Here is a 230,686-nt window from a genome sequence, read left to right as displayed (position 1 = left end):
GCCGGGTGACCGGGGTGGCCAAGGCGGTGCACATCGGCCGTACCACCCATGTGTGGGATATCCGCCTCACGGATGACCAGGGCAAGCTCAACTGCATTTCGCGGCTGACCGTGGCCGTGGTGCCGCTGGGTGAGAACCCGCCAGGACGGTGATGGCAATTTCACCATGGACGGATTGACACAAATGCCATCGCTTCACTAGGATGGCATTCAAGCGCCGATTTAAGACAGCTACTTGCGGGGCGCAGAACCACCTTTCCAGGGGGTTCGAAATACCGCTAAAACGCTGGTTCGGTGTCGCCTCCCACCGCAGCCCAGCGGGACTTGCGAGGCTTGGAACACACCATCATGAGTTGCCCCCGTCCTATCGTTTGCCTGACGCCACTGCCCGCCAGTGCCGCGCCGCGCAGCCCCCGTATCCTGCTGGTTGGCCAGCATCAGCCAACCCTGTTGCGCTACCTGGATGGCTGGCCGCGTCGCGCCGGCAAGGCCAGCGCGTTCCTGATCCAATTCATTGACCCTGCGGAATCGCTGGCTCACCTGGCCAATGATCGCTTTGACCTGGCCGTGGTGCAGTCGCCCGCAGCGGAGCATGCCGCCAGTGTGATTGGCCACCTGACCCGCGTGGCGCGTCAGGGGCTGGTGACGCTGCGCTGATCAGGGATACTCGATCTCCACCACGTACACTCGCTGCTCGCCCGTAGGGGTGTGTACGGGGACTTCCGCGTCCAGCGCCTTGCCCAGCAGGGCGCGGGCCAGGGGCGAGTCGATGCTGATCAGGTTCAGCTTCAGGTCCAGCTCGTCGGGGCCGACGATGCGGTAGCGCGACGTGTTGCCGTCTTCGTCCTCGATGGTTACCCAGGCACCGAAGTACACCTTGTTGGGGTCGCTGGGATGCTCGCTGACCACCTTGAGGTTCTCCAGGCGTTTGGTCAGGAAGCGCACGCGGCTATCGATTTCGCGCAGCATTTTCTTGCCGTAGGTGTACTCAGCGTTTTCCGAGCGATCGCCTTGCGCGGCCGCCTCGCTGACCGACTGGGTCACCTGCGGCCGGCGCACGTGCCACAGCTCATGCAGTTCAGCGCGCATGCGCGCTTCGCCTTCCGGGGTGATAAGGGCAGTGCCATGGCTGCGGGGTGGGCGATAACGACTCATGAAAGGCTCCGTGCTTGACCAGCGCGCAGTCTATCAGTGCGATGGCTTGCAGGGTTATCGCGGTGCCTGTGACGCGTAGATCGGGGCGACTGCATCGCGACTAAAGTCGGCTCCTACACCGTCCGTGGTAGGAGCCGGCCTTGGCCGCGATGCAGGCACCGCGATTTCTCAGGCCTCGCGCAGCACCGCCAGCGGGCTTGCATTGAGTGCCCGGCGGGTGCCGAACACGCCTGCGCCGCCAATCAGCAGGGCCCCCACCAACGGCAGCACCAGCAACCAGGGATGAGGATGCCACTGCAGCCCGAACGCCAGCCGGTACAACGCCAGGCTGATCAGTTCCGTGCCCAAGGCCGCCAATACCCCGCTGGCCGCCCCCAGCAACCCGAACTCGATGCGCCGTGCCTTCACCAGCAACCGCCGCTCGGCCCCCAGTGCACGCAGCAAGGCGCCCTGGCGGATGCGTTCGTCCAGGGTGGCCTGCAGCCCGGAGAACAGTACGGTCATGCCCGCCGCCAGCACGAACAGCAACACATACTCCACGGCCAGGGTGACCTGGGCAAGGATGCTGCGCAGTTGCTCCAGCAAGGCTTCCACTTGCAACAACGTCACCGCCGGGAAGGCGCGCGCCAGTTCCACCACCTGCTGGTCATGCCCGGGTGCCAGGTAGAAACTGGTCAGGTAGGTAGTGGGCAGGTCCGTAAGGGTGCCCGGCTGGAAGATCATGTAGAAGTTGGGCTGGAAGCTGTCCCAGCTGACCTGTCGCAGGCTGGTGACTTTTGCCTGGCGCTCGCTGCCGCCGATGTTGAAGGTCAGGGTGTCGCCCAGCTTCAAGGCCAGGCTCTCGGCCAGCTTGGCCTCCACCGAAACACCGGGCAGGCCGGCGTCGGGCGTGGCGCTCCACCATTGCCCCACAGTCAGGGTGTTGCCGGCGGGCAGGGTGGCCGACCAGGTCAGGCTGAGGTCGCGCTCGGTGGCCTGTTCGCCGCGCGAGTCACGGGTGACCAACTCGCGTACCGGAGCGCCGTTGACTGCAGTCAGGCGGCCGGGGATCACCGGGTACAGCGGCGCTGATTGGGCCGAGTAGCTGCTCAGGCGCTGGGCGAAGTTGTCCTTGTCGCTGGGCAGGATGTTGAGGGCGAAGAAGTTGGGTGCGTTCTTGGGCAACTGGTTTTGCCAGGTGTCCAGCAGCTCGCCACGCAGTAGGGCTATCAGCGCCATCGACAGCAGGATCAGGCCGAACGCCAGCGATTGCCCGGCAGCGGCCAGCGGGTGGCGCAGCAATTGGCCCAAGCCCAGGCGCCAGGGCAGCGAAGCGCCAGCCAGCAGGCGACGCAGGCTGTTGAGGCCCAGCAGCAACACGCCGCCCAGCACCAGCGCGGCCAGCAACCCGCCAGCCAGTAGGGCAAAGGTCAGCAGCAGGTCCAGGCTCAGGCGCCACATGATCAGCCCCAGTGCCAGGATCGCCAGGCCATACACCAGCCAGGTGCTGGGCGGGATCGGCAGCAGGTCGCGGCGCAATACGCGCAGGGGCGGCACACGGCCCAGTGCCGCCAGCGGCGGCAGGGCGAAGCCGGCCAGGGCCACCAGCCCGGTACCGACGCCCGCCAGCGCCGGCAAGGCGCCGCCGCCCGGTACCTGGCTGGGCAGCAGGCCTTCGAGCAGCTTGAACAGGCCCAGTTGCGCCAGCCACCCCAGCAGGGCGCCGCTGACGCACGCCAGCAGGCCCAGCACGGTCAGCTGGATGCAGAACGACAGCAGCACTTCGCGCCGTGACAGGCCCAGGCAGCGCAACAGTGCGCTGGCGTCGAAGCGGCGATTGGCGAAGCGGCTGGCGGACAGGGCCACGGCCACGCCCGACAGCAGCACGGCGACCAGGCTGGCCATGTTCAGGTAACGCTCGGCCTTGCCCAGCGCCCCCCCGATCTGGCGGTTGCCGTCACGGGCATCCTGCAGCTTCTGATTGGGCGCAAGTCCCGCCTGCACCGTTTGCGCGTAGGCAGCCAGCGCGGTCGGCTTGCCGCTCCACAGCTCGCGGAAAGTCACCCGGCTGCCGGGCTGAATCACCCCGGTGGCGGCCAGGTCCGCCTCGTTGATCATCACCCGCGGGGTGAGGCTGTAGAAGTTGCCGGCGCGGTCGGGTTCGTAAGTCAGCACCCGGGTCAGGCGCAGGGTCTTGTTGCCCACGTCGATGCTGTCGCCGATCTTCAGGTTCAGGGACGCCAGCAGGCGCGACTCCACCCAGGCTTCACCCGCCTCGGGACGGCCACCGGCCGTTTCCTCTCCGTAGGGCTGGGCTGAACTTTTGAGTTGGCCGCGCAAGGGGTAGGTGTCATCCACCGCCTTGATGCTCGACAACTGAATGCCATTGTCAGTGGCTACCACGCTGGCGAATTCCACCACCCGGGCATGGTCCAGGCCTTGTTCGCGGCCCAGGCGCACTTGCTCGGTGCGGGCGGGCGTGGTGCCTTGCAGTACCAGGTCCGCGCCGAGGAACTCAGTGGCGCGCAGCATCATCGCCGCGTTCAGGCGCGCGCCGAAGTAGCCGATGGCGGTGCTGGCGGCCACCGCCACCAGCAGGGCGAAAAACAGCACGCGCAATTCACCGGCGCGGGCGTCGCGCAGCAGTTGGCGCACGGCGAGGGTGCACAGGCGCGTCAGTGGCAAACCGGCCATCAGGGCTCCAGAGGGCCGACCAGGCGGCCCGCGTCGAGTCGGATAAGGCGCCGGCAGCGGTGTGCCAGGCGCTCATCGTGGGTGACCAGCACCAGGGTGGTGCCACGTTCCTTGTTCAGCTCGAACAGCAGGTCGCTGATGCGCTCGCCGGTGTGGCTGTCGAGGTTGCCGGTAGGTTCGTCGGCGAACAGCACGTCGGGTTCGGCGGCGAAGGCGCGGGCAATGGCCACGCGCTGCTGCTCGCCGCCCGACAGTTGCCGTGGCGAGTGGGTCAGGCGTTTACCCAGGCCTACGCGTTCCAGCAGGCTGCGCGCCGTGTCACGGGCATCGGCGCGGCCGTCCAGCTCCAGCGGCAGCATCACGTTTTCCAGGGCGTTGAGGCTGTCCAGCAACTGGAACGACTGGAACACAAAGCCCACGTGCTCGGCGCGTACCCGGGCGCGCTGGTCTTCGTCCAGCTGGCTGAGGTCGCGGCCGGCCAGGGTGACGGCGCCGACGCTGGGCAGGTCCAGGCCGGCCAGCAGGCCCAGCAGCGTGGACTTGCCCGAGCCCGAGGCGCCAACGATGGCCAGGCTGTCGCCCTTGTGCAGGTCCAGCGATAATTCATGCAGGATGGTCAGTTCACCTTCCGCGCTGGGAACCACTTTGCTAAGGTTCTGAGCTTTGAGGATGCTGTGGCCCATGGAGAATCCGATGCGAGTGTGGTGGTTGAGTGCTGGCCTGGCGCTGATGATGCTGGCGCAGAACGCAGCGGCGGGTACCGTGCTGGTCGTGGGCGATAGTATCAGCGCCGGTTTGGGCCTGGATACCAGCAAGGGGTGGGTGTCTTTGTTGCGACAACGGCTTGAGCACGAGGGTTTCAAGGATTCGGTGGTCAATGCCTCGATCTCTGGCGACACCACGGCAAACGGCCAGGCGCGGCTGCCGGCGCTGCTTGCAGCCAACAAGCCGAGCGTGGTGATTGTCGAGTTGGGCGGCAACGATGGCCTGCAGGGCCACCCGCCCGCGCAATTGCAACAAAACCTTGCAGGGATGATCGATGCGGCCCAGGCGGCCGGTGCCAAGGTGCTGTTGCTGGGCATGAAACTGCCGCCCAACTACGGTGCGCGCTATACCAATGCCTTCGCCCAGGTGTATGGCAACGTCGCGACGCAGAAGAAGGTGGCGCTGGTGCCGTTTTTCCTCGAAGGGGTAGGGGGTGTGCCCGAGTTGATGCAGGCCGATGGCATCCACCCGGCGGTAAATGCCCAGGGCAAGTTGCTGGAAAATGTCTGGCCGCAGCTAAAACCGCTGCTTTGACGCTTTTCTACTGACCGCCTTTCGGCTAATGTGGCGCCCCCCGCTCTGGAGCCCCCAATGCCACGTCCTGCCTGGTCCCTGTTCGCCTACCAACTTATCGAGCCCGATGAGCAGCTCGATCTGTTCGCGTGCCAGGAAATTCGTGTGCACCTGATCGCCCGCCAATTGGAGCTGGGCGGTTCGGCCGATCGCACCTTGTGCGGCACGCTGCTGCCGGCGCAACCGCGCTGGTCGAGCCTGGCGCCGTCGATTTTTCGCGACAAGCGCCTGTGCCCCTTGTGCAAGGCCATCCTGCACGCGCAGAAAAAAGGCACCCGCCCCGTGTGGCCCGAGCTGGCCAATTAACACCTGCCCCCGCTGACTTTTCGTTCATCAGACCGCGGCCCGCGCACCTCCCCGAACGGCGGGATGCCAGTGTACAATCGACCGATTGTCCCTCTCGATTTGCAAAGGATCCTCGGATGTTGCCTCGCTTCAGCGTCGTCACCCGTTGCCTGGCCCTGACCGCCGCGATCGCCGCTGGTCCCGCTTCGGCACTGGAATACCCCCTCCCGCCACCTGGTGAAGACATCGTCGGCCAGGTCCAGGTGATCAAGGCCAAGTACGAAGACACCTTTGCCGACCTGGGTGAGGCCAACGACCTGGGCTACCTGGAAATGATCGCCGCCAACCCCGGCGTTGACGCCTGGCTGCCGGGCGCAGGTACCGAGATCGTGCTGCCAACGCGCTTCATCCTGCCGCCCGGCCCGCGTGAAGGCATCGTCATCAACCTGCCCGAATACCGCATGTACTACTTCCCCAAGGGGCAGAACGTCGTCTACACCTATCCGATCGGCATTGGCCGCGAGGGCTGGGGTTCGCCGATCTCGCAAACCAAGATCACCGGCAAGATCCCCAACCCTACCTGGACCCCGCCGGCCTCGATCAAGGCCGAGCACGCCGCTGACGGCGACCCGTTGCCCAACGTGGTGCCAGCCGGCCCCGACAACCCGCTGGGCCCGTTCAAGTTCACCCTGGGTATTCCGGGTTACCTGATTCACGGCTCCAACAAGAAATTCGGCATTGGCATGCGCACCAGCCATGGTTGCTTCCGCATGTACAACTTCAACGTGCTGGAGCTTTCCAAGATGGTGCCGGTGGGTACGCCGGTGCGCATCATCAATGAGCCGTACAAGTTTGGTGTCAGTGGCGGCAAGATCTACATCGAGGCGCACACCCCGCTGGATGCCAAGGGTGATCCTTCGGCGGTGGACAAGCGTACTTCGGTGATCAATGCCATGCTCAACCGTCCGGATTTGACCGGCACGCACATGCAGATGAACTGGGATACGGTGCGTGATGTGGTCGCGACCGAAGACGGCTTGCCGGTGGAAATTGCTGCGCCGGGGGTGGCGGGGTCTTCCAGCGATGCGGTGATCTCCAATCTGCCGGTGACGCCTGCGCCGCAGGTGCCGGTGGAGAAGATGGATTGATTGCCGAAGGGTGATTGAAAAAAGGGGGGAGCCGCTGATTGGGTTTCCCCTTTTTTTGCCTGCGGAACAGGGAGGGGCTAAGTCCTCACTTACACCGCGGACCGCTTTTGCTTCCGTGAGGCCTTTGATCTTGATTGTATGCCCCGTTAGAGCCCAGGGCCGACCGGAGACGTCGATCAAGCGGCCTTCAGCGTAGCTGAAGGAGACGGAACCGGAGGCGCTTCTATTCCGGGCCGTCGTCCGCTTGATCGACGTCGGAGGGAGGGGACCCGGAGCGCAGCGTAGGGACCGGGCTCGGGGCAAGCCTTTTTTGGTTACTTTTTGAGGCGTTTGTCAAAAAGTGACCCGCCGTAAGGGCGGAAAGGTGATTCAGCATCACCCTAGATAATGGATATGCTTACCGTCCTCGAAGCGCGCTTTTTCGTTCGGGGGCATATCCATTGCTGCGGGTGCGACCACCGACCGTTTCGCCCTTACGGCGAGTCACTTTTTGGCAGTCGCCCCAAAAAGTAACCAAAAAGGGCTCGCCCCAGCTCGGCCCCTACGCTGCGCTTCGGGTCCCCTCCCTCCGGCGTCGCCCACGCGGCTAAACGGCACCCGCTATAGAAGCGGGCGGGCTGCCGTTTCCTTCGGCTGCGCCGAAGGGCCCTGCGGGCAGCCGCGTGGGCAACGCCTCCAGTCGGGCCTGAGCTTAACGGGGCCAAGATCAAGATCAAGATCAAGATCAAAAGCAAGATCAAAAGCCAAAGCAACGGCAACGGCAACGGCAAGATCAAATTCGGGGTGCGGGGCGCGGGCATAAAAAAAGCCAGCCCACCAAAGGTGGGCTGGCTTTGCAATAATCCCGAAGGACTATTACTTGCGGCTTGCCTTGTCCAGCATGCGCAGAGCGCGCTCGTTGGCTTCGTCAGCAGTCTGTTGAGCTTTCTGGGCAGCAGCCAGAGCTTCGTCAGCTTTGCGATAAGCTTCGTCAGCACGAGCTTGAGCGCGAGCCGAAGCATCTTCGGTAGCGGTCAGGCGAGCTTCGGTTTCTTTGGAGGCGCTGCTGCAACCTGTGGCCAGAACGGCGGCCAGAGCCAGAGCAGAGAATTTCAGAACGTTGTTCATCGTGATCCCCTTCAAGGACTTTCTATTTAAAGCCATCTCTCGTGAGTGAGAAAATAGCCGGCATACATAGTACCCATTACTTGTAGTAAGTAAAATGACCTAACGCAAGAAGCAAAAAAAATTCTTCTTACTCCCAGACAATGCCATTACTTTGGCCCCACCGCCGGCGTCTGGAAGGGGGACTCAGGGGTAGATTCTGTGATCTGTGTCATGTCGCATCAGGTGATTAATAAAGCAGTGCAATAGCATCCCTGCCAGTTCTGCAAACCCTGCTAAAGTGTTTTTTACTGAACTAGTAGTGACTTGAAGTGTCGGCGCTCGTCAAAGCTTTAACATTCGGCAATGTCACCTTCAGATGTTCGGTCAGGCTATTTCAGCACGGGGCGCAAAGGGGATCTTGAGTGTCGGTGGCAACGGCGCCTACTATTGGTGCACGTGCTCATTTGAAAAGAGAACGACAAGGCTCGTCTCTGTGTCGAAACAGGCACGGGGTGGCGTAGAGGTTCCTTCGCCGGAAAAACATCGGTAAGGTAAGGGTCATATTCCAAGACCCGCGAGGAGTTGTGATGAGCGAGGCGTTGTCCATCCACCATGACCAGGCAGGTCATCAGTTCGAGACCAATGTGGACGGTCATCGTGCTTACCTGACCTACATGGACCTGGGTAAACAGACCCTGGATATCTACCGTACTTTCGTGCCCAATGCGTTGCGCGGCCGCGGTATTGCCGCGGCGCTTACCGAGCAGGCACTGGCCTATGCCGAGCGCATGGGCTACACCGTGATCCCGTCGTGCTCGTACGTTGAGCGCTACATGGAGCGCCATCAGCGCCACGCTGCCAAGACCTGACACGGGTCGGTGGTCAGCCAGATACTAAAACGCCGGGGCATGCCCCGGCGTTTTCATGTGTGCAGCCCTTAGCCGCGAGCGCGCTTGGGCAGCACGTCCTTGAGCTTGGCGTGCATGCCGCGCAGGGTTTTCTCGGTGCTTTCCCAGTCGATGCAGGCATCGGTGATGGACACGCCGTATTGCAGCTCGGCCAAGTCTTTGGGAATGGCCTGGGCACCCCAGTTCAGGTGGCTTTCCACCATCAGGCCGATGATCGAGTTGTTGCCCTCGACGATCTGGTTGGCCACGTTCTCCATCACCAGCGGTTGCAGGGCCGGGTCCTTGTTGGAGTTGGCGTGGCTGCAGTCGACCATGATATTGGGGCGAATGCCGGCCTTGTTCAGCGCCTGTTCGCACACGGCCACGCTGACCGAGTCATAGTTGGGCTTGCCGTTGCCGCCGCGCAATACCACATGACCGTAGGCGTTGCCCTTGGTGGTGACGATCGACACGCCACCTTCCTGGTTGATGCCCAGGAAGCGGTGCGGGCTGGACACCGACTGCAGGGCGTTGATGGCCACGGTCAGGCCGCCGTCGGTGCCGTTCTTGAAGCCCACGGCCGAGGACAGGCCCGAGGCCATCTCGCGGTGGGTTTGCGATTCGGTGGTGCGCGCGCCGATGGCCGACCAGCTGATCAGGTCCTGCAGGTACTGCGGCGAGATCGGGTCCAGGGCTTCGGTGGCGGTGGGCAGGCCCATTTCGGCCAGGTCCAGCAGCAACTGGCGGCCAATGTGCAGGCCGTCCTGGATTTTGAACGAGTCGTCCAGGTACGGGTCGTTGATCAGGCCTTTCCAGCCCACGGTGGTGCGTGGCTTTTCAAAGTACACGCGCATCACCAGGTACAGCGTGTCGCTGACCTCGGCGGCCAGGGCCTTGAGACGCTGGGCGTATTCGTGGGCAGCCTTGATGTCGTGGATCGAGCAGGGGCCGATGACCACGAACAGGCGGTGATCCTTGCCGTCCAGGATGTCGCGCACCACTTGGCGGCCCTGGGTCACGGTCTTGAGGGCGGCCGGGCTCAGCGGGATGTCACGCTTGAGCTGGTCAGGGGTGATCAGGGTGTCGTTGGAGGCGACATTGAGGTCGTCGATCGGTAAATCAGCCATCGTGTTACTCGTCAGGTCACGGGTGCCGGCCGCCAGCGATCCCCGCGCGGCGGAGCACAGCTTATTTTAGGCGCAGCGGGGAGCCGAACCTTAGCGCGAACCTGGGGGGTGCGACAATGGGGCGCTGTAGAAATGCGTTGAAGCGCTTACAAGGGCGCGTCGCTCAGGCTGGCCTGGGAAAACTCGGCGGCGTGGCGCTCCACCCACTGGCGGGCCAGCGCATCAATGCTTTCCACGCTGTCGGAAAACGGCGATTGTATTTCGCAGTATTGCTGAATCTGGCACACCTGCTCGCCCATGCGCGCGCCAAACAGCGTCTGTTCGTCGGTGAAGGCCACGCCCACCAGGTAGCCTTGTGGGGTTTTGCGGCACCAGGCCACGTAGCCTTGGTAGCGCACGCCGTTGCCCAGGGTGGGCATGCTCAGGTCCACGGCGGTGCCGCGGCGATAGGCGCGGTGATGCTGGCACGCCACGCCGCCCAGGCTGACGACATGCAACCGGCGGGTGGACAGGGCGGGGCGGTGACACAGGTTCAACTCAACGGCAACATCGAAAGGATGAGGAAGAAAACGACCCATGAACACTGGCTCCGAGTGTCGATTGATTGACGAACGCCCCCAAGGGGAGATGCCGCAACTGGAACTGACTGATTTGACTATAGATCATCAACTACTGGATGCGCCGGGCACCTCGTTGCTGATTTTTACCGGTGCCGGCTGTGCCAGTTGCCGGGTGGCCCGTCGCGAGCTGCCGGGCATGGGGCTGGCCCTGGACCGCCTGTGCTGGATCGATGCCGGCGACAATGGCGGGGCGGTGCAACGGTACGAGGTCTTTCACCTGCCGGCAATGTTTGTTGTGCATGAGGGGCAATTTCATGGGGCGATCAGCGCACGCCTGCTGGGCGGTGAAATCGATCATGAGGTGCGCAAGGCTTTGGCGCGTGCCCCCGACGAATTGCCCTGAGCAGTTGATCTGAAGACCAACGCTAAGGTTATGAGCGGGCCGTCGGACTGCAAGGGGCGCTGCTAAGCTTGAGCAAGCTCTGCCGTTTTGGCAGTCGAGGAGATCACATGATCCGTTCGATGCTGTATGCCACTGATCTGGGCCTGTATGCCCCCTATGTGATGCAACATGCGCTGGCGCTGGCGCGCACCTTCAAGGCCGACCTGTACGTGATCCATGCTGTGGAGCCGATGGGGCTGTTTGCCGAATCGGTGTTGCAGAGCTACCTGGACGAACCGACGCTCAATGAGCTGCACAGCGAAGGCTTGAGCACCATGATGGCGGGCATCGAGCACAAGGTGCTGGACGGCTTCCGTGAAGAGTTGGGCGAGGGGCAGCAGGATCTGGCGCTGATTACCGCCGTGCGCGTACGCCAGGGCGACCCCGCGCAGGTCATCCTCGACCAGGCTCAGCGCCTGGCGGTCGACCTGCTGATTGTCGGTAGCCACAGCCACGGCGCCGGGGCCGACATACCCCTGGGGCGTACGGCAGCGCGGGTGTTGCAGCTCTCGCCGGTACCGGTTTACATGGTGCCGTTGTCCCAGCAGCTGGGTCGGCGCAAGGCCTGAAGCGAGCCCTGCGTGTAAATTCTGATAAAAAGTTCTAGATTTATTACCCAGACCATTAATATAGTTATAACTCGTCGCTGTTGGCGTCTACCTGCTTTGAGGGATACATATGAAGCTTCAACAACTGCGCTACATCTGGGAAGTAGCGCACCACGACCTCAACGTCTCCGCGACAGCGCAAAGCCTTTACACCTCGCAACCCGGCATCAGCAAGCAGATCCGCCTGCTGGAAGACGAGCTGGGCGTCGAGGTTTTTGCCCGCAGTGGCAAGCACCTGACCCGCGTGACCCCGGCCGGTGAGCGCATCATCACCACCGCCGGCGAGATCCTGCGCAAGGTGGAAAGCATCAAGCAGATCGCCCAGGAATTCTCCAACGAGAAGAAAGGCACCCTGTCGATCGCCACCACCCACACCCAGGCACGCTATGCGCTGCCGCCGGTGATCAGCAACTTCATCAAGCAATACCCGGACGTGGCGCTGCACATGCACCAGGGCTCGCCGATGCAGATCGCCGAGATGGCCGCCGACGGCACCGTCGACTTCGCCATCGCCACAGAGGCGCTGGAGCTGTTCGGCGACCTGATCATGATGCCGTGCTACCGCTGGAACCGCTGCGTGGTAGTGCCACAGGGCCACCCGCTGACCAAGGTGCCGAAGCTGACCCTGGAAGTGCTGGCCGAATACCCGATCGTGACCTACGTGTTCGGTTTCACCGGCCGTTCCAAGCTGGACGAAGCCTTCAGCCACCGCGGTCTGACCCCGAAAGTAGTGTTCACCGCCGCCGACGCCGACGTCATCAAGACCTACGTGCGCCTGGGCCTGGGCGTGGGCATCGTGGCCAAGATGGCCGTGGACGCCAAGCTGGACAGCGACCTGGTGATGCTGGACGCTGACCACCTGTTCGAGGCGAGCATCACCAAGATCGGTTTCCGCCGTGGCACCTTCCTGCGTGGCTTCATGTGCGACTTCATCGAGAAGTTCGCCCCGCACCTGACCCGCGACGTGATGGCCAAGGCCATCCAGTGCCATAACAAGCAGGAGCTGGAAGAGCTGTTCGACGGCGTCGAGCTGCCGGTGCACTGATCCCCCGCCCACCGCTGTAGCCGCTGCCGCCAGGCTGCGCTGGTCCTGAGCCCCGCTGGAGATATTCAGGGTTCACACGGGCCAGCGCAGCCTGGCGGCAGCGGCTACAAGCGACCCGCCATAAAAAAACCGGCCAATCTGGCCGGTTTTTTTGCTTCAGGCTTTCTGGATCAGATTGCCTGCATGCAGCCCGCATTCCTTCTGCGTGGCTTCTTCCCACCACCAGCGGCCTTCGCGCTCGTGCTGGTTGGGCAGCACTGGGCGGGTGCACGGCTCGCAGCCGATGCTGATGAAGCCGCGCTCGTGCAGGCTGTTGTACGGCAGCTCTAGCATGCGGATGTAGCCCCACACTTCCTCACTGCTCATCTGCGACAACGGGTTGAACTTGTACAGCGCACGCTCGGGGGTGGAGAACGCGCCGTCGATCTCCATCACCGCCACCTGGCTGCGGGTGCCGGGGCTCTGGTCGCGGCGCTGGCCGGTGGCCCAGGCCTTGACGGTGGACAGCTTGCGGCGCAGCGGCTCGATCTTGCGCACGCCGCAGCACTCGCCGTGGCCGTCCTTGTAGAAACTGAACAGGCCCTTTTCCTTCACGAACGGCTCAAGCTTGGTGTGGTCGGGCGACACCAGCTCGATGGTGATGTTGTAGTGTTCGCGCACCTGATCGATGAAACGGTAGGTCTCGGGGTGCAGGCGGCCGGTGTCCAGGCTGAACACCTTGACGTTCTTGTTCAGCTTCCAGGCCATGTCCACCAGGACCACGTCCTCGGCGCCGCTGAAGGAAATCCACAGCTCGTCACCGAAGTGCTCGAAGGCAAGCTTGAGGATGTCTTGTGGGGACTTGTTGGCGTAAGTCGCGGCGAGTTCGGCGACGTCGAGGTTCAGGCTCATCAGGCGGCTTCCTAGTTCATTCGGCGCTTGGGCGCTCATTTGTTGCCGATGGTAACAAAAAAATGGCCAACTTGGCCTGTCTGGCACCTGTAGCCGCTGCCGCCAGGCTGCGCTGGCCCGTGTGCCCACTGCAGATATTCAGTGCATACGAGGACCAGCGCAGCCTTCGGCAGCGGCTACAGGGCGGCCAGGGTATCCATCAACACCTGAACCTTGAACACCGACTCGGCGTACTCCGATTCCCACTCGGAATCCGCCACAATCGCGCCGCCACCCCAGCAGCTCACCTGCCCATCCTTCACCAGCAAACTGCGAATGGCGATGGAGCTGTCCATGTGCCCGCGAACATCCACATACAACAGCGAACCGCAGTAGATGGCACGACGGGCCGGCTCCAGCTCATCGATGATCTGCATCGAGCGGATCTTCGGCGCACCGGTGATCGAGCCGCCGGGGAAGCTGCCGCCGATCAGGTCCAGGCAGTCTTTGCCCTCAGCCAGCTCACCCACCACCGCGCTGACCATGTGGTGCACGTTGGGGTAGCTCTCCAGGGCAAACAGCTCCGGCACGCGCACCGAGCCGATCTTGCAGGTGCGGCCCAGATCGTTGCGCAGCAGGTCGACGATCATCAGGTTTTCCGCGCGGTCCTTGAGGCTGCCCAGCAGTTCCTGGCCGGCTGCGGCGTCACGCACAGGGTCGGCATCACGCTGGCGAGTACCCTTGATTGGCCGGGTTTCCACGTGGCCATCGCTGACCTGCACGAAACGTTCGGGCGACAGGCTGAGGATCGCGCCACCACCCTCCAGCGTCAGGTAACCGGAGAAGGGTGTGGGGCAGGCCTTGCGCAAGGCCTGGTAGGCGGACCATGGATCGCCCTGGCACGGCGCGCGGAAGCGTTGGGTCTGGTTGACCTGGTAGCAGTCGCCGGCGGCAATGTAGGCCTGGATACGATCGAAGGCCTGGCGATACTGTGCGGGGCCCAGGTCCGGGCGCATCGGCGCGTCGAGGTGGAAGGGTGCGCCAGGGGCGTCTGTAGGCTGCTGGAACAGTTGCAGCAAACGTTGGCGTTGCGCAGCGTCCAGGGTTGGGTGGAACATCAGTTGGCTGGTCTGCAGCTGGTGGTCGCTGATCAGCGCCCAGTCATACAGGCCCAGTTGCGCGTCGGGCAGTTGCAGGTCATCCACGGCAACGCTGGGCAAATGTTCCAGGCGCCTGCCGAAGTCATAGCTCAGGTAGCCGATCAGGCCGCCGGCGAAGGGCAGCTCAAGCCCGTCCGGCAGCTGCGCGGCGCCCAGCCTGGCCAGCGCCTCACGCAACCGCTGCAGATAAGCCTCACCGCCTTCGTCGACCTTGGCGCGCAACGTTTCGCGCGGCCAGGCGCTGAGCACATCGAAGCGCCCGCGCTCGGCGGTTGGCCGGGCGCTGTCGAGCAGCACTGCCCCGGGGGCGTGGCGGATCGCGGCGAACCAGGGGGCGGGGTCGGGGGTGTAGGGCAGGGGGTGTACGGTACAGGTCGACATGCGCGCGGTGAAACACCATCAAAAAGCGAGGAGAGCGATTGTAGACCTGTCCTTACCTTGTGTGTAGCGGCGGCCGGCCTCATCGCGAGCAAGCTTTGCTCCCACAGGGTGAACGCAATTTCAGCTTTTAATCTGTGGGAGCAAAGCTTGCTCGCGATGAGGGCGACGCGGTATTTCAGGCAGGCACGTGGCCAAACAGCTGCTGGGTAAAGCGCACCCGCTCTTCAACGGTCTCCACCCGGCCTTCGCTGGCCAGCTCCGCCAGCCGCGCCTCCACCGCCTCGGTGCGATGGCTCAACCCGCAGTCGTTGGCAATCTGAATATTCAAGCCTGGCCGCGCATTGAGCTCCAGAATCAGCGGCCCCTTGTCCTGGTCCAGTACCATGTCCACCCCGATGTACCCCAGCCCGCACAGCTCATGGCAGCCGGCCGCCAGCTTCATGAAGCCATCCCAGTTGGGCAGTTGCACCCCATCCACGGCGTTGGCCGTGTCGGGGTGCTTGCTGATGATGTTGTTCAGCCAGGTACCGCGCAGGGTCACGCCGGTGGCCAGGTCCACGCCTACGCCGATGGCGCCCTGGTGCAGGTTGGCCTTGCCGTTGGACTGGCGCGTGGGCAGGCGCAGCATGGCCATCACCGGGTAGCCCATCAGCACGATGATGCGGATGTCGGGCACGCCTTCGTAGCTGATGCTGCGGAAGATCTGGTCGGGGGTGACGCGGTATTCGATCAGCGCTCGGTCGCGGTGGCCGCCCAGGGAATACAGCCCGGTAAGGATGCTGGACACTTGGTGTTCGATTTCATCGTGGCTGATGATGCGCCCCGACACTGTGCGGTAGCGGTCTTCGAAGCGGTCGGCGATCACCAGGATGCCGTCACCGCCCGCGCCCTGGGCGGGCTTGATAACGAAGTCGCTGCGCCCGCCGATGATACTGCCCAGCTGGCTGATTTCCTTTTCGGTGGAAATCACCCCGTACATTTCCGGCACGTGGATGCCGGCGGCGATGGCCCGTTCCTTGGTGATGATCTTGTCATCGACGATGGGGTACAGGCTGCGCTTGTTGTACTTGAGCACGTAGTCGGCGTTGCGCCGGTTGATGCCCATGATGCCCCGCGCGTGCAGGGCTTTCCAGGTCTTGATCAGGCCGAACATTCAGGAATCCGCCTTGACGAAGGCCTTGAAGCGCAGCAGTTCGGTCAGGCGATAGCCGCGGTAGCGCCCCATGGCCAGCATGAACCCGACCATGATCAGCAGGATGGCCGGGAAGGTGAACACGAAGTACACCAGTTGCGGCACGGTCATCAGCAGGTGCGCCAGGGAGGCCGCGAACAGGGTGCCCACCGCCACTTTCATGGCATGGCTGGCGCCGCGTTCTTCCCAGGTGATCGACAGGCGTTCGATGGTCATGGTCAGGATCACCATGGGGAAAAGCGCCACCGACAGACCGCGCTCCAGCCCCAGCTTGTGGCTGAACAGGCTGATGGCCGCGATCAGCACCACCACGAACGTCAGCACCACCGACAGACGCGGCAGCATCTGCAACTTCAGGTGTTCCAAGTAGGAGCGCAGCGTCAGGCCCAGGGCCGTGATCACCGTGAACAACGCGATGCCGAAGCCCAGCTGGGTCTCGCGGAACGCCAGGGCGATCAGTACCGGGGTGAAGGTGCCCAGGGTCTGCAGGCCGATCAGGTTGCGCAGGATCAGGATCACCAGCACGCCGATGGGGATCATCACCATGATCATGAATGTCTGCTGGGTCTGCAGCGGCAGGCTGTACAGCGAGTATTCGAGGAAATCGGCGTCGGTGTTGGCGTCGGTCAGCTTGGCCAGGCGGATGGCGTTCATCTCGCTGTTGTTCAGGGTGAAGGTCACCAGGGCCTTCTTGCCCCCTTCGACGCTGATCAGGTTTTCATCGCCGGTCCACCACAGCAGGCGGTCGCTGGGCAGGCCCTGTTCGCCGGTGTCGGGGTTGAAGTACAGCCACTGGCTGCCGTTGAAGCTGCGCAGCCACAGTTCCGGGGCTTGCGGTTGGTCGGCCACCAGGCGGATGGTGTGCACCTTTTCCATCGGCACGTGGGCGATGGACAGCAGCAGGTCGACGATGCTGGCCTTGTGCGCCGTGGACGGGTCGCCCGCCAGCAGCAGCTTGACGTTGTCGTCGCTCAGGTTGTTGACGCGCTTGATGGTTTCGCTGACGAAGGTCTCGACATCGGCCGAGTGCTGGCGGATCGGCGCCAACAGGGCTTCGGCGGCGATCTTTTCGGGGCCGTCGATGGCCATGCTGTCGCGGAACGTGGGGCCCTTGATCTTGGGCTTTTCGCTGCTGTAGCGCTTGGTCAGTACCAGGCGGTAGTACAGGGTCTGGTTGCCGGTGGCGCGGCGCGCCGACCAGGTGACCTTGCGGTTGCCGTCCACGCGGTTGACGTTAACCCCGTAGTTATTGGAGATGAAACTCTCGTTGAGGCTCACGTAGTCGCGCGTCAGCGGCGGTACGAACATCTGGATCTTGACCGGGTCCTTGGGGCTGGCGACAAATTCGACCTTGGCGTCGATGTTCCACAGGTCGTCCGTCTCGTCCTCGGTCACCGGGATGCCGAGCACGAAGATCTGATAGGCCGTGACCGCCAGGCCCAGGGTAACCAGGACAGCGATGAGAACCTTCAGATGGAGGGTAAGCGAGCGCATTGGAATTACTCTGCGGTATGAGCGTCATTGCTGCAGGCAGGTTTGCCAGCCGCATATTTTAGACTGGGGTCGACCAGCGCATCGAAGTGCTTGAGCGCGTCGCTGCCGATCAGCAGCGGGTATTGGAAGGCGCTGCGGTCGGTGAGGTTGACTTCGATGGCGCGCAGTTCGCTGCCCATGCACACGTCCAGGTTGATCACCGGGCGTGCGGTGTAATGTTTGCCCTGTTCGGGGTCGTAGTCGCCGGAGCGGCGCTTGATGTGGCTGACCCGGGCCAGCGGGCGCTCGATGGGGTGGCTGTGGGCCGAGTCGATGGCCAGGTAAAACCGCACCCATGATTCGCCGTCACGCTTGAAACGCTTGATGTCGCGGGCGCTGAGCGAGGCGGTCTTGGCGCCGGTGTCGAGCTTGGCCGCCACTTCCAGGTCGATATCGTCCAGGCGTGCGTATTCGTTCAGGCCGTAGACGGTCTTGGGGGCGGCGGTTGCCAGACCTGGCACGAAAAGCAGGCAGAGCAGGCTGTGCAGGGGCTTGATGGTCATGATTCCCGAAAATCGGCGCCCACGGCGCGGGCGGCGCATTCTAGCATGATGGTTTTATGACGCCAGCGCAGGGTCGGTGGGCGAAACGGGGCAGGGCAAGCCGCCAGCATTGCGCCGGCGCCGGTTTTAACTAGGGTTACCGGGGTATCGGACCTTCACGGAAGCCAAATACCATGAACCTGAACGCAGACGCCAATACCCGGCCGGATTATGAGCCGATGTTACAGGCCATCGCCGACTACGTGCTGACCTTCCAGGTGCAGCCCGGCGAGGCGTTGACCACCGCGCGCTATTGCCTGATGGACACGCTGGGCTGCGGCTTGCTGGCCCTGCGCTTTCCAGAATGCACCAAGCACCTGGGGCCGCTGGTGGAAGGCACAATCGTGCCCCACGGCTCACGGGTGCCGGGCACGTCCTTTCGCCTGGACCCGGTCAAGGCGGCCTGGGACATCGGTTGCATCGTGCGTTGGCTGGACTTCAACGACACCTGGCTGGCCGCCGAGTGGGGGCACCCGTCGGACAATGTCGGGGCGATCCTGGCGGTGGCCGACCACCTGTCTCAGCGCCTGGTGGCGGCGGGGGAGGCGCCGGTGACCCTGCGCCGGGTGCTGGAGGCGATGATCATGGCCCACGAGATTCAGGGCGTGCTGGCGCTGGAAAACTCCTTCAATCGCGTAGGTTTGGACCACGTGCTGCTGGTCAAGGTCGCCAGCACGGCGGTCAGTGCCTGGCTGCTGGGGGCCAATCGCGAGCAACTGCTGTCGGCGCTGTCCCATGCCTTCGTCGATGGCCAGGCCTTGCGCACCTATCGCCACGCGCCGAATGCCGGTTCGCGCAAATCCTGGGCCGCGGGTGATGCCAGCAGCCGCGGGGTGCGCCTGGCCGACATTGCCCTGCGCGGCGAGATGGGCATTCCCGGCGTGTTGGGTGCGCCACAGTGGGGCTTCTACGACGTGCTGTTCAGCCACACCAATAAGGATTTGGCACTCAAACCCGACGATCAGCGCCAGTTTCGCCTGGCGCGGCCGTTTGGCACCTACGTGATGGAAAACGTGCTGTTCAAGATCAGCTTCCCTGCCGAATTCCATGCCCAGACCGCCTGCGAGGCGGCAATCGCCCTGCACCCGCTGGTGCGCGGGCGCCTCAGCGAGATCGATCGCATTGTCATCACCACCCATGAATCGGCGATTCGGATCATTTCCAAGGTGGGGCCGCTGGCCAACGCCGCCGACCGCGACCATTGCCTGCAATACATGACGGCGGTGCCGCTGGCCTTCGGCAGCCTGGTGGCTGAGCACTATGAAGACGCCTTCCATGCCGCGCACCCGATCATCGATCAGTTGCGCGACAAGATGCAGATCGTCGAAAACCCGGTGTACAGCCGCGAATACCTGGAGCCGGACAAACGCTCCATCGCCAATGCCGTGCAGGTGTTCTACAGGGATGGCAGCAGCACGGAGAATGTAGAGGTGATGTTCCCGTTGGGGCACAGGCGCCGGCGGGCGGAGGGCATGCCGTTGTTGCTGGACAAGTTTCGCACGCACCTGGCCACGCGCTTTGTGCCGCAGCGGTGTTTGCAGATATTGGAGGCGTGCCGCGATCAGGAGCGTTTTGAAGCGCTGGCGGTGCAGCGGTTCATGGATTTGTTTGTGACCCCTTGATGTCGTTGAACCGCGTCGCCTGTATCGCGACCAAGGTCGGCTGCTACCACGGACCGCGTAGGAGCCGACCTTGGTCGCGATGCAGGCGGCGCGGTTCCGGTGTCGGGCGGATTATTTGAACCGCCGTTCCACGCCTTTTTCCACCAGAATCTTGGCGGAAATCTCTTCCACCGAGAAATGCGTGGAATTGATGTTGGGAATATTCTCGCGGCGGAACAGGTTTTCCACCTCGCGCACCTCGAATTCACATTGCGCAAAGCTGGAATACCGGCTGTTGGGCTTGCGTTCGTGGCGGATGGCGGTCAGGCGGTCGGGGTCGATGGTCAGGCCGAACAGCTTGTGCTGATGGGCTTTCAACGCCGCAGGCAATTGCAGCCTTTCCATGTCATCTTCGGTCAGCGGGTAGTTGGCTGCGCGAATACCGAACTGCATTGCCATGTACAGGCACGTCGGTGTCTTGCCGCAACGCGAAACACCGACCAGAATCAGGTCAGCCTTGTCGTAGTAGTGCGTGCGTGCGCCGTCGTCGTTGTCCAGGGCGAAATTCACCGCCTCGATGCGCTCCATGTAGTTGGAGTTGTGCCCGATGGAATGGGACTTGCCCACCGAATAGGACGAATGGGCAGTCAGTTCCTGCTCCAGCGGGGCCAGGAAGGTGGAAAAGATGTCGATCATGAAGCCATTGGATGTCGCCAGGATTTCACGGATGTCCTGGTTGACGATGGTATCGAAAATGATCGGACGCACGCCGTCGCGCTCGGCTGAATCGTTTATCTGCTTGACCATCGTCCGGGCTTTGTCGACGCTGTCGATGTAGGGCCTGGTGAACTTGTTGAACGTAATGTTCTCAAATTGAGCCAGAAGGCTCTGGCCCAGCGTTTCGGCAGTGATACCAGTGCCGTCGGAGATAAAGAAAGCAGATCGTTTCATTTGCGCCTTGGGCCTTAAGCTGGTGACGATTCTTGGATATGATAGGCCGGATTTGTCGGCCTTGATTGTCCGGCATTCTCACTTATTTTCCGGGTCCAGGCCATAAACACTCGGCACCCTCCCATGTGGGAGCTGTACGGGTCCTGAGCTTTTCCAACACAGTTAGTGGAGAGATCACCTTGGTAGAGTACGTAGTTTCCCTCGATAAGCTCGGCAAACACGATGTTGAGCATGTGGGGGGCAAGAACGCATCCCTTGGCGAGATGATCAGCAACCTTGCCGGTGCCGGCGTATCGGTACCCGGTGGCTTTGCCACTACGGCTCAGGCTTACCGCGATTTTCTCGAACAGAGCGGCCTCAACGCTCAGATCCATGCGGCGCTGGACGCCCTGGACGTGGATGACGTGAATGCCCTGGCCAAGACCGGCGCGCAGATCCGCCAGTGGATCATGGACGCCGAGTTCCCCGAGCAACTGAACGCCGAGATCCGCACCCACTTCGCCGAACTGTCCAAGGGCAACCCGGACATCGCCGTGGCCGTGCGCTCCTCCGCTACTGCCGAAGATTTGCCCGACGCCTCGTTCGCCGGCCAGCAGGAAACCTTCCTGAACATCCGCGGCGTGGAAAACGTCATTCGTGCGGCCAAGGAAGTGTTCGCCTCGCTGTTCAACGACCGCGCCATTTCCTACCGCGTGCACCAGGGCTTCGACCACAAGCTGGTCGCCCTGTCTGCTGGCGTGCAGCGCATGGTGCGCTCGGAAACCGGCACCGCAGGCGTGATGTTCACCCTGGACACCGAATCGGGCTTCCGTGACGTGGTGTTCATCACCGGCGCCTACGGCCTGGGCGAAACCGTGGTGCAGGGCGCGGTCAACCCTGACGAATTCTACGTGCACAAGCACACCCTGGAAGCGGGCCGTCCGGCCATCCTGCGCCGCAACCTGGGCAGCAAGGCCATCAAGATGATCTATGGCGCCGAGGCCAAGGCCGGCAAGTCGGTGCAGACCGTCGACGTCGACAAGGCCGAGCGCGCGCGCTTCTGCCTCACCGATGCCCAGGTCAGCGAGCTGGCCAAGCAGGCCATGATCATCGAGAAACACTACCAGTGCCCGATGGACATCGAGTGGGCCCAGGACGGTGACGACGGCAAGCTGTACATCGTGCAGGCCCGCCCGGAAACCGTGAAAAGCCGCTCCCAGGCCAACGTCATGGAACGTTACCTGTTGAAAGAGAAGGGCACCGTGCTGGTGGAAGGCCGTGCCATCGGCCAGCGCATCGGCGCCGGCCGCGTGCGCATCATCAAGGACGTGTCCGAGATGGACAAGGTCCAGCCAGGCGACGTGCTGGTCTCTGACATGACCGACCCGGACTGGGAACCGGTGATGAAGCGCGCCAGTGCCATCGTCACCAACCGTGGCGGCCGTACCTGCCACGCGGCGATCATCGCCCGTGAACTGGGTATTCCGGCCGTCGTGGGCTGTGGCAACGCCACCCAGCTGCTGGTCGATGGCCAGGGCGTGACCGTGTCCTGCGCCGAAGGCGACACCGGCTATATCTTTGAAGGCGAACTGGGCTTCGACATCAAGAAAAACTCCGTAGACGCCATGCCGGACCTGCCGTTCAAGATCATGATGAACGTCGGCAACCCGGATCGCGCCTTCGACTTCGCCCAACTGCCAAACGCAGGCGTCGGCCTCGCCCGTCTGGAATTCATCATCAACCGCATGATCGGCGTGCACCCCAAGGCGCTGCTCAACTATGACGGCCTGCCAGCCGACATCAAGGACAGCGTCGACAAGCGCATCGCCGGTTACAGCGCACCGGTGGACTTCTACGTCGACAAGCTGGTCGAGGGCATCAGCACCCTGGCCGCCGCGTTCTGGCCGAAAAAGGTCATCGTGCGCCTGTCGGACTTCAAGTCCAACGAATACGCCAACCTGATCGGCGGCAAGCTGTACGAGCCTGAAGAAGAAAACCCGATGCTGGGCTTCCGTGGTGCCTCGCGTTACATCAGCGAGTCGTTCCGCGAGTGCTTCGAGCTCGAGTGCCGCGCCCTCAAGCGTGTGCGCAACGACATGGGCCTGACCAACGTCGAGATCATGGTGCCGTTCGTGCGCACCCTGGGCGAGGCGAGCCAGGTGGTCGACCTGCTGGCTGAGAATGGCCTGGGCCGTGGCGTCAACGGCCTGCGCGTGATCATGATGTGCGAACTGCCGTCCAACGCACTGATGGCCGATGAATTCCTGGAATTCTTCGACGGCTTCTCCATCGGCTCCAACGACATGACCCAGCTGACCCTGGGCCTGGACCGCGACTCGGGCATCATCGCGCACCTGTTCGACGAGCGTAACCCGGCAGTCAAGAAGCTGCTGGCCAGTGCCATTGCCGCCTGCAACAAGGCGGGCAAGTACATCGGCATCTGCGGCCAGGGCCCCTCCGACCACCCGGACCTGGCCAAATGGCTGATGGAACAGGGCATCGAAAGCGTGTCCCTGAACCCTGACTCGGTGCTGGAGACCTGGTTCTTCCTGGCCGAAGGCCAGGGCGCCGCGTAATCGCTGCAAGGGGTGGCCACCTGGCCGCCCCAGCCTGTAGCCGCTGCCGTCAGGCTGCGCTGGCCCGCGTAATCGCTGAAAATTTTCAGTGAGGCAACGGCCCCGCGCAGCCTGACGGCAGCGGCTACAGCGTTTAAGCTCCCCGTTTATTTTCTGTGCAAGAACCCTTATGCAAAGCAGCAGCAATCTCTTCCCGGTCGCCTTGCTCAGCGCCGAGCGCCGTGGTGACCTGAGCGAAGATGTCTACCGCATCAAGGCTGCCAACAGCCCGGATGCCAGCGTCGAACTGGCCGTGACCCGCCTGGGCCTGGCCGATCAGGCGCAACCTGGCGGCGTGCCCGTCATCCTGCTGCATGGCAGCTTTTCCAACCGGCGCTTCTGGGTGTCGCCCCGGGGCATCGGCCTGGGCGCCTGGCTGGTGCGCGCCGGTTTCGACGTGTGGATTCCGGAAATGCGTGGCCACGGCCTGTCGCCGCGCAACCTGGACTACCGCAAGAATCGCGTGGCCGACTATGCCCGCTACGACCTGCCGGTGATCGGCGCGTTCGTGCAAGAGCAAAGTGGCCAAAAACCCCACTGGATCGGCCACTCGCTGGGCGGCATCAGCCTGGCGGCCGCGTTGGGCGGCGGTTATCTGGAACAGGACAACGTGGCCTCGGTGGCGCTGTTCGGCTGCCAGATCAGCCGCACCTACTGGCCGCTGAAAATGCCGCCGGTGGAGTGGGGCGCGCGCCTGCTGCTCAAGCGTTTTGCCCATATCTCCGGCTCCCGGCTCAAGCGTGGCCCGGAAGACGAGCCCATTGGCCTAGCCTTGGAGGCCATGCGCTGGCACGGCCTGTTCGGACGCTTCGGCGAAGGCAAGCAGGACTGGTGGGCGGGCCTGGCTGAGGTGCAGGTGCCGTTGCTGGCTGTCAGCGCCAGCGGCGACCATCAGGACCCGCCGTGGGCCTGCCGCAAGCTGTTCGACGCCTTCGGGGGCGAGCAGCGTCAGTTTGTGCAACTGGGGCGCGAGCAGGGCTTTGCCGAAAACTTCGGCCATGTCGAGATGCTGGTCAGCAAGGGCGCCCAGGCCGAGGTCTGGCCGTTGGTGGGGCGCTGGCTGAACAACCCGCACCTGCCCCTGCTGCAACACGCGCAAACAGTCCCCGTGGGCGCGTGACTTCACGGTCAGCGGCGTGGGGGCTAAGCTATGTCGATTGCGCGTGCGTTGCAGGCAATGTGCGCGGGGTGTAAACGCAGGGCGGGCCGGCTCGTTGGTTTAATAGCGGTCGCCTTTTCGATCGATCGTCTTGAGCTGACAGGAGTTACCCCATGCATTACCTCACTCCCGATTTGTGCGACGCCTACCCCGAACTCGTCAAGGTGCTGGAACCCATGTTCAGCAACTTCGGCGGGCGCGATTCCTTTGGTGGCGAGATCGTCACCATCAAGTGCTTCGAGGACAACTCGCTGGTCAAGGCTCAGGTCGAGCTGAACGGCAAGGGCAAGGTGCTCGTGGTCGACGGCGGCGGGTCCCTGCGTTGCGCGCTGCTGGGTGACATGCTGGCCGAGAAAGCAGCCAAGAGCGGCTGGGAAGGCATCGTCATCTACGGTTGCATCCGTGACGTCGATGTCATTGCCCAGGTCGACCTGGGCGTGCAGGCCCTGGCCAGCCACCCGCTGCGCACCGAGAAACGCGGCATTGGCGACCTGAACGTGGCGGTCACCTTCGCCGGCGTCACGTTCAAGCCGGGAGAATTCATCTACGCCGACAACAATGGGGTTATCGTGTCGCCCAGTGCATTGAAAATGCCAGAGTAAGTTGTTTGCAATCGGTCAATGGGGTTTGGATGTTCGAGGATGAAAACGCGCAGTGGGGGCTGGTGCATGCCCTGGTGCTCGATGGTAAAGGTGGGGCGCGCCTGCTGGCGCGCACTCAATTGGATGAGCTGGTACTGGCACCCCAGGAAAGCCTGTGGCTGCACTGGGACCGCGGCCATCCGCAAACCCAGGCCTGGTTGCGCAATGACAGCGGGTTGAACGAGTTCAGTTGCGACCTGCTGCTGGAGGAAAACACCCGGCCACGGCTGTTGCCGTTGCCGGATGACCAGCTGTTGCTGTTCCTGCGTGGTGTCAACCTCAACCCCGGCGCCGAGCCCGAAGACATGGTCTCGGTGCGCATCTTTGCCGAGGCGCAGCGGGTCATTTCCCTGCGCCTGCGGCCCCTGCGCGCAACCGATGAGCTGATGGTGCAGCTGCAGCAGGGGCGTGGTCCGCGCACCGCGTCCGAACTGATCCTGTACCTGGCCCAGTACCTGACCGAGAAGGTGCAGACCCTGGTCAGCGACCTGGGCGAAATCATCGACGATGAAGAAGACAAGATCGATGCCGACGAACGGTACACGCCGGAGCACGGCAGTATCCTGCAGATCCGTCGGCGTGCCGCGGGGCTGCGACGTTTTCTGGCGCCGCAGCGGGAAATCTTCGCCCAGCTGTCGCGCAACAAGCTGCCGTGGTTCGTCGATGACGATGCCGATTACTGGAATGAACTCAACAACAGCCTGACCCGTTACCTGGAAGAGCTGGAACTGACCCGCGAACGCGTGGGGCTGGTACTGGAGGCTGAGGACCGGCGCCTGAACGAGCGCATGAACCGCACCATGTACCGCTTTGGCATCATCACCTGCGTGTTTCTGCCCATGAGCTTCCTGACCGGCCTGCTGGGCATCAACGTGGGCGGCATTCCGTTGAGCACCAGCCCTTACGGCTTCATGGTGGCCTGCGCGCTGATGGTGATGCTGGGCTTTGGCCAGTGGTGGCTGTTCCGTCGATTGCGCTGGGTTTAGCTGCCGTTCAGGACACATGTGGTTGCATATGTACCTGAGCAGGATGTGACCCACCTTCGGCAGCTCTCGTCTTTGACTGATGAATTCGTGAGGTGCGTATGCACGATCCGTTTGAAGAATCATTGCGTGACATGCTCAAGGCCTCATCCTCCCCGGAGCGGGATGACAATGCCTGCCTGGGTCGAGTGTTAAAGACCGCCAATCGCCAGGTAGGCGCGGGCGATCTGTTCAGCCTGATGGGCCGCTGGTTGCAGGCCTTCATGATCGCTGTGGACAATGGATCTGGCCATGTGGCGCCAGTCTCGCGACGCAAACACACTGCTCGTACTGCTGATAAGGCTGATTGACTATGCAACTTGATCTCTGGACTCAGAGCCTGGTGACGGCCATGACCGCACTGTGGACCAAAGTCGCGAATTTCATCCCCAACCTGTTTGGTGCGTTGGTGGTGCTGCTGTTGGGCTTTGTCGTGGCCAAGCTGCTCGACACCCTGTTGTCCAAGCTGCTGGCCAAGCTGGGCCTGGACCGCCTGATGGCGGGTACCGGCCTGACCAAGCTGATGAGCCGCGGCGGCATCCAGGTGCCGATCTCCACGCTGGTGGGCAAGATTGTCTATTGGTTCGTGTTGCTGATTTTTCTGGTTTCGGCAGCAGAGTCCCTTGGCTTGCAGCGCGTTTCAGCTACGCTCGACATGCTGGCGCTCTATTTGCCCAAGGTTTTCGGGGCGGCGCTGGTGCTGCTGGTGGGCGTGTTGCTGGCACAGGTGGTCAACGGCCTGGTGCGCGGCGCGGCGGAAGGGGTGGGGTTGGACTACTCCGCAGGCCTGGGTCGCGTGGCGCAATGGCTGGTCATTGTCATCAGTATCTCGGTGGCCATTAGCCAGCTCGAGGTCAAGACCGACCTGCTCAACCACGTCATCGTCATCGTTTTGATTACCGTTGGTCTGGCCGTTGCATTGGCCATGGGCCTGGGAAGCCGGGAAATCGCCGGGCAAATCCTGGCGGGAATTTACGTTCGGGAGTTGTACCAGGTGGGGCAACATGTGCGAGTTGGAGAGGTTGAAGGCCAGATCGAGGAGATCGGCACGGTCAAGACGACGCTGCTGACCGACGACGGGGAATTGGTTTCCATGTCGAATCGGATCCTCTTGGAACAGCGGGTAAGTAGCCGCTGAGCCGGCAAATTCTGCTACTGTATGCCGCCGCAAAATGGCCCGGGTGTCGGGCCATGGTGGATATTGACCTGACTGTCGGCCCGACTTGTTTTGAATAAAGTTCATTCGTTGCCCCTGCGTTACGACCCCCGCACGCTCACAGATGAGGAGCTGGTGGCGCGTTCGCATGTGGAGCTTTTTCACGTCACTCGCGCCTATGAAGAGCTGATGCGACGCTATCAGCGCACCCTCTTCAACGTCTGTGCACGATATTTAGGGAACGATCGTGATGCTGATGATGTCTGTCAGGAGGTGATGTTGAAGGTGTTGTACGGTCTGAAGAACTTCGAGGGTAAATCCAAGTTCAAGACCTGGCTCTACAGCATCACCTACAACGAATGTATCACGCAGTATCGTAAAGAACGGCGCAAGCGCCGCCTGATGGATGCACTGAGTCTCGACCCGCTCGAGGAAGCATCCGAAGAAAAGGCGCCGAAGCCGGAGGAGCGCGGTGGATTGGATCGTTGGCTGATACATGTCAACCCGATCGACCGGGAAATACTTGTGCTTAGATTCGTCGCGGAGCTTGAGTTTCAAGAGATCGCGGACATCATGCACATGGGGTTGAGTGCCACGAAAATGCGATACAAACGTGCGCTCGACAAGCTACGTGAGAAATTTGCAGGAATCGCCGAAACTTAGTTCGGAGCAAATATCTCTAACGTGGGGGCCAATTCTGCTAGACTGGCCGCCGAGTTGTCCCCGTGTAACGGGGTACTGCTTAACAATCACCAGATGGGGATTTAACGGATGAAACTGAAAAACACCTTAGGCATTGCCATTGGTTCTCTTGTTGCCGCAACTTCGTTCGGCGCTCTGGCACAAGGCCAAGGCGCGGTCGAGGGTGAAGCCTTCTACCAGAAGAACTACAACGACAGCGTCAAGCACGTGGAAGACGGCCGCACCGCCGGTGGCTCCCTGGGCTACTTCCTGACTGACGACGTTGAAGTCATCCTGGGCTACGGCAAGACCAACTACACTCGTTCGAACGATGGTACTGGCAGCCAGAAAATCCACGGTGACACTGGCTCCCTGACCGCCATGTACCACTTCGGTACTGTCGGCGATGCCATTCGTCCGTACGTTTCCGGTGGCTTCGCTCACCAGAGCCTGAGCAACGTTCAGGCTGACGGCCACAGCGGTCGCGACAGCTCCACCTTCGCTACCATCGGCGCTGGCGCCAAGTGGTACATCACCGACAACCTGTACGCTCGTGCCGGTATCGATGCTGACTACAAACTGGACAACGGCAAGTGGGACTACGCTCCTACCATCGGCCTGGGTGTGAACTTCGGCGGCAACGGTGGCAAGGCTCCAGCTCCTGCACCAGCTCCAGAGCCAGCTCCAGCTCCAGTGGCTGAAGCTCCAGAGCCAGTTGCTGAAACCGTTCGCGTCCAGCTGGACGTGAAGTTCGACTTCAACAAGTCGGTCGTCAAGCCAAACAGCTATGCTGACATCAAGAACCTGGCTGACTTCATGAAGCAGTACCCACAGACCACTACTCGTGTTGAAGGCCACACCGACAACGTCGGTCCAGACGCCTACAACCAGAAGCTGTCTGAGCGTCGTGCTCTGGCTGTTAAAAACGTCCTGGTTAACCAGTACGGCATCCAAGGCAACCGCGTTGACTCCATCGGTTACGGTAAAACCCGTCCAGTGGCTGACAACAAAACTGAAGCTGGCCGCGCCGTTAACCGTCGCGTAGAAGCTGAAGTAGAAGCTCAATCCAAGTAATTGGATAGCGCTTGAAAAAACCCGGCTTCGGCCGGGTTTTTTTATGCCTGCGGTTTGCGTTGACTCTATCGCGACCAAGGTCGGCTCCTACGCAGACCGTGTAGGAGCCGACCTTGGTCGCGATAGGGTCAACACCGGATCAACTGTGCTGCAACACCCACACCACCAACACCAGATTCACCAGCAACGACGCCAACGCCAACCCGCGCCACACCCGCAGTGGCTCGCGCGCCAGCAACGGCACCGCGCGCACCTCCAGCCCATGTCGCTCCCCCTGGTCCAGCGCCAGCAGCCATTCCTCCGCTGTTTCAAATCGCTGCGCAGGGTCGGCGTGCACGCTGCGCGCCAGTATCCGTTCCAGCCAGTCCGGCAGGTCCGGCCGATAACGATTGGCGCTCACCGCCGTGCCAAATCGAGGATGCTGGAAGGCTTCAATTTCGCCGTAGGGGTAATGCCCCGTCAGTAGCTGATACAAACAGACGCCGGCCGCATACAGGTCCTGCCCCGGTGCTGGCGCCACTCCGGCGAAGCATTCCGGTGCGAGGTAGCTTGGGGTGCCTGGCAGCTCATTGGGGCGGTCGGCAGACAGCCCCGTGCTGTACGCCAGGCCGAAATCCAGCAGGCGTATTTCGCCGTCGTCACCCAACAGCAGGTTTTCCGGCTTGATGTCGCGGTGCAGGATGTTGCGTCGGTGCAACATGCCCATGGCGCGCAGCAGCCTGTGGGCGATGTCCTGCCATTGCCCCAGCGGCAGCGGGCCGTCGCGCGCCAGGATTTGCGCCAGCGTCAGGCCGGGGTAGTCGCGCATCACGTAGTACAGATGCTTGCGCCCCGGCAGGGCGTGCACCTGCGGGAAATAACGGCCTGCCACGCGCTTGAGGAACCATTCTTCCATGAGCAGGCCTTGCTGTGCGCCGTCTTCATCATGGCGCTCGGCCGGCAAAGTCTTGAGCAGCCAGGCTTGCTGCTGGGCATCCTCCACCCGGTACAGCAGGGACTGGCGGCTGTGCGCGGCCAGCCCCTTGACCGTCCAGCCTTCGAACACTTGCCCGGGCTTGAGGGCGGGCGGCAGCGGCCACTGCCGCAGTTGTTGCAAGGTGTCGCCCAGGCTGCCTGAACCACGGCGCTCCACCCGCACCAGTACAGCGCTGGCGTTGTCCTGGCTGCCCGCCAGGTGGGCAGCGTTGACCAGGGTTTGCGCGGCCTGTTCAAGCTGGTCGGGGTGCTCGCGCATCACTGCGGCGATCTGCGTGTCGCCCAGGGTGGCCCACACGCCGTCGCTGAGCAGCACGAACACCTCGCCGTCCGTCAATTCGCCTTCCTGATAGTCCACCACCAGATGCCGATCCAGACCCAAGGCGCGGGTCAGTACGTGCTGCATGCCAGGCGAGTCCCACACATGGTCCTCGCTGATCTGTCGCAGCTGCCCGGCGTGCCAGCGGTACACACGACAGTCGCCGACATGGGCCAGGGTGAAGTGCTGGCCGCGCAGCACTACGGCACTGAGGGTGGTCAGCAACGGCTGGCCGCCGCCGTTGGCCTGCAGCCAGCGATTCTGAGCGGTCAGCAGGCGGTCCAGCGATTGCGCCACGCCCCAGGTGGGCGGCGTGGCGTAGTAATCCAGGGCCAGGGCCTGCAAGGTGGCGCGGGCTGCCAGCCCGCCGTCGGCGCACTGGCTGACGCCGTCGGCCAGGGCGAACAAAAAGCCTTTGCTGGCGGCCAGCTCCGGGGCGGGGGCCACCAGGCGCAGGGCGTCCTGGTTTTCCTCGCGCGGGCCGCAGGCCGTGGCATGGGCAAAGCTCAGTTGCAGGGGCATGTTCAAACCCGCGCCGCAGTCACGGCTGCCGAGCCCCAGGTGGTGCGCCAGCGACGCTTGACGCCATGCAGGCCGAACCAGGCCACCACCGCCAGGCCGGCGAACAGCCACAGGCCCAGTTGGTAGTCACCGGTCTGCTGCTTGATCATGCCCAGCCCTGCTGCCAGCAGGAAGCCGCCGATGCCGCCGGCCATGCCGATCAGGCCGGTCATTACGCCGATTTCCAGGCGGAAACGCTGCGGCACCAGTTGGAACACCGCACCGTTGCCGGCGCCCAGCCCCAGCATGGCACCGACGAACAGCGCCAGGGCGGCGTAGGAATTGCCCAGGTGGAAACCCACCGCAGCCATGCAGATCGCCGCCACGGTGTACATCGCCAGCAAGGCGCGGATGCCGCCGAAACGGTCGGCCAGGGCGCCGCCCAGGGGGCGCATCATGCTGCCACCGAACACGCACGCGGCGGTGTAGTAGCCGGCGGTGACCGGGCTCAAGCCGTACTGATCGTTGAAATAGCCGGGCAGGGCGCTGGCCAGGCCGATGAAGCCGCCAAAGGTGACGCTGTAGAAGAACATGAACCACCAGCTGTCGCGGTCACCCAGCGCCTTGAGGTAGTCGGCCACCGCTTTGGGCTTGGGCCGTTGCGGTGCATTGCGGGCCAGCAGGGTGAAGGCGACCAGCACCAACAGCAAGGGGATCAACGCGAAGCCAAACACATTGTTCCAGCCAAAGGCGGCCGCCAGCGCCGGCGCAAACAGGGCAGCGAACACGGTACCGGAGTTGCCCGCACCGGCGATGCCCATGGCCTTGCCCTGGTGCTGGGCCGGATACCACTGCGACGCCAGCGGAAGCGATACCGCGAACGACGCGCCGGCCACCCCCAGCCCTACGCCCAGCAGCAGCGCCTGCTCGTAGCTGTGAATGCCAAAGTGCCAGGCGCAGAACAACGCCACGATCACCGTGCACTGGCCAATCAGGCCGGCGGTCTTGGGCGAAAGCCGATCCACCAGCACGCCCATTACCAGGCGCAGGATGGCCCCGGCCAAAATCGGCGTAGCCACGATCAGCCCGCGTTGCTGAGTGGTCAGGTGCAGGTCATTGGCGATCTGCACCGCCAACGGGCCCAGCAGGTACCACACCATGAAGCTCAGATCGAAATACAGGAAGGCGGCGAACAGGGTAGGGGCGTGGCCGGATTTCCAGAAACTTGTGCTCATCGAACACCTCGACAGTGGACAGCAGGGGCCAGAAACGAAAAAACGCCGCAACCCCGGCTCGCCAAGGCGAGAAGGAGTGCGACGTCTTTGTCGTTCAGTGTGGGCAACCGCCGTTGGCTACCTGGCATTCACAAAGCAAACCTTGGGCCAAGTGTGTAACCCTGTAGCCGCTGCCGCCAGGCTGCGCTGGCCGGTGTGAGCCCCAGGCATCTCCAGTGGGGTCCAGGGCCAGCGCAGCCTGGCGGCAGCGGCTACGGTGTCAGGCGGTTAACCGAGTAATTCGTTCATGGCAATGATCTGCTCCGCCACCTGAATCAGCTTCTGCTGCCGGCTCATGGCCTGGCGGCGCATCAGCGTGTAAGCCTCCTCTTCGTTGCAGTTCTTCATCTTCATCAGCATGCCCTTGGCCGTCTCGATGCGCTTGCGCTCCGCCAGTTGCTGATCGCGCGCGTGCAGTTGGGCGCGTAGGTGCTGGTCGCTTTCAAAGCGCGCCATGGCCACGTCCAGGATCGGCTGCAGGCGCTGGGCATGGATGCCTTCGACGATGTAGGCGCTGACGCCGGACTTGATGGCCTGGCGCATCACCTGCGGGTCGTGCTCGTCGGTGAACATCACGATCGGGCGCGGCTGGTCGCGGCTGACCAGCACCACCTGTTCCATTACATCGCGCCCCGGTGACTCGGTATCGATCAGGATCACGTCGGGGCGCACCGTTTCGACGCGCGCGGGCAGGTCGATGGTCAGGCCCGACTCATCGATCACATCGAAGCCGGCCTCCACCAGTGCCGCCTTGAGGCGCCCGACTTTTTTTGCAGTGTCGTTGATCAGCAGAATCCGCAGCATGGTCATGGGCCCCTGTCAGTGATCAGCCAGGGCGTGCAGCGCGAAGCTGCGCGCGTAGCCGGCGGGGTCGCTGCCGTCCCAGACCTTGCCGTCGATCAATCGACTGCTGCGCAGGTCGGCGGCATTGACCGGCACCCCCACCGACGCGGCGGCGGCCCGGTACAGCTCGGTCTGCTGGACCTTGCGCGCCACGGCCAGGTAGTCCGGGTCGTCGCGCAACAGCCCCCAGCGGCGGAACTGGGTCATGAACCACATGGCGTCGGACAGCCATGGCTGGTTGACCGTGCCGTCGGCAAAGAAGCGCAGGGCGTGGGGGTCCTGCCACTGATTGCCCAGGCCGTCCCGATAGGCGCCCAGCATCCGCGGCTCGATGGCCGACAGTGGTGCGTCCAGATAATCGGCACCACTAAGCAGTTGCGCGGTGCCGTGCAGGTTTTCCGGGCTCTGTTCGATGAAGCGGCTGGCCTGCAGCACGCTGGCGATCAGGGCGCGGGCGCTGTTGGGGTGTTGTTCGGCAAAGGCCTGGGTGCAGGCCAGGACTTTTTCCGGGTGGTCGGGCCAGATGGCCTGAGAAGTGGCCAGGGTGAAACCCAGGCCCTGGTCCACGGCACTGGCGGCCCACGGCTCGCCCACGCAGAAGCCGTCGATGCGCTCGGCCTGCAGGTGCGCGACCATTTGCGGTGGCGGCACCACCACACTGTCCACGTCGTTGAGCGGGTGAATGCCCTGCGCCGCCAGCCAGTAGTTGAGCCACATGGCGTGGGTGCCGGTGGGGAAGGTCTGGGCGAAGGTCAGGCGTGCGCTATTGTGGTGCGCATGTTGGCTCAATGCCTGTGCATGGGTCACGCCGACGGCTTGCAGGGTAGGGGACAGGTTGATGCTCTGGCCATTCTGGTTCAGGCCCATCAGCACCGCCATGTCATGGGCGGGCGTGCCGCCAATGCCCAGGTGCACGGCGTAGACCATGCCATACAGGCTGTGGGCGGCGTCCAGCTCACCGCTCAGCAACTTGTCGCGCAACCCGGCCCAGGACGCCTGGCGGTGCAGGTTCAGGGTCAGGCCGTGGGGCTGGGCAAAGCCTTGGGTGGCGGCCACCACCAGCGAGGCGCAGTCGGTCAGGGCCATGTAACCAATGTTCAGGCTGGTTTTCTCCGGCGCATCGCTGCCGGCCACCCAGGCCAGGGGGTCGTGGATCTCGGTCATCGTCGTGCTGTCCATGAAAAAGGCGCCGTCCCACCGCGTGCAGGGCACGCAGCAGTGACGACGCCATTGTCGACGGCCTGTGCCGCCGTTGGCGCAGGCTCTGATGAAAGGCAACGACGCAAGACATGTGCCACGTTCCCTCCTGCCTCTCACCTGTGGGACCGGGCGAAGCTCGGGAAGACTGCCCCGCGGATGTCAGGACTGGCCTCTTCCCGAGCTTCGCCCGGTCCCACAGGTGAGGGGGGCGCCAAGCAAGGGATTTGCCCCACAGCGAGTGCAATTCCCGTATAATCGCCGCCCTCAACGATCTTCCAACGAGTCATGCCCGCCCATGTATAACCTGGCCCGCCAGCTGTTGTTCAAACTCTCTCCGGAAACCTCCCACGACCTGTCCCTGGACCTGATCGGCGCAGGTGGCCGCCTGGGGCTCAACGGTTTGTTGACCAAGCAGCCGGCGCGTTTGCCGGTCACAGTCATGGGCCTGTCGTTTGACAACCCGGTGGGTCTGGCCGCAGGCCTGGACAAGAACGGCGCGGCCATCGACGGTTTTGCCCAGCTGGGCTTCGGTTTTGTCGAGATCGGCACGGTCACCCCGCGCCCGCAGCCTGGCAACCCCAAGCCGCGCATCTTCCGCCTGCCCGAAGCCACTGCCATCATCAACCGCATGGGCTTCAACAACCTGGGTGTCGACAACCTGCTCGAGCGCGTGCGCGCTTCCCAGTACAAGGGCGTGCTGGGCATCAACATCGGCAAGAACTTCGACACCCCGGTTGAGCGTGCCGTCGACGACTACCTGATCTGCCTGGACAAGGTCTACGCCCACGCCAGTTACATCACCGTCAACGTCAGCTCGCCCAACACCCCGGGTCTGCGCAGCCTGCAGTTCGGCGAGTCGCTCAAGCAACTGCTGGATGCCCTGGCCGTGCGCCGTGAAGTGTTGGCCGTGCAACATGGCAAGCGTGTGCCGGTGGCGATCAAGATCGCCCCGGACATGAGCGACGAGGAAACCGTGCAAGTGGCCCAAGCCCTGCTGGCCTCGGGCATGGACGCGGTGATTGCCACCAACACCACCCTGAGCCGCGAAGGCGTCGAAGGTCTGGCCCATGGTGACGAGGCGGGCGGCCTGTCCGGCGCGCCGGTGCGCGAGAAGAGCACTCATATCGTCAAGGTGCTGGCCGGTGAGTTGGCCGGGCGCATGCCGATCATTGCAGCCGGTGGTATCACCGAAGGCAAGCATGCGGCTGAGAAGATCGCCGCCGGTGCCAGCCTGGTGCAGATCTATTCGGGCTTCATCTACAAGGGCCCGGCGCTGATTCGCGAGGCGGTGGATGCCATCGCTGCCTTGCCACGCTAATCGCTTTGTAGCCGCTGCCGCCAGGCTGCGCTGGCCGCAAGCCTCGCTGTAGATCTCCAGTGTACTGAGGGGCCAGCGCAGCGTGGCGGCAGCGGCTACGAGGCGGCATAAAAAAGGGGCCCTCTAGAGGGGCCCCTGGGCTCTCGCCCGCCGCCCGTTGGGGCGCGCATGGTGAATCAGAAATAATGTAAGAGAAAAATCGTCCTCGTCAGCCGACCGCGTGAAGTTCGTTGAGTCTGTGAATGCCCGCAGTGCCAGTCATACCGTCCCAGTTGTCGCCGCGTCCTTCGCGCCAGCCGTTGATCCATGCCTGACGAACAGACGGTAGAGTAAAAGGGCAAAGCTCGCGGGATTTGCCATGGATGCCGTACTGGTATCCGCGTAAAAATGCTCGTTCCAACGGATCACGCTTAAGTCTTCTCATAGGGTGTTGCCCTCGTCTGTTGACTGTTATGTCCCGTCGGCCTCGTCTGAGGCCGGGCAGAGTCGTTCTGCCGGTTTTTGACGCTCGCTGCCGGCGTGGCGAGCAATGGTGCCGTACCGTTGCGGTGCGGCCTGTAGTGATTTCTAAACAAAGCGTTCTTTGATGTGAACGACCGTTTTGTCATAAGGACGTAACGATTATGGTGTCGCGACCATAAGTAAACGGATGCTTCAAATGCGAATGGCGGTCAAACCCGGCTATGATCAGCGTTACAGCACGCATAATGGGACGGTGCCATCAAGGATTGATGGCTAAATGCTTTTCAGTATTAAGCGACGAAGGGTAATTTTTACCCACGCTGTTTTGCAGAATTTTTTTCTGCCGGGAGGATCAAAGGCTGTTCGACAGCCGATATCTGGTCCCGGCGGTCGACACCACGGTGGTGTCACACGGGCGCTTCTGCAGAAAAGCGCCTGGTTAAACTCGGGAAGGGTGATGCGTTGCCCTTTCACTTATGGCTCAAACCCCTGGATACCCCATGTCGGATCGTTACGAACTCTTCCTCACCTGCCCCAAGGGCCTCGAAGGCCTGCTTGCTGAGGAAGCCACCGCGCTTGGCCTCGAAGACACCCGCGAACACACCTCCGCCGTGCGCGGCATGGCCGACATGGAAACGGCCTACCGCCTGTGCCTGTGGTCGCGCCTGGGCAACCGCGTGCTGCTGGTGCTCAAGCGCTTTGCCATGAAGGACGCCGAAGACCTCTACCACGGTGTGCATGACGTCGAGTGGGCAGACCATCTGCTGCCCGACGGCACCCTGGCGGTGGAGTTCAGCGGCCATGGCTCGGGCATCGACAACACCCACTTCGGCGCGCTGAAGGTCAAGGACGCCATCGTCGACAAGCTGCGCACCCCCGAGGGCGAGCGCCCCAGCGTCGACAAGCTCAACCCCGACCTGCGCGTGCACCTGCGCCTGGACCGTGGCGAGGCGATCCTGTCCCTGGACCTGTCCGGTCACAGCCTGCACCAGCGCGGCTACCGCCTGCAGCAGGGCGCTGCGCCACTGAAGGAAAACCTGGCCGCCGCCATCCTGATCCGCTCCGGCTGGCCGCGCATTGCCGCCGAAGGCGGCGCGCTGGCTGACCCGATGTGCGGTGTGGGTACTTTCCTGGTGGAAGCCGCGATGATCGCCGCCGATATCGCGCCCAACCTCAAGCGTACCCGCTGGGGCTTCAGCGCCTGGCTGGGCCACGTGCCGGCCCTGTGGCGCAAGCTGCACGACGAAGCACTGGCCCGCGCCGACGCCGGCCTGGCCAAGCCACCCCTGTGGATTCGCGGCTATGAAGCCGACCCGCGCCTGATTCAGCCGGGCCGCAACAACGTCGAGCGTGCTGGCCTCAGCGACTGGATCAAGATTTACCAGGGCGAAGTGGCGACCTTCGAGCCGCGCCCCGACCAGAACCAGAAAGGCCTGGTCATCTGCAACCCTCCCTACGGCGAGCGCCTGGGTGACGAGGCCAGCCTGCTGTACCTCTACCAGAACCTGGGCGAGCGCCTGCGCCAGGCCTGCCTGAACTGGGAAGCGGCGGTATTCACCGGCGCCCCGGACTTGGGCAAGCGCATGGGCATCCGCAGCCACAAACAGTATTCGTTCTGGAACGGCGCGTTGCCGTGCAAGCTGTTGCTGATCAAAGTGCTGCCCGACCAGTTCGTCACCGGCGAGCGCCGCACCCCCGAGCAGCGCGCACTGGAACGCGAGCAAGCCGACGAGCAGGCCACCCAGCCGGCCGCCGACCCGTACGCCCGCGTCAACAAGAACGGCAACCCGATCAAGCCGGCACCGGTGGTGGTCGAACAGGCGCGCCTGAGCGAAGGTGGGCAGATGTTCGCCAATCGCCTGCAGAAAAACCTCAAGTCGCTGGGTAAATGGGCCCGCCGCGAGAAGGTCGACTGCTACCGTGTGTATGACGCCGACATGCCCGAGTACGCCCTGGCCATCGACCTGTACCACGACTGGGTGCACGTGCAGGAATACGCCGCGCCTAAATCCATCGACCCGGAAAAGGCCCAGGCCCGTCTGTTCGACGCCCTGGCCGCCATTCCCCAGGCGCTGGGCATCGACAAAAGCCGCGTGATCATCAAGCGTCGTGAGCGTCAGAGCGGCACCAAGCAGTACGAGCGCCAGAGCACCCAGGGCCAGTTCACCGAAGTGCAGGAAGGCGGCGTCAAGCTGCTGGTCAACCTGACCGACTACCTGGACACCGGCCTGTTCCTGGACCACCGGCCAATGCGCCTGCGCATCCAGCGCGAGGCGGCCGGCAAGCGCTTCCTCAACCTGTTCTGCTACACCGCCACCGCCAGCGTGCACGCCGCCAAGGGCGGTGCGCGCAGCACCACCAGCGTCGACCTGTCCAAGACTTACCTGGACTGGGCGCGCCGCAACCTGTCGCTCAACGGCTATTCGGACAAGAACCGCCTCGAGCAGGGTGACGTGATGGCCTGGCTGCAAGCCAGTCGCGACGAATACGACCTGATCTTCATCGATCCGCCGACCTTCTCCAACTCCAAGCGCATGGAAGGTGTGTTCGATGTGCAGCGCGACCACGTCGAGCTGCTGGACCTGGCCGTGGCGCGCCTGGCCAAGGATGGGGTGCTGTACTTCTCCAACAACTTCCGCAAGTTCCAGCTCGATGAGCACTTGGGCGAGCGTTATCAGGTGGAAGAAATCAGCGCCCAGACCCTGGACCCGGACTTCGCCCGCAACAGCAAGATTCACCGCGCCTGGAAGATTCAGGCCCGATGAACGGTAGCCCGCGTCGGCGCTGACTGACGTACATTTTGGCTACATCATAAAAGGGCTCCTGAGGAGCCCTTTTTGCTACCCTCATGATCAACAATTTCGCTTGATGACTCACTAGGCAAAATACTGGCAAATAGCTATAACTGAGCCAAAGCCACAGTGATACGAAGCACGCCGGCGTTGTGAGTTCTACTTATGTCGTTGCATGCCGTTCGCCCGAAAATACTTGGCTTTATCAGTGAGGACGCTTCTGCCTGGCTGATTGCATCGCTGGCCCTGGCGGCTGGCGCACTGGTCACCAGCCTGCTGGCGGTCGGCGCGTCGGAGCTGTACCAGCGCCAGCTGCGGCAGCGTTTCGAATTGCTCGCCAACGAGCGCTTCAGTCGCATCGAAGAACGCTTCCAGGACCAGGCGCAACGGCTGGATGGCCTGCGGCGTTTTTTTAGTTACTCCGACGAGGTCAGCCGCCATGAATACGATGGCTATGCCGGCCCGTTGCTGTTGCGCACCCAGGCTTATTCCTGGCTGCCCCGGGTGACGGAGGCAGACCGCGCGGCCTTCGAGCAGAAAGCGCGGGACGCCGGCATCGTCGATTTTTCCATCCGTGATCAGACCGCCGACGGCACCCTGGTGCCTGCGGCCAGGCGCGCCGAGTATTATCCGGTGTTCTACACCCAATCCCAGACCCGCCTGCGCCTGCCGCTGGGCTTTGATGTCAATTCCCAGGCCTCGCGCCATGAAACCTTGCAGCGCGCCCTTAAAACCGGCGGCCTGGCGGTGACGCCGCCGGTCAACCTGGTGGGTGTCAGCGAGCGCTTCAGCCGTGGCGTATTGATGGTGGCGCCGGTGCCGGGCAAGCCTGATGGGCCACCCCTGGGCTTTGTCTCTGCGGTGATCAGCCTGGGGCAACTGTTGGGCGAGGGCCTGCCGGCACAGACCGACGACAATCTGCACGTGCGCATTCTCGACCTGTCGACTGCCGGCGATCACGAGGTGCTGTACGAGTCCAGCAACGCCCGGGTGCCCCAGGCCTTGATCGCCACCCACCTGTTGCGCCTGGCCGACCGGGATTATCAGCTGGATATCAGCCCCAGCCCGATGTTCGCCGAGGCCAACCACAGCTCGCCGGTCACGGTCATGGTCACCCTGGGCGCCTTGCTCAGTATGTTGCTCAGTGCCTTGCTGTACAGCCTGGTCAGCCAGCGCCAGCGCGCCCTGAAACTGGTGGAGCAGCGCACGTCGCAGTTGCGCAGCAGTGAGCAGGCCTTGCGCATCACTCACAACCAGTTGCGCGGCATCCTCAACGCCGCCACCCAGGTGGCAATCATCGCCACCGACCTGCGCGGTCTGATCACCACCTTCAACGCCGGTGCCGAACGCCTGCTCGGCTACACCACGGAGGAGGCGGTGGGGCATCTCACTCTGCAGAACCTGCATCTGAGCGAGGAACTGGTGGCACGGGCCTGCACCCTCAGCGCCTATTACGAGCGGCAGATCCCCCTGGCCCAGGCCATGCTGGTGGAAACCCCGGGCGAGGGTGGCGACCAGGCCCGGGAATGGACCCTGGTGCGCCGCGATGGCAGCACCGTGCTGGTCAACATGCTGGCGACCACGGTGCTCGACGAGCAGGGGCAGTGGGTAGGGCACCTGGCCATTTGCATCGACATCACCGAGCGTAAACGCGTGCATGAGGCCCTGGCGGCCCGTGACCAGCTATTGCGCAAGCTCAGTGCCGAGGTGCCGGGTGGTATTTACCAGTTCCGTCTGGACCCCGACGGCAGCACCAGTTTCAGCTGGGCCAGCGACGGCATCCGTGACATCTACGAAATGGAGCCCAGTGCCCTGCGCGAAGACGGCCGTATCGTCATGCAGCGCATCCACCCGGATGATGGTGAACGGGTGCTGGAGTCCATCCGCTATTCTGCAGAACACCAGACCCCCTGGCGCGAAGAATACCGCGTGCAGCTGCCGCGTCAGGGCCTGCGCTGGGTGCGCGGCGAAGCCACCCCCGAACCGCTGCCCGGTGGCGGCACCCTGTGGCATGGCTACCTGACCGACATCACCGACCTCAAGCGCGTGGAGGAAGAGCTGCGCGCCTTGTCGGTGACCGACGTGCTGACGGGCATTCACAACCGCCGCTACTTCCAGGAGCGTCTCAAAGCCGAGCTGGAACGTGCCGAGCGTGGCCACCTGAACCTGGCGGTGATCATGCTCGACATCGACCATTTCAAGCGCATCAACGACCAGTTCGGCCATGCCGTGGGCGACCACGTGCTGCAGAGCATCTGCGAAAAAATCAGCCACCGCCTGCGCCGTACCGACGTGTTCTGCCGGCTGGGCGGGGAAGAGTTCATGGTGCTGTGCCCCGGTTCCACGGGCGAGCAGGCGCATGCGCTGGCACTGGAGTTGTGGCAGGGGTTGCGCCATGCCGAGGTGGAAGGTGTGGGTGTCGTGACCGCCAGCTTCGGCGTGGCCGGCTGGCGGCGGGGTGAAGGGGCGGATGCATTGTTGTTGCGGGCGGATTCGGGGGTGTATGCCGCCAAACAAGGCGGCCGCGACCGCGTAGAGCCAGAATTGCCATGATGTAGCCGCTGCCGCCAGGCTGCGCTGGCCCTGTGCGCCACTACAGATCTGCAGTGTACAGGTGGGCCAGCGCAGCCTGCGGCAGCGGCTACAAAGGTTTAGGGATTCAGCGAAACGCCCTGGTTCCCCACCTTAGGCTGACGATACAAATCCAACAACGCCTGATCCAGCACCGACGACGCCCCCCACGGCTTCGGATCGTTCAAAATAGCCACCACCGCCCAGGTGTTGCCATTGTCATCGCGGCTGAACCCGGCAATCGCCCGCACGGTATTCAGGGTGCCGGTCTTCACATGCCCTTCACCCGCCAATGCGGTGGTCTTCAGGCGTTTGCGCATGGTGCCGTCGGTGCCGATGATTGGGAGCGAACTCATGAACTCCGCCGCGTACGGGCTCTTCCACGCCACTTGCAGCATGGTTGCCAGCTCGCGGGCGCTGACGCGTTCGCCACGGGACAGGCCCGAACCGTTCTCCATCACCAGGTGGCTGGCTGGGATACCCTTGCGCGCCATCCACGCACGGATCACGCGCTGGGCTGCCTTGGCATCGTCCGCATCGGCATCCGTGCGATAACGCGCGCCAATGCTCAGGAACAGCTGCTGCGCCATGGTGTTGTTGCTGTATTTATTGATGTCGCGAATGATTTCCGCCAGGTCTGGCGAGAAGGCCCGGGCCAGCAGCTTGGCGTCCTTGGGCACCACGGCTTCGCGGTCGCGGCCGGCGATGCTGCCACCCAGTTCGGCCCAGATCGCCCGCACGGCGCCAGCGGTGTAGGTCGGATGATCCAGCAACGACAGGTAGGTCTGCGAGCTGCAGCCTTCGCCCAGGTTGCCGCTGACCACCACGCTGATGCCGTCCTGTGCGGTGACTGGGTTGTAGCGCACGTCGCCGCCGCACTGCTTGCTGGCCAGCGCCTTGACCTGGTTGTCGATATGGATGCTGGCGATCGGCGGCTCTACCGTCACCGACACCTTGCCACCGTCGTTGCGGGCCACGAAGCGCAGGGCCTTGAGGTTGACCATCAGCGCGTCCGGACGCACCAGGAACGGCGCGTTCTCATCACCGCCATCGTCATCGAATACCGGCAGGGTGGGTTGGATAAAGTAGCTGCGGTCCAGCACCAGGTCGCCGGTGATCTGCAGCACGCCGTTGGCGCGCAGGTCACGCATCAGCAGCCACAGCTTTTCCATGTTCAGCTTGGGGTCGCCGCCGCCCTTGAGGTACAGGTTGCCGTGCAGCACGCCGTTGCTCAGGGTGCCGTCGGTGTAGAACTCGGTCTTCCACTGGTAGTTGGGGCCCAGCAGCTCCAGCGCCGCGAAGGTGGTGATGGTCTTCATGGTGGAGGCCGGGTTCACCGACACGTCGGCGTTGAACACCGTGGGCGTGCCCGGTGCGCTCAGCGGCACCATTACCAGTGATAGCGAATTGTCGGGGATCTTGCTGGTCTTGAGCGCTTGCGCCACTTTGGGTGGCAGGGTGGTGTCGACCTGGGCCGCGTGGGCGGGCAGGGCGAGGGGCAGCATCAGGCTGGCGAAAAAAAGAGGGCGAAGCGATTTGATCATGGTGAAAACGACCCTGCGTGCGAGGGGTGAAAAAAATGAGGGCGCGAAAAGATGAAAGCCCCCGGACATGAAAGTGTCGGCATTATGCCCCAAGGGTTTAGCCCTTTGGCCCCGCCTGACAGCTAATTCATGATTTTTTCGACACTTGGGCGGGTTTGCGTGCAGGAAACGGGCAGGCACGCGCCGAAACTGGTAAAGTGCCGCGCGTTAATACTCAAGAGGATTGTTTCATGGCCACTAACCGTTCCCGCCGTCTGCGCAAAAAACTCTGCGTGGATGAATTCCAGGAGCTGGGTTTCGAACTGAACCTGGACTTCAAGGAAAACCTGGACGACCAGGCAATCGACGCATTCCTCGACGCCTTCCTGGTTGAAGCCATGGACGCCAACGGCCTGGACTACGTCGGTACTGATGACGTCGGCCTGGTGTGCACCGTTCAGCGTGGCTCGGTCAACGAAGAGCAGCGCGCTGCCGTTGAAGCCTGGCTGAAGGGCCGCGACGAGCTGACCAAGATCGAAGTCAGCCCACTGCTGGACGCCTGGTACCCGGAAAAGCCGATCAACCCGGTCGCCTGATTCCGTTGTACAAAAAAGCCGCTGACTTCAGCGGCTTTTTTGTGCCCGTAGCATAGATGCAGATGGGCGCTTACTTTGCCGCAACGGCCGCGTAGCTGTTCATCAGGTTGCGGTAGTTGGGAATGCGCTGGGACAGCAGGTTGCCCAGGCCTTCAATGTCGTTGCGCCAGTCGCGGTGCAGTTCGCACGCCACCGAGAACCAGTTCATCAGTTGCGCACCGGCGGCGCTCATGCGGGCCCAGGCGGCCTGTTGCACGGTGGTGTTGAACGTGCCGGAAGCGTCGGTCACCACGAACACATCGAAACCCTCGGCCAGCGCGCTCAGGGTCGGGAAGGTCACGCACACGTCGGTGACCACACCGGCGATGATCAGTTGCTTGCGGCCGGTGGCCTTGATCGCCTTGACGAAGTCTTCGTTGTCCCAGGCGTTGATCTGGCCGGGGCGGGCGATGTAGGGCGCGTCGGGGAACATCTCCTTGAGTTCCGGTACCAGCGGGCCGTTGGGGCCTTGTTCGAAGCTGGTGGTGAGGATGGTCGGCAAGTCGAAGAACTTGCCGCAGTCGGCCAGGGCCAGCACGTTGTTCTTGAACTCGTTGGGCGAGAAATCCTGCACCAGGGAGATCAGACCAGCCTGGTGGTCGATCAACAGCAGTACGGCGTCGTTCTTGTCCAGGCGCTTGTAGGAAGTAGTCATGGTTCAGTCCTTTTGAATCGAGAGATGAGGGTGTGTGATTTCGCTTCCGGCCAGCTCGTTGTGGTGAGGGGCTGCGGTATGGGGGTTACTTTACGGAAGGTGTTTATGCGGGACAATCCAGCATAAAACGAAATCAATGTTTCTATTCTGGGGACAGTTAGGCAGTCTGGTTGAGCGGCGCCTGGTCCGCCCTGGTTTTTCGAGCGCAGGCGGCGTTGCAGCCACCTCCATCCCAACCGTTAGACACCCACAATCTCCTCCCCGTAGAATGACCCTTTGAAGCCTTTGAGGTACCCCCCGTGGAGTTTCTCTCCGAGTACGCGAGTTTTCTTGCCAAGACCGTTACCCTGGTCCTGGCGATCATCGTGGTATTGACCGCCATCGCCGCCCAGCGCGGCAAGGGCCGGCGCAAGACTGCCGGCCAGTTGCAGGTCAGCAAGCTCAACGATTTCTACAAGGGCCTGCGCGAGCGCCTGGAATCGACGCTGCTGGACAAGGACCAGCTCAAGGCCCTGCGCAAGCAGGAAGCCAAGGCCGAGAAGAAAGGCAAGAAGAAAGCCGAGGCCAAGCCGCGGGTGTTCGTGCTCGACTTCGACGGCGACATCAAGGCCTCGGCCACCGAAAGCCTGCGCCACGAGATCACCGCGCTGCTGACCCTGGCCACCGCCAAGGACGAAGTGGTGCTGCGCCTGGAAAGCGGCGGTGGCATGGTGCACAGCTATGGCCTGGCCAGCTCGCAATTGGCGCGCATTCGTCAGGCCGGCGTGCCGCTGACGGTGTGCATCGACAAGGTAGCGGCCAGCGGCGGCTACATGATGGCGTGCATCGGCGAGAAGATCATCAGCGCGCCGTTCGCCATCCTCGGCTCCATCGGCGTGGTGGCGCAGTTGCCCAACGTCAACAAGCTGCTGAAGAAGCATGACATCGACTTCGAAGTGCTGACCGCCGGCGAGTACAAGCGCACCCTCACCGTGTTCGGCGAAAACACCGAGAAGGGCCGGGAGAAGTTCCAGGAAGACCTGGACATCACCCACCAGCTGTTCAAGAACTTCGTGGCCCGCTACCGGCCGCAGCTGGCCATCGACGAAGTGGCCACCGGTGAAGTGTGGCTGGGCGTGGCCGCGCTGGAAAAACAACTGGTGGACGAGCTCAAGACCAGCGACGAGTACCTGGCCGAGCGTGCCGCCAAGGCCGAAGTGTTCCACCTGCACTACGCCGAACGTAAAAGCCTGCAAGAGCGCGTCGGCCTGGCCGCCAGCCACGGTGTCGAGCACCTGGCCGGCCGGGTGTGGGAGAAGGTCAGCCGGCGCCGCTTCTGGTAAACGCCCAAGCCTTATCTACCACCGGGGGAAGCCTGTCCGAAGGTTCACTGATCGCTCCATTGGATCACGGAGACCTTCCCCATGCAGCTACCCCCATTGGGGCGCGACGCGCCCCCGCATGCCTCGCTCATCGCCACTCGACTGCCCGCCTGGTTGACACACGCCAGCGACGTTCAGCGCGCCGATTATCAGCAACGCCTGCAGCGCAGCCTGGTCTCGGGCGCCGCCGCCACGGCTATCCAGCAGCGTCTACGGCCACCGGCGGCCTTCTGCGAACCCCTGCTTACCCAGGCCTTGGTCAAGGCCTTCAACCTGGAAGTGGACGTTGCGGCCACGCAGTTGGTGCGCCTGCGCTACGCCTACTTTCTCGACCGCCGTCGCCTGGAGCCCCTGCGCACCTCCCTGCTGTCCGCCGCCATGACCAATTTTGCCCCCGACGAAGTCATGGAACCAGGCTCGATGATTCTGCCCGAGGGCGATTTTCGCCTGGTGATCGACCCTCAGGTGGGCTACCGCCACAACCCAGAACGTGTGCTGCCCATCGCCCCGGATGATTTCACCCGGCTGTGCCGCGAACTGGACCTGGGCCAGCAGTACCAGGCCCATGTCATCGGGGTACTGCGCCCGCCAGCGGCCGAACTGGCCCAGTGGACCGCCGATCATTTGCAGGCCAACCTGCGCGATGCGCTCAGCCTGCAGATCGCCCGCGCCACCTTGACCGGCGACCTCAGCGCCGCCACCGCCGCGCAGGTGCAGGCTTTGCTGGCAGGGCAGGGCGAAGCCGCTGCCCTGGAGGTGTGCAGCCTGCGCGCGCTGGTGACCTGGAGCCATGACGGCACCCTGTTGCCGGGCCTGCTGCTGATGCGCACCCCCGGCCAGGCCGACGGGCCGTGCGTGGCTTACCTGCCGGGCGCGCCTGCACAGCCGCTCAAGCAATACCCGCGATTTGCCGACTTTGCCGCCGACCTGCGCCGCCGGTTACGTGACACCGCTTTTCGCCACTATTTCCAGCGCTTCGTGCCCCAGGCCCAGCGCCAGGCGTTCTTCGAGCGGCTGGCCAATACGCTCAGCCCGCTGCCCTTTCTGTCGAATATCCCCCAGGAGGACCCCGATGCAGACATCGGCCTGCGCGCGCAGGTCATCGGCCAGGGCCTGGTGGCGCAGTTGCATCAGGACCTGGTGGACACCGCCATCGGCGACGCCCGGACATGGGTGGTGCCCACCGGTGACGAAGATGCCGCGGCCCGTGAGCAGCGCTTGCAGGGCTACCTGTCGCTGGGCCTGGACGTGCTCAATGGCGCCGCCTTCTTCGTCCCCGCACTGGGCGCGGTGATGGCGGTGGCGGGCGCTGCGCAGCTGCTGGACGAGGTGTTTGTCGGCGTCGACGACTGGACCCACGGCCAGACCCGCGAGGCTGTGGACCATTGTTTCAGCGTCATCGCCAACCTGGCGCTGCTCGCCGGTAGCGCCGGGGCGGGCGTGGCCATTGAGCGCTCGCCCTTTGTCGAAGGCATGTTGCCGGTGGTCGATGCCCAGGGCCACGGGCGTTTGTGGAATGTACCGCTGACCGAGTTCAGCCATGGGCAGCCGATCGCCAGCGATGTGCGCCCCGACAGCCTGGGGCAATATTGGGTGGCGCAACAACCGCACGTGAAAATCGACGGATCGGTCTATCGGCTGGCATTCGACAGCCAGCAGCAGCGCTGGTATGCCCGGCACCCTGACGCCAGCCGCGCATGGCGCGTGGCCGTGTCGCACAACGGCCAGGGCGCCTGGCGCGGGGCGCACGAGAATCCCCGCGCCTGGACCGGCCCGCAAGCCCTGCGACGCCTGGGGGCGCTGACCGAGGGGCTGGACGATGTCAGCCTTGCACGCCTGCAGCAGGCCTGCGGGTTGAGTGATGAGCACGTGCAGAACCTGCACGTGCAAACCCGGCCCCTGCCTGCGCTGCTACGGCTGTGCGCAGCGGATTTCCAGGCTCAGGCCCAGGTGCAGACATTGTCTGCCGCCGAACAGGCCGCTGCCTTTGCGCAGCTGCGCCAGCCCCAGGCGGCGCTGGGCATCGAGGATGCAGCCTATCCCCTGCAACGCGATTTCCCCAGCCTGACACCTGCCATGGCCGAGGAAATCCTGGCCACGGCCACCCGCCGCGAGCGTCAGTGGCTGAGCATTCGCCGACGGGTGCCGTTGCGCTTGGCCGAGCGGGCTCGCCAGGCCCAGCGCGCATTGCGCCTGAACCGGGCCTGCACCGGCCTGGTACTGCCGGCCAGCGCCTGGCCCGACAGCGCCCGTCTGGAAGCTGGCTTGCTTGCCCTGCAGCCTGGCAATCCTGCGCCGGGTGCGTTGTTTGAACAGGCGCTGGCCGACCCCGGCCAGGCGGCCCGGCTGATCGGCCTGCGTCGCGCGCCGGGCGCATTTCGCTGGCCCACTCGCCAGGTCGACGGCCAGATCGGCTACCCCCTCAGTGGCCGTCAGCCGCGCTCCGTGTGGCGACGCTTGCGCGCCCTGTACCCGCGCCTGGAGGAAACCGAACTCGAAGCACTGCAGGCAACGCTGCTGGGAGGGACGCCCGAGCAGGCCGAGGCCGACCTGGCCCGGTTGGAGCGCCAGCACCAGCGCCTGTACGGCGCCTTGCTGGAATGGGCCGATGAACCGGCACCCACCGAGGTGATCCTGCGCCAGGCGCGCACCGAAGCCATGGAGCGCATCCTTGGCGTATGGCGCCGCTACCCCGAGCACATTGGCGATGCCTTCGAGGGCGGACAGGCGTTTAATCTCAACCTCTCGGACCTGCCCATCGGCGCGTTGCCGGTGGTGGAGGCGGACTTTGCCCATGTGCAGACCCTGTCCCTGGACGGCTGCGACCTGGCGGATGACCCGTCGCACTTCCTGGCGCGGTTCACCGGCGTGCGCACCCTGGAGTTGCAGGAAAACCGCTTCACCCGGATACCGCCCGGTGTAGCGCAGATCCCGCGGCTCGCCGAATTGTTGCTGGAGAGCAACGCCCTGGTGGCCAGCGAAACTCTGTTCCAGCCCTTGCTGGGCCTGCCGGAACTGGAAACCCTGAGCTTGCAGGGCAACCCATTGGACCTGTCGGCGGACGCCATCCGCAGCCTGGCCAGCTTGCCGTCGCTGACCGAACTCAACCTCTCCGGCACCATCCAGACGTTGTCCACCGAGCAACTGCAGGCCATCACCGCGTTGCCTTACATGACCGACCTGTGGCTGCGCAACGTCGGCCTGACGCTGAGCCCGGAGCGTACCGCCATGCTGGCCAGCATGCCTTTCCTGCGTTGGCTGGACCTGTCCCGCAACCCGCTGGGCGCGACGGTTGATGTCGGTGCGCTGCGCACCGTGCGCAGCCTGGATCTGGGCGGTTGCCAATTGACTGCCTGGCCAACAGGCCTGAGCGAGCTGATGGACGCCAACCCGTTGCACCTTACCGCCGTCGGCCTGCGGGACAACCCCATTGTCGAAGTGCCCGCCCTGCAAGGCCTGGCCATGTTCAACGCACCGCCCGGGCAGGTCGCGTCGCTGCGCATCACCCGCACCCACCTGAGCCCCGCCAGCCTTGCGCATTTGCGTGCCGCCAACGTCGTGCCGTTCGAGGGGCCGGGGCCTGACTGGCTGACCGGCAGCCCCGAAGACGTTCGCGCCCGTGCCGAGGAGTTGCGCGCCATGCCCCAGGCGCGGTACTTCATGGCTGCGGTGGACAGTGTCGAGGAAACTGCCGACTACCGCGCCGATCCGTTTGCCGGCCGTGCGCGCATCGTGGCCTTGATTCGCGCCTTGGGTGATGCGGATGCGCAGGGCCTGGAGGCGTTGCGCGAGCAGCTTTTCGATATCGGCGAAGAAGCCATGACCACCTGCGGCGACGGCGTGCAGCTGTTCCTGCGCCGCAGCGAAACCCTGGTGCTGGTGTTCGGCGCCGCTGAAGCGGCCCTGGCCCCCGAGGCGGATCTGGCGCCCCTGTTGCGCTTGGGTCGACAGCTGCACCGCGAGAGCCTGCTGGACGGATTTGTCGCCGAACTGTACGACGCGCGGGTGGCCAGGCGCAGCGTGCTGTTCCCCGATGCCATCCACCGTGAGGCCACCGCCGCCGAGCTGGCGCAGTTGATGCCCGAACGCGTGGCCGATGCCCCGGCGCTCAGTGCGCTGGACGATATCGTCGATGGCTCGTTGCTTGAGGTGCCTGACGAAGCAGAGCTGCGCCTGCGCTTGCGCATCGACCTTGCCGAGCCATTGGACCTGCCGCCGCAGCCGGCCCGGATGCGTTATGTACAGGATGTCCCGGCCAGCGTACGCGAGCGCATCACGGGGGCCGTGCAGGCCGCCGACACGTCCGCCAGTCAGCGCGATTGGCTGCTGCAACAGCCCTGGTGGCGGCAGTTCTTCCAACGTCGCTGGCCCCAGCGGTTCGAGGCCGTGCGCCAACGCTGGTACACCGGGCATCGCTACCTGCTGGCGCTGGATGACCCTCACGCCGATCTGGAACCGATGGCCGACGAGGTGCTGGCGGCGCTGCAACAGTTCCTGCCCCGGCACGCCTGGCAAATCGACGGTCAGCCGCAGCGGCTGGTGCTGACTGCCGCCGACGCCGAAGCGGCACGCCAGTGCCTGATCCAAGGTGAGCGCCAGGCCGTCTCGGCGCTGATCGACAGCCTGAGCGAGCCGTTCATGGCCACCTGAGCCGTTTTCCTACATCTGCAGGCGCCAGCGCAGTATTTACCTATGCCAGGCGCCTGCCGGTGAACGGTTTCACTGCCATCCCGCCCGCCGAGCCTCGGCGGGCCTCTGGCAGATGGAGCCTATCGCCATGCCCCTTGCTGAACACACCCCTTACCGCAGCCTGATCGAGGCGGCCATGCCCGCCTGGTTGATCAGGGCGCCGAACAACCTGCGCCAGCACTACTTCGCCAGCTCGGTGCTGAGCCTGCGCTCAAGCACCGATGCCCTGGCGGTGACCGCCCGCCTGCAAGGCCCCGCCGCCTTCTGCGCGCCCTTGTTGCAGGCCGAACTGGATCGTCTGTACCCGCACCTGAAACTGGACGTCAATCGCCATGAGCTGGTGCGCATGGTACGCACCGGTGACCTGCTGCAAACCCGCCTGCGGCCCCACCAGCAGACGCTGCTTGAGGCGGCCATGCAGAACTTCGCCCCCGGCGAGGCCATGGCCGATGGCTTCGAGCGCGGCTCGGTGATACTGCCGGTGGGGGTGTTCACCTTCGATGTCAATGATGACCTCAGCCTGCGCTACAAATACCCCGCCTCCAAGGTCGTGCCCCTGGAACCGCACGTGTTCGCCTGCCTGTGCCGTACCCTGGACCTGGGCCAGCGCTACCAGCAACACCTGGCCAGCGTGCTGGGTATCGGCCGCCACAAGGCGCCGGGCATCGACATCAGCCCGCAGAAAAGCCGCGTCGCGGTGAAACTGCACCTGCGTGACCGTCTGGAAGTGGACGCCGTGACGGCGCGCATCAAGGGCCATATCACCGCCAGCGCCCTGGACCTGGTGTTGCAGATCACCCAGCCGCGCGAGGTGGGCAACCAGCCGCTATGGGACGGCGAGCCGGTTGACCTGCAGGCCGTGCAGCTATTGCAGACTGCCTTCGGCGGCGCGGTGATGCTGCTGGGCCCGGTCCTGATCACCCGCAAACGCCCCAATGGCGTCGACCCGGGCAAATGCCTGGTTTACCTGCCGGGTGACCCCGACTTTCCCTTGCACGAGTACGACAGCAGACAGGACTTCGCCGATTCATTGCGCGAGCGGCTGCGCGATCGACGGTATCAGACCTTCTTCGCTCGCTTCGTGGAGCACGAAGACGCCCCGGCGTTCTTCGAGCGTCTGAACAATACCTTGGCGCCGACGCCGGCCTCCTGGCCACTGCAATACACCAGGCCACCGGTACCCGACCCCGACGCCGACATCGGCCTGCGGGTGCGCGCCTACGCCATCGACCTGACCCGGTTGATGCACAAGATGTACACCGTGATGATCCAGAGCAATGCGGCCATCGCCGTGGTACCCACCGCTCGCCAGGACGACCTGGCCCGCGAACAGCGCCTGGCCTGGTGGGAGACCCTGGGCCTGGGGGCGCTGAACCTGGCGGCGTTCGTGGTGCCGGGCGTGGGCGAGATGATGGCCGTAGTGGGGGCGGTGCAGCTGGTCAAGGACCTGTGCATTGGCGTGGATGACTGGAAGCATGGCCAGACCGAGGAGGCCTTGGCCCATTTCGGCAGCGTGGCGCAGAACCTGGCCATGGTGGTGGCCGGCGTGGCGGGGGGCGTGGCCCTGGCGCGCTCGCCCTTTGTCGAGAACCTGGTGCCGGTTACCGATGCGGCCGGTCGCACGCGGCTGATTCATCCGGACCTGAGTCCATACGCCAGCGACCTGAGCCTGCCCGAGCACGCCCAGCCCAACGCATTGGGGCAGCATGAGCTCGATGGCAAGTACCATGTGGTGGTCGATGACCGCCTGTACCGGCAAGCCCAGGACCCGGTGACCGGAGAGTGGACGGTTGAGCACCCGCGTCTGGCAGGGCAATACCGGCCCGTGCTGCAGCACAATGGCGCGGGTGCCTGGCAGCATGGGCTGGAGCAGCCGCAGGCGTGGGAGGGCGCGGCGTTGTTGCGGCGCTTCGGGCCACTGACCGATGGCCTGACCGACAGCGAGCTGATGCGCCTGCGCGAAAGTTGCGGGGTGTCCGAACAGCGCCTGCGCGCGTTGCACCTGGACCGCCAGGGCATGCCCGGTGTGCTGGAGCAGGCGCTGATCCGGTTCCGCAGCCAGCGCCAGGTTGACCAGTTGATCGAGCGCTTGAACGGCCAGCAGCCGCTGGGCGCAGGTGGCGACTATGCCGCGCCGCTGCTGACGCGGCTGCAGCGCTGGCCGCGCGAGGTCGGGGTGCGCATGGAGCTTGAGGACGGTCGCCTGGTGCACTATCAGGATCCGGCAGAGGGTGACGTGTACGTGACGCTCAAGCGCGTACCCGGGATTACGCCGCACCCGGCCGATACCGTGCTGCGCCAACTGACCCCCAGCCAGCGCGCCGGGCTGTTTGCCGACAACGTCGGCAGCGCCTGGGAGGCCCAGGTCACGGCGTTGTCCGAAGCCCTGGCCGAACAGGCTGCCCGGGCCCGTGATGAAATCGCTGCCGCGCTGGTGGCCCGTGATACGCCAGCGCTGAAACCGTTGGCGCAACCCCTGCAAAGGGACTTCCCCGGGCTGCCCGCCAGCATGGCCAACGAACTGGCCGCCAGTGCCACGGCCACCGAGCTCCAGCGCCTGGGCGAGGGGCGGGTGCCCACGCGTCTGGCCGAAGCGGCGCGCTGGCAATTGCGTGACCTGCGCCTGGGTCAGGCCATGGAAGGGCTGATCAATGTGCAGCGGGCCTCGCCTGATCGCGACCTGCTGGCCTTCGGCCTGCTGGAACACTTGCCGGGTTGGCCGGCGGACCTGCGAATTGAATTGGTGGCTGAGCTGGGTGGCCAGCCTGTGGCTGCCGCTGGGCCGAGCGGTGCCGCCGACATAAAAGTAGTGGTGCGGCGCGATGGCCGCTACCAGCCGTTCGACGCCCACGAACAATCCCTTGCCGCCCCGGGCAACCTGTTCACCGCCTTGCACCGGGCGCTGCCAGATTCGGCGCGGGCTGCCATGGCTATCACGGGCCGCAGCGGTCGCCAATTGCGCCGCGAAGTCTGGGGCCTGGCCCTGCAGGACCGCGACCGCGCGGGCCTGGTGCTGGGGCAGCGGCGGCTGCAACCCTGGTTCAACCCGCCGTGGCGGCTGGGGGAGCGCATCGGCTATCCGCTCAGTGGGCGCGGCGGCCCCAGTTTTACCCAGCGCTGGCGCGTACGCAGCCTGTTCCCCGGGGTCACCGACGCCGAGTTGCCCGCGCTGATGGACTGGGTGCGCAGCCGCAATGCCAACTTCGACCTGGCCTTGCGCGGTCTGCAGCAGGAATATCAGGTGCTGGAACGCACCTTGCGCGAATGGTCGCTGCGCGCCCCGCTGGATGAGGTGGACCACCGAGCCCAGCTGCGCAACCGCCTGGTGCACGCCTGGCGTCGAGGTACCCGTCGGGTGATCGTGGATGACCTGCGCCTGGGCGAGCTGCCGGTGATCACCGCCGACTTCAGCCATGTGGAGGTGCTGGCCCTGCGAAATGTCGGCTTGCGTGACGACCCCTCGCACTTTCTGCGCCAGTTCCCCAACCTCACCCAATTGGGCCTGGACGCCAACCAGCTGGAGGCCATCCCCCCGGCCATCGGCCATATGCGCCAACTGCGGGTACTCAACCTGCAGGGCAATCAGCTGGCCGTCACTGACACGCTGCTGCAGCCGCTGGTGGTGCCAGGTGAAACCCGCCCCCTGCGCGAGCTGATCCTCAACCACTCGCTGCGCACCCTGATGGTAGGCGATCAACCGCGCAGTACCGAACTGACGCCCCAGGCGTTGGCGCCGCTACGCCAGCTGCCCGAGCTGCGCCTGCTGAGCCTGTCCAACAACGCGATTACCCTGGAGGACGGCGCGTTCGATGTACTGGGCGACCTCACGTCCCTGGAGACCCTGCGCATGCGCCGCACCTGGATGAGCTTTTCCATACGGCGCCGCGAGGCGCTGAGCCGACTGGTCAACCTGCGCGCCCTGGACATGAGCGAAAATGTGCTGCTGGACCCGCCCGATGTCAGCAACTTCCGGCAGTTGCAGGTGCTGGGGCTGTGGACCACCGATATCAGCGAGATGCCCCCGGGCCTCGACGCCCTACTGCTGCAGCGTCCGCGCCATCTGGCGCGCGTCAATCTGGGGGAAAACGACATCACCGACATCGGCGAACTGCCGGACGAGGCCTTGCGTGAATTCAACGGCCCCATGGACCTGATCCTGGACGGCAACCCGCTGTCCATGGCCAGCCGCAACCGCCTGCGCCGCGCCGGCGTCACCGTGCACCTGCCACCTGCGCCTGCGCCCGTGCTGGACACGGATTGGCTGGCAGATGCCCCGCAAACCCTGCGCGAACGGGTAGCGGCCGACCGCTTGAACCCCGAGGCCGAAAGCTTCTACCGGATACTGGACCAGATGCACCGTACCCGCGACTTTCAGCGCAATCCCCAAGCGTTCCAGGCGCGCATGTGGGCCTTGCTGGAAGCGGCCGTGCCGCCCGTCGACGTCGGTTCGGGCGATGGGCTGGGTGTCGACGATCTGCGTCAACAGCTGTTCGCCCAGGCCGCGCTGGTGGCTGAGACCTGCGGCGACGGGGTCATCACCACGCTGGATGAGCTGGAAACCACGGTGCTGGCCTGGCAGGCTGCGTCCCTGGCCCTGGAGGGCGGCGAGGCGATGCTGGCGCCTTTGACCCGGCTGGCCCGCCAACTGTTCCGCCAGGCGCTGGTGGACGAGCGCGCCCGCTCGATTTCAGCCGCGCGCGAGCGGCGTTTCGAAAGCCTGCTGCTGGCTGCCAGCCCATTGCCCGAGCTTGACCCGCTGGACGCCATCGACGATGCGCAGTTACTGCAACACCAGCCCGATGAAGTGGAAATTCGCTTGTGGCTGCGCGAGCAGCTGGAACAGCGGCTGAACCTGCGCCCGCAACCCGGCCGCCTGTATGGCGCGGCAGTCAGCCAGCAGGTTGCCGAGCGGGTCGGCACCCAGGTGATCACTGAAGACACGCCCCAGCGCTTTGCCGACTACCTGGCGCAACAACCCTATTGGGAGAATTACGGCCAGCGGGTACACCACGAGGCATTCGCGCAGCTGGACCAGCAATGGGATGACGTGCTGAATCTGTTCACCGACGCCACTGACCCTGACAGCGAATTCGAGCTGCAGGGCGAGCGCCAGTTGGCTGCCCTGCTGCGGCTGGAGGCGTTCACCGCCAGTACCGCGCAGCCCATCGGCTGGCGCAATGCGGCAGGGGCGGCGCAACATGTGGAGTTGCCGGAAGGCGTGGTGTTGGAGGTGTTCAACTGGATGAAGACCGCCAAGGCCCAGGCGCGCCACGCATTGCTGCGGCAGTGGGCCTTGGACCAGGCACACGCCACTGCAGGGAGGGCATGAGCATGGACAGCTTATCGCCCATGGCGGATTTTGACAGTGTGGCGTTCGCGCACCTGCAGCAGCTCAGCGGTGTCACCGACGCCCAGTTGCAGCGCGCCAATGCCACGCAACAGCCCTTGCCGCCCGAACTGCTGGAGGTGCTGGACGATGTGCGGGCGGCGCGTGTCGCCCGCCAGCAGCCGGCCCGGGACTGGCCGGCCACCTTCGCCCGGCTGCGCCAGCGGCCTGCCACCACGGATGCGGAGGCGGCGGTGCTGGTGCGTGACTTTCCGGACTTGCCCGCGCCCCTGGCCGAGCGCATCGCCGCCCAGGCCAATGATGCCGAGCGCGAGCGATTGGCCGCAGGGCGGGTGGCGTTGCGCCTGGCCGAGCAAGCGCGGCTGGCCTTGCGTGAGGTGCAACTGAACCGTGCCTATACCGACTTGTATTTGCCGGCGGCGCGGCGGCTGGCAGCCGATCGCTTGCTATTGGCAGGCGCCGCACGCCTGCCAGGCTGGCCTGCCGAGTTCAGCCTGGTATTGCGCGAGGCGGACGAGGGCGGCAGGGAGCTGGCCCGTGTCGGGCCCGATGACGCCGGCGCGTCGGCCGTGGTGGTGCGCACCGTGGCTGGCTACCGCCTGTTGGCCCATGCTGGGCGCCCTGAGCATGACAGCATCGACCTGGCGCAGATCCTGGTGCACGCGCTCAGCCCCGCGCAGTGGGTGGAGCTGGATCTGGATGACGCCCTGTGGCTGCGCGAACGGGTGTTCGAGCGGCTGCTGGCCGATCGCGGGCTGGCGGCGCGTGCCATCGGCCAGCGCCGGGCGCCCGCCTGGCTGCGGCCCCCTGCGCGACAGCCCGGTGGTGCGGTGGGTTATGACCTGAGCGGGCAGGCGCCGGCACACATCGGGCTGTTCCGCGCCCAGGTGCGTCAGCGCCTGCGGCGGTTGTACCCGCTGATGGACGAGCCGCGTGTTCGCGCCCTGCAAGCTGGCCTGGGTGCCGAGCCGCTGGCGGCACTGGAGCGCCTGGAGGCCGAATACGCCCATCTGCAGGCCACTCTGCAGGCTTGGGTCGAGGACGAAGGCGCCGCCCGCGACCGCCATGGCGAAGTGGTTGTGGTACAGCCCCGGCAGCGCAGGGCAGCAGCCGACGATATCCTGGCGGCCTGGCGCCGTGAAACCCTGATGATCCCCGAGGCGGACGAGGCCGCGCCCCGCTACCAGCTCAACCTCAGCGACCGCACGGTGGGCGAATTGCCGGAGCTTGCGGCCGACTTTGCCCACGTCAGCCACTTGAGCCTGCGCCGTCTGGGGCTGTTCCTCGACCCGTCCGGCTTTCTGCGTGCCTTCACTGGCCTGCATAGCCTGGACCTGCAGGAAAACCTACTCAGTGCGCTGCCGCACGCCATTGCCCGCATGCCTTCGCTGAGCCGGCTGGTGGTCCGGCACAACCATTTGCGCGGCCGTGACACGCTGTTTGATCCCCTGATCGGCTTGGTGCAACTGGACGCATTGATTCTCAGTCACAACCCCCTGCGCTTGAGCGCGGCGGCCTTGCAAGCCTTGGCGCAGCTGTCGTCGTTGACCGAACTGCGGCTCAACGGCTGTGAGTGCGCCCTGGATGCCGATGGGTTTGCTCAGTTGGCCCGGCTGGGGCAGTTGGAGGAGCTGAGCCTGGAAGACAACGACATTGTGCTGACCGCCGGGGCACTGGATGGGCTGGGGCGCGTGTCGTCGCTGCGCAGCTTTTCCATGGCGGGCAATCCCCTGGCAGCCGTCGATGTGGCTGCGTTGTCGCAGGTACGGCACCTGGATCTGTCCGAGTGCGGCTTGACGCAGTGGCCGGCAGGGCTGTCGGCGCTGATGGCCGGGTCAGCGCTGCGCTGGGTGTCCCTGAGCGACAACGCTTTGGTGGACGTGCCGTCCTTGCAGGGGCTGGCATTCTTCCGGGGTGACAGCGAGTTTGGCCCCCAGCGCCTGGAAATTTCGGCCTCGTGGTTGAGCGCACTGGCACGGCAGCGCTTGGCGCAGGTGGGGATCGAACCGGTCCCTGGCCTGGTTCGCTATGAAACCCGGGACGCTGCCTCGCAGCGGCTGGTACTGGCCTTCAGTGACTGGAGCGAGGGGTTGGATGCGGTCCTGCGCGAGGGGTTTGAGCAGTTCAATGACCAGGCCGTGACCGATGACCTGCTGGTTGCCTTGGACCGTTTAAGTGCCACCGCCGTGTATCGGCGCGACCCGGCGGGCCACCGTCGGCGCATCGCCGAACTGATCACGGCCTGCTGCCTGCCGGACGAGGAGGGCAGCGGCCAGCAGCATTTGCGCGACGTTGTCCTGGGGCTGGCCCGTGTGGCGCTGGAGGACGGCCCCTTGCTGTACGGTTGGCTGGCACAGTGCGAAGGGTATGTGCAGGTCTATCGTGCCGGGCTGTCGGAGGCTGATGGCTTGGCTGGCGTGGTTGCGCAGGCGCAGCGCAGCGTACCGGCGGGTACCTCGCTGGTGGCCTGGCTGCTGGCACAGCCGGCCTGGCGCGAATGCCTGGCGCGACGGTGGCCGCAGGCGTTGGCCAAGGTGCAGGCGCCCTGGCGTGCCGGCCTGGCTTACCTGGTTGCCACCGGCCGCGAGCCTTTCGACCTGGCCCAGGTGCCGGAAGTGACGGGCGCCGTACTGGCGCAGATCCTCGCCGATGACCAGGCGCCCACCCTGGCCCTGGTGCCGGGTCGCAGCTTGGGCCCACGGCAGCGCCAACAGGCGCGCAGGCGCTTGCAGGCGGCCTTGGAACAGGCAACCACGGGGTTCTTGCAGCAGATGACGCAGAAGGTGCTGGCCGGGCCAGCGTGACGCAACCCCCTTTCGCCCGGACGGGCGCAAGGGGGCTGTCGATCAACGACGACGGAACAGCGGCAGCGGTTCGTCAGTGGCGGCCTGGTAGGTCACCGAGAAGTCTTTCAGGCTGTCCAGCGCCTCGTACGGGTCCTTGTCGGCGCGCAGGGCGAAGGCGTCGAAACCGCAGCGGGCCAGGTAGAACAGCTGGTCGCGCAGCACGTCGCCAATGGCGCGCAGCTCGCCGGTGAACTTGTAGCGATCACGCAGCAGGCGCGCGTTGGAGTAGTTGCGCCCGTCGGTGAAGGCCGGGAAGTTCAGCGCGATGACCTGGAACTTGTCGACGTCTTCACCGATTTCCTCGGCTTCCTCGTCGCTGTCCAGCCACACGCCCAGGCCGCCGTCGCGGGCTTGCAGGGCGTGGCCGTGCTCGCGCCACAGGGCCAGCGGCACGATCAGGTCGTCGCAGTTGCTGATGCCGTCCAGCGTCGCGTCCTTGGGCAGCAGGTGCCAGGTTTCGTCGACGACGGCGTTGTTCTTAATGATTCGCTGCATAGACGCGTTCCTTGAACAGATCGATACCGATGCGCTGGTAGGTGTCGATGAAACGTTCATCTTCAGTGCGTTGTTCGACGTAGACGTCGATCAGCTTGCTGATCACGTCGGGCATGGCGTCCTGGGCGAACGAAGGGCCCAGGATCTTGCCCAGGCTGGCGTCGCGGCTGGCGCTGCCACCCAGGGACACCTGGTAGAACTCTTCGCCTTTCTTGTCCACGCCCAGGATGCCGATGTGGCCCACGTGGTGGTGACCACAGGCGTTCATGCAACCGGAGATGTTCAGGTCCAGCTCGCCGATGTCGAACAGGTAGTCCAGGTCGTCGAAACGGCGCTGGATGGATTCGGCGATCGGGATCGACTTGGCGTTGGCCAGCGAGCAGAAATCACCACCCGGGCAGCAGATGATGTCGGTCAGCAGGCCGATGTTCGGGGTGGCGAAGCCGCCTTCGCGCAGTTCCAGCCACAGCGCGTGCAGACGGCTCTGCTCCACGTCGGCCAGGATGATGTTCTGCTCGTGGGAAGTGCGCAGCTGGCCGAAGCTGTAGCGGTCGGCCAGGTCGGCGACGGCGTCCAGTTGCTTGTCGGTCAGGTCGCCCGGGGCCACGCCGGTCGGTTTCAGCGACAGGGTGACGGCCACGTAGCCCGGCTTCTTGTGGGCCAGGGTGTTGCGGGTGCGCCAGCGGGCAAAGCCTGGGTGCTCGGCGTCCAGGGCGGTCAGTTCGGCGGCGAAGTCAGGCAGGGCCTTGTATTCGGGGTCGACGAAGTGCTTGGCCACGCGCTGCAGTTCGGCTTCGGTCAGTGTGGTGCTGCCGCCGCGCAGGTGTTCCATTTCGGCGTCGACCTTCTGGGCAAACACCTCGGGGGTGAGGGCCTTGACCAGGATCTTGATGCGCGCCTTGTACTTGTTGTCCCGGCGGCCATAGCGGTTGTACACACGCAGTATGGCGTCCAGGTAGCTGAGCAGGTCTTGCCACGGCAGGAATTCGTTGATGAACGAACCCACCACCGGGGTACGGCCCAGGCCGCCACCCACCAGCACGCGGAAGCCCAGCTCGCCGGCTGCGTTGTGCACCGGCTCCAGGCCAATGTCGTGCACTTCGATGGCGGCGCGGTCGCTGGCAGCGCCGTTGACGGCGATCTTGAACTTGCGCGGCAGGTAAGCGAACTCGGGGTGGAAGGTGGTCCACTGACGCACGATCTCGCACCAGGGGCGCGGGTCGATGACTTCGTCCGCGGCCACGCCGGCGAACTGGTCGGTGGTGACGTTGCGCAGGCAGTTGCCGCTGGTCTGGATGGCGTGCATCTGCACGGTGGCCAGTTCAGCCAGAATGTCGGGGATGTCTTCTACCGCCGGCCAATTGAACTGCACGTTCTGGCGAGTACTGATGTGGGCATAGCCCTTGTCGTAGTCGCGGGCGATCTTGGCCATCATCCGCGTCTGGCGCGAGGTCAGCTGGCCATAAGGCACGGCAACCCGCAGCATCGGCGCGAAGCGTTGGATGTAGAGGCCATTTTGCAGGCGCAGCGGGCGGAACTCTTCTTCGCTGAGCTCCCCGGCCAGGTAGCGTCGGGTCTGGTCACGGAACTGCTTGACGCGGTCCTCGATGATCCGTTGATCGTACTCGTCGTAAACGTACATAGGTGTCCTGTTCTCAGGCTGCTTACAGCAAATCTGCGCGCACGGCCGCGCACTCCCAGCGGAGCCGACGAAAGATACCAGTTTCGGGTTATGCGCAAAAGTGATGTTTGAATATAAGGAAAGAACTAAAAGTACTAACCTTAGTACTTTAGTCTCAAGTCCTTACTTGCCGTGGGGGCAAGGCTGGACTTTACTGCCAGTGCGTCCTGATAAAAATCATAAAGAGGCGAACGCACCATGAGCAACCCCGTGAAAAGCCGCAAACCTGATAGCAGTGTCGATGCCTGGGCGATTCTGTTTTTGATTATTCTTGTTGTTTCTGCCGCTGTATTCTGGGTCAGCCACCAATAAACCGGATACCCCTGTAGCCGCTGCCGCAGGCTGCGCTGGCCCGTGCCTGCACTGGAGATCTTCAGTGAACTCAAGGGCCAGCGCAGCCTGCGGCAGCGGCTACGTGGCGATGTACACCACCAGTTTCACCAGGCCGAACAACGCCAGTGCAAATAGTGCGGTGCACACAATCCCCAGCACCACAAAGTGCAGCGGCTTGCCGTGGGTGAAGTCACGCTCGCGATTTTTCTGGCTTTGCACGCCGAAGGCGGCGGCAACGATGCTGTGCAGCATCTGCCAGAGGGTAGGGGGTTTGGTGTCGGCCATGACGGGCATTTCCGGACGGATATGCCCAAGCGTAGCAGCTACTGTTTGTTGGGCTGAACGCTGTGGGAGATTCCATGGTATTGCGCAACCCGTGGGAGCGGGTTCTACCCGCGAAAAGAACGCCGCGAAGTACCTGAAACAGCGCGGCGCCTTCTTCGCGGGCAGAGCCCGCTCCCACAGTGCATATCCCACATAGCCCAGAAGCGTGGTTACGCGTCGTAGCCCAGGTTAGGCGACAGCCAGCGTTCGCTGATGGTCAGGTCCTGGCGCTTGCGGGCGCTGTAGGCCTGCACCTGGTCCTTGTCCACCTTGCCCACGGCAAAGTATTGCGCCTGCGGGTGGGCGAAGTACCATCCACTGACGGCGGCCGCCGGGAACATGGCGAAGTGCTCGGTCAGGGTCACGCCGCTCTGGCCGTTGTGGTCCAGCAGTTCGAACAGCATGCCTTTCTCGGTGTGGTCAGGGCAGGCCGGGTAGCCGGGGGCAGGGCGGATGCCCTTGTACTGCTCCTTGATCAGCGCTTCGTTGTCCAGCGCCTCGTCCTTGGCGTAACCCCAGTGCTCTTTACGCACCTGCTGGTGCAGCCACTCGGCGCAGGCCTCGGCCAGGCGGTCGGCCAGGGCCTTGACCATGATCGAGTTGTAGTCGTCACCCTTGTCCTGGTAGGCCTTGGCCACTTCCTCGGCACCGATGCCGGCGGTGGTGATGAAACCACCCACGTAGTCGGTGACGCCGCTGTCCTTCGGTGCCACGAAGTCAGCCAGGCTGAAGTTCGGCTTGCCGTCGGGCTTGATGGTCTGCTGGCGCAGGTGGTGCAGGCGCGCCAGGGCACGACCGTCGTCGGCGTACACTTCGATGTCGTCGTGGTCCACCTGGTTGGCGGGCCAGAAGCCGAACACCGCGCGGGCGCTGATCAGTTTCTCGTCGATCAGTTTGCGCAGCATGACCTTGGCGTCCTCGTACAGGGCCGTCGCCGCTTCGCCCACCACTTCGTCGGTGAGGATGCGCGGGAACTTGCCGGCCAGGTCCCAGGAGATGAAGAACGGCGTCCAGTCGATGTACTCGGCCAGCACGTTCAGGTCGATGTCATCCAGCACCTTGGCACCGGTGAAGGTCGGCTTGGCCGGCTGGTAGTTCGCCCAGTCGAAGCTGGCCTTGGCCGCGATCGCCTGCTCGTAGCTCAGACGCTCGGTGCGGGCGCTGCGGTTGGCGGTGCGCTCGCGCACGTCCACGTAGTCCAGGCGGGTGCGCTCGACGAAGCCGGGCTTGAGTTCCTTGGACAGCAACTGGGTGGCCACGCCCACGGCGCGCGAGGCGTCGGTGACGTAAACCACGGCATCGTTACTGTACTTGGGCTCGATCTTCACCGCCGTGTGCGCCTTGGAGGTGGTGGCACCACCGATCATCAGCGGCAGGTGGAAGCCCTGGCGCTGCATCTCGCGGGCCACGTGGACCATTTCGTCCAGCGACGGGGTGATCAGCCCGGACAGGCCGATGATGTCGCACTTCTCTTCCTTGGCCACCTGCAGAATGCGCTCTGCCGGCACCATCACGCCCAGGTCGACGATGTCATAGCCGTTGCAACCCAGCACCACGCCAACGATGTTCTTGCCGATGTCGTGCACGTCGCCCTTCACCGTGGCCATCAGGATCTTGCCCTTGGCTTCGGGCTTGTCGCCCTTTTCGGCTTCGATGAAGGGGATCAGGTGCGCAACGGCCTGTTTCATCACCCGCGCCGACTTGACCACCTGGGGCAGGAACATCTTGCCCGAGCCGAACAGGTCGCCGACGATGTTCATGCCCGACATCAGCGGGCCTTCGATCACCTCGATAGGGCGCTTGAACGACTGGCGCGACAGCTCGGTGTCTTCGACGATGTGGGTGGTGATGCCCTTGACCAGCGCGTGTTCCAGACGCTTGTTGACGTCCCAGGTGCGCCATTCTTCGGTCTCGGCTTCCTTGACGCTGCCGTCGCCCTTGTACTTGTCGGCGATGGCCAGCAGCGCATCGGTGCCTTCCGGGGTGCGGTTGAGCACCACGTCTTCCACGGCGTCGCGCAGCTCCTGCGGGATCTGGTCGTAGATTTCCAGCTGGCCGGCGTTGACGATACCCATGGTCAGGCCATTGCGGATCGCGTACAGCAGGAACACCGAGTGAATCGCCTCGCGCACCGGGTTGTTGCCACGGAACGAGAACGACACGTTGGACACGCCGCCGCTGCTCAGGGCATAGGGCAGCTCGTCACGAATGAAGGCACAGGCGTTGATGAAGTCGACGGCATAGTTGTTGTGCTCCTCGATGCCGGTGGCCACCGCGAAGATGTTCGGGTCGAAGATGATGTCTTCCGGCGGGAAGCCCACCACGTCCACCAGGATGTCGTAGCTGCGTTTGCAGATCTCTTTCTTGCGCGCTTCGGTGTCGGCCTGGCCGGCTTCGTCGAAGGCCATCACCACCACCGCGGCGCCGTAGCGCTTGCACAGTTTGGCGTGATGAATGAAGGCATCCACGCCTTCCTTCATGCTGATGGAGTTGACGATGCCCTTGCCCTGGATGCACTTGAGGCCCGCTTCGATCACTTCCCACTTGGAGGAGTCGATCATGATCGGCACGCGGGAGATGTCCGGCTCGCCGGCGATCATGTTGAGGAAGGTGACCATGGCCTTCTTCGAGTCCAGCATGCCCTCGTCCATGTTGATGTCGATCACCTGGGCGCCGGCTTCAACTTGTTGCAGGGCCACTTCCAGCGCTTCGGTGTAGTTCTCTTCGCGGATCAGGCGGGCGAACTTGGCCGAGCCGGTGATGTTGGTGCGCTCGCCGACGTTGACGAACAGCGAGCTGCGATCGATGGTGAACGGCTCCAGGCCCGACAGGCGGCAGGCCCGCGGGATGTCCGGAATGGCGCGCGGCTTGTGCTTGGCCACGGCCTCGGCGATGGCCTGGATGTGGCCCGGGGTGGTGCCGCAGCAACCGCCGATGATGTTCAGGAAGCCGCTGGCGGCGAACTCTTCGACCACCACGGCCATTTCCGCCGGCGTTTCGTCGTATTCACCGAAGGCGTTGGGCAGGCCGGCGTTGGGGTGCGCGGACACGTGGGTGCCGGCCTTGGTCGACAGCTCTTCCAGGTACGGACGCAGGTCCTTGGCGCCCAGGGCGCAGTTGAGGCCCACCGAGATCGGGTTAGCGTGGCGCACCGAGTTCCAGAAGGCTTCGGTGGTCTGGCCCGACAGGGTACGGCCCGAGGCGTCGGTGATGGTGCCCGAGATCATGATCGGCAGTTCAAAGCCGATTTTCTCGAACACGCCCTGCACGGCGAAAATGGCCGCCTTGGCGTTGAGGGTGTCGAAGATGGTCTCGATCAGGATCAGGTCGGCGCCGCCCTCGATCAGGCCTTCGGTGGCCTCGGTGTAGTTTTCCACCAGCTCGTCGAACGTGACGTTGCGATAGCCGGGGTCATTCACGTCCGGGGAAATGGAGCAGGTGCGGCTGGTAGGGCCCAGCACGCCGGCCACGAAGCGCGGCTTGTGCGGGGTTTCCAGGGTTTTGGCGTCGGCCACTTCACGGGCGATGCGCGCGCCTTCCACGTTCAGCTCATACACCAGCGATTCCATGCCGTAGTCGGCCTGGGACACCTGGGTGGCGTTGAAGGTGTTGGTTTCCAGGATGTCGGCGCCGGCGTCCAGGTAGGCCTTCTCGATGGCGGCGATCACGTCCGGGCGGCTGAGCAGCAGCAGGTCGTTGTTGCCCTTGACGTCGCTGGGCCAGTCGGCGAAGCGCGTGCCACGATAGTCGGATTCCTCCAGGCGGTAGCTTTGGATCATAGTGCCCATGCCGCCATCGAGAATCAGGATGCGCTCTTTGAGGGCTTGCTGAAGTGCTTGGAGACGAGCGCTGCGGTCAGACATAGGGCTACCTGTCAGGACAAAAACGAAAAGAATGCGAATATAGAAGACGGGAAATAATAACAAACCTGCGCGCTTTTAAACGCTTCTGTGATTTACATGAATTTCATTCATGTTGAACGGGCGTTCCGATAGGTAGAATTGCCCCAGAGTTCATTGATTTGCCAGATCCAATTCACAATCAGGACACCGCCACATGGTGCATCGCCTCCTTGCCGCCGCAGTCATCTTGTTTGCCTGCCTGACTGCCTACGCGCAAGACCCCATCGCCAGCCCGGCGATTTCGTATACCCGTGACATCCAGCCCATCCTCACCGAGAAGTGCGTGGCCTGCCACGCCTGCAACGACGCCGCCTGCCAGCTCAACCTGGGCAGCGCCGAAGGGGCCACCCGTGGCGCCAGCAAGGTGCCGGTGTACCAGGGCGACCGCAGCACGGCGGTGGCGCCGTCGCGGATTTTCTACGACGCCCAGGGCGAAGAAGCCTGGCGCCGCAAGGGCTTCTACTCGGTGCTGGATGCCCAGGGCAGCCAGGCTGCGCTGATGGCGCGCATGCTGGAGCTGGGGCACAACAACCCGTTGCCGCCCAACTCCAAGCTGCCCGACAACATCATGCTGGGCCTGAACCGCACCAACATGTGCCCGATGCCGGGCGAGTTCGACGCCTACGCCGCGGCCCATGTGCACGAAGGCATGCCCCTGGGCGTGACCGGCCTCACCGACGCCCAGTACGCCACCGTGCAGCGCTGGATCGCCGCCGGCGCGCCAGTGGACCAGCAGGCCGTCAAGGCCAGCCCCAAGGAGGCTGCGCAGATCGCCGAATGGGAAGCGCTGCTCAACCGTCCCGGTTCAACCGAGGCGCTGGTGGGGCGCTGGCTGTACGAACACCTGTTCCTGGCGCACGTCTATTTCGTCGGCGGCGAGCCGGGGCACTTCTTCCAGTGGGTGCGTTCGCGCACGCCCAGCGGCCAGCCGATCGACCTGATCGCCACCCGCCGCCCCGACGATGACCCAGGCGCGGTGTTCTATTACCGCCTGATGGCGGTGCAGGGCGTGATCGTGCACAAGACCCACATCACCTACCCCATGGGGCCGGCCAAGCTGGCGCGGGTCAAGCAGCTGTTCTACAGCGGTGACTGGCATGCCACCTCGCTGCCCGGCTACGGCCCGCGCCACCGCGCCAACCCGTTCGAGACCTTCCAGGCCATCCCGGCCGTGGCCCGTTACCAGTTCATGCTGGATAACGCCGAGTACTTCGTGCGCACCTTCATCCGCGGCCCGGTGTGCCGTGGCCAGATCGCTACCGACGTGATCCGCGACCACTTCTGGGCGCTGTTCCAGGAACCGGCCCACGACCGCTACATCACCGATGCCGCCTACCGTGCCAAGGCCACGCCGTTGCTGGAAATGCCCGGCCAGGACGACAACGTCGGCAGCATCCTGTCGCTGTGGCTGGCCTACCGCGACAAGCGCAACGCCTATGAAGACCTGCGCCGTGATGCCTACGCCGACATGCCGCCGCCCAGCTGGGCGACGCTGTGGGCGGGCAACGACAACGCGCTGCTGAGCATCTTCCGTCACTTTGACAGCGCCTCGGTAACCAAGGGCCTGATCGGTGATGTGCCGACCACCATGTGGTTGTTCGACTACCCGCTGCTGGAGCGCACCTATTACCAGCTGGCGGTGAACTTCGACGTATACGGCAACGTCGCGCACCAGGCGCAGACACGTTTGTACTTCGACCTGATCCGCAATGGTGCAGAGATCAACTTCCTGCGCCTGATGCCGGCCGACAAGCGCGGCAAGCTGCTGGACAGCTGGTACCAGAACAGCGGCAAGGTGAAGATGTGGCTCGATTACCAGAAGATCGACACCAGCACGCCCAGCGCCATGCAGCTCAGCGAGCACGACCCCAAGCGCGATTTCGGCCTCAAGCTGATACAGCGCGCGGGCACCTTGAACGCCAGCCCGGACCCGATCAACCGCTGCACCGGGGCCTACTGTTCGCGTAGCGGCATCAGCGAGGAGTTCAAGAACGTCGAGCAATCCCTGAGCCGCCTGGTGTCGCGCCCGCAGGCGGGCCTGAAGGTGATCGAGCACATGCCCGAAGCCACCATGCTGCGCGTCCAGGGCAAAAGCGGGCGCATGGTCTACAGCCTGCTGCGCAACCGCGCGCACACCAACGTGGCGTTTTTGCTGGGTGAGGCCTACCGCTACATACCGGGGTTGGACAGCCTGACGCTGTGGCCGGGGGTGCTGAGCAGCTACCCCAACTTCATGTTCAACGTGCCGGCCGATGAAGTGCCGCAGTTTGTCGATGCCATGCAGCAGTCCAAGGATCAGGCCAGCTTTGAGAAGATTGTCGAGCGTTGGGGCGTGCGGCGCACCAATCCGCAGTTCTGGGATTTCTTCCATGATTTGACCCGGTATATCCAGGAAACCGATCCGCAGGAGGCGGGGGTGTTGGACATGAACCGCTACGAGAATCTGTAACGTCGTTAAACCGCGTCGTCTGCATCGCGGCCAAGGCCGGCTCCTACGCCGTCCGTGGTAGGAGCCGGCCTTGGCCGCGATGCAGACGACGCCGCTGCTACGAGGATGGCGGAGACCGCCCGTCAATCCGCCTGACCTTTGCCCCTTTTTTGAAGTCCGACCCTGTGAGAGTGCACCGAAAGTGCGCACGGTCAGGTTCCAAAAAAGGCGGTACACATGCTGATTTCGCTTCAAGCCCTCCGGGCACTGGCAGCCTGGACGGTTGTCTGCCATCACTTCATGCAGATCTTTTTCGACTTCCATGCCAGCGGCCCCATCGGCCAATTCTTCGTTGATCGAGGCGCTGTAGGCGTGGACATTTTCTTCGTCATCAGCGGCCTGGTGATCTACCTCTCCACCCAGGACAAGGACATGCCCGCCGGGCGCTTCCTGCTTAACCGCGCCATCCGCATTGTCCCCGCTTATTGGTTCTACACCCTGTTGATGGGGCTGATGATTGTCGCCGTCGGCCAGCAGATGCCGCACCAGGTGGTGGACCTGCCGCACTTCATTCTGTCACTGCTGTTCATCCCTTCGGAAAACCCCGGCGGTTATGGTCTGTACCCCACCTTGAACGTGGGCTGGACGCTGAACTATGAAATGTTCTTCTATTTGATGTTCTCGCTGGTGTTCGTGGTGCCCAAGCGGCATCGTCCTTTAGTCGTAGGCCTGGCGCTGTTTGCGGTGTGTGAGATGGTCAGTCACTACGGTGTGCTGAGCCGCTTTTACGCCAACAACATCATCTATGAATTCCTGCTGGGCATCGGCATTGGTTGGGCCTATCGCCGTGGCTGGATCGTCCAGGCGTTGTGGGTGCCGCTGGTGGTCGTCGCTGCCAGCCTGGTGGCCATCTACAACCTGCCGGCCAGTGACCGACTGCTTAACTGGGGCGTGCCCAGTGCCCTGATCGTGCTGGCCTGCGTGGCCATGGAGCCGTGGTTCAAGGGCAATCGCCTGCTCAAGACCCTGGGTGACTGCTCGTACTCGGTGTACCTGATCCATGTACTGGTGCTGTACGCCGGCTGGTTCGCCAGCGAGCGCCTGAACATCAATCCGTACCTGGTGTTTGCCGTTTGCGTACCGGTGATCGCGCTGATGTCGTGGGCCAGTTATGTGTGGATCGAGACCCGTTTGTACCGGCGCATGAAGGGCTGGGCCGAGGCGCGATTGGCGCCCGTGAAGCACCGCCCCATAACCTGACAAAAATACTGGGACTTTGTGCCGCGCCCGGTTTGGCGTAAACTGCCGGCAAGTCTGTGAGGAACTTACATGAGCGCCATAACGATTACCGACGCGGCACACGATTACCTGGCCGATCTGCTGGAAAAGCAGAACACCCCGGGTATCGGCATTCGCATTTTCATTACCCAGCCGGGCACCACCTACGCCGAGACCTGCATTGCCTATTGCAAGCCGGGCGAAGAGAAGCCTGAAGATTCGGCCATTGGCCTGAAAAGCTTCACGGCCTGGCTGGACGCAGTCAGCGTGCCGTTCCTGGAAGATGCAGTGGTGGACTACGCCACCGATCGCATGGGCGGCCAGCTGACCATCAAGGCGCCAAACGCCAAGGTGCCGATGGTCAATGAAGACAGCCCGATCAACGAGCGTATCAACTACTACCTGCAGACCGAGATCAACCCCGGCCTGGCCAGCCATGGCGGCCAGGTGACGCTGATCGAAGTGGTCGAGGACGGCATCGCCGTGCTGCAGTTCGGTGGCGGTTGCCAGGGTTGCGGCCAGGCGGACGTGACCTTGCGCGAAGGCATCGAGCGCACCTTGCTTGAGCGTATTCCGGAGCTCAAGGGCGTGCGCGACGTGACCGACCACTCGCAGAAAGAAAACGCCTACTACTAAGGCGTACGCTGCGAAACGAAAAACGGCGCCCCGTGAGCGCCGTTTTTTTATGTCTGTAGCCGCTGCCGCAGGCTGCGCTGGCCCTATGCCTCGCTGAAGATCTCCAGGGTTCATGCCGGCCAGCGCAGCCTGGCGGCAGCGGCTACAGGTCAGCCGAAGCGCTCGGCATAATCCTGTGGACTTACCCCCAGCGCCTTGTGAAAGCTGCGCCGCAAGCTTTCCGTATGCCCGAAACCACACAACCTCGCCGTGCTCTGCACCGACACCTGCCCACCCTGCAACAGCGCCCGCGCCGACTCCAGCCGCACCTGTTCCACATAACGCGCCGGCGTAGTCCCCAGTTCCGCCATGAACACCCGGCTCAAGGTGCGCGGCGCCATGCACGCTCGGTCGGCCAGGGCCTGCAGTGACAAATCCTGCCCCAGATGAGCGGGTATCCATTCCAGCAACGCCGTCAGCCGTGGCGCCCGGGCCGCTTCGGGCGCCAGGTGAGTGCTGAACTGCGCCTGATCGCCGGGCCGCTTGAGGAACATCACCAGCCGCCGTGCCACGGCGAGAGCCACGGGGCGCCCCAGATCGTCCTCCACCAGGGCCAGCGCCAGGTCGATGCCGGCGGTCACGCCGGCGCAGGTGAAGCGCCGACGAGTTTGCGGGCTGTAGGTATGCAGGCGTTCGCCCTGTACGTCGATGTCCGGGAAGGCCTTGAGCGCCGGCACGTCGGCCCAGTGGGTGGTGGCGCAGTGGCCGTTGAGCAGGCCGGCCTGGGCCAGGATGAGGGCGCCGGAGCACACCGAGCCCAGGCGGGGTAATGCAGGCTCGACGGATTTGAGCCAGTTGAGCAGCGGCAGGTTGGCCATCTGCGCCGCTTCGCCGCGGCCGCCGGGGATCAGCAGGGTGTCCAGGGTCGTTGCATCGACGCTGGCGTAAGCCTGTTCAGCGTACAGGCTGAACCCGGCACTGGTGGGCACAGGGCCTGCCGTCTCACCCAGCAGATGCAGGGCGTAGGCGGGCGGCAGGCCCAGACGCGCCAATTCCTCGTTGGCCGAGGCGAACACCTGCATCGGGCCGGTGACGTCCAGGCTCATGACCTCGGGGTAGATCAGACAGGCGATATGGCGCATGGAGCCTCCGTTGTAGCCGCTGCCGCCAGGCGGCGCTGGCCGGTGTGAACCTTGAAAATCTACAGTGAGGCGCCGGGCCAGCGCAGCCTGGCGGCAGCGGCTACGGGGTTGGTATGGTTATTGGTCACGGGCGGTAGAGGTGGGCGTGGCCGGCTCGGTACAGCGCCGACTCGCCGAAGCAATCGGTGTCCAGCACGCGGCCCACCAGGATCAGCGCCGTGCGCCGGAAACCCTTGGCGGCGACCTTGGCTTCGATATCCGCCAGCGTCCCCGTCACCCAATCCTGATCCGGCCAACTGGCCTTGTGAATCACCGCGATAGGGCAGTCGGCGCCGTAATGGGGCAGCAACTCCAGCAGGATTTTCGGCAAATGCTGCACGCCCAGGTGAATGGCCATGGTCGCCCCGTGCCGGGCCAGATCATGCAGCGCTTCGCCTTCGGGCATCGGCGACTTATCGGCATAGCGAGTCAGAATCACCGTCTGCGACACGCCCGGCAGCGTCAGCTCGGCGCCCAGCAACGCTGCGCAGGCGGCGGTAGCGGTTACGCCGGGGATGATCTGGAACGGTATGCCGCGCTGGCGCAGGCAACGGATCTGCTCACCGATGGCGCCATACAGGCTGGGGTCGCCGGAATGCACGCGGGCCACGTCCTGGCCGCGGGCATGGGCGGCGGCCAGCAGCTCGACGATCTGTTCCAGGTGCAGTTCGGCGCTGTTGACCACCTGTTCGGCCTGGTGGCCTTCCAGCACGGCGGCGGGCACCAGGGAGCCGGCGTAGATGATCACCGGGCACTGGCGGATCAGGCGCTGACCCTTGACGGTGATCAGTTCCGGGTCGCCGGGGCCGGCGCCGATGAAGTAGACGGTCATGTGCAAATCCTGAAGAAAACGAATGCTGCTTGAGCGAAATTCAAGTGCGAAGCGGTGATTATCCGGGAATCGGGCCCGCTTGTGCCAATGCCACCGTGGCCTTGGCGTTTTTTTGCCGGCTGACGCGCAGCTGGCTACCGGGCCCGGCCAGTGCCAGCGCGGCGCTTTCGGCCACGCCGTGGCAGCCGGTGTGGGTGAAGGCCAGGGCGGATTTGTGGGTGAGGTGGGGTTCGAAGGGGGCCAGTTGCGCGGTGCTGAACAGGGTCAGGGGCAGGTTCAGGGCGCGGGCCAGTTCGAGCAGGGCGGGTTCGTTGGCTTTGAGGTCGATGGTGGCCAGCCCTGCCAGGTCGGCGCGGGTGAGGTTGTGGTGGGCCAGGGTGGTGTCGAGCAGGGTGGTCAGCTCGGTGATGGGGCAGTGGCGTTGGCAGCCTAGGCCGGCGTAGAGGGTGGGCATTGTCGATCCTTTGGGGGGCTAGGGGGTGCCTGGCTTGGGGTTTTTGGTGTTCATGAGATCGAGCGCCGCCCGCGCGGCGCTTCGCGGGCACAGCCCGCTCCTACAGTTTGTTTCGGGCCAATTATGCCAGTGATATCTCCCGGGGCCGCCTTGTTGGTTCACTGCAGATCTCTATTGGTGCCACCAGGGCGATCCCGGGAGATCTCACAGACGAAACTGGCCGAAACAAACTGTAGGACCGGGCCGTGCCCGGGAAGCGCCGCGCGGGCGGCGCTCGATCTCCAGGGCGCCATAAAAACCCAAGCCAGGCACCCAGAAGCCCTACCGCAATCCCCACTCCCCACGATTGACCTTCCCCCCCACACTGCGTAGCCTTGCACCTTCGAGGTTCTCCGCCCCGCGGAGCCAAGATGGGAATGCGGTCCAAGCCGCAGCTGCCCCCGCAACTGTAAGCGGTATGCACCCAGGCAATGCCACTGCGCCGCGCGCGGGAAGGCGCCTGGGTCGGCCTCAGGCCAGTGCCGCGAGCCAGGAGACCTGCCTCGACACAGACTTTCCACTTCAACCGGGCGGGGTGATCCGGTGGCGAATGCACCCGCGTGCCCGGCACCCGCGGTTCTCGTCCCGTATGCCCGCCATCCTGCCAAGGGCATCCGATGAAAACACTGGCCAAGCTTCCCGTCACCATCGTCACCGGCTTTCTGGGCTCGGGCAAGACCACCTTGCTGCGCCACATGCTGGACAACGCCCAGGGCCGCCGCATCGCGGTCATCGTCAACGAGTTCGGCGAGCTGGGCATCGACGGCGAAATCCTCAAACAATGCACCATCGGCTGCACCGAAGAAGAGGCCACCGGCCGCGTCTACGAATTGGCCAACGGCTGCCTGTGCTGCACCGTGCAGGAAGAATTCTTCCCGGTGATGCGCGAGCTGGTGGCCCGCCGCGGCGACCTGGACCACATCCTCATCGAAACCAGCGGCCTGGCCCTGCCCAAACCGTTGGTGCAAGCCTTCCAGTGGCCGGAAATCCGCAGCGCCTGCACCGTCGACGCGGTGATCACCGTGGTCGACAGCCCGGCCGTGGCCGCCGGCACCTTCGCCGCCTTCCCGGACCAGGTGGACGCCCAGCGCAAGCTGGACCCCAACCTGGACCACGAATCGCCACTGCACGAGCTGTTCGCCGACCAGTTGGCCAGCGCCGACCTGGTCATCCTCAACAAGGCCGACCTGATCGACCCTGAAGCCTTGGCCGCCGTGCGCCGCGAAGTGGCCGAAGAACTGCCGCCAGCGGTCAAGGTGATCGAAGCCAGCAGCGGCCGCCTGCCGCTGGACGTACTGCTGGGCCTGGGCGCCGAGTCCGAAGAGCACATCGACGGCCGCCTGACCCACCACGATCATCACCATGACGACGATGATCACGACGACCACGACCACGATGCCTTCGACTCGATCTCCATCGAACTGCCTGAGGCCCCCGAAGCGCAACTGCTGGACGCCCTGACCACCCTGGTGGTCAAGCACGGCATCCTGCGGGTCAAGGGCTTTGCCGCCATCCCCGGCAAGCCGATGCGCCTGCTGATCCAGGGCGTGGGCACGCGCTTCGACAAGCATTTCGACCGCGCCTGGCGCGCCGAGGAAGTGCGCAGCACGCGTCTGGTGCTGATCGGTCAGGAGCTGGACGCCGCCCTGCTGGAAAGCCAGCTGCGCGCCGCCCTGAACGGTTAAGCCATGCACCTGCTGAGAACCCAGCCCGGCGGTTTTGTGCCGGACGACAGCATCGCCGACCTGGGCCAGACACCGGCCGAGCTGGTGATTCTCTGCAGCGGTGATTCGCACCTGGCGCTGCTGGCCGAAGCGGCCACGCAGTTGCCGGACGATTTCCCCACCCTGCGCCTGGCCAACCCCATGCAGGTGCAGAACCACGCCTCGGTCGACCTGTATGTCGACGAGGTGCTGCGCCACGCCAAGGTCATCCTCATTTCGCTGCACGGCGGTATTGGTTACTGGCGCTACGGCGTCGAGCAACTGGTGGCGCTGGCCGAGCGTGGCGTGCAATTGATCCTGGTGCCCGGCGACGACCGTCCCGACCCGGAGCTGAGCGGGCTGAGCACCGTCAGCACGGAGGAGGGCGAGCGCCTGTGGCACTTCCTGCGCCAGGGCGGCATGGGCAACGCGTTGTCGTTGTTCAACTGCCTGGCCAGCCGTTTTCTGGATCGTGACTATGCCTGGGCCGAGCCCCAGGCCTTGCCGCGCACCGCTATTTATCATCCGGACCAGCACAGCGCCACGCTGGACCATTGGCGCACAGCCTGGCAACCCGGCCAGGCCGTGGTGCCGCTGATTTTCTACCGCTCGCACCTGCAGGCGGCCAACACCGGCTTTGTCGATGTGTTCTGCCAGCGGCTGCAAGCGGCGGGGCTCAACCCGCTGCCTATCGCCGTCGCCAGCCTCAAGGAGGCTGGCTGCCTGAGCCAGGTCGAGGACTGGCTGGACGAGGTAAACGCCGCCGTCATCCTCAATACCACCGGCTTTGCCCAGTCCAGTCCGGAAGCCCCGCACCTGCGGCCGTTCCGCCGTGACATCCCGGTGATCCAGGCCATCTGCGCCCAGGACAACCAGCCTGGCTGGGAAGCCAGCGAGCAGGGCCTGGGCCCGCGCGACCTGGCCATGCACATCGCCTTGCCGGAGCTGGACGGGCGCATCATCAGCCGGCCCATCAGCTTCAAGGACCTGGCCTGGCGCAGCGAGCGCAGCCAGTCGGACGTGGTGTGCTACCGCGCCCACCCCGAGCGCATGGACTTTGTCGCCGAGCTGGCGCGGCGCTGGGCGGAGCTGGCGCGCCTGTCCAACCCGCAGAAGCGCATCGCCCTGATCCTGGCCAACTACCCGACTCGCGATGGCCGCATCGGCAACGGCGTGGGCCTGGACACCCCGGCCGCAGCGCTGAACATCCTCGCCGCCTTGCAACAACAGGGCTACCCGGTGCAGGACCTGCCGGCCAGTGGCACGGCCTTGATTCAGCAACTGCTGGGCGGCGTCAGCAATGACCTCGACAGCCTCGACCTGCGCCCCTGCGCCCAAAGCATGGCGATGGACGACTACCTGGCCGCCTTCGCCCGCCTGCCGCTGGCCAACCAGCAAGCGGTGCGCGAGCGCTGGGGCGAGCCGACGGCCGACCCCATGTGCCGCAGCGGCCGCATGATGGTGGCCGGCCTGCGCTTTGGCCTGACCTTCGTCGGCATCCAGCCGGCCCGCGGTTACCAGCTGGACCCCAGCGCGGTGTATCACGACCCCGACCTGGTGCCGCCCCACGGCTACCTGGCGTTCTATTTCTGGCTGCGCCATGCCTACGGCGCCGATGCCGTGGTGCACGTGGGCAAGCACGGTAACCTGGAGTGGCTGCCCGGCAAAGGCGTCGGCCTATCTGCCGAGTGCTGGCCCGATGCGCTGCTGGGGCCGATGCCCAATGTCTACCCGTTTATCGTCAACGACCCGGGCGAGGGCGCCCAGGCCAAGCGGCGCACCCAAGCGGTGATCATCGACCACCTGATGCCGCCGCTGACCCGCGCCGAAACCTATGGCCCATTGCGCGACCTGGAACGCCTGGCCGACGAGTATTACGACGCCCAGTTGCTGGACCCGCGCCGCGCCCGCGAACTGCAGCGCGAGATTCTGGCGCTGGTGCGCGACGCGCAGATTGATCGCGAATTGCAGTTGGATGCGGGCTGGGACAGTGACGACGACGCTGCCTTGTGGCTGCCGCGCCTGGACACTTACCTGTGTGACTTGAAGGAGTCGCAGATCCGCGACGGCCTGCACATCTTCGGCGAGTCGCCCAGCGGCCGCCTGCGCATCGACACCCTGGCCGCGCTGCTGCGCATCCCCCGTGGCGACGGGTGCGGTGCCCATGCCAGCCTGATCCGTGCGCTGGGCCGGGCGCTGCAATTGGCTTTTGATCCGCTGGATTGCGACTTGGGCGAGGCCTGGCAAGGGCCGCGTCCCGAGTGCCTGCTGGAGGTCAGCGCCGACACCTGGCGCACGGCGGGCGACACCCGCGAACGGCTGGAGCTTTACGCCGCGCAACTGATTGAACAGACCTTGAGTCATTCGACCGCCACTGGCTGGGAAGATGTCGACCTGATCCTCGACGGCCTGCGCGACACCGTCGCACCGCGCCTGGACGCCTGCGGCCCGGCCGAAATCGATGGCCTGCTGGCGGCTTTAGGCGGCCGCTTCGTGCCTGCCGGCGCCAGTGGCGCGCCCAGCCGTGGGCGCCTGGACGTGCTGCCCACCGGGCGCAACTTTTTCTCGGTGGACGTGCGCAACCTGCCCACTACCACGGCGTGGCGTATCGGTTTCGCCTCGGCCAACCTGATTCTGGAACGCCACCTGCAAGACCACGGCGATCATTTGCGCCAGCTGGGCCTGTCGGTATGGGGCACCGCCACCATGCGTACTGGCGGCGACGATATCGCCCAGGCCATGGCCCTGATGGGCGTGCGCCCGGTGTGGGCCACCGGCAGTCAGCGGGTCGACGATTTCGAGATTCTGCCCATCAGCCTGCTCGACCGCCCACGGGTGGACGTGACCTTGCGCGTGTCCGGCTTCTTCCGCGATGCCTTCGCCAACCTGCTGCGCCTGTTCGACGCGGCGGTGCAGGCAGTGGCCGCGCTGGACGAGCCCGACGACCTCAACCCGCTGGCCGCCAAGGTGCGCGCTGAGCGCGAGGCCCTGCTGGCCCAGGGCGTTGCGCCGGAGCAGGCCGCCCGTGAAGCGGGATGGCGCATTTTCGGCGCCAAGCCCGGCAGCTACGGCGCCGGGGTGCAGGGCGCCATCGACGGTCGCCTGTGGCAAACCCGCGAAGACCTGGCCCAGGCCTACCTGAACTGGGGCGGCTACGCCTACGGCGCCAGCGACGACGGCACCCCGGCGCGTACTCAGTTCGCCCAGCGCCTGGGCCAGATGCAGGCGGTGGTGCAGAACCAGGACAACCGCGAGCACGACCTGCTCGATTCCAACGACTATTATCAGTTCCAGGGCGGCATGCTCGCCGCGGCCGAGACCCTGGCCGGCAAGCCTGCCGCCAGCTACCACGGCGACCACAGCCAACCGGATGTGCCGCGGGTACGCACCCTCAAGGAAGAGCTCAACCGCGTGGTCCGTGCCCGCGCCGTGAACCCCAAGTGGATCGACGGCGCCAAGCGCCACGGTTATAAAGGCGCGTTCGAGTTGGCGGCGACGGTGGACAACCTGTTCGCCTTCGACGCCACCACCCATTTGATCGACGACCACCAGTACGCCATGCTCGCCGATGCCTACGTACTGGACGCCGACACCCGAGGTTTCATGCAGCAGCACAACCCCCACGCCCTGCGTGATATCACCGAGCGCCTGATCGAGGCGCAGCAGCGTGGCCTGTGGGGCGAGCCGGGCGAATATCGCCAGGCCCTGGAAGAACTGCTGCTGGATATAGAAGAAGATGCCTGACATGCGCGATACCCCGCATTTCCCCTTGGCGGCCGTAGTGGGCGCCGACTCGCTGAAGCTTGCCCTGTGCCTGAGCGCCATTGACCCGAAGATCGGCGGCGTGCTGATCGAAGGCCCGCGCGGCATGGCCAAGAGCACTTTGGCCCGTGGCCTGGCCGATTTGCTGGCCAGTGGTCAGTTCGTCACCTTGCCCTTGGGCACCACGGAGGAACGGCTGGTCGGCACCCTGGACCTGCAGGCCGCGCTGGGCGAGGGCCGTGCGCAGTTCTCGCCGGGCGTGCTGGCCAAGGCGGACGGCGGCGTGCTGTATGTCGACGAGGTCAATCTGCTGCCGGATCACCTGGTGGACTTGCTGCTGGACGTGGCCGCCAGCGGCGTCAACCGGGTCGAGCGTGACGGCATTTCCCACCGCCACAGCGCCCGTTTCGTACTGATCGGCACCATGAACCCGGAGGAGGGCGAGCTGCGTCCGCAATTGCTCGACCGCTTCGGCCTCAACGTGGCGCTGGACAGCCAGCCGCAGCCGCAGGAACGCAACCAGATCATCCGCCGTCGCTTGGCGTTCGATGCCGATCCCCACGGCTTCTGCGAAGAATGGGCCAGTCGCCAGGACGATCTGCGCCAGCGCTGCCAGCTGGCGCGTGACGTGCTGGAGGAAGTGCCGCTGGACGATGAGGCGCTGGCCATCATCACCCAGCGTTGCTTTGCCGCGGGCGTCGACGGTCTGCGGGCCGACCTGGTGTGGCTGCGTGCCGCCCGTGCCCATGCCGCCTGGCGTGGGGCGTTGGCCATCGAGGCGGTGGATATCGACGCGGTGGATATCGACGCGGTGGCGGAGTTCGCCCTGCGTCACCGCCGTCGCCACAGCCCCGACGCCCCGGAGGCGCCACAGCCTCCGGCGGCTGCCGAGCAGCCTTCGCGGGCTTCCGAGCCTTCAAGCGCCGAAGGCCAGTGGGGCAGCTTGCCGCCCCAGGCGGCGCCCATGGGGCAACGGCGTGAAGTGCCGAGCTGGCCAAAAAAGCCCTGAGCATCCGCCCCCGCCCCGGCGCGGGTGCCAAACCCAAGGCCGGGCAACAACAAGGGCGCCGCGGCGCTGCGCGTGCCAGTAGTGTGGGCACGGTGGATTGGGCGGCGACCTTGCTGCAGGGGCGGCCGCGTCATTTGCAGGATTTACGTTGGCAACTGCGACGCGCCAGTGCCCATGAGTTGTGGCTGGTGATTGTCGATGCTTCGGCTTCGACCAGGCGGCATCAGGCGTTGGCGGATGCCAAGGGGTTGTTGGCTGAGTTGTTTGACCAGGCGTATCGGCGGCGGGCGCGGTTGGCGTTGTTGACGGCCAGTGGCGATCAGCCCCGTTGGCAGCGGCATGGGCTCAAGGCCTCGCAGGCTTTGCAGCCTTGGCTGCAGCAGTTGGGGGCCGGTGGCGGTACGCCTTTGGTGGCGGCGTTGGAGGAGGCTGGGCAGTGGTTGGCGCAGCGGGCCAAGGCGCATCCGCATGAGGTGCGTCGGTGTCTGGTTATTACGGATGGCCGCATCAAGGCGGCGACTGCCGTTGTGCCGTTGCCGTGTCCGGCGGTGCTGATTGATGTGGAGCGGGGGGGGATTCGTTTGGGGCGGGCCAGGGCGCTGGCGGACGAGTTAGGTGCCGAGTATCGTCATATAGACAGTTTGCCGGGAGCTGGGCGATAGGTACTTATCCCGCTGAGCAAGGTTTTTGGCGCGCCGCGAACCGCTTTTGCTTCCGTGAGGCCTTTGATCTTGATTGTGTGCCCCCGTTAGAGCCCAGGGCCGACCGGAGACGTCGGTCAAGCGGCCTTCAGCGTAGCTGAAGGAGACGGAACCGGAGGCGCTTCTATTCCGGGCCGTCGTCCGCTTGATCGACGTCGGAGGGAGGGGACCCGGAGCGAAGCGTAGGGACCGGGCTCGGGGGCAAGACCTTTTTGGTTACTTTTTGGGGCGTTTGCCAAAAAGTGACCCGCCGTAAGGGCGGAAAGGTGACTGCGCATCACCCTAGATAATGGATATGTTCACGATTTACGGATCCTGCTTTTGATGGCTGTGAGCATATCCATTGCTGCGGGTGTGTCGACCGACGGTTCCGGCCTTACGCCGGGTCACTTTTGGCAGTCGCCCGGTGTGCCGGCCCAGCCAAAAGTAACCAAAAGGTCTCGGCCCCAGCTCGGCCCCTACGCTGCGCTTCGGGTCCCCTCCCTCCGGCGTTGCCCACGCGGCTAAACGGCACCCGCTATAGAAGCGGGCGGGCTGCCGTTTCCTTCGGCTGCGCCGAAGGGCCCTGCGGGCAGCCGCGTGGGCAACGCCTCCAGTCGGGCCTGAGCTTAACGGGGCCAAGATCAAGATCAAGATCAAGATCAAGATCAAGATCAAGATCAAAAGCCAAATCAGCCGCATGATGTGCAGGCAATAAAAAGCCCCGGGGTCATCAGGAGCCCGGGGCTTTTTGTATTGCGCCTACGGCTTATTTAACCGCCTGCGTCCTCATCTGCAGATAATCCTTCTCATCCATCGCCTTCGCATCACGCTTGCCCAGATCAGCCATCGGAATCCGATAGGTTTCCTTCGCGCTATAGGCAGCCAGCGCAGCAATCACCGTGATACCGAACGCCAAAGCGCCAACGGTCATCGGGATGTTGTCCGAGCCGGGTGGAGCGATGGCGGCGAACAGGGCCGGCAGCAGCGCGGTGATCATGGTGCCCACGTTCTGCGAGATGGCCATGGCCGACACGCGGTAGCGGGTCTGGAACAGCTCCGGGTAGAAGCTTGGGAAGATGGCGTTGTAGCCCTGGTACACCACGCCCCACATCAGCAGCGACATGCCAAACGCCATGGGCACGCTGTGGATGCTGATCGCATACAAGTAACCGAAAGCCAGCAGGCCCGAGCCCAGCGCGCCACCGATGATCATCGGACGACGGCCCACCTTGTCAGACCAGTTGCCCACGAACGGAATCACCAGCACCGCGACGATGTTGCCGATCACCGGGATCCACAGGTACACGCTCTTCGAGAAGCCGATGCCGTAGGCCGGCTGCACCGCGTACGCGGCACCGAAGATGGTAGCGACTACCGGGATCACGTTCATCAGCGCCATGCAGGTCACCAGGCACATGTTGCGCCAGTTGTTCTGGAAGGCTTCGACGATAGGCGCCTTGGGCAGTTCGGTGCTGGCTTCTTCCTTGACGAAGGCCGGGGTCTCGTGGACTTCCTTACGGATGATGTAACCGGCGACCAGCACGATGGCGCTGAGCAGGAACGGAATGCGCCAGCCCCAGCTGTTGAAGGCCTCGTCAGGCATGAAGTACGCCAGTGGCAGGAAGATCGCCGCAGCGAAGATCTGGCCGGCCTGCACGCCTTGCAAGGTGTAGCTGGCGTAGTAGCCCCTTCTGCCGAAGGGCGCATGCTCCATGATCATGGAACTGGCCCCCGAGATTTCACCGGCCACCGCGAAGCCCTGGATCAGGCGCAGCACCACCAGCATTGCAGGTGCCAGCATGCCGACCTGGTTGTAGGTAGGCAGCAGGCCCACCGCCATGGTGGCGAAGCCCATCAGGAACATGCACAGCAGCAATACGTTTTTACGACCGCGGGTGTCACCCCAGTGGCCGAGGAACGCGGCACCGATGGGACGGGCGATGTAACCCACGCCATAGGTAGCCAGCGAGGCGACAATAGCGATTTTGGGGTCGGTGGACGGGAAGAAGATTTGCGGGAATATCAGCGCCGCAGCCTGGGCGTAGATGAAGAAGTCATAGTATTCGAGCGCCGAGCCAATCCAGCCGCTGGCGGTCGCTTTTTTGGTTTGCTGAGAGCCGTGGGACTCGGTGGATACTTGATCCATGGGTGTCTCCGTTGTTTTTATTATCGAGCGATATTTGTTTTTTTAACGCTTACAGTCGGCGGTCGAAACCAAAACTAACTGGATAGTTAACAAATATCAGCCCTACGTGATCTATGTCAATACGGCGCCGGCCCGGCCGGTGCGAACCTGTGCGATTGTCGGTCATTATTATGACATCACTGAAAAAGTTTAGGCGGAAAAAAGCGCGATGGTTGCGTCTAACGCAATGCTTTTCGATCCGTCGGTCAAGCAGATGTTGCATCCAATGGTGGCACCGCGCTATATCTTCGGCCGGGCCTGCCGATATAGAGGTTCTGCGAGTGTCCGTCCTGCTGGAGCACCTTCTTGAATTTCCCCCATTTGCCCGATGATTCACGTGTGCCGCCTGGTAATGATTCGGCGGGCGCCTCGATCGATGCAGTTCTGGCAGCAGCACGTGACTGGCCCAAGGCGTGCGCGTGGGTCTGGTACCGTGACGGCGAACCGCTGCACCGCGCCGCCCAGGGTGGTGCGTTTTGCCACTGGCCGGCCAGCCTGGCGAAACGCGATTTCGACGGCTTCTGCCATGCCGAGGGCTTGCACCGCTGGCCCACGGGGGAGGGGGAGCATGCGCTCGGCTGGTTGTTGGCGGCGCGCAGCGAAGCGCACAACCTGCAATTGACGCAACTGGCCAGCGACCTGGGCGTGCGTGTGCAGAGCGAGGCGCTGGCGCGGGCGCAAATCACCCAGCGGGTGCTGTATGAGATCACCTACCTGGCCAGTTCCAGCCGCGACTGCGCCGAGTTCCTCCAGGGCGTGCATCGGCAGTTGGGCACGCTGATCGATGCCGAGAACTTCTACCTGGCGTTATACGACCGCCAGACCGGCAAGATCGACTACCCCTATTACGTCGACATCATCGACACCGACGCCCTGGAAGCCGAGGCCCACGAGTACCTGGACCCCGCGCGGCTGTCCCTGACCGGTCAAGTGCTGACCAGCGGCCAGCCGCTGATGATCGACGCCAGCGGCATGCGCCGCGCCGAACAGGAAGGGCGTTTCTCCCCGCTGGGGCACCGGCCTGAATTCTGGATGGGCGCGCCGCTCAAAAATGCCGCGGATGAGGTATTCGGCATGCTCGCCATGCAGGTCTATGAAGTGTCGCGCATCTACAGCGCCGAAGACCGCGAGCTGTTCCTGGTGGTGGCACGTCACGTGGCCATGGCGCTGGACCGCATTCTGCACCGCTTCGACCTGGAGGAAACCGTGTCGCGGCGTACCCAGGAACTGTCCGAGCTCAACAACGCCCTGCGCCTGGAAGTGATCGAGCGCGAGCGCGCCGAGCACCTGCACAGCGCGCTGTTCCAGATCGCCGAGCTGTCCAGCCAGCAGGGCGAAATGGCCGAGCTGTTCCAGAGCCTGCACATCATCGTCGGCGACCTGCTGTTCGCCCGCAACTTTTACATCGCCCTGTTCGACGTGATGACCGGGGAGGTGACCTTCCCTTATTACATCGACGAACAGAGCGCCGCCCGCCCCGCGCCACGGCGTGGCCAACGGGGCCTGACCGAATACGTGATCCGCCAGCGCCGCCCCTGCCTGATCGACTACGACGCTGCCAACGCGCTGATGGCCAGCGGCGAGATCGCCAATAACCCTGAGCCGATCCGCTCGCAGTCCTGGCTGGGCATCCCGCTGTTCGAAGGCACCCAAGTGCGTGGGGTGCTGGTGGTGCAGAGCTATGCACCCACCATCCGCTACAGCCAGCGCGACCAGGAGCTGCTGACCTTCGTGTCGCGGCACATCGACACCGCGCTGTCGCGGCGCAGTGCCGCGGAGGCGGTGCAGGCCGCCAACCTGATGCTGGAAGCGCGGGTGCAAAGCCGCACCCGCGAACTGGACCATGCCAACGCCAAGCTGCTGCATGAAAACGCCCACGACGCGTTGACCGGGCTGCCTAACCGCAGTCATTTGCAGCAGCGATTGCAGTCGGCCTGGGGGCAATTCTGTGAGTATCATCAGCCGCTGGTGGTGATGTTCATCGATCTGGACCGCTTCAAGATGGTCAACGACAGCCTGGGTCATCACTTCGGTGACTTGCTGCTGACCCAGGCAGCCACACGCCTGCGCAACTGCCTGCGCGCCGATGACCTGCTGGCCCGCCTGGGCGGCGACGAATTCGCGGTGCTGGCGCCGGACGCCGACCTGGACGCAGCCGTGGAGATCGCCGAACGCATCCTGCTGGCCTTCGACCTGCCGTTCACCATCGATGGCCATGCCGTGTTCTCGTCCTGCAGCATCGGCATCGTCAGCGCCGACACCCAGTTCCACGTCGAGCCGGCCGACCTGTTGCGCGACGCCGACACGGCCATGTACCGGGTCAAGAACGCCGGTCGGGACAGCTTCGCCGTGTTCAACCAGCAAGTGCGCCGCGAAGTCAGCGACCAGATGGAGCGTGAAGGCGCCTTGCGCAACGCCCTCAAGCGCGATGACGAACTGCTGCCGTTTTTCCAGCCCATCGTCAGCGTCGAAACCGGTGCGGTGGTGGCGCTCGAAGCACTGATCCGCTGGCGCCAGGCGGACGGCCGCATCACCGCCCCGGGTGAGTTCCTGCCGGCGCTGGAAGGCCTGCGCCTGATCGGCCGCCTGGACCTGTACATGCTCAACCGCATTGCCGAAATCCTCGCCCGCCCCGAACACGCGCATTGGCCGCCGGTGCACGTCAACTGCTCGAGCTACAGCATCACCCGGCCCGAATTTGCCAGTGAAGTGCTGGCCCTGCTGCAACGCCACGGCATCGGCGCCCATCGCCTGTGCCTGGAACTGACCGAGGGCGGCCTGGTGGCCGAGCCGGCGCGGGCCCGGCAGACCATGCAGCAACTGGCCGACCATGGCCTGAGCGTAATGCTCGATGACTTCGGCGCCGGGTTCTCGTCGCTCAGTTACGTGCACCAGTACACCTTCAGTGGCTTGAAGATCGACAAGTCGTTCATCCTCGAACTGACCACCAGCGAGCGCAGCCGCGCGATTGTGCGGGCCATCGTGCGCATGGCCGATTCGCTGGGCTTGCCGGTGGTGGCCGAAGGGGTGGAGGACGAGGCGACGCTGGGGTTGTTGCGTGAGATGGGGGCTTCGCAGGCGCAGGGGTATTATTTTGCGCGGCCGATGGCGATGGAAAATCTGGTCCTGTAGCCGCGGCTACGGGGGGGCGATGTTGAGCCCCAGTCTCTCTGATAGACTGTCCTGGCCGACTCTGTGAAGGATTTGCCCATGCGCCCCTCGATTGCTTTGCACAATAAGGAAGCCGCCATCCGCGAAGTGGTGGGTCGGTTCCGCACCGCAAATCCGCGGATTTTCGGGTCGGTGCTGCAAGGCACGGATGAGGAGGGCAGTGACCTTGATCTGCTGGTGGACGCCCTGCCGGGTGCGACACTTTTCGATCTGGGGGGCCTGCAAGCCGAGTTGGAAGATTTGCTGGGGATAAGCGTTGATGTGTTGACGCCCCAGGATCTGCCTGTGCGTTTCAGGCAACAGGTAGTGGCTCAGGCCAGACCGGTATGACTGAGCAGCGTCTTGCCGATTATCTGGTGCATATACGCGATGCGGCTCAGGATGCATTGACATTTGTGGAAGGGCTAGACAAAACCGACTTTCTTGACGACAAGCGTACGCAGCAGGCCGTCGTCATGAGTTTGATCATTCTTGGCGAAGCTTCGACGAAAATCATGGATCGGTATCCAGCGTTTGCTCAAGCTCATTCGCAGGTTCCCTGGCGCAGCATGAGAAACATGCGGAACAGAATTGCTCACGGTTATTTTGATATCAACCTCGATGTGGTGTGGGACACTGTGAGGCTCGCACTCCCGGACTTGCTGGTGAACCTACCTTCACTGGACTAGCTATTTCCCCTACAGAGCACCTTTCATGGAAGAAAACCGCCGCCCCATCAAGACCCGCTCCGCGGCCTGGGCCAAGCGCATCACCGACCTCCTGGTCACCCGCAACATCTCCCCCAACCAGATCTCCGTCGCCAGCATCGGCTTTGCGCTGTTCGGCGCTGTAGCGCTCAACGCCAGCACCGGTGTCATCGGCTCGCTGCTGTGCATCCTGGGTATCCAGCTACGCTTGCTGTGCAACCTGTTCGACGGCATGGTCGCCATCGAAGGCGGCAAGAAGTCCGACGTAGGCATGCTGTACAACGAGTTCCCCGACCGCATCGCCGACAGCCTGCTGATCGTCGGCCTGGGCTATGCCATCGGTCAGCCCGAACTGGGCTGGTTCGCCGCGCTGCTGGCGGCGCTCACCGCCTACGTGCGGGTGTTCGGCGGCTCGCTGGGGTTGGCACAAAGTTTTCGCGGGCCCATGGCCAAGCAGCACCGCATGGCGGTGATGACCGGCGGGCTGGTGTTGAACCTGCTGGAGTCGCTGACCCTGGGCAGCTTTTACGTGTTGTCGCTGACCTTGTGGGCCATCGCCGTGGGGTCGGCGCTGACCTGTGTCACCCGCACCCAGGGCATCGCTCGCCAATTGAAGGAGGCGACTCATGTGGATCAGTAAGCTGCTGATCGGTTTCCTGCGCCTGCTGATCGGCGCCAGCGCCCGGTGGGAAAGCCCGCCGGACCTCAGCCGTCAGCGCATCTATTACGCCAACCACACCAGCCACATGGACACCCTGGCGATCATGGCGGCGCTGCCGGCCGAGGCACGGGTCAACGTCAAACCGGTGGCGGCAGCCGATTACTGGGGCAAGACGCCGTTTCGTTCGTACATCGCCCTCAAGGGGCTGAACGCGGTATTGATCGAACGCAATGCAGCCCCCGGCGCAAACGTCCTGGAACCGATTTTCGAGGTGGTGCAGGCCGGCCACTCGATCATTATCTTCCCCGAAGGCACGCGCTCGGCCCAGCCATTGCCGGCCGAGTTCAAGTCGGGGCTGTACCGGTTGAGCGAACGCTTCCCCGACGTTGACCTGGTGCCCATCTACCTGGAAAACCTGCACCGCGCCATGCCCAAGGGCAAGCATGTGCCACTGCCGATCCTGTGCACCATCCGCATCGGTGACCCGCTGCCGCGCATCGACGACGAAGACAAACCGACCTTTCTGGCCCGTGCCCGGGAAGCCATCGTGAGGCTGGCGCAATGACCCTTCAAGACAAGTTCATGTGGTTTTTCGCCGCCATCGCCGGCCTGCTGGTGATCGCCTCGGCCATCGGCTGGGTGCTGGCCCGCCGCGTTACTTCCGACAGTGGCAAGGCCACCGTCGACAACCTCAACCAGCGCGTCAACGCCTGGTGGGGCATGGTGGTGGTGTTTTTCGTGTCGTATCAGCTGGGCGGCAACGCCACGGTGGTGCTGTTCGCCTTCATCTCGCTGTTCGCCCTGCGCGAATTCATCACCCTGACGCCAACGCGGCGGGGCGACCATAACGCGCTGTTCGCCGCATTTTTCGTCCTGATTCCACTGCAATACATCCTGATCGGCACCCACTGGTATTCGATGTTCACCCTGCTGGTGCCGGTGTACGCCTTCCTGCTGCTGCCGGCGATTGCGGTGCTGAGTCAGGACACCGAAGCCTTCATGGAGCGCACCGCGAAAATCCAGTGGGGCGTGATGATCTGTGTCTACTGCATCAGCCACGCGCCGGCGCTGCTGTTGCTGGACCTCAAGGGCTTTCAGGGGCAGAACGCGCTGCTGCTGTTCTACCTGATGTTTGTGGTGCAGATCAGTGACGTGCTGCAGTACGTGTTTGGCAAGCTGTTCGGCAAGCGCAAGGTGGCGCCGCTGGTCAGCCCCTCAAAAACCGTGGAAGGGCTGGTAGGCGGTGGCCTGGCTGCGACGCTGGTGGGCGGGTGCATGTTCTGGATGACGCCGTTCAACTTCTGGCAGTCGTTGCTGATGTCTTTGGTGATCGTGGTGATGGGCTTTGTCGGCGGGCTGGTAATGTCGGCCATCAAGCGCAGCCTCAGCGCCAAGGACTGGGGCACCATGATCAAGGGGCACGGCGGCATGCTCGATCGCATGGATTCGGTGTGCTTTGCCGCGCCGATCTTCTTCCACCTGACGCGCTACTGTTTCTCTGCCTGAACCCTACCGTAACCATCGCGACCAAGGTCGGCTCCTAAGCCGTACGTGGTAGGAGCCGGCCTTGGCCGCGATGCAGGCAACACGGTCTCAAGGCAGCACCCAGGTCAGATGATCGAACCCGGCACGCTGGTCTTGATGTGATGGCGGCCATCCACGGCCCCGGCCACGGTCAGGGCATCGGCCTCGGCTTCGGTGATCGGCACGCGATGGCCGTTGAGTTCGGCAATCGACATGCGCAGTTGATCGTCAGTGCTGATACGGATATCGGCCGCAGCGCCTTCGCAGCGCATGTCCTGCTCGACCAGTATGCAGCGTTGGGTCTGGGTGTTGATTTCCACGGGCATGACTCCTCTCCCTTGCAGGGACTGTGCAGGGTTAGACAACAGCAGTGCGCCCAGCCCCCACCCAACTGATCAACGGTGCCCCTTGTCGATCGCGTCGCCTGCATCGCGGCCAAGGCCGGCTCCTACCACGCCCGGCGTAGGAGCCGACCTTGGTCGCGATGCAGACGACGCCATTTCAAGACAGGATGCGCGTATAGCCAATGGCTTACACGCTTTGCCAGCAATCACCTCTGTTGCATTCCCGCCTGCAGGCATAATCTAGCCCTACAGATGAAGCACAGGCAGTGCTTCAGTCACGGAAGACAGGCCAGCACGGACGCGCTCTGACAGGACGTTGGAAGGCCATCAAAGAACCCGCTTCGGCGGGTTTTTTATTGGCTGGGCAAAAGCGTGTCTCGGCGGGCCAGTGCAGCCTACGGCAGCTGTCGCCTTAAACGGAGGGGCCTCATCCCTTGAAGGGAAACAAGCGGCGCTTTTCCGTACCCGGTAGGCAGCTTCCCTGGAAAAATATGCTGATAAAGGCAATCCACTTGATTAATTCATTGGATTGCAGGCATTCCCAAGGTGCACTGAAGAATAGGGGTGTGCCGGTATTTGATATTTTTAGCTGCGATGCACCCCATATCAGCATGACGGCAAAGCAGAGAATAAAGGCTTTCATCGTCAGCTTCGGACCGGAAAAGAAGTCTCCTACTGCACGGCAGGCGAGATACCCTGTTAGGGACACCAAAACAAAGAGTATTGCTGCGACGTATTGGTTAGTTGCCATTTTTGGCTGCCTCGTGCATGGAACTCAATGTCAAAGTCCCAGAGATCGCGTCAGTCGCCAGCGTAGAGATTCTGGAAGTCTTGTAAGCCCTGACGTAATCAGAATGCACGTACCGGAATAATCGCCACGCTTCAGGCCTCACCAAGAGCCTTCCGGCCCCATATATGGACATCCCAACATCCACCGCACCATACGCCATATCCCCTTCAAAGCTGCCAGCCCCCATAAATCGTGCCGCACTGTGATAAGCCCTGCGCACCGGACCTTGAGTATCCGATTGTCCTCTTACCAGATCTATGCCGTTCTCGTAGACGTTGTTGGCACCATGGAGCATCAAAGGAATTCCAAAGGTTGGGCACAGCCACCCCACTGATCCATAGCAAATGCCGGCGCCGGCACCGATCTGAAATGCACCTGCCAGCGCTCCAACACCCTTGAGGGCGATGACCTTCGACTGCGCAAACAGATTCTTCTGCTCATCCTCCAGCACCTTCAACCCCTGCCTCGGCGACAACCTGGCCTCCTTCACCTGTCGAACAACATCGCCCACATACTCGGCAATCTCCCGGTCAAACCCCGACCGCACGGTGGTGTCTTTGATGTGCTGCCTGCTCAGGGCGCACGCCTGGGAGGCAAGCAGACGCCCGGCGTGCGCAAGGTCCAGGCAGTCGCAGGTGGAGCGTTTGTGTGGGTCTATCAAAGGGCGCATGGGTAGGGTTCCCGTCCGGTGGGGTGAACGGGGCAGGGTAGGGATTCACCTCGGGGCGGCGAAACAGGCCATTTCCGGCGAATGTGTAGGAAATTTCTGAGCGCCCGTAGCCGCTGCCGTCAGGCTGCGCTGGCCCTATGCCGCACTGGAGATCTTCAGCGAACGTCAGGGCCAGCGCAGCCTTCGGCAGCGGCTACACGGCACTCACTCACGTGGCCAAGGTCGAACGCTCAATCCCCTAGCAAAGGCCCTCCCCATGAACGCCTGGTGGCAAGAAGCGCTGGACACCCTGCAAGCCGAATTCGCCGACATCACCGACGCCTCCCAGCTCACCCGCGTGGCCGTGCGCCTGCTGATGGCCGGACTGCTGGGCGGCATTCTGGGGTTTGAGCGCGAGCACCAGGGCAAGGCCGCCGGGGTGCGCACGCATATGCTGGTGTCGCTGGGCGCGGCGCTGTTCATTCTGGTGCCGCAGATGGCCGGCGCCGATCCGGCGGCGATCAGCCGGGTGGTGCAGGGGCTGGTGGCGGGGATCGGTTTTTTGGGCGCTGGGACCATTCTCAAAGGGCATGCCGAGGATGCCCATCACGTGAAAGGCCTGACCACGGCTGCGGGGTTGTGGATGACGGCGGCCATTGGCGTGGCGGCGGGGATGGGGCGCGAGGCCACGGCGGTGCTCAGCACGCTGATGGCGCTGGGGGTGTTGGCGGTGATGCCGATGGTGGTGGGGCGGTTCGAAGACAAGCCACCCCGCGATCAATAGCAGCGACAACCCCCGTCCTTGTGGGACCGGGCGAAGCTCGGGAAGCAAACGACTCGATTACCGTGCTGGCCTCTTCCCGAGCTTCGCCCGGTCCCACAGGGAGGGAGGTGTCCGCAAAAAAATCATGACCAGACAGTCACGCTTATTCCCGGCGCATCTATGCTCTCTACGCACTATCGCGAAAAAATCCGTTCACAGCTGCGCCGGGGGTTCCTGACTCGGTGGATCGCCCACGGTAGGCGGCACGGTGGGTTTTACCGGCAGCTCGTCGGGCTCGACGTTGGGGTCGGGCGGGGGCAGGGTCGGGTCGTCGATGTTCGGGTCCGGCGTTTCGGCGGGAATAGGGATATTCATGGGGTTCCTCGCAGGTTTGAGGGGCAGTCAAGGATCTGGACAGCATCCGCCGCTCGATGATTCCCGAGCGTCATTGCCGATGAACTTTCAAGACCCCCATGGCTCGGAACTTAAGGCAGGCGTCGGCACCCTTTTGTCGGCGCGACAGGTAATGGATGAGCGTCCTTGGGGCGTGAAGGAGATGCTCGATGACCGCGGATCAACCTTTCGAAACCGGCCATGCGGCTGAACAGACCAACGAGCAGGCGTTGAGTTTGTCCCAGGCGCTGCTGTTGCCACGCATCGTGATCGAAAACACCACGCCCGCCATCGACGGCGGCCAGTTCGCGGTCAAGGCCGTCACCGGCCAGACCCTGACGGTGGACAGCAAGGTCTACGCCGATGGTCACGACAAACTGGCCGTGGTGCTGCGCTGGCGCGCCCTGGGGTCCGACAGCTGGCACAGCGTAGGCATGCGCGACCTGGGCAACGACAGTTGGCAAGGCCAGCTCACCGTCAATGAGGTGGGCCGCCATGTGTTCAGTATCGAGGCCTGGATCGATCAGTTCGCCACCTATCGTTACGAGCTGGAAAAGAAATACGCCGCCGGCGTGCCCATCGGCCTCGAGCTGGAAGAGGGCCGTCTGCACCTGGTCAACAGCGCCGAGAAAAGCGAAGAAAGCCTGCGCCGCCAGCTGCTGCACCTGCATGATGAATTCAACAGCCTGGACCCCGACGGCCAGGTGGCCCTGCTGCTGCAGAAGGACACCGCCGCGCTGATGAACCTGGCCGACTCGCGCGCCTACCTGAGCAAAAGCCAACTGTTCCCGATCGAAGTGGAACGTGAACGCGCGCAGTTTGCCAGCTGGTACGAGCTGTTCCCGCGCTCCATCACCGACGACCCCGCGCGCCACGGCACCTTCAACGACGTGCACGAACGCCTGCCGATGATCCGCGACATGGGCTTCGACGTGTTGTACTTCCCGCCCATCCACCCCATCGGCCGCAAGCACCGCAAGGGCCCCAACAATTCCCTTGAAGCCGGCCCGGACGACCCTGGCAGCCCCTACGCCATCGGCAGCGCCGACGGCGGTCACGAGGCCATCCACCCGCAACTGGGCAGCCGCGAAGACTTCCGCCGCCTGGTGGCCGCCGCTGCCGACCACGGCCTGGAAATCGCCCTGGACTTCGCCATCCAGTGCTCCCAGGACCATCCCTGGCTGGTGGAACACCCGGGCTGGTTCAGCTGGCGCCCCGACGGCACCATCCGCTACGCGGAGAACCCGCCAAAAAAATACCAAGACATTGTCAACGTCGATTTCTACGCCGCCGACGCCATCCCCAGCCTGTGGCTGGCCCTGCGTGATGTGGTGGTGGGCTGGGTGCAGGCTGGCGTGAAGATCTTCCGCGTCGACAACCCGCACACCAAACCGCTGCCGTTCTGGCAGTGGATGATCGAGGACGTGCGCCGCGACTACCCCGAGGTGATGTTCCTCGCCGAGGCGTTCACCAAGCCGGCGATGATGGCGCGCCTGGGCAAGGTCGGCTATTCCCAGAGCTACACCTACTTCACCTGGCGCAACACCAAGGCCGAGCTCACCGAGTACTTCACCCAGCTCAACCAGCCGCCGTGGTCGGACTGCTACCGCCCCAACTTCTTCGTCAATACCCCGGACATCAACCCAGGCTTCCTGCATGAATCAGGGCGCCCCGGCTTTCTGATCCGCGCCGCGCTGGCGACCATGGGCTCGGGCCTGTGGGGCATGTATTCAGGCTTCGAGCTGTGCGAGTCGGCGCCCATCCCCGGCAAGGAAGAGTACCTGGACTCGGAGAAGTACGAGATTCGCCCGCGCGACTTCACCGCGCCCGGCAACATCATCGCCGAGATTGCCCAGCTCAACCGCATCCGCCGCCAGAACCCCGCCCTGCAAACCCACCTGGGCCTGGCAATGTACACCTGCTGGAACGACAACATCCTGTACTTCGGCAAGCGCACCGCCGACCGCCGCAACTTCATCCTGGTGGCGGTCAACCTCGATCCGTACAACGTGCAGGAAGCGCACTTCGAGCTGCCGCTGTGGGAACTGGGCCTGGACGACAGCGCAGCCACCCACGGCGAGGACCTGATGACCGGCCACACCTGGACCTGGTACGGCAAGACCCAGTGGATGCGCATCGACCCCGGCTATCAGCCCTTCGGCATCTGGCGCATCAGCGCGGCGCTCTGAAAAAGGACCTGACCCATGGCCAAGAAAGCCCGCAGCGCCGCGTTCATCAACGACCCCCTGTGGTACAAGGATGCGGTGATCTATCAGGTGCACGTGAAGTCGTTTTTCGACTCCAACAACGACGGCATCGGTGATTTCCCCGGCCTGATCGACAAGCTCGACTACATCGCCGAGTTGGGTGTGAACACCATCTGGCTGCTGCCGTTCTATCCCTCGCCGCGCCGCGACGATGGCTATGACATTGCCGAGTACAAGGCGGTCAGCGCCGACTATGGCACCATGGCCGACGCCCGGCGTTTCATCACCGAAGCGCACAAGCGCGGCCTGCGGGTGATCACTGAACTGGTCATCAACCACACCTCCGACCAGCACCCGTGGTTCCAGCGCGCCCGCCGCGCCAAGCCGGGTTCGCGGGCGCGGGACTTCTACGTGTGGTCCGACACCGACCAAAAGTACGACGGCACACGCATCATCTTCCTCGACACCGAAAAGTCCAACTGGACCTGGGACCCGGTGGCCGGCCAGTACTTCTGGCACCGCTTTTACTCCCACCAGCCGGACCTCAATTTCGACAACCCGCAGGTGATGAAAGCGGTGCTGGGGGTGATGCGCTACTGGCTGGACATGGGCATCGACGGCCTGCGCCTGGACGCCATCCCGTACCTGATCGAACGCGACGGCACCAACAACGAGAACCTGCCCGAGACGCACCAGGTGCTCAAGCAGATCCGCGCCGAGATCGATGCCAATTACCCCGACCGCATGCTGCTGGCCGAGGCCAACCAGTGGCCGGAGGACACCCAGCTGTACTTCGGCGACGTGAAGGGCGACGACGGCGATGAATGCCACATGGCCTTCCACTTCCCGCTGATGCCGCGCATGTACATGGCCGTGGCCCAGGAAGACCGCTTCCCCATCACCGACATTCTGCGCCAGACCCCGGAGATCCCGCGCAACTGCCAGTGGGCGATCTTCCTGCGCAACCACGATGAGCTGACCCTGGAAATGGTCACCGACCGCGAGCGCGACTACCTGTGGAACTACTACGCCGCCGACCGCCGCGCCCGCATCAATCTGGGTATCCGCCGTCGCCTGGCGCCGCTGCTGGAGCGTGACCGCCGACGCATCGAACTGCTCAACAGCCTGCTGCTGTCCATGCCCGGCACGCCCACCCTGTATTACGGCGACGAAATCGGCATGGGCGACAATATCTACCTGGGCGACCGCGACGGCGTGCGCACGCCTATGCAGTGGTCCATCGACCGCAACGGCGGGTTTTCCCGCGCCGACCCGGCCAGCCTGGTGCTGCCGCCGATCATGGACCCGCTGTACGGTTACCAGTCGGTAAACGTCGAGACCCAGTCCAACGACCCGCACTCGCTGCTCAACTGGCACCGCCGCCTGCTGGCCGTGCGCAAGCAGCAAAAGGCCTTCGGCCGCGGCACGCTGAAGATGCTGTCGCCCAGCAACCGGCGCATCCTGGCCTATATCCGCGAGTACACCGGCCCCGACGGCAAGACCGAACTGATCCTGTGCGTGGCCAACGTCTCGCGCGCCGCCCAGGCAGCCGAACTGGACCTGTCCCAGTATGCCGGCATGGTGCCGGTGGAGATGCTGGGTGGCAGTGCGTTCCCGCCCATCGGCCAACTGAACTTTCTGCTGACGCTGCCACCTTATGGTTTCTACTGGTTCCTGTTGGCGTCCGCCGCGCAGATGCCCAGCTGGCATGTGGAACCTGCGCAGCCGTTGCCCGATTTCCTCACCCTGGTGTTGAAAAAACGTATGGAAGAGCTATTGGAAGAACCGTCGCGCAGCAGCCTGGAGACCAGCGCGCTGCCGCAATACCTGCCCAAACGCCGCTGGTTCGCCGGCAAGGATACCGCCATCGATCAGGTTCGCATTGCCTACGGCGTACGCTTCGGCACGCCCACAGCGCCGGTGCTGCTCAGTGAAATCGAAGTGCGCAGCGGCGATACCGTCAGCCGTTATCAGTTCCCGTTCGGCCTGTTGGGCGATGACCAGCCCAGCAGCGCCTTGCCGCATCAGTTGGCGGTGTCGCGGGTACGGCGCAATCGCCAGGTCGGCTTGATCACCGATGCCTTCGTGTTGGAAAGCTTTATCCGCGCGGTGGTCCAGGGGCTGGTGGATCGTACCGTGGTGCCGTGCGACGAGGGCGAGATCGGCTTTGTGCCGACCCCGGAGTTGGCCCGTCTGAACCTGCCGGCCGAACCGGAGATTCGCTACCTGTCTGCCGAACAGTCCAACAGCTCGGTGGTGGTGGGCGGCAGCATGGTGTTGAAGATGATCCGCAAGGTCAGTGGCGGCGTGCACCCTGAGCTGGAAATGGGCGCGTACCTGACAGCCGCCGGCTTCGCCAATATCTCGCCCTTGCTGGGCTCGGTCAGCCGCGTGGACGCCGAGGGCGTGCCGCACCTGCTGATGATCGCCCAGGGCTATCTGAACAACCAGGGCGACGCCTGGGCTTGGACCCAGAACAACCTGGAGCGGGCCATCCGCGACGAGATGGCCAGGGGCCGGTCCGAGCAGGAGCAGCACTATAACGCCCTGGGCGAACTGGCGGATTTCGCCGGTTTGCTGGGCCAGCGGCTGGGCGAGATGCACCAGGTGCTGGCTGCGCCCACCGACAACCCCGACTTCAAGGCCAGCCCCAGCCGTACCTCCGATGGCCAAGCCTGGAATGCCAGTGTCAGCGCTCAGCTGGAGCGGGCGTTGAAGTTGCTGGAACAGCATTACGACGAATTGATCGAAGACGATCGCGGCCTGGTAGACGACCTGCTCAAGCAGCGCGAATCCCTGCTGTCGCACATCGCTACCCTCAGCCAGCAGGCCGTGGGCGGGCTGATCATGCGCGTGCATGGCGACTTGCACCTGGGCCAGGTGCTGGTGGTGCAGGGCGACGCCTACATCATCGACTTTGAAGGCGAACCGGCGCGGCCGCTGGAAGAGCGGCGGGGCAAATACAGCCCCTACAAGGACGTCAGTGGCGTGTTGCGCTCGTTCGACTACGCTGCGGCCATGGCCATGCGCGGCGCCGAGGAAGTGGACGATTCGGTGGAAGCCGAACAGGCCCGCCAGCGCGTCGCCAAACGCTATTTGCATGAAGCCCGCCACGCCTTTATCGAGGCCTACGGGTTGGCCACCGCAAGCCTGGCCCACGCCTGGCAGGACGCCGACGGCGAACGCGCCGCGCTCGAGCTGTTCAGCCTGGAGAAGGCTTGCTACGAAATCGCATACGAAGCCGAAAATCGCCCGAGCTGGCTGGCCGTGCCTTTGCATGGGCTATTCGGGTTACTGAGTACCAGGGGAGAGTAGTCAAATGAACGCGCACAAGGAACAGGGCAAGGTCGGGGCTTTTCCGCCCAAGGCGGACATCGAGGCGCTGATCCGTGCCGACCACCGCGACCCGTTCGCGGTACTGGGCCCGCACCCCGACGGTGCGGGTGGGCAATATATTCGCGCGTATCTGCCTAACGCCCTCAACGTGCAAGTGCTGGATAAGGAAAGCCAGGAAATCCGTGGCACCCTGGAACAGGGCGAAGTACCGGGTTTGTTCGTGGGCCAGTTCCCCGATCAGCGTCCGTACCTGCTCAAGGTGCAGTGGGCCGGCGGCGAGCAGGTCAGCGAAGACCCCTACAGCTTTGGCGAGCTGTTGGGTGAGATGGACTTGTACCTGTTCGCCGAGGGCAATCACCGCGACCTGAGCAGCGCCCTGGGCGCCCAGTGCGTGACCGTCGACGGCGTCGAGGGCGTGCGCTTCTCGGTATGGGCGCCCAATGCCCGGCGGGTGTCGGTGGTCGGTGACTTCAACATCTGGGACGGCCGCCGCCATCCGATGCGCCTGCGTCATCCTTCCGGGGTGTGGGAGATTTTCGTTCCGCGCCTGCAGCCCGGCGAGACCTATAAATACGAGGTGCTGGGACAAGAGGGTGTGCTGCCGCTCAAGGCAGACCCCTTGGCCTTGAGCACCGAGTTGCCGCCGTCCACCGCTTCCAAGGTCGCAAGGCCCCTGAGCTATCAGTGGGGCGACGAGCAGTGGATGCAGGCCCGTGGCGAGCATCACGGGGTCAACAAGCCGTTGTCGATCTACGAGCTGCACGTGGGCTCGTGGCAGTGCGAGGTCAACGAAGAAGGCGAGTTACGCGCCTACAACTGGCGTGAACTGGCCGACCGCCTGGTGCCATACGTGCAGCAGCTGGGTTTCACCCATATCGAGCTGATGCCGATCATGGAACACCCCTTCGGCGGCTCCTGGGGCTACCAGCCGCTGTCGCAATTCGCGCCGTCGGCACGCTACGGTTCGCCCGAGGATTTCGCCGCGTTTATCGACGCCTGTCACAAGGGCGGCATCGGCGTGATCCTGGACTGGGTGCCGGCGCATTTCCCTACCGACACCCACGGCCTGGCGCGCTTCGACGGCACCGCGCTGTACGAATACGACAACCCGCTGGAAGGCTTCCACCAGGACTGGGACACGCTGATCTACAACCTGGGGCGTACCGAGGTGCACGGCTTCATGCTGGCCTCGGCGCTGCACTGGCTCAAGCACTTCCACATCGACGGCCTGCGCGTGGATGCCGTGGCGTCGATGTTGTACCGCGACTATTCGCGCAAGGCCGGCGAATGGATTCCCAACCGCTACGGCGGCCGCGAGAACCTGGAGGCTATCGACTTCCTGCGTCACCTCAACGACGTGGTGGCGCTGGAAGCACCGGGTGCGCTGGTGATCGCCGAAGAGTCCACGGCGTGGCCAGGCGTGAGTCAGCCTACCCAGCAGGGCGGCCTGGGCTTTGCCTACAAGTGGAACATGGGCTGGATGCACGACACCCTGCACTACATCCAGAACGACCCGATCCACCGCACCCATCACCATAACGAGATGAGCTTCGGGCTGATCTATGCCTACTCCGAGCACTTCATCCTGCCCATCTCCCATGACGAAGTGGTGCACGGCAAGCACTCGCTGATCGACAAGATGCCTGGGGACCGCTGGCAGAAATTTGCCAACTTGCGCGCCTACCTGACGTTCATGTGGGCGCACCCGGGCAAGAAGCTGCTGTTCATGGGCTGCGAGTTCGGCCAGTGGCGTGAGTGGAACCACGACAGCGAGCTGGACTGGTACCTGCTCAAGTACACCGAGCACTTGGGTGTGCAGAAACTGGTGAGCGACCTCAACCGCCTGTACCGCGACCTGCCGGCATTGCATGAGCAGGACTGCGTGCCTCAGGGCTTCCAGTGGCTGATTGGCGATGACTCGGCCAACAGCGTGTTTGCCTGGTTGCGCTGGAGCAAGAGCGGCGAGCCGCTGCTGGTGGTGGCCAACTTCACCCCCGTGCCGCGCGAGGGCTACCGCATAGGCGTGCCGTTTGCCGAGCGCTGGGAGGAAGTGCTCAACAGTGATGCCGAGATCTATGCCGGGTCCAACTACGGCAATGGCGGTGGCGTGCCGACCGAGGCGATCACTAGCCATGGCCAGCCGCTGTCGCTGTCGCTGAACCTGCCGCCGCTGGCGGTGCTGATCCTGCGTCCGCAGGTGTCCTAGCGTCGACCCCATCGCGGCCAAGGCCGGCTCCTACGCCAATCGAGGTAGGAGCCGACCTTGGTCGCGATGGACGCAACGCGGTCTCCGCCCGTCTACCACAACATCTTCACCCCCAAATCCCCAATCAGCCCATTCAAATCATTCTGGTCACTGGGGCTGCTGTAGTCGGCCGTCACGAAGAAGCTCAACGTCGGCGTCATCCTGGCCACCAGCCCCAACCCCACTTCGATGCTGGAGGCGTTGCGGCCGCTGTTGATCTTGTCCACCTGGGCCAGGGCGATGGGGGCGTCGTTGCTGAAACTGTACGTCAGGCTGGTGCGCACAAAGGGCTCCACCGATGTGCTGCCCAGTTGATAGTGCCCCGACAACCGCGCCCCCACCCGGCCGCTCCAACTGGGCTGATTGTCATCGCTCAACAGGCGCGGCCCCTGGCCGACGCCGGGCATCAACTGCTGGTTGATCAACTGCGCCTGGGGCTCGAACGACCAGTTCTCACCCAGCACAAAGGCCACGGTGCCGCCCAGGGCCACGGCCATGGCCCGCGCGTTGTCGGGGCGGCCGCTGTCCTGCACCTGTGAGCTGACGCTCCAGGCCACGCCCAGGGTCTTGGCGACCACGGTGAATTGGCCGACGTTGCCGGGCGGGTTGGCCGCGCCGTTGCCGGTGAACGCGCGGTTGCTCAGCACCAGTGGGCCGAGGGGGTCTTGGGTGTCAGCGGCGCTGGTTTTGGCCGGAAGCACCAGTAGCAGTGAGGCGCAGGCGGCGTAGGTGAAACGAGCGGCAAGGGTGTGCATGGCGTATCTCCTGTGTTGTAGGCCTGGCAGGGGAGTACGCCTGGTGCATCGCATCGAGGGCGGCCGAAGCCAGCGGCCCAGGCTTGCCCGATCGCGCTGAAAGGCGCGGGGCAGAGGCCTGGGTCGGTGTTTTTTTGTTGTGTTGTGTTAAGTGAAGCTAAGGAGAGGCAGCGCCATGCGTCAAGAAACCGGTGGTTTTGCTTAGCAGGCTAATTAGCGTCAACAAGTGGTTGAAAAACAGCCGCAATTGCATCGCTTAAGTGCGCGGGCGTCTATCCAGACACCCGCGCTATTCCAAAACAATCCCTACAGGTGCACTTCCACCGTCAGCGGCAGATGATCGGACAGATGGGTCCAGGGCTTGTTTCCCAGAATAACCGGCGCATGGCTGGTGGCGTTGCGCAGGTAGACCCGGTCCAGGCGCAGCAGGGGGAAGCGCGCAGGGTAGGTCCGCGCCAGGGTGCCGTGATGCTGTTCGAAGGCTTCATGCAGGTCTTTGGCGCGGGTGAGGGTGGCATTGCCCTGCAGCTTCCAGTCATTGAAGTCGCCGGCGATGATCACCGGTGCATCCTCGGGCAGGGAGTCGAGCAGTTGCCGCAACAGCCCCAGTTGCTGTTGACGGTGGCTTTCCAGCAGCGACAGGTGCACGCAGATCGCGTGCACTTCGTCATGCCCCGGCACCTGCAACACGCAATGCAGCAGGCCGCGACGCTCGGGGCCGGTGATGGACACGTCGAGGTTGCGGTAACGCAGGATCGGGTATTTGGACAGCACCGCGTTGCCGTGGTGGCCGTCGGGGTACACGGCGTTGCGGCCGTAGGCGTAGTCGCTCCACATGCTGTCGGCGAGGAATTCGTACTGCGACATGGTCGGCCAATTGTGATGCCGCTCGGCGTGACGGTCGTGTTCGCCCAGCACCTCCTGCAGGAACACCAGGTCGGCGCCGGTGCTGCGCACGGCCTCGCGCAGTTCGGGCAGGATGAAGCGGCGGTTGAAGGCGGTGAAGCCCTTGTGTGTGTTCACGGTCAGGATGCGCATGCGGTGCACCGCCAGCGGGTGCTCGGGGGTGCGGTTGCGGCTGGCCTGGCCGGTGGGGTCGGCGGTCACGTTCGCTCCTTGAATCGGGTGGGGTTATTGGTTGGGACCGACACCACGCACCCTCGGTTCCCCCCATATGTAAGCATGTGCACGTAGCCGCTGCCGCAGGCTGCGCTGGCCCTGTGCGTCGCTGGAGATTTTCAGGGGTCACCCCGGCCAGCGCAGCCTGGCGGCAGCGGCTACAGGGTTTGTTAACGCAGGCCTTCGTGTTCGGCCACGGACCGCGCATCGCGGCTCCACAGGTCCAGCGCAAAGTCTGCTTCCCGATGCTGCACCAGCGATGCCATGCCCAGTTCAGCCGCGAGTCGCCCGTGCACTGCGTCACCGTCCAGCGTGCAGCCGTCAATGGCCGCACGCCAATGGCAGGCCAGCAACTGACCATTGTCCGCCAGGCTTTGGCGACAGGCGCTGATTAATGCCGTCAGATCGCCGGCATCCAGGTAATAGCACAGCTCATTAAGCACAATCAGTTCAAAGCGTTCGCTCGGAAACTGCGCCGGCAGCCGCCATTGTTCGACCCGCGCATGGGGCACATCCGCCAACTGCGCACGGGTCAACGCCACCGCCCGCTCATTGGTGTCGCAACACAACAACCGCTCACACCGCCCCGCCAGCGCCAGGCTGGTCGCCCCATTCGCGCAGCCAGGCTCGAACACGCTCCCATACCGCGCACGCGGCAGGCAGGCCAGCAGCAGGGCGCGTTTGCGCTGTTCGTACCAGCGCTGGTGCATGGCCCAGGGGTCGTCGTTGCCGTCGAACAGGCGCTCGAACACCGCGTCATCCACGCTCACAGGAACACCACTTCGAAGGGTTGCAGCAGGCGCTCCAGTACCCGTGACGACAACACCGGTGCCAGCCCGGCAGCGGGGTCGCCCTCCAGTTGGCTGACGAACGCCAATGCGGCGTGGCGCTTGCGCGCGACCATGGCCGGGCTCAGGGCGATCTTGCGCGCGCGTTGCCAGGGCACGCGCGGATCCTGTGGACGGGCCCAGTGCCAGGTCCAGATCGGCAGTTCATGCACACAGGCGCCCACCGCCTCGGCGGCGGCGCGGCTGGCGCGGCCCACGGCTTCGTGGTCGCAGTGGCCGTCTTCGCTCCAGGTGGCAAACACCACGTCGTCAGGATGCAGGTGTGCTTGCAGAAAGGCTTGCAGGCGCGCCTGGGCGGCGGGCACCTGACTGTCCGGCAGGCCGACGCGCAGCCAGGTCAATTGCTGCGGGTCGGCGCCCAGCCGGCGAAGGGCCTCGGCACTTTCGCGCGGGCGCTCGTTGCTCAACCGATCCACCGGCCAACGCTGGGAGCCGGGGTGGCTGGCGGTGCCGTCGGTGACGGCGATCAGCAACACTGGCCGACCCAGGGCGATCAGGTGCTGCAACAGGCCGCCGCTGCCCAGCACTTCATCGTCCGGGTGCGGCGCGACGATCACCGCACGGGTGCCGGTGGGCACCAGGCGGTCGACTTCCACCCGCGGCAGTTGCGCCAGCAACGGGCAACTGCGCCAGGCCTCCACGGGGGTGCCGTGGCCGACAATGGGATTGGCTTTCATAGGTTCCACTCCTGTGGCAGCGCGTGCCGGGCCAGGTCGCCGAGGGCGGCCAGGTCACGCTCGGCGTGGCTCTGGCGCAGGAACACCGGCAAGTCGGCGGCCAGCCGTGCAAAATGAGCATCCTTGCAATACGGGCTGGCGCCCAGCGCATGGCCCACGTGGGTCAGGATCTGTTCGCAGCCTTGTTCGATGACGGCGCGCACGCGCCGTGCCAGCCATTGGCAATCGGCAACGGGATCGGCCTCGACGCTGGCCGCTGCCTGCTGCAGCACCGCGCGCATGGCGCACAGGGCCGCATCCACGGCGCCAAGGTGGGCGAGGGCGTAAGGCTCGTCACGTTGCAGGCAGTGGCCGTGCAGACGCTGGGCCAACTGCTGGGCGGCGCCGTACCAGCAGGCGGCGATGCCGATGCCGCCCTGCCAGAAGCCGGGGCGCTCCAGGTACTGCCCCGGTTCCCCCACCCGTGTGCCTTCCGCCTGCTCGAACACCACTTCGACGCTGGCGGTGGCCGCCATGCCCACGGCCTCCCAGCCCAGCTCGGTCACCGTCACCCCCGGCTGGTCCAGGGCCACGGCCACCAGTTGCTGCTGGCCGTGTTCATCCCAGGCGGTGAGCAATGCATGGCTGAGCTGGCTGGCGCCCGAACACCAGGCCTTGCGGCCGTCCAGCCAGGCGACGCCCTGCTGCTGACGCACGCTGAGGCGGGCGCTGGGCGGCTCGGCCGCCCACATGCCCCAGGTGCTGTCCACCGGCGGCCGTACGCTGGCCAGTTCGGCCATGATGGCCAGGGCATCGGTGTGGCCTTCATACAGCTTGCACAGGCCCAGGTCATGCCCACCGACTACCGCCAATGCCCGCCAGCGCTCCAGGGTGCGGCCGCTGCCGGGCAGCGGCAATTGATCGAGGCCGTCGGCCACCAGGGCCTGCAACTGCGCGTGCACGGCGGCCACGTCCGGGTAGCCGGCCGCCGGCCGCTTTAGTGTGGCCGCCAGCACCCGGTTCATTCCTCGACGTCCCGGTGCAGTTCGAACAGCAGCAGCGAGCGGCCGGTGACCAGGAAATCACTGCCGAAGGGCAACGGTTCGTGATCGCGCAGTTCAGGGCGGTTGGTGTCCACCAGGCAGGTCCAGTATTGGCCTTCGGGCACCTCGGGCAGCACGAAATTGACCACGTCATGGTGGGCGTTGACGATCAGCAGCAAGGTGGCGTCGGCCCCCGGCTTGCGGATGCCGCTGGGCTGTGCGCGGCCGTCCAGCAGCATGCCCAGACAGCGTCCGTGGCTGTCGTGCCATTGCTCGGTGGTCATCTCGCTGGCGTCGGGGGCCAGCCAGGTGACGTCCTTGACGCCAATGTCCTCGTTGTAGGTGCCGACCAAAAAGCGGTTGCGGCGCAGGATGGGGTAGGACATGCGCAGGCGGATCAAGCGGCGTACGAAACGCAACAGGCCCTTGCCGTCCTCGTCCAGGTCCCAGTTGACCCAGCCGATCTCGCTGTCCTGGCAGTAGGCGTTGTTGTTGCCGTTCTGGGTGCGGGCGAACTCGTCACCGGCGACGATCATCGGCGTGCCCTGGGAGAACAGCAAGGTGGCCATGAAGTTGCGCATCTGCCGCAGGCGCAGTTCGACGATCTCGCGGTCGTCGGTGGGGCCTTCCACGCCGTGGTTCCAGCTGAGGTTGTTGTTGCTGCCGTCCTGGTTGTTCTCGTCGTTCTCTTCGTTGTGCTTGTCGTTGTAGGACACCAGGTCACGCAAGGTGAAACCGTCGTGGGCGGTGATGAAGTTCACCGAGGTATACGGCCGCCGCCCCCGCTGGTTGAACAGCTCGCCGGAACCGGTCAGGCGCCCGGCGAAATCGGCCAGTTGGCCGTCATCGCCTTTCCAGAACGCGCGGGTGGTGTCGCGGAAACGGTCGTTCCACTCGGCCCAGCCGGGGGCGAAACCGCCCACCTGATAGCCGCCGGGGCCGCAGTCCCAGGGCTCGGCGATCAGCTTGACCTGGCGCAGCACCGGGTCCTGGCGGCAGGCCACCAGGAAGCTGTGACGCTCGTCGAAACCTTCGTGATAACGGCCCAGGATCGTTGCCAGGTCGAAGCGGAAACCGTCCACGTGCATCTCGGTGGCCCAGTAGCGCAGCGAGTCGGTGACCATCTGCAGCACGCAGGGGTGGCTCAGGTCCAGGGTGTTGCCGGTCCCCGAATCGTTGATGTAGAAGCGCTTGTTGTCGGGCATCAGCCGGTAGTAGCTGGCGTTGTCGATACCGCGCATGGACAGGGTGGGGCCCTGCTCGTTGCCCTCGGCGGTGTGGTTGTAGACCACGTCCAGAATCACCTCCAGGCCGGCGTCGTGCAGGTGCGCAACCATTTCCTTGAACTCGGCGATCTTGCCGTTGGCCAGGTAGCGCGGGTGCGGGGCGAAGAAGGTGATGCTGTTGTAGCCCCAGTAATTGTTCAGGCCTTTTTGCAGCAGGTGCTGGTCGTTGACGAACCCGTGAATGGGCAGCAGCTCGATGGAGGTCACCCCCAGCTTGCGGATGTGCTCCACCACGTCGGGCACCATCAGGCCGGCGAAGGTGCCGCGCACGTCCTCCGGTACCGAAGGGTGGCGCATGCTGATGCCGCGCACGTGGGTCTCGTAGAAGATGGTCTTGTCCCACGGCACGTTGACGCGCTGGTCGCGGCCCCAGGTGTAGGCCGGGTCGATCACCCGGCACTTGGGCACGAACGGCGCGCTGTCGCGTTCGTCGAAGCTGAGGTCACCGTCGGGGTGGCCGATGGTGTAGCCGAACAGCGCCTCGGACCATTTCAGCTGGCCCACCATCTGCTTGGCGTAGGGGTCGATCAGCAGCTTGTTGTGGTTGAAACGGTGGCCGTTTTCCGGGTCGTACGGGCCGTACACACGGTAGCCGTAGGTCAGCCCCGGGTGGGCGTCGGGCAGGTAGCCGTGGAAGATTTCGTCGGTGTATTCGGGCAGCTCGATGCGCTCAAGCTCCGTCTCGCCGGTGGAGTCGAACAGGCACAGTTCAACCTTGGTGGCGTTGGCGGAGAACAATGCAAAGTTGACCCCCAGGCCGTCCCAGGTGGCGCCCAGCGGGAAGGGCAGGCCTTCACGGATGCGCGATGGATCGGTACCAGGGGCGGGGGTGAATTTCTTTTGGCGGGTCATGGAAAGTTCCTTGCACTGCTAAATCAGGGCGATAGCGATCCGTCCCGGCACGGTCAGCCGGTAAAGGGGGCGTTGAGGTGGTGAACGCACGGTCTCCCTGGCAGCGCGCGGGCGCTGTCAGGGGGCCGGGAGCGTTGCGGTAATCAGCTGGCCGGCGGCTTTTTCGCGGTCGGGCGTGGCGGCTTCTTGTCGGCCGCAGGCTTGGGCGCGGTGGCGGCCTTGGGCTTGGGCGCCGCAGCGGCGGCTGGCTTGGGCGGTGTCGACTTGGCGACTGGCGCAGGCTTGTCCTTGCCTGGCACCGGGGCGGTAGCCGCCGTCTTGGGCTTGGTGGCCGGCTTGGCCTTGCCCGGTTTGGTGGGGGCCAGGGCTTCGGCTTCGGCCAGCTTGCGGGCCATCTCCCAATGGCGTTCTTCATGCCCCTCGGGTTTGCCCTCCGATTCCCATATCTGGTAGGCGAATTCGCGTATACGTTTGTCGTCGGCACTCATTTCAACGCTCCTGATCACAAGTCACTTTGTACTAAGAGATTGACGGGAAAATCCTTCAGCGCAGCGTTCAGCCACAGTTCCTTATTGGGTGTGACTGCCACGTCTGAAAAAAGTCCCTTTAATGTAGGCAGAGTGAGTTTAGAAGGTAGCACGATGCGGGTGTCTCCCCACTTTTGTGCCTCTATAAGCGGGCTGGGGGCGTCCCCCAACAGGTCGCTGGCCAGTCGTGGCACGATGACGATGGCCAGTTCGTCAGCATGGATTCGAGCGAAGGCCAACACACGGTCGGCCTCATCGCCCAGCACGGGCAAGGGTTCATAGGTGCCGCGGGCGAACAGTGCGACCTGTTCGGCGCGGCGGCGCAGGGTGCGGGCAATCAGTTGCTGCTTGAGGTAGCCGTTGTGCCAGTCGGCCAACAGCTGCGCCGGGCTCAGCGTTGCCTGCAAGGCCTGCTCACGGGCAGCGTAGTCCACCGGGCGGCGGTTGTCCGGGTCCACCAGGCTCAGGTCCCAGAATTCGGCGCCCTGGTACAGGTCGGGGATGCCCGGCACGGTCATGCGCAACAGGGTCTGCACCAAGCTGTTGAGGGCACCGGCAACGCTGATGCGTTGCACCGCGGTGGCCAGCGAGGTGCGCAGTTGCTGACACTGCGGGTCCAGCAGCAGCTTTTCCAGGTAGGCCTTGCAGGCCTGTTCGTAAGGCTCGTTGGGGGCGCTCCAACTGCTGGCCAGCTTGGCTTCGCGCAGGGCTTTCTGTTGCCACTGGTAGAGGCGCTCGGCGTAGGCACCCAAGCCCTCGGCGTCGTCGCTGGCAAGGTCCAGCGGCCAACTGCCCAGCAGGGCCTGGAACAGGATCAGCTCATCGCCGGGGGACGGTGCGTCGCTGTCGCCCACGCGGCTGCGCAGCGGCTCGGCCAGCTCCTGCCAGTGGTTGACCCGGCCGGGGTACCAACTGCTGCGTTCACTGAGCACGGCCAGGCGCGCGCGGGTGTCCTCGCCACGCTTGTGGTCATGGGTGGCGGTGGCCAAAAGGTTGTCGGGGAAGTGCGCCAGGCGCTGGGCGCAGGCGTCGTGGAACACTTGGGGCGGGGCGCTGAAGTGTTCGGCATCGAAGCCTACGTCGTTGCGCGACAGCAGCACCGCCGAGCGATAGAACGCGGTGTCTTCCACCGCCTTGGCCGCCGTGGGCGAGGTCAGTTGCTGGAAGCGCACGCAGGCGTGGCGCAGCAGTTTGCGCGGGCGGCCTGGCGGCATCTGCCGCCATGGCTCGCCACCCAGCCAACGGGCCAGGTAGTCCAGCACTGGCCAGTCGGCTTCGCTGAGGCTGTTGCGCGCACCTTCCAGCGCCTGCTGGAAAAAGCCTTCGTCCTCGGCAGGGCGGCCACAGGCGCTGATGTAGGTGCGGTACACCGGGTAGTGCACCACCAGCGCCTGCAGGGCACGGCGGATGGCGCCCAGGGTCAGGTCGCGGCTCATCACGTCGCCACGGGCCACCTGCAGCAGCGCCTGGGCCACGGACTCAAAGTCACCGGCCAGGGTGCCGTTGATCACCAGGTGGCGGGCGGCGTGGGCCTCTTCCTCGAACACCGCGGGGCGGCCGCTGAGGTTGCTCCACAGCTCGGCCAGCGGCTCGGCGCCCGCCGGGTCGTGTTGCAGGCTCGAGACCTGGTTCATGAATTCGTAGCCGGTGGTGCCGTCCACCTGCCAGTCGCGATGCAGTTGTTCGTCGGCGCCGAGGATCTTCTCGACGTAGATGGGGAAGTGCGTCAGCGCCGCCTCTGGCGGACGAGCCGCCAGCAGGCCGTCGACCCGGCGGCGCAGTTTGCGGCAGTAGCCGCGCGGGTCGGCCAGGCCGTCCACATGGTCGATGCGCAGGCCGTCGATCAGGCCCTGTTCCACCAGCTCGAAAATCTTCGCGTGGGTGGCGTCGAACACGGCGGCACGCTCCACGCGCAGGCCACCCAGTTCGTTGACATCGAAGAAGCGCCGCCAGTTGATGTCATCGGCCGCAGTGCGCCAGCTGGCCAGGCGGTAGTGCTGTTTCTCCAGCAGCCGGTGCAGGCGTTGGAAGCCTTCGGGCGTGGTGCTGTCGAAGCGTTGCAGCAAGCCGGCCCAGTCGTCGTTGTGGCTGAGGGCGGCCAGTTCGGCGCGCAACTCGACGGCCTTGTCGTAGGCGTGCGGGTCTTGCTCCAGGGCGCCGAAGCGGCCGCCCAGCCTGCTCAGCACCGGGTCGGTGGCCGGGGTGAGCACGTCGGCGTAATCGGGCGGCGAGAGGGGGAAACGGTGCTCGTAGTGCTCCACGTACAGCTGTCCGGTGCTGGCGTCCAGGCGCAGCGGGATCTCGCCAGCTTGCAGGCACGCGCCATAGTCGTTGCCCAGGAACGGCAGCAGCAACTGACCTTCCAGCAGTGGATCGGGGGAGTGCCACTGGATGTCGAAGAACTCGGCGTAGGGGCTGCGTCGCCCCCATTCCAGCAGGTCCAGCCACCAAGGGTTGTGGCCACCGCCCACGGCCATGTGGTTGGAGACGATGTCCAGCACCAGGCCCATGTCATGTTCGCGCAGTGTCTGCACCAGCCGGCGCAGGGCTGGCTCGCCACCCAACTCGGGGTTGATGCGCGTGGGGTCGACCACGTCGTAACCGTGCATGGAGCCCGGGCGGGCCTTGAGGATGGGGGATGCGTAAATGTGGCTGATGCCCAGCTGCTTGAAATACGGCACCCGCGCCACTGCATCGTCCAGGGTGAAATCCTTGTGAAACTGCAGCCGTACGCTGCCGGTCATGGGCTTCATCGATCACGCTCTGTGGCTTGTTGGCGGGCGCAGGCCAGCAGCTCCAGGCGCCGCGCGGCGTCTTCGTCGTCCAGCAGGGTCTGGCTGTCACCGTTGAAACGCCGGCGCCAATTGGGGTGGCTGTCGATGGTGCCGGGCAGGTTGGGTTGTTCCTCCACGCCCAGCGCGTCCTCCAGCGGCAACAGCACCAAGGGGGCGCGGGTGTGGCCGAGGAAACGCACGCAGGCGTCGATGACCTGGTCGGTTTCCTCACCGGCTTCGACAAAGTTCTGACTGTCCTGGGCCAGCACGTGGCGCAGGCCGCGGCGTTCGTGCTCGCGGGTTTCGCGCCACTGGTGCTCGGTGTGTTCGTCGATCAGGTTGAGCTTGTGGTTCCAGTCGATGTCACGGGCCTTCCACCAGCCGTGCAAGGTGGGCAGGTCGTGGGTGGTGCTGGTCGCCAGGGCGTTGTCGGGCCAGTTCAGTACGGGATGAAACTGCCCTGGGTGGGCTTGTTCGAACATCAGCACGCGCATGCCCAGCATGTGCCTGGCCACCAGTTTTTCGCGCAGGCCGTCGGGCACGGTGCCCAGGTCTTCACCCAGGACAATGGCCTGGTGGCGATGGGATTCGAGGGTCAGCAGGCGCAGCATGTCGTCGATGGGGTAATTGAGGTAGGCGCCTTCGCTGGGCGGTGAGCCCATGGGGATCACCCACAGGCGTTGCAGGCCCATCACGTGATCGATGCGCAGGCCGCCGGCGTGGGCGAAGTTGGCCCGCAGCATTTCGATGAAGGCGCGGAAGCCGTTGCGCACCAGGCCTTCGGGGGCGAAGGCGGAGATGCCCCAGCCCTGGCCGCTGCGGTTGAGAATGTCGGGCGGTGCGCCGACGGTGAGGTCGGCCAGCAATTCGTCCTGGCGGCTCCAGGCCTGGCTGCCGGCACCGTCGGCGCCCACGGCCAGGTCGGCGATCAGGCCGATGCGCATGCCGCTGCTCTTGGCGGCGTTTTGCGCGCGCGCAAGGCTGCGTGCCACCAGCCATTGGCAGAAGGCGTAGAAGCTGACTTCGTCGGCGTGTTCCAAGGCGAAGGCGGCGATTTCCGGGCTGCGCGGGTCGTGCCATTCGGCGGGCCACTGGCGCCAGTCCTGGCTGGCTTCACGGGCGGCGCAGTCGGCTTGCAGGGCCTCGAAGCGGCAGTGGTTTTCCAGGGCTTCGCCACCGGCGTGGCGGAAGCTGGCGAAATCGGCGGTCAGCGGATGGTCGCCGTGGGCGAAGCCGTCGTAGAGGCTGCGCAACAGGCGCAGCTTGGCGTCGGTGGCGGCGGGCCAGTCCACCAGCGGCAGTTGCTCCAGGTGCGCCAGGGTGTCACCCAGGCCGGCGTCATCCAGGGCCACGCGCACGGCGCGCTCGCCGAGGATGGCGCCGGGGGCGGCGTACAGGCAGTTGAGGAACAGCCGGCTGGACGGGGAATAAGGGCTGTAGCGGTGTGCGTCGCTGCTGAACATGGCATGCATGGGGCTGATGGCCACGGCGTCGCAGCCGCGCTCGCCGGCGCTGCGCGCGAAAGCTTCCAGGGCCAGGGTATCGCCGAAGCCGCCATCGCCTTCGCGGCGCAGGCTGTACAGCTGCACGCTCAGGCCCCAGGCGCGCGGTGCCGCTTCGCCCAAGGCGTCGCCGACGCTGTAGCAGCGTCCGGGCGCCACGGCCAGGGTGAACTGTTGGCCGTCGATGTGCACATCCTGATAGCCCACCGGCAACAGGCCGGGCAGGGCGGCGTGGGCATCCAGGCGCAGGTCCAGGGTGGCGCCGTCTTCCAGGTGCACCTGGCACGGGGTGTGCGGCGCGAAGTAATGGCCCAGGCTCAGCGCGTGACCCTGGTCGGCGGTCAGCAGGGGCGGCAGGTGCGTGTCACGCTTGACCTGGTTCAGTTCGTCCAGGCTGGCTTGCACCTGTTCGGCCGTGTCGGCGGGGTGGCCGAGGCCGGCCAATACCTTGCGCAGTACCGGGTCGGCTACCGTTTGTGGCCGTCCGTTGGCGTCGATCCACTGCACGGCCAGGCCGGCGTGTTGCGCCAATGTCCGCAGTCGCTCATCACTCATGCATCATCTCCGGCAGGGGTCAGGCTGACCAGGGCGCTATAGGGGGGCAAAGCGTGGGTTGGCGGGTTGTCGACCGTCTCCAGGCGGCTGTCGAACAGGCGGTGGCGGATGTCCGGCAGGGCGGTGTCCACCGCCGTGTCGCTGAGGTTGAGGTCGATGCGCAGCTCGCTGCCGTCGTTGAGTTGCCAGCGCGCGTGCAGGGCGCCGGTGCCCAGCACCTGGGCGCCCAGCGAGCGGCTGCCGGTCAGGTGCGGGGTAAGGTGGCGATGGCGCAGTTGCAGCAGCGTGCGGTACAGCTCGGCCCATGGCTCATCCGGCTCGGGGAAGCGTGGGCGTGAGGCGTCGAACGTGTCGCGGGCATTGGGGTCGGGAATGCGTGCGCGCTGCTCGGCGTCGGCGAACGCGGCAAAGGCGGCGAATTCGCTGCGCCGGCCATTGCGCACCGCTTCTGCCAGCTCGCCATGGAAGTCGGTAAAAAACAGGAACGGCTCGCTGGCTGCGCCTTCGTCACCCATGAACAGCAGCGGCACCATGGGCGACAGCAGCAACAATGTGGTGGCGGCGCGCAGGGCATCGGTGCTGCACAGGCTGGACAGGCGTTCGCCGAAGGCGCGGTTGCCGATCTGGTCGTGGTTCTGCAAAAACAGCACAAAGGCGTTGGGTGGCAGGTGGCCGCTGGGTTCGCCGCGGGGCTCGCCATGGCGGTTGCGTTCACCCTGGTAGATGAAGCCTTCGCTCAGGCAACGCGCGAGTTTTTCCGTGGGCTGTTCGCTGAAGTCGCTGTAGTAGGCCTCGGTTTCGCCGGTCAGCAACACGTGCAGGGCGTTGTGGCCGTCATCGTTCCACTGGGCGTCGTAGCCTTCTTCCAGCAGGTGCGCCTGGTTCAGCTCGTTCTCCAGGGTCAGCCACACCTGGCGCGGGCCGTCGATCTGCTGGCGAATGCGCGCGGCCATCTGCTTGAGGAAATCGGGGTCTTCGATGGCGTGCACCGCGTCGAAGCGCAGGCCGTCGAAGCGGTACTCCAGCAGCCACATCAGGGCGTTGTCGATAAAGAAATCGCGCACCTGCGGGCGGCGAAAATCGATGGCATCGCCCCAGGGTGTCTTCTGGTCGTGACGGAAGAAACCCTTGGCGTAGCGCCCCAGGTAATTGCCGTCGGGGCCGAAGTGGTTGTACACCACGTCCAGGATCACCATCAAACCATGGCCGTGGGCGCAGTCGATCAGGTGCTTGAGCTGGTCCGGGGTACCGTAGGAGGACTGCGGCGCATACGGCAGCACGCCGTCGTAGCCCCAGTTGCGCTCGCCCGGCACCTGGGCCAGCGGCATCAACTCGATGGCGGTGATACCCAGCTCGGCCAGGCGCGCCAGTTGCTTCTCCACGGCAGCAAAACCACCCAGCACGCCTACGTGCAGCTCGTAGATCACTGCCTCGTGCCAGGGCCGGCCTTGCCATTCGGGGAACTGCCAGTGGTAGGCGTTGGGGTCGACCACCAGGCTGGGGCCGTGGACATCGCCTTGCTGAGCCCGGGACGCGGGGTCCGGGACCAGCACATCGCCGTCGATCTGATAGCGGTAGGCGGTGCCCGGGGGGCAGGCCGCCTTGATCACGTACCAGCCATCGTCCTGCAACAGCATGGGGATGGACTGGCCGTTGTCCAGTTCCACGCTGACGTGGAAGGCATCGGGCGCCCACAGCGCAAAGCGTGTGAGGCCCGAGTCCAGCAGGTGTGCGCCATGGGACCAGGTGTCAGACGTAGGGTGCGGCATCGGTGGACCTCTTCGCTCAGTGTCTTCCCGATACGGCCACCGATTTGCTCACGAGTTCCTCGTAAAGTTTGGCATAGGGTTCCACTGCCTGGCTCCAGTTGAACGGCTGGGTCATGGACAGGCAGCGCATGGCGTTGAGCAGGTCGGGTTTGCTGAACACGTAGAAGGCCCGGCTCAGGGCCTCTTCGTAGCTGGCCACGGTCGACTCGTTGAACAGGAACCCGGTGACGCCGTCCTCGATGGTGTCGGCCAGGCCGCCGGTGTTGCGCGCCACCGGCAGTGAGCCGTAGCGTTGCGCGTACATTTGGCTCAGGCCGCAGGGCTCGTAGCGCGACGGCATCAGCAGGAAGTCGCTGCCGGCAAACATGCGCCGGGCGTCGGTTTCGTTGAAGCCGATGCGCACGCTGATCTTGCCGGGGAAGCGTTGGGCCAGCTCGCGCATGGCCTGTTCTTCTTCGGGCTCGCCACGGCCAATGATTGCGATCTGGCCGCCTTGATTGACGATGTACTCGGCCACGCCCTGGGTCAGGTCCAGGCCTTTCTGGTACACCAGGCGCGAGACCACGGCGAACAGGGGGCCGTCCGAATCGTCCAGTTCGAACAGTTCACGCACGTGGTCGGCGTTGACCTTCTTGCCTTCCCAGTCGTTGAGGCTGAACGGGCACACCAGGTGCGAGTCGGTAGCCGAGTCCCAGGTGTCGTCGATGCCGTTGGGGATGCCGCTGAGCAGGCCCTGGTACTGCTTGCTGCCCAGGAAACCGTCCAGGCCGCAGCCGAATTCCGGGGTGGTGATTTCCTCGGCGTAGGTAGCACTGACCGTGGTGATGTGGCTGGAGTAGGCCATGCCGGCCTTGAGGAACGACAGCTTGCCGTAGAACTCCATGCCTTCCTGTTGCAGCGCATGCTCGGGCACGCCCAGCTCGGGGCAGCAGGCACGGCTGACCACGCCCTGGTAGGCCAGGTTGTGGATGGTGAACAGGGTAGGGGTGCTCAGGCCGCGCCAGTGCATGTAGGCGGGGGCCATGCCCGCGGGCCAGTCGTGGGCGTGCACCAGATCGGGCTTCCAGTGCACCATGCCGAGGCCTGCCGCGATGTCGGCGGCGGCCAGGCCCAGGCGGGCGAAGCGGATGTGGTTGTCCGGCCAGTCGCGGCCGTTGTTGGCGCCATAAGGGGTGCCATCGCGCTCGTACAGCTCGGGGCAGATCAATACGTAGATGACCAGGCCATCGGCAAGGTCCATACGCCCGATCTTGCACGGCGGCAGGGCTGCGTGGCCGCCCAGGTCTCCGACGATGTGGATGGGGTTGTCACTGTTGAGCACCTGCGGGTAGCCGGGAATCAACACCCGGACGTCATGCAAGGGGCTCATGGCGCGCGGCAGCGCCTGGGACACGTCGCCCAGGCCGCCGGTCTTGACCAGGTCGGCGATCTCCGATGTCACGAACAGCACTTTCTGGCGGTTGGGGTTATGCCTGGAATCGGCCTGCAGTACCTTGCCCGTCGAAGCGATCTGCGCCAACTCGGTCGGCTCGCTCTCCTGCTGATTAAAACGCTCTCCCTGGGTTTCGACAGCGGCACTGATCATCGTTCTCTCCCGTGCATTAATGCATATGTGGCAAGCACCTGATTTTTGAACCAGCAACCCCAGTGCCAAGCGCGCAAGCGCAGCGCCAAACGGCGATCCGGCCGATTGGCGAATTGACGGAGTGGGGTGGGTTGGCCGTTGCAGTGAACATCCAGATTCACGGCCTACCTTTAACCTGACCTACCGCGGTTTCGGAAGTTTCGACTTTTTTCAGGCGCAACTTCCGAGCGGTGTGCGGGCTGAGTTTTGAGTGTAGGAAAAAAATCGGACTCTGTGGTCATGGCGCGACTGACGGAGGGGCAGAGTGATGGCCAGGGGGCGGGTGGTGGGGCTGGAAGGCTTGATCTAGAGCGGGGCGGTGGGTGGGGTGGGGTTAGAATAAAATTTCTAGAAACGACCCGCAGGGGGCTCTCGACTGGCGCAAAAAGCTGGCGGCGGCAATCTGACAGGCCATGGTACGTTGCAACAAAATGTGGGACCGAGGGAACCTCGGGAAGCGCCGCGCGGGCGGCGCTCGATTTCAAGCGCGCCACACAACCAAGACATGCGCCTGGTGGCCCTGACGCAATCCCCTGTGGGGGGAGCGGTGTACGTTCCAGGTGCATGTCTTGGGCGGTGTGGCGGGCTTGAGATCGCGCGCCGCCCGCGCGGCGCTTCCCGGGCAGAGCCCGGTCCCACATTCGTTGCAACGTGCCATGGCCTGATGGATCGAGGTCTTAGCCTTTGGCGCATGGCGCTCGATTGTGGTTACCCCTGCGGCATCACCGATGAATGATGGCTGCCGATCAACCATTGTTCCCCATCCCAGTTCCAGGTGTAGCTATACCGGGCCTGTACCTGTTCACCGGTGGCGGCGAAGGTGAATTCGTAAATGCCTGCATCCACCGCACTGTCGCAGCGAGTCTGGATGCTGCGGCTCACGATCCGCCCACTCGGTTTGTTCGCCAAAAAGTGGGCGAAGTAGTCCTCACGCTCGGCGGTGGTCAGGCGTACTTGGTTGGACTGGGTAGGCAACAGCACGGCGTCAGCCTGATAGATGGCTGCGACCTTGGCGGGGTCGCCGGTGGCCAGGGCGGCGTTCCAGCGGTCGAACAGTGCGGCGATGTCGGCGTCGGTGGCGGGTTGGCAGGCCTGTGCGGCGATGGGGGCTGCAAGGGCAGCAAACAGAATGAATCCCTTCACGGTGTAGCTCCTTTTCAGGCGGCTGTGGAGGGGAGGCACTGTAGGGCGGGAGGGAGCCTTGCGATATCAGGAAAGTTTTCCGCCGTAGCCGCTGCCGAAGGCTGCGCTGGCCGGTGTGAACCCTGAGGATTTGTAGTGAGGCACGGGGCCAGCGCAGCCTGGCGGCAGCGGCTACAGGGGACGGGGATTGGGCGCAGCGTCAGCCGGCAGACGAACGCCTGCCGGTACGGGAAGGACAGAGATCAGGCGATCTTCGCCTGGGCGCCACCGGTGATACCGGTGTCCTGCTGGGACTGCAAGAGCATCATGGTCAGATGGGCGACCTTCTGTTGCAACTGGTCGCGTTCTTTTTTCAATTCGCGCAGCTCGTCACGACGAACCGTGACATAGAGGGTTTGGGGGGGTGTTGCTGGCAGTAAAGTTCCCATTGCTCACCTCGCAAATGGCATGTCTCACAGTGAGGATAGCCGACCTTGAGCGTTTGCAACCCAGGTCCTTACCTCTGTCGGCGCGGATTCTGATTTCTTTCGCGCCACAATGGAACTTTTTTATTTTTCACGGTCTGCGTGTCTTTTTCTTCATGTGCCAGCAAGTGCCCGCCAGCGTTGAAGAAGGCTTGATGACAGCCCTTTGGCGAAAAAAATAGCACCGACGAACGGCTAAAGTCGAAACTAACTCTGGCAACCCTGTACTAAGCTTTGAGACCATTAGCACTTTGAAGGTGTGACACACCTATTTAAGCATCAGTGGAGCACCGGCATGCAATTGGGAATCGTGGGACTGGGCCGCATGGGCGGCAATATTTCGAGAAGACTGATGCGCGGAGGCCACCAGACCGTGGTCCTGGGATCGCGATCAGTCTTCCGTGGCAAAACTGGGTGAAGAAGGCGCCGTAACAGCCACTGACCTGGCTGACCTGGTGCGTCAGATGGACGCACCGCGTGCCGTTTGGGTCATGCTGCCTGCGGGCGCGCCAACCGAAGACACCATCCAGCAACTGGCCGACCTGCTGGAGCCCGATGACGTGATCATCGATGGCGGCAACACGTTCTACAAAGATGATATCCGTCGCGCCAAGGAATTGTCCGCGCGCCAGCTGCACTACGTCGACGTCGGCACCTCCGGCGGCGTGTGGGGCCTGGACCGTGGTTTCTGCATGATGATCGGCGGCGAAGCCGCGATCTTCCAGCGCCTGGACCCGCTGTTCGCCTGCCTGGCCCCTGGCGTGGGCGATATCCTGCGCACCAAAGGTCGCGAAGGTGAGCACAACAACGCCGAACAGGGTTACATCCACGCAGGCCCGGCCGGTTCCGGCCACTTCGTGAAGATGATCCACAACGGCATCGAGTACGGCATGATGCAAGCCTTCGCCGAAGGCTTCGACATCCTCAAGACCAAGAACAGCACCGCGCTGCCCGAAGACCAGCGCTTTGACCTGAACCTGGCCGAGATCGCCGAAGTATGGCGTCGCGGCAGCGTGGTGTCGTCCTGGCTGCTGGACCTGACCGCCGACGCGCTGGTCGGTGACCCTGCACTGGATGGCTACTCGGGCTCGGTGTCGGACAGCGGTGAAGGTCGCTGGACCATTGACGCGGCGGTTGAGCAGGCAGTACCGGTACCGGTGCTGGCAGGCTCGCTGTTCGCACGTTTCCGTTCCCGCCAGGAGAGCACCTACGGCGACAAGCTGTTGTCGGCGATGCGCTTCGGTTTCGGCGGCCATGTAGAGGTTCCTAAATGACACGGGCGAAGTCCAAGGTAGACGCAGCACCCCCCACAACGCTGTTTCTCTTTGGCGCCCATGGCGACCTGGTCAAGCGCCTGCTGATGCCGGCGCTGTACAACCTGAGCCGTGACGGTTTGCTGGACAATGGCCTGCACATCGTCGGTGTCGACCACAACGAGGTCAGCGATGCTGACTTCGCTGCCAAGCTGCACGATTTCATCATCGAGCAGGCCCGCGCGAAAAACCCGGAAGGGGCCGACCAGGCCCTTGACCCTGCGCTGTGGGCCAAGCTGGCCAAGCGCATCAGCTACATCAGTGGCGACTTCCTGGACGATGGCACCTACCAGGCGATTGGCGAGCGCATTGCCGCCAATCGCACCGGCAACGCCGTGTTCTACCTGGCCACCTCGCCGCGCTTCTTCAGTGAAGTGGCGCAGCGGCTGGGCCACGCCGGGTTGCTCCAGGAGCAGCCCGACGCCTTTCGCCGCGTGGTGATCGAAAAACCCTTCGGTTCCGACCTGCCCACCGCCGAGGCCCTCAACGCCTGTTTGTTGAGCGTCATGAGCGAAAAGCAGATCTACCGCATCGATCACTACCTGGGCAAGGAAACCGTTCAGAACATCCTGATCAGCCGTTTTTCCAACGGCATCTTCGAGGCGTTCTGGAACAATCATTACATTGACCACGTGCAGATCACCGCCGCCGAAACCGTCGGCGTGGAAACACGGGGCAACTTCTACGACAGCACCGGCGCCCTGCGCGACATGGTGCCCAACCACCTGTTCCAGCTGCTGGCCATGGTCGCCATGGAACCACCGGCCGCCTTCGGCGCCGATGCCGTGCGCGGCGAAAAGGCCAAGGTGGTCGGCGCCATCCGGCCCTGGTCGAAGGCCGACGCGCTGAAAAACTCGGTGCGTGGCCAGTACACGGCCGGGCAGGGCGACAAGCCCGGCTACCGCCAGGAACCCAAGGTGGACCCCGACAGCCGCACCGAAACCTTCGTGGCGCTCAAGGTGATGATCGACAACTGGCGCTGGGTGGGCGTGCCGTTCTACCTGCGCACCGGCAAGCGCATGAGCGTGCGCGACACCGAAATCGCCATCTGCTTCAAGCAGGCGCCCTACGCACAGTTCCGCGACACCGAGGTGGAGCGCCTGGCGCCCAACTACCTGCGCATCCAGATCCAGCCCAATGAGGGCATGTGGTTCGACCTGATGGCCAAGCGGCCAGGGCCGGCGCTGGTGATGGAGAACGTGGAGCTGGGCTTCGCCTACAAAGACTTTTTCCAGATGCAGCCGTCCACCGGCTACGAAACGCTGATCTACGACTGCCTGACGGGCGACCAGACGCTGTTCCAGCGCGCCGACAACATCGAGAATGGTTGGCGCGCCGTGCAGCCGTTCCTCGACGCCTGGCGCGACGGTGGCAAGATCGACAACTATGCGGCTGGTGAAGATGGCCCTGAGTCGGCTGACGAGTTGCTGGCCCGTGATGGCCGTGCGTGGCACAGCCTGGGATGAGTGAAGCGTCGAACGACCTCATTCGCCTGGTGCTCAGCGACATGGACGGCACCCTGTTGTTGCCCGACCATACCGTAGGCGACCGCGTGCTGGCGGCGATCGGGCGCCTGCGTGAGGCGGGCGTTGCCTTCACCCTGGCCAGTGCGCGCCCGCCACGGGCCATGCTGGCGATCATCAAGCAGCTGGGCATCGATATCCCCTTCGCCGCGTTCAACGGTGGCACCCTGGCCAACCCGGACGGCAGCGTGGTGGCACGCCACTGCGTGGATCGCCGGGCGGTGGAGACCAGCCTGGCGCTGTTCGCCCGGCACCCGGTGGCGGTGTGGCTGTTCGCCGATGATGAGTGGCTGCTGACCAACCCCGACACCCACTACCTGGGCAAGGAGCTCGACGCGCTGGGTTACGGTTACGTGCAGGTCGATGACTTCACGCCGTACCTGGACCGCGTCGACAAGATCGTCGCCACCTGCGCCGATTTCGATTTGCTGGAACGGCTGGAGACCGAGCTTGGCGGCTTGATCAAGGGCCAGGCCCTGGCCGCTCGCTCGCAAAGCTATTACCTGGACGTTACCGCGTTGCTGGCCAACAAGGGCGAAGCCCTGGCCGAACTGGCCCAGCACCTGGACGTGCCCCTGGCGCAGACCGCTGCGCTGGGTGACGGCGGCAACGACGTGGCCATGTTCCAGCGCGCCGGCCTGTCGGTTGCCATGGGCCAGGCCGACGACGCGGTCAAGGCCCACGCCGACCACGTCACCGCCAGCAACCGCGAGCAGGGGGTGGCCGACGCCATCCGTGACCTGATCCTGCCGAGGGCGCCGCACACCCGCTGAATTCTTCCGCACAAGGTTGACCCCACCATGGCCGCATTGATTGAAGACTATGCCTTGCTCGGCAATTGCAGGACTGCCGCGCTGGTCGACAAGCAGGGCTCGCTGGACTGGTTGTGTTTCCCCCGATTCGACGCGCCCGCCTGCTTCGCCGCGCTGCTGGGCGATGAGCACAATGGCCGTTGGCGCCTGGCGCCCAGCGAGCCATTCGAAGTCAGCCGGGCCTACCGCGCCGGCACCCTGGTGCTGGAAACCACGTTCACTACCGCCGCTGGCCAGGCGCGGCTGATCGACTTCATGCCGCCGGGTGAACACAGCAGCGTGGTGCGCATTGTCGAAGGCATCAGCGGCGAGGTGGCGTTCGATATGGAGCTGATCGTCCGCTTCGACTACGGCAGCAGCGTGCCGTGGGTGGAGCAGGCCCATGCGCAGGTCCTCACCGCCGTGGCCGGCCCGGAGATGCTGGTGCTGCACAGCGCCACCCCGCTGGAAGCGGTGGACCACGCCACCGGCAGCCGTTTCAGTGTGGCCCCGGGCCAGCGCCGGGTGTTCGTGCTGACCTGGCAGGACTCCATCCTGCCGGTGCGCGAGGCCTTCGATGGCGAGGCGGCGCTGGCGGAAACCGAGACGTTCTGGCGCGCGTTCTCCGACCGCTGCCCCGACGTGGGGCCATATACCGAACAGGTCAAACGCTCGCTGATCGTGCTCAAGGCCCTGACCTACGAGCCCACCGGCGGCATCGTCGCGGCGGTCACCACCTCGCTGCCGGAGTCGCTGGGTGGCGAGCGCAACTGGGACTACCGCTTCTGCTGGCTGCGCGACGCCACCATGACCCTGCTGGCGTTCATGAACCTGGGCTATTTCGAGGAAGCCAGCGCCTGGCGCGAATGGTTGATGCGCTCGGTGGCCGGCAACCCCGAGCAGATGCAGATCATGTACGGGCTGGGTGGCGAACGCCGGTTGCCTGAATACACCCTGCCGTGGCTGAGCGGCTACGAGGGCTCGCAGCCGGTGCGCATCGGCAATGCCGCCGCCACCCAGTTGCAGTTGGACGTGTACGGCGAAGTCGCCGACGCCATGACCCAGGCCATCCGCGGCGGCCTGCCGCGCCACCCGCGCAGCGCGGCGATTTCGCGGGTGATCATCCCCTACCTGGAAACCATCTGGCAACAGCCCGACGAAGGCCTGTGGGAGATCCGTGGCGAGCCGCGGCACTTCGTGCACTCCAAGGTCATGGCCTGGGTGGCGTTCGACCGTTCGGCCAAGCTGCAGGCCGGCGAAGGCGGGGATGCCGAGCGCAGTGCGCATTACCGGGCGGTGGCCGACCTGATCCATGCCGATGTCTGCGCCAAGGGCGTGGATGCGCAGCACGGCGGGTTTGTGCAGGCCTATGGCTCGACGCAGACCGATGCCAGCCTGTTGCAGATCGCATTGACGGGATTTCTGCCGGTGGATGATCCGCGCTTTTTGGCCACCCTGGCGCAGATCGAGAAGCGCCTGATGCGTGATGGGCTGCTGTTGCGGTATGACACCGCCACCGGCGGCGATGGGCTGGAGCCGGGGGAGGGGACCTTCCTGGTGTGTTCGTTCTGGTTGGCGGATGTGTACGCCATGCTAGGCCGCATGGATGATGCCCAGGCGCTGTTTGCCCGGTTGAGCGGCCTGTGCAACGACCTCGGCCTGCTGGCCGAGCAATATGATCCGCGTGCCGGGCGCATGCTGGGCAACTTCCCCCAGGCCTTCAGCCACATCGGCATCATCAACACCGCCCTCAACCTGCACCGCGCGCAATGCCCGGCGCAAGAGCGCGCCAACCGCGACCTGTAGCCGCTGCCGCAGGCTGCGCTGGCCCTGCGCCTCACTGAAGATCTGCAGCGTACCCCAGGGCCAGCGCAGCCTGGCGGCAGCGGCTACAGGGCATTTCGGCCAACCTTGGGTGCGCGCTTTTCCTGTCCCGTGGTCTTGGTATAGTCCTACCCATCAATAACCAAGGACGCCCCCCATGACCGAGTACCAGGCCTTCCACGTCGAGCTCAAGGACCACATCGCCCACGTCCAGATCAACCGCCCCGACAAGGTCAACGCCATGAACGCGGCGTTCTGGCGCGAGATCATCGAAATCTTCCAGTGGGTGGACGACACCGAGGCGGTGCGCGTGGTGGTGCTCAGTGGCGCCGGCAAGCATTTCTCCGCCGGCATCGACCTGAGCCTGCTGGCGTCGGTGGCCAGCGAACTGGGCAAGGACACCGGCCGCAACGCCCGCGCCCTGCGGCGCAAGATCCTCGACATGCAGGCCTCGTTCAACGCCGTTGACCAGTGCCGCAAACCGGTGCTGGCGGCGGTACAGGGCTACTGCATCGGCGGTGCCATTGACCTGATTGCTGCCTGCGACATGCGCTATGCGGCCGCCGATGTGCACTTCTCCATCAAGGAGGTGGACATGGGCATGGCCGCCGACGTCGGCACGCTGCAACGTTTGCCTCGTATCATCGGTGATGGCATCCTGAGGGAATTGGCCTACACGGGACGTAAGGTCGACGCCGAGGAGGCGCGCAGCATCGGGCTGGTCAACCGGGTCTACCCCGATACCGCCAGCCTGCTCGATGGCGTGTTTGCCATTGCTGCCGACATCGCCGGCAAGTCGCCGATCGCCATCGCCGGCACCAAGACGATGATCAGCTACATGCGCGACCACAGCATCGCCGACGGCCTGGAATACATCGCTACTTGGAACGCGGCGATGCTGCAAAGCACTGATTTGCGCGTGGCCATGGCCGCGAGCATGAGCAAGCAGACCCCGCAGTTCGACGACTGACATTTGATCAAAAGGAGCCCCTGATGTCTCAACGCTGGACCACCGCCGTACTGGATACCAGCCTGGCCGGGGGCTGGGCCGTGGCCCGCTGTGCCCAGGGCTTTGCCTTCGACGCCAATGGCGTGCTGTTCCCTCGCGAGTGGCTGAAGAAGCAGGGGCTGGACGTGCTGGCCGAGCACGGCATCGGCCACTTCGACGGCGAGCCGGTGTACCTGCTGGAGTTGCACGGCCCCGCCGACATCGAGGGCGTGCAATGGCAGGGCCTGCGCCAGTTCATGATGCAGGGCGATTTCGACACCTACAAAATGCTCGCCTACGCCGCGCAGATCGGCACCTGGGCCCGCGAGCACCGCTTCTGCGGCAGCTGCGGCCAGGCCATGACCCAGATCCACTGGGAGCGCGCCATGTACTGTCAGCCGTGCGAACTGCGCAGCTACCCGCGCATCTCGCCGAGCATGATCGTGCTCATCACTCGCGGCGACGAGATCCTGCTGGCGCGTTCACCGCGCTTCGTCACCGGCGTCTACAGCACCCTGGCAGGCTTCGCCGAACCGGGCGAGTCGGCCGAGGATTGCGTGCGGCGTGAAGTGATGGAAGAAGTGCAGGTGACCGTGCGCAACATCCGCTACATGGGCAGCCAGTGCTGGCCGTTCCCGCACTCGATGATGTTGGGTTTTCACGCTGAGTACGAAAGCGGCGAGATCGTGCCCCAGGCGGACGAGATCGAGGATGCGCAGTGGTTCAGCGTGCATGACCTGCCGCCGTTGCCGGCGTCGCGGTCGATCGCGCGTTACTTGATCGACCACTACGTGGCCGAGCGCCTGGGCTTGCCCGCCCCCGTCCTCCCCGGCTAAACCTGTAGCCGCTGCCGCAGGCTGCGCTGGTCCTGTGCCTCGCTGCAAATCTTCAGTGTACTCAGCTGCCAGCGCAGCCTGGCGGCAGCGGCTACAGGGATTGAGCCATTTCAGGCGAACCAGTGCTGCCAGGCCAGGCGCACAGTCAACCCCAGTACCACGGTAATGAACACCGGCCGAATAAACTTCGCCCCACCGCTGATGGCACTGCGCGCGCCAAAGAACGCACCCACCATCAGGCACACCCCCATGCTCAGGCCAATCACCCAATCCACGCTGCCATTGATGATGAACACCGCCAGCGCCGCCGCGTTGCTGACGAAGTTCATGGTGCGCGCCACGCCGCTGGCGCGGACCAGGTCGATGGGGTACATCAGCATTGAGGTCACGGTCCAGAAGGCGCCCGTGCCGGGGCCGGCCACGCCGTCATAGAAGCCCAGCGCCAGGCCCTGCGGGATCTGACGTTTCTGCTTGATCACTGCGTGGCTGTCCACCGGCCCCTTGGGCGTGCCGCCGAACAGCAGGTACAGGCCGCAGGCAAAGACGATCACCGGCAGCATCTTGTTCAGCCATTCGGACGGCATGTAATGCGCCGCCACGGCGCCCAGCAGCGAGCCCACCAGGGTGAACACGATCGCCGGCCACCATTCTTTCGGGTGGAACAGCTTGCGGCGGATGAACGTGACGCTGGCGGTGGCCGAGCCGAAGGTGGAGCTCAGCTTGTTAGTACCCAGCACCAGGTGCGGCGGCAGGCCGGCGGTCAGCAGGGCTGGGGTGGTCAGCAGCCCGCCGCCGCCGGCGATGGCGTCGATGAAGCCGGCCACGAAGGCGACGATGGCGAGGATGAGCAGGGTAGTGGGGTCGGTGCTGAGTTCGAAGGGCATGGGGTAGATCGTTGTTTTTGGCAGGGCGCGCATTTTAGCGCGAAGGGCTGCCAAAAAGCTTTCGATCGTGTCGTGCTCTTCCCGAGCTTCGCCCGGTCCCACAGGGGATGGATCCCCCCCACTCTGTGGGACCGGGCGAAGCTCGGGAAAGGGTCAACGCATATTCAGGACAGAAACCCCCCATCCACATTCAGCGCCACACCGGTCGTATAGCTAGACGCATCACTGGCCAGATACAACACAGTACCCGCCATCTCACTGGGCGCCGCCACGCGCTTGAGCGGGATCTGCGCCAGGGCGGTGTTGAGGATGGCGTCGTTCTTCACCAGCGCGGAGGCGAACTTGGTGTCGGTGAGGCCCGGCAGCAAGGCGTTGCAGCGGATGCCGAACTGCGCGCATTCCTTGGCGAACACTTTGGTCATGTTGATCACCGCCGCCTTGGTCACCGAGTAGATGCCCTGGAACACGCCCGGCGAAACACCATTGATCGAGGCCACGTTGATGATGCTGCCACCGCCGTGCTCGCGCATCAGCTTGCCGGCTTCCACCGACATGAAGAAGTAGCCGCGGATGTTCACGTCCACGGTCTTCTGGAACGCGCCCAGGTCGGTGTCCAGCACGTTGCAGAACTGTGGGTTGGTGGCGGCGTTGTTGACCAAAATGTCCAGGCGGCCGAATTCTTCGCGGATGCGGCTGAACACCTGGGTGATCTGCTCCATCTCGCCGATGTGGCAGGCGATGGCGGTGGCCTTGCCGCCGTCGGCGATGATGGCCTCGGCCACCTGCTGGCAGCCGTCCAGCTTGCGGCTGGAGACGATGACGTGGGCGCCCTGTTGGGCCAGCAGTTTGGCGATGGCTTCGCCGATGCCGCGGCTGGCGCCGGAAACGAAGGCGATCTTGCCGTCGAGGTCGAACAATTGCGTCTTGGACATCTCGGTTTCCTTACAGGGTGGAGTGCTTGATGACGTTCAGGCTCATCTGTTCCAGCAGGGTGTTCATGTGGATGAACTGGGCGAAGCGCTTGTCCTGGGTCTGGCCGTGGAAGAAGCGGTAGTAGATCTGCTGCACGATGCCGGCCAGGCGGAACAGGCCATAGGTGTAGTAGAAGTCGAAGTTGTCGATGCGGATGCCCGCCCGCTCGGCGTAGTAGTCGACGAATTCGCGGCGCGTGAGCATGCCCGGCGCATGGCTGGGCTGGCGGCGCATCAGCTGCACCGGGGCCGGGTCGTCGGCCTGAATCCAGTAGGCCAGGGTGTTGCCCAGGTCCATCAGCGGGTCGCCCAGGGTGGTCAGCTCCCAGTCCAGCACGCCGATGATCTGCATCGGGTCCTGGGCATCGAGGATGACGTTGTCGAAGCGGTAGTCGTTGTGGACGATGGCAGGCTTGGCGTGGTCGGCCGGTTGCTTGTCGGCCAGCCAGGCTTTCACCGTGTCCCAGGCCGGCGCGTCGGGGGTGCGGGCCTTGTCGTAACGGTCGCTCCAGCCGCTGATCTGGCGGGCCACGTAGCCTTCGGGCTTGCCCAGGTCGCCCAGGCCGCAGGCCTGGTAGTCCACCTGATGCAGGTCGACGAGCTTGTCGATGAAGCTGTGGCACAGGGCGCGGGTCTTGTCGGCGTCCAGGCCCAGCTCGGCGGGGATGTCCGAACGCAGGATGATGCCCTTGACCCGCTCCATCACGTAGAACTCGGCGCCGATCACCGACTCGTCGGTGCAGTGCACGTAGGCCTTGGGGCAATACGGAAAGCCGGCATTGAGCTGGTTGAGGATGCGGTATTCGCGGCCCATGTCATGGGCGGACTTGGCCTTGTGGCCGAAGGGCGGGCGACGCAGCACGAACTCCTGTTCGGGGTATTGCACCAGGTACGTCAGGTTCGATGCGCCGCCGGGGAACTGGCTGATCGCGGGCGTGCCGGCAAGGCCCGGGATGTGCGCCTTGAGGTACGGGTCGATACGCGCGGCATCGAGCTCTTCACCGCTGCGCACGGCAGTGGACTGGTCGGTAAGCGCCATGGTTATCCCTTTTGCTTATTCTGGAGGCGTCAGATCATTGAACAATCTAATGCGCGGCAGGGCAGGGGACAAGGGGAGGAGGGTGTTATAGGTGGGGGTGTTGCAGGGGGATCAGTAATACCGATGACCACCTTGACCTGTAGGAGCGGGCTGTGCCCGCGAAGCAGGCACCGCAGTGCATCAGGCGTTGCGCGGTGAAGCTTTCGCGGACACGGTCCGCTCCTAAAGGAACGCGTGGTTCCTGTAGAAACGGGGCGTTGGTCTTAGTTCAGACCCAGCTTGCCACGCAGGGTGGACAGGTCTTCAGCCAGGGTGTTGACCGGGCCGATCAGCGCCTTGCGGTCAGCGTCCTTGACCTTGTCATAGGTCTCGAAGCCGCCATCCTTGGTTTTGTACTTGGCCAGGATCTTGTCCACGGTGGCGAAGTTCTTGTCGACCTTGCCTACGAAGGCCGCGTCTTTCTTGGACACTTGCGGGCGGAACAGGTCGAAGATTTTCTTCGCGCCGTCAACGTTGCCCTGGAAGTCATACAGGTCGGTGTGGCTGTAACGGTCTTCTTCACCCGATACCTTGGTGGCCGCCACTTCTTCCATCAGTGCAGCAGCGCCGCCCACCACTTTCTCAGGCGGGAAGGTCAGGCCGGCAACGCGGGTCTGCAGGTCTTTGACGTCGGTGTTCAGCTTGTCAGCCAGGGCTTCCAGACCTTTGGTGGTCTTTTCCGAGTACAGGCTGTATTCCAGGCGGTGGAAGCCAGTGAAGTCTTCGGCAGTCACGCCTTTCTCGTGGTCGTCGACGCGGGAGTCGATCGAGGCGTCGAGGTCGCTGAACAGCTCGGCGATCGGCTCGATGGACTCATAGTGCACGCGAGTCGGGGCGTACAGCTTCTTGGCTGCTTCCAGGTCGCCTTTCTTGATGGCGTCGGTGAAGGCCTGGGTCTGGGTGCCCAGTTTGTCCAGCTCTTCGGTCACGTAGATCTTGTAGTCCGAGATCGGTTGTACCAGGTCCAGCGGGGAGTTGTCGGCGGCGAAGGCCGATACCGGTGCGTGTAGCAGGCCAAGGGACAGCAGCAAAGCGAGTGGCGACTTCTTCATGAAAGGATCCCCGATGGTGTCAAAGACTTAAGCGTTTTTGGTTTTGGTGGCTTGCAGCAGCGAACGACCGATGTAGTCCTGGTCGTCTTTTACCCCCGGCAGGGTGAAGAAATAGCCACCGCCCATGGGCTTGAGGTATTCCTCCAGAGGCTCGCCATTGAGGCGGGTCTGCACGGTGATGAAACCTTTTTCCAGGTTGGCCTGGTAACAGATGAACAGCAGGCCCATGTCCAGCTGGCCGTTCTTGTTCACGCCGTTGGAATAGTTGAACGGGCGACGCAGGATCAGGTTGGCCTGGGACTCGGGGGTGCGCGGGTTGGCCAGGCGGATGTGCGAGTCCATGAAGGTGACTTTGCCTTCCGGGTCCTTGCTGTAGTCCGGAACGTCGTGTTCGGTGGTGCCATCGAACGGCGCGCCGGTGATCTTCTTGCGGCCGAAGATGCTTTCCTGTTCCTGCAGCGGGGTGCGGTCCCAGCGTTCGACGAAGTTGCGGATCAGGCGCACGGCCTGATAGCTGCCGTTGGCGGCCCAGGCCGGCTCTTCGCTGCCCGGTTGCACCCAGACAATGGCGTCCATGGCCTTGTTGTCGTTGGAATCGGGGTTGGCCGAGCCGTCACGGAAGCCCAGGAAGTTGCGCGCGCTTTCAGCGGGTGCGTCAGCCTTCTTCGGTGCTTGCGGCGGCACGGTACCTTCCTGCTTCCAGCGCACCAGCAGCAGGTCGGGCATGTTCTTGACGATGTCACGCAGGGCGTGGATGTTGGTGTCCGGCGTGTTGGAGCAGAACTGCAGGGTCAGGTCGCCGTGGCACAGGCCCGGCTCCAGGGCGTCGTTGGGGAAACCGATCATCTGGATCAGGTGGTTGGGCTTGACGTGTTCGAGGCCAAAGCGCTCATCGAACAGCGAGGCGCCCACCGACACGGTCACGGTCAGGTTGTCCGGGGTAACCACCGGGCCAAGGATGCCCGAGTCCACCGGTGGCAGCTTGGGGTCGACCTGTTCGACTTCGCCGCCGCTCATCAGGAACTTGATGCGCGTGTTCAGCAGCTTGAACAGGCGCTCCAGGTCCTTGCGGTCGCTGGCCAGTACGTCGAAGGCCACCATCATGCCGGCCGCCGGGCGCGGCGTGACGATGCCTACCTGGTGCTGGCCATGAAAGTCGTGGCGGTCCTGGGTCTTGTCGCTTTTCGGTGCTTCGGCCACCTGGGCCTGGGCGGCGGCCATGGCCGGGCAGGTCAGGGCGCTACCGGCCAGGGCGACGCCGGCGGCGCCCATGCCCATCAGGACGCGACGGCGTTGCGCGTCGACCGGGTTGTTGCTGTTCTTAGTATCGCTCATCAGTGTCGTCGTCTGTCTTACAGGGCCGAAAGGCCGAGGGCGGGGTCGATTCCATCGAGTGCGTCGGCCAGTGCCTTGGCCTTGTCGGCGATCTGCTTGCGCTGATCAGGGCCGACCTTGTCGTACGGCAGGTAGTTGTCGCCATCACGCAGGCTGGTCAACTGGCTGTCCAGGTCAGCCGAGGCGGCGTCGATCTTCACCAGCAGGTCGGCGGCGGACTTGGCCAGCACCGGACGCAGCAGGTCCACTACCTTGCGGGCACCGGCCAGGTTGGCGGCGAAACCGTTCAGGTCGGCGTGGCTGTAACGCTCTTCCTCGCCGTTGGTGCGCACGTCGGCCAGGCTGTGCAGGTTGCGGGCGACGATGCCGACCAACTGCTCGGGCGGCAGGTTCTGCGCCAGCAACTGGGTCTTGAGGGTGGCGACGTCGGCGGCCAGTTTCTGTGCCACAGGGGCCAGGCCGTCGAGGTTCTGCTGCTGGAACAGGCCGTATTCGACGCGGTGGAAGCCGCCGAAGCCTGGGTCCTGCTCGCGTTTTTCGTAGTAGTCGGCGCGGGCGTTGATGGCGTTGTCCAGCTCGGAGAAACGCTGGGCAGCGGCCGCCAGGCCCTGGTAGGCAACGCGGGCCGGTACATAGGCGGCGCGGGCGGCGGCCAGGTCACCGGCGCTGATGGCCTGGTTCAGGGTGTCGACGGCGCGCACCAGGGCGCTGCCCTGCAGGCTCAGGTACACGCGGAATTCGGACAGCGGGCCGACGAAGGCGACCATCGACGGACGGGCCTTGGCGTTGGCCTCGGACTCGGCGGTAGGTGTCACTTTCAATGTGCCGCGCGGGTTGCTCAGCAGGCCGCAGGTGATGGCGTAGTCGCCCGGCGCCAGGTTGGCGTTGATCACCTGGCTCATGCCCGGGGTGATGTTCTCGCGCTCTTCCACCACCAGCACGCCGTCGAGGATTTCCCACTCCACCGCGCGCTCGGATTTGTTGACGATGCGGAACGATGCGCGGCCGGCCGGGATGGTCAGGGCGTTGGGTTCGCAGCTGTGCGGGTGGATATTGACCACGATTTCATCGTGATTGGCCTGGCGCTTGGACGAGGCCACTTGCGAGGCGTAGTAAAACAGTGCACCGGCGGCGACCATCACCACCACGGAGCCGGCCACAGCCGCGCGCAAGACGCGCGGCGACAGGCCTGGGGCTTGATTGGACATTGACTGGGTAAGCCTTAGGAGTGAGTAGCGGGGGCAGGCTTGCGGGCCACGGGGGCGCCAGCCGGCAGGAAAAACATGACCAGGGCGAACACCAGGTAGATCAGGTACGCGCCCAGGGTGCTCACGGTGGGAGCGTCCTGATAGCCGAACATGCCGGCCAGAACCGAACCGACCGGGCCGTCCATCGGCAGGATGCTGCTGATGTCGAAGACCACTTCCTGCAGCGAGTTCCACAGGCCGGCTTCATGCAGCGCCTGCACCGAGTTGGCCAGGATGCCGGCGGCCACCACCAGGATGAACAGGCCGGTCCAGCGGAAGAACGCCGACAGGTTCAGGCGCATGCTGCCGCTGTAGATGCCGAAGCCGATGGCCACCGCCAGGATCAGGCCCAGCAGGGCGCCCAGCGGCGCGCCGGCACCTTCGCTCTGCTGGAACACGGCCAGCAGGAAGAATACGGTTTCCAGGCCTTCGCGGGCCACGGCGAAGAACACCATGGCAATCAGGGCGATGACCTGGTTGTTGGAGTTGGCCAGGGCGCGGTCCATGGACTCGTGCAGCGAGTGCTTGATGGAGCGGGCCACCTTGCGCATCCAGAACACCATGGAGCTGAGAATGACCACGGCCACCACGCCTACGGTGCCTTCGAACAGCTCTTGCTGTTTCTGCGGGAATTCGGCGCTTACCAGTTCCAGGCCGCCGCCCACCAGCAGCGCGATGGCAGCCGCCAGGAACACGCCGATCCACACGGCGGGCATCCACTGACCGCGTCCGGTCTGCTTTAGGTAACTGGCAATGATGCCAACGATAAGCGCGGCTTCAATCCCTTCGCGCAGCATGATCAAAAATGGAACCAGCACTTCGCACCACAATCTTAAGAAGGATGCTAACTTGTAACATAATGAGACTTATTATTGAATACAGGGGCCATCATTTTGGATAGCTTTTCCAAAAAAATTCATCTGCCTCCCGGCCCTTGATCACCTTCACGTAGCCGCTGCCGCCAGGCTGCGCTGGCCCTCCCATCCACCGTATTTATCGGGGTGTGAAACCTTGAGGGCCAGCGCAGCCTGGCGGCAGCGGCTACAAGCGTGCAGGCAAAAAGAACCCGGCAACGCGGCCGGGTACTTTTTTGTTACTGAAAATGTATCAGCCTGGAAACAGTTCGCTCAGCTTCATCGCCAGCATCATGTCGCCTTCGGCGCGCAGCTTGCCGCCCATGAAGGCCTGCATGCCGTCGGTTTCGCCGCTGACGATGCCCTTCAGGGTTTCTTCGTCCATCACCAGGGTCACCTGGGCGTCAGGGTTTTCACCCTGCAGCAGTTCGCAGGTCTTGTCCTTCACCACCAGGGAGAAGTTCTTGGTTTCGTCGATGCGGAAACCGAAGACCAGGTCCAGGCCGGCAGCGGCGGACGGGTCGAATTTGGCCTTCATTGCTTCTACGGCTTTATCCAGGGTGCTCATGGTTCGATCCTTTCTCGAATGGGCTAACGACAGGTGTTACACAGGCCGCTTTCATCGATAGGTGATGAAATGCGGGGCCTTCAGCAGTTGCAGGTGAGTGTGACTGTTGAAGGAAGCCAGGGCTACCTCGCGGCCGCGAAACTTGAGCTGGCTGAGCGAGGTGTTGACGATTTGCCAGTTCAGCTCGAAGGCTTGCGCAGGCGAGACGCCGGTGATCAGGTGCAGCAGGGCGGCAATGGTACCGCCCGAGGTAAAGACGGCAATGTTGGCGCCGCTGCCGGCCTGGTCCAGCAGGCGTTGCAGGGCGGCGTCGACGCGGGTGACGAAGGCGGCCCAGCTCTCGGTTTGCGGCGTGGCGTGCTGGCCGCTGTGCCAACGGCCGATCAGCAGGGCGAACAGGCGCTGGAACTCGCTGCGGTTGTGCGCCGCGTTGCGCAGTATGTGCAGGGCTTCGGGTTCGTGGGGCAGCAGGTCGGGCAGCAGGGCGCGGATCACCGCCTCGGCGTCGAACTCGTTGAAACCCTCATCGGTTTCCACGGCAAGCTCGCTCAGCCCCATCGCCTCCAGCGCCAGGTGCGCGGTGGCCTGCTGGCGCCGCAGGTTGCCGGCAACGCAGCGGTCCAGCACCAGGCCCAGGTCGGCCAGGTGCGCGCCCAGTACCTGCGCCTGGTGCATGCCCAGGGGCGACAGCACGTCGTAGTCGTCGGCACCGAAGCTGGCCTGGCCATGTCGAATCAGATAAATGCTGCCCACGTCCGCAGTCGTCCTGGCACGTTGAAAGTGCTTTGGAGGTTATGGGGATGGCGGGGTGCTGTCAATGAAAAAACATACGCTTGTTTGAATTGGTCGACAGTGCCTCTCCCCAGCCCTTGTGCCAGACAAAGGCGCTGCGGGGGTTCACGCGGGCAGGGGCGTCAGCCCAGCCTTGGCCAGCACCTGGTCAATGTCGACGGCATCCAATTGCTGCGCCGGCAGGTACTGTCTGGCGTACTCCATGTACACCCCGCTGCGCAGAAACAACTCGAACAGTTCGGGATCGATGTGCGCATCGCGGCACATGAACGCCATGATTCCCAGCGCCTCGCTCAGGGTCTTGCCCTTTTTGTACGGCCGGTCGGCCGCCGTGAGGGCTTCGAAGATGTCGGCGATGGCCATCACCCGCGCCGGCAGGCTCATCTGCTCGCGGGTCAGGCCTTTGGGGTAACCGCTGCCGTCCATTTTCTCGTGGTGCCCGCCGGCCATCTCGGCCACGTTTTGCAGGTGGCTGGGGAAGGGCAGGCGGCTGAGCATCAGGATGGTCTGCACCATGTGATGGTTGATGATGTAGCGCTCTTCGGCGGTCAGGGTGCCGCGGCCGATGCCGAGGTTGTACAGCTCGCCACGGTTGAACTTGTATTGGGGTACTTGCATGTTGAAGCCCCAGGGGTTGTCCGCCGGCATGCGCTCGCTTTCCGGGCGGTCGAACAGGTGCTCGGGGCGGTCGGCCAGCAGTGGCTCGCGCACCGGCAGGGTCGGCGCGGGGCTGCGTTCCTGGCGGCGGTTCTCTTCCCAGGACACGCCCAGACGGTCGTCCAGGGTACGCAGCCAGCTGCGGCCGGCGATGCGCGCCAGGCGCTCCAGGCTGGCGGCGTCCATGAACTCGCCGCCCAGGTTGCTGCGCGCCACGAAGGCAAAGTCATCGTCCAGTGCCTGGAGTTCTGCGTCGCGGTGGGCGGCCAGCGCTACGGTGTCACCACCTTCGGCCACCGCCTGCCAATACTCGATCCAACGGTCACGCTTGAGCACCTCGAAGCGGGTGCGGATTTCGTGGATGCGGTCGTACAGGGTCTCCAGCTTGGTCGCCTTGTCCACCACGTACTCAGGCGTGGTGACCTTGCCGCAGTCATGCAGCCAGGCGGCAATGTGCAGGGCTTCCCATTCCTCCTCGCCAGGCTGGTAATCGGCGAAGGGCGCCTGCTGGCTGTCGGCGGCGGCGCGGGCCAGCAGCTTGGTCAGCACCGGCACGCGCTGGCAGTGGCCGCCGGTGTAGGGGCTCTTGGCGTCGATGGCGCCGGCGATGATCTGGATAAAGGCATCGAGCAGTTGTTGCTGGCGCACTTGCAGGCGCTGGCCCTCGATACTGGCGGCGGCCACCCCGGACACTGCCTGGATGAAGGCGATGCGTTCGGGGCTGAATTTGGCCAGATCGCTGCGGCTGCCGGTGTCGCGGTGCAGCAGCACCAGCACGCCGATGGTTTCGCCACGGCGGTTGTGCAGGCGCACGGCGATCAGGTCCAGGCGCGGGCTGTCGAGCTTGAGCATGATCTGTTTGAGTTCGCGTGCCTGGTCGAAGCCCAGCGAGGTGACCACGCTGTTGCGCTGTTCGTTGAGTTCGCCCAGCCAGGCCGGGGTATCGGCGGCGCCCAGGGTGTGGCTGGCCAGACCGTATTTTTTCAGGTTGCGACGCTTGTCATTGATGATCAGGCCACTGGGCTCCAGTTGGCCGCTGTCGCTGTCCAGCAGGTAGATGACACCGGCCTGGGCGTTGCTCAGGCTGACGGTTTCCTGCAACACACGCTTGAGCAGAGGCTCGAAACGGGTTTCGGCGGACAGGCTGGCGGTGATCTCGAAGAAACTGGCCAGGGTCTGTTTCATGCGCTGCATGGATTCGGTGAGCTGGTCCACCTCCAGTACCGGCGAGCGCGGTGTGGCCGGGCGCTTGAAGTCGAAGCTGCGGATGGCGTCGGCCTCTTTCACCAGCGCATAGATGGGCTTGACCAGCAGGCGCGCGGTCAGCCAACCCACCGGCAGGCACAGCAGCAGGATGGTCAGTGTGATGAGCGCGCCTTGCCAGCGCAGCCGGTAGGCGTCGGCGAGCAGTTCGTCCTCGGGCACCAGCAGCGCCAGTTGCAGGCCGTCGGGGCCGCCCTGGTCGATGCTGCTGCGCGACACCACCCAGTCACGCCCGGCCGCGTGCAGGCGATGGCTGTCGGCGCTGCCATTGGCCAGCAGGGCGGCCAGGGCCGGGTCCAGGTCGGCGGCCTTGACCAGTTCGGCGGTACCGCTCTGGGTAATCAGCCGCTGGCTGTCGGGGTAGGCCACGGCATTGCCGTCATGATCGAACAGCACGATCTGCGTGTGCGGGGTGACGCGGTGCTTGGCTAAGGTGGCGCTCAAGTCGTCCAGCGTCAGGTCGGCACCGATCACTACGTGGTCGCTGACCCGCAGTGCCAGCGTGGTGCCCACGGCGTGGCTGGAGAAAAACACGTACGGGTCGGTGGTGATCTGCGCCCGGTCCGCCTGCGCGCGGGTGAACCAGTCGCGGGTGCGGGGATCGTAGGTGGCATCGCTGAGGTCGTGCTGACTGATGGGGTTCAGCGCACTGTCGAACATCAGCGACCGGGCACGGGCCGCGCCGCTGCCGTCGCGCTCCACGCTCCAGACCTGGTAGGCGGCATTGGCCGGGGCCTCGAAGCGCTGACGCAACGCGTCGTTGCGCAGTGGCCGCACCATGAAGAAGTCGCCGTTGTCGTAGCCGGTGTACAGCGAGGCCAGGGTGGGGTTGTCCAGCAATGACTGGGCCATGGGCTCCAGCAGGGCCAGGCGCTGATCCAGGCTGCCGGTCTGCGCGGCGTCGCTGAGGGCCAGCAGACTCAGCAGGTGGCGGATGGGCAGGTAGGTATGGTCGATGTCCAGGCGCACGTCCTGGTCGATGCGCGAGAACAGGCTTTGGCTGCTGGAGAGGATGATCTGCGAGGTCTGCCGGTAATTGAACAGCCCCAGCACCGTGCCGGTGAGTAACAGCAGCAGGGTGAACATGGCACTGATGTGCACGTGCAGGGGAAAGCGGCGTTCTGTGAACCTGGGCATCGCGAATCACTCCTTGAGGATGCGTTCACCGCCCACCCGGGGCGGTGTTGCAGAGCCTTCGCACCGCAGCCCTTGCGGGCCGATAATGGCGAACGGTGTGGCGGTTTACAAGCGTGTATCAAGGCCCGCCAGGTGTTTTTGCAAAGCGTGTTGCAAATCATCCATGGCCGCTGCGACTTCGGCGGCCGAGGCCTGGCCGCCGCCGGACTGGCAGGCCAGCTCCAGCGCTTCGCAGGCCTGGGTCAGGGCCGTGGCCGCGACAATGCGCGCGGCGCCCTTGATGCGGTGCGCCAGGTCGTTCATGGCGCCGACGCTGTCGGCGGCCAGCAGGGCCTGGCGATCGGCGATGCAGCTGTCCAGCACCTGTTGCAGCAGGCGCCGTTCCATGGCGGGCTCGCCGCCGGTGAGGCTGCTCAGTTGGCTGAGGTCCAGCACCGTGCTTGGCAGGGCCACCGCTACGGCCGCGAGGGCGTGGGTCAGGTCCGCCAGGCTGATGGGCTTGAACAGGCAATCGTCCATGCCTGCCGCCACGCAGCGCTCGCGCTCCTGGTGCTGGGCGCTGGCGGTATAGCCCAGGATCACCCGCGCCGGCAGGCCGCTGCGCTGTTCTTGCCGGCGCAGTTGGCGGGTCAGTTCGTAGCCGTCCATGCCCGGCATGTTGCAGTCCACCAGCAGCACGTCGAAATGGCTGTCCAGCGCAGCCCGCAGGCCGGTCTCACCGTTGTCGGCGGTGGTGGCGCCCACGCCCAGGAAGCTCAATTGCTGGGCGATCAGCAGGCGGTTGGCCGGGTGGTCGTCCACCACCAGCACGCGCAAACCATGCAGGGCGATCGGGGCCGGGCTGACGGTGGGTGGCTCGCTGGGCAGCGGCGCCAGGGCCTCGGCCAGCAGGCTGAGGGTCAACTGCGTGCCTTGGCCCGGTGTGCTGTGCAGCGCAAGGTTGGCGCCCATCAGCTCGCACAGGCTCTTGCTGATCATCAACCCCAGGCCGGTGCCGCTGCGTGCCCGGCGGCTGTCGGGATCAACCTGCACGAAGGGTTGGAACAGCCGCTGGCGATCCTCGGCGCTGATGCCGATGCCGGTGTCGCTGACCTGCAGTTGAATCTGCCGGGTATCGGGCTCGGTGCCCGGGGCCATGGTCAATTCGATGGACACGTGGCCGCGCTCGGTGAACTTGATGGCGTTGCTCACCAGGTTCGACAGCACCTGCTTGACCCGCAGCGGGTCCAGCAGCAGGTCCGGTTGCGCCAGCGTCGGTACCTGGACGTGCAGCTGCAGCCCCTTGTCACGGGCCAGGCCATCGAAGATACGGGCCACGTCGCCGATCAGGCGTGGCAACTGCACCCGTTCGCGTGCCAGGCTCAGGTGCCCAGCTTCGATGCGCGACACATCAAGGATATCGCCGATCAGCGCCAGTAGATCACGCGCCGATGAATAGGCCACCTCGATGGCAGCGCGATCCAGTTGGTTCTGTTCGGCCCGGCGCAAGGCCAGCTCGAGCATGCCGATCAGCGCGTTCATGGGCGTACGGATCTCGTGACTCATGGTGGTCAGGAACGTGCTTTTGGCCCGGTTGGCCTGGTCGGCCTGATCCTTCGCCTGGCGCAGGTCTTCGAGCAGTTGGCGGCGCTCGCTGATGTCGATCCAGCCACCGATCACCCCCTGCACGTCGCCTGCCGAATCGCGGTAAGGCAATATCCAGTGGTAGATGCTGAGCATGCGTTCGCCGATGCGCAGGGGGCGGTCCATCACCAGGGGTTCACCCTGGGCCATCACCTGCAGGTAGTCCAGGTGGTAGGCACGGGCCTGTTCGGCGTCCAGCAGCACGCCTTGCTGGACGGTCTTGCCGATCACCGCCTCGCGGTGCACGTTGAAGGTTTTAAGGTAACTGTCGTTGCAACTGAGCAGCAGGCCGTCGCGGTCGCGCACGTAGATGGGGTGGGGGGTGCCGTCCACCAGCGCGCGCATGAACTGATACTGGTCGCCCAGGGCGCGCTCGGCCACCAGCCGCCGGCGGATCTGGCGTTTCATGTACACCACCCACAACAGGGCAAAGCTCAACAGCACCGCTGCGGCGGCGATGATCTGCAGAATCAGCCGGTGGTAATTGCGCCAGTAGCCATTGGTGGCCGGCGAGTAGTTGCGCCAGCGCGCGGTGATGGCGGTCATCTCGGCCGGGTCGATGCTCAGCAGGGCCTTGTCCAGGATCGACGCCAGCTCGGTGGCATCCGGGGCGGTGGCCAGGGCAAAGGTGGCCGGGGCGGTACCCACGGTGCTACGGATCGCCAGGCGGTCCTGGAACGCTTGCGAGGCCAGCAATTGCCGGGCTACCACCAGCGAGCTGATGGCGCCTTCCACCTGGCCCTGGGCGAGCACATCCAGGCTGGCGAAGGCGTCGTTGGTCTCCAGCACCTGGACCTTGGGGTAGTGCGCCTGCAACCAGGGCACCAGCGGGTTGCCGCGGGTGATGGCCAGGCGGCCTTCGAAGTGGTTGAGGTCGGCGGGGGTGCTGCTGCCTTGGGCGGTCAGCAGCACGTAGGAATTGCTCAGGTAGGGCCGGCTGAAGTGCAGGGCCTGCTCGCGCTGGTCGCTGGGGATGATGGCGGCAATCAGGTCGGCCTTGCCCTGCTGCACCTTGTCCAGCATGTCGCCCACGCCGCTGGCGCGCTGAATCTCGAATTGCAGGCCAGTGCGCAGCCGAATCAGCTCCAGCAGATCGGCGCTGATGCCGCGCAGGTTGCCGTAGCGGTCGAAAAAGGTCAGCGGCGCGAAGGTATCGTCCACCACCACCCGCACGCTGGGGTGGGCGGCCAGCCAACGCTGTTCGCGCGGGCTGAGGGCCAGCTTGCGGTCGGTCAGCAGCAACTCGCTGGCGCCGCTCCAGCGCTGGAAGATGGCCTGGCGCTGTTCCAGGCTGAGGTCGGCCAGTGCCTGATTGACCTGGGCCAGCAGCGCCGTGTCGTCACGGCGCAGGGCAAAGCTGAAACCGGCGGGTTCGTCACGGCTGAAATTGACCATGCGCAGGTTGTTCAGCAGGCCCTGGTCCATCTGGTAGTGGGTGGAGATGGTGTCGCCCAGGAACACGTCGGCCTGCTCGAAGGCCACGGCATTCAGGGCGTTTTGGTAAGAGGGGTAGAACTGCACGGTGGCGTCGGGGTAGCGCGTGTGGATGTAGTCGGCGGGCAGGTAGTGATTGACCACGCTCAGGCGCCGCCCTGCCAGGCCTTCGTCCGGCGCACGGTCATCGTCGGTGCGGGTGACCAGCACCGGCCTGTCCACGGCGTAGGCGGCGGATAACACCAGTCGGGGGTTGGCCGCCTCGAAGCCGTTGGCGCTGGGCAGCAGGTCGACGCGGCCGTCGGTCAGCGCCAGGATGGCCTGTTCGCGGCTGGGGTAGCGCTGCACTGTCACCCGACGTTGCAGCGCCCGGGCCAGCAGGTCGGCGTAGTCGGCGCTCAGGCCTTCGTATTCGTGACCGGTGCTGATGTCGAACGGCGGGTAGTCGGGGGCCGACACCCCCAGGCGCAGCGGGGGCGCTGTATCGGCGGGCGTCGCCGCCGGCAGCGGGGATGCGTTGTGGCTGCGCAGTGCCAGCGATTGCGGCGCCTGTTCGGCGCCCGCGGTCGATGCCAGGCACCACAGGCCGGCGCCCAGGACCAGCGCACGATTGATGTTCATACCAGGGCGTTGCGCTTGGCAATTTCAATGAGTTCCACCAGCGACGCAACTTGCAGTTTCTGCATTAACCGTTTCTTGTAGGTGCTCACGGTTTTGTTGCTGAGGAACATGCCCTTGGCAATTTCCTTGTTGGAACGCCCTTGGGCAAAGAGTTGCAGTACCATCAATTCGCGATCATTCACCGCCTTGAAGCGCTCGATCTCATTGCGCCCGCAGTCGTCCATGTCGGGTGCATTCAACGCCTCGCTGGGAAAGTAGTTGTAGCCGGACATGACGGCCTTGATGGCACTGCTCAGTTCGCCCAGTGCTTCCTGTTTGCACACATAGCCGGCGGCACCCGACTGCATGCAGCGGAAGGTGAACAGCGCGGGGGTCTGGGCCGTCAGCACCAGTATCTTCGGGCCGATGTTCATGGTCTGGAAGCGCGCCAGCACTTCCAGGCCGTCCAGGCGCGGGATGCTGATGTCGAGGATGATCAGGTCAGGCGGGTTCTCGCGGATGATCTGCATGGCGTCGACGCCGTTGTCGCATTCACCGATCACCGTATAGCCCTCTTTTTCCAGCAAAAAGCGGACGGCGAGGCGGATGACCGGGTGGTCGTCAACTATAAAAGCAGTGCTCATAAATAACTTTCCCATACAGGCGACGAAGAAAAGGCGCACATTAGCCCAGTTGCATTGAGTGGCATATGAAGAAACGTAGCCGTCCGGGCTATATAGGAAATTTCCTACAGAAATTGTAGTTTAAGAATACGGCTTCCGGGATGTTTCCAAAGTGTCAAGGCAATGTGAAAGTTGCTTTGTCACGGGATGAAAGTGTGTTTTCAGATGGGCTTGAGTTGTAAATTAATATTTTATAGCTGAAGCGGTTTCATCCCTTGGTTATTAGTCTTACAGGGCTGCGGGAATTTTCCCTACAGCCGCGATGGATTATTCGCCGGGCTGGAGGTCGAAGGCGAGCAGACGCTTCCCAAAGTTTTGTAGGCAATTTCCGACAGTGATGGAATCCGACGCCCCGGAGCGGGGCGCTCGGTAGCGGGTCACTGGGGGCTGGAGCGCCCGGTCATTTCCCTGGCCATTTCACTGGCATAGCTGTCGGTCATACCGGCGATGAAGTCGATCATGCGCAGGAACGAGGCATGCAGCGAGGCGCCCGGGTCGGGGGCACTATTGCCCAGCAGGTCGAGGATACGGCGATTCTTGAACGACGGCTGTTTACCGCCATGTTGTTCAAGGGCGGCGCCGCACAGGGCGTTGAGGAGGATTTCCAGGGTGGTGTAGGCGCCGATTTCGTGCAGGGTCTTGCGCTTGTCCTGGAAAATCTTTTTACGCGCCATGTCCTTGGCGCTGAGCACGCATCGCTTGGCCGGGCCATGCATGTGCTCCACCAGATCACCCTGCAGGGTGCCGGCCAGCAGCGCGTCCTGCTGTTCAACGAAGGCGCGGGCGGCGGCGTTGGTCAGGTGCTCGATGGCCTTGCCGCGCAGGATCGCCAGCTTGCGCCGGCGCGAATCCAGGGGTCCGAGCTGGCGGTAGGTTTCCGGCAGGTCGTCGCCCACCAGGCCCAGCAGCAGCGACTCGACTTCGGCGTAGTCCAGCAGGTCCATTTCCAGGCCATCTTCCAGGTCGATCAGGGCATAGCAGATGTCGTCGGCGGCCTCCATCAGGTACACCAGCGGGTGCCGGGCCCAGCGCTGGTCTTCCAGTTGCGGCAGGCCCAGCTTGTGGGCGATCTGCTCCAGCAGCGGCAGCTCGCTCTGGTAGCAACCGAACTTGTGCTTCTTGTAGCCCAGGGAGTCGGCGTGGCGGGCGGTCCAGGGGTATTTGAGGTAGGTGCCCAGGGTGGCGTAGGTCAGGCGCATGCCGCCGTCGAACTGGTGGTATTCCAGCTGGGTGAGCACGCGAAAGCCCTGGGCATTGCCTTCGAAATTGAGGAAATCGTTTTGCTGCGCAGGCGTCATGCCGTCCAGCCAGCCACGCCCGGCGGCCTGCTGGAACCAATGGCGGATGGCGTCTTCGCCGGAGTGGCCAAAGGGCGGGTTGCCGATGTCGTGGGCCAGGCACGCCGACTGCACCACCATGCCCAGATCGCTCGGCTCGCACCAGGCCGGCAGCCGATCGCGCAGCGTTTCGCCCACGCGCATGCCCAGCGAGCGGCCCACACAGCTGACCTCCAGTGAATGGGTCAGGCGGGTATGGATATGGTCGTTGCTGGACACCGGGTGCACCTGGGTCTTGCGGCCCAGGCGGCGGAAGGCGCCGGAGAAGATGACGCGGTCGTGGTCCTTGTGGAAAGGACTGCGGCCCAGCTCTTCGGGGCTGTGCAGGGTTTTGCCGAGGCGTTCGCGGTTGAGCAGGGTGAGCCAATCCAAGGCGGTTTCTCCTGAAGGCGGGGGTGAGGTTGAGCTTCGGGGTTTGGGGGGGATCGTGCAAGGGGTTTGAATGGGGCGATACGGTCTGATGCTTGGCTACCAAGGCTGACCACTCGACCTCACAGGCCATGGCACGGTGCAACAAACTGTGGGAGCGGGTTCTACCCGCGAAGCGCCGCGCGGGCGGCGCGCGGTCTCAAGAGCGCAGCAACAACATCGACCAGCGATCCCGTAGCCGCTGCCGCCAGGCTGCGCTGGCCCTAAGCCCCGCTGAGGATTTTCAGGGTTCACGCAGGCCAGCGCAGCCTGGCGGCAGCGGCTACGGTTTTGCGGTGGGGCAGGGGCGCATGGCTTGGGGCGTTGTTGCGTGCTTGAGACCGCGCGCCGCCCGCGCGGCGCATCGCCGCCTCACGGCAGCTCCTACATTTTGTTGCAACGTGCCATGGCCTGACACACCGCGGTTTTAGCCTGGGTGGCACGGCTTGGATCTCAAGAAAGCGACAATCTGTAGCCGCTGCCGCCAGGCTACGGTTTTGTGGTGGGGCAGGGGCGCATGGCTTGGGCTTTGTTGCGTGCTTGAGACCGCGCGCCGCCCGCGCGCGCATCGCAGCCTGGCGGCAGCTCCTACATTGGTTGCAACGCGCCATGGCTTGACACACCGCGGTTTTAGCCTGGGTGGCACGGCTTTTGGATCTCAAGAGAGCGACAATCTGTAGCCGCTGCCGCCAGGCTGCGCTGGCCCTATGCCTCGCTGAGGATTTTCAGGGTTCACGCAGGCCAGCGCAGCCTGGCGGCAGCGGCTACGGTTTTGCGGTGGGGCAGGGGCGCATGGCTTGGGCTTTGTTGCGTGCTTGAGACCGCGCGCCGCCCGCGCGGCGCATCGCCGCCTGGCGGCAGCTCCTACATTGGTTGCAACGCGCCATGGCCTGACACACCGCGGTTTTAGCCTGGGTGGCACGGCTTTGGATCTCAAGAGAGCGACAATCTGTAGCCGCTGCCGCCAGGCTGCGCTGGCCCTACGCCTCGCTGAGGATTTCCAGGGTTCATGCAGGCCAGCGCAGCCTGGCGGCAGCGGCTACGGTTTTGCGGTGGGGCAGGGGCGCATGGCTTGGGGCGTTGTTGCGTGCTTAAGACCGCGCGCCGCCCGCGCGGCGCATCGCCGCCTGGCGGCAGCTCCTACAGGTTGTTGCAACGTGCCATGGCCTGATGGATTGGCGTTGCCAGCCTTGGTGGCACGGCTGTGGATTTTTGTCGTTCACTCCAGAAACGCCGCATCCACATCGATCAGCAACAACCGCTGCCCATTATCGAAAAACTGCCCCGCCGTAAGGCAGTACTGGTTGCTGGTGGCGTCGCGGTAGGTGTTCGACAGAATCAGCCGCCGCTCATCCCATCCTTCGGCCAGCAGATGATAGAAATACGGCCGCCACGACCAGTTGTGCCCCAGGTAACTGGAATCAGCCTGCCAGGCGTTGTGCCGCCATTCCATGTTCGGCGTCAGCTGAGTGCCGTGCCGGTCACACTGGTAAAACCGCAGCAGCCACGGGTAATCATCCAACTGCGGCAGCTCACTCAGGGGCGCGCCGGCCTGGGCCCACGGGTGCAGGATGGCCATCAGCCGGGTCAATTGCTGGCGCAGGTTCATCAGCCGCGCACGCTCGCCCAGTTTCTGCTGCACATAGCGCTCGCGCAGGGCGGCGAAGCGGGGCACGAAGGCGTCGGTGGGGAAGAAGTCCGGTTCGGCACGGGCAAACAGGTAGCCTTGCACGTACCGCGAGCCGCACTCCAGGGCAAAGTTGAGTTCGGCTTCGGTCTCCACGCCTTCGGCGATGATCCAGCAACCGGTCTTCTCGGCCATCTGCGCCAGGGCCTTGACCACTTCGCTGCTGGGGCCGCCGCGGGCGGCAGCCTGGAACAGGCGCATGTCCAGCTTGAGGATGTCGGGTTGCAAGGCCAGCACGCGATCAAGCTGCGAATACCCCGCGCCAAAATCGTCGATGGCGATGCGCGCACCGGCGTCGCGGTAACGGCGCACCACGTTGCTCAGGCGCTGGTTATCGCCACCCAACTCAGTGATTTCGAACACCACACGCTGCGGGTCGACCCCGTGGCGCTGCAGTTGGGTAAGGCTGGGCAGGGGTTGGTCATCGCGCAGGCGGCTGATCCAGCGCGGTGAAATGTTCAGGCTCAAAAACCAATCGTCCGGGGCTTCGCGCAGGCGGCCCAGGGCGTCGCCGCGAATCTGGCGGTCCAGGCGGCGCAAGGCGGCAGGCAGGGTGCGAGGGTCGGCAAACAGCGGCCCTACCGACTGCACCTGGCCGTCAGCCTGACGCAGTCGGCCCAGGGCCTCCACGCCGGCAATGCGGCCGGTGGCGGTATCAATGAACGGCTGAAACCAGGCGAGCGGTTGCCCGTCAAACACGGCGACTCCTCAGGTTGAGCTAAGTGAGAAAAGCGCTGCCCCGATCCGTGACCGGGGCAAGGCTGAGTGCCGTTGCAAGAATGTGGCCAAATAATGGCATTTCAATCTTTGCGTTGCAGCGCCAACTTGATCAAGGGCAGCAGGCTGCCGCCCAGTTTGACCAGGCGGGTCAGGCCGCCGACGCCGTTGCTCTTGGCGCCCTTGCCGGTCAGGAAGCCCAGCACGACCACGCCAGCCAGGCCCCACAGCGGGGCGTGCTTGATGCCCAGCCCGTCCTGCACGGACTGGCCCATGCCGCGCAAGCGGTTCAAGGGGTTGACCAACTGGCCGGATTCGTGACGAATTTCCTGACGGTGCATTTCCATGCGCAAGCGGATCAAGGCCTTGCGCATTTCGCGTCGTGATTGATTTTGCGGCAGGTTGGGGGCGCTCATGGCAACAGTCGCTCCCGGTCATTGGCCAGTTCTTCGAGGGTGCCGTGGAACGGCGACGACTCATCGAAGATGGCGGCCTTCAGGCGCATGGCGCAGAACAGCCCGGCCAGCAGGTAGAAAATGCACAGGCCGATCATGCCCTGCATGCGGTAGTTGTCCCACAGCAGAATCAGGATCAGGCCCGACAGCGCCACCAGCGCCAGCAGGGCAAAGACCAGTGCCAGGCCGGCGAACAGCAGCAGGCTCAACGTACGCGACTTCTGCTCCTGCAATTCAATGCCAAACAGCTCCACGTGGCTGTGCAACAGCCCCAGTAGTGCAGCGCCCAGGCGGCGCGACGACGGCCCGGCGGCCGTCGATTTCGAGTCCAGGTCCAAAGCCATGAGTCAGCGCCTTGTGGCCAGCAGACCAATCAGGAAACCCACGCCGGCGGCGATGCCGATCGACTGCCAGGGATTTTCCTGCACGTAGGCTTCGGTCTGGGCCACGGCCGCTTCGCCCTTCAGGCGCAGGGATTGCTCGGTGGCTTTCAAGGTTTCACGGGCGCGCAGCAGGCTCTCGTGAATCTGTTCGCGCAGCTCGTCCGCCTGGTCGCCCGCCAGGGTCTTGGTGTGCTCCAGCAGTTTCTCGGTGTCGCGCACCAAGGTCTGAAAATCAGCCGTCAGTACGTCTTGTGCAGTCTTTGCCGTGGTGCGGGCCATGGTGCTCTCCATAAGTGGGCGTCTGGTGTTTCGAGTAGGCAGGGATTCTGAAGGTTCCTTCATATTTGCCTGGTATAGCTTTTGCTTTTGATTGGTGCAGGACAGCAGGCTCATGCGCCCTAACGGCGCGCCAGAGCCTGCATGGCGTATGGAACCTTAACCCAATCGAAATAACCCCGAGGAAAATTTACCACGCAGTCGAATAACGAACGCATTGCATGTTCCATATTGGTGCAATGACCGACGGGTCGACCTGCTTTGGTGCTGTTTTCTGATTTCAGGTCTGCCCCCCGATGGAAAATCTGCAAAGTGCCGTGCAAACCCTGGTTCACGGCTCCAACACCCTGTTTCTGCTGATGGGCGCGGTCATGGTCCTGGCCATGCACGCCGGCTTCGCGTTCCTTGAAGTCGGCACCGTGCGCCAGAAGAATCAGGTCAATGCCTTGTGCAAAATCCTCAGCGACTTCGCGGTGTCCACGCTGGCCTATTTCTTTATAGGCTACTGGATCGCCTATGGCGTCACCTTCGTTGCCCCGGCCAGCGAGTTGAGCGCTGACCATGGCTACGCGCTGGTGAAGTTCTTCTTCTTGCTGACCTTCGCCGCGGCCATCCCGGCGATCATCTCCGGCGGCATCGCCGAGCGGGCGCGGTTCGTGCCGCAACTGTGCGCTACCACCTTGATCGTGGCGTTCGTCTATCCCTTCTTCGAGGGCATCGTGTGGAATGGCAACTTCGGCGTGCAGCCGTGGCTGCTGGCGCACTTCGGGGCCACCTTCCACGACTTCGCAGGGTCCGTGGTGGTGCACGCCATGGGCGGCTGGCTGGCGCTGGCAGCGGTGTTGCTGCTGGGGTCGCGCAACGGGCGCTATCGTGACGGTCGCTTGGTGGCGTTCGCGCCGTCGAACATTCCGTTCCTGGCCCTGGGCTCGTGGATTCTGATCGTCGGCTGGTTCGGCTTCAACGTCATGAGCGCCCAGAGCGTGGCGGGCATGAGTGGCCTGGTAGCCATCAACTCGCTGATGGCCATGGTCGGCGGCACCATTGCCGCGCTGATCGTGGGCCGCAATGACCCCGGCTTCCTGCACAACGGCCCGCTGGCCGGGCTGGTGGCGGTGTGCGCCGGCTCCGACCTGATGCACCCCATCGGCGCGCTGGTCACCGGCGCTGTCGCCGGGGCCCTGTTTGTCGGCTGCTTCATCGCCGCCCAAAGCAAGTGGAAGATCGATGACGTGCTCGGCGTGTGGCCGCTGCACGGGGTTTGCGGCGTGTGGGGTGGGGTGGCCTGTGGCATCTTCGGCCAGAGCGCGCTGGGCGGCATGGGCGGGGTGAGCCTGACCGTGCAGGTGCTGGGCACGCTGGCGGGCGTGGTGGTGGCATTGGTGGGCGGCTTCGTCGTGTACGGCGTGCTCAAGGCTGTGGTCGGCATCCGCTTGAGCCAGGAACAGGAGTACTACGGTGCCGACCTGTCGCTGCACAAGATCGGCGCTGTCAGTCACGACTGAGCCGTTGTAACCCGCGCGGCTGGCAGGCTAGACTGCCAGCCAGCCCCAGGGATCAGTTGACGCAGTCTGCCCCCCGGCCAGGAAGCCTTTTTCGAGCGCCCATGGATGACCCGAACCGTCAACGCAAATCTGGACCGGCTCAAGCTTGTGCTGGCCTTTGTGGTAGTGGCCCTGCATTGCAAGGTCATGGGTGGCAACGACACCACGCTGGGCTACGTGTTGTGCAACGGCCTGTTCCGCGTCGCCGTGCCGGTGTTCTTCCTGATCAACGGCTACTTTCTGCTGCACCCCCTGCAAAGCTCCGCCGGCTACTGGGTGTGGCTCAAGCGTATCATCGCGCTTTACGTGTTCTGGATGCTGGTCTACAGCCCTTTCTACGTCACCGGCCCGAGCGTCGGCGCGCTGCTGGCGGCGGTCAAGCAGTGGTTCATCGGCTTCTTCCACCTCTGGTACCTGCTGGGCATGCTTGGCGGCAGCGTGATGTTGTATGTGGTGCGCAAGCGCCCTACCTGGCAGATCGCAGCGTTGGCACTGGGGCTGTTCATCATTGGCCTGCTGCTGCAATACGCCCGGGTGTACGTAACCATTCCCCAACCGTTTTTGCAGCATTTCAACCAGAACGACTACACCGCGCGCAACTTCGTGTTCATGGGCTTCCCGTTCGTGGCGCTGGGGTATCTGCTGGCGCGTGAGCAGGTGGTGCCGCGCCTGTCGCGCCCGGCACTCTGGGCATTGCTGGGGGTAGGGGTGGTGCTGATGGTCGGGGAGTCGCTGTTCAACCTGCAGCACACCACGGACCGGGCGCTGAATTTCGATTTCATGGCGTCGTTGCCGCTGGTGGCCCCCGCCCTGATGCTGCTGGCCCTGGCCTATGAAAGCCCCACGCACAGTACTTACATGGGGCGCCTGTCGTCGGCGGTGTATTTTGCCCACCCGCTGTTCATCTACGTGGCGATGGCCGTGGGGCTGGCGTATGGCAATCTCATGGCCCTGGTGGTGGCGATTCTGGTCACCGCTGCAGCGCCGTTGATCATTGCCGTCAGCCGCCGTTGGCGGTTTGTGCTGTAGGTTTTAAACTGATCGTTCATGCTGCTTTCTAGCGAGGCCGTGATGCCTGCCGAGTGCCAATTGCTGGGGACCCTGGGCTGCCACCTGTGCGAACAGGCCGAGGATGTGCTGATGCCGCTGGTGGACCATGGCCTGCTGGTGGAATTGGTCGACATCGCCGAACACCCCAGCCTGTTCGATGCCTATTCGCTCAGCATTCCCGTGCTGCGCCGCGTCGACACGGGCGCCACCTTGAACTGGCCGTTCGATACCGACCAGGTGGTCGCGTTCCTGCGCTAGCCCCACGGTGGGCATTTCCCGCTGTCTGCTGTGCTCCATCCATGGATAACTGCACCTCCCGGCGCCGGCTGATGGCCGGGTCACGCAGCCATGACGTCAAGGAGCGACAGCATGAACCTGAGCCCACACTTCACCCTGCAAGAACTGACCGACTCGCCCAGCGCGGCCAAGGCCGGCATCGACAACACCCCAGGCCCCGACGCCCTCGCCAATCTTCTGCGCCTGTGCCAGTTGCTTGAATCGGTGCGCACGCTGGTTGGCGCCCCCCTGATCATCAGCAGCGGCTACCGTTGCCCGGCGCTCAACCAGCTGATCGGCGGGGTTGAGACCAGCGCACACGTGCGCGGGCTGGCAGCCGACTTCAGCGTGCCGGGCCTGTCACCGCGGCAGGTCGTCGAGATGATCGTGGACAGTGACCTGGTATTTGATCAGGTGATCCTGGAGTTCGACCGCTGGGTGCACCTGGCAATCAGCGAGCAGCCGCCGCGGCGCCAGGTGCTGACCTTGCGCAAGGGTACCGGCTACCTGGCCGGGGTGGTGTAGCAAGCCGCCTATCATCTGTGGATTGACGGGCAGGGCGGCGATGCCTATGCTGTATATAAATACAGTATCCATGGAAGAACACTTTAACAAGGCGCCGTCGTGTGCCTTGCGCAACGAAGTCAGAGGATTGCCCGCGTGGTCAACGTCGAACAACTGAAATACAGCGTCAATCGCATGAGCCCCGAAGTGGTCCAGGAGGCCGTGCTGGAACTGCGCCTCGACGGGCTGGTGACCGAAGGCAAGACGCCCTTCAACAAGCTGCACTTCAACACCTGCTTTGCCGAAATCGAAGCCCTGTTCCAGCGTGCCGGCTACCATCGCCCGTTGGACGTGGTGGGCTATGAAGGCTTGCTGTATGCCCTTTACGATCCCACCCGCTGGGAGGCCGTGCAGGTGCTGCGCTGGCTGAAGGAGTTCACCGACGCCGCCCGCGTGGCCCAGGTGCAATGACAGCGGGCGCAAGGGTAGGGGATAATGCCGGGCTGCGCCGCCGCCCCGCCCCTTACACTTGAGCCAGCCCATGTCCGATAGCCCGTTCAATCCTGCCCACCATCAGGCCAGCACCCTCAGCTTGCCGCCTGGCCCGTGGACCACCGTGCTGGATTGCCTGTGCGATCACTTCAAGGCCATCGACCGTGCGCAGTGGCTGGACCGCATTGCCCGGGGCAAGGTACTGGATGCCCAGGGCCAGCCCATTGCCGTCGATCTGGCCTACAAACAGGGCCTGCGCATTCACTATTTCCGTGAAGTGCCTAATGAGAAGCCCATCGCCGCGCAAGAGCATATCCTGCATGTGGACGAGCACTTGGTGGTGGCCGACAAGCCGCACTTCCTGCCTGTCACGCCAACGGGCGAATACGTGGAGCATACCTTGCTGCGACGGCTGATCCGCCGTCTGGACAATCCGCACCTGGTGCCGCTGCACCGCATCGATCGTCACACGGCCGGGCTGGTGCTGTTCTCCGCCAACCCCGAGAGCCGTTCGGCGTATCAATCGCTGTTCCCCAACCGCCAGATCGACAAGCGCTACCAGGCCATCGCCCCGGCGCTGCCGCATCTCACGTTCCCGCACGTGCACAAAAGCCGCATGGTGCACGGCGAGCCGTTTTTCCGCATGCAGGAGGTGGAAGGCCAGCCCAACAGCGAGACGTTGATCGAAGTGGGCGAGCAGCAGGGGGATCTGTGGCGGTACGTGCTGTACCCGATCACCGGCAAGACCCATCAACTGCGCGTGCACATGACCGCGCTGGGCGCCAGCTTGTGCAATGACCCGTTCTATCCTCAGGTGTGTGGGTTGGGGGAGGCGGATGATTACAGCAAGCCGCTCAAGCTGCTGGCGCACAGTTTGCGCTTCAAGGATCCGTTGAGTGGTGAGGAGCGGTACTTCGAAAGCCAGTTGACCCTGGATTGGCCCTGAGGCGGCCTTCGGCAGTTGGTAGAAACGGTGTCGTCTGCATCGCGATCAAGGTCGGCTCCTACGCCGTCCGTGGTAGGAGCCGGCCTTGGCCGCGATGCAGACGACGCCGTCCTGTAGCGGCAACTGTCTTTGTGGGAGCGGGTTCTACCCGCGAAAAGGCCGCCGCGAAGTATCTGAAACACCACGGCGCTCTCTTCGCGGGCAGAGTCCGCTCCCACAGTTCAAATCCACCACCCATGCATCTGTATCAGAACAGCGTGCTGAACAGCCAATACAACCCACCCGACAACAGAATCGCCGCTGGCAGTGTCAGTACCCACGCCATCACCAGATTGCGGATGGTGCGCATCTGCAGCCCCGAACCATTGGCCACCATGGCCCCAGCCACCCCCGATGACAGCACATGGGTGGTCGACACCGGCAGCCCATACATGTCCGCCGCACCAATGGTCAGCATCGCCACGGTTTCGGCGCTGGCGCCCTGTGCATAGGTGAGGTGGTGCTTGCCGATCTTCTCGCCCACGGTCACCACGATGCGCTTCCAGCCCACCATGGTGCCCAGCCCCAGCGCGATGGCCACGGCCACCTTGACCCACAACGGGATAAAGCGTGTGGCGCTGTCGATCTGTGCCTTGAACTGCGTCACCTTGGCCTGGGTGTCGGCGTCGTATTGGCCGACCTTGTCTTTGTCCATCAGGCGGATGGCCTCGGAGGTCAGGTACATGTCGTTACGTACGTTGCCCACGGCGGCGGCCGGGATGGCGGTCAGGCTGCCGTAGGCGCTGACTTCGTTACCGATCAGGCCGGCGAGGGCGGCCAGGGCCGGCACCAGTTCGGGCGATGGCTGCTTGCTGCGAATGTAGTCAGTGAGGATCACCCGCGGGTCGCCGGTCACTGGCGTGGGCGCGGCTTTGACCAGCGCTTGTTGAGTGACCTGGGCCACGGCGGCGAACTGCACCGATTGATCCGCCGGCATGGCGCGGTTCAGCGCATAGGCCATGGGCAGGGTGCCGACCAATATCAACATGATCAGGCCCATGCCTTTCTGGCCATCGTTGGAACCGTGGGCAAAGGACACCCCGGTGCAGGTCAGAATCAGCAGGCCACGGATCCACCACGGTGGCGGGGCGTCACCTTCCGGTGCCTTGTACAGGGCGCGGTTTTTCACCAGCATGCGCAGTACCACCAGCAGCAGGGCCGCGAACGCGAAGCCCAGCAGCGGCGACAGCAGCAGCGAATAGCCGATCTTCAACGCCTGGCTCCAGTCCACGCCGCTGGTGCCGTCACGGCCGTGCATCAGCGCGTTGGCCACGCCCACGCCGATGATCGAACCGATCAGGGTGTGCGACGACGAGGCCGGCAGGCCCAGCCACCAGGTGCCCAGGTTCCAGATGATGGCCGCCAGCAACAGGGCGAAGATCATCGAAAAGCCCGCCGATGAGCCCACCTGCAGGATCAGCTCCACCGGCAGCAGGGCGATGATGCCGAACGCCACGGCGCCGCTGGACATCAGCACGCCGAGGAAATTGAAGCAGCCCGACCACACCACCGCGAACTGCGGCGGCAGCGAGTGGGTGTAGATCACCGTCGCCACGGCGTTGGCCGTGTCGTGGAAACCGTTGACGAATTCAAAGCCCAAGGCGATTAACAACGCCACGCCCAGCAGGATGAACGGTGTCCAGGTGGTGACGATGGTGCCCATCTCGTCGACATCGCTGACCAGGCTCCAGGTGCTGTAGATCAGCCCCACGGCCAGGATGATGAAGAACCCGATGAGCGTCGCACGGCCCGGCTTGCGGTCAAACTGCGGGCGCGCTTGGGTACTGCTGGTGGGTGAAGAAGCCAGGGTTGGCGTAGCCATGTCAGGCAACTCGTTTGAGGGAGGGAACCCCCATAATCGTTGCAAAATGTGACAGGGTGGCGTCAGCCCCGGGTCAGTAATCCGCGCGTTTGCGGAACGCCCAGCGTCCGGCCAACACGGTAAACGTCGCTACCAGCGCCACCAGAATCCAGAAACCCTCCGGGTCGCTGGCCAGCGGAATGCCGCCCACGTTCATGCCGAAAAAACCGGCGATGATGTTGATGGGCAGGGCCAGCACCGTTACCACCGTCAGCGTGAACAGCGTGCGGTTGCTCTGTTCGTTGAGGTTGGCGGCAATTTCTTCCTGCAACAGCTTGATGCGTTCGCCCAGGGCCGTCAGGTCGCTGAGCACCAGGGCGAATTCCTCGGTGGCTTGGCGCAACGCCTGCACATCATCCTCCTGCAACCAGGCGGGTGGCCGGTTGAGCAGGCGCAGCAGCGAGCCGGGCTCCAGTGCCAGCAGCCGTTGCAGGCGCACCAGCACCCGGCGCATGGCGCCCAGTTCTGCGCGGTTGTTGCTAAGGCGCAGGGACAGCAACTGGTCCTCGATGCTGTCCACGCTCATGCTGGTCTTGCGCACGATCTGCGTCAGCACTTCGGCCTGGTCGCGGAACAGATGCACCAGCAATTCCATGGGCGAGCGGAAGCGCTCGCCGCGCTTCACTGACGAGCGCAGCTTGTCCACCGAGTGCAGCGGGTGCAGACGGGCGCTCACCAGCACGCGCTCGTTGGCGCACAGCCACAGGGTGGAAATGTCCGAGGAGACCATGCCGAAGTTGAACACCACGTCGTTGACCACCGCCAGCAGGGCGTCGTCCACGTGTTCGATGCGCGTGGAACGCGAGCCCTCATGCAGCGATTCGTAAAAGTCGTCGGGCAGGTGCAGGTGCGCGCGCATCCAGCGCTCGCACCCTGCGTGGGCCAGGTTCAGGTGTAGCCAGATGAATTCGTCGTTGTACTCGGCGTCGCCCAGGGTCTGCAGCACGGCCGCCGAGTCCACCTCGCACACCGGACCACCGGGGCGGAACCGGTAGCCGTAGAGCAATCCGAAAAGGTCCGAGTCCTGATGGCTCTTGATGATGCTCGAATTCATGTCGGCTCGCGGCGCAAGGGCTGATGCCGCGATCATGCGGAGGAAATATTGCGGTTATGTGACAGTTTGTGTGCAGGCGTTAATGTTCATCCGCGCCTTCAGAAAAACACGCTGCCTTTCATAAACAACACCGCCTGGCCGCTGATGATCACCCGGTCGCCGCTCAATTCGCAGGTCAGCAGGCCCTTGCGTGCGCCGCCTTGCCGGGCTTTGAGCAGGGTCTTGCCCAAGCGCCCGGCCCACAGCGGTGCCAGCGAAGTGTGCGCGGAGCCGGTGACCGGATCTTCGTTGACGCCTACGTTGGGGCCGAACCAGCGGGTGACGAAATCGAATTCGCGGCTGGCGGCGGTCACGGCCACGCCCCTCAGTGGCAACCCTTTCAGCCGGGCGAAGTCCGGGGTCAGGCCGGCGATGATGGATTCATCCTCAACCACCACCAGGTAATCGTCAGTGGCCAATACTTCGGCCTTGGCGATGCCCAACGCTTCCAGCAGCCCGGCCGGCGGCTCGCACGGCACCGGCGTCTTGGCCGGGAAATCCATGGCCAGGCCGTGCTCGGTGCGGGTCACGCGCAACTCGCCGCTGCGGGTGGCGAAGCGCATCACCTCGGGGGCATCGGGCAGTTCGTTGGCAATCACCCAGGCCGCCGCCAGGGTGGCGTGGCCGCACAGGTCGACTTCCACGGCAGGGGTGAACCAGCGCAGTTCGAAGGCATCGCCCTTGCGCACGAAATAGGCGGTTTCCGAGAGGTTGTTTTCCTCGGCGATGGCCTGCAGTTGGGCGTCCGGCAGCCACTCGGTCAGCGGGCACACGGCGGCAGGGTTGCCGCCGAAGGGGCGGTCGGCGAAGGCGTCGACCTGGTAGATACTCAACTGCACCTTGGATACTCCATCAAATAAGGGGGTAGGGACACTAGCGCTGCCGCTGGGCTGGGGTCAAACCTGGGCGATCCAGGAAAACTGCTGGGTGCGCGTGGCGGGCCAGTGGGTGCGGCGGCGGTAGCTGCCCAGGGCGGGGGTGTGGCAACAAGTGCAGATATCCACGACCTCGATCTGAGCCGGCTCGATGCCTTGCTGGGCCAGCAGGCGCATTGCGTAACCGGCCAGGTCGAACCACAAGCCGTCAGGGTTCATGGCGGGTGGTTGGGGCAGGGCATTGGGTTGCGTCGGGACGGGGCGATCGCGGTACCAAGGGGGATTGGCGCCAGGCCACAGGGCGCTGAAGTCGGCGCTGACCTCGTAACAACAGGGCCTGATGGACGGGCCGATGGCGATCCTGAGCCGGTCGCGGGCAACCTCCGCCTGATCGAAGCGGGCCAGGGCGTTGCCGAGAATGCCGGCCTTCAAGCCTTTCCATCCGCCATGGACGGCGGCCACCTGCTGCCCGTCGGTGGACGCGATCAGCACCGGCAGGCAATCGGCGGTCATCACCGCCACCGGCGTGTGCGCCTGCGTAAACACCCCATCCCCAACCCTGTAGCCGCTGCCGCCAGGCTGCGCTGGCCCCTGAGTACCCCCAGGAATTCCCTGTTGCGGCGCAGGGCCAGTGTTGCCTTCGGCAGCGGCTACAGGTTCGACGATGTCCGCGGTGTGTTTTTGGTTGCAGTAAAAAGTATTGGCGGGAAGGGCGTCGTCAATGCCGAGGAACCCATGGGCAATGCCGGGTATGTCGGTCAGGTTGCGGGCGGTCCAGCTCATGATTCCTGGGCTTCCTTGAGGTCATGTTGAAAATGCCCCAGCGCTGAACGCAGCACCTCTGTCAGGCCAGGCTCGGCAACAATATCCGCCGCCGTCATGCCCTTGGACAACAGATTCACCGTCACCGAAGCCGATTCCACGATCCGCGCCGACATCGTCAGCAACACCAGCCGCAACGCCGCCTGTGCCTCACTGGCCCTGGGCGAGGCATTGAACAGGGCCACTGGCTTGCCAGGAAACTGCTCGCTGGCCACCAGCCAGTCCAGCGCATTCTTGAAGGCGCCGGGGATGCCGCGGGCGTATTCCGGGCAGGCGATCAGCAGGCCGTCGGCGGCGGCCACGGCAGCGTGCAGGTCGCGCACGGCGGCGGGTGGGTTGTCGCTCAGGTCGGGGTTGAACAGTGGCAGCTCTCCGATGCCCTCGTAGTGCAACACCGGCAAATCGGCAGGGGCGAGGTGCGCCAGCGCCTGCAACAGCGCGCGGTTGGTGGAGCCTTGGCGCAGGCTGCCGCAGAGGGTGAGGAGGTGGGGCATGCGCAGGGTCCTTTGCGGGGGGAGGGTAAACCTACCTTAAAACTGCGCGGGGGAGGATGAAAACGCTGAGCCTGCGTAGGACAAGCCCGGGAGCGGCAGCAGCTTCCGGACTGATTGCGGCGTTTCAGCAGTAATTTCCTACGCATGGATGCGTAGTTTCTGTAGCGCCAAGTCCCCATTTTTACTGGTCGAATCGTAAGTTTGCGCCTATAGTGACCCATGGCTAACTGGCTTGTCTTGGGAGGTGATTCATGAAGCTCGAAGACCGCATGAGCCGTTCAATCAAGCAGCGCACAAGCTTGGTTGTGCTGCGCTCGGAGTTTTCAAACATGGCTAGCGATTCGCAGGTCGGCCGCGTTCTGGCCCGGTTCGTGGAGAACGGTATCCTTGTGCGCGTCAGCAAAGGCGCGTTTGCGAAAGCCCGCATTAACCAATATACGGGCAAGCCAACGCCCGCCGGCACGCTGGAGATGATTGCTGCCGAGCTTTTCCGCAAGCTGAACATTTCGATTGCGCCCAGCTCCCTTGTTGCGGAATACAACAGCGGTAAGTCGACTCAGATCCCGATGGGGACGGTCGTCAATACCGGGAAGCGACGTATTTCCCGTAAAGTGACTGTAGGAAACAACACTTTAGTCTATGAGAACTCTTCCAGATCAGCTGCGGGTTAACATCGAAGATGCGTCGACGGCTGGCATTCTGAAAAGCATGCCAGCGGCCGTTGCAGAGAAAGATCAGCACATCACTGATGCCCTTCATGCGCTTTCGCAAATCCATGTCACCCATGTTGCTGCCCAGCTGAACCGGAGAAAAGGCGACCCCAGGCCAGCAACGGTCAATGTTGCAACGCGACTGGTTTTCGCGGGCGGCACCTGCCTGTCAAAAGCCTATGGCCTTATCGAACGGATGTCTGAAGACATTGACATCAAGGTCCAATTGGACGCACCGCCTGAAGGCTACGCATTTTTAAAGGGGTTGGCTGACCGTGGCCGACTGAAGACCCTCCACGCAGAGGTTGAACGGGTCTTGGCCGAATTGGGCTTCCATTGGCTCATGGACAAAGGCAACCCATGCCTCAGGGACAACAGTCACTACTATTGTCTGTTGGTGTCGTACCAAGCGCATTTTCAGGATGTGACAGGTACTCTGCGCCCACAGCTGAAGATTGAGCTCGTTTGTCGGCCACCCCTGATTTCCTCGCAGCTCCAGAACCTGGGCTACATGCTGGAGAAGCTGAGTGGAAGTAAGGATCCGTTCCTGTTTTCCATGGAGTGCATCACCGTCGCAGAGACGCTCGCGGAAAAAGTGCTTTCGCTGCTGCGTCGCTGTGCAAGTAGCTGGGATGGGTGTCAGCCTGGTGAGTTCGACACTGCACTGGTTCGACACGTCTATGATGTATGGCGGGTTGTGATGAGCCACCCCGAAGCGTTAGAGGCGGCTACACACGTTTTCGCATTGTCGGTAGCCAAGGATGTGCAGGAGTCCGGCAGGCAGCACCCTGAGTTTGCGGCACATCCGTTCGCAGTCTTGCGGCGCACCCTTGAGACAGCGGCAACCCATGAGGGCTTGAAAGCCAATTTTGAACAGCGGCTCGTGCCTTTGCTTTACGCGGGTGAGCGGCCTGACTACGCAACCTGCTTTGCAACGTTTGCGGATGTCGCACGGCACCTGCTCGATCATGGTGCCAGTAGTGGACTGGGTGTGTGAGCGGCGCTATCCGTTGTCTGTACGCTTTTGAGGGACAAGTGGGGACTTCAGTTGCAGCAGGTCAGCTCCCCGTTACCGGCCGAGTATGTGAATCGCTACGTTCGCAAGGTTGCGGGCGTCATCAATGCCGCGGTGGTAGGTACCTTTCCAGTCAAGCCCCAGCATCTGCACGGCCGGTTGCAGGCCTTGCGCTCGGCAATTGAAAACCTTCCAGTGCCACTTCTTCAGGTTGGTGTGCGGCATTCCTTCAAGCATCGGCTTGCAATTCAAGCGCAAGGCATCGGCCTGAAGTTGCTTATAGTCATAATCACCCCAGGAACACCACATGGAGTGCGGGTAGGCTTGTAGAAACGCATCCAGCCTGCTGGTCACACCCATATAGTTGGGGGCAGTATCAACGTCGCTTTGCTTGATCGAGGTGAGTGATCTACAGAAATCAGTCAGCACCGAGTGTAGAGCGGGGCGGACGAAGCTCTGAAATTGATCGACAAGACGCAGCGATGCCAGGTCGACGACGGCCAAGCCTATCTCAATGGTTTCCATGTCCGCGCGTTCCACGATCAGCGGGCGAGCTGGTTCTCCTGGGTTGGCGTACTCATCGCAGGTAGCTTCAAGGTCGATGCAGAGTAGGTACCGGTAGGTGTGTAAAACCTCCTTTAGGGCTTCAAGGTGTTGGGGTTTGCGAACAGGTTCCATGGCCAGCTCTCGTCACTCGATAGATGAATAATACAACCGGATGGTGAGACGCAAAGGCACCGAGTACACGGTTGGAGTGGACTTGTCCTCTGTTCGGTCTTGAATTCTTCCGACCAATAGGCAACCATCGGCGGGCGGCTCAGGCCGTATTCAGGGTGGTTTCAGGGATCTTCGGGTCGCACCCCGTTACTGGGAGCCTCCAGTTCGCCGAGCGCGAGGTGACAACGTCCTGCCCCGTCGCTTGCATGCAATCGACGGCTGAGAATCCCTCCTAGAGAGGGATTCGCCGTTTTTGGGTCTTATGTTTTGCTGTGCCGGTTGCTAACTTCTCTAGGACAGAAAGCCCTAGGCACAATGCTTTTCCTCACTGTGCCATCGCCCTTCATAAGCCAGATTCAGCTCATAAAGCTGCTGATCCAGGTCGTTGATCTTATTGATGGCGGCCATGAGGTCTGCTTCCCCTGTTTTCGCTTCCAGATACAGGCCCCGCAGGTATCGATCACTCACAGTGGGAATTTTTCCCGTCTTTTCCCAAATCGCCACCGCTTGGCTCGTCAGGCCGACAATATCGCCCAGACGCTCCTGTGACAGCCCCAACTCTTTGCGCAGAAAGCGAAATTCTGCCCCGGTGAGCGGTGACGACTTTTCAGCCAGCGCTTTTCCGATTGTGTCGTGAAGGCCCTGCACATCGGTGATACCCAAGGCCTCCCCATACGAGGTTTGTTTCAGCACGTAGCCATTGCTTAGCCACACGTTAGGCAAGCCGCTCTCAACGTAGTGGTACATAACTTCACCCCTGTTTTTGGATTGCGGTCACTACGACGAGATACGTCCCGTCTTCGTCAATGTCTATTGCGCCCACAACCTGGAGAGGTGACCCAGCTCTAAACCAGGAAATTGTGAAGCGCCAATCTCCCTTGGGCATGATGGCGGGCCCTTCAGTAATCTGGCCTTTGGAAAGACATTCCATCACATCGGGTAGCGTGATTTCGCGCTCACTCATTCGCTGTCTTGCATGAGCTGTATAGACGACACGGCCAGAATCCAATGCGATTTGACGAATCATGCGCAGCGCAGTCTGTTTCGGGAGCGGATATGGCAGCGAGTTCATCATGCATTAATCTATAAAAACTATAGGTCGCGCCATGCTAAATGACAATCCCCGAGCGTCAATGAATCCATTGTTCGGTTTTGTGTCGGTGGTGTTGATCGGGTGCATGTCTTGGGGCTTTGTGGCGTTCTCGAGATCGCGCGCCGCCCGCGCGGCGCATCGCGGGCAAGCCGGATGGCCGGCCCCCCGGTCCTACATTTGTTGCAACGTGCCATGGCCTGTCAGATCGAGGGTTTAGCCTTGTGTGGTTGGCTGCAGATTTTCATGGGTCACAAAAAAGCCCGCACTCGGCGGGCTTTTTCAACAACTGGTCGGGGAGACAGGATTCGAACCTGCGGCCTTCTCGTCCCGAACGAGACGCGCTACCTGGCTGCGCTACACCCCGATACCTTCGATTTTATTCAAAAATCGATGCTCGGCAAGCGGTCACAGCTCTTTGACTGTGCGCACCTGATCCTTGTTGATGCGGGTCTCTTTACCATCAAGCTGCTTGATCTCGTAGAAGCCCGAATCTTCATCATATTTAGGCGTGTCCACCGCCTGGATCTCGCGCCCGTCGTTGAGGGTGATGACCGTGGGCGACGAGCAACCCGCCAGGGCGGCCAGGCCCATGGCCAGAAGCAGAGCGGGAAGGGTCCGGTTAGTCATTTTCTGATTCTCCAATAGGGGACGATAGATCCATGTACAGGGTTTGAGACGTTTGTACCCGAGCCGAGTTCCATTTTTTTGACGGCGACTATCAAGGCTCCAACAGCTGTGGGGTATTGAGGTTGGCCAGGCGCGGATCGTCCGCCGGGCACTGCAGCGCCTGGGCACCCAGCGCCAGCATGACCTGGCGCGGGCTGCGCTCGCCGGCCTGCCAGGCCTGTTCGAACGTGGCCGCGTGGGCCACGGGGATCACGCACAGCAGCGGCTCCCAGTGTTCGCCCTGGCGCACCATCAGCGGCTGGTCCGGGTGGGCGTAGGCGGTTTCAAGCATGGCGTGCAGCAGTGTTTCGTCGATGCCCGGTACATCGCACGGCAGCACCAGCAAGTGGCTGTGGCGCGCCACGGCCAAGCCGGCGCGCAGGCCGGCCAGGGGGCCGGGGAAGTCGTCGCTGTCGTCGCTCACCAGGCGGTCGGCGTAAGCGGCGTAGGTGGCCTGGTTGCGGTTGCAGGAGATGATCAGGTCATCGCCCAGGCCGCGCACGCGGGCGTGCAGGTGGGCAATCAGCGGTTGGCCGCGCCAGGGCAGCAAACCCTTGTCGCGGCCACCCATGCGCTGGCCACGGCCGCCGGCCAGCAACAGGACGGAACAGGCGGGCAGGGCGGTGTGGGGCATGGCAGGTCTCGGTCATCAGATAGGGGCTGCTGTGATATAACACTGCCTATTCATACACACAACCGGACGAGCCCTGATGAAAGCCAAGGCTGATGTAGCTTTTGTGCCGCTCAATATTGCGGTGCTGACTGTCAGTGATACCCGTACCCTGGAGACCGACACCTCCGGGCAGATGTTCGTAGACCGCCTGACCGCCGCCGGCCACCTGCTGGCCGAGCGCGTGCTGCTCAAGGACGACCTGTACAAGATCCGCGCGAAAGTGGCCCACTGGATCGCCGAAGACGTGGTGCAGGTGGTGCTGATCACCGGCGGCACCGGCTTCACCGGGCGTGACAGCACCCCCGAGGCCGTGGCCTGCCTGCTGGACAAGCAGGTGGACGGTTTCGGCGAGCTGTTCCGCCAGATCAGTGTGCCGGACATCGGCACCTCCACCGTGCAGTCACGTGCCCTGGCGGGCCTGGCCAACGGCACGTTGGTGTGCTGCCTGCCAGGCTCCACCAATGCCGTGCGCACTGGCTGGGATGGCATCCTCGCCGAGCAACTGGACGTGCGTCATCGCCCATGCAATTTCGTGCCTCACCTCAAGCAGGCCGAGCCCTGCCAGTCCCGTGGCTGAGTTGGGCGCGGCCAAGCCGCTGATGCCGCTGGAGCAGGCGCTGGAGCGCCTGCTGGCCATGGCCGATCAAGCGCCGGTGCAGCACACCGAGCGCCTGAGCCTGGCCCAGGCCGATGGCCGCGTGCTGGCGGTGGACCTGGTGTCCACCCTCGACCTCCCGCCCTGGTCCAACAGCGCCATGGATGGCTACGCCCTGCGCCTGGCTGACTGGCACGGTGAGCCGCTGGCGGTCAGCCAACGCATCCAGGCCGGTCAAGCGCCCGGGCCGTTGGCCGCCGGTACGTGCGCGCGCATCTTCACCGGCGCGCCGGTGCCTGCGGGGGCCGACTGCGTGGAAATGCAGGAAAACGCCGACGTGCTGGACGATGGCCGCGTGCGCTTCACCGAGCCGCTGAGCCTGAATCAGAACATCCGCCCCCAGGGCCAGGAAACCCGCGTTGGTGAGTTGGTGCTGCCAGCCGGCACACGCCTGGGCCCGATCGAACTGGGCCTGGCCGCCTCGCTGGGCCACGCCGAACTGGACGTGGTGCGCAAGGTGCGCGTAGCGGTGCTGTCCACCGGCGACGAGCTGGTAGACCCTGGCCAGCCCCTGGGCCCCGGGCAAATCTACAACAGCAACCGCCGCCTGCTGGTGAGTTGGTTGCAGCGTCTGGGCTGCGAGGTGATCGACGCCGGTATCCTGCCCGATGACCTGGAGCAGACGCGCCAGCGCCTCACCGCACTGGGCGACGCGGAGCTGATTTTGTCCACGGGCGGCGTCTCGGTGGGCGAGGCCGATTTCCTCGGCATCGCCCTGCGCGAAGAAGGCGAGCTGGCGCTGTGGAAGCTGGCGATCAAACCGGGCAAGCCGCTGACCTTCGGGCATTTCCGCGGCGTGCCGGTGATCGGCCTGCCGGGCAACCCGGCTTCCACCCTGGTGACCTTCGCGCTGCTGGCGCGCCCGTACCTGCTGCGGCGCATGGGGGTGGCCGATGTGGCCCCGCTGGCGTTCGACGTGCCGGCCGGGTTTGTCTGGAGCAAGGCGGGCAACCGCCGCGAGTACCTGCGCGGGCGTCTGGACAAGGGGCGGGCAGTGATCTATCCCAACCAGAGCTCGGGTGTATTGCGCAGCGCGGCCTGGGCAGAAGGCCTGGTGGAGGTGCTGGAAGGTCGTACGCTGGCCGAAGGCGACCGGGTGCGCTTCATTCCCTTGAGTGAAGTGCTTTGCTGAATCCATTGTTACCAAAGCCTGGGCTGTGTACGCTAGGCTTCATCAGGTTGTAATGCTTTACGGCGGGCGTTGCGCCACGGCGCAATGCCCGGTTCACAGGGATTTGGTCATCACGTAGGGCATCGAACCATGACGACTTTGAAAGTGGCGTGCGTGGTCCCCACCTACAACGGTTGTAGGGACCTGCAACGCCTGCTGGATTCGCTGGGCAGCCAGACCATCGATTTCGATACCCTGATCGTCGATTCCAGCTCCAGTGACGGCAGCGCCGAACTGGGCCGCGAGTGCGCCGACCATTTCCTGCAGATACCCAGCCGCGAGTTCAACCACGGCGGTACCCGCCAGCGCATGGTCGAGCTGTACCCTGACTATGACGTGTACGTGTATATGACCCAGGACGCCTACCTGGAAGATTCCCAGGCGCTGGCGCGCATCGTTGCGCCCTTCGTGGATGAAACCGTGGGCGCGGTGTGCGGCCGACAGTTGCCGCACAAGGACGCCAACCTGCTGTCCCAGCATGCGCGCACCTTCAACTACCCGCCCACTTCGCAGCTCAAGAGCATGGCCGACGTCCATCGCTTGGGCATCAAGACCTGCTTCATGTCCAACTCCTTTGCCGCCTACCGCCGCAAGGCGCTGATGCAGGTCGGTGGTTTTCCGCTGCACGTGATCCTGTCCGAGGACATGTACGTGGCGGCGCGGATGCTGGTGGCGGGGTGGCAGGTGGCCTATGCCGGCGATGCCTGCTGTCGGCATTCGCACAACTACACCCTGGCCGAGGAATTCCGCCGCTACTTCGACATTGGTGTGTTCCAGGCCCGTGAGCCGTGGATACGCGAGCAGTTTGGCGGGGCGGGGGGCGAGGGGTTGCGGTATGTGAAGTCCGAGCTTAGGTTCCTGGGCGTGCGGCGGTTGTGGCTGTGGCCGGGGTCGTTTTTACGCAATGGCCTGAAATTGCTGGCGTACAAGTTCAGTCAGCAGGAGCAGCGGTTGCCGGTGAAGTGGAAAAAGCGCTTCGCCATGCACAAGCGCTACTGGGATGGCCCTTACGCGTAACCTGTAGCCGCTGCCGCCAGGCTGCGCTGGCCCCCGTCGCCCCTGAAAATCTCCAGTGAGGCTCAGGGCCAGCGCAGCCTGCGGCAGCGGCTACAGGGTCACGCGCGTGCCCACGGGCGAAGCCAAACCCCCAACCCCACCAACAACCCCGCCCCACACACGCAACTCACCCCCAACTGCACCCACATCCCCGGCAACGGATGCACCAGCACCGCTGCCAGCAGCATCGCCACCGCCCCCATCAACCAATGGCTGCGCCACGGCAACTGCCCCAGCAGCGCCTGGCGGCGCATCAGCAGCACCCCTGTCAGCAGCACGCCACACAGCGCGGCCATGGCAATGCCGATCAGCCCGAAAGCCCACGGCAACACGCCCAACAACAGCGCATTCAACAGGCTGCCGGCCAGCTCGCAGTTGAGCGGCATGCGCGTGTCGCCCGCCGCATAGGCGTAGCGCGCCAGCAGGGCGTTCCAGGCGCCGAACATCAACGGTACGCAGAACCAGGCCAGCAGTTCCGGCAGCGGGCTGCCCGCCGACTGGTTAGGCAACAGCAGGGTGACCAGCGCCGCCGAGGCGCCGATCAAGCCGGTGACGGCGGGCACGGTCAGCAGGGTGGCGCTGCTCAGGCCCTTGCGCAGCAAGGTCAGGCGCTGTTCGCCGGCGCTGCCGCTCATCAGGCCCAGCAGCACCTGGTTGAGGCTCATCAAAGCGATCAGCGGCAGGTTGATCAGTTTGCGCGCCAGGTTGATCCAGGTGACCGCGCCTTCGCCCAGCAGCGAGGCGACCATGCGTTCCAGCAACGCCAGGCCCTGGCTGGCCAGGTTGCTGCTCAGCAGCGGGCCGATGCGTTGCAGCAGTTCGCGCACGGCGCCGGGGGCCTGTTCGCGCTGCCAGGGGCGCCAGCCGGCGCGCAGCAGCGAGGGCAGTAGCACCGCTGGCATCAGCCAACTGCCCAGCACGCAGGCGCAGGCCAGTCCTGTGGCACTGGCGTCGTGGCGCACAATGGCCAGGTACAGCACCGGCGGCAGGTTGAACAGCAGCGAGCCCATGCCGGCCAGCACGAAACGCGAGCGCGCCTGCAACGGCACGCACAGCAGCGCATGCAGCAGAAAGCCCGGCGCACACCAGGCCAGCCAGTGCAACGAACTGGCTGCTTGCACGTAGCCGTCACTGTCCAGGCCCGGGCCGATGGCGCGCACCAGCAGCGGCGCGGCCAGGCTCAGCAACAGCGCCAGGCCCAGCCCCAGCAGCAACAGGCGCGGCACCAGGGCGCCCAGCCAGGCGCGCTGGCCGGCCGCGTCGCGCTGCTGGAACAGCGGCAGGGCGGCCGCGCTCAGCAGCCCGGCTGCCAAGGCCATGCGCACCGCCTCAGGCAGGAACAGCGACACCAGAAACGCGTCACTTTGCGCGCCTGCGCCCCACGACGCCACCAACAGCCACTCACGGGCAAAGCCGGCGGCCAGGCCCGTGAGGGTCGCCAGCGTCAGCCACAGCGTTGAGCCAAACATCGATGCGCCTCAGTGCAGCAGGGTGAACAGCCCCTTGCCGCCCACCTTGTAGTTGAGGTTGCGGCAACGCTCGCCTTTCACTTCGGCGTTGGGGCCGCCGACGATGGTGTATGGCGCCACCGGCTTGCTCACCACGCTCTGGCCGCCAACGATGGCGCCCTCGCCGATGTCGGCGCCAAAGGACAGCAGCGCGCGGCTGGCCACCCAAGCCCAGTCGCGAATGTAGATCGGCCCGCCCACGGCCCAGAACTCCGGCGCCTGGGTGTCATGGCCGCCGGCGATGATCAGCACATGGGAGGCGATGGTCACGTGGTCGCCAATGATCAAACCGCCGCGTGCATCGAGCTGGCAGTGCCAGCCCACGGTGCTGTCGTCACCGATAACCAGGCTTTCCACGCCGATCACCTCGGTGTTGCGCCACACACTGGAGCCTTTGCCGATCTTGGCGCCGCCCAGGCGCAGCCAGGCCAGGCGCACGGTGTGGCTGGGGATTTTGCAGATGACGATGTTGTACACCTGCTCCCACAGGCGCAGCAGGCGGTCGCGCACGGTCGCCCAGTTTTTGCCGTAGCGCGGCACCAGCTTGCCCTTGAGCTCGCCGGCCAGCAGCACGTAAAAACGCCGGGCCAGAGGCGGCTCGATCAGCGGCTCCATGTTCACACCGGCCAGGAAGTACAGGGTGCGGGATTTGAGCGGCTGCTCGAAGATCAGCTCGTTCTCCACCATCCACTGGTAGGTGGCTTCCAGCTCTTCAACGCTGACACCCATTTTGTACGCGTACTCAGGCAGCGCCTGGCGCAAGTCGGACGAATGATAAAGGCGATGTCTCATGGGTGTTTTCCTTGGGCGGCGACGGTGAGGTCGCGTGGAGGGAACAGACGCTTGGCTTCATGCAGGTTCAGGCCCAGCAGCAGCCAGAACAGCGCAATCAACACCATGGTAAAGCTGAAGTAGTGGTCGAACAGGCCGCTGACCAGCGCCGCCAGCAACCCGGTCAGGCTGCCCAGCCACAGGGCGTTGTCGCGGGTCAGGGTCAGGGTTTTCTGCGACGGGCGCACGGCTTTCCACCAGCTTCGGATCACTACCAGGAACATGATCAGCCCCAGCAGCCCCAGTTTGTAGATGTCATTGAGGTACAGGTTGGAGATACCCGACAAGTCGGTGCCCGGCACCGGCGGGTCGACCTTGAAGCCGATGCCCAGGGGGTACATCAGCATGGCGCGGGGGAAGTTGGCGTATTCGTCGAAACGCACCGAGGTACTGGCGTCTTCGCTGGAGAACAGGTCCAGCACCCGTTCCTGCAGCGGCGGATAGAAAATCAGCACCAGGGCGCCTGCCACCGCACCGGCCATCAGCACGCGGCCGGTGTAGGGCACACGCTTGCGCGCCAGCCACATCAGCACGATGATCAGGCTGATCAACGCGCCCCGCGAGCCGGTCAGCAGCAGGCCCAGCAGGCCCAGCAGCGCCACGGCAATGCCCAGGCCCTGCCGCCAGCCTTCACGCGTCAGGCCATAACAGGCGGCCACCGGCACCAGCAGGGCCATGGCGCCGCCGGTGATGTTGGGGTGAATCCAGGGCGAGGACATGCGCGAGCTGAAGCCTTCCAGGGTCTTGCTCACGTCACCCACCGAGCCGTAGCCCAGCTTGCCCAGCACATCCACCAGGCTGTCGGCGTTGGTGTGGTTTTTGATGTACAGCGGGATCGACAGCAGCAACAGCGCCAGCGTGCCCAGCAGAATGCCCACCACCAGTTGCTCGCGCTTGGCCTCGGTGTCCAGCAGGCGTGGCACCAGGAACAGCACCGACAGGTTGAGCAACCAGCGTATCCAGTTGACCGGGCCGTTGCCGGTGGCGGCAATGGTGAATTGCCCCACCAGGAACGGCAGCAGGCTGAACAGCATGAACGCCAGCAGCAGGCGCTCCGTGCGCAAACGCGCCGGCGCGGGGGGCAGTTGGCCGAACATGTTCTGCGCCATCACGCTGCCCCACACCAGCAACACCAGGGCCTCGGACACCGTGGTGCGGATGCCGACGTTGACCGTGGTGTACGGCAGGAAGGTGGCAACAAAGGCGAACAGCAGCAACCCCCACAGCGGCTTGCACAGCACGGTGCAGATGGCGGCGATGCCGACCATGGCCGCCATCACCTTGGGGGCAGGCAGCAGCCAGGCCAGCACGCCGAAAAACAGGCTGCACAACAGGGCCAGCGGTAGGGCCAGGGGCATCAGCGCAACTCCTCGAGCAAAGCATTGAAGCGCTGGCGGTACGCCTGTTCACCATAGCCTTCGGCCCAGGTTTTCAAGGCGGCGGTATCGACCGGGTGGTCGACGGCCAGCGATTTCATCAGGTGCACCAGCGCGTCGCTGTCGGTGGGCGAAAAGCGCGGGCTGTCCGGTGGGGTGATCTCGTCCAGTGCCGAGCCCTGGGCTACGGCCACCGGGGTGCCCTGGGCCAACGCTTCGATCACCGGCAGGCCGAAGCCTTCGGCATAGGAGGGCTGCCACAGGCGCGCGGCACCTGCATACAGTGCATGCAACTGAGGGTCGCTGAGGCCGCTGACAAAGTGGATGCCGTGCAGGTGTTGCTGCGCGGACGGCAGGTCTTCGCGGGCGCCTACCAGCACCAGGTCCGGCACCTCGGCGTTGTGCTGGCGCGCCTGCTGCCAGGCCGATACGAACCAGGGGATGTTCTTGCGCGGCTCGCGGGTGCCCACGCACAGCCAGTAGCGCGTCGGCAGGTTGAGGTCGCTGATGTCGCCCAGCTCGCCGGTGAACGGCAGCACCAGGTTGGGCAGCACGCGCACCTTGTCGCGGGCAGCGGGGAACAGTTTCACCAACTCGTCGGCGGTGTACTGCGACGGGGTCCAGATGCGGTCGGCGTTGGTCACCGACCACCTGATCGACAGCTTGTCGGTGTAGCCGTAAATCAGCGCCTTGATCTTCGAGGCGTGGGCGTTGGCCAGGGTCAGCTGGAACACGTCGTGCAGTTGCAGGACATACTTGACCCCCGCCGGCTTGCGCCCCAGCGGCAGGCCCATGTTGGCGTTGCAGATGTAGGTCTCGATGTCGCACTTGCGCAGCGCCTCGGGGAGGAAACCGGCCTCGAAACGAATCCTGGGCGGCAGGCGATGCATGCCCGTCAGCGGGCTGCCCCATGGCGGGCAGTGGGCTGTGCGCCGCAGCGGGTCGTTGTCCGGTGCCACGGTGAACAGTTGCAACTGCACATCGGGGCGGGCACGCAGCGCCTGTTCCAGGGCCAGCGCCTGGCGGCCCAGGCCGCTGTTGGGGTAAGAAGCGGGCGCTCGATAATCCAGTCCTACGCGCATAAAGTCTTGTTTTCCATGGGTTGAACAATGCGGGCGTACACGGCTTCCAGCTGGGCGGCAGCAACGGCCCAGTCATGGTGGCTGCGTACGTAACGGCGTGCGTTGTCAGATAAATTCTGCAGGCGTTCGGGGTCGGCCACCGCCTCGGTCAGCAAGCGGGCCAGGCCCTCAGTGGTTTCGCTGCCCAGGTAGTGCTGGCCGTTGGTGACGGCCAGCCCCGACACGCCCTGATCGGTGGTGACCACAGGCAAACCGGCGGCCATGGCTTCCAGCACTTTGAGCTTGGAACCGCCGCCCTGGCGCAGCGGTGCGAAGAACACCGCGGTCTGTTCCTGCAGGGCGCGCAGGTCGGGCACAAAACCCTGGAACTCCACGCGCGGGTCGGGCCAGCGCTCGCGCCACTGGGCGGGCAGGGCGAAGCCGCACACGGCCAGGCGCACCTGCGGGTTGATGGCCCATACCTTGGGCATGACTTCATCCAGGGCCCACTGCACCGCATCCAGGTTGGGGCTGTATTCGTAATTGCCGATGAACAGCAGGCGCTGGCTGGTGAAATCGGGCTTGACGCTGGCGTAGTGTGGGCAGTCGACGCCGTTGACCACCACCGGCGCGTCACGGTTGAACAACACTTTCATCTGTTGCGCATCGGCCTCGGTCACCGCCACCAGTTCGGTGGCCTGGGCGAACACGCGTTTCTCCCAGCGCCGGTAGCGCCACTGGTCCCACAGGGTGAAGGGCTTCATCCAGCCGGGCAGGCGGTCATAACTGGCCGCGCCCAGGGCCGACTCGATGTTGTGCTCGGTCAGCACGAAGGGTTGCTGGTGCTTGCGCAGCGCCCGTTCAAAGGGCTGGAAGCCATAGCTGTGCTCAACCTGCACCATGTCCCAGCGCGTGCTGAGCAATTGGTCGAAATAGCCGCTCAGTTGCGGGTCCAGGCCGTTGATGCTGGCCAGCATCGGCTGTGGCGACGCCAGCACCGCCAACAGCGTCCGTGGGCTGCGCAGGGGTCGACGCGGGAACACGATCAATTGCTCCAGGAACGGCTCCAGCGCGTTGCGCACCTCTTGGGTGACCGGGGTTTTGGACAGTACCAGCAAGGTGATGCGGTGCCCGCGCGCGGCCAGGTTGCGCAGCAGGTGATACTGGCGGGTCTTGCCGCCGCTGGTGGTGGGCCAGGGCAGGTAGGGCAGCGTCCATAAAATGCGCATCGGATCGTCCTTGTGTCACCAGATCAGCAATTGCAGGCTGGTCTTGAGCGGTACACTAATACCTTTATCGTTGGCCAGGGTAGTGCGGGCGCCATTCAACGGGTCGATCAGCGTCGCCGATGTCACGGTTGGCAGGGTGACCGAGCTGCCACTGGCGCTCCAGAACATCCACAGATGGCTGCCGTCGGCGCGGGTCCAGGCCACGTTGTACAGATCGCCCGGGCTGTTGGTGTAGGCCGGTGCGTCGGCCGGTTCAATACGGCTTCCCGTCACGTCGAACAGGTTTTTCAGGGCCTTGTACACCGGTTTCGGGTCGCCATTGAGGTCCACCAGGCCGTAGAACTGGTCACGTGCCGAGGCCCGCGCATCCAGGTCGGTGAGGTTGAACAGGAAGATGCGCTGGTAGTCCATGGCGCTCATCAGCGCCAGGCGGCGCAGGGTGTAGTCGGCCTGGCCGTCGACGCCGATGATCGGCTGCAGCTCCACGGGGCCGGCGTAGCTGGACCACCCCCATTCGGTGGCCCACACCTGACTGACGCCGTTGTTGTGCAGGGTCGTGTTGACCAGGTTGCCGCGCTGGATGAAGTCCTTGGCGTCGGGGTCATCGCCCTCGGGGTACTGGCTGTAGGGGTGGTAGGAGACGATCAGCTTGTTGGCGGCCAGGCCCTGGATCAGGTCGGCCAGCATCAGCGAGCCGTTGGCCGGATTCTGGCTGTAATAGGCCATGCCTGCGGTACCGACGTTGGTGGTGGGCACGGCGGCGCGCAAGGCCGTGGCGCTGGCCAGCAACAGCTTGCCGTAGGCGGCGGAGTCGGGCACCGGGCGCCAGGTGATGTTGGGCTCATTCCATGGCTGCCAGGTGTTGACCTGCGGGTAGCGCTTGGCCAGCGTCACCATGCGGTTGGCGAACACGCTCACATCCTTGGGCGGGTATTGGTCCTGGGCGGCGGCGCCTACGGGGGCGCTGGTGGCGAAGGGCGCCGAGCCCACCAGGTAGGCGACGATGTTGTATTTGTGCGCGGCCATGGCGCTCATGGCGCCGTCCAGCGCGGTGTAGTCAATCTTGCCTTCGGTGGGCTCGATCACCGCCCAGTGAATGCTCAGGCGCACCCAGCTCAGGCCAAGGGCGTCCAGGGCCGCCATCTGTTTCTGGTAGACCGCAGGGTCGAAATACTGGAATTGGGCGTCAACGCCCAGGAAGTCGCTCCATTGAACCGCGCGCGGTGCTTTCAGGCTCACGTCTGCCTGGGCCTTGTCGCTCCAGGGCAGGGCGGTGAGGGTCAGGGCAGCGGCCAGTACCACGGGTATCCATACGATCGGCTTCTTCCACATTTTCAGTGCCCTCCGCAGGCATCCTCGAACAGTTGGACAAAACGTGCGGCTGTGTGCGGCCAGGTGCGCTGGCTGCCTATCAGGCTTGCGTGTTCGGCCCAGCGCACCGCCAGTTCGGGGGTGGCGCACAGGTGGCTCAGCTCCGCGGCCAGGGCCGGGACATTGCCTTGCGGGAAAATGATGCCGTTGTCATGGCTGACTTCCTCGGCAAACGAGCGGGCATCCGAGGTAATGGCGCCGCGCCCGCAGGCAGCGGCCCAGGACAGCGCGCCGCTGGTGCCGCGCAGGGTGCCCAGCAGCTTGAGTTTGCTCGACTCGCGGTAGGGCAGCACCATCACGTGGTGCGCCTGGATCACCGCCGGAATGTCCTCGGCCGGCACGTCCAGCCCCCACTCGATGTTGTCGCCCAGTTGCAGTTGGTTGATGCGCTGGCGCAACTGGTCCAGGTAGCTGCCCGACGGCCCGAAGGCCATTTCCGGCTCGCTGCCGCCGGCCAGGGTCAGGCGGATGCGCTCGCGCAGGGCCGGTTGCTGGCTGAAGGTCAGGGCCAGGGCGTCGAGCAGATCCTCGATGCCCTTGCCACGGTAGATGAAGCCGAAGTACAGCAGGCGCAAGGGCTCCAGCGGCGGCAGGGGCGCCGCGGGAATGTCGAGGTTGCCGTGGGCGATCACTGCCATTTGCTTGTCTGCCAGGCCCATGCGCTGTTTCAGGCACTGGCTGCCGGCGTTGGTCAGGGTCACCAGGCGGGTCAGGCTTTGTGCCAGCGAGCGTTCTTCACGCAGGCACAGCGGGTCGGCCAGCACCGTGGCGATCTGCGGCAGCGGGTTGGGCATCTTCTGCACCATCGACAACGGCCACGGCAGGTGCTCGCGGCGCCACACCAGGCGCTCGGGGTCGTGCACGGTGGCGGTCAGCGGCAGGCGCGCGAAGCGCTGGCGCAGGGTGCGCAGCGCATTGAATTCGGCCACCCGGCCACCGCCGATTTCGGCGTGCACCAGGTCGATGCCGTTCCAGTCAAAACTGTTCAGCGCCGCCTGGGTGCGCGCTACGTCGTTGCCCAGGCCCGCCAGCGGCGTGCTCACCCGCACGCCCTGTTGCTCCAGGGCGTGCTTGAGGTGGCCGGCGTAGTCGGCAATGCCGTTCTGTTCCGGCGCGGCAGGTGCCAGCAGGGCGATATGCATCAGGCGTGGCTCCGGATGCGCGACAGGAACTGCAGCACCTTCTCGGGGATTTCGAAGCGACGACGGTTGATGATGATGCCGTCCACGTGGCGGAACGCCGTGGTGAGGATCGACAGCGCGTTGTCCAGCACCGGCACGGTGGTTTTCTCCGCTTCCACGATCAACGCAATCAGGTCCACGTCACTGAGGCTGACGAAGGCTTCCTGGTTGGAGAAGAACCCACTGGCGTCCACCAGCAGGATCTCGCCCGGCAGGGCCGGCCCGCTGCCGCTGGTGCGTACGGTCTGCCCGCGTTCCTGCAACAGGGTGCGCAGGTGGTCGATGACGAAGGTCACGCCCTCGCCCTTGCGTGCCGAGGTCAGGCCGATGCTCAGGCCTTTCTCGGGCACCTGCTTGAGCGGCAGTACCCCGTAGAGGCGGTAGATGCTGGCCGTGAAGGCACTCAGGCGCTGAGGGTGTTGGTCGCTGATGTCCTGCAGGCTGCTCCACACCTTGACGCCAAAGCGCTCCTCGATTTTGTCGCCATCATGAATGCGCTGGTCCAGCAGGTAGAAGAAGTACAGCGCCAACAGGCCCACGGCCAGGCTGATCGGGATGGCAAACAGCAGCATCAGCAGGCTTTTTGGGAAGACGCGGCTGGGGTTGAGGGTGGCCTGCTCGATGATGGCGATGTTGCTGATCTGGCTGTTGTCCAGTTCACGGTCGATGCGGGCTTTTTCCAGGCTTTCGCTGTACAGCGCGTAGCTCTTGTCGGCAGCGTCCAGCTCACGCTTGAGCTGCGACAGCTCGGGCTCCAGGGACACGGCCTTGGCGCGGTCGGCTTCCAGCTTGACCAGTTGGTCCTGTTGCTGCGCCGCCTGGGACTTGAGGCGGCTGAGGCTGGCGGCCTGGTCGGCGTAGCTGTTCTGCAGGCGGGTGTAGATGGGGTTGGCCGCCATGTTCTGCGAGCGCTGCACGGTTTCGGCGCGGCTGTTCATCAGCGCCTGCAGGTTTTCGATGGCGGTGTTGATGGCGCGTACCGGCGGGGCGTCGTCCTGGAAGGTGCGCAGCAGTTCCTGCTTCTCGATCTGCTTGGTGTTGATGCGCTGCATCAGGTCGTCGCGGTCAGGGTTGACGGCAATTTCCCGGGCGATGCGGATTTCCTTGGGCAAGTCCTTCATCTGCTGCTTGAGCACGTCCAGGCCGGCCTGGGTGGCGGCGATGGAACGCAGGGTGTTGAGGCGCTCGCCCTTGAGGTCGTTGAGGTTGCGCGACACATCGTTCAGGCGTTCGGTGATGCTGGTGGCGCCCAGTTGATCGAGCAGGGCCTGCATGCGCTTCTTGTAGTCCAGGATGCGCGCGGAGGTGGCGTTGCTCTCGGTTTCGTAGAAGGTGTACAGGCTTTTGCGGCCCAGGGTGCGGGTGCGTTCCTGCTCATAGTTGTTGATCCAGCTTTTGAGCACGGTCTGCGCAACTTCCGGATCTTTCCAGGTGAAGCTCACCTCCATCACCGAGGAACTGGTGGAGTGGCTGACGGTGAGGTTTTTCTCCAGCTGGGCGGCCAGGCGTTCCACCGGGGTCTGCTTCTCGGCCAGCCCCAGCAGTTGCAGGAAGCCGCGGCTGATCTCGATGATGCTTTGGGCAGCCTCCTTGACCGCGTACTTGATGCTGGCGATCACGCCTTCCTTGCGCGGCTGGCGCGACAGGTCATCCAGGTACTGTTCGGCCACCAGGCGGGCGATGGGGCGGCCGCTGAACATCTGTTCCTCGTCCACGATCGGGTCGCGCTGGGTAGGGATGATGGTGGCCTGGCGGTCGGAGATTTCGATCGGCAGGGTGCTGGTGTCACGGCCTGGCTTGACCAGCAGCAGGGCGGTGGATTCATAGCGGTTGGGCAGCAGGAACGCGCCCAGCACAATGATCACGAAGGTCAGCAGTACGGTGAGCTTCACTTCCTTGCGAAAAATGAAATACAGCCGCAGCAAGTCGCGGAAGGAGCGGATGTTGATCATGAGTTTAGTCCTTTGCGCCCAGGCGGATTAGTTATTGACGGTGCCGATGTTCTGAGTGCTACTGCTGTTGATCTTGGTCGCACCCCGCAGGTCATACGTCAGCCCCAGCCCAAGGCTCTTGTTGAACGGAATCAGCTGGTTGAGGTAGAGGTCGACCCACTCGATGCCGTTACCCACATGGGACTTGGGCACGAACACCACGTCGCCGCGTTGCAGCAGCACCGGCCCTTTGCCGTTCTGGGCGAACAGGGAGCTGGCATAGTCGAAGAAATAGGTCTTGTACTTGCCGTCTTCCCCTTGGCGCATCAAGGCCACGTTGCCACTGTCGGCCACTGACAGCACACCGCCGGCCCCGACGATGGCCTGCTCCAGCGTGGTGGCCACGGTGACGGGCAGGGCAGAGGGGGTGCGCACCGCGCCGCCGATGAACACGGTATTGCTGGGCGCGGTGTTGATGTTGATGGTCAGCGACGTGTCGCGGTACACCTTCTCAAGCCTGTGCTCCAGCACGGTGGTCAGTTGCTCGGTGGACAAGCCAGCGGCCTTGACCTGGCCAATGTAGGGGTAGGCGAAGGTGCCATCGTTCTGCACATTGAACAGCGTCAGTTCGTAGATCGAGTTGGCAGTGAAGGCCGAGATCGACGGCGCCTCGCCGGTGTTGCGCACGATCCGCAACGAGTCGCCGGCGCGGATGCGTTCAGGCGGCAGCGGCTGGCCTGCCAAGGCCTCGCCGGCCTTATGCGCTTCCTTGAGAATATTGCCGTCGGGCAATGCAACCTTCGCCTGGTTGCTGCATGCGGCCAGCATGACAACACCGAGTACTACAAACACTTTTTTCATTGGTCAGTCTTCCTGTGGCGCATGAAGTACAGCTTCCTGGCATTTCATTAAAACAATTCAAACATCGATTCAGACCTTGGGCGCCTCGGGCACGCGGCCGTACACGTCGGTAAAGCGCACGATATCGTCCTCACCCAGGTACTCGCCGCTCTGCACCTCGATCATCACCAGATCGATGACCCCGGGGTTGACCAGGCGGTGGGTATGGCCGGGCTTGATGAACGTCGATTCGTTGGTGTCGAGCAGGAACTCGCGTTCGCCATTGGTGACCCGCGCCATGCCGCTGACCACGATCCAGTGCTCGCTGCGGTGGTGGTGCATCTGCAGGGACAGCGAGCCGTTGGGGCGTACCACGATGCGCTTGATTTTGAAGCGCTTGCCTTCCTCCAGCACCGTGTAGGTACCCCACGGGCGGGTGACCGTGCGGTGCAGCAGGTAGGCGTCGTGGCCCTGGCGTTTGAGCGCCTGGGCAATGAATTTCACTTCCTGGGTGCGCTCGCCGTCGGCGATCAGCAGGGCGTCGGGGGTGTCGATGATGATCAGGTTATCCAGCCCCACGCCGCCCACCAGGCGCTTGGGCGAGTCGATGTAGCAGTTGTGCACGTCATGCAGCACGGTTTCGCCGTTGCACTGGTTGCCGTTGCTGTCGGCGGAGCTCAGGGCGCGCACCGCCTGCCATGAGCCGATGTCGCTCCAGCCCAGGTGGCAGGGGATGACCGCCACTTTCTGCGAACGCTCCATGATCGCGTAGTCCACGGAAATGTCCGGGGCCTGGGCGAAGGTGGTGCTGTCCAGTTCCAGTTGCAGCTCGCGGTTGCCGTCCTTGCGGTGGCTGGCGGCCAGGCACGTGGTCACGGCTGCCAGTACGTCCGGGGCGTGGGTCTGGTACTCGGCCAGGATGGCGTCCACGCGCATCAGGAACATGCCGCCGTTCCACAGGTGCAGGCCGCCCTTGAGGTATTCCTCGGCCGTGGCGGCGTTGGGTTTTTCCACGAAACGCGCCACCTGGTAGCCGCCGTTGCTCAGGGCCTGGCCTTTCTCGATGTAGCCAAAGCCGGTCTCGGGGCTGGTGGGCACAATGCCGAACGTCACCAGCCAGCCTTGCTCGGCCAGCGCCTGGGCGTCCTGTACGGCCTGGGCGAACGCCGCGGTGTCGGTGATCAGGTGGTCGGCCGGCAACACCAGCAATTGCGCGTCCTCGCCGTACAGGCGTGCAGTGTGCAGCGCGGCGGCGGCAATGGCCGGCGCGGTATTGCGACCGAACGGTTCAAGAATGAAGTCCAGGCCCGCACCGCCCTTGTTCAACAGCCGGTAATCGTCCACCGTGCGGAAGAACACCTCGCGGTTGGTCACGGTCAGCAGTCGCTCTACCCCCGGCAGCCCCGTGGCGCGCTTGAAGGTTTTCTGCAGCAGGCTTTCGCCATCGGGCAGGCGCATGAAGGGCTTGGGCATGGCCTCGCGGGAGACAGGCCACAGGCGGGTGCCAGCGCCGCCGGCGATGATGCAGGGGATAAGCGTGCCCATTCAATAAACCTCGCGAGTCAGAAGCACTGCCGGGACAGTGCGGAACAGAATGTAAAGGTCAAACCACACCGACCAGTTCTCGATGTATTCCAGGTCGAACTCCACGCGCTTTTCGATTTTCTCAAGGGTGTCGGTCTCGCCCCGATAGCCGTTGATCTGGGCAAGGCCAGTGATGCCTGGCTTGACCCGGTGACGCGAGGTGTACTCCTTCACCGCTTCCTCGAACAGGATGCCGGCGGCCTTGGTGGCGGTGGCGTGCGGACGCGGCCCCACCATCGACATGCTGCCGCCGAACACGTTGAACAGTTGCGGCAGCTCATCCAGGCTGGTCTTGCGGATGAACCGCCCCACGCGGGTGATGCGCGAGTCGCCGCGCACGGTCTGCTTCTCGGCGTTGGCGTCGGCCTGGTGCTGGTGCATGGAGCGGAACTTGTACACCTCGATCAGGCGGTTGTTGTAGCCATAACGCTTCTGCTTGAACAGCACCGGGCCTGGTGAATCAAGCTTGATGGCCAAGGCCACCAGCAACATGATCGGTGACAGGGCGAGCAGCGCCATGGTCGAGATCAGCATGTCCTCCAGGCGCTTGAAAAACGGCGACCAGCCGCGCAGCGGCACCTCGGAGGCGTTGAACATGGGCAGGTTGGCCACTTCCGTGATGCGGTTGTGGGAATGGCGGAAGGCAACCATGTCCGGCACCAGCAGCACGTTCACGGGCAACCGGCGCAGCTCGCGGATGATGTAGTCCATGCGGTTTTCGGCGGACCAGGGGATGGCCACCAGCACCTGGGTGACCTTTTCTTCGCGGATCAGTTGTTCCAGGTCCTGGGAATTGCCCAGCAGCGGCAGGTTCACCAGGTTCTTGGGCAGGCGGGCGATACGGTCGTCGATAAAGCCCACCACGCCTGCGCGTATGTCCTGATGCTGCAGCAGGTATTCGGCCAGGCGCTGGCCGTTCTCGGTGGCGCCCAGAATCACCGAGTTTTGCAGGAACACCCCGCGCATCATCAATTGCTGGAACAGGGTGAGCAGGATCAGCCGTTCGATGCCGAACAGGATGAAGGTGCCAATGAACCAGATGGCCAGTTGCAGGTTGCTGATGAAATTGAACAGCGCCAGGGCGCGGTGCATGAACAGCAGCAGGCAAAAGGCCGATGCCCAAGCGTAAAAAGTGGTCTGGAAGCGCAGCCGGTTACTGAAGATGGACTCGGCGTAGACACCCAGGGCCTGGAAGATCAGCACGCTGAGAAAGCCGAAGAAGCACAGCACCGCCAGGTCGTTGCGCACGGCCCCGGTGTCGATGCTGGCATCGAGCCACAGAATCAGCAGCCCAGGTGCAATGGCGGTCAGACCGTGAACCAGGCGAATGGCAAACAGAAAATACTCGACCATACTCGGCCGAGTCATTAATAGACTGTCCACGGGTTGCAAACGCATATATCCCCTCCCTCCAGACCATTGGCAGTCCAAGGCCGACAACAAGCATTGCGGCTGTTCCATGTTGAGTCATGTGATGACTGGGTGTCGCAAAAAGCCCTTCCTTGGTGTCAAGTTATTGTCATTCTTTTATTGGCGGGGTATTGCGCGTCATTTTTCCGTTGATTGTCGCTACTTTAATGTTGAGCCGCTACAAAAACAACACACTTACATGGCACTTTAAAATCTCAGTAAAGTCCATGAATCAGCGACTCGCGAATGAAAATCGTGGAAAGCGCCAAAAAACCCTCAAAGACCCAGATCGGTGTATGGGTTTTTTTGACGCTTCTGTGCCCAAAACGGGCGCCAAGAGGCTGTTTACCTGACCGGAGGCAACATGACGGTGCGCAAGGCTTTTTTGATATTGCATGGCAAGCAAGCGCTCAATGACGACGTGCGTCGCGCCGTTGAAGCCCATCGGGCCAGTGGCTGTGACATCGCCGTACGGCTGACGTGGGAGGCTGGTGATGCCCAGCGTCTTGTGCAGGAAGCGTTGGCCGCCGGTTACCCGCATATCATCGCCGGTGGCGGCGATGGCACGGTGCGTGATATTGCCGAGGCCATGGCCCAGGCCGGCACCGATGCCAGCCTGGTGCTGATGCCGTTGGGCACGGCCAACGATTTTGCCCGCGCCGCCAGCGTGCCGCTCGATTGCGCCGGGGCCCTGGCCCTGCTGGATGAACCGGCCAGCCGCATCGACCTGGGGGAGGTGGGCGGGCAGCTGTTCCTGAACATGGCCACCGGCGGCTTTGGCAGCCAGGTCACGGCCAATACGTCCGATGACCTGAAGAAAGTGCTGGGCGGTGCGGCGTACCTGTTTACCGGCTTGTCGCGTTTTGCCGAGCTGCGCCCGGCTTACGGTCGCCTGAGCGGCCCGGACTTTGAATGGGAAGGGCAGTTGCTGGCGCTGGGCATCGGCAACGGCCGCCAGGCCGGCGGCGGGCACGTACTGTGTCCCGAGGCGCTGGCAGACGACGGCTTGCTGGATGTCAGCATCCTGCCGGCGCCGACCGAGGTGTTCGGCACCCTGCGCGATTTGCTGGCCGGCGGGCTGGGCGTGGACAACCTGTTCGTGCGCACGCGGCTGCCGTGGGTGGAGATTCACAGTGCCGAAGGGTTGGACATCAACCTGGACGGTGAGCCGTTGAAGGGGGACAGCTTGCGCTTCAGCGCGCGGCCCAAGGCGCTGAGCGTGCATTTGCCGCGGCATTCGCCGTTGCTGTCGCGTGGTGTTCTGAAGCCTTGACGCCTCGCTGGATCGCCGGCACTGCGGTTATCTGATACACCGCGTGCGGCAGACGCAGCCTTCGGCAGCTGCTACAGGACGGCGGCATCGGCCAAGGCCGGCTCCTACCACGGACAGTGTAGGAGACCCCACACCTGTGGGAGCGGGTTCTACCCGCGAAAAGAACACCGCGAAGTATCTGAACCACCACGGCGTCCTCTTCGCGGGCAGAGCCCGCTCCCACATGAAGACAGTTGCTGCTACAGGGCGGCGGCGCCTGCATCGCGGCCAAGGCCGGCTCCTACCACGCACGGTGTAGGAGCCGACTTTAGTCGCGATGCAGGCGATGCGGTTCCAAGACAGTTGCTGCTACAGGGCGGTTGCCTCGGCCGCCGGGTTTTCAATCATCCAGGCTGATGATTCGCTCTCGCACGGCAAACAGCACCAGCCCCGCCACATCGAAAATCTGCAGGCGCTTCATGATCTGCGAACGGTGCGTTTCCACCGTTTTCACGCTCAACCCCAAGCCGCTGGCGATTTCGCGGGTGGATTTGCCGCGCACGATCAGCCGCAGAATCTCCAGCTGGCGCGGGGTCAGATTGTGGTTTTCGGCCAACTCCGGCTTGTTGCCCTGTACGCGGATCAACGCCTGGTTGATCACCGTGTGGGCAATGGCCGGGCTCAGGTAGCGTTCATTGCCGCGCAGGGCGTCCAGGGCCTGCTCCAGTTCCACAGCAGTGGTGTCCTTGAGCAGGTAACCGTGGGCGCCCATTTCCAGCGCCTGCATGATCATTTCAGGGTCGGTGTGCATCGACAGGATCAACACCTTGCTGCGCGAGCGCGCAGCCTGCAGGCGGCCCAGGGCTTCCAGGCCGCCGGTGTCACGCATCGACAGGTCCAGCAGCACAATGTCCGGGTCCAGGCGCTGCACCATGTCCAGCAACTGGGCGCCATCGCTGGCCTCGCCGATTACCGCGTAACCGGGAATGTCCGCCACCAGGGCGCGCACGCCCGCCCTGATCAGGGAATGATCATCCACCAGGAGTAATTTGCAGATCATAAATCTTTGCCCAGTTTGGCTCGTTCCAGGGCACGGGGCGCCCAAGGGAAGAGTGCTTCAAGTTGAGTGCCGTGCCCGGGCGCGCTGTTCACGTTCAGCCAGCCGCCAATCAGTGTGGCGCGCTCCTGCATGCCGGACATGCCACGCAGCCCATGCCGGGCCGGGTCGGCGACCGGGGTGAAGCCAACGCCGTCATCGGTGATGTATAGGTGCAGGCCCTGGGGGCTGCGCTGCAGGCGCACCAGCAGGTTGTGCGCCTGGGCGTGGCGCAGCAGGTTGGTCACCGCTTCCTGGGTGATGCGGAAGGCTGCCACGGCCATTGCCTCGGGGATGCCGGTCATCTGCTGGTGGCATTCCAGGCTCCAGTGCACGTCGGTGTTTTCCAGGGTGCGCAGCAGGTGGGCACGCAGGCTGGCCTCCAGCCCCAGGCTGTTGAGTTGCCGGGGGTTGAGCAGCGCTGATACATCGCGCACCTTGGCCAGGGTTTCTTCGATGGTCTCGCGCAGGGTGCCAAAGCCTTCTTCCAGCTCGCCGGGCAGCCTGCGCTGCAGCCAGTCAGCCTGCATCTTGGCAGCCGTCAGCAACTGACCGATGTCGTCATGCAGTTCGCGGCTCAGGCGATGGCGTTCGTTCTCCTGCACTTCCAGCAGGCGGTCGGCCAGCTCCTGCGGTCTGAAGGCGATCGAGCGTTGCGCGCAGCGATGTTGCAGCCAGACACTGAGCATGGCGATGACATTCAAACCCAGCAATCCAACTGGCACGGTCTGCTTATTGAGGAATACCACTATGTTGCCCACCAGCGACAACAGGCACAGGCCCACTGTCAGCCAGCGCATTTGTTGTATGCCCAATGGCCACGGCGTGTATTTTTTGAAACTGACGTACATAGAGAACGGAGCCAAGAAAGAGTCGCTGCTGGTAACCGGTTAAGGCGTTGTTGAAACCTGTCTTCAAGGCTCCGTGCTCTTGTTGCGATGTACGGTACGGGAGGCGTGGATGAACATGATGAGTCGCCCCTCTGCCCCTGACGACGGGTGGTTGTCAGTGGGTGAAAGTGTCCGGTCCATGGGGGGGATTGGGCTGTCATAGTATCACTTCATCAACAGTAGGTCGCCTGTTCAGGCGTGGGTAACTGAATGTTCCGTTTTGCCGGAGATTGACGTGTTAGTCCGCAATAAGATCATTTTGCCATCATCGAAGCGTGCAAGTTTTCATGGAGCCGTAGTTTCCAGGGCAAAAATGCACGGTAATGGGGCAACGCGGGTCAACAGTGGCAACTTGGTTGTAATGCCAAAGTTACAGATAGCGCTGAGTTCTGTACCTAGGGGATTATCCGATCGAGGCTAGGTGAATGGCTGGTCTTTTCATGAACGAACAAATGTACAGCGCCGGATGAGGGCGCTGTATGAAATCGACAACAAAGTGGATGCAAAAGCGGTTACATCATCCGGCGGTCGGCCTGGAGGTCAGCCTTTGCGAACGCCGCCGGCAAGGACTGCCGATCGGCCTCGATACTGATGGCCAGCGCCTCGACCAGGGCGCTTTGCTCGGCGCCGTCCAGGCTCAACTGGCCGGTGCGCGGGTCGATCAGTTCCAGTTGCCAGGCCAGCAGGGTCAGGCACTCGTCCAATGCTTTGAGGGTGGCCCCCTCCAGACGGTTGCGTGGTTTGGCCAGAGATAGCAACTGCTGCAGTTGCTGGCAAAACGCCGTCACTTGCGCAAGTGACAGGCCCTGGGCGCGCAGGCTAAGGCTTTCCAGGGTTTGCATCAGGCAATCCGCCGCGTCCTGATCATTGCAGATCAGTTCCAGGTGGCTGAGGCATTCCTGCAATTTATTGAGCATGGCCTGCGCCTCGACCAGGAAGTCGGGCAGGGCACATGACCACTGTGAGTCATTCAACATGTTTATCTCCACAACTCCGTGCGGACCCGGTCGACGCGCGCTGTCCGTGCGAGTTTTCGTTCAGGCTTTTCAAGCTTAGCTGCATCCGTGGGCGGGTGACTGGCATTTGTGCTTTCATTTTCATTGTGTCCTGAGAGCCACATGCCAGACACATTGTCTGGACCAAGCAGGATGAAATCAGGGCTTTGCAACGCTGTGGAAGGCTGTGTATGAGGCGTGAAAAACACGCGAGCAACCGCCCAACTCCGTTCATGCACTGAGAATGGCGTCACATTAATGGCTATTGGATATTGCGAATATCAGGTTTCGCCCGATTGCCTATAGGGGAAACCCTGATAAGAAGGGAGGGTTCTTAGCAGTTTTGTATCTGTATTTTTAGCGCGACCGATGCCATCAGTTAAGCATGATGTTAATGTGACATCAATGGTGTTCGCAGTGCATTTCGTCGCTCTTCAAGATTGACGTCGTGCTGCCGATAACCTGTCCAAGACCTCTTCAGCAACGCCCCAGGAGTCATTGATGGCTGGCATTCTCGACACAGTAGACCAACGTACCCAGCTTGTGGGTGAGAACCGCCTGGAGATTCTGATGTTTCGCCTGGCCGGTCGCCAGTTGTTCGCAATCAACGTGTTCAAGGTGCAGGAGGTTCTGCAACTGCCCAAGCTGACGCTGATGCCTCAGCGGCACGCCTATGTCTGTGGTGTGGTCAACCTGCGTGGCCAGACCCTGCCGGTGATCGATCTGTCCCAGGCCATCGGCATGCGCCCGCTGGTGCCTGGCCCCAACAGCACCATCATCGTCACCGAATACAATCGCTCGGTGCAGGCGTTTCTTGTAGGCGGTGTGGATCGAATCGTCAACATGAACTGGGAAGCGATTCTGCCGCCGCCCACCAGCGCCGGCCGCCAGCACTACCTGACGGCGATCAGCAAGGTCGACGACCAGTTGGTCGAAATCATCGACGTAGAGAAGGTGCTGGCCGAAATCGTGCCGTACAGCGCCAAGGTGTCCCGCGAAAAACTTGAAGACCCGGTGCTGGCGCGTGCCAGGGGGCGTGAAGTGCTGCTGGTGGACGACTCCACCGTGGCGCTGTCGCAATTGCGCGATACCTTGTCGCAGTTGGGGGTGAAGATGCACATCGCCAGTGACGGGCTCAAGGCGCTGAACATGCTCAAGGCCTGGGCCGATGCCGGCGAGAACCTGACCGACAAGCTGCTGATGATTTTCACCGACGCGGAAATGCCGGAAATGGACGGCTATCGCCTGACCACGGAAATCCGCAACGACCCACGCCTGCGCGGGCTGTACGTGGTGCTGCACACCTCCCTGTCGGGCAGCTTCAACGAATCGATGGTCAAGAAGGTGGGCTGCGACAACTTCCTGTCCAAGTTCCAGCCTGACAAGCTGGTGGATGTGGTGCGTCAGCGGTTGATGCTGGATAACTAGGGGCTGGTAGCCGCTGCCCAAGGCTGCGCTGGCCCATCTGTGCGCTGAACATTTTCAGTGAAAGTCAGGGCCCGCGCAGCCTGTCGGCAGCGGCTACGGGTAAACTGACGGCCTCATTGACCGTCGGAAGCCGCCATGCACCTCAGCGCCCTCTATCGTTACCCTGTCAAATCCGCGATCGCCGAACCCCTGCAATCCTCCACCCTGGACAGCCTTGGCCTGGCCGGTGACCGCCGCTGGATGCTGGTGGACGAGGCGACCGGCCGCTTCCTGACCCAGCGCGCCGAGGCGCACATGAGCCAGCTGGGTGCCGAGCACTTGCAGGATGGCTTGCGCTTGTCGGCCAGCGGCCAGGCGCCGCTGCTGGTGCCCACCCCTTCTGACGATGCGCCGCTGCGTGGCGTGACCATTTGGCGCGACACCTTGCGCGTGCCGGATGCGGGCGACGAAGCTGCCGAATGGCTCTCTTCCTTTATTGGCAAGCCGACGCGCCTGGTGCAGGTGCCGGTCGAACGCGCGCGCACCACGCAGTCAGGTTATGGCCTGGACAGCGACAAGGTGGGCTTTGCCGACGGCTTTCCTTTGCTGCTGATCGGCCAGGCATCGCTGGATGACCTGTCGGCCCGCGTGGGGCGTGAGCTGGAGATGCTGCGCTTTCGCCCCAACCTGGTGGTCACTGGCAGTGAAGCGTTCGCCGAGGATGGCTGGAAGCGTATCCGCATCGGCGATGTGGAGTTTCGCGTGGTCAAGCCGTGCTCGCGGTGCATTCTCACCACCCTCGACCCGCAGACAGGCGTGCGCAGTGAAGACCGTGAGCCGCTGGCGACGCTCAAGACTTACCGGCAAGTGGGCGGTGATGTGATGTTTGGCCAGAACCTGGTCAATGATGGGGTGGGGCGCCTGGAAGTCGGTATGCCGGTCACCGTTCTGGAGTAGAGGGATCGTGGGAGCGGGTTCTACCCGCGAAAAGAGCGCCGCCGGCCTACGAGCCTTGCGGTGTTCCCTTCGCGGGTAGAACCCGCTCCCACGATTTGCATCATTGATCGTCGAAGAAGCGCTCATTCCAGTCGGCAATCGGCTGCGGGGTATTGAGCTTCTGCCCGTAGATCACCGCATACGACAGCACGTTCTGCACATACTGACGCGTTTCGTCGAACGGAATCGATTCCACCCACACATCGAAGCTCAAATGGTTGGCGCCGCGCAGCCACTGCTTCACCCGCCCAGGGCCGGCGTTATAGGCGGCGGACGCCAGCACGCGGTTGCCATTGAACTGCCCGTGCACCTGGCTCAGGTAGGCGGCGCCCAGCTGAATGTTCTTGTCCGGGTCGATCGCCTGGGACGGTGACGCCAGCGGGATGCTGAACTTGCGCGCGGTTTCCTTGGCGGTGCCCGGCATCAATTGCATCAGGCCCATGGCGCCGACACCGGAGCGTGCGTCATCCATGAAGGCACTTTCCTGGCGGGTGATGGCGAACGCCCAGCTGGCGTGAATGCCCCGATTGGTGGCTTCGCGCACCAAGGCGTCGCGGTGGGCCATGGGGAAGCGGATGTCCAGGTCATCCCAGTACTGTGCCTGGCTGATGGTGCGGATCGCCGGGAAGTACCAGTGCATGTCATAGGCCAGCTTGGCCTGGGCGACCATTTCGTCGCGGGTGAAACGATTGGTCACGTAATACCACTCGCGCCGGGCGTCCACCACCTGGCCGCGGTCCAGCAGTTCCATGGCGCGGCGGATGCCGGGGGTGTTGCGGACTTTGTTCATCAGCGCCTGGCTGATCATCAGCGGGCGGTTGGCGAGCGAGTAGGGCACCTGGGTGCGGTCGGCGGCCAGGAAGCCGTAGAAATCACGCTCCTTGGACACATTGCGATAAAGCACGGCCACCTGCGGGTTCTGTGGTTGTGCCAGTTCCAGGCTGCGGGCCTGCCAGTATTTCCAGCGGTTGGTGCTGGCCAGGTCCTGGGGCAGGCGGCGGGTCAGGTCGTACGCGTCCTGCCAGCGGCCCAGGCGCAGCAGCAGGCGCAGGCGCCATTCGGTGACGGTGTTGTCGCGCAGTTCCGGGTCGTACTGGGTCATCAGGTCCAGGGCGCGCGGGTCGTAGTTGCGCGCCAGGGTCAGGCCGATTTCGCGGGCGATCGCCACCTTTTCGTCACGCGAGAAGCGCATGCTGCTGGCGTAGCCGTCGAGCATCTGCATGGCCCGGTCCGGGTCCTGCTTGGCCAGGCGGCGCAGGCCCAGGCCGACCACGTCGGACATGGCCTCGGTGACGGGCTGGAAGCGCGATGGGTCGGTGAGCAGTTCGGGGTTCTGCGCCACGCTGACCAGCAGGCGGCCTTGGGCGCCCAGGGTTGGCAAGGTGGCGACCAGGTTGTTGGCCAGCGCATAGTTGCGCGTATGGGCGGCCAGCTTCAGGCGCTGCCAGCGTTTGTCTTCGGTCAGCTGGCCATCGGCGGCCCACATCCCGAACAGCGCTTCGCAGGCGTCGGGCTGGGTCTTGCCGGTCAGCCACAGTTTTTGCGCACTGGCGTAGCCCTCGGCCTTCAGTCCGTGGCCCAACTGGTATTGGCCGTTGAGGCAGTCGAGCTCGGTGAAATTGAGCTTGGGGTCGTAATACTGGGCAAAGGTCGTCCAGTCGCCACGTTCGGCCAGCCAGCGCAACCAGCGCAGTTTCATCCAGTTGGCCTGGGGCAGGTCGCCGTGGGCGGCGAGGAACTTCTCGATCTCGTCGTTGCTGGCGGTTTTCAGCCGGGCTGTCAGCTCGTCGTAGGCCAGGTACGGCTCCAGCGGGTAGTCGGCGAGCATGGGCGCGTACTGGAAGTACGGGCCGCTGTCGCCCTTGGCCAGGGCGCGTTTGGCCTGGTCGTAATACTGGCGTTGAGTGGTCAGGTCCACGGCATGCGCGCAGGAAGCGGCGGTGGCAGAAAGCAGCAGGCAGGACAAGAAGCTAGACAGGCGACCGCGCATGAGACATCCGTGCATATAAGGCATGACAAGTGCGGCAGGGCCTGCACTGATTACCTACTAGCTTAGCCGGTTGCGGGTGGGCGATGAAAGCATTGTGCTTGTATCAGAACGTGAATTCGGCCGCCGCCCACCGTGCGACGGCATTTACTGTGCTGGGCGCACAAGTCAGGTAGAATGCGCGCCCGGTTTTTGGAGAAACACATGACCCTGCTCAAATTAAGCGATGTGTCCCTCGCTTTCGGCGCGATGCCGTTGTTGGACAAAGTGTCCTGGCAGATCGCCCGTGGAGAGCGGGTCTGCATCATCGGGCGCAATGGCACTGGCAAGTCCAGCATGCTGCGCCTGGTCAAGGGCGATCAGAAGCCCGACGACGGTGAGGTCTGGCGTGCGCCGGGCCTGAAGATTGGCGAGCTGCCGCAGGAACTGCCGGTGGCCGACGATCGTACCGTGTTCGACGTGGTGGCCGAAGGCCTCGACGGCGTCGGCGCGCTGCTGGCTGAATATCATCACCTGAGCCAGAACATCGTCACCGATGAAGACCTGACCAAGCTGATGCACGTGCAGTCGGACCTCGAAGCCCGTGACGGCTGGCGCCTGCAGCAATTGGTGGACAGCACCCTGAGCCGCCTGCAACTGCCGGCCGACAAGACCCTGGCGCAACTGTCCGGCGGCTGGCGCCGTCGCGTGCTGCTGGCCCAGGCGCTGGTGTCCGAGCCCGACCTGCTGCTGCTCGACGAGCCAACCAACCACCTGGACATCGGTGCCATTGCCTGGCTGGAAGAAGCCCTGACCGGCTTCGGCGGCGCCGTGCTGTTCATCACGCACGACCGTTCCTTCCTGCAGAACCTGGCTACGCGCATTCTGGAGCTGGACCGCGGCGGCCTGATCGACTGGAACGGCGACTACGCCAGCTTCCTGGTGCACAAGGAAGCCATGCTGGCGGCCGAAGAGACCGCCAACGCGCTGTTCGACAAGCGCCTGGCCCAGGAAGAAGTGTGGATTCGCCAGGGCATCAAGGCCCGTCGTACCCGCAACGAAGGCCGCGTGCGCGCCTTGAAAGAGCTGCGCGTGGAGCGTGGCGAGCGTCGCGAGCGCCAGGGCAAGGCCAACATCCAGCTTGATACTGCGGAGAAATCCGGCAAGCAGGTGATGGTGGTCGACAACGTCAGCTTCGCCCACCCGGGCGGCCCGTTCCTGGTCAAGGATTTCTCCATGGTGCTGCAGCGCCAGGACCGCATCGGCCTGTTGGGTGCCAACGGTACCGGCAAAACCACGCTGCTCAAGCTGATGCTGGGCGACCTGGAAGCCACCAGCGGCAAGGTTGAAGCCGGTACGCGCCTGGAAGTGGCCTACTTCGACCAGTTGCGTCACCAACTGGACCTGGAAAAGACCGTGATCGACAACCTGGCCGAAGGCCGGGACTTCATCGAGATCGATGGCCAGAACCGCCACGTGCTCAGCTACCTGGGCGACTTCCTGTTCAGCCCACAGCGTGCCCGTACGCCGGTCAAGGCGTTGTCGGGTGGTGAGCGTGCGCGCCTGCTGCTGGCCAAGCTGTTCAGCAAGCCGGCCAACCTGCTGATCCTCGACGAACCGACCAACGACCTCGACGTGGAAACCCTCGAGCTGCTGGAAGAAGTGCTGTCCAGCTTCAAGGGCACCGTGCTGATGGTCAGCCACGACCGCGCCTTCCTCGACAACGTGGTCACCAGCACCCTGGTCTTCGAAGGTGAAGGCAAGGTGCGTGAGTACGTGGGTGGTTACCAGGACTGGATTCGTCAGGGTGGTTCGCCGAAGTTGCTCGGGGTTACCGAGAACAAGTCGGGCAAGGCTGAGCTCAACAGCGCCGTGGTGACGGCTCCGGCTGCCGTGGTGGCACCGGTGGCGGAAGCTGCTGCACCGGCCAAGAAGAAGCTCAGCTACAAGCTGCAGCGCGAGCTGGAAGCCTTGCCGGGTGAGATCGATGCCCAGGAGCAGAAGATTGCTGCGCTGGAAGCAACCATGGCGGATGCAGGTTTCTACCAGAAGCCGGCGGCCGAGACTGCCAAGGTGATCGCCGAGCTGGAGCAGGCCCAGGCCAAGCTGGACGAGATGGTCGAGCGTTGGGCTGAGCTCGACGCCTGATGTGAAATCGCGTCGCCTTCATCGCGACCAAGGTCGGCTCCTACGCCAAATTGCGTAGGAGCCGACCTTGGTCGCGATGGGCGCGACGCGATTACTCAGGCTTTTTCAGGCGTACCGCCAGCACATCGCACGGCGCGCCATGCAGCACGTCATTGGACGTGGAGCCCAGCAGCAGCGCCAGGCCGTGGCGGGCATGGCTGCCCACTACCACCAGGTCGCAGCCCTTTTCCTTGGCCAGGCCATGGATTTCCTGCTTGGGCTGGCCGTAGGTCAGGTGGCAATTCTCTTTCGACAGTTCCGGGTACTTGGTGATCAGGCGCTCAAGGCGCTCTTTGGCCTGGTCGAACTGCTGCTGTTGCAGTTGCGACAGGTCCATCGGGACGTCGCCACCGAAGGCCATGGCCATGGGTTCGACGATGTGCACCAATGACAGCTTGGCGTCCTGGCTGGCAGACAACTCGCGGGCCCGGTGAATCACCGGATCGCACTCTTCGGTCAGGTCGACGGCGACCAGAATATGGTGGTAGGGCATGGAAAGCTCTCCTGACGTGGCGATAGCCTAAGTATGGCCTGTTTCAAGTCGGTCTGTTTACGCGTGGCCTAACCAACTCATTTCTAAAAGTTTTACAGGGTGCACAGTCATATGACGGTATGGATAGTGGTGTCAATCCTTGCGCTGGTTTTAAGCCCCATGGTGTGGTTGCGCCCCTCGCGCAAACAGAGCGGCCAGATGGCCCTGCGCATGGAAGCGCGGCGCCTGGGGCTGGCCATGCAACTGGCACCCCAGGAGTGGCCGCACTGGCTGCCCCAGCAGCCCCCCAGCCCCTGTGCGCAGTACTGCCGGCCGCGGCGTTCGCCTACAGCGGCGCAATTCTGCTATTGGCAGACGGAGGCAGGGGTGTGGCTGAACCAATGGCGTGAGCCTTTGGAAGACCCAGTGTTGCTGGCGCAGTTCAGTGTGTTGCCTGCCAATGTCTACAAGATTGATGCAGGTCAACAGATGATTGCGTTGTATTGGGGGGAGCGAGGGGAGGCGAGTGTGCTGGTGGCAATTGATGATGTGCTCAAGGCGCTAGCCTGAACCTGTAGCCGCTGCCGCCAGGCTGCGCTGGCCCCAATTACACTGAAAATCTGCAGTGGTGCACAGGGCCAGCGCAGCCTGGCGGCAGCGGCTACAGACAATAAAAAGCCCGATAATCTGCGTCGGGCTGGGGTTGGCCAGGCAGGCCGGTAAGACGATTTCGCGTGTTTGGTCGACAGTGTAGTCGCGAACGGATCTTACGCCCGCCCTCGGCGAAAATCTTTCATTTTATTTCCCTGGCGACGTTTGGTTGCCTCTATCCCGCCGTGCGCAGGGCTGTCATCGTCCTGTGCGATGCTGTTGCTGAATGTTGCGTCATCAGGGAAATGGCTCCGTGCGCCATTTTGACGCACAGGTGACCGCAAAGTCGCGTTTCTGCTGTGTTCCAGCGCATTTGACAATTGCCGGGTTTTCCGTGAATGTGTGCGTACCCAAATCAAACGGGCGTATGAATTGAGCGTTTGTATCGTAGGAACGCTCTTACAGAATCCCGACTATCGCGCTGACGGGTGTGCCTGGCAGCGGGGGAGCGGCAAACGGCGTTCAGGCGCCAGCCGGCCCCGCACCAGCGTTTGGCGTGTACTGTTCAGCTTCCATATTGTGGAGATCAGTTGATGATTTACGAAGGTAAAGCCATCACGGTTAAGGCTCTTGAAAGTGGCATCGTCGAATTGAAATTCGACCTCAAGGGTGAGTCCGTCAACAAGTTCAACCGTCTGACCCTGGGCGAACTGCGCCAGGCCGTCGACACCATCAAGGCTGATGCCTCGATCAAGGGCGTCATTGTCAGCAGTGGCAAGGATGTCTTCATCGTTGGCGCCGACATCACCGAATTTGTCGACAATTTCAAGCTGCCCGAGGCCGAACTGGTCGCCGGTAACCTGGAAGCCAACCGCATTTTCAGCGACTTCGAAGACCTGGCCGTGCCCACCGTGGCGGCCATCAACGGCATCGCCCTGGGTGGCGGTCTGGAAATGTGCCTGGCCGCGGACTTCCGCGTCATGTCGCAAACCGCCAAGATCGGCCTGCCGGAAGTGAAACTGGGCATCTACCCAGGTTTCGGCGGCACCGTGCGCCTGCCGCGCATCATCGGTGCCGACAACGCCATCGAGTGGATTGCCTCGGGCAAGGAAAACCGCGCCGATGACGCGCTCAAAGCCGGCGCGGTGGATGCCGTGGTGGCCCCCGAGCAGCTGCAGGCTGCCGCCCTGGACCTGGTCAAGCGCGCCATCAGCGGCGAGTTCGATCACAAGGCCCGTCGCCAGCCCAAGCTGGACAAGCTCAAGCTCAACGCCATCGAGCAGATGATGGCCTTCGAAACCGCCAAAGGCTTCGTCGCAGGTCAGGCTGGCCCGAACTACCCGGCGCCGGTTGAAGCCATCAAGACCATCCAGAAAGCCGCCAACTTCGGTCGTGACAAGGCCCTGGAGATCGAAGCCGCAGGCTTTGTGAAAATGGCCAAGACCTCGGCTGCGCAAAGTCTGGTGGGCCTGTTCCTGAACGACCAGGAGCTCAAGCGCAAGGCCAAGGCCTACGACGAACTGGCTCACGACGTGAAGCAGGCCGCTGTACTGGGCGCCGGCATCATGGGTGGTGGCATTGCCTACCAGTCCGCCGTCAAGGGCACCCCGATCCTGATGAAGGACATCAACGAGAAGGGTATCGAGCAAGGCCTGGCCGAAGCGTCCAAGCTGCTGGGCAAGCGCGTCGAGAAGGGCCGCCTGACCGCAGCGCAGATGGCCGAATCGCTCAACGCCATTCGCCCGACCCTGTCCTACGGTGATTTCGGCCACGTCGACATCGTCGTCGAAGCCGTGGTCGAGAACCCCAAGGTCAAGCAGGCCGTGCTGGCCGAAGTCGAAGCCCAGGTCAAGGAAGACACCATTCTGGCGTCCAACACCTCGACCATCTCCATCAGCCTGCTGGCCAAGGCCCTCAAGCGTCCGGAGAACTTCGTCGGCATGCACTTCTTCAACCCGGTGCACATGATGCCCCTGGTGGAAGTGATCCGCGGCGAGAAGTCCAGCGAAGTGGCAGTGGCCACCACCGTGGCCTACGCCAAGAAAATGGGCAAGAACCCGATCGTGGTCAACGACTGCCCGGGCTTCTTGGTCAACCGCGTGCTGTTCCCCTACTTCGGCGGCTTCGCCAAGCTGGTCAGCGCTGGCGTGGACTTTGTGCGCGTCGACAAGATCATGGAAAAATTCGGCTGGCCCATGGGCCCGGCCTACCTGATGGACGTGGTCGGCATCGACACCGGCCACCACGGCCGTGACGTGATGGCCGACGGCTTCCCGGACCGCATGAAGGACGACCGTCGCTCGGCCGTCGATGTGCTGTACGAAGCCAACCGCCTGGGCCAGAAGAACGGCAAGGGCTTCTACGCCTACGAGACCGACAAGAAGGGCAAGCCGAAGAAAGTCGCCGACGCCTCGGTGCTGGAAGTGCTCAAGCCAATCGTCTACGAGCAGCGTGAGCTGACCGACGAGGACATCCTCAACTGGATGATGATCCCGCTGTGCCTGGAAACCGTGCGTTGCCTGGAAGACGGCATCGTCGAAACCGCCGCCGAGGCCGACATGGGCCTGGTGTACGGCATCGGTTTCCCTCCGTTCCGTGGCGGCGCGCTGCGCTACATCGATTCGCTGGGCGTGGCCAACTTCGTCGCCCTGGCAGACCAGTACGCCGACCTGGGCCCGCTGTACCACCCCACCGCGAAGCTGCGTGAGATGGCCAAGAACGGCCAGAGCTTCTTCGGTTAAGCGCCCAACGACTAGAGCGAGAACGTATTTATGAGCTTGAATCCGAGAGATGTGGTGATTGTCGACTTCGGTCGCACGCCAATGGGCCGCTCCAAGGGTGGCATGCACCGCAACACCCGCGCCGAAGACATGTCGGCGCACCTGATCAGCAAGCTGCTGGAGCGCAACGTCAAGGTTGACCCGAGCGAAGTCGAGGACGTGATCTGGGGTTGCGTCAACCAGACCCTGGAGCAGGGCTGGAACATCGCGCGCATGGCGTCGCTGATGACCCAGATCCCGCACACCGCGGCCGGCCAGACCGTCAGCCGCCTGTGCGGCTCGTCCATGAGCGCGCTGCACACTGCCGCCCAGGCGATCATGACCGGCAACGGCGATGTCTTCGTCGTCGGCGGCGTGGAGCACATGGGCCACGTGAGCATGATGCACGGCGTGGACCCCAACCCGCACATGTCCCTGTACGCCGCCAAGGCGTCGGGCATGATGGGCCTGACCGCCGAAATGCTGGGCAAGATGCACGGCATCACCCGCGAAGCCCAGGACGCCTTCGGCCTGCGTTCCCACCAACTGGCCCACAAGGCCACCGTGGAAGGCAAGTTCAAGGACGAAATCATCCCGATGCAGGGGTATGACGAGAACGGCTTCCTGAAAATGTTCGACTACGACGAGACCATTCGTCCGGACACCACCCTGGAGAGCCTGGCCGCCCTGCGACCTGCATTCAACCCCAAAGGTGGCACGGTGACAGCGGGCACTTCGTCGCAAATCACCGACGGCGCCTCTTGCATGATCGTCATGTCGGCCCAACGTGCTCAAGACCTGGGCATCCAGCCAATGGCGGTGATTCGCTCGATGGCCGTGGCCGGTGTCGACCCTGCGATCATGGGCTACGGCCCGGTGCCGGCGACCCAGAAAGCACTCAAGCGTGCAGGCCTGTCCATCGCCGATATCGACTTCTTCGAGCTCAACGAAGCCTTCGCTGCACAGGCCCTGCCGGTGCTCAAGGATCTGAAAGTGCTCGACAAGATGAACGAGAAGGTTAACCTGCACGGCGGCGCCATCGCTTTGGGTCACCCATTCGGTTGCTCCGGTGCACGTATTTCGGGCACCCTGTTGAATGTCATGAAACAGAACAACGGCACCTTCGGGGTGTCCACCATGTGCGTGGGTCTGGGTCAGGGCATTACCACCGTCTTCGAACGCGTCTAAGCATTCGGCAGTCGGCGAACCGGGGCCAGGTGCCCCGGTTTTTGTTTTTCAGAATATTTGTTCAAGCGAGGCACACATGCAGTTACAGCCAGGGCTCTACCGTCACTACAAAGGGCCTGAGTACCGCGTATTCGGGGTTGCCCGCCATTCCGAGACAGAGGAAGAAGTGGTCTGCTACCAGGCGCTGTATGGCGAGTTTGGCCTGTGGGTAAGGCCGCTGAGCATGTTCCTGGAATCGGTCGAAGTTGACGGCGAGCGCGTACCGCGCTTTGCTTTGGTCGAGGCCGAACCGAGTCTGTTCGAGCGGCCCGGCGACGAGATCGCTTGATCATCCGCGCTTGACCTCACTTCGTCACCACTATATATAGCGGTGCCTCGAAGGCATCAACGCTTTCATTTCTAGCTATTCAGGAATTTTCTGATCCATGGGCAAATCGCTGGTCATTGTGGAATCCCCGGCTAAGGCCAAGACCATCAACAAGTATCTGGGCAACCAATACGTGGTGAAGTCGAGTATCGGCCATATCCGAGACCTGCCCACCAGCGGTTCGGCTAGCGCCACGAAAGAGCCGGTGAAGCGTGGCAAGGCCGCGGCCGCCGAGGCACCTGCCTTGTCGCCCAAGGAAAAGGCGCGCAAGCAACTGGTGGCGCGCATGGGCGTAGACCCGGAGCACGGCTGGAAAGCCCACTACGAGATCCTTCCCGGCAAGGAGAAGGTGATCGAGGAGCTGCGCCGTCTCGCCAAGGATGCCGACACCATCTATCTCGCAACCGACTTGGATCGCGAGGGGGAAGCCATTGCCTGGCACCTGCGCGAAGCCATCGGTGGTGATGACACCCGCTACAAGCGCGTGGTGTTCAACGAAATTACCAAGAAGGCCATTCAGGAGGCCTTCTCAACGCCAGGCGAGCTGGACATTGATCGCGTCAATGCCCAGCAGGCACGTCGTTTCCTCGACCGCGTGGTTGGTTACATGGTTTCGCCGCTGCTGTGGTCCAAGATCGCCCGTGGCCTGTCGGCAGGCCGCGTGCAGTCGGTGGCCGTGAAGCTGGTGGTGGAGCGCGAGCGTGAAATCCGCGCGTTCAACCCGGAAGAGTACTGGGAGATCCACGCCGACCTGGGCACCGCCAAGAACGCCAAGGTGCGTTTCGAAGTGGCGCGCGAGAAGGGCGAGGCCTTCAAGCCGCTCAACGAAGCCACCGCCATGGCTGCCCTGGCAAAGCTCAAGGCGTCCACCTACAGCATCGTCAAGCGTGAAGACAAACCGACCAGCAGCAAGCCGTCGGCGCCTTTCATCACCTCGACCCTGCAGCAGGCCGCCAGCAACCGCCTGGGCTTCGGCGTGAAGAAAACCATGATGATGGCCCAGCGTCTGTACGAAGCCGGCTACATCACCTACATGCGTACCGACTCCACCAACCTGTCCGCGGACGCGGTGGAAATGGCCCGCAGCTACATCGAAAGCGAATTCGGCAAGCAGTACCTGCCGGCCGCACCGATGGTGTACAGCAGCAAGGAAGGCGCCCAGGAGGCGCACGAAGCGATTCGTCCGTCCGACGTCAACACCCACCCGAGCAAGCTGGCGGGCATGGAGCGTGATGCCGAGCGCCTGTACGAGTTGATCTGGCGCCAATTCCTGGCCTGCCAGATGCCGCCTGCGCAATACCTGTCCACCACCGTCACCGTGGCCGCCGGCGAGTTCGAGCTGCGTGCCAAGGGCCGTATCCTCAAGTTCGACGGTTACACCCGTGTGATGCCGCAGATGGCCAAGCCGGGCGATGACGACGTGCTGCCGGAAATGGACCAGGGCGAAGTGCTCAAGCTGCTTGAGCTGGACCCTACCCAGCACTTCACCAAGCCGCCGGCGCGCTACTCCGAAGCCAGCCTGGTGAAAGAGATGGAAAAACGCGGTATCGGTCGCCCGTCGACCTACGCGGCCATCATCTCCACCATCCAGGACCGCGGCTACGTGGCCCTGCACAACCGCCGCTTCTACTCCGAGAAGATGGGCGACATCGTTACCGAGCGTCTGTCGGAGAGCTTCTCCAACCTGATGGACTACGGCTTCACCGCTGGCATGGAAGAGAACCTCGACGACGTGGCCCAGGGCGAGCGTGACTGGAAGAACGTGCTGGACGAGTTCTACGGCGACTTCAAGAACAAGCTGGAAGTGGCAGGCTCGGCCGACAGCGGCATGCGTGCCAACCAGCCGACGCCAACCGACATCACCTGCCGCGAATGCGGCCGGCACATGATGATCCGTACCGCGTCCACTGGCGTGTTCCTGGGGTGCTCGGGCTACAGCCTGCCGCCCAAGGAGCGTTGCAAGGCCACCATCAACCTGGTGCCGGGCGACGAAATCGCCGCCGACGACGAGGGTGAATCCGAGTCGCTGGTACTGCGTGGCAAGCACCGCTGCCCGATCTGCGCCACCGCCATGGACGCCTACCTGCTGGATGAAAAGCGCAAGCTGCACATCTGCGGTAACAACCCCGACTGCGTGGGCTACGAGATCGAAGAGGGCAACTACCGCATCAAGGGCTACGAAGGCCCGAGCCTGGAATGCGACAAGTGCGGCAGCGAGATGCAGCTCAAGACCGGCCGTTTCGGCAAGTTCTTCGGCTGCACCAACCCTGAGTGCAAGAACACCCGCAAGCTGCTGAAAAGCGGCGAGGCGGCGCCACCGAAGATGGACGCGGTGAAGATGCCGGAGCTCAAGTGCGAGAAGGTCAACGACACTTACGTGCTGCGTGATGGCGCTTCGGGGCTGTTCCTGGCTGCCAGCCAGTTCCCGAAAAACCGCGAAACCCGTGCACCCTTGGTCATCGAAATCATCCCGCACAAGGACGAAATCGATCCCAAGTACCACTTCCTGTGCGAAGCGCCGAAGAAGGACCCGGATGGTCGCCCAGCCGTGATCCGCTACAGCCGCAAGACCAAGGAGCAGTACGTGCAGACCGAGGTGGAAGGCAAGCCGACTGGCTGGCGCGCGTTCTACGAAGGCGACAGCTGGAAGGTGGAAGACAAGCGGGCGAAAGAGAAAGAGCCGGCTTGATTCAGCAGCAATGAAAAAAACCGCGCCCTGGCGCGGTTTTTTTGTGTTCGGCTCTCGGGCCTCTCGCGAGCAAGCTTTGCTCCCACAAGGTGAAGCCAGACATCGATGGCTGGCTCGACACTGTGGGAGCCAAGCTTGCTCGCGAGAGGCCCTAAAGGCCAATAGCGATGATTTGCCTTGCGATTGGGTGCATCGATCCCTGAAACTGTCTGTCTGCCCGAACCCCGTCGTTACCGGAGGGTGCCCGCCATGGCCCACGAACTCTACACCCGCACCAACCAGAAAATTTACTTCGCCGGCCTGTCCCTGGAAGCCCTGGGCAAGGCCGAGCAGGGCCAGGCCATGAACGCCCTGGCCCGCATCCAGGCTGAACGCGAATCGGCGCTGTTCCACCTGTACGGCGCCTTGCTGGGCCTGTGCCATGAAATCGCCGGCTTCTACCGCCTGCCTCAAGCCGCCACGCCGCGCGCCGAAGACCTGCTGACCCCGCAGATTCTGGCGCAGATCGCCATTCCTGAGATGGCCGAGCTGGTGGAGCTGGCCCAGGCGCCTGGTACCTGGGTCTACGAGCTGCTGGCCGCCCACGCGGCGCTGCACCGTCCGCCCCAGGCGCCGAAGGTGGCCAAGGGCGATGTCACCCAGCCGTTGATCGTCGCAGTCAACCTGGACGCGCCTGAAGAGCCCGAGGAGCTGACCCGCGAAGTGTTGGAAGGCTGGCGTCAGCAGCTCAAAGGGTTGGCCATTCGGTACCGTGACGGCCTCAGTGAGTGCTGATTGCGTCAGCGGCTGCTACAATAGCGCCCTCACGTGGAGACCCCCTTTATATGCCAACGTCCTTTCTAGAAATTGTCGAGCTTCCTGACGGCCGAATCGAACTGCGCCGTGCCGAGGATGAAGGCTCGCTGGTAACCTTGAATTTTTCCGAGGATGCCAAGGCTTTCCTGCAGGGACAGCATGTGGAAGTCGCCAAGGCCATGCTCAGCGTAGGCGTGCAGATGGCTGGCAAGATGGTGGAAGGCGAGCTGGAAAAAGAAGAAGGCCCGCGCGTCCTTCATTGATGCATGCCCACATCCCGTAGCCGCTGCCGTCAGGCTGCGGCTACAGTGCTTTATGCCATGCGGATGTTGAGGCTTTGGGCATCGCCCACGCGTGCTGCCGTGATCAACTGCTGGCGCGCGCTGCTGCTGAGCGGGTTCAGCCAGCTCACCACCGTATGGCTACGCCCCAGGCGCAGCGCCTCGCAGGTCAACTGCTGCGGGCTCTGATTGCCGCCCGGCTGCAGAATCAGAATGCGTTCACGGTTGAGACCGGCATCGCGTAGCCAGGCCTGGGTCAGGCTGGCCGGCGGGGCGATCAGGGTCAGCCAGCGGGCGTCGTCTTCCTGCTCGCTGAGCTCGCGCAGCATGGGGGCCAGCAGGCTCAGGCAGTTCCCGGCGGCGCCACGCAATGATACTTCACTGAAGGCTTCGGGCTGTGGGGCCGTCCAGGGCACTTCGGTTGCGTGGGTGAACAGCGGCGCGACAGGTTGAGCCATGAAGGCCTCGAACAAGGACAGTTGAGCCGGTTGCATCGATTGTGGGAGCTGCATGTAGCCTCCTTTATCGGCGTATGACGCCGACACTCAAGCCTTCGATGACCAGGTCCTGGTCCTTGAGGTTGACTTCGATGGGCGCAAATTCCGGGTTCTCCGCCAGCAGCCAGACCTTGCTGCCTTCGCGCTTGAAGCGCTTGACGGTCACTTCGTCGCCGATGCGCGCCACCACGATCTGGCCATTGCGGGCCTCGCGGCAGGTGTGCACGGCCAGCAGGTCGCCGTCGAAGATGCCCACGTCCTTCATGCTCATGCCGTGCACGCGCAGCAGGTAGTCGGCACGGGGGTGGAAGAAGGTGGGGTTGATGTTGCAGGATTCCTCGATGTGCTGTTGGGCCAGAATCGGCGCACCGGCAGCAACCCGGCCAATGATGGGCAGGGTGGATTCGTCGGCCTTGGCCTCGAAACCGGGAATGCGGATGCCGCGGGACGCGCCCGGGGTCATTTCGATGGCCCCCTTGCGCGCCAGCGCCTTGAGGTGTTCTTCAGCGGCGTTCGGCGACTTGAAGCCCAGTTCCTGGGCGATTTCCGCGCGGGTGGGCGGGAAGCCGTTGTCGTCGAGGCAGCGCTTGATGAAAGCCAGAATCTCGGCTTGGCGTGGCGTCAGTTTCAGCATGTCGATCGCTCTGTCTTTTTATACAGTGACTGGGATTATATACAGTATGCGGGGCTTGGCAATCCTGCTGTCGTCACCGCTCGTCCTGTGGCCGTGCAGGCACCATTCGGCGGGCGGGCGCGGCTTATAGCGAGTAAGTGGGCCAAATGCCAGTGCGGTGTGGTTAAATATGTGACCGACTAGCCACTAAACGTCCGCCCAGGCTTGACAGGCAGGGGTCGTGAAACGTATGTTTCAAACAAGTGTTTGTCAGGTGGATTTAGCATGGCCCAGTCGGAAACCGTTGAACGCATACTCGACGCTGCCGAGCAGTTGTTCGCGGAAAAAGGTTTTGCCGAGACCTCGTTGCGGCTGATCACCAGCAAGGCCGGGGTCAACCTGGCGGCGGTGAACTATCATTTCGGCTCCAAGAAGGCCCTGATCCAGGCGGTGTTCTCACGCTTCCTGGGGCCGTTCTGCATCAGCCTGGAGCGTGAGCTGGAGCGCCGCCAGGCGCGGCCCGAGCACAAGGCCAGCCTGGAAGAGCTGCTGGAGATCCTGGTCGAGCAGGCCATGGTGGTGCAGCCACGCAGCGGCAACGACCTGTCGATCTTCATGCGCCTGCTGGGCCTGGCCTTCAGCCAGAGCCAGGGCCACCTGCGTCGTTACCTGGAAGACATGTACGGCAAGGTCTTCCGCCGCTACATGCTGCTGGTCAACGAAGCCGCACCGCGCATTCCGCCGCTGGAGCTGTTCTGGCGCGTGCACTTCATGCTCGGCGCTGCGGCGTTCAGCATGTCCGGCATCAAGGCCCTGCGCGCCATTGCCGAGACCGACTTCGGCATCGACACCTCCATCGAGCAGGTGATGCGTCTGATGGTGCCATTCCTGGCCGCCGGCATGCGTGCCGACAGCGGGGTCACCGACGGCGCCATGGCCTCGGCGCAACTGCGCCCGCGCAGCAAGTCGACCCCGGCGCTGGCCAAGGCCTGAGCCAATTGACGGTGGGCGCGGCGGGCGGCTTCGGCTAAGCTAGCCGCCCATGCCTATTCTGAATCTGCGGCCTCGTCCAGGCGCCGCGCTTTCCCCCTCGCTGATAGACCCCTGTGTGGCCCCAGGCTGCACGGTGCGGCATTCATGCACCTGCGAATCAAGGATTACCTCATGACTTCCCGCCTTCAAGGCTCGTTGATGGTCGATATCGCCGGCACCTGGCTGACCGCCGAAGACCGCCACCTGCTGCGCCAGCCCGAAGTGGCTGGCCTGATCATCTTTGCCCGCAACATCGAGCACGCCCGTCAGGTGCGCGAACTGTGCGCGTCCATCCGCGCCATTCGCCCCGACCTGATCCTGGCCGTGGACCAGGAGGGCGGCCGCGTGCAGCGCCTGCGTCAGGGCTTTGTGCGGCTGCCGGCCATGCGCGCCCTGGCCGACAATGACAACGCCGAGTACCTGGCCGAGCAGTGCGGCTGGATCATGGCCACCGAAGTGCTGGCCGTGGGCCTGGACCTGAGCTTCGCCCCGGTGCTGGACCTGGACCACCAGCGCAGCGCGGTGGTGGGCAGCCGTGCCTTCGAGGGCAACCCGGAGCGTGCCACTGCGCTGGCCGGTGCCTTTATCAAGGGCATGAACGCGGCCGGCATGGCAGCGTGTGGCAAGCACTTCCCCGGTCACGGCTGGGCTGAGGCGGATTCGCACGTGGCCATCCCGACCGACGAGCGCAGCCTTGAGCAGATCCGTGCCCTGGACCTGGTGCCGTTCGCGCGCCTGAGCCGTCAGTTGGCCGCAGTAATGCCGGCCCACGTGATTTACCCGCAGGTCGACAACCAGCCGGCCGGGTTCTCCCGTCGTTGGTTGCAGGACATCCTGCGCGGCGAGTTGCAGTTTGATGGGGTGATTTTCAGTGACGACCTGTCGATGGCCGGTGCCCATGTGGTGGGCGATGCGGCCAGTCGTATCGAGGCGGCGCTGACGGCCGGCTGCGATATGGGGCTGGTGTGCAATGACCGTGCGGCCGCCGAATTGGCGTTGACGGCGGCGCAGCGGTTGAAGGTTGTGCCGTCGCCGCGTATCGCCGGGATGCGCGGGCAGGCGTTCAGCAATGTCGAGTATCGCCAGGATCCGCGCTGGCTGACGGCCGTTGGCGCGTTGCGTGAGGCGCAGCTAATTGATTGATCCCCGCCTTCAGTAAGGGCATGGATGTGGGAGCGGGCTCTGCCCGCGAAGCAGGCGCCACTGTGTACCAGGCGTGGCGCGGTGCCCTTTTCGCGGGTAGAACCCGCTCCCACAATAAAGGTTGCCCCCACCGACGGCGGTGCCTTTTTAGCGCTTGCGCGGCTTACGCCCCGGCAACGGCTCGAACAGCGCATCGATATCCTCCGGCGCCATCTTCCAATCCGCCGTTTCACGCCCCTCCAGAATCCCCGCCGCCAATGCCGATTTCTCCGATTGCAGGTGCTGGATTTTTTCCTCCACCGTGCCCCGGGTAATCAGCTTGTAGACGAATACCGGCTTTTCCTGGCCAATGCGATACGCGCGGTCTGTGGCCTGGTGCTCGGCCGCCGGGTTCCACCACGGGTCGTAATGGATCACGGTGTCGGCCGCCGTCAGGTTCAAGCCCACGCCGCCGGCCTTGAGACTGATCAGAAAGATCTGCACCTTGCCTTTCTGGAAGTCCTGCACCGGAATACGCCGATTCTTGGTGGCGCCGGTCAGCAGGGCGTAGTCGATGCCGCGCTGTTGCAGTTCCTGTTCGATCAACCCCAGCATCGAGGTGAATTGCGAAAACAGCAGGATCCGCCGGTTTTCCAGCAGCAGCTCTTCAATAATCTCCATCAGGCTGGCCAGCTTGCCCGAGCTGTTGCCGCGGGTTGGCGCCGCCGTGCCATTGACCAGGCGCAGGTCGCAGCACACCTGGCGCAGCTTGAGCAGCGCTTCCAGGATGATGATCTGGCTGCGCGCCACGCCCTTGCGGGTGATCTCCTCGCGGACTTTCTTGTCCATGGCCAGGCGCACGGTTTCGTACACGTCGCGCTGGGCCTCGTTGAGCTCCACCCAGTGGGTGATCTCGGTCTTGGCCGGCAGTTCGGTGGCCACTTGTTCCTTGGTGCGGCGCAGCAGGAACGGCTTGATGCGCGCGTTGAGGTGCTGCAGGCGTTCCTGGTCGCCGTGCTTCTCGATGGGCACGCGGTAGTCGCGGTTGAACGCCTTGGCGTCGCCCAGCCAGCCTGGCAGCAGGAAGTGGAACAGTGACCACAGCTCGCCCAGGTGGTTTTCCAGCGGCGTGCCGCTCAGGCACAGGCGCTGGCGGGCGCGCAGCTGGCGCGCCGCCTGGGCCGCCTTGCTGCCCGGGGTCTTGATGTACTGCGCCTCGTCGAGGATCAGCACGTGCAGCGGCACCTTGCTCAGTGCTTCCAGGTCCTTGGGCAGCAGGGCGTAGGTGGTCAGCAGCAGGTCGTAATCGAACAGCTTGTCAAAGTACTTCTTGCGCCCGGCGCCGTGCAGGGCGGCCACGCGCAGGGTAGGGGCGAAGCGCTGGGCCTCGTCCTGCCAGTTGGGGATCAGGCTGGTGGGCATCACCACCATGGCCGGACGGTCGAGGCGCCCGGCGTTTTTCTCGCACAGCAGGTGCGCCAGGGTTTGCAGGGTTTTACCCAGGCCCATGTCATCGGCGAGGATGCCTCCCACTTCCAGCTGGCGCAGGGCCTGCATCCAGCTCAGACCTTCGGCCTGGTAGGGGCGCAGCTTGGCGGCCAGGTCGGCGGGCGGCGGGGTGGGCTGGGTGCGGATGTCGCGCAGGCGTTCGGCAAAGCCGCGCAGCCGCTCCCCGCCTTCCCAGCTCAGCGGCAGCTCCTTGAGGGCGTTGAGCCGCGTGGCGTCAGGCGTGGGCAGGCGCAGGCGGGTGTCGCCCGGCTCGCGCAGGTAGAAATCGCCCAAGGTGGTCAGCACCGGCTTGAGGCGCCCGTAGGGCAGGGCCACTTGCATCAGCCGCGGCTTGTTGGCCTGGGGGCTGTGAATCGGCACCAGAATCTGTTCGTCGTCGCGGCGCCGCGCCAGTTGCGCCGGGTTGAGCAACTCGGGGTGGGTGCGCAGCAGGTTGATCAGGATGGGCAGCAGGCTCAGGCGTTCGCCATTGACCACGATGCCCAGTTCCAGGTCGAACCAGTCATGCCCGGGCGGCTCGTCGATCACCGCATACCAGTCGTCCACCGGCGTCAGGTCGAAGGCGAACTCTTCGGAATACTCGATCTCCCAGCCTTGCTCGCGCAGGGTGGGCAGGTCGTTGAGCACAAACCGCAGCCAGGCGCTGTCGCTGGGCAGCTCGAAGATATCGCCGGCGCTTTCCGGCAAGGCCTTGCTTTGCCGCGTGGCGATGCGAAAGCCCAGCCCCTGCAACGTGTCGCGCAGGGCCTTCTCGCTCAACGGCTGACGCGCAATGCCGGGCTCGTGAGGCGTGCGTGCGCTGGACACATAATGACCGGCGTAACCGAACGCCAGCGCGGCGCGGTGCTGGATATGCCGCTGCATGCGGCCATTGCGCGGTTCAAAGGCGCTGAACTCGACACTGCCCAGCCACAAGCGTGGCCGGGGTTCGAGGTGCTGAATCAGGTGTTCGGACATTTAGCGGGCAGACACCTTGTGCAAAATCAGGCCACTCATGCGGACTTCGGCGTCAGGCGCTCGAACAACGCTTCAAGGGTATTGAAGCGCTCATCGGCGCGTTCCATGGGTACCATGAACTTGAACATGGTAGCGCCTTCGAATTTGTAACGGTTGGGCTGGCCCTGGATCAGCTTGATCAGCACCAGCGGGTCCACCGGCGTTTCTGCGGCGAACTCGATGCGCCCGCCTTGCGGGCCGGCGTCGACCTTCTTGATGCCCAGGGTTTCCGCCTGCAGCTTGAGCAGGGTCAGGCGCACCAGGTTCTTGGTGGGCTCGGGCAGCAGGCCGAAGCGGTCGATCATCTCCACTTGCAGGTCCTTGAGGCCGTCCTCGTCCACCGCCGAGGCGATGCGCTTGTACAGGATCAGTCGCGCATGCACGTCGGGCAGGTAGTCCTCGGGGATCAGTGCCGGCAGGCGCAGGTTGATCTCCGGGCCGCCGCCCAGCGGCTGGTCGAGGTTGGGCTGTTCGCCCTTGCGGATGGCCTTCACCGCCCGCTCCAGCATTTCCATGTACAGGGTGAAGCCCACGGCCTGGATCTGGCCGCTCTGGCCTTCGCCCAGCAGTTCGCCGGCGCCGCGGATTTCCAGGTCGTTGGTGGCCAGCACGAAACCGGCGCCCAGGTCCTGGGTATTGGCGATGGCCTCCAGGCGCTTCTCGGCGTCCGGGGTAATCTGTTGCCGTGGTGGCGTCAGCAGGTAGGCGTAGGCCTGGTGGTGGCTACGGCCCACGCGGCCGCGCAGCTGGTGCAACTGTGCCAGGCCGAACTTGTCGGCGCGCTCGATGATGATGGTGTTGGCACTGGGCACGTCGATGCCGGTCTCGATGATGGTCGAGGCAATCAGCACGTTGAAGCGCTTGTGGTAGAAGTCGCTCATCACCTGTTCGAGTTCGCGTTCGCGCATCTGCCCGTGGCCGATGCCGATGCGGGCCTCGGGCACCAGTTCGGCAAGGTCGGCGGCGCACTTCTCGATGGTCTTCACGTCGTTGTGCAGGTAGTACACCTGGCCGCCGCGCAGCAGTTCACGCAGCAGCGCCTCTTTCACGGTGCTTTTGTTCTGCTCCATGACGAAGGTGCGCACCGACAGCCGGCGAGCCGGCGGGGTGGCGATGATCGACAGGTCGCGCATGCCCGACACCGCCATGTTCAGCGTGCGCGGGATGGGCGTTGCGGTGAGGGTGAGGATGTCCACCTCGCTGCGCAGCGCCTTGAGCTGTTCCTTCTGGCGCACGCCGAAGCGGTGCTCCTCGTCGATGATCACCAGGCCCAGGTTCTTGATCTTGACGTCGTCCTGCAGCAGCTTGTGGGTGCCGATGACGATGTCGATGTTGCCTTCGGCCAACTGCGCCACGGCGGCGTTGACCTCTTTGGTGGACTTGAAGCGGCTCATCACCTCGACCGTCACCGGCCAGTCGGCGAAGCGGTCGCGGAAGCTGTTGTAATGCTGTTGGGCGAGCAGGGTGGTGGGTACCAGGATGGCCACCTGGCGGCCGCCGTGCACGGCGATGAAGGCGGCGCGCATGGCCACCTCGGTCTTGCCGAAGCCCACGTCGCCACATACCAGGCGGTCCATGGGCTTGGGCGCCAGCATGTCCTCGCGCACCGCTTCAATGGCCGATTGCTGGTCGGGGGTTTCCTCGAACGGGAAGCCGGCGCTGAAGGTGGCGTAGTCGGCGGTCGGGTCGGCGAACGCGTAACCCTTGCGCGCCGCGCGGCGGGCGTAGATGTCCAGCAGTTCGGCGGCCACATCGCGCACCTGTTCGGCGGCCTTGCGCTTGGCTTTCTGCCAGGTTTCCGAGCCCAGGCGGTGCAAGGGCGCCAGGGCGTCATCGCTGCCGGTGTAGCGGGCGATCAGGTGCAGGTTGGCCACCGGCACGTACAGCTTGGCATTCTCGGCGTATTCCAGGGTCAGGAATTCGGCCATCTGGTTTTCGATTTCCAGCGTCGCCAGGCCCAGGTAGCGGCCCACGCCGTGGTCGATGTGCACCACCGGTGCGCCCTCGCGCAGCTCGGTGAGGTTCTTGATCACCGCGTCGTTGTTGCCGTCGGTGCGTTTTTCGCGACGGCGACGCTGCATCACCCGCTGGCCGAACAGCGGGCTCTCGGCGATCAGCGCCAGGGCCGGGTCGTCAAGCACCAGGCCGTCGTCCAGCGGGGCGATGGTGATGGCCAGGCGGTCCTTGCCGCTGGCAAAGTCGGCCCAGCCGTCGACGGTTTTGGGTTTGAGCTTGAGACGGTCCAGCAGCTCCAGCAGCACTTCGCGGCGGCCGGCCGATTCGGCGGTAAACAGCACGCGGCCAGGGAACTGGTCGAGGAAGTTCGACAGCGCCGCCAGCGGCTGGTTGGCCTTGGCCTCGATGGCAAGGTTGGGCAGCGGCTGCGCCGGGAAGCGATCGCGGCCCACGCCGGGCTCGATGTCGGCTTGGCTGGCGACCACGCGCGGCCAGTTCTTCAGGCGCGCGAAGCAGTCTTCCACCGGCAGGAACAGCTCGGCAGGCGGCAACAGCGGCCGCTGCTTGTCGATCTTGCGTTCTTCGTAGCGGTTGCGCACATCGTTCCAGAAGTTCTCTGCGGCCTGCTCGATGCCCGGCAGCGAGAACACCTGGGTGTCCTGGGGCAGGTAGTCGAACAGGGTCGAGGTTTCCTCGAAGAACAACGGCAGGTAGTACTCGATACCGGCCGGGGTGATGCCGCTGCTCAGGTCCTGGAAGATCGGCGTACGCCGGAAGTCCACGTCGAAACGCTCGCGAAAGCGCGCCTTGAAGCGCGTCACGGCTTCCTTCTGCAGCGGGAACTCGCGGGCCGGCAGCAGGCGCACCGAGTCCACCTTGTCGATGGAGCGCTGGGTTTCCGGGTCGAAGGTGCGCAGGGTCTCGATTTCGTCATCGAACAGGTCGATGCGGTAGGGCAGCTTGCTGCCCATGGGGAACAGGTCGATCAGCGCGCCGCGCACGGTGAACTCGCCGTGCTCGTACACCGTGTCCACGTAGCGGTAGCCGCTGGCCTCCAGGCGTGTGCGCATCTGCTCCACGTCCAGCTTCTGGCCCACGTCCAGCACCAGGCTGCTGCCCAGCAAGAATTGCGTCGGCGCCAGTCTATGTAGGGCTGTGGTCACTGGCACTACCAAAACGCCGTGATCGAGCTCCGGCAGCCGGTACAGGCTGGCAATACGCTGGGAAATGATGTCCTGGTGCGGCGAGAACAGGTCGTACGGCAGGGTTTCCCAGTCGGGAAAATGCAGCACGGGCAGGCCGGGGGCGAAGAAACGCAGCTCCTGCTCCAGCCGGTCGGCGCTTTGGCTGTCGGCGGTCAGCAGCAGGGTGAAGCGCTTGGCGGCGCTGGCGGCTTCGGCAATCGCCAGGCTCAGGGCGGCCCCTGGCAGGTTGCCCCAGGTATGTTTCCCCGCGGTGGAGGACAGTAGCGGTAGACGCAGGACAGGCACGGGCGGTCAGGCTCCAGGCGTTGCGACAAAGACAACGATTGTACCGGCCCTTGGCCGGGCTGTCAGTTTCGACCGCTCGAAAACGAAACCTTCGCGCAAAAGCCCGGTCTATGAGCCTGTGTCGACAGGCGCTCATTGCTCCGCCGAGCGCTGGAAGTCATAATGTAGCCCCTTTTTTCTGTCCCTACATGTGGAAGGTTCCCGTGACTCAGAAGCCCGACCAGTGTCTTGGTGAATGGATCGATCGTGAAGCGCTCGCCGAGGCGATGATTCCGCTGATCGGTCAGCTCTACCGCAATAACAACGTGGTGAGCTCGATCTATGGCCGCAGCCTGATCAACCGTTCCGTCATTCAGATCCTCAAGGCCCACCGCTTTGCGCGTCACCGCCAGGCCGACGAAATCGAATTGTCTGTCCACGAGACATTCCCCCTGCTCAAGGCCATGAGCGAGCTGAAACTGGGTGCCGCCTCGGTGGACCTGGGCCGCCTGGCCAACAAGTTCAAGGAACAGGGCAACGGCCGCACTGCCGAGCAGTTCGTCCGTGAAGAAATGGCCGACATCGTCGGTCAGCAGAACGCTTCCCCACGCAAGGGCAAGGACGTAGTGCTGTACGGCTTCGGTCGTATCGGTCGCCTGCTGGCCCGCATCCTGATCGAGAAGACCGGTGGCGGCGACGGCCTGCGCCTGCGTGCCATCGTGGTGCGCAAGGGTGCCGACAACGACCTGGTCAAGCGCGCCAGCCTGCTGCGTCGCGACTCGGTACACGGCCCGTTCGATGGCACCATCACCATCGATGAAGCCAACAGCACCATCACCGCCAACGGTAACCTGATCCAGGTTATCTACGCCAAGAACCCGACCGAGGTGGATTACACCCAGTACGGCATCAGCAACGCGCTGCTGGTGGACAACACCGGCGTATGGCGTGACGCCGACGGCCTGGGCCAGCACCTGGCCTGCCCGGGTGTGGACCGCGTGGTGCTGACTGCACCGGGCAAAGGCAAGCTGAAGAACATCGTTCACGGCATCAACCACGGCGAAATCACCGCTGACGACAAGATCGTCTCGGCCGCCTCGTGCACCACCAACGCCATCGTGCCGGTGCTCAAGGCTGTCAACGACAAGTTCGGCATCGTCAATGGCCACGTCGAAACCGTTCACTCGTACACCAACGACCAGAACCTGATCGACAACTTCCACAAAGGTTCGCGCCGTGGCCGCAGCGCCGCGCTGAACATGGTGATCACCGAGACGGGCGCTGCCACCGCCGCTGCCAAGGCCCTGCCTGAGCTGGCCGGCAAGCTGACCGGCAACGCCATTCGCGTGCCGACGCCTAACGTTTCGATGGCCATCCTGAACCTGAACCTGGAAAAGGCCACCACCCGCGAAGAGCTCAACGAGTACCTGCGCCAGATGGCCATGCACTCGGACCTGCACAAGCAGATCGACTTCGTGAACTCGCAGGAAGTGGTTTCGACCGACTTCGTGGGTTCGCGTCACGCCGGTGTGGTTGATGCTGAGGCCACTATCTGCAATGACAACCGCGCTGTGTTGTACGTTTGGTACGACAACGAGTTTGGTTATAGCTGCCAGGTAGTGCGTGTGATGGAAGACATGGCGGATGTAAACCCGCCGGCGTTCCCGCGCTAAGCGTTAGCTTGAAATGAAAAAGCCCCGGCAGAGATGTCGGGGCTTTTTTGTTGTGCTGATGGCCTGCGCAAACCCTGTGGGACCGGGCGTGTCGCGGACCGCTTTGCTTCCGTGAGGCCTTTGATCTTGATTGTGTGCCCCCGTTAGAGCCCAGGGCCGACCGGAGACGTCGATCAAGCGGCCTGAGGCGTAGCCGAAGGAGACGGAACCGGAGGCGCTTCTATTCCGGGCCGTCGTCCGCTTGATCGGCGGCGGAGGGAGGGGACCCGGAGCGCAGCGTAGGGACCGGGCTCGGGGGCAAGCCTTTTTTGGTTACTTTTTGACTGGGCCGGCACACCGGGCGTTTGTCAAAAAGTGACCCGCCGTAAGGGCGGAAAGGTGACTGCGCATCACCCGAGATAATGGATATGTTCACGGTCTGCGGATCCCGCTTTTGAGGACTGTGGGCATATCCATTATCTAGGGTGCGACCACCGACCGTTTCGCCCTTACGGCGAGTCACTTTTTGGCAGTCGCCCGGTGTGCCGGCCCAGCCAAAAAATAACCAAAAAGGGCTCGCCCCGAGCCTGGGCCCTGCGCTGCGCTCCGGGTCCCCTCCCTACGGCGTCGATCAAGCGGACGACGGCCCGGAATAGAAGCGCCTCCGGTTCCGTCTCCTTCAGCTACGCTGAAGGCCGCTTGATCGACGCCTCCGGTCGGCCCTTGGCTCTAACGGGGCCTAAGATCAAAAGCAAGATCAAGATCAAGATCAAGAGCCAAAGCAAAAGCAAGATCAAAAGCGCTTTGCGTAGCCGCTGCCGCCAGGCTGCGCTGGCCCTCACGGACACTGAAAATCTCCAGCGAGGAATCGGCCCAGCGCAGCCTTCGGCAGCGGCTACAACTCACGCCCCCGCCGCCTGCGCGGTACGCAGCGCATGCCTGTTCCCATGAAACAACACCAACGTCGCCACCAACCCCAACACCGCCGCACCACTCAACCAGATCCCCGGCGCCGCCTTGTTGTCCAGCACATGAATCAGGTACGTACACGCCGCCGGCGTAAACCCGCCAAAAGTCGCCGTCGCCAGGCTGTAAGCCAGCGAAAAACCCGTAGTGCGCACCTCCACCGGCATGATCTCGGTCAACGCCACCACCATCGCCCCGTTATAGCTGCCATACAAAAACGACAACCACAGCTCCACCGTCAGCAACCGCTCGAAACTGGGCGCCTGCACCATCCAGTTCAGCGAAGGGTAGGCCGTGAGAATCGCCAGGATGGTTGCCGCCAACAGCAACGGCTTGCGCCCCACACGGTCCGACACCGCACCCATCACCGGCAACCAGAAAAAATTCGACAGCCCGATCAACACGGTCACCAACAACGCATCAAAGTCCGACAAATGCAGCTCGGCCTTGCCGAAGGTCGGGGTGTAGGCGGTGATCAGGTAGAACGACACCGTGGTCATCACCACCAGCGCCATGCCGGCCAGCACCAGGCCGAAGTTCTGGCCGATGGAACGCACGATCTGCTTGAGGGTAGGGCGGTGCTTGCGGGCCTGGAATTCAGGCGTTTCTTCCAGTGAGCGACGGATGACAAAGATCGCGGGCACGATCATGCAGCCCACCAGAAACGGCACGCGCCAGCCCCAGTCGCCCATCTGCTCGGGGCTCAGCCAGTGGTTGAGGGCCACGCCCAGCAGGCCGGCGAATACCACCGCCGCCTGCTGGCTGGCCGACTGCCAACTGACGAAGAAACCCTTGCGCCCCGGGGTGGCGATTTCTGCCAGGTACACCGATACGCCGCCCAGTTCCACGCCCGCCGAGAAGCCCTGCAACAGCCGACCCAGCAGCACCAGCAGCGGCGCCGCCACGCCCAGGGTGGCGTAGCCGGGCACGCAGGCGATCAGTACGGTGCCCATGGCCATCATCGCCAGGGTCACGATCAGGCCCTGGCGGCGGCCGTGGCGGTCGATGTAGGCGCCCAGGAAGATGGCGCCCAGCGGGCGCATCAGGAAACCGGCGCCGAAAGTGGCCAGCGACAGCATCAGCGAGGCGAAGGCGTTGTCGGAGGGGAAGAAGGTCTTGGCGATGGCGGTGGCGTAAAAGCCATACACCATGAAGTCGAACATCTCGAGAAAGTTGCCGCTGACAACGCGAAAAATCGCCTTGCCCTTGCCGGAAGTCGAGGCCATGGGAGTGCACTCACGTAGATGGGGTGGGGTGGGAGGGCGCTTGGCAGCCGTCCACGCCGACTTTTTGCGGGTTTGCGCAAAATATTTTGTAACAAGATGTATAAGTCTAGGCGCTGATGGGGTTTCTGCCTGCAAGGTGTAACGTTTCAGCCTGTAGGTCAGGAAGACGCAGGCTGCAAAAGTGCCGTGCGTAAGTTGTCAGAAAGGCCCCTGGGGGCCAGCCAGATGGCCAGGTACAGACGGGCCAAGTCCTTGTCTTTACTGACAAAAATTACCTGTCCGTTGCGTTCCAGCGACAGCCCGGCGGCGGTGGTGTAGGTGAGGGCATAACGGTCGCCGGCATGGATGTCGGTGAAGCTTTGATGCAGCCGGTCGATCTCCGGCCGGGCGGCGCGCAACAGGTTGGGGCTGGCCTGGCGTTGCAGGGTCTGGTTGGCAGCCTTGATCACGTCTTCGCGGTCGATGTTGTGGAAGTAGAACAGCTCCAGGCGCTGATCACTCAAGTCGTTCACCGCCTGCTGCGCGCTGGTGCCGGGCTGGGCGTAAAACGCCGCGGCATAGACATCGACGAACAGGTAATTGAGCAACGCCTGGCTTTTGCGTTGCAATGGCGGCTGGCCCCACTGCGTGGCGAAATTGGCCTCCTGCAGGCGGTCGGCGCTGTTGCCCCAGGCCAGGGCGCAGAAGAAGAGCAGAAGCAACAGCGGCTTGTGGCGCATAATGGCGTCTTCCTCGAATGTCTGTCTCAAGGTTAAGTCAAAATTCGCCTGTCCATGTGCCTTGCCCGTCCTTTTCTGATGCTCAACCTGCTGGCCGCCCTGGCGGGCTGCAGTGGTGGCGACCCGGTGGAAACCTTCAGCGGCCCGACCATGGGCAGTCGTTACGACATCCAGTATGTGCCCACGGCGCAGACGCCCCAGCGCTCGCAAGTGCAGGCCGAGGTGGAGCGCATCCTCGGCGAGGTGGACCAGCAGATGTCGCTGTACCGCGACGACTCCGAGGTGCAACGCTTCAATGCGCTGCCCGCGGACAGTTGCCGGGTGATGCCGCCCGCGGTGCTGGAGCTGGTGCAGTACGGCCAGTCACTGTCCAGCGCCAGCCAGGGCGCCTACGACCAGACTGTGGGCCCGTTGATAAACCTGTGGGGGTTCGGCCCCAACAGCCACCGCCAGCAAGTGCCGCGCCCGGCGGTGCTGGCCCTGACCCGCCAGCGCGTGGGTTACCAGCACCTGCGGGTTGACGGCGGGCAGTTGTGCAAGGACGCGGCCGTGGCCGTGGACCTCAACAGCATCGCCGCCGGTTACGCCGTGGAACGCATCGGCGCGCGCCTGCAGGCGCTGGGCGTGGGCAACTATCGCGCCGAAGCCACCGGCCAGCTCAAGGCCGTGGGGCGCAAACCCGATGGCAGCGCCTGGCCAATCAGCGTGCCCACCCCCCGTGCGGGCGATCAGCACGCCAGCCAGACGCTGGGCATTGATGGCTACGGTGTGTCGACCTCGGCCGAGCAGACGCATTTCTTCGTGCATGACGGCACGCGCTATTCCCACCTGCTCGATGGCCGTACGGGCGCGCCCATCACCCACGCGTTGTCCTCGGTCACGGTGATTCATCCTTCGGCGACAGCGGCCGATGGCCTGTCTACGCTGTTGATGATTCTGGGGCCGGAGCAGGGGTGGGCGTATGCCCAGCTTCACGACATTGCCGCGCTATTTGTGCGCCGCGACGGCGAGGTGCTGTCCAGTCGGCCGACCCCGGCATTCGAACGGATGGCTGCTGTAGGAAAAGTTGACCATTGACGCGTTGATGCAGACATCAATAGCCTTTGACGCGACCAAGGGTTAATGTTCGCGGCGAATACGCTTCTATAGACTGCATCCCCGAGTTTTCGATGCCGCATGGCGGCATGTTGAGCCGGAGGTACCAGAGTGGTGCCTCGGCCTGTTCTGAAGGAGTACGCATGGCTGTCTACAACTATGATGTAGTGGTGCTGGGTTCCGGGCCCGCAGGTGAAGGTGCTGCGATGAACGCCGCCAAGGCGGGGCGCAAGGTGGCGATGGTCGACAGCCGCCGCCAGGTCGGCGGCAACTGCACCCACCTGGGCACCATCCCGTCCAAGGCCCTGCGTCACTCGGTCAAGCAGATCATCCAGTTCAACACCAACCCCATGTTCCGGGCCATTGGCGAGCCGCGCTGGTTCTCGTTCCCGGACGTGCTGAAAAGCGCCGAGCAGGTCATCGCCAAGCAGGTGGCCTCGCGCACCAGTTATTACGCGCGCAATCGCGTCGATGTGTTCTTCGGCACTGGCAGCTTCTCGGACGAGCAGACCATTGAAGTGATCTGCGCCAACGGCGCGCAGGAAAAGCTGGTGGCCAAGAACGTCATCATTGCCACGGGTTCGCGCCCTTATCGCCCCGCCGACATCGATTTCAACCACGCGCGTATCTACGATAGCGACACTATCCTCAGCCTCACCCACACCCCGCGCAAGCTGATTATCTACGGCGCCGGCGTCATCGGTTGCGAATATGCGTCCATCTTCAGTGGCCTTGGCGTGCTGGTGGAACTGGTCGACAACCGCGAGCAGCTGTTGAGTTTCCTGGACGCGGAAATTTCCCAGGGGCTGAGCTATCACTTCAGCAACAACAACGTGATGGTGCGTCACACCGAGGAGTACGAGCGCGTCGAAGGTCTGGAAAACGGCGTAATCCTGCACCTCAAGTCGGGCAAGAAGATCAAGGCCGACGCCTTGCTGTGGTGTAACGGTCGTACCGGCAACACCGATCGCCTGGGGCTGGAGAACATCGGTATCAAGGTCAACGGGCGTGGCCAGATCACGGTCGACGAAGCCTACCGTACCAGCGTGCCGCACATTTACGGCGCCGGTGACGTCATCGGCTGGCCAAGCCTGGCCAGCGCCGCTCATGACCAAGGGCGCTCGGCGGCCGGCAGCGTGGTGGACAACGGTAGCTGGCGTCACGTCAACGACGTGCCCACCGGCATTTACACCATCCCGGAGATCAGCTCCATCGGCAAGAATGAGCATGAGCTGACCCAGGCCAAGGTGCCTTATGAAGTGGGTAAAGCCTTCTTCAAGGGCATGGCGCGGGCGCAGATCTCCGGCGAGCCGGTGGGCATGCTGAAGATCCTGTTCCACCGTGAAACCCTGGAGATCCTGGGTGTGCACTGCTTCGGTGACCAGGCTTCGGAAATTGTCCACATCGGCCAGGCCATCATGAACCAGCCCGGTGAGCTCAATACCCTGAAGTACTTCGTCAACACCACCTTCAACTACCCGACCATGGCCGAAGCCTATCGGGTAGCGGCCTATGACGGCCTGAACCGGCTTTTTTGAGCGGCTCCGGCCGGTGGCCTGAGCCGGCCGGGGAGACCGATTTCAGCGATTCCCAAGCGTGGCAGTGGCCAAACCGGGAAAGTCTGTAATCAGGCTGTCAACGCCGAAGTCGGCGAGCCGGCGCATCAGTGCCGGTTCGTTGACCGTCCACACCGACACGTGCAACCCCTGGCGCTGGGCCTTGATCAGGCGCTCGGGGGTGCACAGCGTCCAGTTCAGCGCCAACAGATTGCACGCATAGTTCTGCGCCACCTTCAACGGGTCGAGCCAGGCGTATTCGGCCACCAGGCCACGGGCAATGTCCGGGGTCAGTTCGGCGGCGGCGCGCAGCACTTCCCGGGAGCTTGAGGTGATGGTCACCTTGTCCAGCACCCCGTATTCCTGAGCCAGTTCGCGAATTGCCAGCACCGTGGTGGCGGCGCGGGTGCGCGAGGCGCTTTTGACTTCCAGCTGCCAGTGCTCGAAATCGCAGGCCTTGAACAGCTCTTCCAGGCGCGGGATGGGGCAGGGCTGCACCCAGCCCGGGCCGCCTTTGCGGGCGTCATAGGTCACCAGGTCAGCCGCCTGATGCTCCACCACCTTGCCGCGACGGTCGGTGGTGCGCTTGAGGGTCGGGTCGTGGATGACCATCAGTTGGCCGTCCTTGGACAGGTGCAGGTCCAGTTCGCAACGGCGTACGCCGTGCTTGAGGCATTCCTGGAAACTGGTCAGGGTGTTTTCCGGTGCTTCGCCTTTGGCGCCGCGGTGGCCGTAAATAAGGGTCACGTCTGTTCCTTCAAAAAAATGCTGAAGTCGGAGGAGGGCTGGTACTCAGGCAACCGGCGGATCGTTTTGTTCACGCTCCTTGCGGCGTTCGGCGGCCTGTTTCTGCAGGATGTAGCGGGCCAGCAGTTGGCGCTGGGCGTCGGTGATGTCGTGGAAGTCCATGCCCAGGTCGAACTGGCCGTCGGCCTTGGCGTCGCAATGGGTGACCTTGGCGCGCAGCAGCAGGCCCAGAGCCTGGGGCATCAGCGCCATCTTCACCGCCACGCGGGTGCCGGGGGCGATGGCCTCGGGGTGCAGGAATTCGATGCCGCCCTCGGACAAAATCACCGGGCGTGGCTCGCCCAGGTGCCCCAGAATGGTCTGCGCCACCACCTGGCTCAGCAGGTCGATGCGCTTGTTCTGCGCCTTCAGGAAGTTGCCCATGGTGCGGTCGCTGTCGCTGAGCTGACGCAGCAGGTGCTGGGACTCGAATTCGCTGAGGTGCAATTCGCTGAGCAGATTGAACAGCGGCGACGCATCTTGCAACAAGTCGGTGCCCGCAGCGTCGGCGGCCGACAGCGGGGTAATTTCAAGTGCGATCCGATCGTCGATACGGTAGTATTCGCGGCGATCTTCTTCATCTAATGTCGACATGGCGAACCCATGGTAGCGGCGGTGGTCTGAGTGTAAAGCTGCTCGTCAAGCCCCGCCACAAGGACGTTCCTCTTTCATTCGAACAAGCCCCGACATGTTCAGACCTCTCTTCGTTTTCATCGGCGCGCGTTACACCCGCGCCAAGCGTCGCAATCATTTTGTGTCATTCATTTCCCTGACCTCGATGATCGGACTCGCCCTTGGCGTGATCGTGATGATCGTGGTGCTCTCGGTGATGAACGGCTTCGATCATGAGATGCGAACCCGCGTGCTCGGCATGGTGCCCCACGCGACCATCGAGTCCAGCAAGCCGATCAATGATTGGCAGGCCCTTGCCGCTAAAGTAAAGCAGAATCCGGCGGTTCTGGAGGTAGCGCCCTACACCCAGATGCAGGGGCTGGTGACCAATAACGGCAAGGTGCAGAAAATGCTGCTCAACGGCGTCGACCCCGCCGAGGAGCGCAAAGTCACCATCATCGACCGATTCATCAAGCAGGGCAGCCTGGACGACCTGACGTCAGGCAGCTTCGGCATCATGCTGGGCGACAACGCGGCCAACAAGCTGGGCGTCAAGGTGGGTGACAAGGTCACCTTCGTCACCCCGGAAGTCAGCGTCACGCCAGCGGGCATGTTCCCGCGCATGAAGCGCTTCACGGTCACCGGCATTTTCCACGTGGGCGCCGGCGAGATCGACGGCTACCTGGGCCTGACCAACATCGACGACCTGGCGCGCCTGCACCGCTGGCAGCCGGATCAGGTACAGGGCGTGCGGTTGAAGTTCGCCGACCTGTTCGAAGCGCCGCGCGTGGCCTGGGAGATCAGCCAGAACCTGGGTGACCAGGACTACTACGCCCGCGACTGGACCCGCACCCACGGCAACCTGTACCAGGCCATCGGCATGGAGAAATCCATGATCGGCCTGCTGTTGCTGCTGATTGTCGCGGTGGCGGCGTTCAACATCATTTCCACCCTGGTGATGGTGGTCAACGACAAGCGCGGTGACATCGCCATCCTGCGTACCCTGGGCTCCACGCCGGGGCAGATCATGCGCATCTTCATGGTCCAGGGCACGGTCATTGGCGTCATCGGCACCCTGGTGGGCGCCATCCTGGGCATGCTCGCGGCGTTGAACGTCAGCGCGGCCATCGCCTTGCTGGAAAAAATCATCGGGCACAAGTTCCTCAACCCCGACGTGTACTTCATCGATTACCTGCCGTCGCAGCTGATGGCCAATGACGTGTTCATGGTCTGCGGCGCGGCCCTGGTGCTGAGTTTCCTCGCCACCCTTTACCCGGCCTGGCGTGCGGCGCGCACCCAGCCTGCGGAGGCGTTACGTTATGAGTGAGTTGGGCATGAACGAGAAAGCAGTGTTGAGTTGCCGCAACCTGGGCAAATCCTACGAGGAAGGCCCGGAGTCGGTGGTGGTGTTGTCCAACCTGCAGCTGGAGCTGTACGCCGGCGAGCGCGTGGCCATTGTCGGCCAGTCGGGCTCGGGCAAAAGCACCCTGCTGAACATGCTCGGCGGTCTGGACACGCCCAGCAGCGGTAGCGTGTGGCTGGCCGGCGAGCAACTGTCGGCGCTCAACGAAAAGGCCCGTGGCCTGCTGCGCAACCGCGCGCTGGGCTTCGTTTACCAGTTCCACCACCTGCTGCCCGAGTTCACCGCGCTGGAGAACGTGTGCATGCCGCTGCTGATCGGCAAGACGCCGATCCCGGACGCCAAGCAGCGCGCCAGCGCCTTGCTGGAGCGCGTGGGCCTGGGCCATCGCCTGTCGCACAAGCCGGCCGAGCTGTCGGGTGGCGAGCGCCAGCGCGTGGCCATTGCCCGCGCCCTCGTCAACAAGCCGGGCCTGGTGATGCTCGACGAGCCCACCGGCAACCTTGACCAGCACACCGCCCAAGGTATCAAAGACCTGATGCTGGAGCTGAGCACCTCGTTGCGTACCGCGTTCCTGGTGGTGACCCACGATCTTACTCTGGCGCGCCAGATGGACCGCGTGCTGCGTCTGGAAGAGGGCCGTCTGGTCCCGATCTGATCGCCGCGGTTTTGCGCCCGGCATGGCCGGGCGCTGGCTTCAACCCTTTTTCCAGGTGCCTTGACGTATGTTCAGACCCTTATCCATCTTCATCGGTGCGCGCTACACCCGGGCCAAGCGCCGCAATCATTTCATCTCGTTCATCTCCATGACCTCGATGATCGGCCTGGCCCTCGGCGTGCTGGCGATGATCGTGGTGCTGTCGGTGATGAACGGTTTCCAGAAGGAAATGAGTTCGCGCATCCTCGGCATGGTGCCCCACGCCACCATCCTCGGCGCCAAGCCGCTGGACGACTGGCAGCCGGTAGCCGCCGCCGCCCTGAAAAACCCGGAAGTGCTGGCCGCGGTGCCGTTCACCGACATGGACGGCATGCTCTCGTACAAGGGCTACATGCAGCCGATCCAGGTCAGCGGCGTGGACCCGGCCCAGGAAGGCAAGGTCTCGATCGTTGCCGACCACATCACCCAGGGTTCGCTGCAGGACTTGAAACCGGGCGAGTTCGGCGTGGTCATCGGCGACATCACCGCGCGTCGTTTCCGCTTGAACGTGGGCGACAAGATCACCCTGATCGTGCCGGAACTCAGCGACGAGCCGGGCGGCATCACCCCGCGCCTGCAACGCCTCAACGTGGTCGGCGTGTTCAAGGTAGGCGCCGAGCTGGATGGCTCCATGGCCCTGATCCACATGGCCGATGCTGCGCAAATCCAGCACTGGCAGCCCAACCAGGTGCAAAGCGTGCGCCTCAAGCTCAAAGACCTGTACATGGCGCCCCAGGTGTCCAAGGCCATCGCCGCCAGCCTGGGCGACGGCTACAAGGCCGATGACTGGACGCACACCCAGGGCAGCCTGTTCAGCGCCATGAAAATGGAAAAGACCATGATCGGCCTGTTGCTGCTGATGATCGTCGCCGTGGCCGCCTTCAATATCATCGCCACGCTGATCATGGTGGTGAACGACAAGGGCGCCGACATCGCGATTCTGCGCACCATCGGCGCCACACCGCGGCAGATCATGGGCATCTTCATGGTCCAGGGCACGGTGATCGGCGTGGTCGGCACCTTGATCGGCGGCGTGCTGGGCGTCATCGCGGCCATCAACGTCAGCGCCATGGTGGGCTGGATCGAGCGGGTGACCGGGCAACACATCTTTACCTCGGATGTGTACTTCATCAGCAACCTGCCGTCGGACCTGCAGGCGGGCGACGTGATCATGATCTGCAGCGCAGGCTTGATCCTCAGCTTCCTGGCCACCGTGTACCCGGCCTGGCGCGCCGCGCAAATCGAACCGGCCTACGCCCTGCGTTACGAGTAACCTGTAGCCGCTGCCGTAGGCTGCGCTGGCTGGCGTGAACCCTGTGGATCTCCAGTGAGGCACAGGGCCAGCGCAGCCTGGCGGCAGCGGCTACACCATCAAACGCGCAAATCGCGGCGCAAATAGTTAAACTGCACGGGTTTACTCACGTCCAGGTTTCCAACATGCATCCCGCAGCCGAACATTCGCCGTTGGGCAAGTCCAGCGAATACATCTCCACCTACACGCCATCGTTGCTGTTCCCCATCCCTCGCGCCGCCAAATGGGCCGAGCTGGGTCTGACGGCCGACACCCTGCCGTATCAGGGCGTCGACTTCTGGAACTGCTTCGAACTGTCGTGGCTGCTGCCGTCCGGCAAGCCCGTGGTGGCCATCGGTGAATTCAGCATCCCGGCTGACTCGCCGAACATCATCGAGTCGAAGTCGTTCAAGCTGTACCTCAACTCCCTGAACCAGACCCCGTTCGACAGCGTCGAGGCTCTTGAAGCCTGCCTGGTCAAGGACCTGTCCGCTGCCGCCGGCAAGCCGGTAGGCGTGCGTGTGCGGCGTCTGGCCGATGTCGAAGCCGAAGGTGTGGTGGCCTTGCCGGGCGTGTGCATCGACGATCTGGACGTGAGCATTTCCAGCTACGAGCACCCGCAACCCGAGCTGCTGCGCTGCGACCCGTCGCGCGTGGTGGAGGAGAGCCTGCACAGCCACCTGCTCAAATCCAACTGCCCGGTCACCAGCCAGCCTGACTGGGGCAGCGTGGCGGTGCACTACCGTGGCCCGGCCTTGGACCATGCGAGCTTCTTGGCGTACCTAGTGAGCTTCCGTCAGCATTCGGACTTCCACGAGCAGTGCGTGGAACGCATCTTCATGGACTTGAAGCGCCTGCTGGATCCGCAGGAATTAACGGTGTATGCGCGCTATGTGCGCCGCGGCGGGCTGGACATCAACCCGTACCGCAGTACGTCGGCTGTTACCCTGGCAAATGGACGCCTGGTGCGTCAGTAATTTGTCCGCATAGGTTGATTGTGGGAGCGGGCTCTGCCCGCGAAAAGAACGCCGCGCGGTTTCTGCAAAATCGCAGCGTCACCTTCGCGGGCAGAGCCCGCTCCCACGATGGAACCTTGATCAGATACCCATGCCGCCCAGGGTCTGGACGATGTTGCGCAGCGTCCCCGCCAACCCCGGATGCTCCACTTCGAAGCGCTCCACGGCCAGGTTCACGCCATCGGCGAGGTTGGGGTTTTTGGTGGCGTTTTTCAGTTCCAGCTCGGCCTCGATCTGGGCCATCAGGTCGTGCAGGTTGGCACGCTCCTCTTCGTTAAGCGGCGGGTTCTGCTCCAATTGCTCGCGCAATGTGTTCAATTGATCTTGCAGTTCGCGGGCAGGCATGGCGATCTCCCTTCAATGATAGGCACAGCCATTGACCGCAGCGGGTTGCCAAAGGTCCATGGCCTGACCTTTAGATTAATCCACCGTCGCGTTCCCTGCATGATCCTGATCAATCAGCCTGTATCAGGGTTTTTCACCCTTGAAGCGGCGCAGGGCAATGTCGGCCAGGCAGTCGTCCAGCGCTTCCAGGTGGTCGATCACCGAGTGCACCCCCAGGGAAAACAGCTTGAGCGTGGCCTTGCCGCGCCGCAGGTCGCGCTCGCGTGGGTCCAGTTCCAGCCATTCCTGCGCAGACAGCCCGCACAGGGGGCCGCAGGACGCCAGGCCAATGGTCCACAAGCCGGCATTGAGCCCCGACTGCAATAGGCGCGGGTCACCGCTTACCAGCACACAGCCGTCCAGCCGCGACACCTTCAGCCGCATCAGCGCCTGCCAGCAGGCGTCCGGTGCCGGCCAGGGTTTGCCCTCGGTGGCCCCCGCCGCCTGGACCCAGCGGGGCAGGGGGGCAGCCAGGGGCAGGGCCAGGTCATCGTGCAGTTCATCGAGCCAGGCGCAGGGCACGCCCTGATGGTGCAGGCGCTTGAGGGCTTGCAGGGCGCCCGGGGTGGGGCCGGCGTCGGCCTGGGTGCGTGCGCCAAAGTCCACCAGGCAGCCGCTCAGGCCAAACAGCATGGCGGTGAAGGTGGGCACGCAAGGTGCGGTGTCAGGCATGTCAGCTTCCCTGTATGGACCGTCGAAGGCTACGCAGGCTGCGTGACAGTTGTATGAACCACCCGTGACCGTGCAGGTCTGTCTGTAACAACTTGAAGACTAATATGCCGAATGCGGCATGAAAGCTTTATACTGGGTCACTTTTGTCACGGTGCCCTCGGGCTGCCGAATCGAATCCAAGGAGTAACATCTATGCGCTTGATCGGTACGGGTGTGATCGATCGTCTGGCCAAGGCCTGCCTGATCGCCGGCGTCGTCATGGCCCCGGTTGTGGCTCAGGCCGCCGATGAAGACCCATGGGAAGGGGTCAACCGCGTCATTTTCCGCTTCAATGACACGCTGGACACCTACGCGCTCAAGCCGGTCGCCAAGGGCTACCAGTGGGTGACGCCGCAGTTCATGCAGGACGGCGTGCACAACTTCTTCAACAACATCGGTGACGTCGGCAACCTGGCTAACGACGTGCTGCAGGCCAAGCCACACGACGCCGGTGTCGACACCGCGCGCCTGCTGCTCAACACCACCCTGGGCGTGGCCGGCCTGGTCGACGTGGGCACCCGCATGGGCCTGCAACGCAACGACCAGGACTTCGGCATCACCCTGGGCAAGTGGGGCGTGCCAAGCGGCCCGTACGTGATGCTGCCGCTGCTGGGCCCCAGCACCGTGCGTGACGGCATCGCCAAGTACCCGGACAGCTTCACCCAGCCGTACCGCTACATGGACGACATGTCGCTGCGCAACAGTCTGTTCGCCCTGGGCATCGTCGACACCCGTGCCCAGCTGTTGCAGGCCGAGAAGATGATCAACGGCGACAAGTACATCTTCATCCGCAATGCCTACCTGCAGACGCGCGAGTACAAGATCAAGGACGGTCACGTCGTCGACGATTTCTGATCACGACGCTGTACAAAAAAGGCGACCCCGCGGGGTCGCCTTTTTCATTTGATCTCAATTCATCTGCAATATCGTCAACCCCAGCGTCTGCAACCCTGCGCCCAGTTCTTCCACCCGCACCACCTCGACTTGCGCATCCAGATCGCGCAACGCCGCATGCTCGGAGGGCAGGTGCACGCCCACAATGTCGCCCACCCGCAAACTGCTGCGCGCCTCGATCTGCATACCGGTGCTGGACAGGTCACGGCACACGCCCAGGATGCGCTGGCCGTCGACCTTGATGAATACCTTGGCATTGACCGTCATGCGGATGAAATCGCGTTTTTCGGCAAAGTCGCGATCAATCTGGCTCATGGAGCATCCTTCCATTGGGTTGCTTGCAAATGGGTTTTTATAACCCTCGGTGATTTGCGCTGTAAAGAGATCAAGCGACCATCGGCACACGCTTGAAACACCCGGCGGATGGGAGTACCGTCTGCGCCTTAGAGGGCACCTCTGGGTAACCGTAGCAGGCAAATGCCTGGCGCAAGTTGCCAAGAGAGGCTAGAAGTGAATCCAGTAAGCGAGCTCAGGCCCGGCCGAGTACCTTACGCCAACCAATTTCTGGCGCCGTTTGCCCACATGCAGAAAACCAGTGCCACGCTGCTGATAATCGATGATGACGACGTAGTGCGCGCGAGCCTCGCCGCCTACCTGGAAGACAGTGGTTTCAGCGTCCTGCAGGCCTGCAATGGCTTGCAGGGACTTGAAGTGTTCGAGCAGCAAAAGCCTGATCTCGTGATCTGCGACCTGCGCATGCCGCAGGTTGGCGGCCTTGAGCTGATTCGCCAGGTTACCGAACGTGCCCCCGACATGCCGGTGATCGTGCTGTCGGGTGCCGGCGTCATGAACGACGCCGTCGAGGCCTTGCGCCTGGGCGCCGCCGATTACCTGATCAAGCCGCTCGAAGACCTTGCCGTGCTTGAACACTCGGTCCGCCGGGCGCTTGACCGTGCCTGGCTGCTGCAGGAAAACCAGCGCTACCGCGAAAAGCTGGAAAGCGCCAACCGCGAACTGGAAGCCAGCCTGCACCTGTTGCAGGAGGACCAGAATGCTGGCCGCCAGGTGCAGATGAACATGCTGCCCGAGAGCCCCTGGGTGATCGACGGCTTCACCTTCGAGCACCAGATAATCCCCTCTTTGTACCTTTCAGGTGATTTCGTCGACTGCTTCCGCGTCGATGAGCGTAGAGTGGCATTCTATCTGGCTGACGTTTCCGGGCATGGCGCGTCCTCAGCCTTCGTGACCGTGCTGTTGAAATTCATGACCACGCGCCTGATGTTCGAATTCAAGCGCAATGGCACCCTGCCGGAGTTCAAGCCGTCGGAAGTGCTGGGCCACATCAACCGCGGACTCATCAACTGCAAGCTGGGCAAGCATGTGACCATGGTGGGTGGGGTGATCGACGAAGACACGGGGCTGCTGACCTACAGCATCGGCGGGCATTTGCCATTGCCGGTGTTCTTCAGCCAGGGCCAGGTGCGTTACCTGGAAGGCCGCGGCCTGCCGGTGGGCCTGTTCAACGAAGCCACCTACACTGACCACGTACTTGAGTTGCCGGACAGTTTCAGCCTGACCCTGTTCTCTGATGGCATTCTGGACCTTTTGCCCGGCGAAACACTCAAAGATAAAGAGGCTGCCTTGCCGGAAATCGTCAAGGCAGCCGGCGGCGGCCTGGATGGCCTGCGGCAGAAGTTTGGATTGGCCACGCTTGGGGAGATGCCGGATGATATCGCCCTGATGGTGCTAAGCAGGAACCTAGAATGAGTACTGGTAGAATCCAGTTCGCCGAGCAAGACGGCACTTTTGTGCTGAAATTCGTTGGTGAAGTGCGCCTGACCCTGTGTTCGGCGCTGGATGCGACTATTGAGAAGATTTTCACTGCCCTGAACTTCTCGGCGATCGTCATCGATCTGACCGAGACGCGCAGCATCGACAGCACGACCCTGGGCCTGCTGGCCAAGCTGTCGATCCTGTCGCGGCAGAAAGTCGGACTGTTGCCCACCGTGGTCACCACCCACGCGGACATCACGCGCTTGCTGCAATCGATGGGCTTTGACCAGGTGTTCAACATCGTCGACCGCCCCATCCCGTGCCCCGAGTGCCTGACGGACCTGCCTTCCCAGGACCAGTCCGAAGACATCGTACGCACCAAGGTGCTGGAAGCGCACAAGATCCTCATGGGCCTGAACGACTCCAACCGCGAAGCCTTCCACGACCTGGTCAGCGCGCTGGAGCGCAGCTAACCCCCGTAGCCGCTGCCGCCAGGCTGCGCTGGCCCTGTGTCTTGCTGGAGATCTTCAGGGTTCACGCCGGCCAGCGCAGCCTGGCGGCAGCGGCTACAAAAAAGGGCGACTCCCACCGGAGTCGCCCTTTTTCATTGCCTAGGCGCGAATCAGATCTTCGCCTTCAGCAACGCCTCCAGCTTTTCCTGGTCGCGCGCAAACTGACGGATACCTTCAGCCAGTTTCTCGGTGGCCATGGCGTCCTCGTTGGACTCCCAGCGGAACTGCGCCTCGGTCAGCGAGTGCTTCGGCTCGCCGCCATTGCCCGGCTTGAGTTTGTGCGCCAGGGTGCCGGTGTCATCTGACAGCTTCTGCAGCAGCTCAGGGCTGATGGTCAGGCGATCGCAACCGGCCAGCTCTTCGATCTGGCTGATGTTGCGGAAGCTGGCGCCCATCACCACGGTGTTGTAACCGTTGGCCTTGTAGTAGTTGTAGATGCGCGTTACCGATTGCACGCCCGGATCTTCGGCACCGGTGTATTCCTGGCCGGTGGACTTCTTGTACCAGTCGTAGATACGGCCCACGAACGGCGAAATCAGGAACACGCCAGCGTCGGCGCAGGCCGCAGCCTGGGCGAAGGAGAACAGCAGGGTCAGGTTGGTCTGGATGCCTTCCTTCTCCAGCTTCTCGGCGGCGCGGATGCCTTCCCAGGTGGAGGCCAGCTTGATCAGTACGCGTTCACGGCCAACGCCGGCCTTGTCGTACAGATCGATCAACTGGTGGGCCTTGCCCAGCAGGGCCGGCTCGTCGAACGACAGGCGCGCATCCACTTCAGTGGAAATACGGCCCGGAATCACTTTCAGAATACCGCTGCCCACCGACACCGCGAAGCGGTCGCATGCCAGGCCAATATCGCCCTTCACGTCGCGTACGGCGTCGTTGAGCAGGTCGGCATAACCGGGCATGGACGCGGCCTTGAGCAGCAGCGACGGGTTGGTGGTAGCGTCCACCGGCTTGAGGCGGGTAATCGCATCGATGTCACCGGTGTCGGCGACCACAGTGGTGAATTGCTTGAGTTGTTCCAGCTTGGAAGTCATGAGCGTGCTCTGTCCTGTGCGATTGAGTGACATTACCCGACCGCCGCCAAGCGCTCAAGCGCCGCGGCCATCGGGTGGAAGAAGACTGGCATTAGAGCCCCGAAAGCCCCCAACGGTTCCCTGTAGCCGCTGCCGCAGGCTGCGCTGGCCTGCGTGAACCCTGGGGGGCTTCAGTGGGGCATAGGGCCAGCGCAGCCTGCGGCAGCGGCTACAGATCAGCGGCCTTCCAGCAACTGCCCGGCTTGATCCAGCAACCCCAGCGGGTCCTTGCTCTTGTGAATATCCACCGACAGCAACTGCCGAAACTTGCGCGCCCCCGGGAACCCCTGGCCCAGCCCCAGAATATGCCGGGTAATGTGATGCATCGCCCCACCTTCCTCGATATGCCGGGCAATGTACGGCCGCAACCGCGCCAGCGCCTCGGCGCGGGAAATCACCGGTGCCGTGCTGCCGAACAGCTCCTGATCCACCGTCGCCAGCAGGTAAGGGTTGTGATACGCCTCGCGGCCGAGCATCACCCCATCAAATGTGCCCAGGTGCGCCTGGCACTCGGCCATGGTCTTGATACCGCCGTTGAGCACAATCTCCAAATCCGGGAAATCAGCCTTCAACTGCGCCGCTACGTCATAGCGCAACGGCGGAATATCGCGGTTTTCCTTGGGCGACAAGCCCTCCAGGATCGCAATGCGCGCATGCACGGTAAAACTGCGGCAGCCGGCGTCACGCACCTGACCGACGAAGTCACACAGCTCTGCGTAACTGTCGCGGCCATTAATGCCGATGCGATGCTTCACCGTCACCGGAATCGACACCGCATCGCGCATCGCCTTCACGCAATCAGCCACCAGCGCCGGGTGGCCCATCAGGCAGGCGCCGATCATGTTGTTCTGCACACGGTCGCTGGGGCAGCCGACGTTCAGGTTCACCTCGTCGTAGCCCACCTCCTGGGCCATGCGCGAACAGGCCGCCAGGTCAGCCGGCGTGCTGCCGCCCAACTGCAAGGCCAGGGGGTGCTCGGTGTCGTCGTGGCGCAGGAAACGCGCGGCGTCGCCGTTGAGCAGGGCGCCGGTGGTGACCATTTCGGTGTAGAGCAGGGCGTTGGTGGAGAGCAGGCGCAGGAAGAAGCGGCAGTGGCGGTCTGTCCAATCCATCATGGGGGCAACGCTGAAGCGGCGGGAGGGTTCAGCGGCGGTCATTGCGGGCGTTACAGCGGAAGTGGTCGACATATTGCTCGGGCGTTTTGGGCTGGGTGGCGGCAGGGGCTGCGGCCAGGGGCCCATGCGAATGGGCGGATCAGGTCCGCATTCTACCAGAACCGCTACCTCACAGATGTGGGACTGTTGCCGAGGCGATTATGCCTGAACGACGTTGTCGGCTACCCGCCGGGTTACGCCGCCCAATCGTCATCGCGTCGGGCCTAGGCCTTGGCGGCTTGATTTTAATCGATGAGCTTGCACGGAGGTCTCATCAACGCGCTTGCCAGCGAGCTCATGGATAACCTGTCACCACTTGGAGCGTGGCCGCTGCCTGGTGTGAAACACCCCCAGGATTTGCAGGCAATCCCCGCGAACTCGGTACGGAATCAGATAAGACCAATTCGGCACCGCCCACTCTCGGGTATTTTTGACTCGCCCTTCACGCCCCATTGCAGGAAATTGTGCAAGGTTATCAACACTCTCAAAGATTGCCCCGGAAAAATCATCTGCAGCCTTCGGATTTTCCAGCGCGATATAGTTAGCTTCGTCTTCCAGATTTTTGAGGGCTTTTTCCAGCCACTCAACCCGCATTCCGGCCCCAGCGCCGTGCACGCATTGCCGCGACTTGCTCTTCGCTGGCGAATTTGCCTTCGTCGGCTTCTTTCACCGCTTGTTCGATTTGCACGGTCAGCGTCTTTTCATGCTCGATGTAATCACGAAGAACGTCCATAGCCAGATAGCTGGCGCTCTGGCCATTGGTCCTGGCGAGGTCGGCGAGGGAGTTGGAAAGGTCTTCCGGAAGGTTTAGCGATATACCGGTCATGGCAACCTCGGTGTTGGGCGGTGAAGGGGTATGTTACACCGTCAAACCTCATAGGGAACCGGCAGGTTGTCGCGAGGTGTATCTGGATCTTCTCAAAGCGCAAGCCATGCGCGGACGTCACCGGGCGGCAGCAGGAGCTGCGGCCAAGGCCGGCTCCTACGCGGATGGCGTAGGAGCCGACTTCAGTCGCGATGCAGGCAACGCGGTTTCAAGACTGGCGCGAACAAGTCCCTTATCCACCGCCTTACCAGTTATAACTCAACTTGGCCGTCACCTCGCGCGCCGGGTTGTAATAGTTCGCCGTACCCGACCCCACCACATGCTGCTCATTCAGCAAGTTACTCACATTCACCGCAAGTTCAGTCCCCTTGGTAATCTTGTACTTGAACGCCGCATCGAACAACGTGGCGCCATCGCTTTTGCCAGTGTTGGCCGCGTTCAGGTAATAAGCCCCCACATAGCGCGCCCCCAGCCCAACGCTGACGTCGGTGTTGGGCACATCGTAGTAACTCCACAGCGAGGCCGAATGCTTCGGTGCCGTGGTGAACTGATTGCCTTTCAAGGAAGTGCCGTCGTACAGCGAACCGCGTACAACCTCGGAATCCATGTAGGAATAGGCGCCAATCAGGCTGATGTTTTGCGTAACCTGGGCCTTGCCTTCCAGATCCAGGCCACGGATGTGCGATTCACCCACCGTTTGCTGTTCGATAATGCCGCTGGGCAGCACCACGGCGATCGCTACGTTTTCCTGGGTCAGGTCATACACGGCGGCCGAGAACAGCGCGCTCATGCCCATCGGCGAATATTTAACGCCCACTTCGTACTGTTTACCGGTTTGCGGCGTCACACCCACCTGGGGCGGCGAGACGGACTCGACCATGCTCACATAGGTGGACACTTCATCGTTGACCATGTAGGTCAACGCGCCACGGTAGGAGGTTTTCGAGAAGTTGTCCTTGTCATTGAACTGCGTGGGGCTTGAGTACAGGTTATAGCCCTTGCTGCTCACATCCATGCTGTCGTTACGCAGCCCGGCGGTCACGATAAAGCGATCGTAGAAGGACAGGTTCTGCTGGAGGAAAACAGCTTTGGTCTTGGTGTCGTCTGTCTTCGCGGTGTAAGGCGTCAGGGTGCCGGGTACGCCGGTGAACACTGGGTTGGCAATGTCGATGGACGATACCAGGTCGTAGACGGAGCTTTCCTTGGTCGACGAATCGAGGTACTCGACGCCCACCAGGGTGCTGCTGTCGATGTTCTCGAAACGATGATCGTATTGCAGCATCAAGTTGCCGTTGAACTGATCGGCATCGCTGTCGGTGCCCAGCAGGTAGCGTGGGATCGTGGTGCCGACACGCGAAGCGGAATCGCTCAGGTAGACGTAGCCGTAGTTGTCGGTCAGTTCGCTGTAGCGCAGGTTGCCGCGCAGTACGAAACCATTGTCGAAGTCATGGGTGACGTTGCCGCTGAGGCTGGTGCGCTCGACGTTGTGGTAGTTGAAGCTGGGCTCACCGAAGAACTTGCTGCGGTTGTATTCCTTGTCCAGAGGATAGCCACCGCTATTGGGCGAGCTGTCAGTCTTCAAGTGGTCGAGGATCACAGTGGCCGAGGTGTAGTCGGTGGGCGCCCAGGTCAGGCCGCCCATTATCAGTCGGCTGTCGTCCTGGGAATGGTCGTACTCGCGGTCACTGTTTTGCACTTTGGCGGTGAAACGGCCCGCCACGGTTTTGTCGTCATTCAGCGCGTCGCCCACATCAATGCCGGTCTCGGCATGGTTATAGGAACCGGCGGTTACATAGCCCTCGCCGAACTTTTCGAAGCGCGGCTGCTTGCTGACGAAGTTCACCGAGCCACCCGGATCCGCCGGGCCAAACAGGGTGGAGTTGGCGCCCCTCAGAATTTCGATGCGTTCGTAGGCGAACGGGTCTTCGCGTACACCGCGCATCGAACTCAGGGTCAAGCCGTCACGGTAGGTGGTGGCCTGGAAGCCGCGTATCTGGAAATAGTCGTTGCGATCGTCCGTACCGTAGTAGTCACTGACCACGCCCGGGGTGTATTGCAGGGCCTCTTCCGTGGTGCTGACGCTGCGTTGCTCCATTTCCTTGCGGGTTACCACCGACACGGAGGCGGGCGTGTTGAGGATACTGGTCGCTACCTTGCCGCCCACCCACAGTTCCTGGGCCACCACCGAGTTGGCGTCGTCGTCGGCACTAACCTTGACCTTGGCATTGACGATGACCGGGGCCAAGCGGTAATCGTCGACCGAGGTTGCGCCAAGTTCGAGTGGGCCGGCAGGCTTTTGCTGAGGGATCAGCAGGTAGGCATTGGGGCCTTGTTGCTCGATCTGCAAGTCGCTGCCCATCAGCAGGGAGGACAGTGCGGTCGGTGTGTCGAACGCGCCATTTACGCCCCGCGTGGTGCGGTCGGCGACGCTGGACGCATCGTAGGACAGGCTGATCCCGGCTTCCCGCGCAAAGCGGTCAAGCGCCGGCGCCAGTGGGCCGGCGGCGATGTTCCACTGCTGGATCTGGCTGCTGTGTTCAGCGCTCGAAGCTTGCGCCAGCGACGGCAATGCGTGGCTGCTGACGATCAAACCCAGGATTGCGCCGTTCAAGGCACGATTCAATCGATGGCGCTGTGGAACCGGGGACACACTCATTTTCTCACTCTCGCTCCGTGGAAGGGTATCGGCAGACTGGCCTGTATTCCGGCCTTCCTTACAGGTCGAACGAGAATGCGAAAACACCTCATTATTTTTTCGACTAATGCCGAAAAAACGAATGCCTTAACTGGCCGCGGTCAATGTCACCCAGTACCGGGTGCGATAATCCACGTTCAAACGCAGTGACTTCGCCACCAATGCCAGGACCTGATCGAGGTTGCCAAGCTGGAAGGTGCCGGACACGCGGCGGTCGGCAATCGCGTCGCTGCAACGCAATACGCCCGGGCGATAGCGCGACAGCTCCCCGATGAAATCTGCAAGGCGCATATTGCGCGCACTGAGCACCCCGGAGCTCCACCCCCATACATCAAGGCCGTTATCCCTGAACTCGCGGATGCCGCCTGAGGTAAACAGCGATGTGGTTGTGGTCAGGACGCCGCTGCTGCCAGCCTTGGGCTGGCGGGCCCCAGGGAAGACCGTGGCGGCCCCGCCCTGAACCGCGATCAGGGTGCCATCGTCACGCTCGCGCGCCAGTACGCGGGGGCTTTGTGCCCGCATGATCCCGTCGCGTGTCTGCACCCAGAACGGTCGCGCTGGCGCCGAGTGCGCATCCGCGCCGACATTCACGATGATTTCGCCACGCCGCACAATGATCAGGCGCTTCTGTGCGTCAAAAACGCTGTCCACAGCGCTGTCGCTGTTGAGCTGGATCAGGCTGCCATCATTGAGCTGGAAGCTTCGTTGCTCGCCGGTTGCACTGTGCTGCTGCGCAAGCATGGCCGGCAGGGGCGTGTAATCCCGGCCCAGCCAGGCCGCTGAGCCGACGGTGGCCAACAGGCCCAGCAGTTTCAGGCTTTCGCGTCGGCGCATTCCACGGTTGCTGCCATCAAGGGTGTGCCGGGCGAGTTGAGCCGGGATGCCGGCGAATTCATCCCCAAGCGTGTCTACGCGCTGCCACGCCAACAGATGCTCCGGGCGCTGTTGCAGCCAGTGCTCGAAAGCGCGCCGTGTCTGTTCATCCGCCTGATTGAATCGCAGGCATACCAGCCAGTGGATCGCTTTGTCGACAACGGCCGGGTCCAGCGCCCCCGAGTTACGCATCGACATAACGCAAGCGATAGCAGTGTTGAAAGGCCTTGGCCAAATCGCGTTCCACCGTCGCCCGGGAAACGCCCAGGACTTCGGCAATCTGGGCGCAGGTCAAACCGTCGAGCTGGGCCAATAGAAATGCCTGGCGAACCCTGGGTTTAAGCAGGTCGAGCATGCGGTCAATCCGTTCAAGGGCATCGAGAATCAGCAGCCGGCTTTCTGCCGAAGGTACCTCTTGCTCGGGCAGCAGCTGGACGCTCTCCAGGTAGGCACGTTCCAGTTCGCTACGACGATACTGATCAATCATCAGCCCCCGGGCGATGCTGCTCAGATAGGCACGGGGCTCGCGCAAGGGGTTGAATTGGCGGGATTTGAGCAGGCGTACGAAGGTGTCCTGGGCCAAATCTGCGGCATTTTCGCGACATCCCACACGTCGGCTCAGCCAGCCGTGGAGCCACGAATGGTGAGTGCGATAGAGCTGCCCTAGATCTGTCGTATCCAGAGTATCGTCGCTGCGCATCGGCACTCCACCAAAAAACATAACTGATAATGAATCGCATTATACCTATGGCTTACGGCTCGGGTAAATGGGCTCATTCAGCATGGTTTTCAGCCCCTCACAACCAATGCCACAACCGGCTCCAGAACCCCCGATCCAGATCAGCCTTGCACCCCGCATACTGCCGCGCATACATCTGTGAGCGCGCCTGCACCTTGCCCGCGACTGCCGGCAGCCAGGCCTTGCTGGCATAGGTGCGCTGACGATAGCCGCCCCAGCCTTCGTGGTAATTGAGGTACTGGCTGTACGCGTCGTACTTGGACACCCCGTTGATGGTGTAGGTCTTGTCCATGTACCAGCCCACGAAGTCGATGGCGTCGTCGAAGTCCTTGCGGCTGGCGCCGCTGTGGCCGGTGCTTTTGCGGTAATCGTTCCAGCCTTCATCCTTGGCCTGGGCGTAGCCGGCGGCGGTGGTCACGCGGCCCCAGGGGATCACCCACAGCAGGTATTTGCGCGGCGCCTTGGCGTCCTGCCGGAAGGCCGATTCCTGATACATGATGGCGAAGGGCACCTGAATCGGCACGCCCCAGCGCTGCTGGGTTGTTTTGGCAGCGTCGTACCAGCTGTCCTTTTCGCGGAAGATGCCGCAGATGTCATCCGGTGTGCGGGGCGGTGAAACGCTGCAAGCGGCCAGAAACGAGGTGATTAATAAAAGTGCTGCGGCTTTGCCAGTGCTCATTGGGCATCCGTTCGATACTTAAAAAGGCGCGATTCTACGCACAGACCGTGGGTGATAGCGATATGCTACGTATCCTGCCCAAGGCGGCCTGTCAGCTGCGCGAATGTTCCGAATATAGGATCAGACTTTTTGAGCCCGGCCCGTAGGAAACTGCCGTCCTGGTTGTCTCACAAATCTACCGAGCCCACTGTTTTCTCGTTAAAGTGCCACCATCCCCAAACCCCGCCGCAAGGATCGCCCCGCGAATGGTTTCGCCTACACCACCCAAAAGCCTGGTCATCGACCTTGAAGTCGTACCGGCAAAAGGGAACAAGCCCGAGCATATTTTCATGATCGGGGCGCTGCGCCCCGACCGTTCAGCCGAGCTTGAGATCACCATCAACAACAACCTGGGCGAAGCCTTCCGGCAACTCGATGCCCTGGGCAACGGCGCTCGGTTCGTGCTGGGCCACAACGTGATCAATCACGACCTGCCCATCCTGCAACAGCAGGCGCCGGCACTGGCGCTGCACCGCTTGCCGGTGATCGACACCCTGCGCCTGTCGCCGCTGGCCTTTCCGCAGAACCCGTATCACCGGCTGGTCAAGGATTACAAACTGATCCGCGACAGCCTAAATTCGCCCTTGGCCGACTGCCGTTCCACGCTGGTGCTGTTCCAGGACCAGTAC

189 protein-coding genes, 1 tRNA gene, 1 pseudogene and 1 riboswitch (2 of these 192 running past the window's edge) are annotated in these 230,686 nt (G+C 63.7%); of the genes and pseudogenes, 84 read left to right on the top strand and 107 right to left on the bottom strand.

Features of this window, described 5'->3' with window-relative positions; translation table 11 throughout:
* Window positions 1-152, top strand: partial view of a hotdog fold thioesterase gene (locus ACZ9GA_RS19215; protein WP_455926104.1) — the final stretch only. 292 nt of this gene lie to the left of the window's left edge; only the last 152 of its 444 coding nucleotides appear in the window; its start codon lies beyond the left edge, outside the window; the stop codon is at window positions 150-152.
* A 195-nt stretch (window positions 153-347) separates the two neighbouring features.
* Window positions 348-656 carry a hypothetical protein gene (locus tag ACZ9GA_RS19210; protein WP_457361203.1) on the top strand — a complete coding sequence of 103 codons (309 nt, stop codon included), beginning with the start codon at window positions 348-350 and terminating at the stop codon, window positions 654-656.
* Here ACZ9GA_RS19210 and greB read toward each other — a convergent pair whose 3' ends face one another.
* The 3 genes from greB to ACZ9GA_RS19195 form a co-directional block, all read right to left on the bottom strand.
* Window positions 657-1,154 (bottom strand): transcription elongation factor GreB, encoded by a 498-nt coding sequence (gene greB / locus ACZ9GA_RS19205; protein ID WP_457361204.1) that lies wholly within the window; start codon window positions 1,152-1,154, stop codon window positions 657-659.
* A gap of 168 nt (window positions 1,155-1,322) precedes the next feature.
* Window positions 1,323-3,827, bottom strand: coding sequence for an ABC transporter permease (locus ACZ9GA_RS19200; RefSeq protein ID WP_457361205.1), 2,505 nt, complete (start codon window positions 3,825-3,827; stop codon window positions 1,323-1,325).
* Window positions 3,827-4,510: an ABC transporter ATP-binding protein gene (locus ACZ9GA_RS19195; protein WP_457361206.1), complete on the bottom strand. Its 684-nt coding sequence runs from the start codon at window positions 4,508-4,510 to the stop codon at window positions 3,827-3,829. The genes ACZ9GA_RS19200 and ACZ9GA_RS19195 overlap by 1 nt, the downstream gene beginning before the upstream one ends.
* Before the next feature lie 10 nt (window positions 4,511-4,520).
* Between ACZ9GA_RS19195 and ACZ9GA_RS19190 the strand changes: the two genes are divergently transcribed.
* The 3 genes from ACZ9GA_RS19190 (at window position 4,521) to ACZ9GA_RS19180 (ending at window position 6,598) form a co-directional block, all read left to right on the top strand.
* Window positions 4,521-5,126, top strand: a complete 606-nt coding sequence (locus ACZ9GA_RS19190) for an arylesterase (RefSeq protein WP_457361207.1) — start codon at window positions 4,521-4,523, stop codon at window positions 5,124-5,126.
* A 57-nt stretch (window positions 5,127-5,183) separates the two neighbouring features.
* A complete protein-coding gene (locus ACZ9GA_RS19185; RefSeq protein ID WP_027978507.1) occupies window positions 5,184-5,471 on the top strand; it encodes a hypothetical protein in 288 nt (95 codons plus the stop codon).
* Between the two features lie 116 nt (window positions 5,472-5,587).
* A complete protein-coding gene (locus tag ACZ9GA_RS19180; RefSeq protein WP_457361208.1) occupies window positions 5,588-6,598 on the top strand; it encodes a L,D-transpeptidase family protein in 1,011 nt (336 codons plus the stop codon).
* A gap of 855 nt (window positions 6,599-7,453) precedes the next feature.
* On the opposite strand, the gene oprI is transcribed toward ACZ9GA_RS19180, so the two are convergent.
* On the bottom strand, window positions 7,454-7,705 hold the full coding sequence (oprI, locus tag ACZ9GA_RS19175; RefSeq protein ID WP_008372139.1) for an outer membrane lipoprotei OprI: 252 nt from the start codon (window positions 7,703-7,705) through the stop codon (window positions 7,454-7,456).
* A 566-nt stretch (window positions 7,706-8,271) separates the two neighbouring features.
* On the opposite strand from oprI, the gene ACZ9GA_RS19170 reads away from it, so the two are divergent.
* On the top strand, window positions 8,272-8,553 hold the full coding sequence (locus tag ACZ9GA_RS19170) for a GNAT family N-acetyltransferase (protein ID WP_027978505.1): 282 nt from the start codon (window positions 8,272-8,274) through the stop codon (window positions 8,551-8,553).
* Between the two features lie 68 nt (window positions 8,554-8,621).
* Here ACZ9GA_RS19170 and ACZ9GA_RS19165 read toward each other — a convergent pair whose 3' ends face one another.
* Together ACZ9GA_RS19165 and ACZ9GA_RS19160 are read right to left on the bottom strand one after the other, a co-directional pair.
* A complete protein-coding gene (locus ACZ9GA_RS19165) occupies window positions 8,622-9,698 on the bottom strand; it encodes a 3-deoxy-7-phosphoheptulonate synthase (RefSeq protein ID WP_457361209.1) in 1,077 nt (358 codons plus the stop codon).
* Between the two features lie 146 nt (window positions 9,699-9,844).
* The gene (locus ACZ9GA_RS19160; protein WP_457361210.1) at window positions 9,845-10,276 is read right to left on the bottom strand and encodes a PilZ domain-containing protein; all 432 of its coding nucleotides are present in this window, start codon (window positions 10,274-10,276) and stop codon (window positions 9,845-9,847) included.
* On the opposite strand from ACZ9GA_RS19160, the gene ACZ9GA_RS19155 reads away from it, so the two are divergent.
* From ACZ9GA_RS19155 to cysB, 3 genes are all read left to right on the top strand, one after another.
* Window positions 10,275-10,661 carry a YbbN family protein gene (locus tag ACZ9GA_RS19155; protein WP_457361211.1) on the top strand — a complete coding sequence of 129 codons (387 nt, stop codon included), beginning with the start codon at window positions 10,275-10,277 and terminating at the stop codon, window positions 10,659-10,661. The genes ACZ9GA_RS19160 and ACZ9GA_RS19155 overlap by 2 nt on opposite strands.
* 107 nt (window positions 10,662-10,768) lie before the next feature.
* Window positions 10,769-11,269 carry a universal stress protein gene (locus tag ACZ9GA_RS19150; RefSeq protein ID WP_457361212.1) on the top strand — a complete coding sequence of 167 codons (501 nt, stop codon included), beginning with the start codon at window positions 10,769-10,771 and terminating at the stop codon, window positions 11,267-11,269.
* Between the two features lie 109 nt (window positions 11,270-11,378).
* The gene (gene cysB, locus ACZ9GA_RS19145) at window positions 11,379-12,353 is read left to right on the top strand and encodes an HTH-type transcriptional regulator CysB (RefSeq protein ID WP_457361213.1); all 975 of its coding nucleotides are present in this window, start codon (window positions 11,379-11,381) and stop codon (window positions 12,351-12,353) included.
* Between the two features lie 156 nt (window positions 12,354-12,509).
* Here cysB and ACZ9GA_RS19140 read toward each other — a convergent pair whose 3' ends face one another.
* The 5 genes from ACZ9GA_RS19140 to rloA all read right to left on the bottom strand — a co-directional run bounded on the left by ACZ9GA_RS19140 (window position 12,510) and on the right by rloA (window position 17,992).
* Window positions 12,510-13,244, bottom strand: a complete 735-nt coding sequence (locus ACZ9GA_RS19140) for a phosphoadenylyl-sulfate reductase (protein ID WP_457361214.1) — start codon at window positions 13,242-13,244, stop codon at window positions 12,510-12,512.
* Between the two features lie 176 nt (window positions 13,245-13,420).
* Window positions 13,421-14,764, bottom strand: coding sequence for an aminodeoxychorismate synthase component I (gene pabB, locus ACZ9GA_RS19135; RefSeq protein ID WP_457361215.1), 1,344 nt, complete (start codon window positions 14,762-14,764; stop codon window positions 13,421-13,423).
* 175 nt (window positions 14,765-14,939) lie between these two features.
* Window positions 14,940-15,917 (bottom strand): alpha-L-glutamate ligase-like protein, encoded by a 978-nt coding sequence (locus ACZ9GA_RS19130; RefSeq protein ID WP_457361216.1) that lies wholly within the window; start codon window positions 15,915-15,917, stop codon window positions 14,940-14,942.
* On the bottom strand, window positions 15,918-17,450 hold the full coding sequence (gene rloB, locus ACZ9GA_RS19125; RefSeq protein WP_457361217.1) for an osmotic stress tolerance membrane protein RloB: 1,533 nt from the start codon (window positions 17,448-17,450) through the stop codon (window positions 15,918-15,920).
* Between the two features lie 5 nt (window positions 17,451-17,455).
* A complete protein-coding gene (gene rloA / locus ACZ9GA_RS19120) occupies window positions 17,456-17,992 on the bottom strand; it encodes a retropepsin-like aspartic peptidase RloA (RefSeq protein ID WP_027978495.1) in 537 nt (178 codons plus the stop codon).
* 173 nt (window positions 17,993-18,165) lie between these two features.
* Between rloA and prpD the strand changes: the two genes are divergently transcribed.
* A complete protein-coding gene (prpD, locus tag ACZ9GA_RS19115) occupies window positions 18,166-19,653 on the top strand; it encodes a 2-methylcitrate dehydratase (protein WP_457361218.1) in 1,488 nt (495 codons plus the stop codon).
* Between the two features lie 111 nt (window positions 19,654-19,764).
* On the opposite strand, the gene ppsR is transcribed toward prpD, so the two are convergent.
* Entirely contained in the window at window positions 19,765-20,583 is an 819-nt protein-coding gene (ppsR, locus tag ACZ9GA_RS19110) for a posphoenolpyruvate synthetase regulatory kinase/phosphorylase PpsR (RefSeq protein ID WP_457361219.1), read from the bottom strand.
* 179 nt (window positions 20,584-20,762) lie between these two features.
* Here ppsR and ppsA point away from each other — a divergent pair, with 179 nt between their 5' ends.
* The 8 genes from ppsA to ACZ9GA_RS19070 all read left to right on the top strand — a co-directional run bounded on the left by ppsA (window position 20,763) and on the right by ACZ9GA_RS19070 (window position 28,910).
* Window positions 20,763-23,138, top strand: coding sequence for a phosphoenolpyruvate synthase (ppsA, locus tag ACZ9GA_RS19105; RefSeq protein ID WP_457361220.1), 2,376 nt, complete (start codon window positions 20,763-20,765; stop codon window positions 23,136-23,138).
* Window positions 23,139-23,307: 169 nt separating this feature from the next.
* Window positions 23,308-24,297 (top strand): alpha/beta fold hydrolase, encoded by a 990-nt coding sequence (locus ACZ9GA_RS19100; protein WP_457361221.1) that lies wholly within the window; start codon window positions 23,308-23,310, stop codon window positions 24,295-24,297.
* Window positions 24,298-24,449: 152 nt separating this feature from the next.
* The gene (gene rraA / locus ACZ9GA_RS19095; protein WP_457361222.1) at window positions 24,450-24,938 is read left to right on the top strand and encodes a ribonuclease E activity regulator RraA; all 489 of its coding nucleotides are present in this window, start codon (window positions 24,450-24,452) and stop codon (window positions 24,936-24,938) included.
* Window positions 24,939-24,967: 29 nt separating this feature from the next.
* The gene (locus ACZ9GA_RS19090; protein ID WP_457361223.1) at window positions 24,968-25,963 is read left to right on the top strand and encodes a zinc transporter ZntB; all 996 of its coding nucleotides are present in this window, start codon (window positions 24,968-24,970) and stop codon (window positions 25,961-25,963) included.
* A 92-nt stretch (window positions 25,964-26,055) separates the two neighbouring features.
* Window positions 26,056-26,310 (top strand): CrfX protein, encoded by a 255-nt coding sequence (locus ACZ9GA_RS19085; protein WP_457361224.1) that lies wholly within the window; start codon window positions 26,056-26,058, stop codon window positions 26,308-26,310.
* Between the two features lie 2 nt (window positions 26,311-26,312).
* Window positions 26,313-27,137, top strand: coding sequence for a mechanosensitive ion channel family protein (locus tag ACZ9GA_RS19080; protein WP_027978487.1), 825 nt, complete (start codon window positions 26,313-26,315; stop codon window positions 27,135-27,137).
* Window positions 27,138-27,227: 90 nt separating this feature from the next.
* Window positions 27,228-27,818 (top strand): RNA polymerase sigma factor SigX, encoded by a 591-nt coding sequence (sigX, locus tag ACZ9GA_RS19075; RefSeq protein ID WP_008368464.1) that lies wholly within the window; start codon window positions 27,228-27,230, stop codon window positions 27,816-27,818.
* Between the two features lie 108 nt (window positions 27,819-27,926).
* Window positions 27,927-28,910, top strand: a complete 984-nt coding sequence (locus ACZ9GA_RS19070; RefSeq protein ID WP_457361225.1) for an OmpA family protein — start codon at window positions 27,927-27,929, stop codon at window positions 28,908-28,910.
* A gap of 139 nt (window positions 28,911-29,049) precedes the next feature.
* Here the strand turns inward: ACZ9GA_RS19070 and ACZ9GA_RS19065 are convergent, their stop codons facing one another.
* The 4 genes from ACZ9GA_RS19065 to ACZ9GA_RS19050 form a co-directional block, all read right to left on the bottom strand.
* The gene (locus ACZ9GA_RS19065; RefSeq protein WP_457361226.1) at window positions 29,050-30,726 is read right to left on the bottom strand and encodes a bifunctional protein-serine/threonine kinase/phosphatase; all 1,677 of its coding nucleotides are present in this window, start codon (window positions 30,724-30,726) and stop codon (window positions 29,050-29,052) included.
* A gap of 2 nt (window positions 30,727-30,728) precedes the next feature.
* The gene (locus ACZ9GA_RS19060) at window positions 30,729-31,940 is read right to left on the bottom strand and encodes a nitrate/nitrite transporter (protein ID WP_457361227.1); all 1,212 of its coding nucleotides are present in this window, start codon (window positions 31,938-31,940) and stop codon (window positions 30,729-30,731) included.
* A gap of 267 nt (window positions 31,941-32,207) precedes the next feature.
* Entirely contained in the window at window positions 32,208-32,783 is a 576-nt protein-coding gene (locus tag ACZ9GA_RS19055) for an ANTAR domain-containing response regulator (protein ID WP_457361228.1), read from the bottom strand.
* 15 nt (window positions 32,784-32,798) lie between these two features.
* Window positions 32,799-34,001 carry a CmpA/NrtA family ABC transporter substrate-binding protein gene (locus tag ACZ9GA_RS19050; protein WP_457361229.1) on the bottom strand — a complete coding sequence of 401 codons (1,203 nt, stop codon included), beginning with the start codon at window positions 33,999-34,001 and terminating at the stop codon, window positions 32,799-32,801.
* A gap of 316 nt (window positions 34,002-34,317) precedes the next feature.
* On the opposite strand from ACZ9GA_RS19050, the gene ACZ9GA_RS19045 reads away from it, so the two are divergent.
* Window positions 34,318-35,340 carry a quinone-dependent dihydroorotate dehydrogenase gene (locus ACZ9GA_RS19045; protein WP_457361230.1) on the top strand — a complete coding sequence of 341 codons (1,023 nt, stop codon included), beginning with the start codon at window positions 34,318-34,320 and terminating at the stop codon, window positions 35,338-35,340.
* 208 nt (window positions 35,341-35,548) lie between these two features.
* Here ACZ9GA_RS19045 and rmf read toward each other — a convergent pair whose 3' ends face one another.
* Complete coding sequence (rmf, locus tag ACZ9GA_RS19040; protein WP_008368461.1) at window positions 35,549-35,764, bottom strand: ribosome modulation factor; 216 nt, start codon at window positions 35,762-35,764, stop codon at window positions 35,549-35,551.
* A gap of 538 nt (window positions 35,765-36,302) precedes the next feature.
* On the opposite strand from rmf, the gene rlmKL reads away from it, so the two are divergent.
* Window positions 36,303-38,567 (top strand): bifunctional 23S rRNA (guanine(2069)-N(7))-methyltransferase RlmK/23S rRNA (guanine(2445)-N(2))-methyltransferase RlmL, encoded by a 2,265-nt coding sequence (rlmKL, locus tag ACZ9GA_RS19035; RefSeq protein ID WP_457361231.1) that lies wholly within the window; start codon window positions 36,303-36,305, stop codon window positions 38,565-38,567.
* A 192-nt stretch (window positions 38,568-38,759) separates the two neighbouring features.
* A complete protein-coding gene (locus ACZ9GA_RS19030; RefSeq protein ID WP_457361232.1) occupies window positions 38,760-41,147 on the top strand; it encodes a sensor domain-containing diguanylate cyclase in 2,388 nt (795 codons plus the stop codon).
* Window positions 41,148-41,245: 98 nt separating this feature from the next.
* Here the strand turns inward: ACZ9GA_RS19030 and dacB are convergent, their stop codons facing one another.
* A complete protein-coding gene (gene dacB / locus ACZ9GA_RS19025) occupies window positions 41,246-42,709 on the bottom strand; it encodes a D-alanyl-D-alanine carboxypeptidase/D-alanyl-D-alanine endopeptidase (protein ID WP_457361233.1) in 1,464 nt (487 codons plus the stop codon).
* Between the two features lie 230 nt (window positions 42,710-42,939).
* Here dacB and ACZ9GA_RS19020 point away from each other — a divergent pair, with 230 nt between their 5' ends.
* Complete coding sequence (locus tag ACZ9GA_RS19020; protein WP_027978478.1) at window positions 42,940-43,284, top strand: YggL family protein; 345 nt, start codon at window positions 42,940-42,942, stop codon at window positions 43,282-43,284.
* Between the two features lie 70 nt (window positions 43,285-43,354).
* Here the strand turns inward: ACZ9GA_RS19020 and ycaC are convergent, their stop codons facing one another.
* A complete protein-coding gene (gene ycaC / locus ACZ9GA_RS19015; RefSeq protein WP_457361234.1) occupies window positions 43,355-43,978 on the bottom strand; it encodes an isochorismate family cysteine hydrolase YcaC in 624 nt (207 codons plus the stop codon).
* 299 nt (window positions 43,979-44,277) lie between these two features.
* On the opposite strand from ycaC, the gene sohB reads away from it, so the two are divergent.
* The 4 genes from sohB (at window position 44,278) to ACZ9GA_RS18995 (ending at window position 58,179) form a co-directional block, all read left to right on the top strand.
* Entirely contained in the window at window positions 44,278-45,300 is a 1,023-nt protein-coding gene (gene sohB, locus ACZ9GA_RS19010; RefSeq protein ID WP_457361235.1) for a protease SohB, read from the top strand.
* An 81-nt stretch (window positions 45,301-45,381) separates the two neighbouring features.
* A complete protein-coding gene (locus tag ACZ9GA_RS19005) occupies window positions 45,382-49,989 on the top strand; it encodes a dermonecrotic toxin domain-containing protein (RefSeq protein ID WP_457361236.1) in 4,608 nt (1,535 codons plus the stop codon).
* Window positions 49,990-50,116: 127 nt separating this feature from the next.
* Complete coding sequence (locus ACZ9GA_RS19000; protein WP_457361237.1) at window positions 50,117-55,357, top strand: dermonecrotic toxin domain-containing protein; 5,241 nt, start codon at window positions 50,117-50,119, stop codon at window positions 55,355-55,357.
* A gap of 2 nt (window positions 55,358-55,359) precedes the next feature.
* Window positions 55,360-58,179, top strand: a complete 2,820-nt coding sequence (locus ACZ9GA_RS18995) for a leucine-rich repeat domain-containing protein (RefSeq protein ID WP_457361238.1) — start codon at window positions 55,360-55,362, stop codon at window positions 58,177-58,179.
* 42 nt (window positions 58,180-58,221) lie between these two features.
* On the opposite strand, the gene ACZ9GA_RS18990 is transcribed toward ACZ9GA_RS18995, so the two are convergent.
* The 4 genes from ACZ9GA_RS18990 to metH all read right to left on the bottom strand — a co-directional run bounded on the left by ACZ9GA_RS18990 (window position 58,222) and on the right by metH (window position 64,917).
* Window positions 58,222-58,716 (bottom strand): DUF934 domain-containing protein, encoded by a 495-nt coding sequence (locus ACZ9GA_RS18990; RefSeq protein ID WP_457361239.1) that lies wholly within the window; start codon window positions 58,714-58,716, stop codon window positions 58,222-58,224.
* Window positions 58,700-60,358: a nitrite/sulfite reductase gene (locus ACZ9GA_RS18985; RefSeq protein ID WP_457361240.1), complete on the bottom strand. Its 1,659-nt coding sequence runs from the start codon at window positions 60,356-60,358 to the stop codon at window positions 58,700-58,702. Before ACZ9GA_RS18985 ends, ACZ9GA_RS18990 begins: the two co-directional genes overlap by 17 nt.
* A gap of 450 nt (window positions 60,359-60,808) precedes the next feature.
* Window positions 60,809-61,015 carry a DUF2970 domain-containing protein gene (locus tag ACZ9GA_RS18980; protein WP_457361241.1) on the bottom strand — a complete coding sequence of 69 codons (207 nt, stop codon included), beginning with the start codon at window positions 61,013-61,015 and terminating at the stop codon, window positions 60,809-60,811.
* Window positions 61,016-61,224: 209 nt separating this feature from the next.
* The gene (gene metH / locus ACZ9GA_RS18975; RefSeq protein ID WP_457361242.1) at window positions 61,225-64,917 is read right to left on the bottom strand and encodes a methionine synthase; all 3,693 of its coding nucleotides are present in this window, start codon (window positions 64,915-64,917) and stop codon (window positions 61,225-61,227) included.
* 193 nt (window positions 64,918-65,110) lie between these two features.
* Between metH and ACZ9GA_RS18970 the strand changes: the two genes are divergently transcribed.
* The 3 genes from ACZ9GA_RS18970 (at window position 65,111) to nfuA (ending at window position 69,298) form a co-directional block, all read left to right on the top strand.
* Window positions 65,111-67,405 carry a fatty acid cis/trans isomerase gene (locus tag ACZ9GA_RS18970; RefSeq protein WP_457361243.1) on the top strand — a complete coding sequence of 765 codons (2,295 nt, stop codon included), beginning with the start codon at window positions 65,111-65,113 and terminating at the stop codon, window positions 67,403-67,405.
* Between the two features lie 216 nt (window positions 67,406-67,621).
* Window positions 67,622-68,644, top strand: coding sequence for an acyltransferase family protein (locus ACZ9GA_RS18965; protein WP_457361244.1), 1,023 nt, complete (start codon window positions 67,622-67,624; stop codon window positions 68,642-68,644).
* Window positions 68,645-68,713: 69 nt separating this feature from the next.
* Window positions 68,714-69,298, top strand: a complete 585-nt coding sequence (nfuA, locus tag ACZ9GA_RS18960) for a Fe-S biogenesis protein NfuA (protein WP_455925318.1) — start codon at window positions 68,714-68,716, stop codon at window positions 69,296-69,298.
* A gap of 149 nt (window positions 69,299-69,447) precedes the next feature.
* On the opposite strand, the gene ACZ9GA_RS18955 is transcribed toward nfuA, so the two are convergent.
* The 3 genes from ACZ9GA_RS18955 to ACZ9GA_RS18945 all read right to left on the bottom strand — a co-directional run bounded on the left by ACZ9GA_RS18955 (window position 69,448) and on the right by ACZ9GA_RS18945 (window position 71,744).
* Entirely contained in the window at window positions 69,448-70,419 is a 972-nt protein-coding gene (locus tag ACZ9GA_RS18955) for a GlxA family transcriptional regulator (protein WP_457361245.1), read from the bottom strand.
* Between the two features lie 124 nt (window positions 70,420-70,543).
* Window positions 70,544-71,290, bottom strand: a complete 747-nt coding sequence (gene cobM, locus ACZ9GA_RS18950) for a precorrin-4 C(11)-methyltransferase (RefSeq protein WP_457361246.1) — start codon at window positions 71,288-71,290, stop codon at window positions 70,544-70,546.
* A gap of 58 nt (window positions 71,291-71,348) precedes the next feature.
* Complete coding sequence (locus ACZ9GA_RS18945; RefSeq protein ID WP_457361247.1) at window positions 71,349-71,744, bottom strand: cobalamin biosynthesis protein; 396 nt, start codon at window positions 71,742-71,744, stop codon at window positions 71,349-71,351.
* Between the two features lie 368 nt (window positions 71,745-72,112).
* Window positions 72,113-72,303, top strand: a riboswitch (cobalamin riboswitch).
* A 97-nt stretch (window positions 72,304-72,400) separates the two neighbouring features.
* Between ACZ9GA_RS18945 and cobW the strand changes: the two genes are divergently transcribed.
* The 4 genes from cobW to ACZ9GA_RS18925 are packed head-to-tail and all read left to right on the top strand — an operon-like array spanning window position 72,401 to window position 78,919.
* Window positions 72,401-73,468 carry a cobalamin biosynthesis protein CobW gene (cobW, locus tag ACZ9GA_RS18940; RefSeq protein WP_455925322.1) on the top strand — a complete coding sequence of 356 codons (1,068 nt, stop codon included), beginning with the start codon at window positions 72,401-72,403 and terminating at the stop codon, window positions 73,466-73,468.
* A 3-nt stretch (window positions 73,469-73,471) separates the two neighbouring features.
* The gene (gene cobN / locus ACZ9GA_RS18935) at window positions 73,472-77,230 is read left to right on the top strand and encodes a cobaltochelatase subunit CobN (RefSeq protein ID WP_457361248.1); all 3,759 of its coding nucleotides are present in this window, start codon (window positions 73,472-73,474) and stop codon (window positions 77,228-77,230) included.
* A 1-nt stretch (window position 77,231) separates the two neighbouring features.
* A complete protein-coding gene (locus ACZ9GA_RS18930) occupies window positions 77,232-78,257 on the top strand; it encodes a magnesium chelatase ATPase subunit I (RefSeq protein ID WP_457361249.1) in 1,026 nt (341 codons plus the stop codon).
* A complete protein-coding gene (locus ACZ9GA_RS18925; protein WP_457363691.1) occupies window positions 78,239-78,919 on the top strand; it encodes a vWA domain-containing protein in 681 nt (226 codons plus the stop codon). The genes ACZ9GA_RS18930 and ACZ9GA_RS18925 overlap by 19 nt, the downstream gene beginning before the upstream one ends.
* 787 nt (window positions 78,920-79,706) lie before the next feature.
* Here the strand turns inward: ACZ9GA_RS18925 and ACZ9GA_RS18920 are convergent.
* On the bottom strand, window positions 79,707-81,086 hold the full coding sequence (locus ACZ9GA_RS18920; protein ID WP_457361250.1) for an MFS transporter: 1,380 nt from the start codon (window positions 81,084-81,086) through the stop codon (window positions 79,707-79,709).
* A gap of 345 nt (window positions 81,087-81,431) precedes the next feature.
* Here ACZ9GA_RS18920 and ACZ9GA_RS18915 point away from each other — a divergent pair, with 345 nt between their 5' ends.
* From ACZ9GA_RS18915 to ACZ9GA_RS18890, 6 genes are all read left to right on the top strand, one after another.
* Window positions 81,432-84,257: an EAL domain-containing protein gene (locus tag ACZ9GA_RS18915; RefSeq protein WP_457361251.1), complete on the top strand. Its 2,826-nt coding sequence runs from the start codon at window positions 81,432-81,434 to the stop codon at window positions 84,255-84,257.
* 78 nt (window positions 84,258-84,335) lie between these two features.
* Window positions 84,336-84,626, top strand: a complete 291-nt coding sequence (locus ACZ9GA_RS18910) for a nucleotidyltransferase family protein (protein WP_457361252.1) — start codon at window positions 84,336-84,338, stop codon at window positions 84,624-84,626.
* Window positions 84,623-84,964, top strand: a complete 342-nt coding sequence (locus ACZ9GA_RS18905) for a HepT-like ribonuclease domain-containing protein (protein ID WP_457361253.1) — start codon at window positions 84,623-84,625, stop codon at window positions 84,962-84,964. Before ACZ9GA_RS18910 ends, ACZ9GA_RS18905 begins: the two co-directional genes overlap by 4 nt.
* A gap of 25 nt (window positions 84,965-84,989) precedes the next feature.
* Window positions 84,990-85,622 carry a CDP-alcohol phosphatidyltransferase family protein gene (locus ACZ9GA_RS18900; RefSeq protein WP_457361254.1) on the top strand — a complete coding sequence of 211 codons (633 nt, stop codon included), beginning with the start codon at window positions 84,990-84,992 and terminating at the stop codon, window positions 85,620-85,622.
* Window positions 85,609-86,208, top strand: a complete 600-nt coding sequence (locus ACZ9GA_RS18895; RefSeq protein WP_457361255.1) for a lysophospholipid acyltransferase family protein — start codon at window positions 85,609-85,611, stop codon at window positions 86,206-86,208. Before ACZ9GA_RS18900 ends, ACZ9GA_RS18895 begins: the two co-directional genes overlap by 14 nt.
* Window positions 86,205-87,149 carry a phosphatidate cytidylyltransferase gene (locus tag ACZ9GA_RS18890; RefSeq protein WP_457361256.1) on the top strand — a complete coding sequence of 315 codons (945 nt, stop codon included), beginning with the start codon at window positions 86,205-86,207 and terminating at the stop codon, window positions 87,147-87,149. The genes ACZ9GA_RS18895 and ACZ9GA_RS18890 overlap by 4 nt, the downstream gene beginning before the upstream one ends.
* A 104-nt stretch (window positions 87,150-87,253) precedes the next feature.
* Here the strand turns inward: ACZ9GA_RS18890 and ACZ9GA_RS18885 are convergent, their stop codons facing one another.
* From ACZ9GA_RS18885 to ACZ9GA_RS18875, 3 genes are all read right to left on the bottom strand, one after another.
* A complete protein-coding gene (locus ACZ9GA_RS18885; RefSeq protein ID WP_457361257.1) occupies window positions 87,254-87,493 on the bottom strand; it encodes a DUF3203 family protein in 240 nt (79 codons plus the stop codon).
* Between the two features lie 445 nt (window positions 87,494-87,938).
* A complete protein-coding gene (locus tag ACZ9GA_RS18880; protein WP_457361258.1) occupies window positions 87,939-88,262 on the bottom strand; it encodes a hypothetical protein in 324 nt (107 codons plus the stop codon).
* Window positions 88,252-88,971: a DUF4225 domain-containing protein gene (locus ACZ9GA_RS18875; protein ID WP_457361259.1), complete on the bottom strand. Its 720-nt coding sequence runs from the start codon at window positions 88,969-88,971 to the stop codon at window positions 88,252-88,254. Before ACZ9GA_RS18875 ends, ACZ9GA_RS18880 begins: the two co-directional genes overlap by 11 nt.
* 256 nt (window positions 88,972-89,227) lie before the next feature.
* On the opposite strand from ACZ9GA_RS18875, the gene ACZ9GA_RS18870 reads away from it, so the two are divergent.
* Complete coding sequence (locus tag ACZ9GA_RS18870) at window positions 89,228-89,734, top strand: MgtC/SapB family protein (protein ID WP_457361260.1); 507 nt, start codon at window positions 89,228-89,230, stop codon at window positions 89,732-89,734.
* Between the two features lie 192 nt (window positions 89,735-89,926).
* On the opposite strand, the gene ACZ9GA_RS18865 is transcribed toward ACZ9GA_RS18870, so the two are convergent.
* Window positions 89,927-90,088 (bottom strand): hypothetical protein, encoded by a 162-nt coding sequence (locus ACZ9GA_RS18865; protein WP_457361261.1) that lies wholly within the window; start codon window positions 90,086-90,088, stop codon window positions 89,927-89,929.
* Between the two features lie 188 nt (window positions 90,089-90,276).
* Here ACZ9GA_RS18865 and ACZ9GA_RS18860 point away from each other — a divergent pair, with 188 nt between their 5' ends.
* The 3 genes from ACZ9GA_RS18860 to glgB are packed head-to-tail and all read left to right on the top strand — an operon-like array spanning window position 90,277 to window position 97,855.
* Entirely contained in the window at window positions 90,277-92,295 is a 2,019-nt protein-coding gene (locus ACZ9GA_RS18860; protein WP_457361262.1) for an alpha-1,4-glucan--maltose-1-phosphate maltosyltransferase, read from the top strand.
* Between the two features lie 15 nt (window positions 92,296-92,310).
* Window positions 92,311-95,628 (top strand): maltose alpha-D-glucosyltransferase, encoded by a 3,318-nt coding sequence (gene treS, locus ACZ9GA_RS18855; protein ID WP_457361263.1) that lies wholly within the window; start codon window positions 92,311-92,313, stop codon window positions 95,626-95,628.
* 4 nt (window positions 95,629-95,632) lie between these two features.
* Complete coding sequence (gene glgB, locus ACZ9GA_RS18850) at window positions 95,633-97,855, top strand: 1,4-alpha-glucan branching protein GlgB (RefSeq protein ID WP_457361264.1); 2,223 nt, start codon at window positions 95,633-95,635, stop codon at window positions 97,853-97,855.
* 92 nt (window positions 97,856-97,947) lie between these two features.
* On the opposite strand, the gene ACZ9GA_RS18845 is transcribed toward glgB, so the two are convergent.
* The 13 genes from ACZ9GA_RS18845 to ACZ9GA_RS18785 all read right to left on the bottom strand — a co-directional run bounded on the left by ACZ9GA_RS18845 (window position 97,948) and on the right by ACZ9GA_RS18785 (window position 114,775).
* A complete protein-coding gene (locus tag ACZ9GA_RS18845) occupies window positions 97,948-98,649 on the bottom strand; it encodes an autotransporter domain-containing protein (protein WP_457361265.1) in 702 nt (233 codons plus the stop codon).
* Window positions 98,650-98,955: 306 nt separating this feature from the next.
* Window positions 98,956-99,687, bottom strand: coding sequence for an endonuclease/exonuclease/phosphatase family protein (locus tag ACZ9GA_RS18840; protein WP_457361266.1), 732 nt, complete (start codon window positions 99,685-99,687; stop codon window positions 98,956-98,958).
* 251 nt (window positions 99,688-99,938) lie between these two features.
* Window positions 99,939-100,538, bottom strand: coding sequence for a class I SAM-dependent methyltransferase (locus ACZ9GA_RS18835; RefSeq protein ID WP_457361267.1), 600 nt, complete (start codon window positions 100,536-100,538; stop codon window positions 99,939-99,941).
* On the bottom strand, window positions 100,535-101,293 hold the full coding sequence (locus ACZ9GA_RS18830; RefSeq protein ID WP_457361268.1) for a PIG-L deacetylase family protein: 759 nt from the start codon (window positions 101,291-101,293) through the stop codon (window positions 100,535-100,537). Before ACZ9GA_RS18830 ends, ACZ9GA_RS18835 begins: the two co-directional genes overlap by 4 nt.
* On the bottom strand, window positions 101,290-102,297 hold the full coding sequence (locus ACZ9GA_RS18825) for an acyl-CoA dehydrogenase (RefSeq protein WP_457361269.1): 1,008 nt from the start codon (window positions 102,295-102,297) through the stop codon (window positions 101,290-101,292). Before ACZ9GA_RS18825 ends, ACZ9GA_RS18830 begins: the two co-directional genes overlap by 4 nt.
* On the bottom strand, window positions 102,294-104,453 hold the full coding sequence (gene glgX, locus ACZ9GA_RS18820; protein WP_457361270.1) for a glycogen debranching protein GlgX: 2,160 nt from the start codon (window positions 104,451-104,453) through the stop codon (window positions 102,294-102,296). Before glgX ends, ACZ9GA_RS18825 begins: the two co-directional genes overlap by 4 nt.
* A 143-nt stretch (window positions 104,454-104,596) precedes the next feature.
* Complete coding sequence (locus tag ACZ9GA_RS18815) at window positions 104,597-104,941, bottom strand: DUF2934 domain-containing protein (protein ID WP_455925981.1); 345 nt, start codon at window positions 104,939-104,941, stop codon at window positions 104,597-104,599.
* Between the two features lie 14 nt (window positions 104,942-104,955).
* Window positions 104,956-107,733 carry a malto-oligosyltrehalose synthase gene (locus ACZ9GA_RS18810; RefSeq protein WP_457361271.1) on the bottom strand — a complete coding sequence of 926 codons (2,778 nt, stop codon included), beginning with the start codon at window positions 107,731-107,733 and terminating at the stop codon, window positions 104,956-104,958.
* Window positions 107,730-109,811, bottom strand: a complete 2,082-nt coding sequence (gene malQ / locus ACZ9GA_RS18805; RefSeq protein ID WP_457361272.1) for a 4-alpha-glucanotransferase — start codon at window positions 109,809-109,811, stop codon at window positions 107,730-107,732. The genes ACZ9GA_RS18810 and malQ overlap by 4 nt, the downstream gene beginning before the upstream one ends.
* Window positions 109,808-111,580, bottom strand: a complete 1,773-nt coding sequence (gene treZ, locus ACZ9GA_RS18800; RefSeq protein ID WP_457361273.1) for a malto-oligosyltrehalose trehalohydrolase — start codon at window positions 111,578-111,580, stop codon at window positions 109,808-109,810. The genes malQ and treZ overlap by 4 nt, the downstream gene beginning before the upstream one ends.
* 16 nt (window positions 111,581-111,596) lie before the next feature.
* A complete protein-coding gene (gene glgA, locus ACZ9GA_RS18795) occupies window positions 111,597-113,165 on the bottom strand; it encodes a glycogen synthase GlgA (RefSeq protein WP_457361274.1) in 1,569 nt (522 codons plus the stop codon).
* A 747-nt stretch (window positions 113,166-113,912) separates the two neighbouring features.
* The gene (locus tag ACZ9GA_RS18790; protein WP_457361275.1) at window positions 113,913-114,347 is read right to left on the bottom strand and encodes an SgcJ/EcaC family oxidoreductase; all 435 of its coding nucleotides are present in this window, start codon (window positions 114,345-114,347) and stop codon (window positions 113,913-113,915) included.
* Window positions 114,348-114,589: 242 nt separating this feature from the next.
* Window positions 114,590-114,775, bottom strand: coding sequence for a DUF6026 family protein (locus ACZ9GA_RS18785; RefSeq protein ID WP_457361276.1), 186 nt, complete (start codon window positions 114,773-114,775; stop codon window positions 114,590-114,592).
* A gap of 331 nt (window positions 114,776-115,106) precedes the next feature.
* Here ACZ9GA_RS18785 and gnd point away from each other — a divergent pair.
* The 6 genes and pseudogenes from gnd (at window position 115,107) to nudC (ending at window position 122,086) form a co-directional block, all read left to right on the top strand.
* A pseudogene (gene gnd / locus ACZ9GA_RS18780) lies at window positions 115,107-116,085 on the top strand (phosphogluconate dehydrogenase (NAD(+)-dependent, decarboxylating)).
* Window positions 116,082-117,590 carry a glucose-6-phosphate dehydrogenase gene (gene zwf, locus ACZ9GA_RS18775; protein WP_457361278.1) on the top strand — a complete coding sequence of 503 codons (1,509 nt, stop codon included), beginning with the start codon at window positions 116,082-116,084 and terminating at the stop codon, window positions 117,588-117,590. Before gnd ends, zwf begins: the two are co-directional and overlap by 4 nt.
* Complete coding sequence (locus ACZ9GA_RS18770) at window positions 117,587-118,420, top strand: HAD family hydrolase (protein ID WP_457361279.1); 834 nt, start codon at window positions 117,587-117,589, stop codon at window positions 118,418-118,420. Before zwf ends, ACZ9GA_RS18770 begins: the two co-directional genes overlap by 4 nt.
* A 27-nt stretch (window positions 118,421-118,447) precedes the next feature.
* Complete coding sequence (locus ACZ9GA_RS18765) at window positions 118,448-120,244, top strand: glycoside hydrolase family 15 protein (protein WP_457361280.1); 1,797 nt, start codon at window positions 118,448-118,450, stop codon at window positions 120,242-120,244.
* A gap of 175 nt (window positions 120,245-120,419) precedes the next feature.
* Window positions 120,420-121,232 carry a crotonase/enoyl-CoA hydratase family protein gene (locus ACZ9GA_RS18760; protein WP_457361281.1) on the top strand — a complete coding sequence of 271 codons (813 nt, stop codon included), beginning with the start codon at window positions 120,420-120,422 and terminating at the stop codon, window positions 121,230-121,232.
* A gap of 23 nt (window positions 121,233-121,255) precedes the next feature.
* The gene (gene nudC, locus ACZ9GA_RS18755) at window positions 121,256-122,086 is read left to right on the top strand and encodes an NAD(+) diphosphatase (protein WP_457361282.1); all 831 of its coding nucleotides are present in this window, start codon (window positions 121,256-121,258) and stop codon (window positions 122,084-122,086) included.
* Between the two features lie 110 nt (window positions 122,087-122,196).
* Here the strand turns inward: nudC and ACZ9GA_RS18750 are convergent, their stop codons facing one another.
* The 17 genes from ACZ9GA_RS18750 to ACZ9GA_RS18670 form a co-directional block, all read right to left on the bottom strand.
* The gene (locus ACZ9GA_RS18750; protein ID WP_455925299.1) at window positions 122,197-122,970 is read right to left on the bottom strand and encodes a TSUP family transporter; all 774 of its coding nucleotides are present in this window, start codon (window positions 122,968-122,970) and stop codon (window positions 122,197-122,199) included.
* A 164-nt stretch (window positions 122,971-123,134) separates the two neighbouring features.
* A complete protein-coding gene (locus tag ACZ9GA_RS18745) occupies window positions 123,135-123,902 on the bottom strand; it encodes an SDR family oxidoreductase (protein WP_455925301.1) in 768 nt (255 codons plus the stop codon).
* Between the two features lie 10 nt (window positions 123,903-123,912).
* Complete coding sequence (locus tag ACZ9GA_RS18740) at window positions 123,913-124,980, bottom strand: phosphotransferase family protein (protein WP_457361283.1); 1,068 nt, start codon at window positions 124,978-124,980, stop codon at window positions 123,913-123,915.
* A 263-nt stretch (window positions 124,981-125,243) separates the two neighbouring features.
* Window positions 125,244-126,071: an iron uptake system protein EfeO gene (gene efeO / locus ACZ9GA_RS18735; RefSeq protein ID WP_457361284.1), complete on the bottom strand. Its 828-nt coding sequence runs from the start codon at window positions 126,069-126,071 to the stop codon at window positions 125,244-125,246.
* A 27-nt stretch (window positions 126,072-126,098) separates the two neighbouring features.
* Window positions 126,099-127,406, bottom strand: a complete 1,308-nt coding sequence (efeB, locus tag ACZ9GA_RS18730) for an iron uptake transporter deferrochelatase/peroxidase subunit (protein WP_457361285.1) — start codon at window positions 127,404-127,406, stop codon at window positions 126,099-126,101.
* Between the two features lie 17 nt (window positions 127,407-127,423).
* On the bottom strand, window positions 127,424-128,614 hold the full coding sequence (efeO, locus tag ACZ9GA_RS18725; RefSeq protein ID WP_457361286.1) for an iron uptake system protein EfeO: 1,191 nt from the start codon (window positions 128,612-128,614) through the stop codon (window positions 127,424-127,426).
* 14 nt (window positions 128,615-128,628) lie between these two features.
* On the bottom strand, window positions 128,629-129,471 hold the full coding sequence (gene efeU, locus ACZ9GA_RS18720) for an iron uptake transporter permease EfeU (protein WP_457361287.1): 843 nt from the start codon (window positions 129,469-129,471) through the stop codon (window positions 128,629-128,631).
* Between the two features lie 289 nt (window positions 129,472-129,760).
* Window positions 129,761-130,075 carry an SCP2 sterol-binding domain-containing protein gene (locus ACZ9GA_RS18715; RefSeq protein ID WP_457361288.1) on the bottom strand — a complete coding sequence of 105 codons (315 nt, stop codon included), beginning with the start codon at window positions 130,073-130,075 and terminating at the stop codon, window positions 129,761-129,763.
* A gap of 51 nt (window positions 130,076-130,126) precedes the next feature.
* Entirely contained in the window at window positions 130,127-130,828 is a 702-nt protein-coding gene (locus ACZ9GA_RS18710) for a histidine phosphatase family protein (protein WP_457361289.1), read from the bottom strand.
* A 144-nt stretch (window positions 130,829-130,972) separates the two neighbouring features.
* On the bottom strand, window positions 130,973-133,924 hold the full coding sequence (locus ACZ9GA_RS18705; protein ID WP_457361290.1) for an HD domain-containing phosphohydrolase: 2,952 nt from the start codon (window positions 133,922-133,924) through the stop codon (window positions 130,973-130,975).
* A gap of 105 nt (window positions 133,925-134,029) precedes the next feature.
* On the bottom strand, window positions 134,030-137,602 hold the full coding sequence (locus ACZ9GA_RS18700; RefSeq protein WP_457361291.1) for a transporter substrate-binding domain-containing protein: 3,573 nt from the start codon (window positions 137,600-137,602) through the stop codon (window positions 134,030-134,032).
* Window positions 137,599-138,225 (bottom strand): response regulator, encoded by a 627-nt coding sequence (locus ACZ9GA_RS18695; RefSeq protein ID WP_457361292.1) that lies wholly within the window; start codon window positions 138,223-138,225, stop codon window positions 137,599-137,601. Before ACZ9GA_RS18695 ends, ACZ9GA_RS18700 begins: the two co-directional genes overlap by 4 nt.
* Window positions 138,226-138,641: 416 nt before the next feature.
* Entirely contained in the window at window positions 138,642-139,973 is a 1,332-nt protein-coding gene (locus ACZ9GA_RS18690; RefSeq protein ID WP_027978473.1) for a deoxyguanosinetriphosphate triphosphohydrolase, read from the bottom strand.
* Between the two features lie 1,255 nt (window positions 139,974-141,228).
* Entirely contained in the window at window positions 141,229-142,395 is a 1,167-nt protein-coding gene (locus tag ACZ9GA_RS18685; protein ID WP_457361293.1) for an EAL domain-containing protein, read from the bottom strand.
* A 101-nt stretch (window positions 142,396-142,496) separates the two neighbouring features.
* Window positions 142,497-142,829 carry a hypothetical protein gene (locus ACZ9GA_RS18680; RefSeq protein WP_457361294.1) on the bottom strand — a complete coding sequence of 111 codons (333 nt, stop codon included), beginning with the start codon at window positions 142,827-142,829 and terminating at the stop codon, window positions 142,497-142,499.
* Window positions 142,826-143,212 carry a phage holin family protein gene (locus ACZ9GA_RS18675; RefSeq protein WP_457361295.1) on the bottom strand — a complete coding sequence of 129 codons (387 nt, stop codon included), beginning with the start codon at window positions 143,210-143,212 and terminating at the stop codon, window positions 142,826-142,828. Before ACZ9GA_RS18675 ends, ACZ9GA_RS18680 begins: the two co-directional genes overlap by 4 nt.
* Before the next feature lie 3 nt (window positions 143,213-143,215).
* Window positions 143,216-143,530 carry an ElaB/YgaM/YqjD family protein gene (locus ACZ9GA_RS18670; RefSeq protein ID WP_457361296.1) on the bottom strand — a complete coding sequence of 105 codons (315 nt, stop codon included), beginning with the start codon at window positions 143,528-143,530 and terminating at the stop codon, window positions 143,216-143,218.
* A 293-nt stretch (window positions 143,531-143,823) separates the two neighbouring features.
* On the opposite strand from ACZ9GA_RS18670, the gene ACZ9GA_RS18665 reads away from it, so the two are divergent.
* From ACZ9GA_RS18665 to ACZ9GA_RS18640, 6 genes are all read left to right on the top strand, one after another.
* Window positions 143,824-145,032, top strand: coding sequence for an ammonium transporter (locus ACZ9GA_RS18665; RefSeq protein WP_457361297.1), 1,209 nt, complete (start codon window positions 143,824-143,826; stop codon window positions 145,030-145,032).
* Between the two features lie 105 nt (window positions 145,033-145,137).
* On the top strand, window positions 145,138-146,100 hold the full coding sequence (locus ACZ9GA_RS18660; protein ID WP_457361298.1) for an acyltransferase family protein: 963 nt from the start codon (window positions 145,138-145,140) through the stop codon (window positions 146,098-146,100).
* A 42-nt stretch (window positions 146,101-146,142) separates the two neighbouring features.
* The gene (locus ACZ9GA_RS18655) at window positions 146,143-146,379 is read left to right on the top strand and encodes a glutaredoxin family protein (protein ID WP_457363692.1); all 237 of its coding nucleotides are present in this window, start codon (window positions 146,143-146,145) and stop codon (window positions 146,377-146,379) included.
* A 111-nt stretch (window positions 146,380-146,490) separates the two neighbouring features.
* Window positions 146,491-146,922 (top strand): D-Ala-D-Ala carboxypeptidase family metallohydrolase, encoded by a 432-nt coding sequence (locus ACZ9GA_RS18650; RefSeq protein ID WP_457361299.1) that lies wholly within the window; start codon window positions 146,491-146,493, stop codon window positions 146,920-146,922.
* Window positions 146,923-147,057: 135 nt separating this feature from the next.
* Window positions 147,058-147,372, top strand: a complete 315-nt coding sequence (locus ACZ9GA_RS18645; RefSeq protein WP_457361300.1) for a transcriptional regulator — start codon at window positions 147,058-147,060, stop codon at window positions 147,370-147,372.
* A gap of 70 nt (window positions 147,373-147,442) precedes the next feature.
* Window positions 147,443-148,339 carry a pseudouridine synthase gene (locus tag ACZ9GA_RS18640; protein WP_457361301.1) on the top strand — a complete coding sequence of 299 codons (897 nt, stop codon included), beginning with the start codon at window positions 147,443-147,445 and terminating at the stop codon, window positions 148,337-148,339.
* 247 nt (window positions 148,340-148,586) lie between these two features.
* Here ACZ9GA_RS18640 and ACZ9GA_RS18635 read toward each other — a convergent pair whose 3' ends face one another.
* The 5 genes from ACZ9GA_RS18635 to ACZ9GA_RS18615 form a co-directional block, all read right to left on the bottom strand.
* Window positions 148,587-150,200: an inorganic phosphate transporter gene (locus ACZ9GA_RS18635; RefSeq protein WP_457361302.1), complete on the bottom strand. Its 1,614-nt coding sequence runs from the start codon at window positions 150,198-150,200 to the stop codon at window positions 148,587-148,589.
* Window positions 150,201-150,273: 73 nt separating this feature from the next.
* The gene (locus tag ACZ9GA_RS18630) at window positions 150,274-151,293 is read right to left on the bottom strand and encodes a transporter (protein ID WP_457361303.1); all 1,020 of its coding nucleotides are present in this window, start codon (window positions 151,291-151,293) and stop codon (window positions 150,274-150,276) included.
* A gap of 98 nt (window positions 151,294-151,391) precedes the next feature.
* Window positions 151,392-152,171, bottom strand: a complete 780-nt coding sequence (locus tag ACZ9GA_RS18625; RefSeq protein ID WP_457361304.1) for a PhzF family phenazine biosynthesis protein — start codon at window positions 152,169-152,171, stop codon at window positions 151,392-151,394.
* A gap of 57 nt (window positions 152,172-152,228) precedes the next feature.
* On the bottom strand, window positions 152,229-152,990 hold the full coding sequence (locus tag ACZ9GA_RS18620; protein WP_457361305.1) for a purine nucleoside phosphorylase YfiH/LACC1 family protein: 762 nt from the start codon (window positions 152,988-152,990) through the stop codon (window positions 152,229-152,231).
* Window positions 152,987-153,523, bottom strand: a complete 537-nt coding sequence (locus ACZ9GA_RS18615) for an NADPH-dependent FMN reductase (protein ID WP_457361306.1) — start codon at window positions 153,521-153,523, stop codon at window positions 152,987-152,989. The genes ACZ9GA_RS18620 and ACZ9GA_RS18615 overlap by 4 nt, the downstream gene beginning before the upstream one ends.
* Window positions 153,524-153,774: 251 nt before the next feature.
* Here ACZ9GA_RS18615 and ACZ9GA_RS18610 point away from each other — a divergent pair, with 251 nt between their 5' ends.
* Entirely contained in the window at window positions 153,775-154,194 is a 420-nt protein-coding gene (locus tag ACZ9GA_RS18610; protein WP_455925149.1) for a DUF6088 family protein, read from the top strand.
* Window positions 154,163-155,230, top strand: a complete 1,068-nt coding sequence (locus tag ACZ9GA_RS18605) for a nucleotidyl transferase AbiEii/AbiGii toxin family protein (protein WP_457361307.1) — start codon at window positions 154,163-154,165, stop codon at window positions 155,228-155,230. Before ACZ9GA_RS18610 ends, ACZ9GA_RS18605 begins: the two co-directional genes overlap by 32 nt.
* A 72-nt stretch (window positions 155,231-155,302) precedes the next feature.
* Here ACZ9GA_RS18605 and ACZ9GA_RS18600 read toward each other — a convergent pair whose 3' ends face one another.
* From ACZ9GA_RS18600 to mobA, 6 genes are all read right to left on the bottom strand, one after another.
* Entirely contained in the window at window positions 155,303-155,926 is a 624-nt protein-coding gene (locus ACZ9GA_RS18600; RefSeq protein ID WP_457361308.1) for a 3'-5' exonuclease, read from the bottom strand.
* Between the two features lie 345 nt (window positions 155,927-156,271).
* Entirely contained in the window at window positions 156,272-156,712 is a 441-nt protein-coding gene (locus ACZ9GA_RS18595; protein WP_457361309.1) for a transcriptional regulator, read from the bottom strand.
* Window positions 156,713-156,716: 4 nt separating this feature from the next.
* The gene (locus tag ACZ9GA_RS18590; RefSeq protein WP_457361310.1) at window positions 156,717-157,040 is read right to left on the bottom strand and encodes a DUF4258 domain-containing protein; all 324 of its coding nucleotides are present in this window, start codon (window positions 157,038-157,040) and stop codon (window positions 156,717-156,719) included.
* Between the two features lie 305 nt (window positions 157,041-157,345).
* Window positions 157,346-157,422, bottom strand: a tRNA-Pro gene (locus ACZ9GA_RS18585).
* Window positions 157,423-157,463: 41 nt separating this feature from the next.
* Window positions 157,464-157,685, bottom strand: a complete 222-nt coding sequence (locus ACZ9GA_RS18580) for a YgdI/YgdR family lipoprotein (RefSeq protein WP_457361311.1) — start codon at window positions 157,683-157,685, stop codon at window positions 157,464-157,466.
* A 91-nt stretch (window positions 157,686-157,776) separates the two neighbouring features.
* Complete coding sequence (gene mobA, locus ACZ9GA_RS18575) at window positions 157,777-158,358, bottom strand: molybdenum cofactor guanylyltransferase MobA (RefSeq protein ID WP_457361312.1); 582 nt, start codon at window positions 158,356-158,358, stop codon at window positions 157,777-157,779.
* 76 nt (window positions 158,359-158,434) lie between these two features.
* On the opposite strand from mobA, the gene moaB reads away from it, so the two are divergent.
* From moaB to ACZ9GA_RS18560, 3 genes are all read left to right on the top strand, one after another.
* Entirely contained in the window at window positions 158,435-158,974 is a 540-nt protein-coding gene (gene moaB / locus ACZ9GA_RS18570; RefSeq protein WP_457361313.1) for a molybdenum cofactor biosynthesis protein B, read from the top strand.
* 22 nt (window positions 158,975-158,996) lie between these two features.
* The gene (locus tag ACZ9GA_RS18565) at window positions 158,997-160,184 is read left to right on the top strand and encodes a molybdopterin molybdotransferase MoeA (protein ID WP_457363693.1); all 1,188 of its coding nucleotides are present in this window, start codon (window positions 158,997-158,999) and stop codon (window positions 160,182-160,184) included.
* A 129-nt stretch (window positions 160,185-160,313) separates the two neighbouring features.
* Window positions 160,314-161,240, top strand: a complete 927-nt coding sequence (locus tag ACZ9GA_RS18560; protein ID WP_457361314.1) for a glycosyltransferase family 2 protein — start codon at window positions 160,314-160,316, stop codon at window positions 161,238-161,240.
* A 98-nt stretch (window positions 161,241-161,338) separates the two neighbouring features.
* Here ACZ9GA_RS18560 and ACZ9GA_RS18555 read toward each other — a convergent pair whose 3' ends face one another.
* The 11 genes from ACZ9GA_RS18555 to ACZ9GA_RS18505 form a co-directional block, all read right to left on the bottom strand.
* Window positions 161,339-162,748 (bottom strand): lipid II flippase MurJ, encoded by a 1,410-nt coding sequence (locus ACZ9GA_RS18555; RefSeq protein ID WP_457361315.1) that lies wholly within the window; start codon window positions 162,746-162,748, stop codon window positions 161,339-161,341.
* A gap of 9 nt (window positions 162,749-162,757) precedes the next feature.
* Entirely contained in the window at window positions 162,758-163,579 is an 822-nt protein-coding gene (locus tag ACZ9GA_RS18550) for an acyltransferase (protein WP_457361316.1), read from the bottom strand.
* Complete coding sequence (locus ACZ9GA_RS18545; RefSeq protein ID WP_457361317.1) at window positions 163,576-164,976, bottom strand: O-antigen ligase family protein; 1,401 nt, start codon at window positions 164,974-164,976, stop codon at window positions 163,576-163,578. The genes ACZ9GA_RS18550 and ACZ9GA_RS18545 overlap by 4 nt, the downstream gene beginning before the upstream one ends.
* Window positions 164,976-166,076 carry a glycosyltransferase family 4 protein gene (locus tag ACZ9GA_RS18540; RefSeq protein WP_457361318.1) on the bottom strand — a complete coding sequence of 367 codons (1,101 nt, stop codon included), beginning with the start codon at window positions 166,074-166,076 and terminating at the stop codon, window positions 164,976-164,978. The genes ACZ9GA_RS18545 and ACZ9GA_RS18540 overlap by 1 nt, the downstream gene beginning before the upstream one ends.
* Window positions 166,067-167,284, bottom strand: a complete 1,218-nt coding sequence (locus ACZ9GA_RS18535; protein WP_457361319.1) for a glycosyltransferase family 4 protein — start codon at window positions 167,282-167,284, stop codon at window positions 166,067-166,069. The genes ACZ9GA_RS18540 and ACZ9GA_RS18535 overlap by 10 nt, the downstream gene beginning before the upstream one ends.
* Window positions 167,285-167,299: 15 nt before the next feature.
* Window positions 167,300-168,616 (bottom strand): beta-galactosidase, encoded by a 1,317-nt coding sequence (locus ACZ9GA_RS18530; RefSeq protein WP_457361320.1) that lies wholly within the window; start codon window positions 168,614-168,616, stop codon window positions 167,300-167,302.
* Between the two features lie 2 nt (window positions 168,617-168,618).
* On the bottom strand, window positions 168,619-169,797 hold the full coding sequence (locus tag ACZ9GA_RS18525) for a glycosyltransferase (protein ID WP_457361321.1): 1,179 nt from the start codon (window positions 169,795-169,797) through the stop codon (window positions 168,619-168,621).
* Window positions 169,797-171,788, bottom strand: coding sequence for a GumC family protein (locus tag ACZ9GA_RS18520; RefSeq protein ID WP_457361322.1), 1,992 nt, complete (start codon window positions 171,786-171,788; stop codon window positions 169,797-169,799). Before ACZ9GA_RS18520 ends, ACZ9GA_RS18525 begins: the two co-directional genes overlap by 1 nt.
* A 27-nt stretch (window positions 171,789-171,815) precedes the next feature.
* Entirely contained in the window at window positions 171,816-172,628 is an 813-nt protein-coding gene (locus ACZ9GA_RS18515) for a polysaccharide biosynthesis/export family protein (RefSeq protein WP_457361323.1), read from the bottom strand.
* 69 nt (window positions 172,629-172,697) lie between these two features.
* Complete coding sequence (locus ACZ9GA_RS18510; RefSeq protein WP_457361324.1) at window positions 172,698-174,152, bottom strand: mannose-1-phosphate guanylyltransferase/mannose-6-phosphate isomerase; 1,455 nt, start codon at window positions 174,150-174,152, stop codon at window positions 172,698-172,700.
* Window positions 174,153-175,589 (bottom strand): undecaprenyl-phosphate glucose phosphotransferase, encoded by a 1,437-nt coding sequence (locus ACZ9GA_RS18505; RefSeq protein ID WP_457361325.1) that lies wholly within the window; start codon window positions 175,587-175,589, stop codon window positions 174,153-174,155.
* Between the two features lie 376 nt (window positions 175,590-175,965).
* Here ACZ9GA_RS18505 and yegS point away from each other — a divergent pair, with 376 nt between their 5' ends.
* Entirely contained in the window at window positions 175,966-176,874 is a 909-nt protein-coding gene (gene yegS / locus ACZ9GA_RS18500; RefSeq protein WP_457361326.1) for a lipid kinase YegS, read from the top strand.
* A 379-nt stretch (window positions 176,875-177,253) separates the two neighbouring features.
* On the opposite strand, the gene ACZ9GA_RS18495 is transcribed toward yegS, so the two are convergent.
* From ACZ9GA_RS18495 to ACZ9GA_RS18485, 3 genes are all read right to left on the bottom strand, one after another.
* Window positions 177,254-177,913 (bottom strand): response regulator, encoded by a 660-nt coding sequence (locus tag ACZ9GA_RS18495; protein ID WP_027978439.1) that lies wholly within the window; start codon window positions 177,911-177,913, stop codon window positions 177,254-177,256.
* Window positions 177,910-178,800: a sensor histidine kinase gene (locus ACZ9GA_RS18490; RefSeq protein WP_457361327.1), complete on the bottom strand. Its 891-nt coding sequence runs from the start codon at window positions 178,798-178,800 to the stop codon at window positions 177,910-177,912. The genes ACZ9GA_RS18495 and ACZ9GA_RS18490 overlap by 4 nt, the downstream gene beginning before the upstream one ends.
* Before the next feature lie 551 nt (window positions 178,801-179,351).
* Window positions 179,352-179,816, bottom strand: coding sequence for a hypothetical protein (locus tag ACZ9GA_RS18485; protein ID WP_457361328.1), 465 nt, complete (start codon window positions 179,814-179,816; stop codon window positions 179,352-179,354).
* 519 nt (window positions 179,817-180,335) lie between these two features.
* Here ACZ9GA_RS18485 and ACZ9GA_RS18480 point away from each other — a divergent pair.
* Both ACZ9GA_RS18480 and ACZ9GA_RS18475 read left to right on the top strand, forming a co-directional pair.
* Window positions 180,336-181,262, top strand: coding sequence for a chemotaxis protein CheV (locus ACZ9GA_RS18480; RefSeq protein ID WP_457361329.1), 927 nt, complete (start codon window positions 180,336-180,338; stop codon window positions 181,260-181,262).
* 135 nt (window positions 181,263-181,397) lie between these two features.
* Window positions 181,398-182,198 carry an MOSC domain-containing protein gene (locus ACZ9GA_RS18475; protein ID WP_457361330.1) on the top strand — a complete coding sequence of 267 codons (801 nt, stop codon included), beginning with the start codon at window positions 181,398-181,400 and terminating at the stop codon, window positions 182,196-182,198.
* A gap of 100 nt (window positions 182,199-182,298) precedes the next feature.
* Here the strand turns inward: ACZ9GA_RS18475 and ACZ9GA_RS18470 are convergent, their stop codons facing one another.
* A complete protein-coding gene (locus tag ACZ9GA_RS18470) occupies window positions 182,299-184,227 on the bottom strand; it encodes a transglycosylase SLT domain-containing protein (protein WP_457361331.1) in 1,929 nt (642 codons plus the stop codon).
* Between the two features lie 201 nt (window positions 184,228-184,428).
* On the opposite strand from ACZ9GA_RS18470, the gene ACZ9GA_RS18465 reads away from it, so the two are divergent.
* Complete coding sequence (locus ACZ9GA_RS18465; RefSeq protein ID WP_457361332.1) at window positions 184,429-186,351, top strand: ATP-binding cassette domain-containing protein; 1,923 nt, start codon at window positions 184,429-184,431, stop codon at window positions 186,349-186,351.
* A gap of 91 nt (window positions 186,352-186,442) precedes the next feature.
* On the opposite strand, the gene ACZ9GA_RS18460 is transcribed toward ACZ9GA_RS18465, so the two are convergent.
* A complete protein-coding gene (locus ACZ9GA_RS18460; RefSeq protein WP_027978432.1) occupies window positions 186,443-186,883 on the bottom strand; it encodes a universal stress protein in 441 nt (146 codons plus the stop codon).
* A gap of 111 nt (window positions 186,884-186,994) precedes the next feature.
* Between ACZ9GA_RS18460 and ACZ9GA_RS18455 the strand changes: the two genes are divergently transcribed.
* The 7 genes from ACZ9GA_RS18455 (at window position 186,995) to ACZ9GA_RS18425 (ending at window position 195,514) form a co-directional block, all read left to right on the top strand.
* The gene (locus tag ACZ9GA_RS18455; protein ID WP_457361333.1) at window positions 186,995-187,432 is read left to right on the top strand and encodes a hypothetical protein; all 438 of its coding nucleotides are present in this window, start codon (window positions 186,995-186,997) and stop codon (window positions 187,430-187,432) included.
* A 614-nt stretch (window positions 187,433-188,046) separates the two neighbouring features.
* Window positions 188,047-190,194, top strand: a complete 2,148-nt coding sequence (gene fadB, locus ACZ9GA_RS18450; protein ID WP_476226517.1) for a fatty acid oxidation complex subunit alpha FadB — start codon at window positions 188,047-188,049, stop codon at window positions 190,192-190,194.
* A 30-nt stretch (window positions 190,195-190,224) separates the two neighbouring features.
* Entirely contained in the window at window positions 190,225-191,400 is a 1,176-nt protein-coding gene (gene fadA / locus ACZ9GA_RS18445; RefSeq protein WP_027978429.1) for an acetyl-CoA C-acyltransferase FadA, read from the top strand.
* Window positions 191,401-191,476: 76 nt separating this feature from the next.
* Window positions 191,477-191,728: a DUF1653 domain-containing protein gene (locus ACZ9GA_RS18440; RefSeq protein ID WP_027978428.1), complete on the top strand. Its 252-nt coding sequence runs from the start codon at window positions 191,477-191,479 to the stop codon at window positions 191,726-191,728.
* A gap of 97 nt (window positions 191,729-191,825) precedes the next feature.
* The gene (gene topA, locus ACZ9GA_RS18435) at window positions 191,826-194,456 is read left to right on the top strand and encodes a type I DNA topoisomerase (protein ID WP_457361334.1); all 2,631 of its coding nucleotides are present in this window, start codon (window positions 191,826-191,828) and stop codon (window positions 194,454-194,456) included.
* A 249-nt stretch (window positions 194,457-194,705) separates the two neighbouring features.
* On the top strand, window positions 194,706-195,230 hold the full coding sequence (locus ACZ9GA_RS18430) for a DUF6586 family protein (RefSeq protein WP_457361335.1): 525 nt from the start codon (window positions 194,706-194,708) through the stop codon (window positions 195,228-195,230).
* Window positions 195,231-195,280: 50 nt separating this feature from the next.
* Window positions 195,281-195,514 (top strand): hypothetical protein, encoded by a 234-nt coding sequence (locus tag ACZ9GA_RS18425; protein WP_081719153.1) that lies wholly within the window; start codon window positions 195,281-195,283, stop codon window positions 195,512-195,514.
* Between the two features lie 50 nt (window positions 195,515-195,564).
* Here the strand turns inward: ACZ9GA_RS18425 and sulA are convergent, their stop codons facing one another.
* Together sulA and lexA are read right to left on the bottom strand one after the other, a co-directional pair.
* Entirely contained in the window at window positions 195,565-196,044 is a 480-nt protein-coding gene (gene sulA / locus ACZ9GA_RS18420; protein WP_457361336.1) for an SOS-induced cell division inhibitor SulA, read from the bottom strand.
* A 10-nt stretch (window positions 196,045-196,054) separates the two neighbouring features.
* Window positions 196,055-196,663, bottom strand: a complete 609-nt coding sequence (gene lexA / locus ACZ9GA_RS18415) for a transcriptional repressor LexA (RefSeq protein ID WP_027978423.1) — start codon at window positions 196,661-196,663, stop codon at window positions 196,055-196,057.
* Between the two features lie 264 nt (window positions 196,664-196,927).
* On the opposite strand from lexA, the gene ACZ9GA_RS18410 reads away from it, so the two are divergent.
* The gene (locus ACZ9GA_RS18410) at window positions 196,928-197,635 is read left to right on the top strand and encodes a TetR/AcrR family transcriptional regulator (RefSeq protein WP_457361337.1); all 708 of its coding nucleotides are present in this window, start codon (window positions 196,928-196,930) and stop codon (window positions 197,633-197,635) included.
* 171 nt (window positions 197,636-197,806) lie between these two features.
* Complete coding sequence (gene nagZ / locus ACZ9GA_RS18405; RefSeq protein ID WP_457361338.1) at window positions 197,807-198,817, top strand: beta-N-acetylhexosaminidase; 1,011 nt, start codon at window positions 197,807-197,809, stop codon at window positions 198,815-198,817.
* A gap of 147 nt (window positions 198,818-198,964) precedes the next feature.
* On the opposite strand, the gene ACZ9GA_RS18400 is transcribed toward nagZ, so the two are convergent.
* Window positions 198,965-201,262, bottom strand: a complete 2,298-nt coding sequence (locus ACZ9GA_RS18400; RefSeq protein WP_457361339.1) for a DEAD/DEAH box helicase — start codon at window positions 201,260-201,262, stop codon at window positions 198,965-198,967.
* 35 nt (window positions 201,263-201,297) lie between these two features.
* Window positions 201,298-204,747, bottom strand: a complete 3,450-nt coding sequence (gene mfd, locus ACZ9GA_RS18395) for a transcription-repair coupling factor (protein ID WP_457361340.1) — start codon at window positions 204,745-204,747, stop codon at window positions 201,298-201,300.
* 188 nt (window positions 204,748-204,935) lie between these two features.
* On the opposite strand from mfd, the gene ACZ9GA_RS18390 reads away from it, so the two are divergent.
* Window positions 204,936-206,399, top strand: coding sequence for a glyceraldehyde-3-phosphate dehydrogenase (locus ACZ9GA_RS18390; RefSeq protein ID WP_457361341.1), 1,464 nt, complete (start codon window positions 204,936-204,938; stop codon window positions 206,397-206,399).
* Between the two features lie 881 nt (window positions 206,400-207,280).
* On the opposite strand, the gene tcuC is transcribed toward ACZ9GA_RS18390, so the two are convergent.
* On the bottom strand, window positions 207,281-208,570 hold the full coding sequence (gene tcuC / locus ACZ9GA_RS18385) for an MFS transporter (protein ID WP_457361342.1): 1,290 nt from the start codon (window positions 208,568-208,570) through the stop codon (window positions 207,281-207,283).
* Between the two features lie 158 nt (window positions 208,571-208,728).
* Complete coding sequence (locus tag ACZ9GA_RS18380) at window positions 208,729-209,289, bottom strand: chalcone isomerase family protein (protein ID WP_457361343.1); 561 nt, start codon at window positions 209,287-209,289, stop codon at window positions 208,729-208,731.
* A gap of 54 nt (window positions 209,290-209,343) precedes the next feature.
* Between ACZ9GA_RS18380 and ACZ9GA_RS18375 the strand changes: the two genes are divergently transcribed.
* Window positions 209,344-210,366 (top strand): FAD:protein FMN transferase, encoded by a 1,023-nt coding sequence (locus ACZ9GA_RS18375; protein ID WP_457361344.1) that lies wholly within the window; start codon window positions 209,344-209,346, stop codon window positions 210,364-210,366.
* Between the two features lie 161 nt (window positions 210,367-210,527).
* On the top strand, window positions 210,528-211,922 hold the full coding sequence (gene sthA, locus ACZ9GA_RS18370) for a Si-specific NAD(P)(+) transhydrogenase (protein ID WP_457361345.1): 1,395 nt from the start codon (window positions 210,528-210,530) through the stop codon (window positions 211,920-211,922).
* A 42-nt stretch (window positions 211,923-211,964) separates the two neighbouring features.
* Here sthA and ACZ9GA_RS18365 read toward each other — a convergent pair whose 3' ends face one another.
* Entirely contained in the window at window positions 211,965-212,687 is a 723-nt protein-coding gene (locus ACZ9GA_RS18365; protein WP_457361346.1) for a glycerophosphodiester phosphodiesterase, read from the bottom strand.
* Window positions 212,688-212,732: 45 nt separating this feature from the next.
* The gene (locus tag ACZ9GA_RS18360; protein ID WP_457361347.1) at window positions 212,733-213,320 is read right to left on the bottom strand and encodes a PilZ domain-containing protein; all 588 of its coding nucleotides are present in this window, start codon (window positions 213,318-213,320) and stop codon (window positions 212,733-212,735) included.
* Between the two features lie 94 nt (window positions 213,321-213,414).
* On the opposite strand from ACZ9GA_RS18360, the gene ACZ9GA_RS18355 reads away from it, so the two are divergent.
* The 4 genes from ACZ9GA_RS18355 to queF all read left to right on the top strand — a co-directional run bounded on the left by ACZ9GA_RS18355 (window position 213,415) and on the right by queF (window position 217,663).
* The gene (locus tag ACZ9GA_RS18355; RefSeq protein ID WP_457361348.1) at window positions 213,415-214,665 is read left to right on the top strand and encodes a lipoprotein-releasing ABC transporter permease subunit; all 1,251 of its coding nucleotides are present in this window, start codon (window positions 213,415-213,417) and stop codon (window positions 214,663-214,665) included.
* A 7-nt stretch (window positions 214,666-214,672) separates the two neighbouring features.
* The gene (gene lolD, locus ACZ9GA_RS18350) at window positions 214,673-215,356 is read left to right on the top strand and encodes a lipoprotein-releasing ABC transporter ATP-binding protein LolD (RefSeq protein WP_457361349.1); all 684 of its coding nucleotides are present in this window, start codon (window positions 214,673-214,675) and stop codon (window positions 215,354-215,356) included.
* A gap of 67 nt (window positions 215,357-215,423) precedes the next feature.
* On the top strand, window positions 215,424-216,668 hold the full coding sequence (locus ACZ9GA_RS18345; RefSeq protein WP_455925799.1) for a lipoprotein-releasing ABC transporter permease subunit: 1,245 nt from the start codon (window positions 215,424-215,426) through the stop codon (window positions 216,666-216,668).
* A gap of 164 nt (window positions 216,669-216,832) precedes the next feature.
* Entirely contained in the window at window positions 216,833-217,663 is an 831-nt protein-coding gene (gene queF / locus ACZ9GA_RS18340; protein ID WP_457361350.1) for an NADPH-dependent 7-cyano-7-deazaguanine reductase QueF, read from the top strand.
* 120 nt (window positions 217,664-217,783) lie between these two features.
* On the opposite strand, the gene ACZ9GA_RS18335 is transcribed toward queF, so the two are convergent.
* Together ACZ9GA_RS18335 and ACZ9GA_RS18330 are read right to left on the bottom strand one after the other, a co-directional pair.
* The gene (locus tag ACZ9GA_RS18335) at window positions 217,784-218,047 is read right to left on the bottom strand and encodes a DUF4404 family protein (RefSeq protein ID WP_457361351.1); all 264 of its coding nucleotides are present in this window, start codon (window positions 218,045-218,047) and stop codon (window positions 217,784-217,786) included.
* A 123-nt stretch (window positions 218,048-218,170) separates the two neighbouring features.
* Window positions 218,171-218,758, bottom strand: coding sequence for a phosphonoacetaldehyde phosphonohydrolase-related protein (locus ACZ9GA_RS18330; protein ID WP_457361352.1), 588 nt, complete (start codon window positions 218,756-218,758; stop codon window positions 218,171-218,173).
* 192 nt (window positions 218,759-218,950) lie between these two features.
* Here ACZ9GA_RS18330 and ACZ9GA_RS18325 point away from each other — a divergent pair, with 192 nt between their 5' ends.
* Window positions 218,951-219,652 carry an MlaA family lipoprotein gene (locus ACZ9GA_RS18325; RefSeq protein WP_457361353.1) on the top strand — a complete coding sequence of 234 codons (702 nt, stop codon included), beginning with the start codon at window positions 218,951-218,953 and terminating at the stop codon, window positions 219,650-219,652.
* A gap of 54 nt (window positions 219,653-219,706) precedes the next feature.
* On the opposite strand, the gene ACZ9GA_RS18320 is transcribed toward ACZ9GA_RS18325, so the two are convergent.
* On the bottom strand, window positions 219,707-220,006 hold the full coding sequence (locus tag ACZ9GA_RS18320; protein ID WP_457361354.1) for a PilZ domain-containing protein: 300 nt from the start codon (window positions 220,004-220,006) through the stop codon (window positions 219,707-219,709).
* 267 nt (window positions 220,007-220,273) lie between these two features.
* Here ACZ9GA_RS18320 and rssB point away from each other — a divergent pair, with 267 nt between their 5' ends.
* Both rssB and rssC read left to right on the top strand, forming a co-directional pair.
* On the top strand, window positions 220,274-221,458 hold the full coding sequence (rssB, locus tag ACZ9GA_RS18315; protein ID WP_457361355.1) for a two-component system response regulator RssB: 1,185 nt from the start codon (window positions 220,274-220,276) through the stop codon (window positions 221,456-221,458).
* Window positions 221,455-221,937, top strand: coding sequence for an anti-sigma factor antagonist RssC (rssC, locus tag ACZ9GA_RS18310; protein WP_027978403.1), 483 nt, complete (start codon window positions 221,455-221,457; stop codon window positions 221,935-221,937). Before rssB ends, rssC begins: the two co-directional genes overlap by 4 nt.
* A 149-nt stretch (window positions 221,938-222,086) precedes the next feature.
* On the opposite strand, the gene tal is transcribed toward rssC, so the two are convergent.
* From tal to ACZ9GA_RS18270, 8 genes are all read right to left on the bottom strand, one after another.
* Window positions 222,087-223,013 (bottom strand): transaldolase, encoded by a 927-nt coding sequence (gene tal, locus ACZ9GA_RS18305; RefSeq protein WP_457361356.1) that lies wholly within the window; start codon window positions 223,011-223,013, stop codon window positions 222,087-222,089.
* Window positions 223,014-223,228: 215 nt separating this feature from the next.
* Window positions 223,229-224,209 carry a tRNA dihydrouridine(20/20a) synthase DusA gene (gene dusA, locus ACZ9GA_RS18300; RefSeq protein WP_457361357.1) on the bottom strand — a complete coding sequence of 327 codons (981 nt, stop codon included), beginning with the start codon at window positions 224,207-224,209 and terminating at the stop codon, window positions 223,229-223,231.
* Between the two features lie 306 nt (window positions 224,210-224,515).
* Window positions 224,516-224,800: a type II toxin-antitoxin system RelE/ParE family toxin gene (locus tag ACZ9GA_RS18295; protein WP_457361358.1), complete on the bottom strand. Its 285-nt coding sequence runs from the start codon at window positions 224,798-224,800 to the stop codon at window positions 224,516-224,518.
* A complete protein-coding gene (locus ACZ9GA_RS18290) occupies window positions 224,790-225,032 on the bottom strand; it encodes a CopG family transcriptional regulator (protein ID WP_457361359.1) in 243 nt (80 codons plus the stop codon). Before ACZ9GA_RS18290 ends, ACZ9GA_RS18295 begins: the two co-directional genes overlap by 11 nt.
* Window positions 225,033-225,276: 244 nt before the next feature.
* Window positions 225,277-227,688: a TonB-dependent siderophore receptor gene (locus ACZ9GA_RS18285; RefSeq protein ID WP_457361360.1), complete on the bottom strand. Its 2,412-nt coding sequence runs from the start codon at window positions 227,686-227,688 to the stop codon at window positions 225,277-225,279.
* 126 nt (window positions 227,689-227,814) lie between these two features.
* Window positions 227,815-228,798 carry a DUF4880 domain-containing protein gene (locus ACZ9GA_RS18280; RefSeq protein WP_457363694.1) on the bottom strand — a complete coding sequence of 328 codons (984 nt, stop codon included), beginning with the start codon at window positions 228,796-228,798 and terminating at the stop codon, window positions 227,815-227,817.
* Window positions 228,785-229,300 (bottom strand): sigma-70 family RNA polymerase sigma factor, encoded by a 516-nt coding sequence (locus ACZ9GA_RS18275; RefSeq protein WP_457361361.1) that lies wholly within the window; start codon window positions 229,298-229,300, stop codon window positions 228,785-228,787. Before ACZ9GA_RS18275 ends, ACZ9GA_RS18280 begins: the two co-directional genes overlap by 14 nt.
* A gap of 97 nt (window positions 229,301-229,397) precedes the next feature.
* Window positions 229,398-230,018, bottom strand: a complete 621-nt coding sequence (locus tag ACZ9GA_RS18270; protein WP_457361362.1) for a transglycosylase SLT domain-containing protein — start codon at window positions 230,016-230,018, stop codon at window positions 229,398-229,400.
* A 245-nt stretch (window positions 230,019-230,263) separates the two neighbouring features.
* On the opposite strand from ACZ9GA_RS18270, the gene ACZ9GA_RS18265 reads away from it, so the two are divergent.
* On the top strand, window positions 230,264-230,686 hold the start of the coding sequence (locus ACZ9GA_RS18265) for a RecQ family ATP-dependent DNA helicase (RefSeq protein ID WP_457361363.1). The gene runs 4,716 nt beyond the window's last position; only the first 423 of its 5,139 coding nucleotides appear in the window; the start codon lies at window positions 230,264-230,266; the stop codon falls past the right edge of the window.

The sequence above is a fragment of the Pseudomonas sp. TE3644 genome (assembly GCF_056278815.1).
This window is presented reverse-complemented; position numbering and strand designations above follow the sequence as displayed.

Coding starts and splice junctions, on each gene's coding strand:
- ACZ9GA_RS19210 (WP_457361203.1), top strand. CDS start 348: ATGAGTTGCCCCCGTCCTATCGTTTGCCTGACGCCACTGCCCGCCAGT.
- greB (WP_457361204.1), bottom strand. CDS start 1,154: ATGAGTCGTTATCGCCCACCCCGCAGCCATGGCACTGCCCTTATCACC.
- ACZ9GA_RS19200 (WP_457361205.1), bottom strand. CDS start 3,827: ATGGCCGGTTTGCCACTGACGCGCCTGTGCACCCTCGCCGTGCGCCAA.
- ACZ9GA_RS19195 (WP_457361206.1), bottom strand. CDS start 4,510: ATGGGCCACAGCATCCTCAAAGCTCAGAACCTTAGCAAAGTGGTTCCC.
- ACZ9GA_RS19190 (WP_457361207.1), top strand. CDS start 4,521: ATGCGAGTGTGGTGGTTGAGTGCTGGCCTGGCGCTGATGATGCTGGCG.
- ACZ9GA_RS19185 (WP_027978507.1), top strand. CDS start 5,184: ATGCCACGTCCTGCCTGGTCCCTGTTCGCCTACCAACTTATCGAGCCC.
- ACZ9GA_RS19180 (WP_457361208.1), top strand. CDS start 5,588: ATGTTGCCTCGCTTCAGCGTCGTCACCCGTTGCCTGGCCCTGACCGCC.
- oprI (WP_008372139.1), bottom strand. CDS start 7,705: ATGAACAACGTTCTGAAATTCTCTGCTCTGGCTCTGGCCGCCGTTCTG.
- ACZ9GA_RS19170 (WP_027978505.1), top strand. CDS start 8,272: ATGAGCGAGGCGTTGTCCATCCACCATGACCAGGCAGGTCATCAGTTC.
- ACZ9GA_RS19165 (WP_457361209.1), bottom strand. CDS start 9,698: ATGGCTGATTTACCGATCGACGACCTCAATGTCGCCTCCAACGACACC.
- ACZ9GA_RS19155 (WP_457361211.1), top strand. CDS start 10,275: ATGAACACTGGCTCCGAGTGTCGATTGATTGACGAACGCCCCCAAGGG.
- ACZ9GA_RS19160 (WP_457361210.1), bottom strand. CDS start 10,276: ATGGGTCGTTTTCTTCCTCATCCTTTCGATGTTGCCGTTGAGTTGAAC.
- ACZ9GA_RS19150 (WP_457361212.1), top strand. CDS start 10,769: ATGATCCGTTCGATGCTGTATGCCACTGATCTGGGCCTGTATGCCCCC.
- cysB (WP_457361213.1), top strand. CDS start 11,379: ATGAAGCTTCAACAACTGCGCTACATCTGGGAAGTAGCGCACCACGAC.
- ACZ9GA_RS19140 (WP_457361214.1), bottom strand. CDS start 13,244: ATGAGCCTGAACCTCGACGTCGCCGAACTCGCCGCGACTTACGCCAAC.
- pabB (WP_457361215.1), bottom strand. CDS start 14,764: ATGTCGACCTGTACCGTACACCCCCTGCCCTACACCCCCGACCCCGCC.
- ACZ9GA_RS19130 (WP_457361216.1), bottom strand. CDS start 15,917: ATGTTCGGCCTGATCAAGACCTGGAAAGCCCTGCACGCGCGGGGCATC.
- rloB (WP_457361217.1), bottom strand. CDS start 17,450: ATGCGCTCGCTTACCCTCCATCTGAAGGTTCTCATCGCTGTCCTGGTT.
- rloA (WP_027978495.1), bottom strand. CDS start 17,992: ATGACCATCAAGCCCCTGCACAGCCTGCTCTGCCTGCTTTTCGTGCCA.
- prpD (WP_457361218.1), top strand. CDS start 18,166: ATGAACCTGAACGCAGACGCCAATACCCGGCCGGATTATGAGCCGATG.
- ppsR (WP_457361219.1), bottom strand. CDS start 20,583: ATGAAACGATCTGCTTTCTTTATCTCCGACGGCACTGGTATCACTGCC.
- ACZ9GA_RS19100 (WP_457361221.1), top strand. CDS start 23,308: ATGCAAAGCAGCAGCAATCTCTTCCCGGTCGCCTTGCTCAGCGCCGAG.
- rraA (WP_457361222.1), top strand. CDS start 24,450: ATGCATTACCTCACTCCCGATTTGTGCGACGCCTACCCCGAACTCGTC.
- ACZ9GA_RS19090 (WP_457361223.1), top strand. CDS start 24,968: ATGTTCGAGGATGAAAACGCGCAGTGGGGGCTGGTGCATGCCCTGGTG.
- ACZ9GA_RS19080 (WP_027978487.1), top strand. CDS start 26,313: ATGCAACTTGATCTCTGGACTCAGAGCCTGGTGACGGCCATGACCGCA.
- ACZ9GA_RS19070 (WP_457361225.1), top strand. CDS start 27,927: ATGAAACTGAAAAACACCTTAGGCATTGCCATTGGTTCTCTTGTTGCC.
- ACZ9GA_RS19065 (WP_457361226.1), bottom strand. CDS start 30,726: ATGCCCCTGCAACTGAGCTTTGCCCATGCCACGGCCTGCGGCCCGCGC.
- ACZ9GA_RS19060 (WP_457361227.1), bottom strand. CDS start 31,940: ATGAGCACAAGTTTCTGGAAATCCGGCCACGCCCCTACCCTGTTCGCC.
- ACZ9GA_RS19055 (WP_457361228.1), bottom strand. CDS start 32,783: ATGCTGCGGATTCTGCTGATCAACGACACTGCAAAAAAAGTCGGGCGC.
- ACZ9GA_RS19050 (WP_457361229.1), bottom strand. CDS start 34,001: ATGGACAGCACGACGATGACCGAGATCCACGACCCCCTGGCCTGGGTG.
- ACZ9GA_RS19045 (WP_457361230.1), top strand. CDS start 34,318: ATGTATAACCTGGCCCGCCAGCTGTTGTTCAAACTCTCTCCGGAAACC.
- rmf (WP_008368461.1), bottom strand. CDS start 35,764: ATGAGAAGACTTAAGCGTGATCCGTTGGAACGAGCATTTTTACGCGGA.
- rlmKL (WP_457361231.1), top strand. CDS start 36,303: ATGTCGGATCGTTACGAACTCTTCCTCACCTGCCCCAAGGGCCTCGAA.
- ACZ9GA_RS19030 (WP_457361232.1), top strand. CDS start 38,760: ATGTCGTTGCATGCCGTTCGCCCGAAAATACTTGGCTTTATCAGTGAG.
- dacB (WP_457361233.1), bottom strand. CDS start 42,709: ATGATCAAATCGCTTCGCCCTCTTTTTTTCGCCAGCCTGATGCTGCCC.
- ACZ9GA_RS19020 (WP_027978478.1), top strand. CDS start 42,940: ATGGCCACTAACCGTTCCCGCCGTCTGCGCAAAAAACTCTGCGTGGAT.
- ycaC (WP_457361234.1), bottom strand. CDS start 43,978: ATGACTACTTCCTACAAGCGCCTGGACAAGAACGACGCCGTACTGCTG.
- ACZ9GA_RS19005 (WP_457361236.1), top strand. CDS start 45,382: ATGCAGCTACCCCCATTGGGGCGCGACGCGCCCCCGCATGCCTCGCTC.
- ACZ9GA_RS19000 (WP_457361237.1), top strand. CDS start 50,117: ATGCCCCTTGCTGAACACACCCCTTACCGCAGCCTGATCGAGGCGGCC.
- ACZ9GA_RS18995 (WP_457361238.1), top strand. CDS start 55,360: ATGGACAGCTTATCGCCCATGGCGGATTTTGACAGTGTGGCGTTCGCG.
- ACZ9GA_RS18990 (WP_457361239.1), bottom strand. CDS start 58,716: ATGCAGCGAATCATTAAGAACAACGCCGTCGTCGACGAAACCTGGCAC.
- ACZ9GA_RS18985 (WP_457361240.1), bottom strand. CDS start 60,358: ATGTACGTTTACGACGAGTACGATCAACGGATCATCGAGGACCGCGTC.
- ACZ9GA_RS18980 (WP_457361241.1), bottom strand. CDS start 61,015: ATGGCCGACACCAAACCCCCTACCCTCTGGCAGATGCTGCACAGCATC.
- metH (WP_457361242.1), bottom strand. CDS start 64,917: ATGTCTGACCGCAGCGCTCGTCTCCAAGCACTTCAGCAAGCCCTCAAA.
- ACZ9GA_RS18970 (WP_457361243.1), top strand. CDS start 65,111: ATGGTGCATCGCCTCCTTGCCGCCGCAGTCATCTTGTTTGCCTGCCTG.
- ACZ9GA_RS18965 (WP_457361244.1), top strand. CDS start 67,622: ATGCTGATTTCGCTTCAAGCCCTCCGGGCACTGGCAGCCTGGACGGTT.
- nfuA (WP_455925318.1), top strand. CDS start 68,714: ATGAGCGCCATAACGATTACCGACGCGGCACACGATTACCTGGCCGAT.
- ACZ9GA_RS18955 (WP_457361245.1), bottom strand. CDS start 70,419: ATGCGCCATATCGCCTGTCTGATCTACCCCGAGGTCATGAGCCTGGAC.
- cobM (WP_457361246.1), bottom strand. CDS start 71,290: ATGACCGTCTACTTCATCGGCGCCGGCCCCGGCGACCCGGAACTGATC.
- ACZ9GA_RS18945 (WP_457361247.1), bottom strand. CDS start 71,744: ATGCCCACCCTCTACGCCGGCCTAGGCTGCCAACGCCACTGCCCCATC.
- cobW (WP_455925322.1), top strand. CDS start 72,401: ATGAAAACACTGGCCAAGCTTCCCGTCACCATCGTCACCGGCTTTCTG.
- cobN (WP_457361248.1), top strand. CDS start 73,472: ATGCACCTGCTGAGAACCCAGCCCGGCGGTTTTGTGCCGGACGACAGC.
- ACZ9GA_RS18930 (WP_457361249.1), top strand. CDS start 77,232: ATGCGCGATACCCCGCATTTCCCCTTGGCGGCCGTAGTGGGCGCCGAC.
- ACZ9GA_RS18920 (WP_457361250.1), bottom strand. CDS start 81,086: ATGGATCAAGTATCCACCGAGTCCCACGGCTCTCAGCAAACCAAAAAA.
- ACZ9GA_RS18910 (WP_457361252.1), top strand. CDS start 84,336: ATGCGCCCCTCGATTGCTTTGCACAATAAGGAAGCCGCCATCCGCGAA.
- ACZ9GA_RS18905 (WP_457361253.1), top strand. CDS start 84,623: ATGACTGAGCAGCGTCTTGCCGATTATCTGGTGCATATACGCGATGCG.
- ACZ9GA_RS18900 (WP_457361254.1), top strand. CDS start 84,990: ATGGAAGAAAACCGCCGCCCCATCAAGACCCGCTCCGCGGCCTGGGCC.
- ACZ9GA_RS18895 (WP_457361255.1), top strand. CDS start 85,609: ATGTGGATCAGTAAGCTGCTGATCGGTTTCCTGCGCCTGCTGATCGGC.
- ACZ9GA_RS18890 (WP_457361256.1), top strand. CDS start 86,205: ATGACCCTTCAAGACAAGTTCATGTGGTTTTTCGCCGCCATCGCCGGC.
- ACZ9GA_RS18885 (WP_457361257.1), bottom strand. CDS start 87,493: ATGCCCGTGGAAATCAACACCCAGACCCAACGCTGCATACTGGTCGAG.
- ACZ9GA_RS18880 (WP_457361258.1), bottom strand. CDS start 88,262: ATGGCAACTAACCAATACGTCGCAGCAATACTCTTTGTTTTGGTGTCC.
- ACZ9GA_RS18875 (WP_457361259.1), bottom strand. CDS start 88,971: ATGCGCCCTTTGATAGACCCACACAAACGCTCCACCTGCGACTGCCTG.
- ACZ9GA_RS18870 (WP_457361260.1), top strand. CDS start 89,228: ATGAACGCCTGGTGGCAAGAAGCGCTGGACACCCTGCAAGCCGAATTC.
- ACZ9GA_RS18865 (WP_457361261.1), bottom strand. CDS start 90,088: ATGAATATCCCTATTCCCGCCGAAACGCCGGACCCGAACATCGACGAC.
- ACZ9GA_RS18860 (WP_457361262.1), top strand. CDS start 90,277: ATGACCGCGGATCAACCTTTCGAAACCGGCCATGCGGCTGAACAGACC.
- treS (WP_457361263.1), top strand. CDS start 92,311: ATGGCCAAGAAAGCCCGCAGCGCCGCGTTCATCAACGACCCCCTGTGG.
- glgB (WP_457361264.1), top strand. CDS start 95,633: ATGAACGCGCACAAGGAACAGGGCAAGGTCGGGGCTTTTCCGCCCAAG.
- ACZ9GA_RS18845 (WP_457361265.1), bottom strand. CDS start 98,649: ATGCACACCCTTGCCGCTCGTTTCACCTACGCCGCCTGCGCCTCACTG.
- ACZ9GA_RS18840 (WP_457361266.1), bottom strand. CDS start 99,687: ATGCGCATCCTGACCGTGAACACACACAAGGGCTTCACCGCCTTCAAC.
- ACZ9GA_RS18830 (WP_457361268.1), bottom strand. CDS start 101,293: ATGAAAGCCAATCCCATTGTCGGCCACGGCACCCCCGTGGAGGCCTGG.
- ACZ9GA_RS18825 (WP_457361269.1), bottom strand. CDS start 102,297: ATGAACCGGGTGCTGGCGGCCACACTAAAGCGGCCGGCGGCCGGCTAC.
- glgX (WP_457361270.1), bottom strand. CDS start 104,453: ATGACCCGCCAAAAGAAATTCACCCCCGCCCCTGGTACCGATCCATCG.
- ACZ9GA_RS18815 (WP_455925981.1), bottom strand. CDS start 104,941: ATGAGTGCCGACGACAAACGTATACGCGAATTCGCCTACCAGATATGG.
- ACZ9GA_RS18810 (WP_457361271.1), bottom strand. CDS start 107,733: ATGAAGCCCATGACCGGCAGCGTACGGCTGCAGTTTCACAAGGATTTC.
- malQ (WP_457361272.1), bottom strand. CDS start 109,811: ATGAGTGATGAGCGACTGCGGACATTGGCGCAACACGCCGGCCTGGCC.
- treZ (WP_457361273.1), bottom strand. CDS start 111,580: ATGCCGCACCCTACGTCTGACACCTGGTCCCATGGCGCACACCTGCTG.
- glgA (WP_457361274.1), bottom strand. CDS start 113,165: ATGATCAGTGCCGCTGTCGAAACCCAGGGAGAGCGTTTTAATCAGCAG.
- ACZ9GA_RS18785 (WP_457361276.1), bottom strand. CDS start 114,775: ATGGGAACTTTACTGCCAGCAACACCCCCCCAAACCCTCTATGTCACG.
- zwf (WP_457361278.1), top strand. CDS start 116,082: ATGACACGGGCGAAGTCCAAGGTAGACGCAGCACCCCCCACAACGCTG.
- ACZ9GA_RS18770 (WP_457361279.1), top strand. CDS start 117,587: ATGAGTGAAGCGTCGAACGACCTCATTCGCCTGGTGCTCAGCGACATG.
- ACZ9GA_RS18765 (WP_457361280.1), top strand. CDS start 118,448: ATGGCCGCATTGATTGAAGACTATGCCTTGCTCGGCAATTGCAGGACT.
- ACZ9GA_RS18760 (WP_457361281.1), top strand. CDS start 120,420: ATGACCGAGTACCAGGCCTTCCACGTCGAGCTCAAGGACCACATCGCC.
- nudC (WP_457361282.1), top strand. CDS start 121,256: ATGTCTCAACGCTGGACCACCGCCGTACTGGATACCAGCCTGGCCGGG.
- ACZ9GA_RS18750 (WP_455925299.1), bottom strand. CDS start 122,970: ATGCCCTTCGAACTCAGCACCGACCCCACTACCCTGCTCATCCTCGCC.
- ACZ9GA_RS18745 (WP_455925301.1), bottom strand. CDS start 123,902: ATGTCCAAGACGCAATTGTTCGACCTCGACGGCAAGATCGCCTTCGTT.
- ACZ9GA_RS18740 (WP_457361283.1), bottom strand. CDS start 124,980: ATGGCGCTTACCGACCAGTCCACTGCCGTGCGCAGCGGTGAAGAGCTC.
- efeO (WP_457361284.1), bottom strand. CDS start 126,071: ATGAAGAAGTCGCCACTCGCTTTGCTGCTGTCCCTTGGCCTGCTACAC.
- efeB (WP_457361285.1), bottom strand. CDS start 127,406: ATGAGCGATACTAAGAACAGCAACAACCCGGTCGACGCGCAACGCCGT.
- efeO (WP_457361286.1), bottom strand. CDS start 128,614: ATGTCCAATCAAGCCCCAGGCCTGTCGCCGCGCGTCTTGCGCGCGGCT.
- ACZ9GA_RS18715 (WP_457361288.1), bottom strand. CDS start 130,075: ATGAGCACCCTGGATAAAGCCGTAGAAGCAATGAAGGCCAAATTCGAC.
- ACZ9GA_RS18705 (WP_457361290.1), bottom strand. CDS start 133,924: ATGCCCAGGTTCACAGAACGCCGCTTTCCCCTGCACGTGCACATCAGT.
- ACZ9GA_RS18700 (WP_457361291.1), bottom strand. CDS start 137,602: ATGAACATCAATCGTGCGCTGGTCCTGGGCGCCGGCCTGTGGTGCCTG.
- ACZ9GA_RS18695 (WP_457361292.1), bottom strand. CDS start 138,225: ATGAGCACTGCTTTTATAGTTGACGACCACCCGGTCATCCGCCTCGCC.
- ACZ9GA_RS18680 (WP_457361294.1), bottom strand. CDS start 142,829: ATGAGCGCCCCCAACCTGCCGCAAAATCAATCACGACGCGAAATGCGC.
- ACZ9GA_RS18675 (WP_457361295.1), bottom strand. CDS start 143,212: ATGGCTTTGGACCTGGACTCGAAATCGACGGCCGCCGGGCCGTCGTCG.
- ACZ9GA_RS18670 (WP_457361296.1), bottom strand. CDS start 143,530: ATGGCCCGCACCACGGCAAAGACTGCACAAGACGTACTGACGGCTGAT.
- ACZ9GA_RS18665 (WP_457361297.1), top strand. CDS start 143,824: ATGGAAAATCTGCAAAGTGCCGTGCAAACCCTGGTTCACGGCTCCAAC.
- ACZ9GA_RS18660 (WP_457361298.1), top strand. CDS start 145,138: ATGACCCGAACCGTCAACGCAAATCTGGACCGGCTCAAGCTTGTGCTG.
- ACZ9GA_RS18655 (WP_457363692.1), top strand. CDS start 146,143: ATGCCTGCCGAGTGCCAATTGCTGGGGACCCTGGGCTGCCACCTGTGC.
- ACZ9GA_RS18650 (WP_457361299.1), top strand. CDS start 146,491: ATGAACCTGAGCCCACACTTCACCCTGCAAGAACTGACCGACTCGCCC.
- ACZ9GA_RS18640 (WP_457361301.1), top strand. CDS start 147,443: ATGTCCGATAGCCCGTTCAATCCTGCCCACCATCAGGCCAGCACCCTC.
- ACZ9GA_RS18635 (WP_457361302.1), bottom strand. CDS start 150,200: ATGGCTACGCCAACCCTGGCTTCTTCACCCACCAGCAGTACCCAAGCG.
- ACZ9GA_RS18630 (WP_457361303.1), bottom strand. CDS start 151,293: ATGAATTCGAGCATCATCAAGAGCCATCAGGACTCGGACCTTTTCGGA.
- ACZ9GA_RS18620 (WP_457361305.1), bottom strand. CDS start 152,990: ATGAGCTGGACCGCCCGCAACCTGACCGACATACCCGGCATTGCCCAT.
- ACZ9GA_RS18615 (WP_457361306.1), bottom strand. CDS start 153,523: ATGCCCCACCTCCTCACCCTCTGCGGCAGCCTGCGCCAAGGCTCCACC.
- ACZ9GA_RS18610 (WP_455925149.1), top strand. CDS start 153,775: ATGAAGCTCGAAGACCGCATGAGCCGTTCAATCAAGCAGCGCACAAGC.
- ACZ9GA_RS18605 (WP_457361307.1), top strand. CDS start 154,163: ATGAGAACTCTTCCAGATCAGCTGCGGGTTAACATCGAAGATGCGTCG.
- ACZ9GA_RS18600 (WP_457361308.1), bottom strand. CDS start 155,926: ATGGAACCTGTTCGCAAACCCCAACACCTTGAAGCCCTAAAGGAGGTT.
- ACZ9GA_RS18595 (WP_457361309.1), bottom strand. CDS start 156,712: ATGTACCACTACGTTGAGAGCGGCTTGCCTAACGTGTGGCTAAGCAAT.
- ACZ9GA_RS18590 (WP_457361310.1), bottom strand. CDS start 157,040: ATGATGAACTCGCTGCCATATCCGCTCCCGAAACAGACTGCGCTGCGC.
- ACZ9GA_RS18580 (WP_457361311.1), bottom strand. CDS start 157,685: ATGACTAACCGGACCCTTCCCGCTCTGCTTCTGGCCATGGGCCTGGCC.
- mobA (WP_457361312.1), bottom strand. CDS start 158,358: ATGCCCCACACCGCCCTGCCCGCCTGTTCCGTCCTGTTGCTGGCCGGC.
- moaB (WP_457361313.1), top strand. CDS start 158,435: ATGAAAGCCAAGGCTGATGTAGCTTTTGTGCCGCTCAATATTGCGGTG.
- ACZ9GA_RS18565 (WP_457363693.1), top strand. CDS start 158,997: ATGCCGCTGGAGCAGGCGCTGGAGCGCCTGCTGGCCATGGCCGATCAA.
- ACZ9GA_RS18560 (WP_457361314.1), top strand. CDS start 160,314: ATGACGACTTTGAAAGTGGCGTGCGTGGTCCCCACCTACAACGGTTGT.
- ACZ9GA_RS18555 (WP_457361315.1), bottom strand. CDS start 162,748: ATGTTTGGCTCAACGCTGTGGCTGACGCTGGCGACCCTCACGGGCCTG.
- ACZ9GA_RS18550 (WP_457361316.1), bottom strand. CDS start 163,579: ATGAGACATCGCCTTTATCATTCGTCCGACTTGCGCCAGGCGCTGCCT.
- ACZ9GA_RS18545 (WP_457361317.1), bottom strand. CDS start 164,976: ATGCCCCTGGCCCTACCGCTGGCCCTGTTGTGCAGCCTGTTTTTCGGC.
- ACZ9GA_RS18540 (WP_457361318.1), bottom strand. CDS start 166,076: ATGCGCGTAGGACTGGATTATCGAGCGCCCGCTTCTTACCCCAACAGC.
- ACZ9GA_RS18535 (WP_457361319.1), bottom strand. CDS start 167,284: ATGCGCATTTTATGGACGCTGCCCTACCTGCCCTGGCCCACCACCAGC.
- ACZ9GA_RS18530 (WP_457361320.1), bottom strand. CDS start 168,616: ATGTGGAAGAAGCCGATCGTATGGATACCCGTGGTACTGGCCGCTGCC.
- ACZ9GA_RS18525 (WP_457361321.1), bottom strand. CDS start 169,797: ATGCATATCGCCCTGCTGGCACCTGCCGCGCCGGAACAGAACGGCATT.
- ACZ9GA_RS18520 (WP_457361322.1), bottom strand. CDS start 171,788: ATGATCAACATCCGCTCCTTCCGCGACTTGCTGCGGCTGTATTTCATT.
- ACZ9GA_RS18515 (WP_457361323.1), bottom strand. CDS start 172,628: ATGAAAAAAGTGTTTGTAGTACTCGGTGTTGTCATGCTGGCCGCATGC.
- ACZ9GA_RS18510 (WP_457361324.1), bottom strand. CDS start 174,152: ATGGGCACGCTTATCCCCTGCATCATCGCCGGCGGCGCTGGCACCCGC.
- ACZ9GA_RS18505 (WP_457361325.1), bottom strand. CDS start 175,589: ATGCGTTTGCAACCCGTGGACAGTCTATTAATGACTCGGCCGAGTATG.
- yegS (WP_457361326.1), top strand. CDS start 175,966: ATGACGGTGCGCAAGGCTTTTTTGATATTGCATGGCAAGCAAGCGCTC.
- ACZ9GA_RS18495 (WP_027978439.1), bottom strand. CDS start 177,913: ATGATCTGCAAATTACTCCTGGTGGATGATCATTCCCTGATCAGGGCG.
- ACZ9GA_RS18490 (WP_457361327.1), bottom strand. CDS start 178,800: ATGTACGTCAGTTTCAAAAAATACACGCCGTGGCCATTGGGCATACAA.
- ACZ9GA_RS18485 (WP_457361328.1), bottom strand. CDS start 179,816: ATGTTGAATGACTCACAGTGGTCATGTGCCCTGCCCGACTTCCTGGTC.
- ACZ9GA_RS18480 (WP_457361329.1), top strand. CDS start 180,336: ATGGCTGGCATTCTCGACACAGTAGACCAACGTACCCAGCTTGTGGGT.
- ACZ9GA_RS18475 (WP_457361330.1), top strand. CDS start 181,398: ATGCACCTCAGCGCCCTCTATCGTTACCCTGTCAAATCCGCGATCGCC.
- ACZ9GA_RS18470 (WP_457361331.1), bottom strand. CDS start 184,227: ATGCGCGGTCGCCTGTCTAGCTTCTTGTCCTGCCTGCTGCTTTCTGCC.
- ACZ9GA_RS18465 (WP_457361332.1), top strand. CDS start 184,429: ATGACCCTGCTCAAATTAAGCGATGTGTCCCTCGCTTTCGGCGCGATG.
- ACZ9GA_RS18460 (WP_027978432.1), bottom strand. CDS start 186,883: ATGCCCTACCACCATATTCTGGTCGCCGTCGACCTGACCGAAGAGTGC.
- ACZ9GA_RS18455 (WP_457361333.1), top strand. CDS start 186,995: ATGACGGTATGGATAGTGGTGTCAATCCTTGCGCTGGTTTTAAGCCCC.
- fadB (WP_476226517.1), top strand. CDS start 188,047: ATGATTTACGAAGGTAAAGCCATCACGGTTAAGGCTCTTGAAAGTGGC.
- fadA (WP_027978429.1), top strand. CDS start 190,225: ATGAGCTTGAATCCGAGAGATGTGGTGATTGTCGACTTCGGTCGCACG.
- ACZ9GA_RS18440 (WP_027978428.1), top strand. CDS start 191,477: ATGCAGTTACAGCCAGGGCTCTACCGTCACTACAAAGGGCCTGAGTAC.
- topA (WP_457361334.1), top strand. CDS start 191,826: ATGGGCAAATCGCTGGTCATTGTGGAATCCCCGGCTAAGGCCAAGACC.
- ACZ9GA_RS18430 (WP_457361335.1), top strand. CDS start 194,706: ATGGCCCACGAACTCTACACCCGCACCAACCAGAAAATTTACTTCGCC.
- ACZ9GA_RS18425 (WP_081719153.1), top strand. CDS start 195,281: ATGCCAACGTCCTTTCTAGAAATTGTCGAGCTTCCTGACGGCCGAATC.
- sulA (WP_457361336.1), bottom strand. CDS start 196,044: ATGCAGCTCCCACAATCGATGCAACCGGCTCAACTGTCCTTGTTCGAG.
- lexA (WP_027978423.1), bottom strand. CDS start 196,663: ATGCTGAAACTGACGCCACGCCAAGCCGAGATTCTGGCTTTCATCAAG.
- ACZ9GA_RS18410 (WP_457361337.1), top strand. CDS start 196,928: ATGGCCCAGTCGGAAACCGTTGAACGCATACTCGACGCTGCCGAGCAG.
- nagZ (WP_457361338.1), top strand. CDS start 197,807: ATGACTTCCCGCCTTCAAGGCTCGTTGATGGTCGATATCGCCGGCACC.
- ACZ9GA_RS18400 (WP_457361339.1), bottom strand. CDS start 201,262: ATGTCCGAACACCTGATTCAGCACCTCGAACCCCGGCCACGCTTGTGG.
- ACZ9GA_RS18390 (WP_457361341.1), top strand. CDS start 204,936: ATGTGGAAGGTTCCCGTGACTCAGAAGCCCGACCAGTGTCTTGGTGAA.
- tcuC (WP_457361342.1), bottom strand. CDS start 208,570: ATGGCCTCGACTTCCGGCAAGGGCAAGGCGATTTTTCGCGTTGTCAGC.
- ACZ9GA_RS18380 (WP_457361343.1), bottom strand. CDS start 209,289: ATGCGCCACAAGCCGCTGTTGCTTCTGCTCTTCTTCTGCGCCCTGGCC.
- ACZ9GA_RS18375 (WP_457361344.1), top strand. CDS start 209,344: ATGTGCCTTGCCCGTCCTTTTCTGATGCTCAACCTGCTGGCCGCCCTG.
- sthA (WP_457361345.1), top strand. CDS start 210,528: ATGGCTGTCTACAACTATGATGTAGTGGTGCTGGGTTCCGGGCCCGCA.
- ACZ9GA_RS18360 (WP_457361347.1), bottom strand. CDS start 213,320: ATGTCGACATTAGATGAAGAAGATCGCCGCGAATACTACCGTATCGAC.
- ACZ9GA_RS18355 (WP_457361348.1), top strand. CDS start 213,415: ATGTTCAGACCTCTCTTCGTTTTCATCGGCGCGCGTTACACCCGCGCC.
- lolD (WP_457361349.1), top strand. CDS start 214,673: ATGAACGAGAAAGCAGTGTTGAGTTGCCGCAACCTGGGCAAATCCTAC.
- ACZ9GA_RS18345 (WP_455925799.1), top strand. CDS start 215,424: ATGTTCAGACCCTTATCCATCTTCATCGGTGCGCGCTACACCCGGGCC.
- queF (WP_457361350.1), top strand. CDS start 216,833: ATGCATCCCGCAGCCGAACATTCGCCGTTGGGCAAGTCCAGCGAATAC.
- ACZ9GA_RS18335 (WP_457361351.1), bottom strand. CDS start 218,047: ATGCCTGCCCGCGAACTGCAAGATCAATTGAACACATTGCGCGAGCAA.
- ACZ9GA_RS18330 (WP_457361352.1), bottom strand. CDS start 218,758: ATGCCTGACACCGCACCTTGCGTGCCCACCTTCACCGCCATGCTGTTT.
- ACZ9GA_RS18325 (WP_457361353.1), top strand. CDS start 218,951: ATGCGCTTGATCGGTACGGGTGTGATCGATCGTCTGGCCAAGGCCTGC.
- ACZ9GA_RS18320 (WP_457361354.1), bottom strand. CDS start 220,006: ATGAGCCAGATTGATCGCGACTTTGCCGAAAAACGCGATTTCATCCGC.
- rssB (WP_457361355.1), top strand. CDS start 220,274: ATGCAGAAAACCAGTGCCACGCTGCTGATAATCGATGATGACGACGTA.
- rssC (WP_027978403.1), top strand. CDS start 221,455: ATGAGTACTGGTAGAATCCAGTTCGCCGAGCAAGACGGCACTTTTGTG.
- tal (WP_457361356.1), bottom strand. CDS start 223,013: ATGACTTCCAAGCTGGAACAACTCAAGCAATTCACCACTGTGGTCGCC.
- dusA (WP_457361357.1), bottom strand. CDS start 224,209: ATGACCGCCGCTGAACCCTCCCGCCGCTTCAGCGTTGCCCCCATGATG.
- ACZ9GA_RS18295 (WP_457361358.1), bottom strand. CDS start 224,800: ATGCGGGTTGAGTGGCTGGAAAAAGCCCTCAAAAATCTGGAAGACGAA.
- ACZ9GA_RS18290 (WP_457361359.1), bottom strand. CDS start 225,032: ATGACCGGTATATCGCTAAACCTTCCGGAAGACCTTTCCAACTCCCTC.
- ACZ9GA_RS18285 (WP_457361360.1), bottom strand. CDS start 227,688: ATGAGTGTGTCCCCGGTTCCACAGCGCCATCGATTGAATCGTGCCTTG.
- ACZ9GA_RS18280 (WP_457363694.1), bottom strand. CDS start 228,798: ATGTCGATGCGTAACTCGGGGGCGCTGGACCCGGCCGTTGTCGACAAA.
- ACZ9GA_RS18275 (WP_457361361.1), bottom strand. CDS start 229,300: ATGCGCAGCGACGATACTCTGGATACGACAGATCTAGGGCAGCTCTAT.
- ACZ9GA_RS18270 (WP_457361362.1), bottom strand. CDS start 230,018: ATGAGCACTGGCAAAGCCGCAGCACTTTTATTAATCACCTCGTTTCTG.